The organism is Streptomyces sp. NPDC057302 (assembly GCF_042667685.1).
Lineage (GTDB): Bacteria > Actinomycetota > Actinomycetes > Streptomycetales > Streptomycetaceae > Streptomyces.
Window position 1 is genome coordinate 1 of sequence record NZ_JBHUZJ010000004.1, and the last position, 228551, is coordinate 228551.

The 228551-nt window shown below is 70.2% G+C and carries 202 protein-coding genes and 12 pseudogenes (1 of these 214 running past the window's edge); 115 read left to right on the forward strand and 99 right to left on the reverse strand.

The window, feature by feature from the left end; translation table 11 throughout:
- Window positions 1–237, forward strand: a pseudogene (locus tag ACFUPX_RS04395) (TetR family transcriptional regulator); the annotation flags it as partial.
- Between the two features lie 62 nt (window positions 238–299).
- Here ACFUPX_RS04395 and ACFUPX_RS04400 read toward each other — a convergent pair.
- Together ACFUPX_RS04400 and ACFUPX_RS04405 are read right to left on the reverse strand one after the other, a co-directional pair.
- Window positions 300–1573 (reverse strand): annotated as a pseudogene (locus tag ACFUPX_RS04400) (IS701 family transposase).
- Between the two features lie 156 nt (window positions 1574–1729).
- On the reverse strand, window positions 1730–2779 hold the full coding sequence (locus ACFUPX_RS04405) for a flavin-containing monooxygenase (RefSeq protein WP_383315748.1): 1050 nt from the start codon (window positions 2777–2779) through the stop codon (window positions 1730–1732).
- Between the two features lie 62 nt (window positions 2780–2841).
- Between ACFUPX_RS04405 and ACFUPX_RS04410 the strand changes: the two genes are divergently transcribed.
- A complete protein-coding gene (locus ACFUPX_RS04410) occupies window positions 2842–3165 on the forward strand; it encodes an ArsR/SmtB family transcription factor (RefSeq protein WP_383315751.1) in 324 nt (107 codons plus the stop codon).
- 25 nt (window positions 3166–3190) lie between these two features.
- On the opposite strand, the gene ACFUPX_RS04415 is transcribed toward ACFUPX_RS04410, so the two are convergent.
- On the reverse strand, window positions 3191–3556 hold the full coding sequence (locus ACFUPX_RS04415) for an ArsR/SmtB family transcription factor (protein WP_383315754.1): 366 nt from the start codon (window positions 3554–3556) through the stop codon (window positions 3191–3193).
- A 73-nt stretch (window positions 3557–3629) separates the two neighbouring features.
- Between ACFUPX_RS04415 and ACFUPX_RS04420 the strand changes: the two genes are divergently transcribed.
- The 4 genes from ACFUPX_RS04420 (at window position 3630) to ACFUPX_RS04435 (ending at window position 7325) form a co-directional block, all read left to right on the forward strand.
- On the forward strand, window positions 3630–3800 hold the full coding sequence (locus ACFUPX_RS04420; RefSeq protein WP_383315757.1) for a hypothetical protein: 171 nt from the start codon (window positions 3630–3632) through the stop codon (window positions 3798–3800).
- A 48-nt stretch (window positions 3801–3848) separates the two neighbouring features.
- A complete protein-coding gene (locus ACFUPX_RS04425; protein WP_383315760.1) occupies window positions 3849–5201 on the forward strand; it encodes an FAD-dependent oxidoreductase in 1353 nt (450 codons plus the stop codon).
- A gap of 5 nt (window positions 5202–5206) precedes the next feature.
- Window positions 5207–6430, forward strand: coding sequence for an MFS transporter (locus ACFUPX_RS04430; protein ID WP_383315763.1), 1224 nt, complete (start codon window positions 5207–5209; stop codon window positions 6428–6430).
- A gap of 112 nt (window positions 6431–6542) precedes the next feature.
- Window positions 6543–7325, forward strand: coding sequence for a sulfite exporter TauE/SafE family protein (locus tag ACFUPX_RS04435; RefSeq protein ID WP_383315766.1), 783 nt, complete (start codon window positions 6543–6545; stop codon window positions 7323–7325).
- A gap of 52 nt (window positions 7326–7377) precedes the next feature.
- Here ACFUPX_RS04435 and ACFUPX_RS04440 read toward each other — a convergent pair whose 3' ends face one another.
- Both ACFUPX_RS04440 and ACFUPX_RS04445 read right to left on the reverse strand, forming a co-directional pair.
- Window positions 7378–8070, reverse strand: coding sequence for a hypothetical protein (locus ACFUPX_RS04440; protein ID WP_383315770.1), 693 nt, complete (start codon window positions 8068–8070; stop codon window positions 7378–7380).
- 213 nt (window positions 8071–8283) lie between these two features.
- Entirely contained in the window at window positions 8284–8970 is a 687-nt protein-coding gene (locus tag ACFUPX_RS04445) for a DUF488 family protein (protein WP_383315773.1), read from the reverse strand.
- Window positions 8971–9286: 316 nt separating this feature from the next.
- On the opposite strand from ACFUPX_RS04445, the gene ACFUPX_RS04450 reads away from it, so the two are divergent.
- From ACFUPX_RS04450 to ACFUPX_RS04470, 5 genes and pseudogenes are all read left to right on the forward strand, one after another.
- Window positions 9287–9571 (forward strand): hypothetical protein, encoded by a 285-nt coding sequence (locus ACFUPX_RS04450; protein ID WP_383315776.1) that lies wholly within the window; start codon window positions 9287–9289, stop codon window positions 9569–9571.
- A gap of 126 nt (window positions 9572–9697) precedes the next feature.
- Window positions 9698–10258, forward strand: a complete 561-nt coding sequence (locus ACFUPX_RS04455; RefSeq protein WP_383315779.1) for a hypothetical protein — start codon at window positions 9698–9700, stop codon at window positions 10256–10258.
- 10 nt (window positions 10259–10268) lie between these two features.
- Window positions 10269–10529 (forward strand): annotated as a pseudogene (locus tag ACFUPX_RS04460) (DoxX family protein); the annotation flags it as partial.
- 189 nt (window positions 10530–10718) lie between these two features.
- A pseudogene (locus ACFUPX_RS04465) lies at window positions 10719–10928 on the forward strand (hypothetical protein); the annotation flags it as partial.
- A 70-nt stretch (window positions 10929–10998) separates the two neighbouring features.
- On the forward strand, window positions 10999–11616 hold the full coding sequence (locus ACFUPX_RS04470; RefSeq protein WP_383315782.1) for a GrpB family protein: 618 nt from the start codon (window positions 10999–11001) through the stop codon (window positions 11614–11616).
- Between the two features lie 1508 nt (window positions 11617–13124).
- Here the strand turns inward: ACFUPX_RS04470 and ACFUPX_RS04475 are convergent.
- Window positions 13125–13370: a DUF6479 family protein gene (locus ACFUPX_RS04475; RefSeq protein WP_383315785.1), complete on the reverse strand. Its 246-nt coding sequence runs from the start codon at window positions 13368–13370 to the stop codon at window positions 13125–13127.
- Window positions 13371–13818: 448 nt separating this feature from the next.
- Here ACFUPX_RS04475 and ACFUPX_RS04480 point away from each other — a divergent pair, with 448 nt between their 5' ends.
- The 4 genes from ACFUPX_RS04480 (at window position 13819) to ACFUPX_RS04495 (ending at window position 18833) form a co-directional block, all read left to right on the forward strand.
- Window positions 13819–14700, forward strand: coding sequence for an SDR family oxidoreductase (locus tag ACFUPX_RS04480; protein ID WP_383315788.1), 882 nt, complete (start codon window positions 13819–13821; stop codon window positions 14698–14700).
- 475 nt (window positions 14701–15175) lie between these two features.
- A complete protein-coding gene (locus ACFUPX_RS04485) occupies window positions 15176–15712 on the forward strand; it encodes a cysteine hydrolase family protein (protein WP_383315791.1) in 537 nt (178 codons plus the stop codon).
- A 234-nt stretch (window positions 15713–15946) separates the two neighbouring features.
- A complete protein-coding gene (locus ACFUPX_RS04490; RefSeq protein WP_383315794.1) occupies window positions 15947–17131 on the forward strand; it encodes a zinc-dependent alcohol dehydrogenase in 1185 nt (394 codons plus the stop codon).
- A gap of 508 nt (window positions 17132–17639) precedes the next feature.
- Window positions 17640–18833 (forward strand): aromatic acid exporter family protein, encoded by a 1194-nt coding sequence (locus ACFUPX_RS04495; protein ID WP_383315796.1) that lies wholly within the window; start codon window positions 17640–17642, stop codon window positions 18831–18833.
- A 274-nt stretch (window positions 18834–19107) separates the two neighbouring features.
- On the opposite strand, the gene ACFUPX_RS04500 is transcribed toward ACFUPX_RS04495, so the two are convergent.
- A complete protein-coding gene (locus ACFUPX_RS04500) occupies window positions 19108–19323 on the reverse strand; it encodes a hypothetical protein (protein WP_383315799.1) in 216 nt (71 codons plus the stop codon).
- On the opposite strand from ACFUPX_RS04500, the gene ACFUPX_RS04505 reads away from it, so the two are divergent.
- The gene (locus ACFUPX_RS04505) at window positions 19322–19564 is read left to right on the forward strand and encodes a hypothetical protein (protein WP_383315802.1); all 243 of its coding nucleotides are present in this window, start codon (window positions 19322–19324) and stop codon (window positions 19562–19564) included. The two genes, ACFUPX_RS04500 and ACFUPX_RS04505, sit on opposite strands and share 2 nt — an antisense overlap.
- A gap of 395 nt (window positions 19565–19959) precedes the next feature.
- Here ACFUPX_RS04505 and ACFUPX_RS04510 read toward each other — a convergent pair whose 3' ends face one another.
- From ACFUPX_RS04510 to ACFUPX_RS04525, 4 genes are all read right to left on the reverse strand, one after another.
- Window positions 19960–20163 (reverse strand): hypothetical protein, encoded by a 204-nt coding sequence (locus tag ACFUPX_RS04510; protein ID WP_383315805.1) that lies wholly within the window; start codon window positions 20161–20163, stop codon window positions 19960–19962.
- Window positions 20164–20242: 79 nt separating this feature from the next.
- Window positions 20243–20569, reverse strand: a complete 327-nt coding sequence (locus tag ACFUPX_RS04515; protein ID WP_383315808.1) for a plasmid stabilization protein — start codon at window positions 20567–20569, stop codon at window positions 20243–20245.
- Window positions 20570–20760: 191 nt separating this feature from the next.
- Window positions 20761–22371, reverse strand: a complete 1611-nt coding sequence (locus ACFUPX_RS04520; protein ID WP_383315811.1) for a phytoene desaturase family protein — start codon at window positions 22369–22371, stop codon at window positions 20761–20763.
- Window positions 22364–22828: an SRPBCC family protein gene (locus ACFUPX_RS04525; protein ID WP_383315815.1), complete on the reverse strand. Its 465-nt coding sequence runs from the start codon at window positions 22826–22828 to the stop codon at window positions 22364–22366. The genes ACFUPX_RS04520 and ACFUPX_RS04525 overlap by 8 nt, the downstream gene beginning before the upstream one ends.
- 237 nt (window positions 22829–23065) lie before the next feature.
- Between ACFUPX_RS04525 and ACFUPX_RS04530 the strand changes: the two genes are divergently transcribed.
- Complete coding sequence (locus ACFUPX_RS04530; RefSeq protein WP_383316412.1) at window positions 23066–24070, forward strand: SDR family NAD(P)-dependent oxidoreductase; 1005 nt, start codon at window positions 23066–23068, stop codon at window positions 24068–24070.
- Window positions 24071–24375: 305 nt separating this feature from the next.
- On the opposite strand, the gene ACFUPX_RS04535 is transcribed toward ACFUPX_RS04530, so the two are convergent.
- The 6 genes and pseudogenes from ACFUPX_RS04535 to ACFUPX_RS04560 form a co-directional block, all read right to left on the reverse strand.
- Window positions 24376–24642: a hypothetical protein gene (locus tag ACFUPX_RS04535; protein ID WP_383315818.1), complete on the reverse strand. Its 267-nt coding sequence runs from the start codon at window positions 24640–24642 to the stop codon at window positions 24376–24378.
- A 140-nt stretch (window positions 24643–24782) separates the two neighbouring features.
- Entirely contained in the window at window positions 24783–27275 is a 2493-nt protein-coding gene (locus ACFUPX_RS04540; RefSeq protein ID WP_383315821.1) for a catalase, read from the reverse strand.
- A gap of 53 nt (window positions 27276–27328) precedes the next feature.
- A complete protein-coding gene (locus ACFUPX_RS04545) occupies window positions 27329–28354 on the reverse strand; it encodes an iron-containing redox enzyme family protein (protein ID WP_383315824.1) in 1026 nt (341 codons plus the stop codon).
- An 83-nt stretch (window positions 28355–28437) separates the two neighbouring features.
- A pseudogene (locus ACFUPX_RS04550) lies at window positions 28438–28608 on the reverse strand (CDGSH iron-sulfur domain-containing protein); the annotation flags it as partial.
- Window positions 28592–29281, reverse strand: a complete 690-nt coding sequence (locus tag ACFUPX_RS04555; protein WP_383315828.1) for a HemK2/MTQ2 family protein methyltransferase — start codon at window positions 29279–29281, stop codon at window positions 28592–28594. The pseudogene ACFUPX_RS04550 and the gene ACFUPX_RS04555, both read right to left, overlap by 17 nt.
- A 469-nt stretch (window positions 29282–29750) precedes the next feature.
- A pseudogene (locus ACFUPX_RS04560) lies at window positions 29751–30122 on the reverse strand (PP2C family protein-serine/threonine phosphatase); the annotation flags it as partial.
- 464 nt (window positions 30123–30586) lie between these two features.
- Here ACFUPX_RS04560 and ACFUPX_RS04565 point away from each other — a divergent pair.
- The gene (locus ACFUPX_RS04565) at window positions 30587–31270 is read left to right on the forward strand and encodes a GAF and ANTAR domain-containing protein (RefSeq protein WP_383315831.1); all 684 of its coding nucleotides are present in this window, start codon (window positions 30587–30589) and stop codon (window positions 31268–31270) included.
- 66 nt (window positions 31271–31336) lie between these two features.
- Here the strand turns inward: ACFUPX_RS04565 and ACFUPX_RS04570 are convergent, their stop codons facing one another.
- Window positions 31337–32095: an ANTAR domain-containing protein gene (locus tag ACFUPX_RS04570; RefSeq protein WP_383315834.1), complete on the reverse strand. Its 759-nt coding sequence runs from the start codon at window positions 32093–32095 to the stop codon at window positions 31337–31339.
- 56 nt (window positions 32096–32151) lie between these two features.
- Complete coding sequence (locus tag ACFUPX_RS04575) at window positions 32152–32820, reverse strand: ANTAR domain-containing protein (protein WP_383315837.1); 669 nt, start codon at window positions 32818–32820, stop codon at window positions 32152–32154.
- A 931-nt stretch (window positions 32821–33751) separates the two neighbouring features.
- Here ACFUPX_RS04575 and ACFUPX_RS04580 point away from each other — a divergent pair.
- Entirely contained in the window at window positions 33752–34579 is an 828-nt protein-coding gene (locus ACFUPX_RS04580) for a VOC family protein (protein WP_383315840.1), read from the forward strand.
- Window positions 34580–35079: 500 nt separating this feature from the next.
- Window positions 35080–35691 (forward strand): Gfo/Idh/MocA family protein, encoded by a 612-nt coding sequence (locus tag ACFUPX_RS04585; protein ID WP_383316416.1) that lies wholly within the window; start codon window positions 35080–35082, stop codon window positions 35689–35691.
- Window positions 35692–35891: 200 nt separating this feature from the next.
- On the opposite strand, the pseudogene ACFUPX_RS04590 reads toward ACFUPX_RS04585, so the two are convergent.
- The 11 genes and pseudogenes from ACFUPX_RS04590 to ACFUPX_RS04640 form a co-directional block, all read right to left on the reverse strand.
- Window positions 35892–36356 (reverse strand): annotated as a pseudogene (locus tag ACFUPX_RS04590) (Asp23/Gls24 family envelope stress response protein).
- A gap of 176 nt (window positions 36357–36532) precedes the next feature.
- Entirely contained in the window at window positions 36533–36796 is a 264-nt protein-coding gene (locus tag ACFUPX_RS04595) for a gas vesicle protein K (RefSeq protein ID WP_383315843.1), read from the reverse strand.
- A 14-nt stretch (window positions 36797–36810) separates the two neighbouring features.
- Window positions 36811–37047: a gas vesicle protein gene (locus ACFUPX_RS04600; RefSeq protein ID WP_383315846.1), complete on the reverse strand. Its 237-nt coding sequence runs from the start codon at window positions 37045–37047 to the stop codon at window positions 36811–36813.
- On the reverse strand, window positions 37044–37937 hold the full coding sequence (locus tag ACFUPX_RS04605) for a GvpL/GvpF family gas vesicle protein (protein WP_383315849.1): 894 nt from the start codon (window positions 37935–37937) through the stop codon (window positions 37044–37046). The genes ACFUPX_RS04600 and ACFUPX_RS04605 overlap by 4 nt, the downstream gene beginning before the upstream one ends.
- Window positions 37937–38320: a gas vesicle protein gene (locus ACFUPX_RS04610; protein ID WP_383315852.1), complete on the reverse strand. Its 384-nt coding sequence runs from the start codon at window positions 38318–38320 to the stop codon at window positions 37937–37939. Before ACFUPX_RS04610 ends, ACFUPX_RS04605 begins: the two co-directional genes overlap by 1 nt.
- A 9-nt stretch (window positions 38321–38329) precedes the next feature.
- Window positions 38330–39382 (reverse strand): SRPBCC family protein, encoded by a 1053-nt coding sequence (locus ACFUPX_RS04615; protein ID WP_383315855.1) that lies wholly within the window; start codon window positions 39380–39382, stop codon window positions 38330–38332.
- 6 nt (window positions 39383–39388) lie between these two features.
- Window positions 39389–40639, reverse strand: a complete 1251-nt coding sequence (locus ACFUPX_RS04620; protein ID WP_383315858.1) for a histone protein — start codon at window positions 40637–40639, stop codon at window positions 39389–39391.
- A gap of 44 nt (window positions 40640–40683) precedes the next feature.
- Complete coding sequence (locus tag ACFUPX_RS04625) at window positions 40684–40926, reverse strand: gas vesicle protein GvpG (protein WP_383315861.1); 243 nt, start codon at window positions 40924–40926, stop codon at window positions 40684–40686.
- Between the two features lies 1 nt (window position 40927).
- Window positions 40928–41683, reverse strand: a complete 756-nt coding sequence (locus ACFUPX_RS04630) for a GvpL/GvpF family gas vesicle protein (protein ID WP_383315864.1) — start codon at window positions 41681–41683, stop codon at window positions 40928–40930.
- Window positions 41684–41685: 2 nt separating this feature from the next.
- Entirely contained in the window at window positions 41686–42204 is a 519-nt protein-coding gene (gene gvpJ, locus ACFUPX_RS04635; RefSeq protein WP_383315867.1) for a gas vesicle protein GvpJ, read from the reverse strand.
- Window positions 42205–42244: 40 nt separating this feature from the next.
- Window positions 42245–42562 carry a gas vesicle protein gene (locus ACFUPX_RS04640; RefSeq protein WP_383315870.1) on the reverse strand — a complete coding sequence of 106 codons (318 nt, stop codon included), beginning with the start codon at window positions 42560–42562 and terminating at the stop codon, window positions 42245–42247.
- A gap of 159 nt (window positions 42563–42721) precedes the next feature.
- On the opposite strand from ACFUPX_RS04640, the gene ACFUPX_RS04645 reads away from it, so the two are divergent.
- Window positions 42722–42892, forward strand: a complete 171-nt coding sequence (locus ACFUPX_RS04645) for a hypothetical protein (RefSeq protein WP_383315873.1) — start codon at window positions 42722–42724, stop codon at window positions 42890–42892.
- A gap of 508 nt (window positions 42893–43400) precedes the next feature.
- On the opposite strand, the gene ACFUPX_RS04650 is transcribed toward ACFUPX_RS04645, so the two are convergent.
- Entirely contained in the window at window positions 43401–44078 is a 678-nt protein-coding gene (locus tag ACFUPX_RS04650; protein WP_383315876.1) for a hypothetical protein, read from the reverse strand.
- Window positions 44079–44512: 434 nt separating this feature from the next.
- Here ACFUPX_RS04650 and ACFUPX_RS04655 point away from each other — a divergent pair, with 434 nt between their 5' ends.
- From ACFUPX_RS04655 to ACFUPX_RS04670, 4 genes are all read left to right on the forward strand, one after another.
- Complete coding sequence (locus ACFUPX_RS04655; RefSeq protein ID WP_383315879.1) at window positions 44513–44923, forward strand: transposase; 411 nt, start codon at window positions 44513–44515, stop codon at window positions 44921–44923.
- Complete coding sequence (locus ACFUPX_RS04660; protein ID WP_383315882.1) at window positions 44836–46155, forward strand: saccharopine dehydrogenase; 1320 nt, start codon at window positions 44836–44838, stop codon at window positions 46153–46155. Before ACFUPX_RS04655 ends, ACFUPX_RS04660 begins: the two co-directional genes overlap by 88 nt.
- Window positions 46156–47316: 1161 nt before the next feature.
- Window positions 47317–47655, forward strand: a complete 339-nt coding sequence (locus tag ACFUPX_RS04665; protein WP_383315886.1) for a hypothetical protein — start codon at window positions 47317–47319, stop codon at window positions 47653–47655.
- A 187-nt stretch (window positions 47656–47842) separates the two neighbouring features.
- Window positions 47843–48070, forward strand: coding sequence for a hypothetical protein (locus tag ACFUPX_RS04670; RefSeq protein ID WP_383315888.1), 228 nt, complete (start codon window positions 47843–47845; stop codon window positions 48068–48070).
- Between the two features lie 1239 nt (window positions 48071–49309).
- On the opposite strand, the gene ACFUPX_RS04675 is transcribed toward ACFUPX_RS04670, so the two are convergent.
- The gene (locus ACFUPX_RS04675; protein WP_383315890.1) at window positions 49310–50035 is read right to left on the reverse strand and encodes a hypothetical protein; all 726 of its coding nucleotides are present in this window, start codon (window positions 50033–50035) and stop codon (window positions 49310–49312) included.
- A gap of 532 nt (window positions 50036–50567) precedes the next feature.
- On the opposite strand from ACFUPX_RS04675, the gene ACFUPX_RS04680 reads away from it, so the two are divergent.
- Entirely contained in the window at window positions 50568–50765 is a 198-nt protein-coding gene (locus tag ACFUPX_RS04680) for a hypothetical protein (protein WP_383315893.1), read from the forward strand.
- Window positions 50766–51091: 326 nt separating this feature from the next.
- Here ACFUPX_RS04680 and ACFUPX_RS04685 read toward each other — a convergent pair whose 3' ends face one another.
- Complete coding sequence (locus ACFUPX_RS04685) at window positions 51092–51583, reverse strand: hypothetical protein (RefSeq protein ID WP_383315896.1); 492 nt, start codon at window positions 51581–51583, stop codon at window positions 51092–51094.
- Window positions 51584–52469: 886 nt separating this feature from the next.
- Here ACFUPX_RS04685 and ACFUPX_RS04690 point away from each other — a divergent pair.
- Entirely contained in the window at window positions 52470–52880 is a 411-nt protein-coding gene (locus tag ACFUPX_RS04690; protein WP_383315899.1) for a helix-turn-helix domain containing protein, read from the forward strand.
- A gap of 230 nt (window positions 52881–53110) precedes the next feature.
- On the opposite strand, the pseudogene ACFUPX_RS04695 reads toward ACFUPX_RS04690, so the two are convergent.
- The 4 genes and pseudogenes from ACFUPX_RS04695 to ACFUPX_RS04710 all read right to left on the reverse strand — a co-directional run.
- Window positions 53111–53245 (reverse strand): annotated as a pseudogene (locus tag ACFUPX_RS04695) (IS5/IS1182 family transposase); the annotation flags it as partial.
- 99 nt (window positions 53246–53344) lie between these two features.
- Window positions 53345–54040 (reverse strand): hypothetical protein, encoded by a 696-nt coding sequence (locus ACFUPX_RS04700; RefSeq protein ID WP_383315902.1) that lies wholly within the window; start codon window positions 54038–54040, stop codon window positions 53345–53347.
- Between the two features lie 668 nt (window positions 54041–54708).
- Window positions 54709–55824, reverse strand: a complete 1116-nt coding sequence (locus tag ACFUPX_RS04705) for a methyltransferase domain-containing protein (protein WP_383315905.1) — start codon at window positions 55822–55824, stop codon at window positions 54709–54711.
- Between the two features lie 269 nt (window positions 55825–56093).
- Window positions 56094–56624, reverse strand: a complete 531-nt coding sequence (locus tag ACFUPX_RS04710; protein WP_383315909.1) for a GNAT family N-acetyltransferase — start codon at window positions 56622–56624, stop codon at window positions 56094–56096.
- A gap of 843 nt (window positions 56625–57467) precedes the next feature.
- Here ACFUPX_RS04710 and ACFUPX_RS04715 point away from each other — a divergent pair.
- Both ACFUPX_RS04715 and ACFUPX_RS04720 read left to right on the forward strand, forming a co-directional pair.
- Window positions 57468–57806 (forward strand): STAS domain-containing protein, encoded by a 339-nt coding sequence (locus ACFUPX_RS04715; protein ID WP_383315912.1) that lies wholly within the window; start codon window positions 57468–57470, stop codon window positions 57804–57806.
- 194 nt (window positions 57807–58000) lie between these two features.
- Window positions 58001–58468 carry an ATP-binding protein gene (locus ACFUPX_RS04720; protein ID WP_383315915.1) on the forward strand — a complete coding sequence of 156 codons (468 nt, stop codon included), beginning with the start codon at window positions 58001–58003 and terminating at the stop codon, window positions 58466–58468.
- A 5-nt stretch (window positions 58469–58473) separates the two neighbouring features.
- Here ACFUPX_RS04720 and ACFUPX_RS04725 read toward each other — a convergent pair whose 3' ends face one another.
- Complete coding sequence (locus ACFUPX_RS04725; protein WP_383315918.1) at window positions 58474–58887, reverse strand: STAS domain-containing protein; 414 nt, start codon at window positions 58885–58887, stop codon at window positions 58474–58476.
- A gap of 1180 nt (window positions 58888–60067) precedes the next feature.
- On the opposite strand from ACFUPX_RS04725, the gene ACFUPX_RS04730 reads away from it, so the two are divergent.
- Both ACFUPX_RS04730 and ACFUPX_RS04735 read left to right on the forward strand, forming a co-directional pair.
- Complete coding sequence (locus tag ACFUPX_RS04730; RefSeq protein ID WP_383315921.1) at window positions 60068–61318, forward strand: PP2C family protein-serine/threonine phosphatase; 1251 nt, start codon at window positions 60068–60070, stop codon at window positions 61316–61318.
- Between the two features lie 153 nt (window positions 61319–61471).
- Window positions 61472–61726 (forward strand): DUF6225 family protein, encoded by a 255-nt coding sequence (locus ACFUPX_RS04735; RefSeq protein ID WP_383316419.1) that lies wholly within the window; start codon window positions 61472–61474, stop codon window positions 61724–61726.
- Window positions 61727–62089: 363 nt separating this feature from the next.
- Here the strand turns inward: ACFUPX_RS04735 and ACFUPX_RS04740 are convergent, their stop codons facing one another.
- Together ACFUPX_RS04740 and ACFUPX_RS04745 are read right to left on the reverse strand one after the other, a co-directional pair.
- Window positions 62090–62269 carry a hypothetical protein gene (locus tag ACFUPX_RS04740; RefSeq protein ID WP_383315924.1) on the reverse strand — a complete coding sequence of 60 codons (180 nt, stop codon included), beginning with the start codon at window positions 62267–62269 and terminating at the stop codon, window positions 62090–62092.
- A 472-nt stretch (window positions 62270–62741) separates the two neighbouring features.
- Window positions 62742–63494 carry an ANTAR domain-containing protein gene (locus tag ACFUPX_RS04745; protein ID WP_383315928.1) on the reverse strand — a complete coding sequence of 251 codons (753 nt, stop codon included), beginning with the start codon at window positions 63492–63494 and terminating at the stop codon, window positions 62742–62744.
- A gap of 88 nt (window positions 63495–63582) precedes the next feature.
- Here ACFUPX_RS04745 and ACFUPX_RS04750 point away from each other — a divergent pair, with 88 nt between their 5' ends.
- The 3 genes from ACFUPX_RS04750 (at window position 63583) to xerC (ending at window position 66781) form a co-directional block, all read left to right on the forward strand.
- On the forward strand, window positions 63583–63756 hold the full coding sequence (locus ACFUPX_RS04750; RefSeq protein WP_383315931.1) for a hypothetical protein: 174 nt from the start codon (window positions 63583–63585) through the stop codon (window positions 63754–63756).
- A gap of 49 nt (window positions 63757–63805) precedes the next feature.
- The gene (locus ACFUPX_RS04755) at window positions 63806–65137 is read left to right on the forward strand and encodes a hypothetical protein (protein WP_383315934.1); all 1332 of its coding nucleotides are present in this window, start codon (window positions 63806–63808) and stop codon (window positions 65135–65137) included.
- 432 nt (window positions 65138–65569) lie between these two features.
- Window positions 65570–66781 carry a tyrosine recombinase XerC gene (gene xerC / locus ACFUPX_RS04760; protein ID WP_383315937.1) on the forward strand — a complete coding sequence of 404 codons (1212 nt, stop codon included), beginning with the start codon at window positions 65570–65572 and terminating at the stop codon, window positions 66779–66781.
- Between the two features lie 288 nt (window positions 66782–67069).
- On the opposite strand, the gene ACFUPX_RS04765 is transcribed toward xerC, so the two are convergent.
- From ACFUPX_RS04765 to ACFUPX_RS04795, 7 genes are all read right to left on the reverse strand, one after another.
- The gene (locus tag ACFUPX_RS04765) at window positions 67070–68014 is read right to left on the reverse strand and encodes a formylglycine-generating enzyme family protein (RefSeq protein ID WP_383315940.1); all 945 of its coding nucleotides are present in this window, start codon (window positions 68012–68014) and stop codon (window positions 67070–67072) included.
- Window positions 68015–68070: 56 nt separating this feature from the next.
- The gene (locus ACFUPX_RS04770; RefSeq protein WP_383315943.1) at window positions 68071–70407 is read right to left on the reverse strand and encodes an arylsulfatase; all 2337 of its coding nucleotides are present in this window, start codon (window positions 70405–70407) and stop codon (window positions 68071–68073) included.
- Window positions 70408–70447: 40 nt separating this feature from the next.
- A complete protein-coding gene (locus ACFUPX_RS04775) occupies window positions 70448–71959 on the reverse strand; it encodes an amidase (RefSeq protein WP_383315946.1) in 1512 nt (503 codons plus the stop codon).
- A gap of 35 nt (window positions 71960–71994) precedes the next feature.
- Complete coding sequence (locus ACFUPX_RS04780) at window positions 71995–73260, reverse strand: MFS transporter (RefSeq protein WP_383316422.1); 1266 nt, start codon at window positions 73258–73260, stop codon at window positions 71995–71997.
- A 218-nt stretch (window positions 73261–73478) separates the two neighbouring features.
- A complete protein-coding gene (locus ACFUPX_RS04785) occupies window positions 73479–74015 on the reverse strand; it encodes a 2,4'-dihydroxyacetophenone dioxygenase family protein (RefSeq protein WP_383315949.1) in 537 nt (178 codons plus the stop codon).
- Between the two features lie 56 nt (window positions 74016–74071).
- Window positions 74072–75313: an aminotransferase class III-fold pyridoxal phosphate-dependent enzyme gene (locus ACFUPX_RS04790; RefSeq protein WP_383315952.1), complete on the reverse strand. Its 1242-nt coding sequence runs from the start codon at window positions 75311–75313 to the stop codon at window positions 74072–74074.
- Window positions 75314–75351: 38 nt separating this feature from the next.
- On the reverse strand, window positions 75352–76764 hold the full coding sequence (locus ACFUPX_RS04795; RefSeq protein WP_383315955.1) for a pyridoxal phosphate-dependent decarboxylase family protein: 1413 nt from the start codon (window positions 76762–76764) through the stop codon (window positions 75352–75354).
- Window positions 76765–76914: 150 nt separating this feature from the next.
- Here ACFUPX_RS04795 and ACFUPX_RS04800 point away from each other — a divergent pair, with 150 nt between their 5' ends.
- Window positions 76915–77775, forward strand: a complete 861-nt coding sequence (locus tag ACFUPX_RS04800) for a LysR family transcriptional regulator (protein WP_383316427.1) — start codon at window positions 76915–76917, stop codon at window positions 77773–77775.
- Here the strand turns inward: ACFUPX_RS04800 and ACFUPX_RS04805 are convergent.
- Window positions 77738–78628: a LysR family transcriptional regulator gene (locus tag ACFUPX_RS04805; protein ID WP_383315958.1), complete on the reverse strand. Its 891-nt coding sequence runs from the start codon at window positions 78626–78628 to the stop codon at window positions 77738–77740. The genes ACFUPX_RS04800 and ACFUPX_RS04805 overlap by 38 nt on opposite strands.
- Window positions 78629–78717: 89 nt before the next feature.
- Window positions 78718–78885 carry a hypothetical protein gene (locus tag ACFUPX_RS04810; RefSeq protein WP_383315961.1) on the reverse strand — a complete coding sequence of 56 codons (168 nt, stop codon included), beginning with the start codon at window positions 78883–78885 and terminating at the stop codon, window positions 78718–78720.
- A gap of 324 nt (window positions 78886–79209) precedes the next feature.
- Here ACFUPX_RS04810 and ACFUPX_RS04815 point away from each other — a divergent pair, with 324 nt between their 5' ends.
- Window positions 79210–79419, forward strand: coding sequence for an Lrp/AsnC ligand binding domain-containing protein (locus ACFUPX_RS04815; RefSeq protein WP_383315964.1), 210 nt, complete (start codon window positions 79210–79212; stop codon window positions 79417–79419).
- 218 nt (window positions 79420–79637) lie between these two features.
- Here the strand turns inward: ACFUPX_RS04815 and ACFUPX_RS04820 are convergent.
- Both ACFUPX_RS04820 and ACFUPX_RS04825 read right to left on the reverse strand, forming a co-directional pair.
- Window positions 79638–80006 (reverse strand): annotated as a pseudogene (locus ACFUPX_RS04820) (site-specific integrase); the annotation flags it as partial.
- Between the two features lie 335 nt (window positions 80007–80341).
- Complete coding sequence (locus tag ACFUPX_RS04825; RefSeq protein ID WP_383315966.1) at window positions 80342–83527, reverse strand: hypothetical protein; 3186 nt, start codon at window positions 83525–83527, stop codon at window positions 80342–80344.
- A gap of 1031 nt (window positions 83528–84558) precedes the next feature.
- On the opposite strand from ACFUPX_RS04825, the gene ACFUPX_RS04830 reads away from it, so the two are divergent.
- The 4 genes from ACFUPX_RS04830 to ACFUPX_RS04845 are packed head-to-tail and all read left to right on the forward strand — an operon-like array spanning window position 84559 to window position 88422.
- On the forward strand, window positions 84559–85596 hold the full coding sequence (locus tag ACFUPX_RS04830) for an IS110 family transposase (RefSeq protein ID WP_383315970.1): 1038 nt from the start codon (window positions 84559–84561) through the stop codon (window positions 85594–85596).
- A 32-nt stretch (window positions 85597–85628) separates the two neighbouring features.
- A complete protein-coding gene (gene pcaC / locus ACFUPX_RS04835) occupies window positions 85629–86924 on the forward strand; it encodes a 4-carboxymuconolactone decarboxylase (RefSeq protein WP_383315975.1) in 1296 nt (431 codons plus the stop codon).
- Window positions 86925–86964: 40 nt separating this feature from the next.
- Window positions 86965–87597, forward strand: coding sequence for an MBL fold metallo-hydrolase (locus ACFUPX_RS04840; protein ID WP_383316430.1), 633 nt, complete (start codon window positions 86965–86967; stop codon window positions 87595–87597).
- 45 nt (window positions 87598–87642) lie between these two features.
- Entirely contained in the window at window positions 87643–88422 is a 780-nt protein-coding gene (locus tag ACFUPX_RS04845; protein ID WP_383315978.1) for an exodeoxyribonuclease III, read from the forward strand.
- Window positions 88423–88514: 92 nt separating this feature from the next.
- Here ACFUPX_RS04845 and ACFUPX_RS04850 read toward each other — a convergent pair whose 3' ends face one another.
- Window positions 88515–90278 (reverse strand): SGNH/GDSL hydrolase family protein, encoded by a 1764-nt coding sequence (locus ACFUPX_RS04850; RefSeq protein WP_383315981.1) that lies wholly within the window; start codon window positions 90276–90278, stop codon window positions 88515–88517.
- A 179-nt stretch (window positions 90279–90457) separates the two neighbouring features.
- On the opposite strand from ACFUPX_RS04850, the gene ACFUPX_RS04855 reads away from it, so the two are divergent.
- The 6 genes from ACFUPX_RS04855 (at window position 90458) to ACFUPX_RS04880 (ending at window position 94402) form a co-directional block, all read left to right on the forward strand.
- Window positions 90458–90601, forward strand: a complete 144-nt coding sequence (locus ACFUPX_RS04855; protein ID WP_383315984.1) for a hypothetical protein — start codon at window positions 90458–90460, stop codon at window positions 90599–90601.
- 56 nt (window positions 90602–90657) lie between these two features.
- Window positions 90658–91095, forward strand: a complete 438-nt coding sequence (locus ACFUPX_RS04860; RefSeq protein ID WP_383315987.1) for a DUF6278 family protein — start codon at window positions 90658–90660, stop codon at window positions 91093–91095.
- A gap of 121 nt (window positions 91096–91216) precedes the next feature.
- Window positions 91217–91960, forward strand: a complete 744-nt coding sequence (locus ACFUPX_RS04865; protein ID WP_383315990.1) for an amino acid ABC transporter ATP-binding protein — start codon at window positions 91217–91219, stop codon at window positions 91958–91960.
- A gap of 16 nt (window positions 91961–91976) precedes the next feature.
- The gene (locus ACFUPX_RS04870; RefSeq protein WP_383316433.1) at window positions 91977–92882 is read left to right on the forward strand and encodes a glutamate ABC transporter substrate-binding protein; all 906 of its coding nucleotides are present in this window, start codon (window positions 91977–91979) and stop codon (window positions 92880–92882) included.
- 9 nt (window positions 92883–92891) lie between these two features.
- A complete protein-coding gene (locus ACFUPX_RS04875; RefSeq protein WP_383315994.1) occupies window positions 92892–93536 on the forward strand; it encodes an amino acid ABC transporter permease in 645 nt (214 codons plus the stop codon).
- Window positions 93533–94402, forward strand: a complete 870-nt coding sequence (locus ACFUPX_RS04880) for an amino acid ABC transporter permease (protein ID WP_383315998.1) — start codon at window positions 93533–93535, stop codon at window positions 94400–94402. The genes ACFUPX_RS04875 and ACFUPX_RS04880 overlap by 4 nt, the downstream gene beginning before the upstream one ends.
- Window positions 94403–94440: 38 nt before the next feature.
- Here the strand turns inward: ACFUPX_RS04880 and ACFUPX_RS04885 are convergent, their stop codons facing one another.
- The 3 genes from ACFUPX_RS04885 to ACFUPX_RS04895 form a co-directional block, all read right to left on the reverse strand.
- Window positions 94441–96045: a CocE/NonD family hydrolase gene (locus tag ACFUPX_RS04885; RefSeq protein WP_383316001.1), complete on the reverse strand. Its 1605-nt coding sequence runs from the start codon at window positions 96043–96045 to the stop codon at window positions 94441–94443.
- 140 nt (window positions 96046–96185) lie between these two features.
- On the reverse strand, window positions 96186–97433 hold the full coding sequence (locus tag ACFUPX_RS04890) for an Ig-like domain-containing protein (protein WP_383316004.1): 1248 nt from the start codon (window positions 97431–97433) through the stop codon (window positions 96186–96188).
- Between the two features lie 109 nt (window positions 97434–97542).
- Window positions 97543–98301 carry a hypothetical protein gene (locus tag ACFUPX_RS04895; protein ID WP_383316007.1) on the reverse strand — a complete coding sequence of 253 codons (759 nt, stop codon included), beginning with the start codon at window positions 98299–98301 and terminating at the stop codon, window positions 97543–97545.
- A gap of 104 nt (window positions 98302–98405) precedes the next feature.
- Here ACFUPX_RS04895 and ggt point away from each other — a divergent pair, with 104 nt between their 5' ends.
- The gene (gene ggt / locus ACFUPX_RS04900) at window positions 98406–100217 is read left to right on the forward strand and encodes a gamma-glutamyltransferase (RefSeq protein ID WP_383316010.1); all 1812 of its coding nucleotides are present in this window, start codon (window positions 98406–98408) and stop codon (window positions 100215–100217) included.
- Window positions 100218–100301: 84 nt separating this feature from the next.
- Here the strand turns inward: ggt and ACFUPX_RS04905 are convergent, their stop codons facing one another.
- The 3 genes from ACFUPX_RS04905 to ACFUPX_RS04915 form a co-directional block, all read right to left on the reverse strand.
- Window positions 100302–102248, reverse strand: a complete 1947-nt coding sequence (locus ACFUPX_RS04905; protein WP_383316013.1) for a WD40 repeat domain-containing protein — start codon at window positions 102246–102248, stop codon at window positions 100302–100304.
- Window positions 102249–102317: 69 nt separating this feature from the next.
- Window positions 102318–103169, reverse strand: a complete 852-nt coding sequence (locus ACFUPX_RS04910; protein ID WP_383316017.1) for an NAD(P)H-binding protein — start codon at window positions 103167–103169, stop codon at window positions 102318–102320.
- Window positions 103166–103642: a nuclear transport factor 2 family protein gene (locus tag ACFUPX_RS04915; protein WP_383316020.1), complete on the reverse strand. Its 477-nt coding sequence runs from the start codon at window positions 103640–103642 to the stop codon at window positions 103166–103168. The genes ACFUPX_RS04910 and ACFUPX_RS04915 overlap by 4 nt, the downstream gene beginning before the upstream one ends.
- Before the next feature lie 196 nt (window positions 103643–103838).
- Here ACFUPX_RS04915 and ACFUPX_RS04920 point away from each other — a divergent pair, with 196 nt between their 5' ends.
- The 8 genes from ACFUPX_RS04920 to ACFUPX_RS04955 all read left to right on the forward strand — a co-directional run bounded on the left by ACFUPX_RS04920 (window position 103839) and on the right by ACFUPX_RS04955 (window position 112637).
- Complete coding sequence (locus tag ACFUPX_RS04920) at window positions 103839–104405, forward strand: TetR/AcrR family transcriptional regulator (protein WP_383316436.1); 567 nt, start codon at window positions 103839–103841, stop codon at window positions 104403–104405.
- A gap of 107 nt (window positions 104406–104512) precedes the next feature.
- Window positions 104513–106240 carry a hypothetical protein gene (locus ACFUPX_RS04925; RefSeq protein WP_383316023.1) on the forward strand — a complete coding sequence of 576 codons (1728 nt, stop codon included), beginning with the start codon at window positions 104513–104515 and terminating at the stop codon, window positions 106238–106240.
- Window positions 106241–106431: 191 nt separating this feature from the next.
- Window positions 106432–107274: a nitrilase-related carbon-nitrogen hydrolase gene (locus ACFUPX_RS04930; protein WP_383316025.1), complete on the forward strand. Its 843-nt coding sequence runs from the start codon at window positions 106432–106434 to the stop codon at window positions 107272–107274.
- Entirely contained in the window at window positions 107271–108554 is a 1284-nt protein-coding gene (locus ACFUPX_RS04935) for an aspartate aminotransferase family protein (RefSeq protein WP_383316030.1), read from the forward strand. The genes ACFUPX_RS04930 and ACFUPX_RS04935 overlap by 4 nt, the downstream gene beginning before the upstream one ends.
- 70 nt (window positions 108555–108624) lie before the next feature.
- The gene (gene hydA, locus ACFUPX_RS04940; RefSeq protein WP_383316033.1) at window positions 108625–110028 is read left to right on the forward strand and encodes a dihydropyrimidinase; all 1404 of its coding nucleotides are present in this window, start codon (window positions 108625–108627) and stop codon (window positions 110026–110028) included.
- A gap of 21 nt (window positions 110029–110049) precedes the next feature.
- Window positions 110050–111066, forward strand: a complete 1017-nt coding sequence (locus tag ACFUPX_RS04945) for a TIGR03842 family LLM class F420-dependent oxidoreductase (RefSeq protein ID WP_383316037.1) — start codon at window positions 110050–110052, stop codon at window positions 111064–111066.
- A 229-nt stretch (window positions 111067–111295) separates the two neighbouring features.
- Entirely contained in the window at window positions 111296–111451 is a 156-nt protein-coding gene (locus ACFUPX_RS04950; protein WP_383316041.1) for a hypothetical protein, read from the forward strand.
- 130 nt (window positions 111452–111581) lie between these two features.
- Window positions 111582–112637, forward strand: a complete 1056-nt coding sequence (locus ACFUPX_RS04955; RefSeq protein ID WP_383316044.1) for a PucR family transcriptional regulator — start codon at window positions 111582–111584, stop codon at window positions 112635–112637.
- 3 nt (window positions 112638–112640) lie between these two features.
- On the opposite strand, the gene ACFUPX_RS04960 is transcribed toward ACFUPX_RS04955, so the two are convergent.
- Entirely contained in the window at window positions 112641–114071 is a 1431-nt protein-coding gene (locus tag ACFUPX_RS04960; protein ID WP_383316046.1) for a flotillin family protein, read from the reverse strand.
- 73 nt (window positions 114072–114144) lie between these two features.
- On the reverse strand, window positions 114145–114660 hold the full coding sequence (locus ACFUPX_RS04965) for a hypothetical protein (protein WP_383316050.1): 516 nt from the start codon (window positions 114658–114660) through the stop codon (window positions 114145–114147).
- 269 nt (window positions 114661–114929) lie between these two features.
- On the opposite strand from ACFUPX_RS04965, the pseudogene ACFUPX_RS04970 reads away from it, so the two are divergent.
- Both ACFUPX_RS04970 and mgtA read left to right on the forward strand, forming a co-directional pair.
- Window positions 114930–115253, forward strand: a pseudogene (locus ACFUPX_RS04970) (ArsR/SmtB family transcription factor); the annotation flags it as partial.
- Window positions 115254–115347: 94 nt separating this feature from the next.
- Entirely contained in the window at window positions 115348–117903 is a 2556-nt protein-coding gene (gene mgtA, locus ACFUPX_RS04975; protein ID WP_383316439.1) for a magnesium-translocating P-type ATPase, read from the forward strand.
- On the opposite strand, the gene ACFUPX_RS04980 is transcribed toward mgtA, so the two are convergent.
- A complete protein-coding gene (locus tag ACFUPX_RS04980; RefSeq protein WP_383316053.1) occupies window positions 117894–119384 on the reverse strand; it encodes an LCP family protein in 1491 nt (496 codons plus the stop codon). The genes mgtA and ACFUPX_RS04980 overlap by 10 nt on opposite strands.
- 152 nt (window positions 119385–119536) lie before the next feature.
- Between ACFUPX_RS04980 and tatA the strand changes: the two genes are divergently transcribed.
- From tatA to ACFUPX_RS04995, 3 genes and pseudogenes are all read left to right on the forward strand, one after another.
- Window positions 119537–119701 (forward strand): Sec-independent protein translocase subunit TatA, encoded by a 165-nt coding sequence (tatA, locus tag ACFUPX_RS04985; RefSeq protein ID WP_383316057.1) that lies wholly within the window; start codon window positions 119537–119539, stop codon window positions 119699–119701.
- Window positions 119692–119892, forward strand: a pseudogene (locus ACFUPX_RS04990) (helix-turn-helix transcriptional regulator); the annotation flags it as partial. The gene tatA and the pseudogene ACFUPX_RS04990, both read left to right, overlap by 10 nt.
- A 7-nt stretch (window positions 119893–119899) precedes the next feature.
- A complete protein-coding gene (locus ACFUPX_RS04995; RefSeq protein ID WP_383316060.1) occupies window positions 119900–120628 on the forward strand; it encodes a DUF4232 domain-containing protein in 729 nt (242 codons plus the stop codon).
- On the opposite strand, the gene ACFUPX_RS05000 is transcribed toward ACFUPX_RS04995, so the two are convergent.
- Window positions 120594–121649, reverse strand: coding sequence for a biotin/lipoate A/B protein ligase family protein (locus ACFUPX_RS05000; RefSeq protein WP_383316063.1), 1056 nt, complete (start codon window positions 121647–121649; stop codon window positions 120594–120596). The two genes, ACFUPX_RS04995 and ACFUPX_RS05000, sit on opposite strands and share 35 nt — an antisense overlap.
- Window positions 121650–121754: 105 nt before the next feature.
- On the opposite strand from ACFUPX_RS05000, the gene ACFUPX_RS05005 reads away from it, so the two are divergent.
- Complete coding sequence (locus tag ACFUPX_RS05005; RefSeq protein ID WP_383316067.1) at window positions 121755–123212, forward strand: basic amino acid/polyamine antiporter; 1458 nt, start codon at window positions 121755–121757, stop codon at window positions 123210–123212.
- Between the two features lie 49 nt (window positions 123213–123261).
- The gene (locus ACFUPX_RS05010; RefSeq protein WP_383316070.1) at window positions 123262–124524 is read left to right on the forward strand and encodes an arginine deiminase; all 1263 of its coding nucleotides are present in this window, start codon (window positions 123262–123264) and stop codon (window positions 124522–124524) included.
- Between the two features lie 25 nt (window positions 124525–124549).
- Here ACFUPX_RS05010 and ACFUPX_RS05015 read toward each other — a convergent pair whose 3' ends face one another.
- A complete protein-coding gene (locus tag ACFUPX_RS05015; RefSeq protein WP_383316073.1) occupies window positions 124550–125206 on the reverse strand; it encodes a hypothetical protein in 657 nt (218 codons plus the stop codon).
- 74 nt (window positions 125207–125280) lie between these two features.
- A complete protein-coding gene (locus tag ACFUPX_RS05020) occupies window positions 125281–126375 on the reverse strand; it encodes a chemotaxis protein (protein WP_383316077.1) in 1095 nt (364 codons plus the stop codon).
- A 309-nt stretch (window positions 126376–126684) separates the two neighbouring features.
- Here ACFUPX_RS05020 and ACFUPX_RS05025 point away from each other — a divergent pair, with 309 nt between their 5' ends.
- From ACFUPX_RS05025 to ACFUPX_RS05045, 5 genes are all read left to right on the forward strand, one after another.
- Window positions 126685–128475 carry an alpha/beta hydrolase gene (locus ACFUPX_RS05025; RefSeq protein WP_383316080.1) on the forward strand — a complete coding sequence of 597 codons (1791 nt, stop codon included), beginning with the start codon at window positions 126685–126687 and terminating at the stop codon, window positions 128473–128475.
- A 526-nt stretch (window positions 128476–129001) separates the two neighbouring features.
- On the forward strand, window positions 129002–129832 hold the full coding sequence (locus ACFUPX_RS05030) for an inositol monophosphatase family protein (RefSeq protein ID WP_383316083.1): 831 nt from the start codon (window positions 129002–129004) through the stop codon (window positions 129830–129832).
- A 275-nt stretch (window positions 129833–130107) separates the two neighbouring features.
- Window positions 130108–131517: a phytoene desaturase family protein gene (locus tag ACFUPX_RS05035; RefSeq protein WP_383316442.1), complete on the forward strand. Its 1410-nt coding sequence runs from the start codon at window positions 130108–130110 to the stop codon at window positions 131515–131517.
- Between the two features lie 404 nt (window positions 131518–131921).
- The gene (locus ACFUPX_RS05040; RefSeq protein ID WP_383316444.1) at window positions 131922–133394 is read left to right on the forward strand and encodes an AlkA N-terminal domain-containing protein; all 1473 of its coding nucleotides are present in this window, start codon (window positions 131922–131924) and stop codon (window positions 133392–133394) included.
- 103 nt (window positions 133395–133497) lie between these two features.
- Window positions 133498–133998 carry a methylated-DNA--[protein]-cysteine S-methyltransferase gene (locus ACFUPX_RS05045; protein WP_383316086.1) on the forward strand — a complete coding sequence of 167 codons (501 nt, stop codon included), beginning with the start codon at window positions 133498–133500 and terminating at the stop codon, window positions 133996–133998.
- A 76-nt stretch (window positions 133999–134074) separates the two neighbouring features.
- Here the strand turns inward: ACFUPX_RS05045 and ACFUPX_RS05050 are convergent, their stop codons facing one another.
- Together ACFUPX_RS05050 and ACFUPX_RS05055 are read right to left on the reverse strand one after the other, a co-directional pair.
- The gene (locus ACFUPX_RS05050) at window positions 134075–134572 is read right to left on the reverse strand and encodes an NUDIX domain-containing protein (protein WP_383316090.1); all 498 of its coding nucleotides are present in this window, start codon (window positions 134570–134572) and stop codon (window positions 134075–134077) included.
- Window positions 134569–135636: an ADP-ribosylglycohydrolase family protein gene (locus ACFUPX_RS05055; RefSeq protein WP_383316093.1), complete on the reverse strand. Its 1068-nt coding sequence runs from the start codon at window positions 135634–135636 to the stop codon at window positions 134569–134571. Before ACFUPX_RS05055 ends, ACFUPX_RS05050 begins: the two co-directional genes overlap by 4 nt.
- A gap of 287 nt (window positions 135637–135923) precedes the next feature.
- On the opposite strand from ACFUPX_RS05055, the gene ACFUPX_RS05060 reads away from it, so the two are divergent.
- Window positions 135924–137075, forward strand: a complete 1152-nt coding sequence (locus tag ACFUPX_RS05060; RefSeq protein ID WP_383316096.1) for a glycerate kinase — start codon at window positions 135924–135926, stop codon at window positions 137073–137075.
- A 133-nt stretch (window positions 137076–137208) separates the two neighbouring features.
- Here the strand turns inward: ACFUPX_RS05060 and ACFUPX_RS05065 are convergent, their stop codons facing one another.
- The gene (locus ACFUPX_RS05065) at window positions 137209–138408 is read right to left on the reverse strand and encodes a PucR family transcriptional regulator (RefSeq protein WP_383316099.1); all 1200 of its coding nucleotides are present in this window, start codon (window positions 138406–138408) and stop codon (window positions 137209–137211) included.
- A 260-nt stretch (window positions 138409–138668) separates the two neighbouring features.
- Between ACFUPX_RS05065 and ACFUPX_RS05070 the strand changes: the two genes are divergently transcribed.
- The 5 genes from ACFUPX_RS05070 to ACFUPX_RS05090 are packed head-to-tail and all read left to right on the forward strand — an operon-like array spanning window position 138669 to window position 143556.
- Complete coding sequence (locus ACFUPX_RS05070; protein WP_383316104.1) at window positions 138669–139481, forward strand: ABC transporter ATP-binding protein; 813 nt, start codon at window positions 138669–138671, stop codon at window positions 139479–139481.
- Window positions 139478–140299 (forward strand): ABC transporter ATP-binding protein, encoded by an 822-nt coding sequence (locus ACFUPX_RS05075; protein WP_383316107.1) that lies wholly within the window; start codon window positions 139478–139480, stop codon window positions 140297–140299. The genes ACFUPX_RS05070 and ACFUPX_RS05075 overlap by 4 nt, the downstream gene beginning before the upstream one ends.
- Complete coding sequence (locus ACFUPX_RS05080; protein WP_383316111.1) at window positions 140296–141186, forward strand: branched-chain amino acid ABC transporter permease; 891 nt, start codon at window positions 140296–140298, stop codon at window positions 141184–141186. The genes ACFUPX_RS05075 and ACFUPX_RS05080 overlap by 4 nt, the downstream gene beginning before the upstream one ends.
- Window positions 141179–142294, forward strand: a complete 1116-nt coding sequence (locus ACFUPX_RS05085) for a branched-chain amino acid ABC transporter permease (protein WP_383316114.1) — start codon at window positions 141179–141181, stop codon at window positions 142292–142294. Before ACFUPX_RS05080 ends, ACFUPX_RS05085 begins: the two co-directional genes overlap by 8 nt.
- A complete protein-coding gene (locus ACFUPX_RS05090; protein ID WP_383316117.1) occupies window positions 142291–143556 on the forward strand; it encodes an ABC transporter substrate-binding protein in 1266 nt (421 codons plus the stop codon). Before ACFUPX_RS05085 ends, ACFUPX_RS05090 begins: the two co-directional genes overlap by 4 nt.
- A 92-nt stretch (window positions 143557–143648) precedes the next feature.
- Here the strand turns inward: ACFUPX_RS05090 and pssA are convergent, their stop codons facing one another.
- The 9 genes from pssA to ACFUPX_RS05135 form a co-directional block, all read right to left on the reverse strand.
- Window positions 143649–144503, reverse strand: a complete 855-nt coding sequence (gene pssA / locus ACFUPX_RS05095) for a CDP-diacylglycerol--serine O-phosphatidyltransferase (RefSeq protein WP_383316120.1) — start codon at window positions 144501–144503, stop codon at window positions 143649–143651.
- Window positions 144490–145155, reverse strand: coding sequence for a phosphatidylserine decarboxylase (locus tag ACFUPX_RS05100; protein WP_383316123.1), 666 nt, complete (start codon window positions 145153–145155; stop codon window positions 144490–144492). Before ACFUPX_RS05100 ends, pssA begins: the two co-directional genes overlap by 14 nt.
- Window positions 145156–145325: 170 nt before the next feature.
- The gene (locus tag ACFUPX_RS05105; RefSeq protein WP_383316126.1) at window positions 145326–146531 is read right to left on the reverse strand and encodes an acyl-CoA dehydrogenase family protein; all 1206 of its coding nucleotides are present in this window, start codon (window positions 146529–146531) and stop codon (window positions 145326–145328) included.
- Between the two features lie 3 nt (window positions 146532–146534).
- Entirely contained in the window at window positions 146535–147059 is a 525-nt protein-coding gene (locus tag ACFUPX_RS05110; protein ID WP_383316129.1) for a MaoC family dehydratase, read from the reverse strand.
- 1 nt (window position 147060) lies between these two features.
- The gene (locus ACFUPX_RS05115) at window positions 147061–148026 is read right to left on the reverse strand and encodes an HpcH/HpaI aldolase/citrate lyase family protein (protein WP_383316132.1); all 966 of its coding nucleotides are present in this window, start codon (window positions 148024–148026) and stop codon (window positions 147061–147063) included.
- On the reverse strand, window positions 148023–150050 hold the full coding sequence (locus tag ACFUPX_RS05120; RefSeq protein WP_383316136.1) for a methylmalonyl-CoA mutase family protein: 2028 nt from the start codon (window positions 150048–150050) through the stop codon (window positions 148023–148025). The genes ACFUPX_RS05115 and ACFUPX_RS05120 overlap by 4 nt, the downstream gene beginning before the upstream one ends.
- 17 nt (window positions 150051–150067) lie before the next feature.
- Window positions 150068–151405, reverse strand: coding sequence for a crotonyl-CoA carboxylase/reductase (gene ccrA / locus ACFUPX_RS05125; protein ID WP_383316139.1), 1338 nt, complete (start codon window positions 151403–151405; stop codon window positions 150068–150070).
- A 415-nt stretch (window positions 151406–151820) separates the two neighbouring features.
- The gene (locus tag ACFUPX_RS05130; RefSeq protein ID WP_237330317.1) at window positions 151821–152624 is read right to left on the reverse strand and encodes a TetR family transcriptional regulator; all 804 of its coding nucleotides are present in this window, start codon (window positions 152622–152624) and stop codon (window positions 151821–151823) included.
- 124 nt (window positions 152625–152748) lie between these two features.
- Window positions 152749–154539: a 3-hydroxyacyl-CoA dehydrogenase family protein gene (locus ACFUPX_RS05135; RefSeq protein ID WP_383316143.1), complete on the reverse strand. Its 1791-nt coding sequence runs from the start codon at window positions 154537–154539 to the stop codon at window positions 152749–152751.
- Between the two features lie 372 nt (window positions 154540–154911).
- Between ACFUPX_RS05135 and ACFUPX_RS05140 the strand changes: the two genes are divergently transcribed.
- Window positions 154912–155481 (forward strand): adenylosuccinate lyase, encoded by a 570-nt coding sequence (locus ACFUPX_RS05140; protein ID WP_383316146.1) that lies wholly within the window; start codon window positions 154912–154914, stop codon window positions 155479–155481.
- 20 nt (window positions 155482–155501) lie between these two features.
- Here ACFUPX_RS05140 and ACFUPX_RS05145 read toward each other — a convergent pair whose 3' ends face one another.
- From ACFUPX_RS05145 to ACFUPX_RS05155, 3 genes are all read right to left on the reverse strand, one after another.
- Window positions 155502–155894, reverse strand: coding sequence for a RidA family protein (locus ACFUPX_RS05145; RefSeq protein ID WP_383316149.1), 393 nt, complete (start codon window positions 155892–155894; stop codon window positions 155502–155504).
- A 54-nt stretch (window positions 155895–155948) separates the two neighbouring features.
- Window positions 155949–157517, reverse strand: coding sequence for an alpha/beta hydrolase (locus ACFUPX_RS05150; protein WP_383316152.1), 1569 nt, complete (start codon window positions 157515–157517; stop codon window positions 155949–155951).
- 145 nt (window positions 157518–157662) lie between these two features.
- The gene (locus ACFUPX_RS05155; RefSeq protein ID WP_383316155.1) at window positions 157663–158727 is read right to left on the reverse strand and encodes an Rv2578c family radical SAM protein; all 1065 of its coding nucleotides are present in this window, start codon (window positions 158725–158727) and stop codon (window positions 157663–157665) included.
- Window positions 158728–158846: 119 nt separating this feature from the next.
- Here ACFUPX_RS05155 and ACFUPX_RS05160 point away from each other — a divergent pair, with 119 nt between their 5' ends.
- From ACFUPX_RS05160 to ACFUPX_RS05190, 7 genes are all read left to right on the forward strand, one after another.
- Complete coding sequence (locus tag ACFUPX_RS05160; protein WP_383316158.1) at window positions 158847–159251, forward strand: VOC family protein; 405 nt, start codon at window positions 158847–158849, stop codon at window positions 159249–159251.
- Between the two features lie 107 nt (window positions 159252–159358).
- The gene (locus ACFUPX_RS05165) at window positions 159359–159802 is read left to right on the forward strand and encodes an SRPBCC family protein (protein ID WP_383316161.1); all 444 of its coding nucleotides are present in this window, start codon (window positions 159359–159361) and stop codon (window positions 159800–159802) included.
- A gap of 244 nt (window positions 159803–160046) precedes the next feature.
- Complete coding sequence (locus ACFUPX_RS05170; RefSeq protein WP_383316164.1) at window positions 160047–162461, forward strand: MFS transporter; 2415 nt, start codon at window positions 160047–160049, stop codon at window positions 162459–162461.
- A gap of 167 nt (window positions 162462–162628) precedes the next feature.
- Window positions 162629–165055 carry a SpoIIE family protein phosphatase gene (locus ACFUPX_RS05175; protein WP_383316167.1) on the forward strand — a complete coding sequence of 809 codons (2427 nt, stop codon included), beginning with the start codon at window positions 162629–162631 and terminating at the stop codon, window positions 165053–165055.
- A 152-nt stretch (window positions 165056–165207) separates the two neighbouring features.
- On the forward strand, window positions 165208–165933 hold the full coding sequence (locus tag ACFUPX_RS05180) for a class I SAM-dependent methyltransferase (RefSeq protein WP_383316170.1): 726 nt from the start codon (window positions 165208–165210) through the stop codon (window positions 165931–165933).
- Between the two features lie 21 nt (window positions 165934–165954).
- Window positions 165955–166467, forward strand: coding sequence for a hypothetical protein (locus ACFUPX_RS05185; protein WP_383316173.1), 513 nt, complete (start codon window positions 165955–165957; stop codon window positions 166465–166467).
- 128 nt (window positions 166468–166595) lie between these two features.
- On the forward strand, window positions 166596–167612 hold the full coding sequence (locus ACFUPX_RS05190; RefSeq protein ID WP_383316176.1) for a tellurite resistance/C4-dicarboxylate transporter family protein: 1017 nt from the start codon (window positions 166596–166598) through the stop codon (window positions 167610–167612).
- On the opposite strand, the gene ACFUPX_RS05195 is transcribed toward ACFUPX_RS05190, so the two are convergent.
- Window positions 167596–168537 carry a LysR family transcriptional regulator gene (locus ACFUPX_RS05195; RefSeq protein WP_383316179.1) on the reverse strand — a complete coding sequence of 314 codons (942 nt, stop codon included), beginning with the start codon at window positions 168535–168537 and terminating at the stop codon, window positions 167596–167598. The two genes, ACFUPX_RS05190 and ACFUPX_RS05195, sit on opposite strands and share 17 nt — an antisense overlap.
- Window positions 168538–168660: 123 nt before the next feature.
- Here ACFUPX_RS05195 and ACFUPX_RS05200 point away from each other — a divergent pair, with 123 nt between their 5' ends.
- The 11 genes from ACFUPX_RS05200 (at window position 168661) to ACFUPX_RS05250 (ending at window position 180918) form a co-directional block, all read left to right on the forward strand.
- On the forward strand, window positions 168661–170181 hold the full coding sequence (locus tag ACFUPX_RS05200) for an MFS transporter (protein WP_383316447.1): 1521 nt from the start codon (window positions 168661–168663) through the stop codon (window positions 170179–170181).
- Between the two features lie 37 nt (window positions 170182–170218).
- Window positions 170219–170395, forward strand: coding sequence for a hypothetical protein (locus ACFUPX_RS05205; protein WP_383316184.1), 177 nt, complete (start codon window positions 170219–170221; stop codon window positions 170393–170395).
- 90 nt (window positions 170396–170485) lie between these two features.
- Window positions 170486–171319, forward strand: a complete 834-nt coding sequence (locus ACFUPX_RS05210) for a M55 family metallopeptidase (protein ID WP_383316187.1) — start codon at window positions 170486–170488, stop codon at window positions 171317–171319.
- A complete protein-coding gene (locus ACFUPX_RS05215) occupies window positions 171312–172664 on the forward strand; it encodes a M20/M25/M40 family metallo-hydrolase (RefSeq protein ID WP_383316190.1) in 1353 nt (450 codons plus the stop codon). Before ACFUPX_RS05210 ends, ACFUPX_RS05215 begins: the two co-directional genes overlap by 8 nt.
- A 36-nt stretch (window positions 172665–172700) precedes the next feature.
- Window positions 172701–174689 (forward strand): LpqB family beta-propeller domain-containing protein, encoded by a 1989-nt coding sequence (locus ACFUPX_RS05220; protein WP_383316450.1) that lies wholly within the window; start codon window positions 172701–172703, stop codon window positions 174687–174689.
- On the forward strand, window positions 174686–175609 hold the full coding sequence (locus ACFUPX_RS05225) for an LD-carboxypeptidase (RefSeq protein WP_383316193.1): 924 nt from the start codon (window positions 174686–174688) through the stop codon (window positions 175607–175609). The genes ACFUPX_RS05220 and ACFUPX_RS05225 overlap by 4 nt, the downstream gene beginning before the upstream one ends.
- A 153-nt stretch (window positions 175610–175762) precedes the next feature.
- Window positions 175763–177586 carry an alpha/beta fold hydrolase gene (locus ACFUPX_RS05230; protein ID WP_383316196.1) on the forward strand — a complete coding sequence of 608 codons (1824 nt, stop codon included), beginning with the start codon at window positions 175763–175765 and terminating at the stop codon, window positions 177584–177586.
- 142 nt (window positions 177587–177728) lie between these two features.
- Window positions 177729–177977: a DUF1049 domain-containing protein gene (locus tag ACFUPX_RS05235; RefSeq protein ID WP_383316199.1), complete on the forward strand. Its 249-nt coding sequence runs from the start codon at window positions 177729–177731 to the stop codon at window positions 177975–177977.
- A complete protein-coding gene (locus tag ACFUPX_RS05240) occupies window positions 177974–178285 on the forward strand; it encodes a hypothetical protein (protein ID WP_383316202.1) in 312 nt (103 codons plus the stop codon). The genes ACFUPX_RS05235 and ACFUPX_RS05240 overlap by 4 nt, the downstream gene beginning before the upstream one ends.
- A 20-nt stretch (window positions 178286–178305) precedes the next feature.
- A complete protein-coding gene (locus tag ACFUPX_RS05245) occupies window positions 178306–178857 on the forward strand; it encodes a GNAT family N-acetyltransferase (protein ID WP_383316208.1) in 552 nt (183 codons plus the stop codon).
- Window positions 178858–178938: 81 nt separating this feature from the next.
- Window positions 178939–180918, forward strand: coding sequence for a DUF5107 domain-containing protein (locus ACFUPX_RS05250; protein WP_383316213.1), 1980 nt, complete (start codon window positions 178939–178941; stop codon window positions 180916–180918).
- A 278-nt stretch (window positions 180919–181196) separates the two neighbouring features.
- Here the strand turns inward: ACFUPX_RS05250 and ACFUPX_RS05255 are convergent, their stop codons facing one another.
- From ACFUPX_RS05255 to ACFUPX_RS05275, 5 genes are all read right to left on the reverse strand, one after another.
- Window positions 181197–182492, reverse strand: coding sequence for an amidohydrolase family protein (locus ACFUPX_RS05255; RefSeq protein ID WP_383316216.1), 1296 nt, complete (start codon window positions 182490–182492; stop codon window positions 181197–181199).
- A gap of 49 nt (window positions 182493–182541) precedes the next feature.
- Window positions 182542–183825: an amidohydrolase family protein gene (locus tag ACFUPX_RS05260; RefSeq protein ID WP_383316219.1), complete on the reverse strand. Its 1284-nt coding sequence runs from the start codon at window positions 183823–183825 to the stop codon at window positions 182542–182544.
- A gap of 162 nt (window positions 183826–183987) precedes the next feature.
- Window positions 183988–184671, reverse strand: coding sequence for a GntR family transcriptional regulator (locus tag ACFUPX_RS05265; protein ID WP_383316222.1), 684 nt, complete (start codon window positions 184669–184671; stop codon window positions 183988–183990).
- Between the two features lie 63 nt (window positions 184672–184734).
- Window positions 184735–185088, reverse strand: coding sequence for a VOC family protein (locus ACFUPX_RS05270; protein WP_383316225.1), 354 nt, complete (start codon window positions 185086–185088; stop codon window positions 184735–184737).
- A 90-nt stretch (window positions 185089–185178) separates the two neighbouring features.
- A complete protein-coding gene (locus tag ACFUPX_RS05275; RefSeq protein WP_383316229.1) occupies window positions 185179–186279 on the reverse strand; it encodes an enolase C-terminal domain-like protein in 1101 nt (366 codons plus the stop codon).
- 331 nt (window positions 186280–186610) lie between these two features.
- Between ACFUPX_RS05275 and ACFUPX_RS05280 the strand changes: the two genes are divergently transcribed.
- The gene (locus tag ACFUPX_RS05280; RefSeq protein ID WP_383316232.1) at window positions 186611–188458 is read left to right on the forward strand and encodes a transketolase; all 1848 of its coding nucleotides are present in this window, start codon (window positions 186611–186613) and stop codon (window positions 188456–188458) included.
- A gap of 9 nt (window positions 188459–188467) precedes the next feature.
- Here ACFUPX_RS05280 and ACFUPX_RS05285 read toward each other — a convergent pair whose 3' ends face one another.
- On the reverse strand, window positions 188468–189022 hold the full coding sequence (locus ACFUPX_RS05285; protein WP_383316235.1) for a hypothetical protein: 555 nt from the start codon (window positions 189020–189022) through the stop codon (window positions 188468–188470).
- Between the two features lie 170 nt (window positions 189023–189192).
- On the opposite strand from ACFUPX_RS05285, the gene ACFUPX_RS05290 reads away from it, so the two are divergent.
- Window positions 189193–189963, forward strand: a complete 771-nt coding sequence (locus tag ACFUPX_RS05290; protein WP_383316238.1) for a GvpL/GvpF family gas vesicle protein — start codon at window positions 189193–189195, stop codon at window positions 189961–189963.
- 67 nt (window positions 189964–190030) lie between these two features.
- On the opposite strand, the gene ACFUPX_RS05295 is transcribed toward ACFUPX_RS05290, so the two are convergent.
- Window positions 190031–190840 carry a class I SAM-dependent methyltransferase gene (locus ACFUPX_RS05295; protein ID WP_383316243.1) on the reverse strand — a complete coding sequence of 270 codons (810 nt, stop codon included), beginning with the start codon at window positions 190838–190840 and terminating at the stop codon, window positions 190031–190033.
- A gap of 168 nt (window positions 190841–191008) precedes the next feature.
- Between ACFUPX_RS05295 and ACFUPX_RS05300 the strand changes: the two genes are divergently transcribed.
- Genes ACFUPX_RS05300 through ACFUPX_RS05310 form a run of 3 tightly spaced genes read left to right on the forward strand, consistent with a single transcriptional unit; the run spans window position 191009 to window position 194304 of the window.
- Entirely contained in the window at window positions 191009–192628 is a 1620-nt protein-coding gene (locus tag ACFUPX_RS05300; RefSeq protein ID WP_383316245.1) for an ABC-F family ATP-binding cassette domain-containing protein, read from the forward strand.
- Between the two features lie 32 nt (window positions 192629–192660).
- The gene (locus ACFUPX_RS05305) at window positions 192661–193272 is read left to right on the forward strand and encodes a TIGR03086 family metal-binding protein (RefSeq protein ID WP_383316248.1); all 612 of its coding nucleotides are present in this window, start codon (window positions 192661–192663) and stop codon (window positions 193270–193272) included.
- A 42-nt stretch (window positions 193273–193314) separates the two neighbouring features.
- On the forward strand, window positions 193315–194304 hold the full coding sequence (locus ACFUPX_RS05310) for an AraC family transcriptional regulator (RefSeq protein WP_383316251.1): 990 nt from the start codon (window positions 193315–193317) through the stop codon (window positions 194302–194304).
- 341 nt (window positions 194305–194645) lie between these two features.
- Here the strand turns inward: ACFUPX_RS05310 and ACFUPX_RS05315 are convergent.
- Window positions 194646–194939, reverse strand: a pseudogene (locus tag ACFUPX_RS05315) (CBS domain-containing protein); the annotation flags it as partial.
- 289 nt (window positions 194940–195228) lie between these two features.
- Here ACFUPX_RS05315 and ACFUPX_RS05320 point away from each other — a divergent pair.
- Entirely contained in the window at window positions 195229–196026 is a 798-nt protein-coding gene (locus ACFUPX_RS05320) for an RNA polymerase sigma factor SigF (RefSeq protein ID WP_383316254.1), read from the forward strand.
- A gap of 285 nt (window positions 196027–196311) precedes the next feature.
- On the forward strand, window positions 196312–197559 hold the full coding sequence (locus ACFUPX_RS05325) for an aminotransferase class I/II-fold pyridoxal phosphate-dependent enzyme (RefSeq protein WP_383316257.1): 1248 nt from the start codon (window positions 196312–196314) through the stop codon (window positions 197557–197559).
- Here ACFUPX_RS05325 and ACFUPX_RS05330 read toward each other — a convergent pair.
- Together ACFUPX_RS05330 and ACFUPX_RS05335 are read right to left on the reverse strand one after the other, a co-directional pair.
- Window positions 197556–198179 (reverse strand): DedA family protein, encoded by a 624-nt coding sequence (locus ACFUPX_RS05330; RefSeq protein WP_383316260.1) that lies wholly within the window; start codon window positions 198177–198179, stop codon window positions 197556–197558. The genes ACFUPX_RS05325 and ACFUPX_RS05330 overlap by 4 nt on opposite strands.
- The gene (locus ACFUPX_RS05335; protein ID WP_383316264.1) at window positions 198176–198964 is read right to left on the reverse strand and encodes an MBL fold metallo-hydrolase; all 789 of its coding nucleotides are present in this window, start codon (window positions 198962–198964) and stop codon (window positions 198176–198178) included. The genes ACFUPX_RS05330 and ACFUPX_RS05335 overlap by 4 nt, the downstream gene beginning before the upstream one ends.
- Window positions 198965–199064: 100 nt before the next feature.
- Between ACFUPX_RS05335 and ACFUPX_RS05340 the strand changes: the two genes are divergently transcribed.
- The 3 genes from ACFUPX_RS05340 (at window position 199065) to ACFUPX_RS05350 (ending at window position 203204) form a co-directional block, all read left to right on the forward strand.
- Entirely contained in the window at window positions 199065–199487 is a 423-nt protein-coding gene (locus ACFUPX_RS05340; protein ID WP_383316267.1) for a hypothetical protein, read from the forward strand.
- A 56-nt stretch (window positions 199488–199543) separates the two neighbouring features.
- Window positions 199544–201712: a phage holin family protein gene (locus ACFUPX_RS05345; RefSeq protein ID WP_383316270.1), complete on the forward strand. Its 2169-nt coding sequence runs from the start codon at window positions 199544–199546 to the stop codon at window positions 201710–201712.
- An 82-nt stretch (window positions 201713–201794) separates the two neighbouring features.
- On the forward strand, window positions 201795–203204 hold the full coding sequence (locus ACFUPX_RS05350; protein WP_383316273.1) for an amino acid permease: 1410 nt from the start codon (window positions 201795–201797) through the stop codon (window positions 203202–203204).
- A 33-nt stretch (window positions 203205–203237) separates the two neighbouring features.
- Here the strand turns inward: ACFUPX_RS05350 and ACFUPX_RS05355 are convergent, their stop codons facing one another.
- Window positions 203238–204872 (reverse strand): DUF6345 domain-containing protein, encoded by a 1635-nt coding sequence (locus tag ACFUPX_RS05355; protein WP_383316276.1) that lies wholly within the window; start codon window positions 204870–204872, stop codon window positions 203238–203240.
- 122 nt (window positions 204873–204994) lie between these two features.
- Window positions 204995–205228: a hypothetical protein gene (locus ACFUPX_RS05360; protein WP_383316279.1), complete on the reverse strand. Its 234-nt coding sequence runs from the start codon at window positions 205226–205228 to the stop codon at window positions 204995–204997.
- Between the two features lie 105 nt (window positions 205229–205333).
- Here ACFUPX_RS05360 and ACFUPX_RS05365 point away from each other — a divergent pair, with 105 nt between their 5' ends.
- The 3 genes from ACFUPX_RS05365 (at window position 205334) to dnaK (ending at window position 208538) form a co-directional block, all read left to right on the forward strand.
- Window positions 205334–205924: a TetR family transcriptional regulator gene (locus ACFUPX_RS05365; protein ID WP_383316282.1), complete on the forward strand. Its 591-nt coding sequence runs from the start codon at window positions 205334–205336 to the stop codon at window positions 205922–205924.
- Window positions 205925–206088: 164 nt separating this feature from the next.
- A complete protein-coding gene (locus tag ACFUPX_RS05370) occupies window positions 206089–206514 on the forward strand; it encodes an OsmC family protein (protein WP_383316285.1) in 426 nt (141 codons plus the stop codon).
- Between the two features lie 149 nt (window positions 206515–206663).
- A complete protein-coding gene (gene dnaK / locus ACFUPX_RS05375) occupies window positions 206664–208538 on the forward strand; it encodes a molecular chaperone DnaK (protein WP_383316288.1) in 1875 nt (624 codons plus the stop codon).
- A gap of 24 nt (window positions 208539–208562) precedes the next feature.
- Here dnaK and narI read toward each other — a convergent pair whose 3' ends face one another.
- The 4 genes from narI to ACFUPX_RS05395 are packed head-to-tail and all read right to left on the reverse strand — an operon-like array spanning window position 208563 to window position 215159.
- Window positions 208563–209285 (reverse strand): respiratory nitrate reductase subunit gamma, encoded by a 723-nt coding sequence (narI, locus tag ACFUPX_RS05380; protein ID WP_383316291.1) that lies wholly within the window; start codon window positions 209283–209285, stop codon window positions 208563–208565.
- Window positions 209285–209857: a nitrate reductase molybdenum cofactor assembly chaperone gene (narJ, locus tag ACFUPX_RS05385; RefSeq protein WP_383316294.1), complete on the reverse strand. Its 573-nt coding sequence runs from the start codon at window positions 209855–209857 to the stop codon at window positions 209285–209287. The genes narI and narJ overlap by 1 nt, the downstream gene beginning before the upstream one ends.
- Window positions 209854–211467, reverse strand: a complete 1614-nt coding sequence (narH, locus tag ACFUPX_RS05390) for a nitrate reductase subunit beta (RefSeq protein ID WP_383316297.1) — start codon at window positions 211465–211467, stop codon at window positions 209854–209856. Before narH ends, narJ begins: the two co-directional genes overlap by 4 nt.
- Window positions 211467–215159, reverse strand: coding sequence for a nitrate reductase subunit alpha (locus ACFUPX_RS05395; RefSeq protein WP_383316300.1), 3693 nt, complete (start codon window positions 215157–215159; stop codon window positions 211467–211469). Before ACFUPX_RS05395 ends, narH begins: the two co-directional genes overlap by 1 nt.
- 237 nt (window positions 215160–215396) lie before the next feature.
- Between ACFUPX_RS05395 and ACFUPX_RS05400 the strand changes: the two genes are divergently transcribed.
- Window positions 215397–215825 (forward strand): hypothetical protein, encoded by a 429-nt coding sequence (locus ACFUPX_RS05400; protein ID WP_383316304.1) that lies wholly within the window; start codon window positions 215397–215399, stop codon window positions 215823–215825.
- A 16-nt stretch (window positions 215826–215841) separates the two neighbouring features.
- Here ACFUPX_RS05400 and ACFUPX_RS05405 read toward each other — a convergent pair whose 3' ends face one another.
- Together ACFUPX_RS05405 and ACFUPX_RS05410 are read right to left on the reverse strand one after the other, a co-directional pair.
- Window positions 215842–216249, reverse strand: a complete 408-nt coding sequence (locus tag ACFUPX_RS05405) for a winged helix-turn-helix transcriptional regulator (RefSeq protein ID WP_383316308.1) — start codon at window positions 216247–216249, stop codon at window positions 215842–215844.
- Window positions 216250–216262: 13 nt separating this feature from the next.
- Entirely contained in the window at window positions 216263–217081 is an 819-nt protein-coding gene (locus tag ACFUPX_RS05410; protein WP_383316312.1) for a helix-turn-helix domain-containing protein, read from the reverse strand.
- Between the two features lie 235 nt (window positions 217082–217316).
- Between ACFUPX_RS05410 and ACFUPX_RS05415 the strand changes: the two genes are divergently transcribed.
- The 7 genes from ACFUPX_RS05415 to ACFUPX_RS05445 all read left to right on the forward strand — a co-directional run bounded on the left by ACFUPX_RS05415 (window position 217317) and on the right by ACFUPX_RS05445 (window position 226964).
- Window positions 217317–217622, forward strand: a complete 306-nt coding sequence (locus ACFUPX_RS05415; protein WP_383316315.1) for a 4a-hydroxytetrahydrobiopterin dehydratase — start codon at window positions 217317–217319, stop codon at window positions 217620–217622.
- Window positions 217623–217628: 6 nt separating this feature from the next.
- Window positions 217629–218414, forward strand: a complete 786-nt coding sequence (locus ACFUPX_RS05420) for a class I SAM-dependent methyltransferase (protein WP_383316318.1) — start codon at window positions 217629–217631, stop codon at window positions 218412–218414.
- Between the two features lie 185 nt (window positions 218415–218599).
- On the forward strand, window positions 218600–219505 hold the full coding sequence (locus tag ACFUPX_RS05425; RefSeq protein ID WP_383316321.1) for a class I SAM-dependent methyltransferase: 906 nt from the start codon (window positions 218600–218602) through the stop codon (window positions 219503–219505).
- 156 nt (window positions 219506–219661) lie between these two features.
- Window positions 219662–219994 (forward strand): CU044_2847 family protein, encoded by a 333-nt coding sequence (locus ACFUPX_RS05430; RefSeq protein WP_383316324.1) that lies wholly within the window; start codon window positions 219662–219664, stop codon window positions 219992–219994.
- 8 nt (window positions 219995–220002) lie between these two features.
- Window positions 220003–221709, forward strand: coding sequence for a trypsin-like peptidase domain-containing protein (locus ACFUPX_RS05435; protein WP_383316327.1), 1707 nt, complete (start codon window positions 220003–220005; stop codon window positions 221707–221709).
- 1 nt (window position 221710) lies between these two features.
- Window positions 221711–222760 (forward strand): AAA family ATPase, encoded by a 1050-nt coding sequence (locus ACFUPX_RS05440; RefSeq protein WP_383316330.1) that lies wholly within the window; start codon window positions 221711–221713, stop codon window positions 222758–222760.
- Window positions 222750–226964 (forward strand): SAV_2336 N-terminal domain-related protein, encoded by a 4215-nt coding sequence (locus tag ACFUPX_RS05445; protein WP_383316333.1) that lies wholly within the window; start codon window positions 222750–222752, stop codon window positions 226962–226964. Before ACFUPX_RS05440 ends, ACFUPX_RS05445 begins: the two co-directional genes overlap by 11 nt.
- 2 nt (window positions 226965–226966) lie before the next feature.
- Here ACFUPX_RS05445 and ACFUPX_RS05450 read toward each other — a convergent pair whose 3' ends face one another.
- Window positions 226967–227758 carry an aldo/keto reductase gene (locus tag ACFUPX_RS05450; protein WP_383316453.1) on the reverse strand — a complete coding sequence of 264 codons (792 nt, stop codon included), beginning with the start codon at window positions 227756–227758 and terminating at the stop codon, window positions 226967–226969.
- Between the two features lie 294 nt (window positions 227759–228052).
- On the opposite strand from ACFUPX_RS05450, the gene pqqA reads away from it, so the two are divergent.
- Entirely contained in the window at window positions 228053–228178 is a 126-nt protein-coding gene (gene pqqA / locus ACFUPX_RS05455; RefSeq protein WP_383316336.1) for a pyrroloquinoline quinone precursor peptide PqqA, read from the forward strand.
- A gap of 10 nt (window positions 228179–228188) precedes the next feature.
- On the forward strand, window positions 228189–228551 hold the start of the coding sequence (gene pqqB / locus ACFUPX_RS05460) for a pyrroloquinoline quinone biosynthesis protein PqqB (protein ID WP_383316339.1). The gene runs 546 nt beyond the window's last position; 363 of the gene's 909 nt are visible here — the first part of the coding sequence; the start codon lies at window positions 228189–228191; its stop codon lies beyond the right edge, outside the window.

Below are 228551 nucleotides of genomic sequence, written 5' to 3' on the forward strand. Positions count from 1 at the left end.
GCCGAGCGCGATCTGATCAAGCTCGCCGACCTCGCCGACGCGCTGGCACCGGCGCTTGAGCGCCGCGGCGTCGAGCCCGGAAAAGCACGCTTCATCATCGACGTGGTACTGGCGATCCACCGGCGCGCCATGCCCCGCTGGCTAGCCGAGCCGGACACCACTCTCGCTCAGCTCATGGCTCAGGCCGCTGCCGAGCTGCGCGAAGTGGTCGCGCCACCAGCTCCAACGATCCGCTGAGTCAGCCGCAAACATGCTTCGCAGGTAAGCGTAGAACCGGCTGTCCGGGAAGGGGCCTTACTTCAGTGCGGCTTCCTGGTCCATCTGTTGGGTTCCTTGAGAGATCGTCGCCGGTAGTGACTGCGTTGAGCCGCTGACTGATGGTGTCGGCGCCAACTGGACCGGTGCAGCAGATTGGCCGTGGTGATGGCCGGCGGGGTGAGAGCCGCAGTGAGCAGGCGACGGATCTCCGGGACGGTCAGATGTATAGGCTCATGTTTCCGGGTGGGGTGGTGCGGTTCTGTCGGCCGGTGGGGTGCCGTGCTGGCGACGGCGGCGGTGAGGAAGGCTAGGGCGAGCATGGCGAGGGTGATGTGCCGGTGCCATGAGGTCCAGTACCTGACCTGGTAGTGGTCGAGCCCAACCTGGCTCATGGCGGCCTGGAAGCACTCCTCGATACTCCAGCGAGCACCGGCGACGCGGACCAGTTCGGCCAGCGTCACTTCGGTGGGTGACCAGCACCGGTAGAAAGCGAGTTCGCCGGTGGTCCGGTTGCGGCGGATCAGCAGATGGCGGTGGCTGCCAGTACCGATGTGGACCCAGGCCCAGTCGTAGCAGTGCGGACCCTTCGCGCCGTTGCCGGCACTGTGCCGTTGCCAGGCCGTGGCGGGCAGACGGCCGGCGACAGTATCCGCGCGGGCAGGGGCGCGACCCTGGTTGATCCGCACTCTCGTCGAGCAGGCGACGGCCAGCACGTAGCCGGTTTCGCGTGTCTCCAGGGCAAGCCGTAGATGAGGGCCCTGTCCGTAAGCTTCGTCGCCGGTCATCCAGGAGGCGGTGATCCTGGCGTCCAGCGCGGTCTCGATCATCTCCTAGGCCAGGCTGGGCTTGGTCGCGAACTGCACGTCCTCGGGTATCCCGGCCTCGCGGGCGGCGCTCGGGGTCGTTGGACCAGGAGTGTTCGGGCAGGTAAAGCCGACGGCCGATCAACGCCCGTCCCTGCTCGGTGGCGTAGGCGAGGAACACGCCGACCTGTGAGTTCTCGATGCGTCCCGCGGTGCCGGTGTACTGCCATTGCACGCCCGCCGAGGCGTGGCCCTTCTTCACGAAGCCGGTCTCGTCCACGATCAGCACCGCGCCGTCGGTGCCGAGGTGGTCGACGGCATAGGCGCGTAGGTCGTCACGGACGGCATCAGCGTCCCAGCAGGCGCTGCATCGGTCCGGGCCGGACATGGCCAGCCTGTTCGGCCAACCGCCAGCAGTTCTTACGTTCGACGCCCGACAGCAGGCCGAGCAGATAGCCGCGGGCGGTCGCCCGCGGCTCAACCCGGCCGAAGCGGCCCGCGATCCGGGCCATGGCCTGGTCGAACATCATCCGCCAGCGGGCAGGATCTACGCCATGGCCCGCGGCCTCCGCACGATCTTCGTTTGTCCACACACCAACCGATGATCACGTGGTGGCCGTACGCGTCCCCAGCGGGGTTCGGCAAGATCACGAAGTCAGACTGGAGTACTAGGGCCTCTGGCGGTGCAGACGGGCCAGGACGTGGTCGGCGTCGCGGCCCACCCCGCGCAGAGTCTTCGAGGAGAAGCTGCGCTGGAACTCCATGCCGACCAGGCCGAGTCCGGCCACGGCGGTGGCGATGCCGCCGCGGTGCAGCGGCAGACCATCCGAATCCAGGGCGCCGCTGTCGATGAGATAGGGAAAGGCGAGGCGGTAGCCAGTCGCCAGAACCACTGCGTCGACCGTCTCTTTCGTGTCATCGGCCCAGACGACGCCCTCGGCGGTGAGGCGGCTGAACATCTCCCGCCGGTCGACTCCGTGCCGCTCGAGGGCGGTGCGGTAGTGGCCGTCGTCGATGACCGAGACCGGGACCTTCTCGAGCAGGCGCCGGATGGGGGCCACGTCGAGCCGGGTGTGCTTCAGCCACCAGTGCAGATCGCGGCCCAGCGGGCGCTGGGGCGTCCATCCGATCGGTCGCCGGGTGGCCAGCGTGGTGTCGGCGGCCTCGCCGAGCTCGGCGGCGATCTGGATCGCGGAGTTGCCGCCGCCGACCACCACGACCCGCTGCCCGTCGAACGGGTGAGGGCTGCGGTAGTCGGCGGCATGCAGCACCTGCCCGGCGAACTCCTGGCTCCCGGGCAGGCTGGGGATGTGCGGGGTGCCGTAGTCCCCGGTCGCGGCGATGACTGCCCGTGCCGTGAACGCGCGACCGTCCCCGGTGCGTACCGACCAGGCATCGCCCTGGCGGGTCACCGAGGTGACGGTCGCGGCGGTGTGGATCTCAGTGGCGAGGCGGCGGGCGTAGTCGCGCAGGTAGTCCACCACCTCATCCCGTGTCGGATAGCGGTCCGGATCGCCGGGAAAGCGCAGGCCGGGCAGGGAGGAGTACCGGGCGGGAGAGAACAGGGTGAGGCTCTCGTAGTAGCGCGGCCAGGCCCCGCCCGGCGCATCGGCCGACTCGAGTACGAGGGTGCGCTCGAAGCCGTGCCGGGGGGCGAGGGCGGCGGTGGCCAAGCCGGACTGTCCGGCGCCGATGACGATGAGGTCGGCGTGTGTCATGAGATCGTGAATCCTTCATGAGTCGTTGTTTCGGGAAGTGACGAAATGTTGGGCGGTAAGCGATGACCGAGAGCGGTACCGAAGGATTCGCGGTGGATGCGGCGACGGCCGACTTCCTCAAGGCCCTGGCGAGCGAGACCCGACAGAGAGTGATCCAGCAGTTCACCGGCGGCATCGAGCTGACCGTTGGCGAGGTCGCCGAACGCTGCAGGCTCAAGCCGTCGACCGCCTCAGAGCACCTCAGCCTGCTGCGCCGCGGCGGCCTGGTCCTCTCCCGCAAGGAGGGCAAGCAGGTCTTCTACCGCGCCGACGGCGCGAGCATGGCCGAACGCCTCGACGCCCTGAAGGACTATCTGATGCGCTGCTGCCCTCCCGGGTGCGGCTGACCGGCAGCGCCCGCGGCGCTGCCGGTCAGGTGCGCAGGTCGAGCATGGCGGACATCGCGGCCACCACGGAGGGGGCGACCTGGTAGTAGACCCACGTGCCGCGCCGCTCGGAGGTCAGCAAGCCCGCGTCCTTGAGCTTCTTCAGGTGGTGGGAAACGGTCGGCTGGGAGACGCCGACGTCGGAGATGTCGCACACGCACGCCTCGCCGCCCGCGTGCGAGGCGACCTTGGAGAACAGGCGCAGCCGCACCGGGTCGGACAGCGCCTTGAACATCACGGCCATCTTCTCCGCGTCCGCCTGGGACAACTCCCCGGCGGTGATCGGTGGGCAGCACGGCACCACGGCCTCGGCGTCCAGCACCGGCAGTTCGACAACCTTCAACTTCGACATATGTCTATGTTGACACTCATCGATGCCAGTGGCAAGCTCCAGACATCGATAGGCATCGAAACAAGGAGTCGTCGTGACTGCCACCCTCCGCACCGCGCTCACCGCCATCCGGGCCCGCCGCACCGTCCGCCACCTGGCCGGAGTCAGCTTCTGTGACAGCTGCGCCCAGGTCAGCGACCGCGCCGCCAGAGCGGCCCAGATGCGCCAGCACACCCAGCTCGCAGCCCTCACCCACGCACGCTGATCCCCTTCACCCCGCCTTATCGCCCCCCCTTTGAGGAGACCGAGCATCATGAGCACCCAGCAGCTCCCCGTCATCGTCATCGGAGCCGGCCCCATCGGCCTGGCCGCGGCCGCACACCTGGTCGAGCGCGGCATCGAGCCCCTCGTTCTGGAAGCGGACGACAGCGCAGGTGCGGCCGTACGCGAGTGGAGCCACGTGCGCCTGTTCTCCACCTGGGGTGAAGTCGTCGACCCGGCAGCCGAGAAGCTCCTGGCCCCCACCGGCTGGGTGAAGCCGGACGGCGCGACCTACCCCACCGGCGGTGACTGGGCCAAGAAGTACCTGCAACCGCTGGCCGACGCCCTGGGCGACAAGGTCCGCCTCGGCGCCACGGTCACCGGCGTCTCCCGCCAAGGCCGCGACCGCGTCGTCGACGCCGACCGCGACCAGCAGCCCTTCACCGTGCACATCCAGAGCGCCGACGGCAGCGAGCAGCGGCTCGTCGCCCGCGCCGTCATCGATGCCTCCGGCACCTGGTCGACCCCCAGCCCCATCGGCGGCGACGGCCTGCCCGCCCTCGGCGAGCGGGCAGCGGGCGAGCGCATTTCCTACCGCGTGCCCGACCTCAAGGACCCTTCCGTACGGGAGCGTTACGCGGGCAAGCGCACCGCAGTGATCGGCTCCGGCGCCTCCGCGTTCACCGCGCTCGCCTACCTGGCCGACCTCGCCAAGAACGCCCCGGGCACCCATGCGGTCTGGGTGCTGCGGCGCGGCATCGGCGGCTCGACCTTCGGCGGCGGCGAGGCCGACCAGCTGCCCGCTCGCGGCGCCCTGGGCCTGGCGGCCAAAGCCGCGGTGGACGACGGTCACGCCGACGCCGTCACCGGCTTCCGGACCGACGCCGTCGAGAAGAGCGGCGAGCAGCTGGTGCTCGTGGCCGAGGACGGCCGTCGACTTGCCCCGGTAGACGAGGTCATCGTCCTCACGGGCTTCCGCCCGGATCTGTCCTTCCTGAACGAGCTGCGCCTGGGCCTCGACGAGCGTCTCCAGGCCCCGGTCGAGCTGGCCCCGCTGATCGACCCCAACCAGCACTCCTGCGGCACCGTCTACCCGCACGGCGTGGGCGAGCTCTCCCACCCGGAGAAGGGCGTCTACCTGGTCGGCATGAAGAGCTACGGCCGCGCCCCGACCTTCCTCGCCATGACCGGCTACGAGCAGGTCCGCTCCATCGCCGCAGCCATCGCCGGAGACCAAGAAGCCGCCGAGCGCGTGGAGTTGACCCTGCCGGAGACCGGCGTCTGCGGTGGCGCGGGACTGTTCGACGAACCGGCCGTCGCCGAGGAGTCCGGCGGCTGCTGCGCGACCCCGTCCACCGTCCAGATCGGCGTCGGAGCCCCGGCAGCCACATCGGGCGGCTGCTGACCGACGTGCCCGACGCCGACACGAACGCGACCGCGGCCGACACCGGAGCAGTGGTTCCGGAAGGGTCGCGGCCGCGCGCCGTCCTGCCCGCGCTGTGCGCCACCCAGATCACCAGCTGGGGGATCGTCTACTACGCCTTCCCGGTGCTCAACTCCCGCATCACGGCAGACACCGGCTGGTCCACGACGTCCACAACCGCCGCATTTTCCGGAGCCCTGCTGGTCTCCGCGCTGGTCGGAATACCCGTGGGCCGCGTCCTCGACCAGTGGGGCCCGCGCGCCGTGATGACCGGCGGATCGGTCCTGGCCGTCGCCGCGATCCTCGCGATCGCCTACGCACCCAACCTCGCCACATTCACCGCCGCCTGGCTGCTCGCCGGCATCGCGATGGCCGCCACCTTCTACCAGCCGGCATTCGCCGCCCTCACCCGCTGGTGGGGCGAGCAGAGAATCCGCGCCCTGACCGTTGTCACCCTCGCCGGGGGCCTGGCCTCCACCGTCTTCGCCCCACTCACGGCCACACTCGCCGCCAACTTCGACTGGCGCACGACGTACGCCCTCCTGGCACTGATCCTCGCGGCAGTCACCATCCCGGCTCACGCCCTCGCCCTGCGGGCCCCCTGGCCGCCACTACCAGCACCACACGTCGACCGGGAGACCGCGACCAGCAAATCGATCACCCGCAGCCGCCCCTTCCTGCTCCTGACCGCAGCCCTCACCCTCAACGGCTTCGCGATCTACGCAGTCGTCATCGCGCTCGTACCTCTCCTGACGGAACGCGGCGCCAGCCCCACCACCGCGGCATGGGCACTCGGCCTGGGCGGCGCGGGCCAGACCCTCGGACGCACGCTGTACGCAACTCTCGCCCGCCGCACGGCAGTCACCACCCGCACGGTCGCTCTCATCGCACTGGGCGGCGCCACAACGGCAGCTCTCGGCTTCGTTCCAGGACCGATCCCGCTCCTCGTGGTTCTGGCAGTGCTCGCCGGTATGGTGCGCGGCAATCTCACCCTCCTGCAGGCCACCGCGGTCACCGACCGCTGGGGCGCCAACGACTACGGCCGCCTCTCCGGCCTCCTGGCAGCACCCGTCACGGTGGCCGGTGCAATGGCTCCCTTCGCCGGAGCGGCACTGGCAGCAGAACTCGGGGGATACCCGGCGCTCTTCGCCGTCCTGGCCGGAGCATCGCTTCTCGCCTGCGCCCTGGCCGCCGGATCCCGCACCCTTTGACTTGACGCCGCCGGTGCATCTGGCGTCGGCCTGCGCTCCGTACCTGTGTCTGATCTCCGGTTCTATAGAGTCGCTTGCGACTGCTGGAGTCGGGAGCCGGCCTGGGGGTTTGATGGACTGGTCAACGGGTGCTTTCGGCTTCGCTGCGGGCGCGCTGATCGCGGTCATCACCGCACCCGTGGGGGTCTCCGGCGCAGTGTTCCTGCTCCCCGTCCAACTGAGTGTCCTGAGCGTCCCCAGCCCTGCCGTCACGCCGACGAATCTACTGTTCAACGTCGTGGCCGGTCCGGGCGCTCTGCTGCGATACCGACATACCGGCACGCTCTACGGCCCGCTCACCCGCCTTTTGGTCGCAGGCACCCTGCCCGGGGTCGTAGCGGGCGCGATCATCCGCGTCTTCGTCGTTCCCGGCCCCGCCACCTTCCGGCTGCTGGTGGCCGTTCTGCTACTGCCACTTGGCATCTGGCTCTGTGCCCGTACGCTGCGCCCTGCGCACGTGAACACCCCCGAACCGCCTTCGCTACGCACGATCACTGCTCTGGCCCTGGCGGTAGGGACAGTCGGCGGCATCTACGGCGTCGGCGGCGGATCTATCCTTGGGCCCGTGCTGGTCGGCCGCGGTACGCCTGTTGCCCAGGTCGCCCCGGCTGCCCTCGCCTCCACCTTCCTGACCTCCGTGGTTGGCGCCGGAACATACGGACTGCTGGCTCTCACCGGGGGCAACGACATCGCACCCCAGTGGCTGCTCGGAGTGGCCTGCGGCCTGGGCGGCCTGGTCGGAGGCAACATCGGCGCCCGCCTGCAGTCCAGACTTCCTGAGCAGTTCCTGCGACTCCTGCTCGGTGCCCTTGCTACGGGAGTCGGAGCCCTCTATGGCGTTCAGACGCTCGCCTGAACGTGCGTGCGCCGCGGGATGAGGGTCGGCGCAGGGGGAGTCTGACGGCGTTCTACTGGGAGAACAGGTCCTCCTGCACGAAGTCGACGATGCTGCGCTGGGGATAGAAGAGCCCGAGCAGCATGAAGGTCTTGGGGTGCGCCGCGATGTTGCCGACGAAGCAGTGAACGGCGCGGTGCGGAGTGAACATCCGCTCGAACCAGCGCTCGCGCAACTTGTCCTCGACGCCCCGCTGACCGTACTGACGCAAGAACTTTCGGTAGGACTCCCCGGCTTCCCAGTCCTTGAGCCCCATGTCGTGTCCGGAACACTCTTTGCCCGCGCACCGGAAGCTGTAACGGAACTCAAGGGGCACCCACTCCAGCCGCTGGAGATCTTGTTCGAAGAGGTCCAGTTGGTCTGCCAGGGCCGCCTTCGACGCGGGCCACGGTTCTGCGGGAGCCAGACGGAAGCCGGTGACCTCAGCCGGGCGGAAGACGCCGAGGGACGTTCCGCGTTCCTCCTGGTCTCGCCGGATGGAGCACAGTGAGGAAGCCATGAGCGGGCGCACGTGCTCGTATCGCTTCTTCCAGCCGTCGGATGTCCCTAACCGGTCAACGATCTTCAGCGTCTCCAGGTTGGGGCGCAAGCTCTCGGGGCGACGGTCGTGAGGGTGGGTTCGGACGTCCACCTCGATGATCGAGTACTTCTCGAATTGGCTGCCCTCGCCGAGGAGTCGGAAGGGAACGGGGGAAGAGCCGAACATGCTGTGGGGCGCCCTGGTCCAGCCGTATGCCTGCCACACAGCTGGTCTCGCGGTACTTCGCGGATAACTCCGGATACGTCTTGACCGTGATCATTATCCGCGCTCGCTGCCACGCTCCAGCCACGGTGCCCCCTCGTCCGCTGACCGTCCTGGTCAGATTGGACGGGAGGCATGTGCCGGATGCAAGAGTGCCTGTTGGTCCCGGCGACCAAGTCAGGCCAACGGAGTTACGGGCACCGAGGTGCGCTTGCGAAGAGTCTCCAGGACCACCTGACGGTGGCAGCGTTCCTCGTCCTTCTCGAAACACAGCACCGCGACGCGGGAGCGCGCGGCGTGCCCGGCCAGCTCCGCGAGGTCGGACTGCGCCGCCTCGCTGCGTAAGAGGATGCGGAACTTCGCCCTGCCTTCGACGATCCGTCCTTCCCAGAACGGAGCCCGGTTGTCCTTGGGATTTCCCAGCCCACGCAGATGGGTGTACTCGATACCGGCGTCATCAAGGGCCTGGCCGAGGCGGGTCTTGCTGAAGCCCGGCTTACGGCTGATGGGTGTCAGCCGCACATCGGCAACGACGCTGATCTGGGAGTCGAGGAGGGAGGCCACGAACGAGTCGATGTCCCGTCCCTCGTATCCGGCAGACCAGAGTCCTGGGCTCACCTTGGATTGCTGGAACAGCTCGTCGAGGGAGAGCCCCAGGGCCTTTGCGAGCGCGCCGACCGTGAAAAAACCTGGCTGGATTGCCCCCGCGCTCTCCAGACGGGCCAGGGCGCTGGCAGAGATCCCGGCCTCCTTGGCCAGCCGCTCACGCGACCAGCCGCGGTCCTCTCGCAGGCTGCGTACACGCTGGGCGAGCACTTGCGCGTGAGCGTGTTCGGAGGGGTTCGCAGCGTGACGAGGAGCCATGAGGCCGGATCCTAACGGAATGCAGCACCACTGCTTGGCACGCGGTGCCCCCAATCGGCCTCGCACTGGCGGCCGTTGATACCCAGGCTGGCAACCGGTCGGACCTCACCCGAGCTTTCACCGGCGCGGAAAGGACACCGATGTTCCTGTCCGGCAACGGAGTGCTGGTACAGAGCACCGCGGGTGCTTGGAGCCCGGACGTCTTCGCCGATGAAGACCCGTTTACGCCCGACCCCCCTGGCCGCCTACCGCAAGGCCGCCGAGGACACCGTCCTGGCCGCCGCCCAGGACGGACTGCGCGCGATCCCTCGCCCTGGTGGAGGGCCGACCCGGCGGGCTGTATCACGCGGTGGCCGGAGGGGTCCCCGACCGCTGGATCGCCGAACGCGTCGCCGCCGACCTCGACGTCACGGCGCGCAGCCTCACCCCCGAGGAGGCCACCGGCGTGCGGGGCGAATTCGGCGCCCTCATCATGTCCGTCTCCGGCCGCATCCGCGCCGTCCGCGCACAACAGGACCTGGGCTGGCAGGCCAGCCACGCCGACATGCTGACCATGATCGGCGAGGAGCGCCTGCGCCGGCTGGCCACCCCCACCCGGTGATGACGGCTTCGCCACCGCCCCACGCATCACCTGCGTTGGCGCAGCCCTCCACCCCGAAGCGCCTCGCTACGGCCGTGCCCCCAATCACCTGCTGGCCCTTTGGCCTCGATTGAAAGGAGCATTGTCATGAGCATTATTGACTGGCTTCCTGACGGCTTCCCTGCGCAGCAGATCGACACCGATAACACACGGTTGTCGGTCGCGGTCGGCTGCAGTGGCCCGGTCCTCGCCGCGGGCGGCATGTGGCACTTCTTCATGAACCCGCACCTTCCCGAAATGCTCTTCGACGGCCACGAGCTGGAGTTCTTCACCGCCACGTTCACCGCCATGTCCAACCCCGGCACCTTCAGCGACCACGACCTCGCCGCCTACGCCCGGGCGTACACCGGGCGCGAGCGGCTGCGCGGCGGCTTCGAGCGCTACCGCACCCTCCTGGATGACGGCCGCGAAACCCGTGCTCTGCTCGCCAGGCGGAAGCTGCCCATGCCCGTCCTTGCCGTCGGCTCCGCCCAGGCCCTGGCATCCCCACGCGACCAACATCCAGGGGGCGATCGCACCGACCGGGCACTTCGTCGCCGAGGAAGACCCCGACTGGTGCACAAAGACGGTGACCATATTCCTCGCCTGACCTCCGCCCGCCCGGGTGGCTCCCGTGCACAACACCTCTTGCTGGTTGGGAAATCATGAATATTGCCCTGTGGATCACGCCGCACTGCTCGCCGCGGCCTTCCTCTTCTCCGGCCTGTTCAAGCTGGCGCTGTCCCACGAGAAGTACACCGCCGCCCAGGACTGGGCCGCGGGCGCACCGCGCTGGGCTCCCCATGCCGTTGGCACGCTGGAGGTGCTCGGCGCGATCGGCCTGGTCCTGCCCGCCATGGTCAACATCGCGCCGGTCCTGGTTCCGATCGCCGCAACCGGCCTGGCCCTGGTGATGGCTGGAGCTGTGAGGATGCACCTGCGGCGCGGAGAGCTCCCGGCCCTGGCGCCCAGCGCGGTGCTGCTGATCCTCGCCGCGATCGTGGCGTACGGGCGGTTCGGGCCATACGCCTTCCTACCCGCCGCCACTGACAGCCGCAGACACGCCTACGGCAAACGTCTTTGCCGCCCGCGCCCGCGCCACCGGGGCCATCCGCCCCACCGCCCGGAGGAGGCTGACAGCAGACCCTCCGCCAGCCCAACGGCCCACCCAGCGGACTGGAACTCTGGCGTCGTCGAAGGACACGCCAATCACAGCAAGATGCTCAAGCGGCAGATGTTCGGACGAGTCGGCTTCGCTCTGCTTCGCCGACGCGTCCTCCTTGCGGGAGAGGCAGCGGTCAGCCGAAGTTCACCACGGCAGTCAACTGCCGGGCCGTAGGCTGCTTCAGCTCAATTCTGGTTCTATCCAGCGACAGATACCCCCTCGGTCTTAAGGCGGGAGCCTCCCCATGTCCGAGCAGCAGACCCCGCGCATCTCCATGTCCGCCGAGGAGATCGATGCAGCCCACCTCGTCGCCCCGCCCAAGCTCAACGGCCAGGTCACCGTGCGCGACTACGATCCCCAGTGGCCTTTGGTCTTCGAGCGGGAAGCCGCCCAGATACGTGTGCGCCTCGGACACATCGAGCACCGGATCGAGCACGCCGGCTCCACATCTGTGCCAGACCTGCCCGCCAAGCCGGTCATCGACATGCTCCTGACCGTCCCCGACTCCGCCAACGAGGCCCTCTACGTGCCCGCCCTGGAGGAACTCGGCTTCGAGCTCGTCATCCGTGAGCCCGATTGGTACGAGCACCGCGTCCTGCGCAAGTACGACCTTGACGCGAGTGCAGACACGGCCAACCTGCACGTCCTGTCAGCGGGCAGCCACGAGGCCGACCGCATGCTGCTCTTCCGCGACCGGCTGAGCAAGCACAGCGGCGATCGCAAACTCTACGGCGACACCAAGCGCTTCCTGGCCCAGCAAACCTGGGAGTACGTGCAGAACTACGCCGACGCCAAGTCCGAGGTGGTCGCCGGCATCCTGGAACGGGCGACGGCCGAGAAATCCACAGATGCTGGTAGATGACCACACCACGCAGCGTCACGCTCCAGCGAACGAGAGCTAGAGCCAGAGCGTGGGAGTCGCGTTCTGCTCGAGCTTGCGCCGGGGCGATCCGCAAGGGTCACATGCTTAGGCTGTTGCGGGTTGCTGCAGCGGGTGCACAACGCGACGTGGCGGACGGTGCGGCGCAGTAGTCGTTCACCGGCTCACCTTCAACGCAGCCACCACCCAGACCGGAACCGCTCCTACTCCTCGCTCACACCAAGGCTCAGGCCGAAGCCAGCTGAGCCGACGCCCCGGCCCGCTTCCGACTACGTGGCTTTCCTTCTACTCTCGGATCAGGTGACGTTGGGCTCTGGCCCACACCGTCGGCTCCAAGCCCCCGAGCCGTGACTGACTGCAGAGGCCGGCCGGAGCCGCATCGCCGACAACGCGGCTCCAGCCTCCGCCCTCCAGGTGGGACGGCCGGTGGGATCACTCACGCGGCCTCACACCGCCAAGAGGGCACCTCGCGCGAGGTCCGATCGAGGGGGAGCCTCGGTCTCTCGCGCCCCCGGCCGCCGCCGCACCCGCGCGGCTGCGGCCGGACTCTTTCAGCGTCCCACCGGGGACACCGCATGTCCCCGGCCTGGCGTATCGTCCACACGATTTCCCTCTCGGCGCAGCCGCGAAACACCCCCTTTTTCGTGGCATGTCGGCTGTTGCAGCAGGCTCCCATTTCCACCAGATCGCCGTCATTGGGAAGTATGGGCTGACCCTGGAGGCGATGATGATGTGACGGAGGTAGTCCGAGTCCGCCCTGCCTGCTCACGCCGAGCCGCCGCGTCCCAGCGCATTCGCTGAGACCGCAACCGCATCTCCTCAGCCTCCGCCCGCAGGTTACGGGCCCGGTCGCCCGCCTGTTGGGCGAGGAGACGCAATCGCTGGTGGTCCTCGGAGGCCCCGGCCACCTGAACTCGCTCAGTGGCATCGCTCATAGTCACTCCGCAGTGGGGAGAGCAGTCGCAGCACATTTTCCCTGACGAGAGGCCCGCAGGGAAGGGCCCGTGCCTGCGAGTGTGCGACCCGGCAGGCGCAGGGCCGCTGGCAGAGCCGACTGTGCTCGGAGCAGAGGCGGTAACTCACGTTCGAGGCTTGATGAGCCCGCTGCACCAGGTCCCGGGCCCGCTCCCGCGTGGTACCCGCTTGTTTGCACAGAACGCTCGCATCTACCGCCATAGGGTCCATCTGCCCGCACTGCGCGCTTCCATGACAGGGCAGCAGCTCTCCGTGTCGCGAACTGCCCGCCGACGTTGATGTCGGGCAGGTGCCGGCCCGTGACCGGGGAGGGCCTGATGGACTGGATGCCACGGGTGCGTGGTCGTGGACGTAAGCCATGATCGGCTCATAGGAGATCGATGTGTCGTGCTCGTCTGGGCCTGTAACCGGCAGCCGGGCCTCGTGCCGACACGGCCCGCTGAACCCCGACGGCTCCACCTGCGCCTATAGGTCCACGCGCGCATTGGCTCTCAGGGGTGCGGGCGCCCCCTCCTTCAGGGGTGGGGGTGGCCCTGGTCCGGGTCGTCATCGGGGGTCTGCCAGGTGGTGCCGCGCTGTCCTTCGCCACTGACTTGGTCGGTGCGACGGGCGGGTGTGGTGGGTCCGGTGCGGCGGGCCGCGCGGCGTCGTCCGCTGACGAACATGGCGAGCAGGCCAAGGACCACGACGATGCCGACAACCATGAAGATCAGCGAGCCGCCGCCCTCCACGGCCAGAACCGTATAGCTGTGAGTGTGCATACAACTCATATACCCGGTACGCGGCGAAAACGCCCTATCGGCGATGACTACCTCGCCTGACCAGCAGGCCAACCCCACCGCGTTCAACGCTGCCCGGCTGCTGGCCGGAGGCGCGATGACGCCACCTTCTGCTGGCGTTCGCCGCCCTCCCACTGATGGCGCGAGCAGCGGAGCCGCGCTCTCGCCGTCGTCATCCCCGCGGGGGCTTTGCCTCCACCGCTCTGCTTGGAGAGCACTCTTCTCCCCTGGCGGCACCTTCTACGCACGGTCGGCGCAGTGGAATACCTCGTCCCGCGTGTGTGGGGCCGCTGAGCACGGGACACCCGATGCTGCGAAGACACGCGTCCACGCAGTTCGATCACCGTGGTGGTGGGCGCTCGCGCCACCGTCAGGCGCAACGCAAGCTGGAAACACTGGAAACAGAGGACCCGAGGAAGGAACAGCACTGATGGGCGCGATACCGCAGGACCCGACGACCAAGCACCCGCAGCCGGAGTTCGCTCAGCAGGACCAGCAGCCGCCGGGCTGGACCGGTCCGATGGACCCGCCCCCTGACCACGGCGAGGGCTCCTACCGGGGGAGCGGATTGCTGGAGAACCGGGCGGCGCTCGTGACCGGCGGTGACTCCGGGATCGGGCGGGCCGTCGCCCTGGCCTATGCACGCGAGGGCGCGGACGTCTTGTTCACCTACCTGCCCGAGGAGGCGGAGGATGCCAGGGAGACGGCGCGCCTCGTCGAGGAGGCGGGGCGCCGCGGTCTGGCCGTGCCGTGCGACATCCGGGAAGAGGAGCAGTGCCGTCGCCTCGTGGAGCGGGCGGTGGCGGAGTTCGGGCGCATCGATGTGCTGGTGAACAACGCGGCATATCAGATGTCCCAGCCTGAGGGCATCGGGGACATCACCACGGAGCAGTTCGACCGGGTGGTGCGCACGAACCTGTACGGCATGTTCTGGCTGTGCAAGATGGCCGTGCCGCACATACCCTCGGGCGGCTCCATCATCAACACCACCTCGGTGCAGGCGTACAAGCCAAGCCCGCACCTGCTCGACTACGCCATGACCAAGGGCGCCATCGTGACGTTCACCCAGGGCCTGGCGCAAATGCTGGTCGAGGACGGTATCCGGGTCAACGCCGTGGCTCCGGGGCCGGTGTGGACGCCTCTGATCCCAGCCACGCTGCCGGACACCAAGGAGTTCGGCAAGCAGGCGCCGATGGGCAGGCCGGCCCAGCCCGCCGAGATGGCACCCGCTTATGTGTTCCTGGCATCGGAGCACGCAAGCTTCATCACCGCGGAGATCATGAACGCCACTGGAGGCACTCCGCTCCCTTGATCCGGCCTAAGGGCGGGGAGCAACAAGGGCTCCGGTGAAGGAGGCGATCATGGCGCCGCGGCGCCCAAGGAGGGCGCGGGTTGACGCCTGCTGGAGGAGCTGGGCCTTCCGTCGGGCCTGATGGCCACGGGCTCACGGGCTCACGGGCTCACGGGCTCACGGGCTCACGGGGTCTGTCATCGTGCCGCCGAGCGTGCGCGATGACGATGTGCTGGCGTTCGCCCGCGCCGCTGGACTGAGATGAACTGGACGCCCCCGAACGGACCGCACGCCGCTGGACGGTGTTCGACCTCGGCGACCGCCTGGAGAAGGACCCGTCGACGCGACTCGCGCGCCACGGCTGCGGGGTGACCGCGGCGAACCGGCGCCTGCGAGGATTGGCACGGAGCGCGGGTGAGGCGAAAGGACGGGCAGCGGACGAATCTGGGGACGTACCTTCGTGGCCGTTCCACGCACCCGGGGTGACGATAGGTCCATGGGCAAGAGCGCGGTCATCGTCATCGACATGATCAATACGTACGAGCACCTCGACGCTGACCTGCTCCTTCCGGGGGTTCGGAAGGCCGTGCCCGCCATCGTCCGGCTGTTGGAGCGGGCCAGGGCCGCGGACGTACCGGTGATCTACGCCAACGACAACTTCGGTGAATGGCGATCCCACCACGGGGAAATCGTCGAAACCGCACTCGCCGGGCAGCATGGTGAGCTGGTCGAGCCGCTTCGACCCGACGAGGAATCACTCTTTGTGGTCAAGGCCCGACACTCGATCTTCTACGAGACCCCCCTGTCGTATCTCCTGTCCCAACTGGGAGTGCAACAGGTGATCCTCTCCGGTCAGGTCACCGAGCAGTGCGTGCTCTACTCCGCGCTGGATGCCCACATCAGACATCTGGACGTGATCGTCGTCCAGGATGCTGTCGCGGCGATCCACGACGACCTGGCGGACGCGGCGCTCCAGATGATGCAACGCAACATGGGTGCGGATCTCATGGACGTGGATCAGATCGAGCTGTGAACGGCGGTGAGCCGGAACGCCTCCCTGTACGGAGCGCGGGCAGCTTGCGGTCGCGCGGGTGCGGTTCCGCCACGCTCTGCCTAGGGTTAGAGGTGCGGCCGGGCACATGGCTTGAGGCGTGGCCCGCCCGCTGCCTGTGGATCGGTCGCTGTCACAGGCCGTGCGTACGCATAGCGCCGCCCTCACGGGAGACCCGCAGGTGGCCAAGCGTCACTGCTACCGGAGGAGAACCTGATGCGTGCACTCACCTGGCACGGCAAGCGTGATGTGCGCGTGGAGACAGTCCCCGATCCTGTGCTGCGGGACCCGACTGACGTCATCGTGCGGGTGACGTCCACCGGTGTCTGCGGATCCGACCTGCATCTGTACGAGGTGCTTGGGCCCTACCTCGATCCCGGCGACATCCTGGGCCACGAGCCGATGGGAATCATCGAGGAGGTCGGCAGGGAGGTCACCGAACTGTCGGCGGGTGACCGTGTGGTGGTGCCGTTCAACGTCTCCTGCGGGCGTTGTTTCATGTGCGATCGTGGACTGCATTCGCAGTGCGAGACCACCCAGGTCAAGGAACGCGGCACGGGTGCGGCGCTCTTCGGGTTCAGCAAGCTCTACGGCCAAGTGCCCGGGGGACAAGCCGAATTCCTGCGGGTGCCGTTCGGCAACACCTTGCCCATCAAGGTGCCGGAAGGCCCTGCGGACGACCGATTCGTTTTCCTCTCCGACGTCCTGCCCACCGCCTGGCAGGCAGTGGAGTATGCCGACATCCCAGCCAAGGGGACGGTGACCGTTCTGGGACTCGGCCCCATCGGCTCCATGGCCGCCCGGATGGCGCTCCACCGGGGCGCGAGCCTCGTCGTAGGGGTGGACCTGGTGCCCGAGCGGCTCAGCCGCGCACACGCGGACGGCGTCAAGGCCCTGGACCTGCGCCGCTACGGCAAGGATCTGGGCGACAAGATCCGCGACCTGACCGAAGGGCGCGGCACGGACGCCGTCATCGACGCCGTGGGTATGGAGGCACACGGGGCGCCTCTGGCCAAGGCGGCTCAGTGGGGTGTGGGCCTGCTGCCCGGCGCCGTGGCCGAGAAGCTTATGGACCGCGCCGGCATCGATCGGCTCAGCGCGCTCTACGCGGCGATCGACATCGTCCGGCGCGGGGGCACGGTCTCGGTGGTCGGCGTCTACGGCGGTTCGCTCGACCCGATGCCGCTGCTGACCATGTTTGACAAACAGATCCAGCTGCGCATGGGTCAGGCCAATGTGAAGCACTGGGTGGACGACCTCCTGCCGCTGCTCACCGACCAGGATCCGCTTGGAGTCGACGACTTCGCCACCCACCACATGACGTTGGAGGAGGGCCCCAAGGCGTATCAGATGTTCCAGGACAAGGAAGACGGGATGATCAAAACGTTGCTCAAGCCCTGAGCCTGCTGCGTCATGGTCGTGAAGACCTCGTCGACGCCGTCGTCCGCGCCGATCGTCAAGGCCCCCTGCGCCAGGGGGACCCGTCCAGACCTCCGCCGGAGCGATCCTCGGTTTCCTCGCGTCGAGGGCGCTCTCGTACGCCTGCACGCACTGCGCGCCACGGCCGTGATGCCCTGTGCCGTCGTGGCATATCGAATCGCCGCCCCATCCCTGCTTCCGGATGCTCCCGCGCGCCTTCCATGACGGAGCTCCCCACTTCGAGTGATCGGGGCCGACGCCGGTGAAGGTTGGTCGGGGGTTCCTCACGATCGGATGATTTCCGTCCTTGAAGCGTGAAGGAGTGCGAGTGAGCCTGTGCAGTTTGCGAGTGAGCCCGTGGAGTTGGGGCACTGGGCGAGGTGGCGCGACGCGTGGGAGCACAAAGCATGATCCGCTGAGTGCGCGCCTCTGAGTACCCGGCGGGCTCCGGACTGCGCATCGGAGAAGAGCGGAAGAAAGTGAGTTCAACGTGGCGGCTGGACGGGCGGACGCTCAAGAGTCGTCGGGGTGGTTGGTACGGGTGCGGCAGTGGTGGGGGCGGGCTTTCCACTACGCGGGTTCCGAGCGCCAGAGCGTGATGCTGGTCGCGAAAAGCACCCTGGCGGCCACGCTCGCCTGGATCGTCTCCTACTACGGTCTTGACGCCCAGTCTCCGGCGTTCGCCCCGTTCTCCGCGGTGATGATCATGTATGTCACGGTCTACCAGTCCGTGACACAGTCCCTGCGCTACGTCGGTGCGGTCGCGGCAGGGGTCGCCGTGCAGGCCGTGTTCGGCTTCCTCGCGGGCCCGGATCTACTGACCTTCGTGCTGGTGGCGGTGATCGCTCTGTCGATCGGGCGCTCAAGGGTGCTGGGGGTGCAGGGGCCGCAGGTGGCTACCGCCGCGTTCTTCGCGTTCTCCACGTACAGCAGCGCCACCGACAACATGACCCGGATCTCGCAGCTGGGGCAGATCGTGCTGCTGGTCCTCATCGGCTGCGCCATCGGCACCGCGGTCAACGTCACCATCGCCCCGCCGCTGCGCTACCGAAGCGCCGAGTACAGCGTCCGCATCCTCGCCCGAGCGCTCTACGACCTCACAGCCGACATGCACCCCACCCTGCGTGAAGGCGCACCGGCGGCGGACACCATCACGCGGTGGCGCGAGCGCGCCAACCAGACGGACGGCCTGATCGCGCAGGCCAGGGCCGGCTTGCACACAGCCAAGGAAAGCCTCCACTACAACCCTCGACAGCTGCTGAGGCGCCATCGTGGGCATCTGACCTTCCAGGGGTACGAGACGGTGCTGAACGCCCTGGAGCGGACCCTGAGCCAACTGGCCTCCCTGACGCGGAGTCTCGACCAGTGGAAGCAAGAGGAGAACGACTACAGGTACCGACACTTCCTGGATCGCTACGCGGCCTTCCTCGAAGCCATCTCAGAGATCGCGTACGCGCTGAGCGCCTTGGACGAGAAGGATCTGGGTCGGCAGACGGAGGATCTGTCCGGGCTGGTCGATGATGCGCAGACGCGGCGCCGAGAGGTCGCCGAAGAGGCCGAGGCCCAATCCCTGCCGCTGGCTGACCCCACCCGGCCCTACGGGGCTCTGGTCATCGAGGCCACCCGCCTCATGGAGGAGGTCCAGTACACGAGCGACACTCTCCACACTTGGGTAGAGGCGTAACCCGCCCCCGGAGGGGCGTCATGACCCGCTTTGGGGTGCCGTGGGCATGCGTCGCAGCGTGACGGGGTTGCCTCCGCCCTGGGGCACCAGTTCGTCGCGGTCGGGCTTGCGGCCCACGAAACCGGCCGGGGTCGAAGGTGTAGGGCTTCGGTCAGAGTTCGGGGTCGTGGTTCTGCCCGTACAGGTCGAGCAGGACCAGGCTGCCGACGGGAATGTCCTGCCCGCCCCAGAGCAGGTCGGCCACGGCGAGCCCGCCGACGAAGGGCGCCAGGGGTTAGCACCGACAGACCTCGTGGGCGAAGGCGCGTGCGTAGGCCGCGTCACCGTCGGCGAGGAGCTTGCGGTGTATGGGCCAGCGGTGCAGGGCATGCCCGGCAAGGGGCAGGAACCAGACGGCGACCGTCGGGCGGATCACGTCCAGGACCTCGACCGCCGCGGTATGCGCGTCCAAGGGGTGGCCCTCGGCGTCACGGTGGGGCAGGTGCCGCATGGACCGGATCAGCGGGAGCCGCTTCCGTCCCGTTGCGGACCGCCTCGACAAGCCGGGCGAGACGTTCCTCCTGGCGGCTGCGGGCGCGGCGGGCCGCCAGGTGACGGGGCCCCGGCGAGGCCAAGCCGTCGACAATGTCGAGGGGCATGCCGGACCAGGCGCGGACTGCGCGCGTGAGCAGCAGGCTCGACTCGTCGAAGAGCACGACGCGTTCGCGGCTCGCCCACCGCTGCCGGGCTAGGCCCCCACTCGTTCTTGAGGCGCTCCGCAAGGGAGTTGAGGCTGCCGCGGTCCTTGAGCAGCGACATGAACAGGGCCTTGCGGACCTGGTGTTCCTCGCCGTCGCGGGTGTGCACAGCCGCGCGTCCGAAGAGAGTGTCGAGAACGGGGCCCGGCAGTGTGCCGTGGCGCTCGATGTGGCTCTCGTCGTAGAAGAAGCGCACCGCTTCAGTGGCCGTGGAGGGCCACAGTGTTCTTGCCCATGAGACGACAGTGCACCGGTTGCCACGGTTGCGTCGACGACGGTCGGGCAACCACCCGTATCCCTGGGCCATCAATGCCAAGGTGCTGTCGAACGCATGTGCACGGTGTACGGGTACGGGCATGGGCTGCGGATGGAGCGTGGGAGGGCAGCGGTCAGGCGCCGCGACGGTGGACGTCCTCCTGGGCGTCCTCGTTCGGGGACAGCGCGTCGGCCGCCTCGCCGTCCTTGCCGCGCCGTTCGCCGTCGTCCACTACGCCCGTCTCGGCATCTTCCGCCTCGTGCAGAACCTCGTCGGCGGCCGTGGCGGGGTGCTCCTCGGCCTGCGCGGGCTGGTGCTTGGGATGGTGGGTGCTCATGGGTCTCCTTGATCACGTGGCGCCCGCCGACCGGGATGGCGGGCCCGCCTGGGTTCCTGCGGGCGCTGACAGTTGCCGGTCAGCGGTCGAGGGCCTTGGCCAGTTGCTGTTTGTTCATCGACGATCGGCCGTCGACGTTGCGTTTCTTGGCCTCCGCGTACAGCTGGTCCCTCGTCGGCCCCTGGGAGCCGCTGTGGGAGCGCTCGCCGCCGCGCTGCGAGGCGGATTTCTTGTCCTGTGTGGATGTCTTGTTCGCCGTCTTCGACTCGCCGGATCGGGCGCGTTCCTTGTTCACGGTGCGCGCCGCGATCTCCTTCGCACGGCCCTCGGAGGTGCCGCGCTTCTCCGCACCCTCCTTGATGTGCTCGTACTGGCGCTCACGCTTCTTGCTGGACCCCTGCGGCATGACGCACTCCTCACAGACTTGATGCGGTCCATCGGGCGGGTTGCCCGATGGACGTCCGCGTACCCTCCGGCCGGTCTCTCATCCAGGACCCGGACTCATCCCATCTGATGTGGGGCCCGGGAGGTGTGCGAGCAGACCGCGACCGAACGGATGAGCGCACACTGCAGGCCGGGGCCATGTGGCTCTGGCGTTCAGCGCTTGCGCTGGGTCAGCGCGCGCTGCGCCGCCACGGCGGCGGTGTGGAGGGGGCCGCGGGCGCGCAGGGCGGCGCGGGCGGCGTTGGCCCCCGGTGCGCCGTGCACTCCGCCGCCGGGGTGGGCGGATGCCGAGGCGAGGTAGAGACCGGTCACCGGGGTTTCGGGGCGGCCGGTGCCCGGCAGCGGGCGGAAGAGGAGCTGCTGGTGCAGGGCGGCGGTGCCGCCGTTGATCGCCCCGTCGTGCAGGTTGGCGTCGGCGGCCTGGAGGGTGGGCGGTGCGAGGATGCGCCGGCCGCGGATCCGGTCCCGGAAGCCGGGCGCGTACCGCTCGGCCTGCTTCTCCATCCGGTCGGCCATGGCCTCTGTCTCGCGTTCGTTCCAGCGGCCGGTGAGGCCCTCATCGCCGGCGTCGCCCCGTACCTCGTGAGGTACGTGGGTGTAGGCCCAGGCGGACTCCGTGCCGGCGGGGGAGCGTGTCGGGTCTGCGGTGGTCATCTGGCCGAAGAGCAGGAAGGGTTGGTCGGGTACATGGCCGGTGGCCAGCTGGGCGGCGAACCGGGTGAGTGCGTCGACGCCGTCGGCGAGATGGACGGTTCCGGCGCCTGCTGCCTCGGGCGCGGTCCAGGGCATGGGCCGGTCCAGTGCCCAGTCCACCTTGAACGTCGCGAAGTCCCAGGCGAAACGCCGCAGGTCCTCGTGCACGCGGGACGGCAGATACCGTTCGGCGACCAGGTCGCGGTAGAGGTGGGGCGCCGAGACGTCGGCCAGCACGGCGTGCCGTGCGCGCACCGCGTCACCGTCCGCCGTGCGTACGCCCAAGGCCCGGCCGCCGCGCACCACCACTTCGGTGACCGGCTGCCCGCAGCGCAGGCTGCCGCCGCGATCCCGCAGTCGTGCGACCAGGGCATCGGTCAGCGCTCCGGCACCGCCCACGGGCACCGGGAAGCCGTGGCTCTGGCCGAGCATGGACATCAGCCAGCCGAAACCACCGCTGCCGGCGGCCTCCGGGGTCAGGTCGGCGTGCAGCGCGTTGCCCGCGAGCAGCAGTCGGCCGCCCTCGCCGGCGAACTTTTCCTCGCCCAGCCGCCGTACCGGAAGCAGGAGTTCGCGTACGAACCGCAGCCCGCCCGCGGCCCGTACCCGCGCTGCGAGTGTGGCTGCGGCGCGCACGGGCGGGAACGGTGTGAAGAGCGCGTCCAGTACGGGGCCGGCCACCTTGTCCCAGCCCCGGCACAGGTCCAGCCAAGCCTCCCCGTCACCCGGTGCGAAGCCGTTCAGGTTCGCGGCCGTGGTTCCGGGGTCGCGGTCGAGCACGGCACACCGGCCGTCCGGTAGCGGGTGCGCCAGGACGTGCGGGGCGTGGCTCCAGCGCAGGCCGTAGCGGTCCAGGCCGAGGGAGGCGATGATCGGGGAGGCGGCGGCCAGTGGGTAGAACGCGCTGAACATGTCGCTCACGTAGTCCGGGTCGACCGCATGGTCGCTGCGCACCGCGCCACCCGGCTCGTCCTGCTCCTCCAGAACGGTCACGCTCCATCCGGCGTCGGCCAGCAGGTTCGCGCAGACCAGACCGTTGGGCCCGCTGCCGATCACCACCGCGTCAGACATGGACGGCCTTCCCGCCCCTGTCCGGCGTCGACTCTTCGACGACGCGGGCCAGTTGTGACAGCAGACGACGGTGCCGCAGCTGCAGCAGGGCGTCGAGTGCGCTGTTGTGCAGGGCGCCGCCCACGCCGCGCAGCGGGTGCTCGTCCAGGATGACCAGCGTGTGCTCGCCCCAGGGCCGGATGTCGAAGGCGATCCGTGCGGTGCCGAGCGGCCCGCTGTACGCCTCCAGCTCCAGGGCGTGCGGAGGCTCGGTGCGGCGCACGACGGTGTACCCCTCGAACTCCTTGGGGCCGAGGCGCACGGTGTAGTTGAGGGTGGAACCTGTCGCCGGCCAGTCGCCTTCACCCGGATACGAGGAGTGCGTGCCGATCACCCATTCGTGAAAGCGTGACTCGTCTTCGAGCACCGCCCACAGGTCTCGCGGCGGGCGGCGAATGAGCTGGTGCCGTACTGCCATGGCTCCTCCATGTGGCTGGCGATGCATCTGAGTGTTTGCACGTGGCTGATCGTCGGGCGAGGGCCGAGTGACCGCCTGTGCCCGGTTTACACCCCTTCTCCGGTTCGGACCTGATGGGCGGCCGTCGGGTGTGGCGTCGCGCCGCGGCGGGTACTCCAGCCGCACCGCCGCGCCGGAGTCGAGCGGGGCAGGAACCGAGGAATGAGGAGAGCGGTACGGGTGGCTGCTGACCTGGACATGGTTGTCGTGATTACCGGGGCATCGAGCGGGGTGGGCCGCGCCTGTGCGCAGGCGTTCGCAGCGCGCGGGTGCGCTCTCGTGCTCGGTGCCCGTCGGGCGGATGTGCTTCAGGACGTCGCCGAAGAATGCCGTACGCGTCACGGTGCCCGCACACTCGTGGTGCCCACCGACATCACGGACACAAAAGCGGCCGACCACCTCGCACGGGAGGCCGTCGCCGCGTTCGGGCGGATCGACGTGTGGCTCAACGCCGCCGCGGTGGCGGCCTTCGGAGCGCTGGAGGAGGTCCCGCACGAGGTCTTCCGGCAGGTTCTGGACGTGAACGTCCTTGGCTGCGTGAACGGGGCCCGCGCCGCACTCTCGGTGATGAGCGGGCAGCGTCACGGCACGATCGTCAACGTGTCCTCCGTGGTCGGCGCCGCCGTCGTCCCGTACAACACTCCCTATGTCCTGTCCAAAGCGGCGGTACGGGCACTGGGTGGCACCCTGCGCCAGGAACTGAGGCTGGCCGGTCAGGACGGCATCCATGTCTGCACGGTGCTCCCGGCGACCATGGACACGCCCTTCTTCCGCGACGCGGCCAACTACTCGGGCCGCGCGGTGACCCCGATGGGCCCCGTCTACACCGCACAGCGCGCCGCGAAGACCGTGGTGCGGCTGGCCGTCAAGCCACGCAGGGAGGCGTACGTGGGGCCCGCCGGCCGGGCTCTTGAGGCCCTGTCGAAACTGACACCGGCGCTGGTGGAGGGCGTCCTGGCCTACGAGATGGACCGCTCCCACCTCTCCCGCACGCACACCGCGGAACCCGCCGACGGAAACGTCCTGCAACCCTCCGCCAGGCTGGCCGCGGTAGGAGGCGGCTGGCACGGCCGCAGGCGCACCGCGATGCGCAGGTTCGCAACGGCGGCGCTGGTGGTGGGACTGGGGGCGGCTGGACGCGCTCACGTACGAAGGGCAGGCACCAAGAGCGGCATGCGCAGGTGGGGACGCGCGGACACCTAAGGGGCATGGGCGGCAGAAAGCCCCTGGCCTGGGTCCGGCGAGCAGGAGATGGACGACACCGCCAAGGTCGCGCCACCCGTAAGCCTCCCTCCCTCCCGTACCCTCCGGCTGACGCGCAGCCTGCGGATCCGCTGACGAGGATCTGGGTGGCGGACTCTTTGAGTTTCCCGTTCGCCCAATGCAGTTGCCGCTCGCTGCGTGTCAGGGCGGCAGCGCCGTACGGCGTTCAGCACTCAGGGGCGCGTAGGCCCCGGGGCGGCCTGGCCGAGGAGTTCCCAGTTGACCGAGACTCCCGATGCTTTGGTCTAGATCTCCCGGAGGTCGCGCAGCAAGAGCAGCGCGGCCTCGGGCCGCAGGCCCGTCAGTTCGGCGGCCTTGTCTCGCGCGCGGTCCGTCATCTTGAGTTCGCCCCCGGGGCCGGGGTCGAGGCGCGCTCCGAAGTGCTCACCGAGCGTGGCCTCCGCCGGGTGGTTTTGTGAATGATCTGGTCCGTGAGTCACACGTGACCGTATGCCCAGCGGGGAAACCGACAGGTTCAGGCGGCCTGACGGCAGTGCGTATTCGCTGGGCACCAGACTCACTCTGCTTCCAGCCCCCTTCGGCACGGGGCAGTGGTGCCGGGGCCTCGGTTCGCCGGCGGAGGCCGGGCGATGACGCCGGGCGCCCGGCGTCATCGCGCCCGCGCCCGGCCCTCCCGCGCACGTAAGGGTGATCAGACCTTCGTCGTGAACCGATCCCAGACTCGGTGCGCGCCCATCAGGGCGGTCAGCTCGCCCAGGACGCGGGCACCGGTGCTGCCGCTGACGACTCCCGACGCGTCCGCCGCGATGCCGGCCGCGGCCAGGGTGGTCTCCGCGCCGGCCCAGCCGCCGATCGCCTTGCCGTGGCGGAAGGCTTCCGACAGCAGCAACAGGACCCGCGGGTCGGTGGCGGCGGTCTTCTTCCGGGCGGTGGGCTTGCGTCCCTTGCCGGCCTTTGCGTCCCTGGCCGCGAACGCGTCCGCGCCCGAGCCGAGCGGCCCCGCCAGGAGCAGTGCGTCGAACTCGACCGAGCGGGCCGTGGCGTAGGTGCGCTGCACGGCGAGCGGGCCACCGGAGGCGGCCAGCTTGCCGCCGGACGGGGCGATGATAAGGGGCACCATCCCGGCATCGAGGATGTCCCGACGCACTCCCCGTACCCCCGCGAGGTCACAGTCGGCGTCGGCGGCGACGCCGATGATCCGGCCGTCCAGCGGCCATGTGTGGCCGACCTGGGAGAGCGCCGGACTCGGGGCGGGGCGCCCCAGCTTCATCGTGGGGGTCGGCGCGGGCAGGCCGAGTCCGGTCGCGACCTGCTCGCTCAGCAGGGGATCGATGTTGGCGAGCACCTGCAGCGCCCGCTCCTTGATCGCCTGCTCGTAGCACTTGCCCAGTTCGAACGTGTAGGCGGCGACGATGTGTTCGCGCTCGATGTCGCTCATGCTCAGCCAGAACAGCCGGGGCTGGCTGAAGTGGTCGTCGAAGGAGGCGGGAGCCTGGCGGACCTTTCGGCCCTCCGGGACCGTTACCGGCCGCTCGACGTAGGCTCCCGTGTCTTCCCCGGCCATGAACGGGCAGCCGCCGTCGAGGGCGTTGGGCTTGTATGGGGCCGCCCCTCGGTGCACGGCCGTCTGGTGCATGCCGTCGCGCAGCATGTCGTTGACGGGGGCGTGCGGGCGGTTGATCGGCAGCTGGCCGAAGTTGGGGCCGCCGAGCCGAGTGATCTGGGTGTCGAGGTACGAGAACAGACGACCGGCGAGCAGTGGGTCGTCGGTGACGTCGATACCGGGCACCAGGTGGCCGACGTGGAAGGCGACCTGCTCCGTCTCGGCGAAATAGTTGCTGGGGTTGGCGTTGAGCGTGAGCAGCCCCACCGGCTGCACCGGGGCCAGCTCCTCGGGCACGATCTTCGTCGGGTCGAGCAGATCGATGCCCTCAAATGTCTGGTCGGCTGTGTCGGGGGAGACCTGGACCCCCAGCTCCCACTGCGGGTAGGCGCCGGCCTCGATTGCGTCGGCCAGGTCGCGGCGGTGGAAGTCCGGGTCCACGCCGTTGGTGATCTGCGCTTCCTCCCAGACCAGGGAGTGCACACCCAGCTTCGGCTTCCAGTGGAACTTCACCAGCGAGGTCGAATCGTCGGTGTTGACCAGGCGGAAGGTGTGGACGCCGAAGCCCTCCATCATGCGGTACGAGCGCGGGATGCCCCGGTCCGACATGTTCCACAAAGTGTGGTGAGTGGCTTCGGTGTGCAGGGTGACGAAGTCCCAGAACGTGTCGTGCGCGCTCTGTGCCTGCGGGATCTCCCGGTCGGGGTGCGGCTTGCCCGCGTGGATGACGTCGGGGAACTTGATCGCGTCCTGGATGAAGAAGACCGGGATGTTGTTGCCGACCAGGTCGAAGGTGCCTTCCGCGGTGTAGAACTTCGTCGCGAAACCGCGGGTGTCCCGCACCGTGTCGGAGGATCCACGGGAGCCGAGAACGGTGGAGAAGCGGACGAACACTGGAGTCTCGACACCCTTGCCCAGGAAAGCCGCCTTGGTGACCGCGGCGGCCGTCCCATAGCCCTCGAAGACGCCGTGCGCGGCGGCCCCGCGGGCGTGGACGACACGCTCAGGGATGCGCTCGTGGTCGAAGTGTGTGATCTTCTCGCGCAGGTGGTGGTCCTGGAGCAACACCGGGCCGCGCGGGCCCGCCTTGAGGGAGTGGTCCGTCTCGTACAGCCGGGCGCCCTGCGCGGTGGTCAGGTAGGTCTCGCCCTGCGCCATGTGCTCGGGGTCCGCAGCGGTGGCCTGACCGGTCGGACTGACCGTGGCCGGGCCACTCTGGTCGGGCTTGGGCGGCAGCGAGGGGCGTGGGGCAGTGGGCTCGGCGACCGGCGGCGTCTCGGCGCCGGGTTTTCCCGGGACGCCGTCGGCGGGGCCTGCGCCCGGGGTCAGGGCATCGACGGCCTTCTTGGCGGCAGCTTTCAGGGGAGTCCTTTTGCGCCCCTGCTTCGTCTTCGCCGCCGCTGCCGACTTCTTGGCCGTCGGCTTCGTCGCCGTCTGCTTGGCGGCTGTCGGCTTCTCCGCCGCCGGCGTGGTCTTCTTGGCCGTCTTCGTTCCCGTCTTCTTTCTCGCGGGTTTGCCCGCGGCCGCTGTAGACGAGGCGGTCTTCTTCGACAGCTTCTTGGCAGGCTTCTTGTCCGGCATGCGCTCTCCAACCGTGGGGGGTGCGTGAGGTGCCGCTGAGAGGGTGGCGATGTCTATGGACCGGCCTCGCCGATCGGCTCACGCAGGGCCGTGCGCCCGTCGCGCCAGGCGGCGAGAAGATGCTCACCCAACCGCCCCTCCAGGAAGCCGGTGGACCGGATGCCGAAGGCGATATCGGGGGCGAGCGCGGGCTCGTCCTCCAGGAGACCGCCGATCACGTCCCGTCGCACGACTTGCTCATGGACGGCGTCCGCTACCACGTGCTCTTCGTAGAATCGCAGGGCAGCCGGCCCGGCGCCTGCCTTGTGCAGCGCCTGGGCGAGTCGGCGGGAGCCGGGGGGTGAGGTGATCTCGACGGTCGCGAAGTGGCCGACGAGGGCTCCGCGCAGCCGGCGGTGCAAGCCGAAGAGAGACATCTGGTTCACGGTCGCCAGGGCCTGAGCCGGCGCTGCGTCGAGGTAGCGTCCGTAGTCGGTCTCCAGGCCGATGTCGGCCATCAAGTCGGCGAAGAGCTGGGCGTGGATGTCCTCCGCGCGCCCGGCGCCGAACTCGTCGAACTCGATGGCGACCATGGCGGCCTTGGCGCGCCCGCGCAATCGCGGCACGACCCACAGATGGGGGTCGGCTTCCTTGAGGTGGTAGATCGAACGCAGGGCTGCGTACTCGCGCAGCTTCCAGAGTTCGCCGCCGGCCTTGAGGTGATGGCTGACGCTGTGACCGTTGTCGCCGACCGGTTCGACCAGCAGCTCTTCGAGTGCCTCGTCCACGCTCGCGGCGGTCGGCGTATCGGCTCGCAGCGCGGACAGGAAGCGGTCCTCGGCCGCGGCCCGGACACGCAGCAGATCGGGGTCCCACTCGCAGAGCTCGCCGACGCCCCCGAAGCCGCGGTAGTGCAGCTCGTACAGGAGGTAGAGGCAGAGCTGGAGGTCATCGCCGTAAGGCTGGGCACGTGCGACGTCCTCGGGGCCGGGCAAATCGGCGCTCTGCCCGGCAAGGGCGTGCAGCACGGCCCGGGAGAGGTCCCCACGCGGGAGGGGGAGGGCCGGAGCCGTGGAGCAGGGCTGTTCGGTGACGGACACGACCAATCTGCCTTCCTGTGGGTGGCGATCTCGTCCGAAGCCGAGTTCCCGGTGCCGGGCCGGACAGGCGACCGGTGGCTGGTGTCGCACCAGGGGTAGGCGTGGCTGCGGCGGCAGGCGCACACGGCGACGCTGAAGGGATCGGAGGCCGCGGTGGTGCCGCCGGCAAGGGCGATCTTGACCGAGTCATCGGTCAGTAACGGTCTCCTGCGTTCGACCGTGGACCGGCGCGGGTGGTCAGCGCTTTTCGGCACGGATGATCACCAGTTCTTCCTTGTCCTCGCCGGGACTGAGCAGCCCTCGTTCGCGCAACCAGGTCTGTCGCTTCCGCATGACGGGACCGAGCGGGACATACGCGCGGTCGCTGACTCCCGCCCGCAGCCCGGCCTCCCTCAGCCGCCGCACGCTCGCCTCGGGTCCGCTGACCGTGGAGTGCACCAGCAGGAGTGTCCCGCCCGGGCGCAGGGCTGGGGCCGCGGCGTCACAGATGCGATCGAGGAGGGCGCGGCCGTCGGGTCCGGCGTCCCAGGCGCGGGCGGAGCCGTGGCTCGGCAGGGCCACAGGCGGGGCCGGGACATAGGGAGGGTTGCTGACTATCAGGTCGAAGGTGCGCCCTGGCACGGCACCGAGGAGGTCGCCGCGGTGGACGGCGACTTGTTGGCGGGTGAGCAGGGCGTTGAGACGGGCAGTGAGGACGGCACGGTGGGAGATGTCGACTGCGGTCGCCTGCGCCCCGAGCCGTGCGGCACGGGCGGCCAGCACACCGCTGCCTGAGCACAGGTCGAGAACGTCCAGACCGGCCACGTGTTCGCGGAGCATGGCTTCGGCCAGGAAGTGGCTGTCGGCCTGCGGGGCGTAGACACCAGGCAGTCTCAGAACTTTGCCGAAACCCGGTCGGCGGCGGCGCGGGGCATGGACGGTTGTCACAGAGCCTCCATGCTGGTCAGGGCGCTCACCAATCGAGCCCCACGAGGTGAGCCTCAATAATCCAGACTCCGCCTGTTACAGGTGGACCACCACTTGGGGACCGGCTTTTCACAAGCCGCCGCATAACGTGTGGCTCCCCCCGGGTGCCCCCTTCGGCCTGTCACACACCTTTCGACACATCTGCCGCATCGGGGGGGCTGTGCTGCTCGAGCCGAGAGAGCTGATGGTGCAGCCCCTGGCAGCACAAGGACCTCTCGAACTGCCTGGCCGGACAGCCCAGGTGCGCGTCGGGTGGCGCGGATGGCTGACGTGCGGGTACCACCCCACTGCGCCCGCCTCGCCTCCTCGAACCGGCCGGGTGGTTCACCACCGCAGCCCGAGCGAGCAGCCGGGCCCGGTCCTCAGGGCACCGACCTGGTCAACGTGGCGTGAAGCGCTGCCCGGCCCGGCTTCCGATCGGCGCAGGCGTTCACGTCGCGGCTTGGGGAGTGGGGCCGTACCAGTCCAGGCACAGGACCGTGGCATCGTCGCTGGGAATGCCGTTGTAGGCATCGGTGACCGCGGCGACCAAAGTGCGCACCACCTCGCGCGGGTGGTCGGCGGCGGTCTTGCGGATGAGGCTGGGCAGGTCGACTTCTTTCGCTTCGCGTTCTTGCATTCCGTCGGTGTAGAGCACGAGCCGGTCGCCGGGGCGCAGGTCGAGTTTCTGCACCTGGTAGGGGCCCTGTCCGACGACGCCGAAGGGCAGGTCAGCCAGCCATCCGGTCACGTGCCACGTCAGTCTCCTTAAGTTAGGTGCTCTCCTTCCCGCTGGAGGCAGGGCGACAACAACCGCAACTCCTGGCGGCCGATCGTGAGGCTGAGCCCCAGGGTCAAGGCCGGGAAGACGTCAGGGCCACCGCCTCAGCACACCAGCACTACGGTCACCGTTCGAGGGCCGGACGACCGCCATTCGCGCAGGCGTGTGCGGGCACGGAAACGGAAGGTGGCCCGGTGCCCAAAGGCGGCAAGTACGGTTGGCGCGGCTTGCACCAGATCACCTCCTCGGCCGACTCAGAGCACAGCCAACGCTTGTGCGCTTTGCTCTGCGAGACCGGTTACCGCATCAAACGGCGCTGGGTTTGCGAGTCCGGCTGGCCCATGCTCCGCCGCCACCTCGCCGACGACTACGAAACCCACCCCGCATCGCGATGATCGACCTCATAGGCGCGCGGACTCACCCTCAAGAACAGGGGGGGCGTTGCCGATGTGGCTGGTCGTGGCAGGCTGTGAGGCGGCGTCTGCCGATCGAGGTAAGGGAGTCCGATGAACTGGCGTGAGTTCGCCGTGCAGATGGCGGGGATGGCGCGTGGCCTGCTGGCTCAAGAATCCGTTGCCAGCACCCTGGACATGATCACATCGTCCGCCGTCCAGCTGGTCGAGGGGTGCGACGCGGCGGGCATCCTCGTGCTGCGCAAGGGGCAGATGAGCACCTTGTCACCCACGGATCAGTTCGTCGAGGACTGCGACCGGCTGCACGAGAACCTCAAGGAGGGCCCCTGCTTCGACGCTGCCCGCAGAGGGGAACCGGTCTTTCGCATCCATGACATGAGCGCCGCGTCCATACGATGGCGCACGTATGCTCCGAAAGCCCACGTGCTGGGGGTCGGCAGCATGATGGGCTTTTTGCTGTACACCGAAGATGAGAAGGACCTTGGTGCCCTCAACTTGTATTCCAGGGCGCCGGGCGCGTTCACGGAGGTCAGCGAGACCGCCGGGTGGATGCTGGCTGCGCATGCAGCCGTGGCATTGTCCGCCGCCCGCGACCACGCCACGATGCAACTGGCGATGGATACCCGCGAAACCATCGGGCAAGCGATGGGGATTCTGATGGCCCGGCACAACTTGGACGAGCAGGGCGCCTTCGATGTGCTGCGCCGCTACTCGCAGGATAGGAACGTCAAACTGCGCGAGGTCGCCCGCCAGTTGTGCGAGCGCGGCGCCCTCTAGATAGGGGTCCGGGAGCAGGGTTGTTTCCACCTCTACGGCGTCGGTCTAGCGCCTCACCCCAAGGGTCTACTCGTTCGAAGCGCCCTGTGCCGGGCGGCGGGGAGGAGTCGTGGACGGCGGTCCAGGGAGGGCCCCGGTGTCGACTAAGTGGCGGGCGACGGCGGTGAGCAGGAGGCGATGGTGGCGGGCATGGCGGCGCATGCTGGTGAAGGCGTCGTCGAGGGAAGTGTTGTGGTGGGCGGCGAAGAATCCTTTGGCCTGTTCGATGGTGATGCGGCTGTGCAGTGCGGTGTGGAGTTGTTCGTGGACGGTTTCGGTGCGTTGCAGGGTGCGGGCGTGGAGCAATCCGATGGTGGCCGCGTCGGCGAACGCCTGAGCCATCCTGAGGTCGTCGGCGGGCAACGGGCTGTCTGTGGCGCGCAGGAGCAGCAGGCTGCCGATGGTCTCCTCACGCAGTCGCAGGGGAACGGCGCTGGCGTAGGTGTAGCCGGCCTCGCGGGCTAGTGCGGTGAAGTCGCGCCAGGTAGCGGGTGCGAGGGCGAGGTTCCCGGGGGTGATGGTGCTGGCGGTGCGATAGGCGTCCAGGGCCGGGCCTTCGTGCAGGGCCAGGTCCAACACCTTGGTCAGAGCCGGGCTGGGGTCGCACGGGGCGGGGCTGTACAGCTTCGGCCCGGGGTAGGCCAGCAGGACCGCAACATCGCTGACGGCAAAAATGTCGCAGCAGCGGGCGGTCAACTGCTGCAGAAAGTCGATGATGTCGAAATCCGCGACGAGGGAGTCGGCGAGTTCGACGAAGGTTTCGGCGATCTTCTGTTCTCGGCTCATGCTGTGACTCCCTCGGTGCGCAGTCACCCTCCAAGGGCCCACGCCGGGCGGCTGGTTCACGACGGTGGTTCCCGCACCAGGACCTCGCGGGCGGTTTGAGTCAGCGGCTGGCCGGAAGCGAAGGCCCGGGCCCGCAACCGCACCAGCGCATCCTCCAGCGATACACCGAGCCGGGCGCTGAGCACGCCGGTGGCCTGGTGCACTTCAGCCCAGTGCAGGTCGACCGCGCCGGCCTTCCCCTGCTCGTTAGGGGATGTGACGGCGCCCGACCGCCAGGCCAGCAGCCAACTGGTCAGCATGTCAGCTACCCGCAGCCCCTCCGCCGCCTGCAGCGCCGTCAGCGGACCCGGCTTGGAACGGTAACCGGTCAGCGCACCGAGCCGTGCCGCCCCCGTCCGGATCGGCCAGACGAACACCGCCCGCACGCCCATAGCCTGGGCCTCGGCGGCGAATTGTGCCCACCGCTCATTCCTGCCCACGTCCGCCACCTGGTACGGAACCTCGCTGAAGTCCGCCTCCAACCCCGGGCCCTGTCCCAGGGTGAACTGCGCATCCTCCAGCCGCGCGCTGGTCTCGTCGCTGAACCACACCAGCTCCGCCCCCCACCGCAAGGAGACCGCGATCCCCTCCAACCCCAGCGCACGCGCACAGCTCACCGCCGACGCACGGCGCTCACCTGCATCGACGGCCTGCTCCAGGCCGTCGAGCGGTTTCTGCACAGACACCCCTGCTCCATCACTGAGCCGGGCGCGCCAAGGGCGCACGGCTCGGGAAGACGGCCACTTTCCGTGCGTGAAAGGTTACCGCTCGCGACCCGACGGGGGCATGCCTTCGGCGGGCAACCGTTGCGACACGCCTGTCCTTCGAGCGGGCCGCCTCAGCGACACGGTTCGGCGTACTTGGCGCGCCCAATTTCCGACGGCTTCCGCGTACCCGCCAGCTGGTGTTCCTCACCGGGAACCGCAATGGTCCCATCCGATGCGGGGCCTGGGAACTCTGCGGGCGGACAGCGACGGAGCGGATGAGGCAGGGAACCGCACATCTCCGGTTCCCTGAAGCACTCGCCTCGGCGCGGGCCGGTCACGGCGGCACTGACGACATCGGCGGCTGCGGCTCAGCAGGCGGAACAGCAGCACAGCCCCTCCCCAAGTGGCATGCGCTCGTCCGACCACGGCGCGCGTGGGCGTTTCACGCCCTGCTGTTGCTGCGGCTGTCGAAGCGTCGCGCCTTGATCGAGACCGGTTTGGAGAGACCCGTACGGTGAAGGCGGCAACGAACGAACGTCAGGCCGCCAGCCAGGCTCACTGTCGCTCGAGTGCGGCCATCCATTGCCAGCGCGGTAGCCTCCGCTCCGCGCGGGGACCGCGGCCGTGCGCGGGTGCTCATGGGGGGCGAGGCCCAGCTCAGTGTCCCCGCCGGGCCCGGCGTCTGCGACCGTCTTCACCGGCGGAGTCGGCGGAGTCTTGCGGGCGCCAGCCTCCAAGGCCGGTACGCCGCCCGTGGCCCTGATCGTCGCCCTTGCGGATAGCATGACAAGAACGGGTGAAGCCGGGCAAGCGAGCCGTTTGCATGGGCTTGGCACGGCGACGCGCGAGAGTGTGGTTTCGGGTAGCTGATCCGCTGCCGTGCCTCTTTGCTCATTGGATGTCGAGTGCGATGACCGAACACAGAACTGCCGCCTGTGCCGCAGACGCGACCACCAGCCGCGAGATCGTCGGCGCGCCCTGCTGGACGACCCTGCTGACGCACGACCTGGCGGCCGCAGAGTCCTTCTACAGTGCGGTCTTCGGCTGGACGTTCCGCCCGGCGATTCTCGGCGAGGATTTCCGCGTTGCCCTGCACGAGGGCAAGCCTGTGGCCGGCATCGGTGCTCTCGCCTCGACGCTCAAGGTTCCTGTCGCATGGACGCCCTACTTCGCGGTCGAAGACGCGGATGAGACGGCCGCCCGGATCCGTGAGCGCAGCGCCACCGTCGCCGTGGGACCCTTGCGCTTCCCGGTGGGCCGAGGCGCGCTTGCGGCGGACCGGGACGGCGCCGTGTTCGGTATCTGGGAGGGTCGGCTGATCTCCGACTGGCAGTCCTGGCGTGTCGACGCACCGGTCTGGCTGCGCCTGAGGTCACCCAATGCCTTCGAGGCGGCCATCTTCTACGGCCAAGTCCTGGATTGGGCCTGCGAACGTCCCGGCTGCTGTGACGTCGGCTATGAGCACGATGAAGTTGTTCTGAGCCAGGAGGGAAGAGTGCTCGCCCGCCTCGGATCGGGCGCGGTCGATGCGGCGCCCAACCCGGCGGACCTGCCTCGGTGGGATGTCTACTTCACGGTCGCCGACCCAGAGGCCACGGTGCATGCGGCGCTGCGGCACGGCGGCTCCATGGTGCGTCACGGGGACCGGTACCGCCCCGCAACTACTCTCTGTGACCCGCAGGGCAGCATCTTCACCGTGGCGGGGCGTTCGGAGCCTCGAATCGAAAATCTGCGGTGATTCGCGCCCTGCCGTGACAACGCTTACGGGCCGGGCGCCACGAGCGAAGCGCCGCAAGGAATCGGCCGTGTAGAACGCCCCGCGCTGATGCCGTTGACGGTCGTGTCGGCCACGTATGTCTACCGGGTCAACGATTCCAGCTACAGCGGGCACGCCAACCGCGACGAGACCGACCTCGAAGTACTTCTGCACTTCCTGTGCGAGACCAACAGCGCCTCACACCGGCGGTGGGCCCTTCGCGGAGATCGTGGCCGCACTCGACACCGCGGGCTGCCCGACGGCCGACGTTTTGCAGGCTGCGCGCGACCCGGATCTCGGTGACACCGTCCGCACGGCCGGTGATGCCACCTGAGAGGAGCGCGTCACCGTGCTCTCTGTACCGGACTGGGACGTCCTCCTGGCCGGGCGAATGACTGACGAGGGTGGCTGCCAGCGGGACGACGGGCTTTGGCGCCTGCGACCGACGACTACTGGCTCGATGTGATGCGGCGCGGCTGAACATGCCGTACGTCCGAGGCCGGGGAGGGCCGACTCATGGAGTACACGACCACCCGCCGCGACAGGAGCCGCCCCGAATCATCGTTGTCGGCGCCGGCCTCTGGGGCCCAAAGCTCGGCACCGTGTGCTCGAGGCAGGCCCTGCTCGCAGGCGTGGTGACCCAGGGCGGCGAGCAGAGTGCTCGGTGGCTCGGGCGCGATCACCCCGCGCTGGCGGTGATGACGGACTTGGACGCGGTGTTGGCCGACGACCGGCTGGACGCCGTGGTGGTCGCTATGCCGTCCACCAGTCTCGCGCCCGTAGCACGGCGGGCCTTGGAAGCCCGCCGCGACGTCCTCGTGGAAAGGCCCGTTGCCACCGACGCGGCCACGGTCCGCGACCTGGCCGATCTAGCCCGGGCGACGGGGCGCACCCTGTTGGCGGTATACACCTACCTCTTCGATCCGGCGTTCGACGCACTTCTGCGGATGACGGAGGGTGACCCGATGATCGACCAAGGCTCGGCCGCGAGTCGTGGCATAGGAAGCGAAGACGCCGATCTGGCAGTTCTCGGTGGCCGGCTGCGCAGGAGCACTGGCGCTGAACCCCGGGCCGAGGTGGTGCCCCTTTTATGAGCCCGGTGCTGTCGATGATGAGGGCCCGCCGTCCTCGCCGAGCTTGTCGGCGACATATCTCTGCAACTCGTCGCGGATGTCGGGGGTAGCTAGCTAGCCGCGTTCGAATAATGTTCGACACGTGGGCCGCGGATCGAGCGGCATCCGGCCGCAATCGCAGGTAGCCGGGGACCCAAGTCGGAGGCTGGGGGTTCGCCCTCTCATTCGACGCGGCGGGACTTCGCCGGGCCGCTCCTGTCTTCGTCGTCCTCGTCGTCGTCGGACCCCGGAACGTAGACGTCAAGAACCTTGATGTTGATCTAGACGACCTCCAGTCCGGTCATCGTCTCCACCGCGTCGGTGACATGGACGCGGATCTTCTTCGCGGTCTCCAAGATGAGAGTGCCGTATTCCACCACCAAATCGACGTCAATGGCGGCCTGCTTCTCGCCCACCTCGACTTTCACACCACGACCGGCGTCGCTGGAGCGGGACACCTTGCCCTTCACCGCCCCCACCGCCCGAGTGGCTCCTCCGCCCAGGGAGTGAATACCGTCGATCTCGCGTATCGCTATCCCCGCGATCGTCGAGACGACGGAGTCGGCAATGACCGTGGTCCCCTTTGTTTCGCCCGATGAGCCGGTCGAGCGGAGCGCCGTAGCGTCTTCGTTGCCAATCGTCGCCATGAGTACCTCGCAGCGAGTGTTCCGTGCGGCGGCGAACCGGATCGGCGGATCGTTCCGCCGTCCTGTGCCCTCTTTCCACATTGCTCCGTGATCCGCACCTACGCCATTCGAGTCTGATTCCCGGCAGCAGGGAGCCCAGTGGCAAGGTCGAGATTGAGGTCTTCCTCGCAGGTGGGTCAGTCGTACGGGAGCAGCGACCCGAGTGGTCCCAGGTCGAGGTTCAGGTCCTCGCGGCGCAGGCCATGGCGCTCGCACAAATCCGTCATGCGTTCGTCGAGAAGCATGAGCGCGGTGCCGACCCGCTCCTCCTGTTCGGCGGTGAGCTCGCCGGCATCGAACCGGCGTACCGCTTGACGCTCCATCAGCTGTCGGAGCAGCTCGACGACCGTCAGGACCAAAGAGGCCAGGTCGCGGCCAACCTCCTCGGCATCGAGGTCCACGCGCGCGGTGTGGCTCACAGCGGGCCCCCGTCCGCCCAGGGCGCGGGAACGCGCTCGCTCACCGAGGCAAGCAGGGCATGCAACGAGATCCGTACGAGGGGGACCTCCGCGATCGCGATGACCAGATCCCCGCTGACCACCACCCCGGTGCCCAGAACCCGGTCGAGTAGGTCGACCAGGGGGACGCCGATCGGAGCACCGCTGTCCGGTCCCTGCCAGGCCACGGGCTGCGAGACCGTGTGCGGGCTCATGCGCGACTCCCCACGGTGTCGTGAGCGCCTTGTCCGCAAGGTTTCTCGGTGAGCGCCGGCCGGTCGTCCGGCGCATCGGTCACCTCCGTGAAGGAGGCGGCCTCGACGAACGAGTAGGGCACCCAGGGCCCGGTGACCTCGACTTCGGAGTCCTGGAATTCGGGCGCCGCCCTCAGTCGGTCCACGAGTTCGAGCAGCTCCGCGCCACGCCCCTCGGGAACCAGGTAGGCGGCGTTCATGAGCTGGACACGGTTCCGTCCGGTGATCTCCGCGCTGTGCGGCCGCCGCCGTACGGTGGCATCGGCGATGGAGAGGACCGCGCGGTCCAGTAGCTCGGCCGCCTGTACGGCCCGTGCCCTGCGCTGTTCACGGTCCTGGCCGCGCTCACGCAGTCGCGCGAGGTAGGCGCGGCCCCCGGGCGGGGGCGTCTCACCCGCTTCGGCCGTGAAGGCCGACGGGGCCGCGGCGGAGGCAGCGAGCAGGTTGACCTTCACCGCCCACTCCGCTCGGCCCGCGATCCGCGCCAGGCTGCGCTCGAGGCGCGGCGTGTGCGCCACCAGAGCCGTCCGGGCACGCTCCTGCGAGTGATAGAGCGTCGCGAGCGGAAGCGGGACCGCCCCGGCCCGCGCGGCGAACGCGGTGACCACGGCGTGATGGGCGCGCACGCAGCGCTCGAGGGTCGCCGGCTCGGACAGCCTTCCGTGCAGCGACTCCTCCGAGTACGCGGCGGCCGGGACACTCTGGACCACGGCCCACAACGCGCCCACAGGAACGAGTCGCAGAGGGCCGCCGCCCTCATGGCCGGACAGCTCCGGCGGCAGGTCGGGGCTGCGGCCTCGGCGGACGGCGAACACGCACACGGCGTGGGGAGTGGTCGGCATGTCGGCCATCAGCGGGGCGTCTCCTTCGTCCGGTCATGTCGCCGTAGCTCACGGAGCCTGCGGTCCGCGTCGTCGTCGGCAGGCTCCAGCTCGTCCAGCCGTTCACGCAGGCGGCGATTCTCCTCGCGGAGGTCGTCTCGAGCGGCACGCGAGGAGAGAGCTGGGTCCGTTTCCCACCAGTCGATGCCTGCCTTGCGCGCGGTGTCGACGGAGGCGATGAAAAGGCGTACACGGATCGTGAGCAGTTCGATGTCCAGCAGGTCGATCTTGATGTCACCGGCGATGACGATGCCTTTGTCCAGCACACGCTCGAGGATGTCCGCGAGGCTGCCGTTGGCAGGGCCTGCGGTGTGCGGCGCCTGCGGGGAGCGCCAGGTGTCGAGATCGCTCATGACAGCCGGTCACCTCCTCCTTCGGGAAGGACGGACCGGCTCGTCGTCTTCGTCGTCCTCGTCGGGCTCATCCTCGTCGGCCTGGTCCTCGTCCTCCGGGTAGTCGCCGTCCTCGCTTTCGCCGTCTTCGCCGTCCTCGTTCTGTTCCCCTTCCTGCGAGTCCGCGTACTCCTCCTCGCCCTCGTTCTCGTTGTCGGTGTCGCGGTCCTCGTCGTCCTCCAGACCCTCCTCGTGGGACCTGACGACCTCTCCGTCACGGATCTCGCCGCGCCAGCCTTCCACCTCGTCGTCCGCGTTCAGCGTCACGTACCGGGCGAAGTGCTTGAGGTCGAGCCGGAGGCGACGGCCCTGGGCGCGCCACAGGTTGCCGGTCTTCTCGAAGAATCCGGCGGGGTAGTACTCGACGATCACGACGATGCGGGTCAGTGTCGGGGCGAGTTCATGGAAGCTGACGGCTCCCCGGGTACTGCCCTTACTGCCCTCTGACGACCAGACGATCCGGTCGTCAGGCAGCTGTTCTTGAACCGTGGCCTTCCAACTGCGGTTGGACGGGCCCACCTTCAGCTTCCAGTCGGAGCTGACCTCGTCCGACGTCGACACGCTTTTGACGCCCTTGGTGAATCCGCTGAACTCCTCGTACTGCGTCCAGTTGTCGTACGCCGCGCGCAGCGGGACGCCCACGTCGACGGTTTCAACGATGTTGGTGACTTTGGCGTCACCGCCTCCCCCGCCCCCGCCCGACGAGAAGAGGTCCTTCGCCTTGCCGACGATGTTGTCCTTGACGTCCTTGGCCTTCTCCGCGAAGGCGGCCTTCGCGGGAGATTCGCCCTTCATCACCCGAGCCCCGATGCGCGGCATCGTGCCCCCGTTCTCCGCGGCGCCCTGCAGCTTGTCGGTGAGTCCGCTCAGCGCGTCGCCCGCCCGGTCGGTCAGCTCCTCGGCCTGGGCCCCGAGGAAGTCCGTGAGCTCGCTGCGCAACCGGTCCATGCCAGACTCATCGCCACCGCCCTTCTGGCTGCCGGTGCCCTTCTTGCTCCTGCCACTGCTTTTCCGTTCGGCCATGGCCGGTCAGCTCCTCTGCCTCGAACGCGGCGTCGACTTCCCGGTCGCCCGCTTGGCAGCACCGGTCCTCTTGGCGGCGGTCTTCTTCGCCTGGGTGGTCTTCTTGCTCTGAGTGGCCTTTTTCGCCGCAGCCTTCTTGTCCGGGGCTGCCTTTTTCGCCGCAGCCTTTTTCGCCGGTGCGGCCTTCTTTGCCGGGGCGGTCTTCTTGCTGGACGCCGGCTTCCTGCTCGCCGCCGAACTCTTGCTCGGTGTCGCCTTCTTCGTGGCCGACTTCGCCGTCTTCTTGGCGGGATCGGCAGAGGCCGTCCTTTTCGCCGTGGTCTTCTTGGCTGGCGTCTTCTTCGCGGTGGTCTTCTTGGCAGAGGCCGTCTTCTTCGCCGCGGTCTGCGACGGGCTGGTCTTCTTCGCCGCGGTCTTCTTCACCTGCAAGGACGACTTCTTCGCGGGATGCTGACCGGAGGCCGTCCTCCCGGAGGCCGCTTCGCCGCGAGAACCGCTCGCCGATTCCGCATCTGCCGATCGGCCGGATGGCGACGAACGGCCGGACGCCTGCCGGCCGGACTTCCCCGTCCTGCCTGTCTTGCCCGACGCCGACTTCTTGGCCGCGGCTCTCTTGGTCGAACTCCGCTTCGTGGCCGAGCGCGCAGCCGAACGCTCCCGGCCCGTGTCGCGGCGCGACGCCGCCTGACGGTCCGGCTCCCTGCGCGATCGCTCGTTGCGCTCGGGAGCATGGCCGTGCCTGCGCGACGGCCCACGACGCCTCGGTGATCCCTCGTCCTCGTCCTCCTCGCCTTCTTCGCCTTCCTCGTCCTCTTCGTCTTCCTCAGGTCCGTATTCATCCTCATCGCCGTCGTCGGAACGATCCCCTCGCTCGTCCCGGTCCTCCGGCTCCTCGTCGTCCTCGTACGCGTCCTGCTCGTCGTCATATTCATCCTCGTCCCGCCCCGAACGCAGGGTCTGCGTACGCTCGTGCAGCATGTCGGCGAAGGACGCCAGGTGGCGGTCCGCGGCAGCCGACACGGCCGAGCGCCCGGCGCCCATCAGCTCGCCGCGCACCTGGTCGGTGAGGTCGGCGAACTGGGGTGTCTCACGCAGCCGTTGCAGACCCTGATTGAGCAGTTCCTGCGGTGAGAGACTGAACTTGCGACCTGCGAGGTACGTGCCCACCGCGAAGGCGAACTTCGCCTTCTTCGTCCGGCCGAGGAGATATCCGCCCGCCAGTGCGGCGCCGAGCGCGATTTTGCTTGTTTCGTTCATGAGGAAGTCCCGTATGGTCGATGACGGACAACGTCGCGGAGACGTCAGGAGGCCGATACGTGAGGTCGCCGCTCGAGCAGGTCGAGCAGCTTCTCCTCCTCACGTTCAAAGTGGTCGAGCTCGATCTCGCCCTGGTCCAAGGCTTCGTTGAGAGCGGCGAGCCGGGCTCTGACCGCGTCCGGTGAATACAGCTCGTCCTCCGCCGCCTCGATCAGCCTGTCCGCGACCCAGCCGACGCCACGGACAGGGGCCAGAGGAAGCAAGAGCAGTGCGCTGATGAGCCCCACGTCAGGCACCCGTGGGCACGGCTTCGGCGGCCACGAAGCTGTAACAGGGCAAAGGGCCGGTGAGGGTCAGCGCGATCCGTCCCTGGTGGCGGGCCGCGAGTGTGTCGACGGCACGCCTGAACGCCGTCTCAGCCGCGTGCGGCACGAGGAAGGAGGCGTTGAGTGCCCCTCCGGCGATGTCCCGCCCCTCGCTCAACTCGGCTGCCAGCGGGCGCAGTTGCGCCACCACCTCGGCGGCGGCCTGCTCGGCCCTGCGCTGAAGGCCCGCGGCCACGGCTTGACCAAGACTCACGTTGGCCTCGTAGCCCGGCCGCCGCCGCGTGCTCTCGCGCAAGGCACGCAGGTTCGCGTCCTCGCGCATGAGGTCGGGCAGGGCCTCGGGCACGGACGCACCCTTGAGGTTCCACTCGGCCTTGCCGGCCAGCCGTTCCAGAGCGTCGAGATGGGCCGTCCTCGCGGAGTCGAGACCGGTCAGAACGGTCTCCGCGTCCGGGGCGATCACACCGAAACGCATGGGCAGCACGGGGCCGTTCGCGGCGAGCGCGCGGAGCACGTCCTGATGAGCGCTCAGATCCCGGCGCCGGGCTCGCGGTCGGCCGGACACAGAGCTGACGACGGCGGCCAGTCCGCCCTGACTCAGCAGGGACACCACGGCGTTCTCGTCCCCGACGGCTCGGCAGCGCTTGGCGTGCGCGGCCGTGTCGGAAGCAGCGATGGCATACACATACAGGCTGTACGCGTCGGGCGGAGTCGGCACGATCAGTCCTCTTCGTCGTCTTCGTCGCGGTGTCGCGAGCGGGGCCGCTGGCTGCCACGGCTGCCGGACCCACCGCGGGAGCGGGCGGGCGCACGCGACGCGGCGCGTCGGTGCGGGCGGGACTCCTCGCGCTCGTCGTCCGCGTCGTCATCGTCGTCCGAGGAGTCGAGGCCCAGGGTGTCCTTGACCTTGTCGCCCACAGAGCGTGCGGCCTTCTTGGCGCCGGCCTTGCCGATCGTCTTGGCAGCGGCCCCGCCGCCAAAGAGCTCCGGGACGGTCTTGCTGCGGGAGTCGTTTTCGAGGTCGAGACGGTTGCACGCCTCGGCGAAGCGAAGGTAGGTGTCGACGGACGCGATCACGATGCGGGCGTCGATCTTCAGGATCTCGATGCCGACCAGCGACACGCGAACGAAGACGTCGATCACCATGCCGCGGTCGAGTATGAGCTCCAGTACGTCGTAGAGGGTGCCGGCGCGTGGTGCGCAGGCGACGACGTCCTCGCTGTAGGTGGTGGTGGTCATGGCAGGCCCTGCTCCTTTCGACGGCGCACGAGGCTGCGCCTCAGCTGTCCGCCCAGCCGCGTCGGTAGCGGCGGACTCTGCGGTACTGCGTCAGGCGACCCTGCGCGTCCAGATCCACCTCGTAGGTGGCGAGGAGACTGGTGGTGTCGGGGATGCGCGGCACTTCCAGCACATCCACGCACACGCGCCAGCCGTCGCTCTCGGTCGGACAGACGGCGGACACCCCTTCGGCGGGGTGCCCGATGAGGTCGCTCAGCGTCTCGCAGGCGTCGCGGACCAGTTCCCGCATGTCAGCGGCACCGCGCGCGGCGGACCGGCGAGGGGCGGCCTGGGAACGTCGTGAACGCTGCTCCGTCATGCGACCACTCTTGAACGACGCGCCCGGGACTGCGCGGGCTGATAGACCGAACAGGTAGCGGTCGAGTGGACGGGGCGGCGCGTGGCAGTCAGCCTTGGCCGCCGTTACGCCTGCCAGCGACGGTTCCGGCGAACGCCCCGCGTCGCGCGACGAGGCCACGTGAATCGCGCCCAGAGCACCTACCGGCTCGCTCGGCAGGCCGTCGAGGTGATACCGGTCAACCCCAACGCCGCCCCCGACGTCCTGTTCCGTCGGTTCCTCGGAGAACAGGACGTCGGGGGACAGGAGGCGACCGCGGCCCGACCGACGTTTAGCTCGCCCGCGCTCTGAGGCTCCACGTCGCTCACCGGGACCGCGGCGACGTCCACTTGCAAGGCGCGCCACCATCGAGCTGGCCCACGCTGCCTTGTCGGCGATTCGAGTCCAGGATGGACCGTCTGCTTCAGACCTCACCGACACGCTGGGAGGGGAGCAAGGCTGCTGGGTCACTCGGGCCGGTCGCGGTGCCGTCGTTAATACTCCGCCCAATCGTCCGGCGGGTACGTCGCCTGCGGAGCGGCAAGCACTGCGTCCATCGCGAAGCCCGATGTCGCCGCCGAGGAAGTTGTCGCGTTCGCGGATCATCTCCAGTGCCCGAACGGTGTGCTCACCGAGCGGACGCGCCATGCGCTCGGCTCCGGAGGGGAGACCGACCGGCTGCAGACGGGCCATCTTCACCTCATGGTCGGCCTGATCGTTCTAGGCCGAGCGGCATGGACCGGGGGCCAGGGCGACGTGCTTGACCGTGCACGGAGCCGCCGAACCGTGGGGAGGCGTAGGTAGCGGCTTCTGGCCTAGCTCAGGGGCGGTCACCGCGGTGCGTATGCCCGGGGCCCCAGTGGTTTTCGTCCGACGCGCGGGAGCCACCGGCCTCGTCGCTCTGCTCGTGCTGCGTGCGGTCGGCATCGCCGCGCGTGGGGTCGTTGCTGTCCGTCTCCCTGGCCGGGACCTCCCTGGCCGGGGCCGGTTGGCCCGGCGGTGCCGACTCCTGCCGCTGCGGCTGCCACGCGAATCCTTGTGGCGCGCCGCCTCCCGGTGGGGTTCGGTGGCCGGAACCGGCGCCGGGGCGCATGTCCTGGGTGCTGGTCGGGGCGGGGGCGTCCGCCGCGTCCTGCTCTCGGGCGGCCATACCGTAAGGACGGTCGGTGTCGGCGCTGCGGCGATCCCGGTCGTCAAGGTGCGCGGTGTCCCGCTCGTGCTGTCGGCGCTCCTCGCGCAGACGCCGGGGCTCGCGTCCGCCCATGATGGCCGACCCGATCAGCATGAGGAGACCGCCGATCAGGGCGAGGGCCACTCCGCTGCCGAGCCCGTCGCCGTCTCCCGTGACCGTCAGGCTGCCCTGGGCCTGTCCTTGCCGGACCATCCACAGGATGGCGAATCCGAGGGTGATGATTCCGGCGCTGAGGACCAGCAGGCGAGATCTGAATACCACGCCGAGGAGCGTGAGGACCGCACCGACGAGGAGGGGCAGGAACATGGACGCGAACAAACCCGCGCCCGAGTTCGTCACGCCGGCTCCCGTAAAGAGTTCCCAGACCCGGAAGTCGTGTCCGAGCCGTCCGTTGTACCAACTGCGGAATGGCGCCCAGAGGGCGGCGGCAGCGCCGACGGCTGCCAAGATCAAACCAATGGTGTTGCGGATACCCCGTATCATGCCGCGACCTCCCGGCAAGCGGATCGGCGCACGCGCGAGCCCCACGTGCCGTATCTCGCCCTTAATCGACGTTACGCCCGCGCCGCACTCCACGCCATGTGGCGATGCCCGAGATGCCGCAGCGGTAAGTCGGTGCCGCTGACCTGCAGTGGTAACCCGGACGCCGTCGGCCATCGCGACGCGCGCTTCACGCTGGCGGCCCTCACCCCTTAACGGAAGACTCCGCCGTCGATTCCTCAACTTCATGGGCTATGACAATGTCGCCGACCAAGAACGGACCCGTTCGCGCCGCGGAGTCGCCGTCGCCTTCCTGCACCGCCGCCGGGTACTGGGACCTGCTGAAATGGGCCAGGAAGTCGGGTGTGGTGAGGCGAGCCGGGGTGGAAGGGATTGGCTCCTACGGGGCGTCCCTGTCGCGCTATCTGCTGGCGCAGGGTGTGGACGTGTTGGACGTGAACCTGATGGGCCGGGCGGATCGCCGGCGGCGCGGTAAGTCGGATCCGCTCGATGCCCAGAACGCGGCGCGAGCCGTGCTGAGGGGGCGGGCTCGCGCCCCGGGGCCAAGGCGGGCGACGGGCCGGTGCAGATCGCCAGGTTGTACAAGCTCACGAAGGCGTTGGCCGTCAAGGCCCGCACGCAGGCCGTCAATCAGCTCAAGTCCGTCCTGATCACTGCCGACCCGGCCCTGCGGGAAGAGCTGGCTGGACTGGGTGATGCCGAGCTCTTCCGTACCTGTGCCGGCTTCGCCGAAGCGAGCAGTTGCGAGTGGGCCGGCGAGGAGTCGGTGTGCAGGCCACGCGGGTCACCCTGGGGCTGTTGGCTCAGCAGATCGGCCAGCTATCCGAACAGATCAGGGAGGTGGACGCTCGTCTGGCCCGAACCCCGCAGTGCGACAGCCGGAATCGGTACTGATCTCGGGCGGTACGTGCCAGGCGGGGGCGGGGGCGCCGCCCTCCTGCGCCGGTGGCACCCGGCACTGCCGCTGACGATCACGGGTCGTGACATCGATCGCGCACAGCGGGCGGCCGACGAACTCGGCGCCGCAACAGCCGCGACCGTCGACCTGCGGCGCAGCGATCTCGGCCTTACGGCCGACCGCAGCTACCCGGCGGTGGTCGCCGCGCCCTGGGACGACCACCTGAACGGGCTACGCTACGCGCAGCATCGCGGGCTGCCGCATCTCAGCATCTCCAGCGGCCTGGCGGACATCGCGCCGGTGGTCGTCGCGGGCGCTCAGCGGACAAATGCTGGGCCGCTCCTGGTGGCCAGCCACTACTGCGCCGGGACCCTCGCCCTCGCGGCACTGCACTCGGCCCGGCAGTTCGACCGGATCGACACCATCCGGATCAGTGCTGTCCTGAACGACCTGGACACCGGCGGCCCCGGGGGAATGGCGGATCTGCAGCGGTGGCCCACCGCCACCTCGGCGGGACTCGGGCGCCGAGAGAGAGTCTTCACCTGGGCCATCGGCCCCGACGCACAGGCGGACGTGTGCAGTACCGACGGCACCGATCTGCCCGGCCAGAGCATTGCCATCCTCGACGGACCAAGACTCGCCCTCGCGACGGACGCGCCTAACGACCGCGTCGACTTCGCCGTCGGTGAATCCGCGAGCCGGCGCCGCGTCGAACCCGCTTCCTTCGAGGCACGGATCGACCTCGAAGGAGCAGGCCGAGGGGGTGCACCGATCCGTACGAGCCGCTACCTGGTCCACCCGGAAGGGCAGCGCCCCTTGACCGCAACCGGCATCGCCCTCGGCGTCGAGCGATTGCTCGGGCTGCGTGGCGAAGCCGTCACACCGGGCATCCACACCCTCGAGGCGTTGCTCGACCCGGCCTATGCGGTCGAGCGGATGGCGGAAACCGACGCTGCCTTCATCGGCGCGCCCGGTGACAGCTGACCCTCACTTCAGAGGAATCGCACCCTTCGCGGATCCAGTGCTGCGTATCGCCCAGCGGATGTGGTGCCTCCGGCGGATTGGGCCTGGGCAAGTCCGGATAGTCCCTCTGTGCTCGCTCGGTCAACCCGGGCCAGACGGCCCCTACTTCTCGTGGGCGCTGAGGCATCGGAGGAGGTCGGGCTTGTAGTTGCGGTGGATTTCCTGCAGGAGCCCCGGCGATCGGGGTTACCCAGGTCTGATGTACTCAAGGCGATAGTGATCCCGTAACCGCGATGCAGCGCGTTGTGGGACCACCTCGACATGAGCGTCAAACCGGCTGGCTTCACGCCTGTCGGCTCATCCGAGCACGTTGCGGCCCCGAAGGATCCTTCGGGGCCCGCACCAGCGGCGGGTTCCGCCGCGCCCAGTTCGCAGGCTCTCGCTGAGACTGGCGACGACGACGGCCTGGGACTCGCTGCCCTCGCTGTACTTGGGCCGTCGGCGCAGGTGCCTTGATGACTCGAGGGGCGAGGTCTTCCCGCCACTGCTGCGGCCGATAGCTCCTGCTTGCTGACGACGCGGACGTCAACGTCCGCCATCGCACTGGCAAGATCACCCAGCAGCCGTGCTCTGGCGTGAGCTACCACCGCCGTCTCCGTCAGCCGGGACGGGGATGCTTGGACAGTGAATCGATATCTTGCACGTAGAAAGCGCCTTCTATTCCAACCGGGCTCAACCCCTCAAGAGTTCCTTCGGTGCGGCATGGAAGGCGCTTTCGCGTGAGCGGGTACTGGCCGCCTGTCGGCGCGAGGGGCAGCATGCCGCCACCCAGCGAAGTGCCGGATGGTCAACGAGGCTCCTGTGCGGGGATGGTGGGCGCTTCGTGGCCCTATCGGTTGGAGCCCTGGCGGGGGTACGTTAGGAACTAGTCCGTGGAATGTCTGCTTGCCGTCAGCGCGGCAACGGCGTACCGGCGATCACTCGGGCCCGGAGTAGGGCCTCTCCGCCAACGGCTGCCAGCGGGTCTCAGCGCTCGCCACCTTGCGCTGCGAGACGGGCCGCTTTCGGGACTGCCCCCTTAAGTCTTGCCCCTGCTGCGGTGCATAGCGCCCGGGACCTTCTATGCACGGCTACTTCGCCGACGATCTTCTACTCATCGTCCCATCAAGCACCCCCGGGGGCGTGTCCCTGTTCGGACAGGTTCTCGGCGAGCACAGGGGCGCCCTGATGCTGGCCGTGACCGGGCAGCATCGCACCACACACGAGATCACCATCGACCTGACCGGTGTCCACTACATCGCCAACAGCGCCCTGGCGATCCTCGTCGCCCTCGCCAACTACCTCCAACCACCCCAGTGCCTGCTCATCCGCGCCACCCCCGCTCTGAGCCTGCGAGAAAGACTCACCGCACACGGATGGGACCAGATCCAAACCCTGCGACTCATCGACGAACTGCCCCCGTCGTCGTGGCACGCACGCCCGAGCAGCATCTCGGAGGCGGGGAACACGGGTTCCGCCTGAGCACCGTCCGCACGGTGAATCAGAACGATGCTCGGCAGCGCAAAGAAAGGCTCAGAAAGCGGCAGCGGGTGGTCTCCGCGATCTTCTTCGCTGGAATGGCGACGCGCCGCCCTCATCCCCACACGCCAGGGCGCCGCCGGCGGTCTGTCGCTCGCCGCCATACGTCCTCGGCGTCTCACGCCGCCGCGTGCCGATCGAAGAGGCCACCCTCGAACGCTCCAGGGGCGCCACGGTCGACGCGAACGCGCTCACCGCCGCCGTGTCCTACGACACCCCCTACGCCGTCCGGCAGCACGAGGAGATGACCTACCGGCACGACGGGAAGCACCGCGAGATACCTCGAACTCCCCTTACAGAGGCAGCCGACACCTGCGCCGCGATCATCGCGGCGCAGGTGCGGAGGGCGCTGAGCTGAGGGTGCCCGAGAGCGATCGGCCCCTGCTAGGCCCTTGCTGTGGCGGGCTACCAAAAGGCTCAGAAGCGCGCCACACGGGCTGCGCTAGCCCCTGGTAATGCCTAGTGCCAGCACCGTGGAGGCGTGTAGCCCGGCTCCCCGGGTTGCAGACCCTGTTGGTAAGCCTGGGCCTGCTGGTTCTGGTCCCACCGCTGAGTTTGCTGCTGGGGCCAGCACGGGCCGTGTGCGCTGGCGTCGGCTATGGAAGTGAAGCCGAGAGCGAGAGTCGCGGTCGTCAGAGCTGCCGCTACAAGCGTGCGTTTGATGGTGTTCACACAACGCCAACGTTCTTGATCGACGACAAGTCAAGACCGCATCACCGGGGCTACTCCGGGTGGCGGCAGGCCACGCCTCACAAGTACAGCCCTCCGCCATGGGGATGCCCAGGCGATCTTGTGCCGCACCGCCCGGCCCTACGCACTGAAGGGTGGCCCGTGAGGTTCCTTATCGAGATCATCGACGGCCTCGCCCGCCTGCTCGGCACCGCAACAGAGCTGCACAGGGGGCGCATGGATCACTACGGACGCAAAGGGCGCACCGAGCGCACGAAAACCCGCGCTATATGCACCGTCGGCGTGGTCCCGCTCGGGCTTGCCCAGGCGGCGTCGTGCTGTTTAAGAGGGCACCCGCGCCGACCGGCGCACCGTTTGGGCCGGTGGATGCCGAACGCGTGTCCACCTGATCTGCTCGGCTCGCCGCGTAACGGCGCGGGCAGAATGGTGCGTCTCACTTGATCTGTTGCTCCCAACACGCTTGACGCGGCGCCTGACCGCCGGAAAGAAAAGCTGGAAACCCGGCCAGCAACTCCCGAATGGGACCTTTTCTAGCGTGACGAGTGTCGTGCGGAGGACCGGTGTATCGGCATGGCTAGATGGGAGAAGTATCCCGATCCAGGAGGTCTGTATCCGGTGTAACCATGCTGGTCGTGGCAACCGTTGCCGCCCTTGCCGGAAATGGTGCAGCTCCCGCGAGTGCCGACACTCCATCGCCGGGGAGCTTAGAGGACCATCTTTCTCAGGCTGAGGATACTTACACTCAGCTTCAGGGTGAGGAAACCGAATTGTCGGTCTTCAAGCAGCAGAGTCACTGACACTCAGCAGGCCCCCAGTTCGGCTTGCCGCCGGGAAGACCCCGGTCTCCGCTCTGTCCCACGAGCATCAGGAAGAGCTCTTCACAGCGGACATCCTGCGAACGCCGTGGTCAGCCCGGGCGAGGTGCGGCTCTGGTGCCACCCCGGGGCGGTTCTTTGCCGATGACTTGCAGCGCGATGGCCGCCGTGCGGGCCTGCACGGCGCGCTCCCGGTGGTCGTCGGCTTGCTGGACCCGGTGATGGAGTTGGTGCTCCTGGGCCAGCGCATCCTGGGCTCTGGCCAGCGCCTGGGCCGCCGATGCGGCCTGCTCCTGAAGCTGGTTGGCCCGGGCTTCCATGACTGCGAGCAGCGCCGGGGCCGGCAGGCGCCTGTTTGCGGCCACGGCAGAGGCTCCCGACTCCCGGTCGATGGCCTCCTGTTCGCGCTGGTCGTTCTCGTCCGAGCGGTGCAGTCTGGCCTGGCTGCGCTCCAGACGTTCCTGGCTTGCCGTCAGCAGGTCCTGGGCCCGGTCGATCTGTTCGTAGGCGCGCTCGCGAAGGGTGGGCCTGGCTTCCCCGGCGGTACGCAGCCGTTGATCCAGGTTCTCCTCTTGGTCGGCGAGTTGTTCCTGCCACGTATCCACGGCGAATTCCCGCTTGTCGGCGGCGGCCTCGCGATCGTCCGCGGCACTTTCCCGGCTGTCGGCGGCGGCCTCCCGCTTGTCCGCGGCCATCTCCCGCTTGTCCGCGGCGGCCTCGCGCTCGTCGGCCGTCTGTTGCCGGTCCCGGGCACGCGAGGACGGGGGCTGTGCGGCATTGTCTGCAGCGGAGGAACTGTCCAAGGGGTCAGTGTCCATACGTGCAGTATGGCCTGCCGCGGCTGACGCGGAAACGCGGTCCGGGGGATCGAATGCTGCCGGTGGTGGGACTCTGAGCGAATGACTAGGCAGAATCACCACAGACCAGACGCATAGCGAGCGCGTCCAGGGGCGAGGCCCCGCGCAAGCGAGGACGAGGAGCGCCGTGAGACCGGGCGGCTGCAAGGCCCACTGCCCGATTGCCGGCCCAGCACTGGCTGGTCGAGCAGAACCCCGTCGGACGCGCTTCGTCCGTATGCACGTCAGGGGATGGATGCCCCATGACGGGCAAGCGGTCCTGCGGCGTCACGCAGGTGCAGGCGCACCAAGTCCTGTACGGCGGGCCGGGGCGTTCCCCGCACGGCCCGCCCCTGCACTGGCATGAAAATGGAGCTTCTACTTCGAGCGGCTCGGACGGTTGACGAAGTACTGAGCCGACCCGGAGCCGCGTTCGCCGCGCGGTGCTGCTCTGTGGTGCTCGCCACGCGAAGGAGGGTTGGAGGCCGACGCCCGCTGACGCGGCGCCGAGGCTGTGCCGTGCGTCCGTGAGGCGGGCGCGTCCGGTGTCGGTGATGAGGATCTGGCGGGCGGGGCAACGGTTGGCCGCGAGAGCCGCATCCACAACCCCAAGGAAGCTGAAACCATCGTCGACACCCTCGAGCGCCTGACCGAGGACGGTGCCTACCGCGACAAAACGATCGTTGTGATCGTCCTGCAACGGTCTGGCTAGACCAGACACATTCAATCCCTGACCAGCCATTGAAAAGGGCGACTTGTTAGGCGACTGCGAAATCATGGACCATCCCCGTGGGCGCGGGGATCCCTACGAGATCAGGTACCACGCTGGGTGGCCGGTGCTCCCCGGGCCCGCGCGGGGATGGTCCCGCCGTACGGATCGACGGCCTGCCGCATCGCCTGGTGAGCGACTTTCTGCATGAACAGGAACTGCGGCTTGGCGACAGTCGCGGTGGCGACGTTCGTGTGAGAGGTCGGATGCCCAGGATGTTCCTTGGTGTGCGACGACACGGTGGACACGCAGAGCCGACATGCGAAGGGCTACGCCGTCTCGGGCTGTACCCACCGCTTGATGATGTGCGGCGCGGAAAACTGAGCGGGCCAGGCTTGCAGTCGAAGTTGCTCGGCAGTCTCGGGTGACTCGTACGAGTCGATGTCCGCCTCGACGGCAGCAGCGAGGTTCCGTCGAGAAGCTCGTACCCGAATCCAGTCGGCAGGCATGTCGAAGCGTGCCGCGTCGGGGAAGTAGTCGGTGCAGCCCATCACGACGAGGCGTCCCGAAGCCAGGTGGAGACTGGCCTCGACGACGTGGTCAAAATCCTTGCCTTCATCGTCGGGCTGTTGTGGGAGGACATGGACGCTGACTGCCACGGTGACGTTGACGGCGGTGCGGATGGCTAGGGCGCCGTCGGTGACGCCGAGCCCGTCCAGGAGGGTCTGTTCGGTCCACACGCCCCCAGGGTCGCCTTCGGATTGCTCGTCCATGACGTGGATCTGGTGGTAGTCCGCAAGGAGTTCAAGGGTTGTCGCCACGGGGGCATCATCGCTGCTTCCTGATGAAGGCAGGGTGGCAGGGGTGGGGTTGTCTTCCGGCGGGGTCGCCGGCCGGGTGATCCGCACATGAATGCTGGCCTGCCTGGAGAAATCGCGGCCGAATGCTGCGGGCCAGGCGGAGGTGCCGGTGCTGATCGTGGACTCGGGCGTGCTGCTGGTGGAGCGTCAGCTGCGGGCGGCTGAGTTGACGTGTCCGTTACGCGGGACCACGTTGGCGCCGTGGGGTCACGGCGGGCCGCGTGTGATCCGCGGTGATCTCGGTGCACGTTTCTTCGTACGTCCCCGTCGGTCGCGTTGCGCAGGCTGCCAGGTCACACACGTGCTTTTGCCGGAGGAGCTGTGGCCGCGGCAGAGGGACACGGCCGAGGTGATCGGGGCGGGGCTGGAGATAGCTGCCCTGGGTGCGGGGCATCGCCAGGTCGCCGCTTATCTGGGTCTGTCGGAAGGCGCCGTCCGTGGTTGATTCCGCCGCTTTTACCGCAGATCAGACGAAGTGCGCCGGTATTGCACCGTTGTCCTGGTCGTGCTCGCAGACGATCCCGTGATGCCTGAGCCTGCCGGTTCGCCGCTGGCGGACGCGGTTTCGGCCGTCGCGGCCGCCCATCGGGCGGCGGCCACGAAGTGGCCTCTCGTGAACACGGTGTCGCGGTGGATGTTCGCGGGCCGGGTGATAGAAGGCCGAGTCCTGGCATGCCCTTCTTTACCGAGTTGATCAACACGATCGGCCCCTGGGCCCGTCGGGAAGATGCCGCGAATCCTGATCGTGTCGGCCGCACTGGTGCGGGCGCTGATCGAGAGGCGAGGTGGATTGCCGCATGTCATCGAGTGAGGACGAGGCCGCCGGCGGGCGGACAGGTCCCGGCAGGTGGGCCTGTTCCGCTATGGCCTGATCCAGGACCTGATCGATTCGAAGCTGACGACCCGCGAGCGCGGGCGTCCGGCGCGGGAGGTCGCGACCCGCGAGCACACCGATCCGTTCGGCCGACAGGTCAGGGTCTCGCGGGGCATGATCGACCGCTGGACGCGGGCCTATCGGCAGGGCGGCTTCGCCGCCCTGGTGCCCGAACCGCGGCAGGTCGCCCCGCGCACGCCGGTGGAGGTGCTCGAGTTGGCGGCCGCGCTGAAGTGGGAGAACCCGGCGCGGACGGCCGCGCAGATCCAGCGGATCATGCGCACGACGCAGGGCTGGGCGCCGACCGACCGCACCCTGCAGCGGCGCTTCGTGAACGCCGGGCAGACAGCCTTCGGGTCAGGAACCGCAAGGTGCGGCTGCTGATGGGCGGACAAGCACACGAAGCTCTTGACGGACACGGATGATCTTGAGCGAGGCTCTGTGTCCGCCATGAGCTTCTTCGGTGCGCGAAGATATCCCCTCGCGATCAAGACCGCCGACTCGAAGAGGGTTCAGCGGGACGTGGAGCAGCGTCAGAACGCGGCGTAGCCCGTTGAGTTGTTGCCACCCTGGAATTCAAGGTAGAAGCCCCACCCGTTCGGGACGTGGCTGCCTTTTCGTTCGTACCGGACGGTGAGGCGGCGGTAGGCGAAGAGCCAGGAGATCGAGCGCTCGACCTTCCAGGGGTGCTGTCCAAGGTGCTCGCCGGATTCGATGCCGGGACGGGCGATCCGTGGGACGAGGTTCCGAAGAGGAGCGGGCCAATCTCGCGGGTCTCGATGGCGAAGAGCTGTGGTGCAGTGGCGCGCTGGGCGGACGCGGCAGACCGGTCGAGTAGCGGCCTGTCATCACGCTGGTGAGCGGGGAAGCAGTGTGGTGCCGTCGTCGTCGCCGTCGGGCGGTTCGGTGATGGCGCGCAGCACACTGAATGCGGTGCGGGCCTGTGCGGCATGGTGTCGGTGCTCGGCGGCCTGCTGGGGCCGGTGGTGCTTTTCGTGCTCGTGGGCCAGGGCGTCCTCGGCCGTGGCAAGTGCCTCGGCCGCCGCTGAAGCCTGCTCCCGAAGCCTACTGGCCCGGGTCTTCAGGGCCTTGAGTGCTTCCGGGCCCTGTGCAGCCATCTGCGTAGTGGAGAGTTCTGTCTCCTGGTCGATGGCGCGTTGTTCCCGCAGTTCCGTCGCGTCCGAGCGGCGCAGGGCTGCCAGGCTGCGGTCCAGCCGCTCGTGGCTGGCCCGCAAGAGGGACTGGGCCTGGTCGATCCGCTCAAATGAACGCTGCTGCCTGCTTGGAGTTACTTCCCCCGCTGCACGAAGCCGTACGTCTAGCTCCTTCTCGTGAGAGGCGAGGTGATCTTGCCACGCGTTCGCAGCGGCTTCGCGCTGGTCGGCTGCGGCTTCGCGCTGGTCGGCGATGGACTCGCGCTCGTCGGCGACAGTGTCCCGCTCGTCGGCCCCCCGGCGTCGCTGATCGGCCCCCGGCTCGTGCTTGTCCGGGGTCTGTGGGGCGTCATTTGTAGCAGGCAGATGCGCCAAGGGGTCGGTGCCCATGCTGGCAGTATGCCTCGCTTCTACGGCAGTTGGGGTATGCACTGATTGGATGTCTCACGCAGTCAGCTTTGCGAGTCTGCTTGTAGCAGGTGAGGAATGCGGCGAGGTCCAGGAAGGTGAGGATGGCTACATACGTGTCCTGTCCTAATTGATCTGGCTCCGAGTTGGCCTCTGATCGGCGGCGGCCAGGTCGGCTGAGACGTCGAAATCCCGGGAATCTCAGCTGATGTGGTCCCGGGCCGGTGTATCCCAGCTGTTGTCTCAGTTGATCTAGTCTTCCTCCGCAGTTCCGAGGGGCTTCGGCGTGTACAAGACCGGCTACCTGGCAGTGGTGATCGTGTATGCGCCGAGCACGGCGACTGCTGCAGGGCAGAGAGCCACGACAAGGCGGGCCGTCCAGTTGTCTTTCTCTATGGCCATCTGGATCGTTCGCCAGAACTCGGTTCTCATAGCGTCTCCCTGGTATCGCGGGCTTCGACGTCCGATGACCAGTCAGCTCACATCTCGCTGCGTCACGGGGTCGAAAAGCGTCACACCCTGAAGCTTCACTTCTGCGTCTGGTGGCGTGAGCAGAACCGGGCGACGTCGACGAACCAGATCACCTGAGACCACAAGGGAATCGGACCAGATCGCCTGAGACGGGGACCAGATCCTCAGCGCACGGTGGTTCAGGCCACGAGTAGGCGCAGGCCCAGCTCCGCCGTGTCGAGGGCGACGAGGTCCCGGTTGCGCTGGGCCCACCGGCCCGAGGAAAGGTCGTCGCGGAGGCTATCCACCGCCCGCTGTTCGGCCTGTGGCCCGACTCTGGTCCATACCGATACCGCGCGGCGCACATGTTCGTCGAGGTACGCCTCGGGCCGGCGCCAGTGGGCTTCGAAGAAGCCGTCGGCACAGTCCCACGGGATGAGCACCGGCTCCGCGCGGCCCTCGATCGCGCGGGTCATGTCGGCCAGGGAGGGCCAGGCGGCGAGAAGGTCGGCGAATTCAGGCAGGTAGTCGCGGGTGAGCCAGAACCGCTCAAGCCAGCCGGTCGAGCTGGCGTCGTAGGTGAACACCACCACGCGGCGGGCCACCCGCCGCATCTCGCGCAGCCCGGCGACCGGGTCCGGCCAGTGATGAACAGTGCTCACCGCCATCGCGGCGTCGAAAGACTGGTCGGGAAAAGGCAGTTGCTCCGCACTGGCGGCCACGCACCGCGCCGCATCCGCGGGACGCTGTGCCCGCATCACCGCCGACGGTTCCACCGCCGTGACCTCGCGGTCGGTGGGTTCGTAGGAGCCGGTGCCCGCCCCGACGTTCAATACCGTCCGGGCGTCCCCGAGCGCATCCCAGATCTTCGCGGCGATTCGCGGCTCGGTGCGCCGCGTTGCCGGATAAGCGGACCCGATGGACTCGTACAACTGCGATCCGAGCATCTTCAGTTGATCCTCCGGTGTCGTCCTGATCCCCATGGCTCGTGCCTCCAGTTCCTTGTCGATGGCCGCCACCATGGCGGCCGTTTGGTCGCGTTGTTCCCGCAGCAGGCCGCGCAGCCGGTGCAGGTGTGCGACCGCGTCGGTGGCCGGGTCGTCCACCAGGGCCGCGATCTCGCGCAACCCGAAGCCCAGGCGCCGGTAGCCGAGCACCTCCCGCAGCCGCTCCACGTCGCCCGCCGAGTAGGCCCGGTACCCGGCCGCAGTCCGCGCTGACGGCTTCACGAGGCTGATCTCGTCATAGTGATGCAGTGTGCGGACGCTCACGCCGGCCAGCTCGGCCACACGTCCCACGGTCAGGTGTTCCTCCATGCCACCGACCATGAGGCATCACGCCGCGTGAGGGTCAAACACCGCACTCCCCGTGCTGTGCCTGGCGTCACTGCCTACGAAGCCGGACGGCCAGGACTGCCAGCCTGACTGTGCTGATCGTCCCTGTTGGCAAGCGAGTTGGCGCACCACGAGGCGCCATGGACTCGAGTGAGGTGAGAGACCTTCACCAGCGGATTGTCACGGCAACTTGGTTGCGACAGAGACCAGTTCGTCTCGGGGAATGCCGAGGCGGTTATCCGGCTCGTCGATCAGGTGCCTGCGTCACTCACGGTGGTGGATGCGCCAACGACACCGTAAGTGCGGCCACGAAGGGTGAATTCTCCCAGGGGGGTCATGCCGAACCCGTCGACATGGACTTTCCCGGACGCTTGGTTGGCCAGTTCGATGAACGCGACCATCACATCGGCGTGCGCCGAGGCCGCCTCACGCCCCGCAGTGAACAGCCCCCGAGCCACGCCCTTCCCGCGGTATGCGGCAGCGACCACTAGAGGCCCGTAGAGCAGCCAGGCGGCTGAGCGGAGCGACTGTCCTCGCCACTGGAGCGAATCCTTCGCATTCAGCAATGCCTGGATCGGTGGTGGTGGACTCGGCATACTCTCCGCGGAGGCCAGCCCGAGTAGCCCAGCGAGGCGCCCCTCATCGTCCGCGACGAGCAAGCCCCCATCTTCCGCCATCGACCGCAGCGTGTCGACGTCGAGGCCACCCTGCACGAAGCCCTGCTCCGCACGCTCCTGCTCCGTGAGCGCGTCGTGGTGATTGGCTGCGAAGAGATCAGCCATCACCGGAGCATCAGCCGTAACGGCATATCTGTAGTCCACGACCCCGATCGTGTCACGGACCAGCACTCATCAAACTATTAGCCCCAGACGGCCCACCCATCAGAGCAACGTGAAAATCGCCCCGCCCCGTCACCGGCTACATGGTGTGTCGGCTTCCTCGGCCAGGAGTACGACGGACAGTGCGCTCCGCCACGACACGGATAGCCTCTGTCACCACACCCCAGCGGTTGCATCGGACGTGAGAGCCCATCCAACCGCCACGACCACCAACCCAGTGAACCTTCCCGGTCAGAGCACTGGGTCGAGAGTCGCCTCGCGGCGCGGGCGCGGTGCTCTTCACCCGCTGGGACAGCCGATACGGCCCCGAGACGGGCACAGCCGAGTCGGGTTGATCTCCGCGGCCGTGGCGCCGGACGGCGTCAGGCGCTCCGCAGGGCGGTGCGCGCCTGGCCTGGCAGAGCGGGGTGGTCGGCGAAGGACTGCGGGCTGTCCCGCAGCTCCTGGGCGCGTCCCGGGTGGGGCTCCGGCCATACCAGCTAGCGCGTCAACTCCCGTCCCAGATAGGCCGCGAGCTTGCCCGAGGCTGTCTTCGGCGTCCGGGTGTCCCGGCCCTCGGATCCTTGTAGCGCTTGATTGCCTCCTGTTCGGGCAGTCGTTGCTGTGCGACGATGATGGGACGAGAGATTGGCTGGTGTCCTGCCGCCACGGTTGCGGGGGCTGGTTCACGGGTTCCGGGCATTGCTCCCTCCACGGGCATCCGGTCCCGCCATCGCTGCAGGGGCCGCTTGTGCCTAGGCTCCAGTGTCTTTGGGCTCATGACCCCCCCGGAGGGGGGCGCCCACCATGTTCATCACCACGTCGAACGACGGCGTCGAAGCGGTCATCAGCCCGTGGGGAGAGATCGACTTCGCCGCCGTTCCCGCTCTGCTCGCCGCCGTCCGGGACTTGCCGCTGTCCGTCACCCGGGTGACCTGGGATTTGCGGAAAATCCTGTTCATGGATAGCGCCGGCCTTCACCTGTTCGACGATCATCGGTCGGCCTGCCTGGGCACGGGCCGAACCCTGACTGTCACCGGCCTGCGGCCACAGCCGTTGGAACTGCTGCGGCTGGCCCATGAACTGTCCCCTGAGCACCGCTGGTCCGATTTCCTTCCAGAAGGTTCCCCGACGGCTGCCGCCTGAACGCCTTCTCGATCCCCAGATGAACACACGCCCAGTTCAGAGGCTGAGCACGGGGGGGGGAAGAGATGGGGGACAGATGCCAAGAGCAAGTCGACTTGCACAGATTTCGGCGGACGCTAGCACGGGACGGGCGTCTGGTGCGATCCTTCGGGGTAGGCGCCTCAGAATAGGTGGGCATGCGAGGGGCGAACGGTATGTCACAGGCTGCAAAAGGTGAAGAGCGACAATCGTCGCCAGCCAGCGGCACGCTGGCCGTGTCTGCTTCCTACGAAGGAAGCGGCAGCATTGCGCAGTCCCGTGCTCTGGCCCGGACCTTTCTGGCGGATGTGCAGTCCGCGCACGGGCTGGCGGTGTCCGAACGTGCGATGGAGCGTGTGCAGCTGGTGGTCAGCGAGCTGACGACCAACGCCTACAAGTACGCGCCGGGATCGTACACGCTGGCCTTGGCGGTCCGCGAGGGCGTCGTCGAGGTGACGGTGGGGGACACGGAGCCCGCCTTGCCGGTGGCGTGGGCCGCTGATGCGGGCCGTGTCGGGCAGCACGGGCTGGAGATCGTGATGGCTGTCTGCCACAGCTTCGAGGTGCATCGCGAATCTGTGGGCAAGCGCGTCAAGGCGACCATCGTGCTGGCCGACGCTACTCAGGGCCGGGCCCGCCAATAGCAGTTTCAGTGCGCACGGTTGAGGGCATCCTCAACCGTGGCCAGAGGTCTGAAGACCTCGCTGAGACCCGTCGCGTTGAGGATCCGCAGGTGCCAGGGTCGGACGCAGACCAGTGCCAGGTGGCCGCCTCGTTCCAGAGCCCTGCGACGTGTCCGGCAGAACAGGCTGAGGGCGGAACAATCGAAGAATTCCACCGGCCTCAGGTCCACGATCACCTGAGCGCCGGGCAGAGCGGTGGCGGCATCGGTGTGGACCTGGACTTCGGTGACGGTGCCCAAGTCGATGGCGGCGTGGATCTCGACCACGGTGACGCCCCGGGCAAGGTAGCTGCGCGCGTGCTGGCACGGGGCCGGCAGCTGTCCCAGCAGCGGGGGATCATAGCGTTGCCCCAAGGCCGCATTTGCATCGTGGACGCCCATGGCGGTTCCCGAGGTGAGACTCCCGCGGGACGGGAGTTCGTGATCGTCGGACCGTCGCCAGGGGCCGGGGCGACACTCACCCACTGTAGGAAACGCAGGCACGCAGAAGTCTTCGCGCGCCCGATCATCCATCCGTGCGGGTGATAGTCACGCCCGCAGCGTTGACGCATCGGGTTCAAGCCGCCTGCGCCAGGCCGGGCAACGTGCGGCGGTCTTGGCCGGGTAGGCTCGCGATGGCCTCGTCCCAGACCCCGACCCGGCACGCCCCGCGCCACGTGTTGCGGGGCCCCAAGTTGTCGGGTGGGCCCCTTCTTTTGCAGCGAACCGGGCCGGCCCTCCGCGCTCTGCTCGGGCCGACGGCGCACACGCGAATAGCGTGCGAGGCCCGCCCCGGGGCACGGACGGGGTCTTCGGGCTTCGGACAGCGGTCCGCCGCCACAGCTGGCGGCGGACCGTACGCTGCGCGACAGTGCTGTCGTGAACGCCAACACTGCCGGTATCGGCCTTACCTGGGGTGCCCGTTTCGCACGTTCCTGCACCAGCGGGCGTGGACGCGACGCACGCCGAGGGGGCGAAGGCGCTGTTCGACAACGCGGTGGGGTGGCTGCGCCTCAACCGGGTGCTTCTGCCGGGTGCAGTAGGGTCTGGCCCCATAACTTGGGCAGGCCCGTGAAGTAGAGCCAGCGGGGCGGCGGATATGAGAGCCACTGCTCCCGGCGTGGCAACCGTCCGGACTCCATGATCGCCGGAGTGGTGCAGCCGACTGCTCGAGCATCTGGCCACGAAATCTCCGGGACCGCTCGTCCCGCCTGCTCGCAGCATCGTGCCGACTCCTGCCCTGCGCCTCACTGCTTGTCGCGCCGCCTCGTTCAAAACGCGCCGCAGCCGTGGGCGCGGGCGCCGTACGGCAGATCCGCAGGCTGCACAGTTGACGCGGTACACGTCCATAGTTGCCAGTACAGGCGCAGACTCGTTGATCTCCATATGGAGCACATGCTGAGAGATCGCCCCTATGAGCAGCCCGGTTCACCCACCGCGCTGTGCGCCGACTTGGAGACCACCCAAGGGGTCGGTTGCGACATCGCTCCACCGCCTCCTGGGACCGCCGATTACCTGAGGCCCGACAGTAGTGGTGCCGCGAGCAGATACGCGAAAACCTGGCCCAGTCCGGGTGATGGACGTGCGTGACACCGACCGTATGTTCGCCGGGCTTCTCGATGCCAGCCATGGTCTGTCCCTGGAACAGCTGCCGAGCCTGGTGCGTGATCACGCGGCCCATGCGGGACTCGGCGACGTCCGGATCTATCTCGCCGATCTGCAGGAGGAAGTCCTGCGGCTGGTGACCGGCCGGGGCCTGGACGCCACAGCCGACCCCGGCCAGGAGGCCGCCGAGCTGCGGATCGACGACACGCCGGCGGGACGGTCCTTCATGAGCCTGCAGCCGCGGGGAGCTGAGGGGGAGGGGCCGGGCCAGTGGTGGACGCCGCTGCTGAACGGGGCCGAACGGGTTGGTGCCCTGCGGGCCGACACGGACGGCTCTGCCGCGCAGACGAGGCTGCTGCAGCGTTTGGCGTCCCTGGTCACGTTGCTGATCATTTCGGTGCGCAACCAGAGTGACTCCCACGCCCGCCTCGTGCGCACACAGCAGATGACGGTGGCCGCGGAACTGCAGTGGAATCTGATGCCGCCCCGGGCGTTCGCCAACGGCCAGGTGACGATCAGCACCGCCCTGGAGCCCGCCTACGAGGTCGGGGGAGACGCCTTCGACTACGCCCTGGCCGACGGGGTGGTGCACCTAAGCATTTTCGACGCGATGGGACACGACGTCACGGCCGGCATCACCGCCAACCTGGCCGTGGCCGCCTGCCGCAACGCCCGCCGGCAGAACGCGAACCTGATCGACACCGGCGAGTTCATCGAGCGCACCCTGATCGAACAACTCGGGGGCGCACGCTACTGCACTGCCGTGCTGCTCGAACTGGACAGCGGCACCGGCCAGATCTCCTGGATCAGTCACGGACACCATCCCCCCGTGATCATCCGCCGCGACGGTACCTGGTCCGGCCTGCTGCGATGCCTGCCGGCCCACCCTCTGGGCACCGACCTGGGGATCAAAGCGACCCTGTGCCGCGAACAGCTGAACCCGGGCGACCGGCTGGTCCTCTACACCGACGGCATCACCGAAGCGAAAGACCCTAACGGTCAGGAGTTCGGCCTGGAGCGGTTCGTGGACTTCATCCTCACCCACAACGCCGAGGGCCTGCCCGTCCCCGAAACCCTGCGCCGCCTGGTGCACGGCGTCCTGCACTACCAACAAGGCCGGCTCCAGGACGACGCGACCGTCCTGTTCATGGAATGGCACGGCCCCCACAACACCCCCCACACCGGCAGCGGACCACCCGAGGAACTGCGTTCTCACACAGACCAGTAGGCGTCTGTGTCCGAACAGGCGTGCCCGTGACGAGTTCGGGAAACCGTGCGGGGCAGAGGCCGAGCCTGGTGGTGGAACTAGGTCGGGGATGCGCCGGTTTGCGGAAACGCCGTTGCGAAGAACATCAGCTCGAACACTTCCGTCCTTACCGACATCCCCGATCACGTGCTAGACGTCTGGACGGCGGGCCGCCTCCACGACGTGATCAAGGACCTCCCCGACGACGCATCCGTCTACCTGACCGACTACGAGCCCGCCGAGTTGCTCTGGGGGGCGACGAAGCGGACATTGGAGCGGGCCGAGGTGCAGCGCACACTGTTCGCTGACTGTTCGGCGGGGACATACGACGTGTTGTACGGGCCGCTCTGTGCGTGCCGGGTCTTCGCACACGGCGGCACGGATACGTAGCGGCAGAGGGTGGACAAAGGTTATGCCCGTTGTTCGGGTGTGCGCAGGGCCGCTGCGGTCGTCCGTGTCGCGTTGCAACGACGGGTCAGCGCCTCGCTGCGTGACGGCTGTGAGGCCCTACGTCTAGATCCGCGGACGACGGGACCGCAGTGCCCAACGACTGTGCAGCGGGCCGGTTGTGCGGCCATCGGAGAACCTGCGGTGGCGGGAGTGTAGGGACGTGAGCGAGCTGTGCTCCGGGGAATCAGGAATGTCTGGGTGTGATCTGTACCGGATGGTGGAGCAGAGCCCCCGCTGGGATGCACAACCACGGGGATCCGGCACAGCCGTCACCTGGGCTCCCTCGGCTGTGGCCTGTGAGGGTCATGGCCGCCATTCCTCCTGCCACAGCCAGTGCAGCTCGTACTCCACGGCGAGTGCTTGCAGGTCAAGGAGGGCGTTCAGCTCGTTGCGGGGCCATGCGGGGGCGGCGTGGTCGGCCTCTCGGATGACGGTCTCACTGACGTGGGCCATGTTGCGGCGGGCATCGATCTTCTGGTGCATGCGGTATGGGGTGCGACAGCCGCATCTGGCCGGGCCACGGCTACTGGGAGTTGCGGCTGCCGCGCAGTCGGCGTGGTGGAAGAGGTCCGCGGACGCCGCTTCCTCGTCAAGACGGGCGTGCACGAAGGTGACCAAGGCGGTGAGCTGCACGGCGGGAGCTGTGCTGTCGGGCGGGAGCGCGGGCGGAGCAGGCCCGCTCGAGCCGTCCTCGCATCGGGACGAAGAGGGCCGCCGCTGTAGGTCTGCGCGGGTCTGCTCCGCCCGCAGCCGGATCTCTACCGCCTCAGACCACGTCTGGTGTGCCCTGCTGATCGTCTCCCGAGCCGTTTGGCATAGCCGCTCGCAACGCTCGAAGGATGTGGCGGCCCTTTGGGTGGTCTCCGTGATGTTGGCCGGGCTGAGCATCCTGCCTCCTCATCAGTTGCCGAACGGGAGGCCGAGCGACCGGCCTTCAGGCGCGGCGCGTCTGCTCTTACATGGCCGCCGTGTCCTGGCCCGGATCGCTTGCGGTGGGAGGTTCTTGGGGCAGATCTCGTAAGGCGATGACTTCCTGGGCGACGGTGGCCAGCCGCACGCGGTGGTCGCGCGCGCGGCGGCGCAAGGTCTCGAACGCCTCGGCGGGCGAGATGCCGTGGTGGGCGGCGAGGAAGCCTTTGGCCTGTTCGATGAGGACGCGACTGTGCAAGGCGGTACGGAGCTGCTCGTTGAGGGCGGCGGCCTGCTGAAAGGCGCGGGCGTGGAGCAGGCCGATGGCGGCCGCGTCGGCGAACGCCTGCGCCAGAGCGAGGTCGGCGACCGGCAGCGGGTCATGGCCGGTGCGCAAAAGCAGCAGGCTGCCGAGGGCCTCTCGGCGTATCCGCAGCGGCACGGCACCGGCATAGGTGTAGCCGGCGGTGCGGGCCTGGACGGTGAAGTCGCGCCAGACGGCTGGAGCACTGCAGAGGTACCTGGGGGCGATGGCCGCCACGGTGCGGTGGGCGTCGACGGCGGGGCCTTCGCGTACGGCCATGTCGAGTACCGCGGCTCTGGAGGGATCGGTGGCGCTGCTTGCCGGGCTGTACAGCTCTGTTTCCGATGAGGCCAGGAAAACAGCGGCTGCCGAGATGTCGAGGATGCCGCAGCAGCGGAAGGCCAGCAGCTGCAGGAAATCGATGACGTCGAAGTCGTCCGCCAGAGTGTCGGCGAGCTCCACGAAAGTGCCGGTGATCTTCTCTTCCCTGCTCATCCCCATCCCCCGGTGGACCGAAGCGGGCCGGGTACCGCGCAGGGGGACCCACGCACCAGACGGTCACGCTAAGTTTCCAAGAGGCTACTTGTCACCACAACTGACGGGCACCGCTTTCGCCTTTCCCGCTGTGAATGACGACAAGGCTCAACTATTCGTTGACACGCTGACCGAACTGGTCGAGGCGCACGCCGGCGCCACAGGCTTCACCGTCCTGCGCCGGTGGGCTTCGAGCGTTGCCGGTATGGCTGTGGAGGTGTGAGTGGGAGTCGCCGAGGGCGTTTCGGCATGATCAATCGGGGCGCCTTGCGATGTCACTCGCCGTTGCCCGCCCGGCTCGCGACGCTCGTCGACTCCTACACCCGCGAATCCTCCTCGCGGACGCGCTCGCCGAGGCGTTCCCCGACGCGCGCGGCGTGGACCTCCTTGATCCGGCCGGGGTACGCGACGCGCTGACGGCCAACGGATCGCTCGACCCGCTCGTGCCGCTTGTTCCTGCGGGCGACGACGTCTCCCCGGCCGTGCTCCGCGACATCGCGGTGCGCGCCATCACTGCGCTCGTATTTCCCGAGATCCCGCCCGAGACCCCGAAGGTGACGAACGCGCGCACTGACACGGGACGTTTCTGGCCGATCGTCAGGGGGACGTTGCAGGAGCCCGCGTGGAGCCAGACCAAGGCGAAGACAGCAGAGGCACGCACCCGTCTGTGGTCCGCCGCCGTCGCTCAACTGTTCCTGTACCGAGGCAACATCCTCTCCGCCCTCGGCTTCTTCGGCGTCCCAGAGACCGCAAAGGCAGCCGGGCAGGACCCGCGCTCACTCAAGGCGCTCTTCCTCAGGGCAGAGGCCGGCGACGCGACCGCCTGGGCCGCTCTTGTCCAGCGGATGGCACCGGCCCTGATCCACGCTCCGCAGCCGTTCATCACTCCCGGCCAGGGCAGCGAGGCGGGCGACGGCCGCAAGGGCGTGCGCCGCACCCCCCAAAGCGCCCTCGCTGCCCTCACACTGGCGTACACGGCGAGCAGTGCTCCGGACATCAGCCGGGCTCTTCTCCTCGCGTTCGCGAAGGCCGTGCTGGAGCACCCGGACGCGATGAAGCCGCCCGAGGCGGAAGACGGCACGCCCTTGATCTGTTACGGGGAGCAGCACTGGGTCGAGGACCGGACACCGATCACCGCAGGGATGGTGATCGCTCCTGACACCGAGGGACGGCCCACCAACTACGTCGCCGACAAGGCATGGTTCGACGAGACGTTCCCCGTGGAGCTCGGTCGCCCCGCCCCGGCCGCCGCCGGAAGCACCGCCAACTCCTCCACGGCCGCCGGGACTAGCACGGATGCCGCTGCCACCACCGCGCACGGCGTACCGGTGGCCGACCCGCGCGATCTGCTGGCCACACTGCGGCGGGAGCTGCCCGCCCGTGTCGAGCTCGTTGAGGGGGGCTACCAGCAGGCGGTGGACTCCGCCCACACCCTGATGACCGATTTCGAGGAGGCTCACCGTGTGCGAGTCCAGCTCGGAGAGGACGCGCTCCCGGCCGAGCAGCGGATCGAGTGGATGGAGAAGCTGACGAAGGTACGGGCCGCGGCCCAGGCCAGCATGGCGACGCTCGAACAGGTCGAAGCGCTGATCCTGCAGGTCTGACCGATGCGATGAGACCCAGGTCCGTCAGGTCCGGGTGGGTTCCTGGAAGCAGTTGGGGACCTACCTCCCGTTTCGCCAGAGGTGTGTCCGACCGAGGCGGGCTGCCGCCCTGTCCCAGCCAGTCGCGCGGGGGCCCAGGGGCGTGTTCCGGTCGTGACCCGAGAACGATATGGCAGGGGTGCGCAAGGTCTCGTTGTGCAGGGCGATATATAGCAGGTGATCCCCGGTTACCGAAACCGGGGATCGTCCCGAGTATTGAGGGTGTTCGCACCCGGCTGTGCTTGGCAGTGGAGCCGGGGCGGATGAAGCAGACAGCGCCGCAAACCTCGTACGAGGCGAGCGCTGTTGTCTGCTGCCCTGATGATCGCGGCGCCCTTCGCTGAAGGACAGTGTTGGCGCCGCCGATGTGGGCTTTCCACGCCCTCAAGGAGAGTGAGCATCCTGTCTGACCCGATCAAGAAGCTGCCGCCGAACGCGAAGGGCCAGGTCCGGTACCGGTTTGTGGTCGACGTCGGGACCGACCCGGCCACTGGGAAGCGCAAGCAGCTGACCCGTACCCTCGGCACGCTCAGGGAGGCGAAGGCCGAGTACGCACGTATCACGGTCCGTCGCCACGAAGGGGCGTTCGTACCGCGTAACAAGATGACCGTGAATGAGTGGCTCGATCAGTGGCTCGCCAAGAAGGCGGAAGACCTGGAAGAGACCACGATCTCCACCTACAGGGTGACCCTGGACCGTGTTCGGGGCAGGCTTGGGCACATTCGGCTCCAAGAGCTCACCGAGGACGATGTCGAGGAATGGATGGTCTGGGCGCTTCGGGAGGGCCGCGTACGCACCACGAAGGCTGGTCCCGGTCTGGGCGTTACCTCGGTGGAGATGTCCCTCACGCGGCTGAAGGAGGCTCTCAACCGGGCCGTGACGCGGCGCCTGGTCGTGGTGAATGTCGCCCAGGAGGTCACGATCCCCCGGAAGGTGCGCAAGGCGGAGCGGCGGGCCAAGGCAGAGGTGCCGCCCTGGAGCGTCGCGGAGGTCCATGCCTTCGTGCGCGCGGTGAGGTGCCACCGGCTGTATGCCCCGCTTCTCCTGTCTTTGATGGGGCTGCGCCCGGCGGAGGTGTGCGGCATGCGTTGGGTTGATCTGGACCTGGACACAGCCACCCTGGTCGTTGCCAACACCCGCACGCTGATGGGGAACAAGACCGTGGTGGAGAAGGACGCGAAGTCGCTCGCCGGCGAGCGGGGCCTTCCGCTGCCCGCTTTGGTCAGAGAGGCACTCAGGAACTTCAAGGAGACTCAAGCCGCTGAGGAGCTGGCCGCGGGGCAAGCGTACAAGGGCAGCGGGTACGTGCTGGTGGACGAACTCGGGGCGCCGCTCAACGTGCGGCAGTTGCGCGAGCGGGCGTACGACGTCATGGCCGACAACGCGCTCCGGCGAGTCCGTTTGTACGATGCTCGCGCGAGTTGCTTCACCTACCTGGCGAATAAGGGCGTCTCTGACCATCTCCTCGCCCGATGGGCGGGGCACACCGACGTAAGGGCCACGAAGCGCTGGTACGTGAAGCCGGACGTGGAAGATCTTCGTTCGGCGGCGGATACCTGGAGTGGCCTGACCGGTCTCCCGACCCCTGTGGTGAGAGAAATGTGAGACGTGGGAGCGTTGTCGCGTGAGTGAGAAGACTACGAACACCCTCCAGTACCGCTTTGACGGGCCAGAAGACGCTCCAGTCCTGATTCTGGGCCCTTCCCTCGCGACAACATGGCACAGGTAGGCAGAACCGTCTTCTGGCGTCCACGTGGTCCAGTTCGACGCTGTTCACGCGGGTTTGGTCTCGGTGGTCCAGGTGCGTCGACGTCGTTGGTGACAGCAATGTGACTGGTGCGGCTCCTGCCGACTAGGTGCCAAATGGCATCCCGCTCATCTGCCCTGTGCCCGCTACAGGGTGTCGTTGGCGCAGCGAAAGCCGAGGTTTCCGGAACTGGACTCCGGTGTGTTGCTTGAGCGGGCGGCCACCCGGTAGCGGTTGCAGTAGGAGTCGTGGCACAGGTATGAGCCCCCGCGCATGACCCGCGTGGTGCCGATGTCTGGGCCTGGTGGATCGTTCGCCGTGGATTGTGCGTAGTAGGCGGGGGAGAACCAGTCCGCGCACCATTCCCAGGTGTTGCCCGACATGTTCCACAGGCCGTGGGCGTTGGGCCGGTAGGACTTGACGGGGGCAGTGGTCAGGTAGCCGTCGTCGAGCGTGTTGCGGTGGGGGAAATCTCCCTGCCAGATGTTGCAGGCCCACCGCCCGCCGGGGGTCAGTTCGTCGCCCCAGCTGAAGCGTCGTCCGGTCAGGCCGCCGCGTGCGGCGTACTCCCACTCCGCTTCGGTGGCCAGCCGCTTGCCGGCCCAGGTGCAGTAGGCCGAGGCATCGCGCCAGGAGACGTGCACCACGGGGTGGTTTTGCCGGTCTCCGATGGTGGAGTCGCCTCCCTCGGGGCAACGCCAGGAGGCGCCCCGGACCGTGAGCCACCACGGGGCGCCGGCTGCCTCACCGATCACGTCGGCGCGCGAGGCCACCAGGTGGAAGACCGCAGAGGTGCCGAACTGTTCGGCGTCGGTGACATACCCGGTCGCCTTGACGAACGTGGCGAACGCTGCGTTCGTCACCGCGGTGGCGTCGATCAAGTAGGGCGAGAGCCGCACCAGGTGGACCGGTCGCTCGCCATCGGCCGGGTAGCCCTCGCCAAAGCTGTCGCCCATCGCGAACTCATCGCCGTCAAGGCGGACCTGCCCTCGCGTCGACCGTGGGCGCGTGTCGGTGCGGTGGGGACGCACAGCCAGGCCGGCCGACGGCGGACGAGAGGCAGCGCAGCACGCTGCCGGTGCTTGCGTCATGACTGCGCTGCCTGTCCCGTGCGCCGGGCTTGTGTCATGGCGGCGTGCTCCGCTTGTCACTGGGCCGCTACTTCAATTCGCTGGGCCACATCCGGAGGAATGACCGGCCCGTCGCGGTCGGCGGTGATGCGTACTCGTTCGATCTGGCCGGTGAATCGGCCCTTTTCGGTCCGGTACTCGTCGGTGACCGGCGCTCCGAGGTCGATCCCCACGTCAGTGGTGTCCGAGGTGGGGTTCCGGAAGGGCACGGTGCGGGCGATTCTGGCCTGGGCAACCTGCACACCGCCCACGGTCAGTGTGCCGGTTCCTCCCTGGCCGAAACCGCCTCCGTCGTAGTCGAACGTAAAGACCAACTCGTGTCGCCCTGGTGGGAGGGCGTGGTCAGCGCGTACGTAGAAGCGCTCGAATCCGAGCCAGTTGTGGCAGTACGTCGGCACGCCCGCCGACAGGAAGAGGCACCATCCGCCAAATCGCCCGCCCTGGGACACCACGACACCGTCCGAGCCGCTCTCCGGCACAACGATCGACGCCTGGATCGAGTGGGACTTGTTCTTGATGTTGGGAATGGCGTTGTCATTCAACTGGCGCATTCCGGCCCGCAGTTCGATGCTGTTGCGTCCCGCGGTGGGGTCGGGGCGGCCCGCCAGTTCCGCGATGAAGCGCTCCACACGGCGGTCGTCGAGCGGCAGTACGGAGTTCTTCTCGGCCTCGGCAAGGAACAGCCGCTGCAGTCGTGCGAGCGTTTCGGGGTGTTCGCCGGCGACGTTGTGGGCTTGGCTCCAGTCGTCGGGAGCGTAGAGCTCCCAGTGGTCGTCCTGGAATCCGGTCTGTGGAGCGCGTTCCCACGGGGCCAGGTGTTTGGTGCACGCCGACCAACCGTTGTGGTGAATGCCGCGGTTGCCGAACATCTCGAAGTACTGGGTGGTGTGTCGTTCGTCGGCGTCACGGGCGTCGAAGGTGTAGCACATGCTCACCCCGTCGATCCGCTGCTGCGGTGCGCCATGGACGACCTCGGGGACGGGAATGCCCGCTGCTTCCAGGATGGTCGGGTAGACGTCGTTCACGTGGTGCCACTGGTGGCGTACTTCCCCTGCCGCGGAGATTCCGGCCGGCCAGTGGGTGACCATGCCTACACGTGTCCCTCCCCAGTGCGAGGCAACCTGTTTGAGCCACTGATACGGGGTGTTGGTGGCGTGTGCCCAACCGCTCGGGAAGTTGTTGTACGCGGTCGGTCCGCCCAACTCGTCCAGGCGGTGCATCATGTTCGCGGCCGGCTCGTGTACGCCGTTGAGGCTTGCGATCTCGTTGAACGCACCGTGCGGTCCGCCGCCCCCGCTGGCTCCGTTGTCGCCGAGCAGGTACAGGAAGATCGTGTTCGCGAGTGTGTCCGATGCTTCGAGTGCGTCGACAAGGCGGCCGACTTGGTGGTCGGTGTGTTCGGCGAAGGCGGCGTATGTCTCCATCAGCCGGGCGGCCACCGCTTGTTCGTCGGCGTCCAGCTCGTCCCAGGCGGGGATGTCGTCGTGGCGCTGGGTCAGCAGGCAGTCCTGGGGCACGACGCCGGCTTCGCGCTGTCGTTCCAGGATGGCTTCGCGTTCGTGGTCCCAGCCCTGGTCGAAGCGGTTTCGGTACTTCTCGATCCACTCCTTGGGGGCGTGGTGGGGTGCGTGGGTGGCCCCGAAGGACAGATACATGAAGAACGGCTTGTCGGGCGCCAGGGCGTGCTGGGTGTGCATCCAGGCGATCGCCTGGTCGGTGATGTCGTCGCTGAGGTGGTAGCCGTGGGTGTCCGGCGGTTCGACTGGCTGGGTGCCGTTGAAGAGCAGGGGGTCCCAGTGGTTCGTTTCGCCGCCGAGGAAGCCGTAGAACCGCTCGAATCCTTCTCCGGTCGGCCAGCGGTCGAACGGGCCGATGGGGCTGATCTCCCAGGGTGGTGTCTGGTGCATCTTGCCGAAGGCGCCGGTGGAGTAGCCGTTGAGGCGCAGTACTTCGGCGAGGGGCGCGGCGGATGGTGGGCGCACGGCGGTGTATCCGGGGGTTGACGTGGCGAGGTTCGTCACGGTTCCCATGTTCACCGCGTGGTGATTGCGTCCGGTCATCAGTGACGCCCGGGTGGGGGAGCACAGCGCTGTGGTGTGGAAGCGGCTGTATTTGAGACCGCCTGCGGCGAGACGTTCCGCGGTAGGCATGGCGCAGGGTCCGCCGAACGCGCTCGAGGCGCCGAACCCCATGTCGTCGATCATTACCACGACCACGTTCGGGGCGCCTGCCGGTGGGCGGATCTGTGCGAGTGGCGGGTAGGAGGTGTCCCTGATGTCGAGCGTGGATGTCGTCCGTGGCCGGGGCTCGGGGATGGGCAGGGTCTTGCGGGCGGGGTCGAGGGGGCGGGCCATGTGGTGATCTCCTTGGTGAGCCGGTTCCGGGGCGTGGGCGCTACTTCAGGAGCCGTGGTTGTACGGCGGGACCCCAGGGCGACTCCTGCTCCCACCGGTGTGCGAGCCTCAGCAGGTCGGTCTCGGCGCGGTTGCGCGCGAGGACCTGTACGCCCATCGGAAGCCCGTCCTGGTTGAATCCCGCCGGCAAGTTCACCGCGGGGACGCCGAGCAGTGTCGCGATGGTGGTGACCTCCATCCACCGGTGATAGGACGACATGGCCGTCCCGTTCACTGCTCTTGGCCAGTCCGCCTCAACCTCGAAGGGGAATACCTGGGCGGAGGGAAGCACGATGAAGTCGTAGCTGTCGAAGAGCGTCAGGAACGCGTTGTACATCGCGGTCCGTTTCACCGATGCGTCGAACACATCCAGTGCCCCGACGGGCGGTCGGCCGTCGACGCCGTTGATCAGCCCCTCGATCTCGTAGACGGCCTCGGGTTTGAGCGCGGCCCGGGTTACCGGACTTTGGTAGAGGGGATAGAGCTGGGAGCCCGCCAGCCAGTGCCGGAAGGTCAGCCAGAGAGGCCACAGATCATCGGTGCCGTCGAATCCGGGCGCCGTCGGAAGCCCTGCACACGAGTGGACCGGCAGGCCGATCGACTCGAACACATCGAGAGCCCTGGTGCACAGGCCAAGTACGCCTGGCTCCATGGGGAGATAGCCGCCGAGGTCTCCCAGCCAGGCCACACGTGCGCCGGTGAAGTCGCGGTCCAGGCCGGAAGACGACGCGTCGGTCGGCTCCAGGGAGAGCGGGGCGTGGGGGTCGTAGCCGGACATGGTGTCCAGGAGCAGGGAGAGATCGGTGGTGGTCCGGGCGAGGGGACCGGCGACTGCGCCCTGTTGGACGAAGACGTCGGAGCCCGCTGAGGGAACCCGGCCGAAGGACGGGCGCAGGCCGAGAACGTTGTTCCAGGCCGCCGGGTTCCTCAGTGACCCCATGAAGTCGCTGCCATCGGCGACCGGCAGCATGTGCAGAGCCACCGCGACGGCCGCGCCTCCGCTGCTGCCGCCTGCTGACCGGCCTTGGTGGTAGGCGTTGCGGGTCACGCCGAACACGTCGTTGTAGGTGTGTGAACCCAGCCCGAACTCCGGGACGTTGGTCTTGCCGATGAAGATGGCTCCCGCCGCCCGAATACGCGCGATGTGCAGCGAGTCGCTCTGTGCTTCCGGCAGATCGAACTCGCCACGGAAGAATCCCCGGGTCGTCTTGAATCCGGCCGCGTCGGCGGTGTCTTTGACGGCGTGTGGGAAGCCGTGCATCCACCCCATGTCGCGGCCTTGTGCCAGCAGCCGGTCCTTCTCCAGGGCCTCACGCAGAAGCTCGTCCCGCGGGCGAAGGCTGACGATGGCATTGACTGCGGGGTTGATTGCCTCGATGTGATCGAGGTGGGCGTTCATCACCTCCACGCACGACACCTGCTTTTGGTGAATCGCTTCCGACAGCGCGGAGGCTTGGAGCAGGACGATGTCGTTCGCCCGATGGGCCGGGAGGTCCGGATTGTTCGTGGCCATCGTGATGTGTTCCTTTTGCCGCGTGAGCTCTGAGGTCAAGGCGTCGGGCCGGTACTGGAGGTTGATGCTTCGATATGGGCGCGCGGGCGAGCGCTGTCGCGGATGTAGGGCCGGTAGATCAGTGAGATGAAGGCGGTGTTGGCGACCATCACCACGACGAGGAGCCAGAAGAATGTCTGCTTCAGTCCGATGTGCTCGCCGAGGTATCCGGCCAGGAGGGTGAAGATCACCCAAGCGATCGCGTCCGTGACCGAGAGTTTCAAGGCGAAGGCCAAGGCACGGAGTTCCAGCGGTACGACGGCCATGATCATGGGTGTTTGCACGACCGGGGTGATGCCCTGGAGACCGCCGAGAACCGCGAACAGCGCGGCCACCACTACCAGCGAGTGCCAGGGGAACTGGGTTGTGACGAACGCGACGGCCGCGAAGGCTGCATGGGCCAGCTGGAACATGGCGACGCGGCCGGCGCGGGGGTGGCGCCGGTGTACCCGATCGGCGATGTGACCGCCGATGATCGTGCCGAGGAAGTAGCCGACTCCGTAGGGCAACATGGCCAGTGAAGCCTGCGCGTTGGAGAATCCGAGGACCTCCACCAGGAACACCACGCCGAATGCGACGAACAACAGCTGGGTGGAGAGCAGTCGTTGCAGCAGGATCAGGGCGAACGAGCGGATCTTGAGCAACTGGTCGACATCGGCCCACTTGATTCCTCGGTCCGATGCGCCGTGCGGCGGTGGTGTGGCGCGGCGGTCGGAGGCGCCGATGCCCGGGTCCCTGAAGGTGACCAGCACCGCGATGCCGACCAGCATGCACAGAACTCCGCAGATGGTGTATCCCCACCGCCAGCCGTTGCCGAAGCGGGAGAGCTGCCCGAACAGGGGTGCGCTGGCGGCGGAGATCAGCGCGAGAGATCCGTAGAGGTAACCCATGGCGCGACCCCGGCGGTCGTCGCCGTACAAGTCGCCGACCAGTGCGGCGGCCAGCGGTGCGACGCCGGCAAATCCTGCTGCGGCCACCAGGTGCAGCAGCATCAGCTGTGCGAGGTTCTGTGAGGCACCGGCCCCCGCGATGAAGGCACCCGCTCCGGCCGTGGACACACCGAGAACGAAGGTGCGACTCGTGCGGCGTGCCACGGAAACCCACAGCGGTCCCGTTGCCACGCCGATCAGCTTGGCACCCGCGACCAGCCAGCTGAGCGCGGAGAGGGACAGTCCCAAGGCGGTCTGCACAGCAGGGAAGAGGACCGAGACCACGCTTGCCTCGGTGTTGTCCGTCGCGGAGGCGGCAGCCAGTAGCGTCATGTTGCGCCGACGGTGAGCAGGCGCCGGGACGTCGGCCGGGGGCGTGGACGCGGGGAGTCCAGGTTCGGGAAGGACACCGTTGGATGTGTCCACGGCGGTAGCTCCTTGAGTCGATGCATCCGCGCGGACGAATGCTGCGGAGTCCGGGCGGCCCGGGGGTGGTGGGGGAGTGCTCCGGTCGGAGTCGCCGTGTCATGCACCCCCGACACCCGGATTACCTAGGTGGCCGAGTAGCGAGCGCTGCCACCCCTGAGGTAGTTCATCTCGCCCAACTGCTGTGTCTCGGCCAGTGCTTTGGTCACCTCGACCAAGGTGACCGCGTCGAGTACCGAGTGGAACTGGCCTTCCTCGGTGAAGTTGATGTTCGCGCCGTTGACGATGAAGAGGACTTCGGTGTCCTCGGTGTTCGTCTCGGGGGCGTAGAACTGGTGCACGGACGCACCGGGCTCATACAAGTAGGAGCCTGCTACCTGAGGCTGGTCCGGGTATTCCCGGTACGCCCACCTGCCCTTCAGCGTGAAGCCATGGACGGCACCGGTGTGCAGATGCATCGGCAATTCGGCGCCGGGGGAGAAGTAGGCCATCACGACCCAGATTCCGGCCTCGGGATCCAGGAAGAGCGGCTGATAGCTGACGCCGGTCCCCAGCGCGTCCTTGATGATCGGAATGTCGTTGACGCTTGCCGTGAGCAACTCGCCCTGGGGAAGGGCGATGACGGGCAGCGCGGCAGCGGCGGTCGGCTTGGGCGCGGTCACGGGAATCTCCGTTCGTGGGTGGTGGCTTGCGTGCTTGGAAGGTGTCGTCCCCGCTGTCATCCCAGGGCTCCGCGGACGAGAGCGATGACGGAGTCGGCTTCCTCGTCGCTGAGGGTGAGGACTGGGCGGAACGGCACGACGAGGTCGCTGCCGGAGGGGATGACGAGCACGCCGGCTTCGAGCAGCTGCACTGCTGTGGCCAGAGGAGTCTGCGTACGCAGGCCCATGTTCGTGCCGATCTGTGAGAACTCGAAGGGTGCGCCGGCGAACCCATCGGTGAAGCGCTGCGCGAGGTGGTCCACGCGTGCGAGGAACCCCGCATCCATGGTCAGGTCCAGGACAGCTGCCGCGATGACACAGCCGATGTCCGTTCCCGCGTAGGTCGATTCGTGCGGAACCAGCTGGTCCTGGGTGTACGAGGCCCAGATCGGCTCGGCCATCACCGCGGCCGATATGGGGTACACCCCGCCGCCGAGCCCTTTGCCGGTGGTGAGCACATCCGGCAGCAGGTCGTGCTGCTGGTACTGCCACACGACCCCGCCGCCACACGATCCGAGCCCGGTCTGCGTCTCGTCGACGATCATTACCGTGCCTTGCTCGTCGCAGATCCTGCGGACTCCCTCGAGATAGCCGGGCGCGGGCACCGGGTATCCGCCTTGAGCGGGCGTCGGCTCGATGACCACGGCGGCCGTCTCGCGGCTCACCGCGCGCCGCATCGCATCGAGATCGTTGAACGGCACCATCGTCACGTCGGTACTTGCGACGAGGTATCGCTCGCGATGGTGAGCGCTGATCCCGCTCAGGCTCAGACAGAGGTCTGTCGCGCCGTGGTAGGAGTTCTGGGCGATCGACACGAGCTTGGTGCGGCGGGTGTGGGCGCGGGCGGCGTGCACGGCGATCTCGATCGCGTCCGCCCCGCCGACGCCGAACGTCACACCGGACAATGCGTGGTGTGTGCTTTCGGCCAGCTTCTCCGCCAGCCTCGCCCGGTATCCGGAGGCGAGGGCCCAGGCGCCGGAGTCGACGTGGTCGATGGCCTCGCGGTATGCCGCGACCACGGCCGGATGGCGGTGCCCCAGGTTGAACTTCGATCCTTGCCGCCAGCAGTCCCAATACCATTCCCCGCTGTAGGTGTCCTGGACCTGTGCTCCCTTGCGCTCACCGAGGTGGAGGTTTATCTGCGGGGGCAGGAGCGCGATGTGGGAGGCGCTGACGTGGCGCGCGTAAGCCGCGTCGTTCTCGGCCGCCGTGCCGTACGGCGGATAGAGTTTCCCGCCCTTCGTGGTGGGCTGTGCCATGGATTTCTCCTCTTGCGTTTCGGATCGCTGCGGTGGCATCAGCGCAGGGGTGACGTCAGCTCTTCGTGGTGGTCGAGCATCGCCATCTCCCGGAGGGGCAGTGGCAGGCAGTCGAGGATGTGGTGCAGCGACGCGGTCTCCCTGCCGGGTGCGATGCTCGCCCCGACGGTGACGCGCAGCTGCTCCGGTGTGATGTCGTGGGGCAGAGAGCGCAGTTCCTCGATCCGCTCGGCTGACAGCAATGGCTTGCGCGTGGGTGCAGCGATTGCGGCAGCACGGAGCACGGTGAGCAGGTCGTCCAGGTACTTGCCGTGCCCCGCGGTCATCGTGAAGTGAATGCTCGGTGGTACGCCCGGCTGGGAGAGCTGGGGCTGCATCTCCCACCCCCGCGTGCCCAACTCGTCGACGAGCGCGAAGAAGCCGCTGCCTGTGGTCGTCACGGCGAGGAGCGTCGACTCGGGTTTCCCGAGCACGGCCAGCCCGTCGATCTGCGAGACCTCGTCCGCGAGGCCCTGGGTGAGCTCGAGCGACTCCTCCGCGAGCCGCAGGTACCCGTCTCTGCCCAGATGCCGCATGACCGCCCACGCCGCAGCCAGCAGGCCGCCCGGCTTAGAGCTTTGGACCGTCGAGTTGGCGATCGGATAGCCGGTCCAGCCCGCGTGCGCGAAGTACTGCGGGCGTCGCAGCTCGCGGTCGCGGTATAGGACCAGCGAGCACCCCTTCGTCGTGTATCCGTACTTCTGCAGGTCGACCGTGATCGAGCTGACGCCGTCGACACGGAAGTCCCACGGCGGTACCGACTGGCCGAGCATCTCCTTGAAGGGCAGAATCCAACCGCCGATGCACGCGTCGACGTGCAGGCGGACGCTCCGTTCCCGGCAGAATTCAGCGACGTCGTCGATCGGGTCGATGACTCCGTGGGCGTATTGCGGGGCCGACAGGACGACGAGCACGGTGGCGGCGTCGACGGCATCACGGACCGCGCCCACGTCGGCTCGGAACGAGCAGGGATCCATCGGAGTGACGTCGACAGCCACCCCGAGGTAGTGCGCCGCCTTCCACCAGGCCGCGTGCGCCGAGACCGGGAGAACCACTCGCGGTTCGGCTATGTCGGGCCGCGCGTCACGGGCGGATTTGAGCGCCAGGAGACAGCTTTCGCTTCCGCCGCTCGTCCAGTTCCCGGTGGCGCCGGGGCCGCCGTGCAACAGGTCCGTGGCCACGCCCACGACCTCGCGCTCCATCGCGTAGAGGCTGGGGAAAGCCGTCGAGTAGAGCGGGTTGACCTGGAGGTACATGCCGAACGCGTCGGTCGCGAGTTGTTCGACCGTGGCCATCCCGGTGCTGTAGGTGTTGACCATTCCCGGGCGGTCCGCATTCGGTGCGTCCTCGCGGTGCCGACGGGCGAGCTCCGCCAGTACATCTTCCGCGGGAATGCCATTGTCGAGAATCACCACGGGGTCCTTTTGCCGACGTCAGACGGGTGCTCCGTCCTGCCGACCATTCAACGCAGCCTGGATCACTAAGATCCAATAGAGAAAACGGGGCTCTCGACAACCAAGACCTATGGCTGCAGGCGAGCCAGTCCAGGCAGGGTGGGCAGAATGCAGATTCATCAGGTCGAGCACTTCGTCGCCGCCGCGGATCACGGAGGAGTCCGCCACGCAGCCGAGGCCCTCGGGCTCACGCAGCAGGCGGTCTCCCGCAGCGTCGCCGCTCTCGAGCGGGAACTCGGCCTCACATTGTTCGAACGCCTCGGTCACGGCGTCGCCCTGACCTCCGCCGGCCGGATCTTCCTAGGATCCGCGCGGCGGATCGTTCGAGAGGCCCGCATCGAACCGAGTCTGGACAGCGGGCTGTTGGAGATCGCCACGTGGGGCCCCCTCGCCACCCACCCGACCGCCACCCTCCTCGCGCGCCTGCATCGCGAGCAGCCCACGATGCGTTCCAGGATCGAGCAGGCCGCAGACGAGGAATCGGTATGCCGCCTGGTGAGAGCGGGGCACTGCGACATTGGAACGGTTCTTCTTCCGTCGCTGTGGCTGCACGACCTGACAGCGATTCCGCTGGGACATCTCAAGGAATGGCTCATCCTTCCGCCCGGCACCCGGATCGATCCGGGCCCGGTGACCTGGAGCGCGGTCGCCGAGCACGATCTCGTCGTCCCGTCCGCGGGAACATCAATTTCATTCGTGGGGCAGGAACTCGCGGGCACAGGAGTCGAACTCAAGCTGGGTGTACGCAGCGCACACCGCGAGGCGCAGGTGTCGTTGGTGCTCGCCGGAGCGGGGGCCGCGCTGGTGACGCAGCGCTACGCCGAGATGGCCCAGGCCCGGGGCGCGGTGATCCGTGAACTCGATCTGCGGTTCGCCCGGCAGATCGGCATCGTCCATCGCCGTGACGGTCGATCGCCGCTCGTCGAACGGTTCACCGAGCTCGCCGTGGCTCAGCGCCCGCCGCGATGACCGCGAGCAGCGCCTCCAGGGCCGGTGAGCCCGGACCCGCGCGATGCGCCAGGAACAATCGGCGCTCGATGGGTGGAGCTGTCTCGCGCACCGTAAGCCCTTGTTCAGCTGCAGCGGCCGCCATGCCCGGCGCCAGGATCGCCGCTCCCACACCGTCGAGGACCAGCGGCCAGATCATCTCCCGCGCTCCGCACTCGCAGACCACCGCTGGGCTGACCCCACGGCGTGCGAACGCCGCGTCGACACGGAGTCTGTCGGGTGTTCCGGGTGGAGTGAGGATCATCGGCACTGAGGCGAGACACTCGAGAGAGACAGGGGTGTCCGACAATTCGAACCGCGCAGCCGCGACGAGGAGCAGCCGCTGTGTGCCGAGCGCACGGGACGTGAGGGCGCTGGTTCCCGTTGGAACCGCGGACAGCTCGGCATCGCAACGTCCGGTCTGCAGTGCGCGGAACGGCGCGCCCGCTGCCCCCGAGTCGACGATCTCGACAACGACCCCCGGATACGCCTGCCGAAACCGGCCGATCATCGCCGCCAGCGGATCATCCACCAGGTCGCCCGCCGCCGCGATCGAGAGGGTCCCTGTCTGCAAACTTCGGACTTCTTTCATGACCCGACTCGCATCCGCAACGCTCGCGACCAGTCTCTCGGCGGCAGGGACGAGAGCCCGCCCCGACTCCGAGAGCACGAGCCCCCGCGCAGAGCGGACGAACAGAGGCATCCCAAGATCTTTCTCGAGAGCACGGATCGACAACGAGAGCGATGGTTGGGCGAGGTAGAGCGCCGCTGCCGCACGGGTGATGCCTCCATGCTTCACGACGGCGAGGAAGTGCTCGGCGTGGCGGACATCCATGGGTCTCCTCGGCCGTGCCACCAGACATCAGACATCTAACGATCGATCCGCCACCTCGGTTCCCACGGGACCGGGACCGTCTGGAGACGTCACTGGCCGGCCACCACGACCTGACCGTGGACCACGCACTGACCGACTACGGCGTTGCGTGGACCGTGACCCGCACCATCGACACCGGCATGCCGCTCCACGACGATCGGATCGCGGACGCGTTGACGGACAGTGTTGTCGGTCCGGGCCTGATGCTCCTCGATCACGACTGCACCCCTGAAGTCTGCACGCTTCGCTTCACACCCGACGCTCCTCCCCTGCTTGCCGACGATGACGCTTCACCGCCGCAGAACCAACCATGCGTCAGGTCGTTGGTCGACCCGAATGCCGTTCGCACGCAATGCGGTTCGTGCTGGACGCTGCGATCTGCGTCGCAGCTGTGGACTGTCTTCGCCGGCCCACCTCGATGGGATCGACATCGTCGCCCTCGGGGCGAACGACGACCTGGGCCTAATGCGGATCGACCCGAACGTCGGCACGTTGGTGCCCCGCCCCCTGGCGCACGCAGCCGGGGAGGAGCCGGGCCGGTTGTGAAGCAACCTCGCCCGCTGAGCCGGGAGGTCATCGAGGGGTTCAAGGGTTACGTGGCAGCCTTGCCCGAGGTGCTGTCGGTGTTCGTCGTCGCGGGCAGCGAGGACTTCCTGGTCCACGTCGCCGTCGAGGACGTCGATCACCTGCACACCGTCCTGATGGACCGCTTCAGCCAGCGCCGGAGATCGTCAACTTCCGCAGCTCAGTGATCTACCAGCACGTCAGCACACCCGTTGTCGCACCCCTCGACGGCGCCACCGCGTAGCGGGCAATGAGCCCCATGGTCGCGCGGCACCACCGTCATCTTGCGCACGCTGATGCGCCGCGCGACCAGTCTCGCTCCGCTGACGTACAAGTGTCGGTTCGGGCCCGAAGGGAACTGACCGCAGAGCATCCCTGTCCAGCGGGCCACGGGCGGCACTGCGCCTCAGCGCCGATTGTCGCCAGGGGCGAGGAGACTGGTCAGCTCGGCGATGGCTTCCGGGGACGGTTTGAAGTAGCGGCGGACGTTCTCCGGCTTCTTGTGCCGGGACTTCGCCATGAGCATCGGCAGCGAGGCGCCCTGCTCGCCGAGATAGGTCCGGGCAGAGTGCCGGTACTCGTGCAGGTCCCAGCCGGTTCCCGGCCCGCGCGCGGCGGTGTGTTGGTCCAGCAGCGCGCGGGCCTGGCCGTATGACAGGCGGGCCTGCTCGGTGTCCGGGCAGATGTCCCGGGGGCTGACCACCTTCCCGGGGCCGGGGCGGCGGTGGGCGACGAACACCGGGCCCCGGGTCCGGCTCTTCAGTAGGCGGGGCAGGAAGTGGACCTGGTGGTTGCCCCGCTGGCTGGACCGGATGCTGCCCGATCTTGATATTGAGGGGGCCAAGTTGAAGCGACCGGAGCGGATCGAGGACAGGGAATCAGTACGGGCCGCCGGCTAGACCGCCGAACCCGCAAGCGCCCAGCTTCCTTCCTCCCTCCAGAAGAGCCGTGACCGTGTACGCCGGGGTGTCCCACCATGAGCTTGGCGTCTAGCCGTAGCCGCGTGCAGTCGTGGCGCACGAGTGAAGCGAGCCGAGGGCGGCGGGTGTCCGCGGCCGTGCCGCACGGCGGGTCGGCTGGGTCCGGACGCCGTTCGCTCGGTGCGGCGGGTCAGCGGTGGCGCCAGGTTTGGCGCAGGCGCAGGACTTCGGTGGCCCAGTGGGCGGGAAGGTCTGGTTCGGGTATGCGTTCGCGGCCGAGGCTGAAGCAGACGTGGCGGTAGAGCCAGTGCAGCGAGGCGTCTGCGCTCGCGACGAGTGTGGACAGCAGCGGTTCACCGGCCGGTGTCTCCCGGTCGACGGCGACCAGGAGTTCACCTTGGTCGTCCGGGTGTATGTGCGGCAGCCCGCCCGCCATCCGCAGCCGCAGGTCACCCCACGTCAGAAGTGAGCCGCCGCTGCGCGCCGCGTCCTTGAGGACGTCCCGGGCGATGGAGGCCAGCTTGTCGATGGTCTCGATCGGCAGACGGTCCGGGGGAGACGGTGTGGTGGCCTTGGGGCCGGGGACAGTCTTGACCGGGACCGCCGCGCACGGTGGGGCACGGTGCGGCGTGCTCGAGGTGCGGGCCTTGAGCTGGCGCTTCCACCGCTTGACCTGAACCTCTTCGGGCACCGCCAGGCGCCGGTCCAGCTGACGGCGCAGCGAGCCGATCTCGTCGAGGAACGCGGCGAGCCGCTCGGTGGCCAGGCTGTTGCCGGCGCGGCCGAGTTCGGCGAGGACTTGACGGATACGGCGCAGGATCAGGTCCGTGTTGGGATCCTGTTCCTGGCACCACGCCTTCACCTCGCGCATCAACGGCGTGTAGGTGGCACGGTCTTCCGGCGACAGACGCCGGCCGTAGATGGGTCCGGCCAAGTGGCGTGCGGTCTGGACCGCAGCCAGGTCGCCGGCCTCCTGCGCGGCACGCATCTCCTTCACGAGCCAGGCGAACTCCGCCCCGGCTTCTGCGAAGGCGGCCAGATCGGAGGGCGGAGCACCGCTGGATGACGGGTGGGTCGCCGGTAGGGAGGCTCCGTCGTCTAAAGTGGCCGATTCGCCGTTGACCTGGGATTCCAGGCGGGCAAGCGCCGTGTGGAGATCCTGCGGCAGGGGGCCGGGGCAGCGTCGTTTGAGAATCTTCGAGTGGGCCAGGGCGCTGCGCAGGACGAGAGGCGTAGGGGCGGGGCAGGCCGTCGCGAGGTCCGTGAACAAGGTGCGCAGCGCCGCGTGGGCGGCTGCCGATTCACGGCTGTTGATCCAGGTCTGCAGGTCGGTGCGGAGCAGCAGGAGGTTCTGCCGTGGCTCGCCGGACAGGCGATCCGTGGCGATCCGTGAGACCTCCTGGTGGATCCGTCCGGCCTCGTTCAGATCGTCGGCATCACGGGCCTGCTTGAACAGCTGCGTCAGACGGGCGATGTCCGCTGCCGCCTGCGCCTGGAACGTGTGCTGGTCCTGTCTCGGCGAGACGGGGCTCTTCGCGGCGGGCGGGACGGCGGGCGTGCTCTTCTTCGCGGGAGCAGACGCCGGCAGAGGGTGGCCGATGAGGCGGTCGAGGTCGTCCAGGAGCCGCTCGCTCTCGCGTTGCCACGCGCGCAGCTCCTGCCTGCGTTGCCGGACACTCTCGTAGAGCCGCTGATGCTGCTCGCCGTTCTTGACCGTGGTGGCCAGGCGGGCGGCGCGACGGCCGGTGGCGCGGGGCAACGTGCCACGGCCCACGGCCAACTGGGCCTTGAGGAGGTCCAGTTGTTGCTGCGCGGCCCGCGCTTCCGCGGGGCGGGGCGCCTCCGTAACGGCAGCGGACGCCGGTAAGGGAGGAGCGCGGTGGCCGTATGCCGTATGCGCCGCGCGGATCTGCCCCTCGCTCCACCGGTTCAGCGCGGACTCCGAGGCCGGGGCGCCGACTTGGAGAAGGCGCAGCACAGTGGCCAGATAGGACAGGGGGCGGCCGGAGGGCGCGCGGACCAGGACGCACAACAGCGACCGGCTCCGGGCTGGCGGCTTGTCGACCTCCACGAGGAGGTCCCGGCGCTTGGGGTCGGGCAGGTGCGCGAGATCCAGGCCGACCCGCTCGGCCAGCTGTTTCCACGTGGTGGTAGCTCCCTCCCGCGCCACGTCCTCGAGAGCCCGCCGCAACACAGTCGCGTTGCGACTGCCGTGGGACTGCATCGGAACGGTGGGGGCAGGGGCGGCCCGTATGGCGGGCTTCGGCGCGGGCAGGGGATCGTCCAGCGCGACGGGGGGACGCCACAGGCCGGTGCGTTCCGCGTCCAGGCCCTTGAGCTGGATGAGGCTGTCCGCGCGCACCGCCCAGCGGGCGCTCTCGCCGGGCCGGTCGGCTTCGGTGACCAGCAGGCGCACCGCGCCCGCCAGCCGGTACACGTACTGCTCGGTGGGGCGGGGGGTGTCGTGGGGCAAGGAGAGTTGGGCCTTGAGGATCCGGTGTCCGGCCGGTTTGATGAAGCCGGATATCAGGTACCGGCCGCCCTCCACGAGGGACGAGTCGGTGTCGGGCCGGGCCTCGCCGTCGATTGCGAAGACGATCTCGGCGCCGCGCAGCGGCAGGCTGCTGGCCACGGCGTCGTGACGCGCGGCGCCCTCGCGGATCAGCCCGCGACTGCGCAGTTCATCGAGGGCGGGGGTGATGAGGCCGTCGCCGGTCATCCGGCACTGCTCGAGCGGCGACCAGGCGACGGGGCGGTTCTCGGTGACGGTGCCGATCAGAACCCGGCGGCTGTTGCCGTCGGTTTCGCACCGCACCCGCAGGGCATAGCCGTAGCGGGCCGTCATATCCCGGGTGATGGCGCTCTCCAGCCCGAAGACCCACTCGACGTGCCCTTCCTTGGCGGCCAGGCTGTCCGCCGTTCCACGCCAGCTGCGGTAGTCGGTGGGCCGCAGCTCGAAGCGCAGGCGTTGATTCGTGGCACGCAGCACGAAGTCCACAGCATCCCCGGGGCCGTGCCCGAGGCTGCGCAACTCGGCCTGCGTCGCGTGACCCTGGCCTGCCAGCCACTGCGTCACGTGCGCCTTGACGAACAGATGATCGGCGCTGTCGACGCCGTTGGCCGTGCGATGACAAGCCACCCGGCTTCCGTCGCGGTCCGGGAAATGGGAGAAGTGACAGACCTTCGTTTCGTAGCGCTTGGTCATCAGCCGCTCGCCGCAACCACCGAGCAGCGTCCCGCACCAGAAGGCATCCTTGCCGAACTGGCGGCGGAACTCATCCAGATTGTGCGGCTCCTCGGGCAGGATGATCGGCTGGTCCGAATCCCGGCCTCCCATAACCGCGGTCTGGACGAGACGGAAGTCGATCTGCGCCACCAGCAGTTCCTCCGAAAACAGTCAGCACCCATCTACCCAAGGAGGCACACCCCCAGCGCGGACACCGTGCCCGGAGCACCCCTGGTGCCCGCGCACCTTGGAACGGCGCAGGAGATGAGCGCGCCCGATAAGAATATCTGTCGCGTCGGACAATGCGTCAGGTGTGGTGTGCATTGCCTCCCGGAAATTCCTAGGCGGGCTCCGGTGAGTTGATGTGCGCGGCGCGTCGGGAGTCCGAGCCCGAGAAGGCCCGCAGGTTTCTCGCTGCACCGCCGAGAGGCGGGGCGGCGGTCCCCGGGCCTCCGCCTCCGCTGACACGGCGCGATCGTCGCCTGCGCGTCTGGTACCGGCCGCGGCTGGAGGGGGAAGTGCGGCACACGAGACTTACGTCTTCTCCTGGTGGCCGGATGGCATCATCGCGTGTCCCTGTGTCGGGGCAGCAGGCTCATCAGCTTGCGAGTGAATCGGTGTATCTGTGGCGCGACGGTGTTCTCTGGCGTGACGAGGACCTGGTCTAAGGAGGGCCACTTGATCGCGGCTAAGCAGTATGCGGTGGATTTGGTGAGGCCGGCGGCCTCGTAGGGCGGGCCACTGGGCTGTCTGTCAATGCCGATCACGGGTGGACGTGGATTCAGCTCATCGTTGTCCCGTCCAGGGCAGGTTCACTGCCGGTTCGGACGAAGTCTCCCGGGAGCGGTCGGGTCATGCGGTCGCACTGAGGGCAGTGGGACGGTTGCGTAGCACCGTTCCGGACGGGGGCCTGACTCATGACATCTTTGACCGAAGTGTCTTGTCACGGACGTGTCGACTGCCGTTGCGGGATGGTGCCTGCTGTCACCGAGCCACAGGGCGTGTCCCAATAGGGGCCTTGCTGTCTTTCAGGCGCCATCACGGTTCAGACCGCCCGGCCGGGCCGGTGCCAGCCACCCAGCACGTCACCACGCGGGAGGCACACCATCATGACGACCAGACAGCGCAGCACCTCTTCCAGCAGCACGGACCCGCCCTCTCGGGGCGAGGTCGTCCTGGGGGTGGACACACACGGCGAGGTTCATGTCGCCGCGGTGGTCTGCCCGTTGGGCCAGGTCCTGGGCACCAAGTCCTTTCCGGCCACAGCGGTCGGCTACCGTCGGCTGCTCGCCTGGGCCCGCAAGTCAGGGACGGTGCGGCGGGCCGGAGTGGAGGGCACCGGCACCTTCGGCGCGGGCCTGTCGCGCTACCTGCTGGCGCAGCATGTCGTGGTGTTCGAGGTGAACCGGCCCGACCGCTCGGCCCGCCGTCTGCTGGGGAAGTCGGACCCGCTCGACGCACAGGCCGCCGCGCGAGCCGTGCTCAGCGGTCGCGCCACGGCCCGTGCCAAGACCGGCGATGGTCCGGTGCAAAGTGCTCGGATGTTCAAACTCGCCAAGGATTCCGCGGTCAAGTCCCGCACCCAGGCGATCAACCAGCTCAAGGCCGTTCTGGTCGTAGCCGACCCGGCCCTGCGGGAACGGCTGTCCGGCCTGGGCAACCGCGAGCTGTTCCGCACCTGCGCCCGGCTCAGCCCGCGCGGGGGCTGGGTTGGCGGGAGCGATGAGGACCCTGTAGCCGAGGCCACTCGCATGACGCTGAGCATGCTGGCTCAGCGCATCGAGCAGCTCACCGGGCAGATTGACGAGCTGAATCAGCGACTGACCGGGCTCGTTGAACGCCATGCCCCGCAGCTGCTCGCACCGGTGGGTATCGGTCCGGACAGCGCCGTCACGCTCCTGATCACCATGGGGGACAATCCCGAACGCGTGCACACCGAGGCATCGTTCGCCGCCCTGTGCGGAGTCAGCCCCGTCGAGTACTCCTCGGGCCGCCGGAGCTCGCGCCGGCTCAACCACGGCGGAGACCGGAAGGCGAACGCCGCCCTGCACCGCATCGTGTTCACAAGGCTGCGCCACGACCCGCGCACGCAGGCGTACTACGAACGCCGCACCCGGGAGGGCAAGACTCGTCGTGAGATCATCAGGTGCCTCAAGCGATATGCCGCCCGCGAGGTATTCAACCTGGTCAAAACGGTATCCAGCGACCCCCTGTTATAGGGGCGTCCGTGACAGATGAGAGGCTCAGGCGAGTGAGTGAGACACCGAAGAGCACCCTGCAATACCGCTTTGACGGGCCAGAAGACGCCCCCGTCCTGATCTTGGGTCCCTCACTGGGTACCACATGGCACATGTGGGACCGGCAGGTGCCCGAGCTGGTCAAGCAGTGGCGGGTGTTCCGCTTCGACATGCCGGGACACGGGGGCGCCCCCGCGCACCCCTGCGGCTCCGTCGGCGAGCTCGCCCAGCGGCTCCTCGCCACCCTCGACGCGGTCGGCGTGCAGCGCTTCGGCTACGCGGGCTGCGCGTTCGGCGGCGCGATCGGCGCCGAGCTCGCCCTGCGGCACCCGCAGCGCGTCGCTTCCCTGGCGCTGATATCCGCATCGCCGCGCTTCGGCAGCGCCGACGAGTTCCGCCAGCGCGGGGTGATCGTGCGGAGCAACGGTCTGGACCCCATCGCGCGTACGTCCCCCGAGCGCTGGTTCACGCCCGGCTTCGCCGCCGCGCAGCCCGCGATCACCGACTGGGCCGTACAGATGGTGCGGACGACCGACCCCGGCTGCTACATCGCCGCCTGCGAGGCACTCGCCGCCTTCGACGTGCGCGCCGAGCTGAACCGGATCAGCGTGCCCGCCCTCGTCCTGGTCGGGTCGGAGGACCAGGTCACCGGGCAGGGCGAGGCCCGCACCCTCGTCGCCGGGATACCGGACGCCCGCCTCGCCGTCGTGCCGGGGGCCTCGCACCTCGCCCCCGTCGAGCAGCCCGCCGCCGTCACCGACCTTCTCGTACGCCACTTCTCCACCGCCTGGCTCGCGAACGACGCCACCGGGTCGCACGCGGCGATCAGCGCGACGCCCCCCAAGCCGGTGCTCGCCCCGCCGCCGCCCGTCTTCCCCGTGGCCGAGATCGGGCCCATGGAGCAGCCCGAGGCCGTGGGCGGCGGACGCCCCGACCCGTACGACGCGGGGATCAAGGTCCGCCGCGAGGTGCTCGGTGACGCGCACGTCGACCGCGCGCTCGCCGCGGCCGAGGACTTCTCCACGGACTTCCAGGAACTCATCACGCGCTACGCGTGGGGCGAGGTCTGGAACCGGCCCGGCCTCGACCGGCGCTCCCGCAGCTGTGTCACCCTCACCGCGCTCGTCGCGGGCGGCCACCTCGACGAGCTCGCCTTCCACACCCGCGCCGCCCTGCGCAACGGCCTCACCCCGCAGGAGATCAAGGAAGTGCTGCTCCAGGCCGCCGTCTACTGCGGCGTACCCGCGGCGAACTCCGCCTTCAAGGTCGCCCAGGCCGTGATCCGCGAGGAAACCACGCCCCAGGAGTGAGGCATAGCAGGATGGGGGCATGACGACTGCCGCGAAGCGCATCAAGCTCACGAAGAAGACGCACGCTTGTGTCCGCCTGGAGCGGGACGGCCGAAGGCTCGTCATCGACCCGGGTGCGTTCAGCGAGGAGGACGCGGCGCTCGGCGCCGACGCGATCCTCGTCACGCACGAGCACCCCGACCATTTCAGCGAGGACCGGCTGCGCGCCGGCATGGAGGCCAACCCGGCCGCCGAGATCTGGACCCTGCGCTCCGTCGCGGAGAAGATCTCGGCCGCCTTCCCGGGGCGGGTGCACACCGTCGGGCACGGCGACACCTTCACGGCCGCCGGGTTCGACGTGCAGGTGCACGGCGAGCTGCACGCCGTGATCCACCCGGACATCCCGCGCATCACCAACGTCGGATATCTGGTGGACGGTTCCGTCTTCCACCCGGGCGACGCGCTGACCGTGCCCGAGCAGCCGGTGGACACGCTGATGCTGCCCGTGATGGCACCCTGGAGCAAGATCTCCGAGGTCATCGACTACGTGCGCGAGCTCAAGCCGCAGCGTGCCTACGACATCCACGACGCCCTGCTCACGGACCTGGCCCGGCCGATCTACGACGCGCAGATCGGGTCGCTCGGCGGCGCCGAGCACCTGCGGCTCACGCCGGGGGAGTCCGCCGAGCTGTGACCGCCCGGCCCGAGGGTGTCAGTGGCGCCCGGTAGGTTGTGAAGCATGCGCATTGCCACCTGGAACGTGAACTCGATCACCGCTCGGCTGCCGAGGCTGCTCGCCTGGCTGGAGAGCAGCGGTACGGATGTGCTGTGCATCCAGGAGACCAAGACCACCGCCGAGCAGTTCCCCGCCGACGGGCTCCGCGAGCTCGGGTACGAGTCGGCGGTGAACGCGACGGGCCGGTGGAACGGAGTCGCGCTGCTCTCCAAGGTGGGCCTGGACGACGTGACGGTCGGCCTGCCCGGCGGTCCCGATTACGACGGGGTCCAGGAGCCGCGCGCGATCTCCGCGACCTGCGGCCCGGCGCGCGTCTGGTCGGTCTATGTGCCCAACGGCCGCGAGGTGGACCACGCGCACTACGCGTACAAGCTGCGCTGGTTCGAGGCGCTGAAGGCCTCGGTCGCCGCCGACGCCGCGGGCGCGCGGCCTTTCGCGGTCCTCGGGGACTTCAACGTGGCGCCGACCGACGCGGACGTGTGGGACCCGGCCCTGTTCGAGGGCGCCACGCACGTGACCCCCGCAGAGCGCGCGGCGCTCGCCGCGCTGCGGGACGCGGGGCTCTCGGACGTCGTGCCGCGGCCCCTGAAGTACGACCACCCCTTCACGTACTGGGACTACCGCCAGCTCGGCTTCCCCAAGAACAAGGGAATGCGCATCGACCTGGTGTACGGGAACGAGGCGTTCGCGAAGGCCGTGACGGATTCGTACGTGGACCGCGAGGAGCGCAAGGGCAAGGGCGCTTCGGACCACGCGCCGGTCGTGGTGGACCTGGAGCTCTAGACGGCGAGGGGGAGGGGGACGAGGAGGCGGCGGGGCCGGACCGGACCGCGTCCAGGCCCCGCCTCCTCCCCCCGCCCCCTCGTGCTCGGCCGCTACTCCGGGACGAGCGCCCCCAGGTCCACCGACTCCGCGATCGCCGCGAGCCCCGCGTCGCCGGGATGCAGATGGTCCCCGCTGTCGTACGCGGCCAGGATCCGCGCCGGATTCCCCGGGTCCCGCAGGACCGCGTCGAAGTCCAGGACGGCGTCGAAGTCGTCGCCGTGCCGCAGGTAGTCGTTGACCTTCATGCGCTCCGCGTCCGCCGCCGCCGTGCACAGGGACTCTCCCTGGCAGGGCGCGATCGTCGCCGCCACCACCCGCAGGCCCCGCGTGTGCGCCCGCTCGCTGATCTCCCGCATACCGGCGATCACTTGGTCGGCCGAAGCGCCCCAGCGGACGTCGTTGATCCCCTCGAAGACGACGACCGTACGCGCCGACGTCTGCGCGAACACATCACGGTCCAGGCGGTGCAGCGCGCTCACGCCGCCCGTGTCCGTGGAGACGCCGTCGCCGGGATAGCGGTCCGCGATCACGCGGTTCGCCGAGATCCCCTGGTTGAGCACCCCGAAGCGCGGGACCTCGTCCTGTCGGAGCAGCCGCGTCGCAAGGACGTTGGGCCAGCGGTGATTCGCGTCCTGCGTCGACCTCACCCCGTCCGTGATGGAGTCGCCGAGCAGCACCACCGAGCCGGGCCCGCCCGCCACGTCGACCCCCGTGAGCAGCGGCCAGGTGGAGATCGTCGAGGTGTAGGCCTGCGGTGAGCCGTCCGCCGCGTGGTCGCCGGGGCCGCTCACGTACGAGCGCTGTATGGCCTGGCTGTGGACCGGAGCCGTCGTCACCGTCTCCGGGAGGTGGAAGCTGACCAGGAGGTTCGTGTCCTCGGGCACGTCGAAGTCGAGCGGATCGCTGAACGCCTGGGCGCCCGCGGCCACTTCGGTGCCGCCCCCGCCCCTGAACGACAGCCGCCGCGGCTCGCCCCGCGCCCCCGCGCCGGACTCCTGCACCGCCACGGTCGCGCTCCCGATCCGCACGGGCGCCGACGCGAAGGTGTTGTCGAGCCGGATCCGCACCCGCGGCCCGCCGGTACTCGTGTGGACGACGAGCCGTACGGTCCGGTCGGCCCACGGGCCCACCGCCGTGTACCCCGCAGTCGACGCCGACCAGCTGCCGGTCCACCCCTTCGCGGGCTGGCGCACGGAGAGCGAGAAGACGTGCAGATCCGGGGCGCCCGGGTCCTTCGGCAGGGTCACCGACGCGACCTCGCGTCCGCGCGCCACCGGCACGGTCACCACGTACAGCCGTGTCTTCTCGGCGAGTTGACCGCCCGGAGTGTTCACGTGCGGCAGCGCGACGGCCTTCGTGGCGAGCGGCCCCGAGCGCCAGTCCGGCGCCGTCAGGCGGTACGTCCGCTTCGATCCGTCCCGGTAGCGCACCGTTCCCGTGCCGCTCGCCTCGCCGCCCGTGCCCGCGACCAGGAAGGCCAGGGCGTCACCGCGTCCGCGCACCCGCACGGACTGCCCGTCGGCCCGGACGTTGTCCGCCTCGCCCGCGTCCGTACGGGGCAGGGCGAGCCGCGCCCCGTCCACGGCGAGCGAGCGGCCCGGGGTCCAGCCGGCCCCCGTCAGGTCCTGGGCCGAGAGCGAGCCGCCCGAGCCGTCGAAGTCCGCGTTGCCGGGGCGCGTGTCGTCACTGATCGCCCTGTTGTCGAAGAGCCGCTCCAGAGGGAGCGGCCCGGGTCTGTGCGGCGCGGCCTGGGCGTCGGCCCGCGCATCCTGAGCGGTCGCCACCGGGACGACACCGGTGAGTACCGCGAGCACGGCGGCCGCTCCCCAGACACGTGCGGTACGCGGATTACGTGCGGTACGTGCGGTACGTGAGGTACGCGAGCTGCGTGGGCGCACACCAGACCCCTCCCCTTGGCTGAAGCTGACGTGACGACAGGTGCGCCATGAAGCTAAGGAGGCGGGGGAGAAGCGTCAATGAGGTGCGCGTGAACATGACCCGAACTCGCCCGGATGCCGCGGTGAGCAGGGTGATCGCGGTGAGCGCGATGCGGCGGTTCGGGCGCGGGCTACTCACCGACGCGCTGCGGCAGTTCGCCGCCACGCGGCGGGACTCGCGTGATTCCGTGATCAACTGACACAAGTTACATTCTTTGGACCGGGGAGCAGAGGCACCCTCACGGAGAGGCCGATCATGAACATCTCCTTCTTCGGCAAGTGGCGCAAGCAGGCCGCCGACCGAAGCCCAGGACTCGCCTCGGCGTTCGACGCGGATCCGGCCGGTGTGGCCGAACTCCTCTCCGAATGCGAGCTGCTGCGCTCCCAGGCAGCCACCGCCGGGCTCGAACTCGACGACTCACCGGCCTCGTTGAGTGCGCTTGACCAGCTCCTGCCGCGCTGGCGCGACGACCCGGAGCTGCTGCCGTGGCTCGGCAACGACGCGGGTCTGTACCTGGGTTCGGTGATCGTCCGTACGGTCCCCGGCACCACCTGGCACGTCTGGCCCGGCGGCAGCCCCGTCGTGCGGCTCGCGTCGGGGCGGGAGATCCAGGTGGTCGAGGCGGGGCTCGACTGGGCGGTTCAGGGGGCTCCCGAGCTGTCCCAGGTCTACGGGGAGGCGTCGGAGGCGTAGCCGCGGGATGACGTAACTGGAAATACGGTTAATGCCCATAAGTGCGTGTCGTCCAGTAAGTCCCGTTTTCACGTGGATAGTTTGCGCGGACCGACACCGCCGAGAGTGGGCAGGGCAGGGCATGGCCGTCGATCCTCTGATCGAGCTGCGTGATGTGAACAAGTACTACGGGGAGCTGCATGTCCTCCAGGACATCAACCTCACCGTCGGCAAGGGGGAGGTGGTCGTGGTCATCGGCCCGTCAGGGTCGGGTAAATCAACGCTCTGCAGGACGATCAACCGACTGGAGACGATCCAGTCGGGAGCCATCGCACTGGACGGCCAGCCGCTTCCGGAAGAGGGCAAGGCGCTCGCCACCCTCCGTGCCGACGTGGGCATGGTGTTCCAGTCCTTCAACCTCTTCGCGCACAAGACCGTGCTGCAGAACGTCTCCCTCGCGCCGGTGAAGGTCCGGGGCAAGAAGAAGGACGACGCCACGCGGCGCGCCCGCGAGCTCCTGGAACGGGTGGGCCTGGCGACCCAGGCCGACAAGTACCCGGCCCAGCTCTCGGGCGGCCAGCAGCAGCGCGTGGCCATCGCACGCGCGCTCGCCATGGAGCCCAAGGTGATGCTCTTCGACGAGCCGACATCGGCCCTCGACCCCGAGATGATCAACGAAGTCCTCGAGGTCATGCAGGGTCTGGCCCGCGACGGCATGACCATGGTCGTCGTCACCCACGAGATGGGCTTCGCCCGTTCGGCCGCCAACCGCGTCGTCTTCATGGACGCAGGACGCATCGTCGAGGACCGGGCCCCCGAGGAGTTCTTCAGCAACCCGGAGAGCGACCGCGCCAAGGACTTCCTCTCCAAGATCCTCAAGCACTGACGGGGGGCCAGGCATGATGCGTACGACACGTCTGCTCGCGGCGCTCGTCATCGCCGCCTGCGCCGCGACCGCCTGCGGCAAGGAGGGCAGCCCCCCGGTGAAGGGGCCACAGCCCGACGAACTGCCCAAGTACCAGGTCGCGACCGGGTTCTCGCTGCCGGGCTCCGGCACCTGGAAGAAGGCCAAGCGGCGCGGCCACCTCGTCGTCGGGGCCAAGGAGGACCAGCCCTTTCTCGGCGAGAAGAACCCCGCCACCGGGCAGTACTCCGGCTTCGACATCGAGATCGCCAAGATGATCTCGGCCTCGCTCGGCTTCGACCCGAAGTCGATCACGTTCAAGACGATCGCGTCGGCGAACCGCGAGACCGCCCTGCAGAACGGGCAGATCGACTACTACGTCGGCACCTACACCGTCAACGACCTCCGCAAGAAGCTCGTCGGCTTCGGCGGCCCCTACTACATGGCGGGACAGGGCCTGCTGGTGCGCTCCGACGAGGACGACATCAAGGGGCCGCAGGACCTGAACGGCAAGAAGGTCTGCTCGGCCGCCGGATCGACCCCCTACCAGCGCATCCAGAAGGACTACCCGAAGGCGACGCTCGTCGCGTACGACACGTACTCGGTCTGCGTCGACAACCTGCTGACCTACCAGGTCGACGCCGTCACCACCGACGACGCGATCCTCATCGGGTACGCCGCCAAGGTGCCCGACGAGCTCAAGGTGGTCGGCAAGCCGTTCTCGAAGGAGCCCTACGGCATCGGGGTCCCCAAGGGCGACAACACCCTGCGGTTCGCCGTCGACGACGCGCTCGCCGCCCGGGAGAAGAACGGCGACTGGAAGAAGGCCTACGACGCCACCCTGGGCCTCTCCGGGGTCCCGGCGCCGAAGCCGCCCGCCATCGACCGCTACCCGGCGAGCTGAGGAGGCGTCGTGGACGTACTGACAGACAACTTCTCCACCTTCGGCAAGGGGTTCCTCGGCACCGTCGAACTCACCGTCTACGCCTCGATCCTGGCCCTCGTGCTCGGCTTCGTGATGGCGTCGTTCCGGGTGGCGCCGGTCGGCTCCTTCCGGGCGTTCGGCACCGCCTGGGTGACGGTCCTGCGCAACACCCCGCTCACGCTGCTCTTCTTCGCGGTGCTGCTCGGGCTGCCGCGCTTCGGACTCGTCCTGCCCTTCAAGGTGTTCGCCGTCCTCGCGCTCGGCTGCTACACCTCCGCCTTCATCTGTGAGGCACTGCGCTCCGGCATCAACACCGTCCCCAAGGGCCAGGGCGAGGCAGCCCGGAGCCTGGGGATGACCTTCGGGCAGACGCTGTCCATGGTGGTGCTCCCGCAGGCCTTCCGGTCCGTCATCCCGCCGGTCGGCTCCACCCTCATCGCCCTCGCCAAGAACTCGGCCATCGCGGGCGCGTTCAGCGTCACCGAGCTGCTCGGCACGTACAAGACGCTCAGTGAGCTCGGCTACAACATCATCTGGACGTTCGTCTGGATCGCCGTCGGCTACCTGATCATCACCCTCGCCATCAGCGCCGTCTTCAATGTCCTCGAGAAGCGCTGGGGAGTCGCCCGATGAAAGCCCTCTCCCACGAATCCACCGCCCTCTACGACGTACCGGGCCCCAAGACCGAGCGCAGGCACAAGCTCTACGGCCTTCTCTCCACCGTGATCCTGCTCGCCCTGGTGGGCTGGCTGATCTATCTGCTCTTCGACACCGACCAGTTCACCGCGACCAAGTGGACGCCCTTCGAGTACAAGGGCATCCAGGAACTCCTCCTGAAGGGCCTGGGGAACACCCTCAAGGCCTTCGCCATCTCCGCGGTGCTCGCGCTCGCCCTCGGCGGCCTGCTGGCCATGGGGCGGCTCTCCGACCACCGTCCCGTGCGCTGGCTGGCCACGCTTCTCGTGGAGTTCTTCCGCGCGATGCCGGTCCTGGTGATGATCTTCTTCGTCTTCGTGGCGCTGAAGGTGCAGCCGCTGCCGGCCCTGGTCGCGGGGCTCACGCTCTACAACGGCTCGGTGCTCGCCGAGGTCTTCCGCTCGGGCGTGAACTCCGTGGAGCGCGGACAGCGGGAGGCGGCGTACGCGCTCGGGATGCGCAAGACGCAGGTGATGACGCACGTCCTCGTACCGCAGGCCGTGCGCGCCATGCTGCCCGCCATCATCAGCCAGTTGGTGGTCGCCCTCAAGGACACCTCACTCGGCTATCTGATCACCTATGAGGAGTTCCTCCACGCCGGGAAGCTGATCGCGTCGAACCTCGACTACGATCTACCTTTCATCCCCGTGGTTCTGGTGATCTCGCCGATCTACATCGGGATGTGCATGCTGCTCTCGTGGTTCGCCCAATGGGTGTCCAGACGACAGCGGCGCAATCCCAAGACCGAGGCCGCGGACGTGGCGTCGGCCGAACCAGGGACGCTGCTGCCGGGTGTGCAGTAGCTAAAGGGGCCAGGGCCCGACCCGGCAGCAGCCGGTGATCACTTCTCGCGCAGCGGGACCGACACGTACGACGGGTCGGACGCAGGCGAGGAGAAGGTCAGCTGCGCGCCGGTCGGGTTGTGCTCGATGTAGAGCGGGTCGACCGTGTCGACCACCAGGGCGAGCCTGTGTCCTGCCGGTACGTCGTAGGCCGTGGAGAACAACTCCAGGTCCACGCCGAACGGCCGGCCGGGGGTCTTGCCGTGGAAGGTGTACGGCGCGTTGCTGACCAGCTTGCCGAGGCCGAGCGGGCCCACGTCGTAGAGGTACGCGACGAGGGTGCCGCTCTCCTTGGTACTGGTGAGCGTGGTGTGCAGTTTCGCCGTCCCGCGCACCCGCTGCTCCGTGCCGGACTTCTCGGACTGCCAGACGCCCGCGTAACGCCGCGGGAGCAGCGGCATCGAGGCCACCGGCGGGATCTTGAGGAACTGGTCCAGGGCGTTCGAGAGCAGCACGGTGCCGCCGTTGGCGCCCGAGTCGACGTTCGCGCGGATCGTGGTGGAGCCCGCCAGGTCGATCTTCTTCTTCGTGGCGCCCACCGACTTCCAGTCGGGGTAGCCCTCGTAGCCGCCCGTGGAGCGGGACTTGAGCTGGACGGGCTGCTCGCTGTCGACGCCGTTCTTCTCGCCCTTGAGGTAGCGGTCGAACCAGCGCTGGGTGGAGGTCCAGGTGTCGTTGGGCAGCCCGAGCAGGCCGGTCAGCTCGGAGGTCGCGTGGTCGCCGGGGCGGAACTCCAGGCGCTTGGGACCGGTCAACTGCTCGTAGAACTCGGCGTATTGGTTGGGCGGGAAGATGGTGTCGCCCCAGGCGTTGCCGAGCATGACGGCCGCGCCGTTCTTGTTGATCTGGTCGATGTAGGTCGCGGGGGAGCGCTTGGCGCCCCACGCGATCATCTCGTCCTCCTTGTCCAGGTTGGACGCGAGGAAGTCCTTGAGCGTCTGCTGGAGTTCGGGGCTCGGCCGTCCCGTGAGCACTCCGGCGCCGCCGAGGAGGCCGGCGGCCTGCTGGTGCTGGGTGCGGCCGCTGTAGATCGAGTCGATCAGATCGCCCCAGCCGCTGAGCGCGGCCACGGCCTTGATCCGCTTGTCGTGCCCCGCGGCGAGCAGGCTGATCCCCGCGCCGTACGAGACGCCGCCCATGCCGATCTTGTCGGGGTCGGCCGGAGTGTTCTCCAGGGTCCAGTCGATGACCTTGGAGGCGTCCGCGATGTCCTCGGGGCCGCCGGTCTCGATCTCGCCGCCGGACTGCCAGAAGCCGCGCGAGTTGTAACTGACCACCACGTAGCCGGAGTCGGCGAGCTTCTGGGCCTGCGCCACGTACTCGATCTGCGGCATGGCCCAGCTGGTGGGCAGCACGATCGCCGGGTATTTCGTTCCGGCGGCGCCCGCCTTCGCGCCCTTGGGGGTGAAGACGTTGGCCTTGAGGATCGTGCCGCCGTCGCCGGGGATGTCGACGAAGCGTACGTCCGCGGCGCTCGCCGCCACCGGAGCGGCCACCGGAGCCGCTTGGGCGGCCGGGGCGAGGCCGAAGGCGGCGCCGGCGACGAGAGTCGCCGATACGGCGCCCACGGTGGTCGTACGCAGAGCCTTGCGCGGTTGTCCCACGGGTCACTCCTTACTCGTGCAAGTAAAGTGACCCGACGGTAACCTCGGTGTCTTACCGGGGGTAACCCGTCAGTAAGTTACGCCCCGGTAACGATTGTTGAGCGCTTGATCGTCAGCTCGGCGACCTCGGCTCGGAGCGCTCAGCTCAGCGCGCTCTTCGTCTGCCAGTCGTTCCAGGAGATGTTCCACTCGCCGTAGCCGTTGCCCGGGTCCGGGACGCCCTTCGAGCCGCTGCCGGAGACCTCGAACGGGTCGCCGACCTGGACCTGGCCGTAGAGCCAGGACGCGTCGCCGTCGCTCATGCCGATGCAGCCGGAGCTGTGGTTGGTGTTGCCGAAGTACGAGGCGTTCCAGGGGGCCGCGTGGGCGTACATGCCCGACCAGGTCAGACGCATCGAGTTGTCGACCATCTTGTCGTAGGCGTCGCCGAGGCCGACCGTCTCGGAGCGCATGTTGATCGTGCCCTCCTTGGCCATCAGGACGGACGTGCCGCCCCAGGACGCCTTGTCGCCGCCGGGGGTGCCCGCCGACATCGGGACGGTCTTCACGCTCTTGCCGTCGCGCACCAGCGTGGCCTGCTTGCTGTCCAGGTCGACCTTGACCTTCTGGCTCTTGCCGACCGTGAACCCGGTCACGTAGTCGCGGACGAACCAGCCGCCGCCCGTGCCCGAGTCGACGCCGCCCAGCCGCGCGTCGAGCTTCACCTTGGTGCCGGACTTCCAGTAGTCCTTGGGGCGCCAGTCGACGCGGTCCTTGCCGTCGTAGTTCTTGATCCAGCCCCAGGATCCGGTGGTGCTGTTCGAGGTCGTCACCTTCAGGTGCTTCTCGACCTCGGCCTTGTTCTTCACCGGGTGGTCGAAGACGACCGACAGGGGCTGCGCCACGCCGACCGTGGTGTCCTTGCCGGGCGTCAGGCTCAGCTTGTTCACCTGCTCCGGAGCGGCCGTCTTGAAGGACGTGCGCGCGGTGCCGCCCTCGTCCGTCGTCGCCTCGACCTTGTACGAGGTGCCGGGCACCGCCGTGCGCCCGGAGGTCCAGGTGGTTCCGTTCGCGGCGACCTTGCCCGCGAGCTTCGTGCCCTTGGCGTCGGTGACCTCGACCCGCTTCAGCTTGCCGTCGGCCAGCTTCACCTCGACCGGGGAGCCCGCCTTGGCCTGCTTGCCCCGCAAGTTGACGGAAATATCCGGCTTGTCGGCGGCCGTGTCGGCGGACGCGGGAGTGCTGCCCGAACAGGCGGTCAGCGCGGCGGCCAGTGCCGCCAGGCCGGCGGCCGTGACCGCGGCTCCGGTGTGGCGCGGGCGTATGGGGCGTCGGCGACTCGGCGAGCTCAGGGGCCTCAAGGGAACGTACCTCCGTGCGAATGTGGAACTGCACGGTGAGAGGGCCATAGGTCCCGGTGGGTTGCCTCTTGCCCCGAATTGCCGAATAGGTCACAGAGGCCGGGTCTGCGCCGGTGTGGCTGCCGCCGCTAGGTGAGCGGACGCCTACTGGACGCGATCACTTGGCGCGATGGGACGTGCGCGACGGCGCGGGCGCGGGAGCCGGGGCCTGGGCGGCGCGCGTGACGTCCCCGACGAGCTCGACGACGTCGGGACCGTACGCCTGCGAGTTGACGACCTTCAGGAGCAGCACGAAGGTGCCGCCGCCGTGCTTGCGGGCGAGGCGCTGGTGGTGCCGGGCGAGATAGCGGGTCGCCGCCTGGTTGGTGATCGCCCGCTGGCCGCAGAAGAGGAAGACGGGTCTCGCCTCCTGGTCCTGCCCCGCGGTGAGCCGGGCGAGGATCACGTACTCCGAGATGCCGCCCTCCATCCGGTACCGCTCGCTGCCGATCTGGAAGGCCCCGCGGTCGGGGCCCGGCTCCGGGTCGGTGTTGATGCGGACCCCGGGCAGCAGGGAGTGCATGTGCGCGGCCATCCGGCGGTTCGCCGTGGGGGAGCCGACGCAGAACTCGGTGCGCTCGCCGAAGCTCTGCTGGGCGGCGTCGTGCGCGACGAGCTGGGCGTGCGCCCCGCAGTCCTTGATCAGCGCGGCGAGTTCGAGCAGCGCGAACACGTCGTGGCGTACGACGGTGAGCTCGGGACCCCCCGCCTCGCGGTTCACCACGAGCAGCGACTCGGAGTTGGCGGGCAGCCCGAAGAAGGCCTGCTTGCGGCGGAGCCCCCGCCGCCAGAGGTAGGTACGGGTGAGCCAGCCCAGCGCGGCACCGAGGCCGGCCGCGATCAGGCCGAGGACGATATAGCGCACGTCTTCAGTCATGGGGGCGCATGCTAGCGGGCGCTAGGACCCGTGTTCGAGGGGGTCCTGACGTGGTGGGTGCGCCGAAGTTACGCTGCGCAGACGGTTGTTGACTGGAGGTACGAATGCGTCGTGCTGTCGTACGGAATCTGACGCTATTGGCGGTCGGAGGGGTTTTGGTGTCGGTCGGAGCGGCCGTGCCCCCTTCGTCTCCGCGCTCAGCTGAACCGGCCTCGCGGTCCGAGGAGAAGGTGCCGGTGGCCGTCGGCTACGGCGGCGCCGTCTCCAGCGTCGACGCGGACGCGTCGGCCGCCGGTATCGAGGTCCTGAAGAAGGGCGGCAACGCGGTGGACGCGGCGGTCGCCACCGCGGCGGCCCTCGGCGTGACCGAGCCCTACTCGGCGGGTGTCGGGGGCGGCGGGTACTTCGTCCACTACGACGCCAAGAGCCACAAGGTGAGCACGATCGACGGCCGCGAGACGGCCCCGCGGACCGCCGACTCCGGCCTCTTCCTGGAGGACGGCAAACCGATCCCCTTCGCGGACGCCGTCACCAGCGGCCTGGGCGTGGGCACCCCCGGCACCCCCGCCACCTGGCAGTCCGCGCTCGACCGGTGGGGCAGCAAGCGGCTCGGTACGCTCCTGAAACCCGCCGAGCGGCTCGCGCGCGACGGATTCACGGTGGACGGGACCTTCCGCTCGCAGACCGAGGCCAACCAGGCGCGGTTCGCCGACTTCCCCGACACGGCGAAGCTGTTCCTGCCCGGCGGGGCGCTGCCCGTGGTCGGCTCCACGTTCAAGAACCCCGATCTCGCGCGTACGTACGAGGAGCTGGGGCGCAAGGGCGTCAGGGCGATCTACCGGGGCGCCATCGGCAAGGACGTCGTACGGACCGTGAACAAACCGCCCGTGGACCCGGCGTCCGGGCGGGTGGCCCGGCCGGGCGATCTCTCCGAGAAGGACCTGAAGGCCTACGCGGCGAAGCGGCAGGCGCCGACGAAGACTTCGTACCGAGGGCTCGACGTCTACTCGATGGCGCCCTCGTCCTCCGGCGGAACGTCCGTCGGCGAGGCCCTCAACATCCTTGAGCGGACCGACCTTTCGAAGGCGTCGAAGAAGAAGTACCTGCACCGGTACATCGAGGCGAGCCGCGTCGCCTTCGCCGACCGCGGGCGCTGGGTGGGGGACCCCGCTTTCGAGGACGTACCGACGAAGGAGCTGCTCTCGCAGAAGTTCGCCGACTCGCGGGAGTGCCTGATCCGCGACGACGCGGTCCTGAAGAGCCCGCTCGCGCCGGGCGATCCGCGGAACCCCGCGTCCTGCAAGTCCGGTGACAAGGCCGCCCCGACGATGTTCGAGGGGGAGAACACGACGCACCTCACCGCAGCCGACAAGTGGGGCAACGTCGTCGCCTACACCCTGACCATCGAGTCGACGGGCGGCAGCGGGATCACCGTGCCCGGACGCGGGTTCCTCCTCAACAACGAACTGACCGACTTCTCCTTCGCGCCCGCCGACCCGGCCGTGCACGACCCGAACCTGCCGGGCCCGGGGAAGCGTCCCCGCTCCTCGATCGCGCCGACGATCGTCCTGGAGAAGGGGAAGCCGCTGGTCGCGCTCGGTTCGCCGGGCGGTGCCACGATCATCACGACCGTCCTGCAGACCCTCACGGGATTCGTCGACCGGGGTCTTCCGCTCGTCGAGGCGATCGCCGCGCCGCGGGCGAGTCAGCGCAACGCCGCGCAGACCGAGCTGGAGCCGGGGCTGTGGGACAGCCCGGTGCGGGCCGACCTGGAGGCCATCGGCCACTCCTTCAAGCAGAACCCCGAGATCGGGGCGGCCACCGGAGTGCAGCGGCTGCCGAACGGGAAGTGGCTCGCCGCGGCGGAGAAGGTGCGTCGTGGTGGCGGCTCGGCGATGGTGGTGCGGCCGGAGTAGGGGAGAGGGCCGGGCGGGTCTTGGCGGCCCGCCCGCCCGGCCCGCCCGCCCGGCCCGCCCGCCCGGCCCGCCCGCCCGGTGGGCTCAGCGGGCCGCGCAGTTCTGCTCCAGCTCGTTGGCCGCCCAGCGGATCGACCCCTCCGGGTCGTCGTGCAGGTGACTTAGGACGGGCAACGCCTCGCGTACGGCGGCCAGTTGGGCGTCGCCACGGCCCCCGCGCGCCTGGTGGACATCGGCCAGATCCGCGATCAGGAGGAGCAGCGTGCTGCGGGAGCGGTTGTCCGGGTCCCTCATGAGCTCGACCAGGAACGGGACGGCCGGGACGGCGGCGGTCGATGCCGCCTCCTTGGAGACGAGGAGGCGGTAGAGGTCGTGGACCGCGTCCACGGCCGTCTTCTTGTCGTCCGACGCCACCTTGCCGATCAGCTCGGGGACCAGGTGGCCGGGGCCGCGCGCGGTCCACAGCGAGCCCCAGTCGACGCTCTCCAGGCGCAGTTGGAGGTCGCGGTGCGGCCACAGCTTGGCCAGGTCGAGGCGGAGAGTGGCCGTGGAGTCCGCGTCGGTGACACGCAGGATGCCTTCTGCGTCTCCTGAGTTCCCTGTGCCGTCTGCGCCACCTGCGCCGTCTGCGCCACCTGCGCCGTCCGCGCTGCCCGCGTCGAGGCCGAGGAACTTGATGCCGGTGCCGAGGCGCAGGTCGGCCACCGCGTCGGACGCCAGGTCCCAGACGCGGACCAGGCCGTCCGCCCAGGCCGCGGCGAGCGCGGGCCCGGTCGGCAGGACCGCGGCGGCCAGTGAACCGACCGGAGTGCTCCTGCGGGCGAACGGGGCGCGCAACGGCTTGCGGCGGGTCGACCAGTAACGGATCACGCCGTGCGCGTCGCCGCTCAGGACCAGGCGGGTGCCGCTCGCGAGCTCCAGGCAGGCCACGGAGGTCACCGGGGCGCGGTGCAGGGCGAGAGTGAGGGTCTCCGGGTCCTCGTCGTCCGTCTCGCGGACGTGCACGCAGCCTTCCGTGTCACCCGCGACGAGCAGCGTCGGCCCGTGGAGAGAGGCCACCGCCCGCAGCGTGCCCGGGGCTTCGACGAGGGCGGCCGCCGCTCCTGCGACGACGGGCGGCTGCGGGAACTCACGGGTGAGGACCGTCCACCGGCCGCGCGGGTCGCTGTCGCCCGCGGAGAGCGAGACCGGGGCCAAGTCCTCCAGGGGCAGGGGTACTTCGGACGGCGTCCGGACGTCCTTGTCCGTCCACTCCAGGCCCAGCGTGCGGGCCGCGTCGAGCAGGGCGTCGCGGGTCCGGGCGTTGATCACGATCTTGAAATCGGCGCCGGGACCGCGCCCGTGACGTATGACCGCGTCCGGAGCGCCGTACGAGAGCGCGTCGGTGCCCATCTCCTGCCAGGGCAGCAGACCCAGTTCGCGGTAGGACGCCTCAAGGCGGCGCACGATCTCGGGGTCGGCGTCCACGGTGTCGCGGCCGAAGCGCAGCGTCCAGCCGTAGTGCGCGGGCATCCGCTCGAAGGCGAGCTGCGTCAGGAACTCGGAGAGCGAGCGGCTCTGCACCTTCCACTCGCCGCCGACGCTCACGAGTACGCGAGGGTCGGGGAGTTCGGCTTCGGCGGCGAGATACCCCCACTCGTGGGTGTAGTGGTACTCGGACATGAACACGCACACCCGCGAGTCCCCGCCCTCGTCCCCCTCGTCCCCCTCGTCCCCCTCGCCCCCGTCGGCCACTTCGAGCTCGGAGATCTTGGGCGGCCACTGCGTGTGGACCCAGTACAGACGGGGGTTGAAGGCGAACGAGTTGAGCGGGGAGTCCCACCACTCGTTGAGCGCCTGGGGGACGGGCAGGTCCCAGTCGACGCCGTGCTCGTCGTTCTCGCCGCCCCAGCGGGAGTGGCGGGGCTCGCCGCCCGGGTCCTCGTAGCCCCACTCCCGCTGCACCTCGTCGAGCAACGACCAGCGGGGGCGCGTCCGCTGACGCTCCAACCGGCCCGCGAACTGTCCGTAGTCAATGATCTCGTGTGTCACCGGTGCATCGTACGAACGTTCTACGTGCCGGATGTCTTCGCGGCGCCACAAAGCTGCGGCGTCGCAGAGCTACTGAGGCCGTGCCCACTCGGCGGCGTGCTCGGCGGCGAAGTCCGCGAAGCCGCGGGCCGGGCGGCCGGTGATCCGCTCGACGGTGGGGGCCACGCGGTCCTCGGATCCGTGCGCGATGCCGTCGTCCATGGCGGCGAGCACGCGGGCGAACGCCTCCGGCATCCCGGCGGCGACGAGCCGCTCCCGCAGGGCGGCCACCGGGACGGAGCGATGGCGGACCTCGCGCCCCGAGACCTTGGAGACCGCCTCCGCGACTTCGGCGTAGCTGAGCGCTCGCGGTCCTGTGATCAGGTGCGCCGCGTTGTGCGGCCGCTCGTCCGTCAGGGCCCGTGCGGCGACGGCCGCGATGTCGCCCGCGTCGACGAACGCCACCCGCCCCTGCCCGGTGGCCGACACGATCTCATCCGCGGCGCGGATGCTTTCGGCGTGCAGATGGCCCGGGGTGACGAAGTTCTGCATGAACCAGGCGGGACGCAACACCGCCCACTCCGGTGCGAGTTGGCGCAGGGCCCGGTGGACTTCGCCGGCGCCTGGGTCGCCCTCGGCGATGGCGGAGGAGCTCAGCAGCACGAAGCGGCGTACGCCCGCGTCCAGGGCCCGCTCCAGGAACGGCACCATCAGTCGTGCGGGCTCGGTGTCCCCGATGGGCGGCACCAGATAGACGCCGTCCGTGCCGGTGAGGGCGGGGGCGTGGGTGGTGGGATCGGTCCAGTCGAAGCGGACTTGGCGGGTGCCCGGCCCCGGGGCGCGGCTCGCGACGCGTACGGACATGCCCTGGGCGTCCAGTGCGCTCGCCACGCGGCTGCCGGTGGTGCCGGTGCCGCCGGTGATCAGGAAGCGCATGGTCATCGGGCCTCTCCGGAGCGCGCGGCGCCGACCGGGATCTCGCCGTCGAAGGCGTCGGCGACGAGTGCGCCGTTCCAGTAGTCGCGAAAGCGCGTGATCCGCCCCTCGTGGACCGTGACGACCTGGATGTACGGCATGTCGAAGGGGCGTCCGGTGGCGACCGCCCGGCCGATGCCGCGCAGCTCCACGACGATCGTCCCGGGGTCCTCGGTGCGGTGGACGGTCAGGTCCTCGAAGCTCCGCAGGTCGATGTGGTCGGGGTAGTCGGCCATGTACTCGCGTACGGCGTCGCGGCCGACGAGCCGGTGCGGGGCTCCGGGGAGCGCGAAGGGGAACTCGAAGACTCCGTCAGGCGCCCAGAGACCGACCCAGCCATCGATGTCCTTGGCGATGAGGAGGTCGAGGGAACGGGTGAACACATCGGTCGCTGAGGCTGACGTGGGTGTGGCGGAAGGTGTCGCGGGGTGCGGCGTCATGATGGCGACGTTAACCTGACCCCGGGTCCGTTTACAAGTACCGGACCCCGGGTCGACTTATGCTGGGGGTCGACTCGTACGTCTCACACCGCCGGTCCGTGCTCGTACGCGCTCGTGCCGCCCGCCCCGCGACCCAGGAGGAACCATCACCGCCCGCAAGGAGAGAGCCGACTCCGTCCGCAACAGGGCCGCGCTGCTGGCCGCCGCCGCCCGGCTGTTCAAGGAGGCCGAGGACCCCGACAGCGTCAAGATGGCCGACATCGCCGAAGCCGCCGGGGCCGGCAAAGGCACGGTCTTCCGGCACTTCTCCGACCGTCTGGGCCTGGTCAGGGCGCTGGTCGTCGAGGAGACGCAGCAACTGCGCGAGCAAGTCGTCGACGGGCCGCCGCCCTTGGGCCCCGGCGCCCCGGCCGGCGAACGGGTGCCCGCGCTCCTGGCCGCACTGCTCGACCTCAAGCTGAACCAGCGCGCGCTGATGCTCGCCCTCGACCGGGCGGGGGTGGGCAGCCCCTACCTCAACCCCGCCTATGACCTGTGGCACTCCGAAGTCGCCGGAATGCTGGTCGACGTACACGGGCGCGAGAACGCCGACTATCTCGCCCACGCCCTGCTCGCCGCCGTACGCAGCGACCTGATCCGCCACCTGACCAGCCAGGGCGCGAGCCCCGGGCAACTGCACGCGGGGCTGCGCAGGCTGTGTGCCTCCGTGCTCGCCCACGGCGGGGACGACGGCGTGGACGCCGGCGCGGACGACGGCGGGTGAGGAGCCGTGGGGCGGCCGGAAAAGAACGTGTAGTCGTCCTGTAACACGACTGGTGTTATCTTCCGGACCGGAAGACTCCCGGGCTCCATGGGGCGGTGCTGGTTCGGATGGCAGTAGGACAACTCCCGGATCAAGTCCGGGAGTTCGCGAGGTACCTCGGAGACCTCCTGGCGCGGCTCGATTCGGGCGCCGGGTGGTGCGGCGTGTTCTGGTCCCGCGATCCCGAGGGGATGCAGGCCTGCCTGGATGGCTCGGAAGTGCCCCCCTGGGACGTGATGGAGGCACTGCTGCACGATCTGGCCACCGGATACGGGGCGCGGGCCGCCGAGCGGGAGACGGAGCGGGCGCGGGCGCTGCATGGTGCCGCGCTGGCCGCGTACGACGCCCGGCCCGGCGGTCGCGGGCTGCTCGGCGAGCGCCTCGACATGATGCTCACCGAGCAGCGGTTCGCCGTGGAACGGCAGGCGGACCTGAGCCGCGCGCTCGCGTCCGCGGCCACGCCGCACGAGGTGGAGCGCCTCAACCGCGATCTGGCCTGGGTCCGCGACGACCACGGTCGGGCGACCGCGCGGTGCGCCGAGCTGAGGGAGCGCATCGAGCGGCTCGACCGGGCCGACCGCCCGCAGTGGGTCGACTTCGGGACTCCGCTGTCGGACGACTTCGCGGCCGAGGTGGCGGACGACTTCGACGCCGGATCGCCCGTCGGCCCGGATGTCCGGGCGTCGAGCGGCTTCAGGGACCGGTCGGCAGGGGGCTACGGCGCCGATGAGTTCGACGCCCTCGACGAGCAGTCGATGACGCCCTTCGGAGCTCGGGCGGCGGACGACTTCGGCAGCAATGTACGGGGCCCCGAAGCGGCGGCACCTGAACTCGCCGCCCGTACAAGGGAATTCGGCGACACGGCGGACGCTCAGGACCCCCAGACCCCGGACGCCCGCACCCTCTCCGTCGGCTCGGACCCCTCCGGCTTCGACGCCCGCCCGCACCCCGAAGCCGTACCCAAGCAGGGCCGCAAGTCACGCGACGCGTCCCGCCGCCCGCGCCGCCCCCGGGGAGCCCGTTTCGCGGGGTTCGCCGGGCCGGACGAGGGCGGGGGCGCGGCCGATGCCGTCGCCGTGCCGGAGGCGGCCACGCGGTCGTCCGCCGCGAACGGCCCGCGCGGCGCGCGGTTCGCGCAGGCCGCCGAGGGGCCGGGCGGCGCCGATGAAGCCGGGAGCCGCGACGCCGCGGGATCCGGCCGTAACGGCACCGGACCGGACCGAGACGGCACAGGAGCGGACTACGACGGCATCGGACCGGACCGCGACGCCGAACGGGCCACCACCGAAGCCGTCGCCGAGCTCGTCCGGCTCCGTCGCGAGGGCCGCAGCGGAGAGGCGCACGGCGTACTCGTCGAGGCGACGGGCTGGCCCGCGGCGCGTATCCCCGTGTTCGCCGGTGAACTGCACCGCGCGGGTCTCGGCGCCGACTGGTCGACGCTGCTCTGGGAGGCCGCGGCCTCGCTGCCGCCCGACCGGCTCGTCGCGCTGGCCGACGCCCTCGCCGGATCCGGCCGCGGCGACGACTGCCGCAAGCTGCTGCGGCAGGGCGTCTCACGGCCCGCCCCGGAGATCGCCGAGGCGGTGCTGGCGCTGATCGACGCGGGCCGCGAGCGCGAGGCCCGCGCCCTGCTCGACGCCTACATACGGGTCCGCACCCCCGAGGACGCGGCTGCCTGCGCGCACACCGATCCGTACCGCGTCATCCCGCTGCTGCTCCGGGCCGCCCAGGGGGTGTCGGACGAGCGCCACTGGGATCTCGTGCACGCGCTGCGCGTTGCCGGATTCAGCGCCTGAGGCGGCTGACGCGCCCGTTTCGTTTGTGCGTTCTCGTCCGTTTCTCGCCCGCTCGGGTGCGAAACATGATCGACTCCGCCGGTTAACGGCGATGGTCTTGCCCAGCCCGGCGACGAGGCTTACGTTTTCCTGTCTACGCACCAAGTCTACGGGCGTAGAAGCTCTCTGACGTCCCGTCGAAGGAGCAGCTCATGGTCAACGTCGTACGCGCCGCACTGGTCCAGGCAACCTGGACAGGCGACACCGAATCCATGATTGCCAAGCACGAGGAGCACGCCCGCGAGGCGGCCCGCCAGGGTGCGAAGATCATCGGCTTCCAGGAGGTGTTCAACGCCCCCTACTTCTGCCAGGTGCAAGAGGCCGAGCACTACCGCTGGGCCGAGCAGGTACCGGAAGGGCCCACCGTCACGCGGATGCGGGAACTCGCCCGTGAGACCGGCATGGTCATCGTGGTCCCGGTCTTCGAGGTCGAGCAGTCCGGCTTCTACTTCAACACCGCCGCCGTGATCGACGCCGACGGCACGTATCTGGGGAAGTACCGCAAGCACCACATCCCCCAGGTCAAGGGCTTCTGGGAGAAGTACTACTTCAAGCCGGGGAACGCGGGCTGGCCCGTCTTCGACACGGCGGTCGGCAAGGTCGGCGTCTACATCTGCTACGACCGCCACTTCCCCGAGGGCTGGCGCCAGCTCGGCCTGAACGGCGCCCAGATCGTCTACAACCCCTCCGCCACGTCCCGCGGCCTCTCCGCCTACCTCTGGCAGCTCGAACAGCCGGCCGCGGCCGTCGCCAACGAGTACTTCATCGCCGCGATCAACCGCGTGGGCGTCGAGGAGTACGGCGACAACGACTTCTACGGTACGTCGTACTTCGTCGACCCGCGCGGCCAGTTCGTCGGCGATACCGCGAGCGACAAGGCCGAGGAACTCGTCGTCAGGGACCTGGACTTGGGGCTCATCGAGGAAGTACGCCAGCAGTGGGCGTTCTACCGGGACCGCCGCCCCGACGCGTACGAAGGACTGGTACAGCCGTGAAGGACCTCCACACCCGCCACCAGGCCGTCCTGCCCGAGTGGCTCGCGCTCTACTACGCCGACCCGCTGGAGATCACCCACGGGGAGGGCCGCCACGTCTGGGGCGCGGACGGCAAGCAGTATCTGGACTTCTTCGGCGGCATCCTCACCACGATGACCGCCCACGCGCTGCCCGAGGTCACCAAGGCGGTCAGCGAGCAGGCCGGACGGATCATCCACTCGTCCACGCTCTACCTCAACCGGCCGATGATCGACCTCGCCGAGCGGGTCGCGGGACTCTCCGGCATCCCGGACGCCCGCGTCTTCTTCACCACGTCGGGGACCGAGGCCAACGACACGGCGCTGCTCCTGGCCACCGCGCACCGCCGCTCGAACCAGATCCTGGCGATGCGCAACAGCTACCACGGCCGCTCCTTCACGGCCGTCGGCATCACCGGCAACAACGCCTGGTCGCCGACCAGCCTCTCGCCGCTCCAGACGCTGTACGTCCACGGCGGCGTCCGCAGCCGAGGCCCGTACGCCGCGCTGAGCGACGCCGAGTTCATCGAGGCCTGCGTCGCCGACCTCAAGGACATGCTCGGGCAGGCGCGCGGGGGAGTGGCGGCGCTGATCGCCGAGCCCATCCAGGGCGTCGGCGGCTTCACCTCGCCGCCGGACGGTCTGTACGCCGCCTTCCGCGAAGTCCTGTGGGAGCACGGCGTCCTGTGGATCTCGGACGAGGTGCAGACCGGCTGGGGCCGCACCGGCGACCACTTCTGGGGCTGGCAGGCGCACGCCGCGAGCGGCCCGCCGGACATACTCACCTTCGCCAAGGGCATCGGCAACGGCATGTCCATCGGTGGCGTCGTCGCGAGCGCCGAGGTCATGAACTCCCTTGACTCCAACTCCATTTCGACCTTCGGCGGCTCGCCGGTCACCATGGCGGCGGGCCTCGCCAACCTCACGTACCTCCTGGAGCACGACCTCCAGGGCAACGCACGGCGGGTCGGCGGTCTGCTCATCGAGCGGGTGCGCGCCATCTGTGCCCAGCTGCCCGTCGTACGCGAAGTGCGCGGCCGTGGCCTGATGATCGGCATCGAGCTGGTCAACCCCGGGACGGGCGAGGCCGATCCGCAGGCGGCGGCCGCCGTGCTCGAAGCGGCCCGCGAAGGCGGACTCCTCATCGGCAAGGGCGGCGGCCACGACACCAGCGTCCTGCGCATCGCGCCACCGCTCTCGCTGACCGTCGCGGAGGCGGAAGAAGGAGCGGCGATCCTCGAACAGGCCCTGCGCAGCGTCTAGTTCACGCGCCTCGCGGTAGTTCACGTGCCTTCCGGTATGAACGTACGAGCATGAAAGGGAGCGCCCCATCATGAGTACCCGCACCCTGATCCGCGGCGGACTCGTCATCACCGCCGCCGAAGAGGTCCACGCCGACGTGCTGATCGAGGACGGCAGGATCGCCGCGCTCGCCGCACACGGCTCGGGCGCCGCCGACGCGTGGACCGCGGACCACGTCATCGACGCCTCCCACAAGTACGTGATCCCGGGCGGAGTCGACGCGCACACGCACATGGACTTCCCGTTCGGCGGCACGTTCTCCTCCGACGACTTCGAGACGGGCACCCGGGCCGCGGCCTGGGGCGGCACCACCACGATCGTCGACTTCGCGGTGCAGACCAAGGGCCAGGCGCTGCGTGCGGGTCTGGACGCCTGGTACGCGAAGGCGGACGGCAAGTGCGCGATCGACTACGGCTTCCACATGATCCTCTCGGACGTCAACGAGAAGTCCTTGCGGGAGATGGACCTGCTGATCGAGGAAGGGGTCAGCTCCTTCAAGCTCTTCACCGCGTATCCGGGAGTCTTCTTCAGCGACGACGGCCAGATCCTGCGCGCGATGCAGCGGGCCGCCGCCAACGGCGGGCTGATCATGACGCACGCGGAGAACGGCCTCGCCATCGACGTACTGGTGGAGCAGGCGCTCGCCCGCGGCGAGACGGATCCGCGCTACCACGGTGAGGTGCGCAAGTCGCTCCTGGAGGCGGAGGCGACGCACCGGGTGATCAAGCTCGCCCAGGTGGCGGGCGCGCCGGTGTACGTCGTGCACGTGTCGGCGCAGGAGGCGGTGGCCGAGCTGGCGAGGGCGCGCGACGAGGGCCTGCCGGTGTTCGGGGAGACGTGCCCGCAGTATCTCTTCCTGTCCACGGACAACCTCGCGGAGCCCGATTTCGAGGGATCCAAGTACGTCTGCTCGACCCCGCTGCGCCCGCGCGAGCACCAGGCCGCGCTCTGGCGCGGCCTGCGCACGAACGACCTGCAGGTGGTGTCCACGGACCACTGCCCGTTCTGCTTCGTGGGCCAGAAGGAGCTGGGCCGCGGGGACTTCTCCAAGATCCCGAACGGCCTTCCGGGGGTCGAGAACCGCATGGACCTCCTCCACCAGGCGGTCGTCGACGGGCACATCAGCCGCCGCCGCTGGATCGAGATCGCCTGCGCGAGCCCGGCCCGGATGTTCGGCCTGTACGGCAAGAAGGGCACGATCGCGCCGGGCGCGGACGCGGACGTCGTCATCTACGACCCGGCCGCCGAGCAGGTCATGTCGGCCGACACCCACCACATGAACGTGGACTACTCCGCGTACGAGGGCAAGCACGTCACGGGCCAGGTGGAGACGGTCCTGTCCCGCGGTGAAGTGGTCATCGACCAGCGGAAGTTCACCGGGCGGGCCGGACATGGCGCGTACGTTCCGCGTGGCGTCACCCAGTACCTCGGCTAGTCGGCAAGGGGAGAGCGCATCATGGATTTCGGACTTGTCCTGCAGACCGATCCGCCGGCCGCACAGGTGATCAGCCTCATGAAGCGTGCCGAGCGCAACGGCTTCACGCACGGCTGGACCTTCGACTCGGCCGTCCTGTGGCAGGAGCCCTTCGTCATCTACAGCCAGATCCTGGCCCACACCGACCGGCTGATCGTCGGCCCGATGGTCACCAACCCGGGCACCCGCACCTGGGAGGTGACGGCCTCCACGTTCGCCACGCTCAACGACATGTACGGCAACCGCACCGTGTGCGGCATCGGGCGCGGCGACAGCGCGATGCGGGTGGCGGGCCGTACGCCGAACACCCTCGCCCGGATCAGCGAGTCGATGAAGGTCATCCGCTCGCTGGCATCGGGCGGGGAAGCGGACCTGGGCGGCACCACGATCCGCTTCCCCTGGATCAAGCCGGACGCGCAACTCCCGGTCTGGATGGCCGCGTACGGCCCCAAGGCGCTGAAGATGGCGGGCGAGGAGGCCGACGGATTCATCCTCCAGCTGGCCGACCCGTATCTGACGGAGACGATGGTGAAGGCGGTCCGCGACGCCGCCGCCGCGGCGGGCCGCGACCCGTCCTCGGTGACGATCTGCGTCGCGGCCCCCGCGTACCTGACGCAGGACGACTCACCGGCGTCCTTGGCCCACGCCCGCGAGCAGTGCCGCTGGTTCGGCGGCATGGTCGGCAACCACGTCGCCGACCTGGTGGCCAAGTACGGCGAGCACTCGGACCTGGTCCCCGAGGCCCTCACCGAGTACATCAAGGCCCGCGAGGGCTACGACTACTCCCACCACGGACGCGCCGACAACCCCGACACGGCCTTCGTCCCGGACGAGATCGTGGACCGCTTCTGCGTCATCGGCACACCACGCCAACACATCGCGAAACTGGAGGAGTTGAAGCGCCTGGGAGTCGACCAGTTCGCGCTGTACGCGATGCACGACGCCCGTGAGGACGTCATCGACGGGTACGGCACCACGGTCATCCCCGCCCTGTCGTGAGCGGCGGTCGGTGAGCGGCGGTCGGTGAGCGGCGGTCGGTGAGCGGCCCCGCGACGACCCGAACCGGCCGACCTTGCACTGGCCCTGACGCAGAGGGGTGTGACCCTTTTGCGATCTTTGTCGTACGGTAAACTGACGAACTGAGCCAAGGCGCTCCATTGAGCTGACAGTTGCTCAATTTTCAAGCGGCGACGTTGATCGCCGACGGTCTGAGGGGTGGGGGCAGGAGATGGGTCGCAGTACGCGCGCCGCCCGGCTCCCCGTGTCCGGTGTCTTCCGTGACCGCGCCGAGGTGCGCGCTCCCAGGGTCGTGCGCATCGACAACTCCGGCCGCGACAGCGTGCCTGATACCGACGGCGCCATGACGAGCAGCCCGCGCCTCTGATGCCTTCGGGGTCCCGACCCCGTTCCGCGTGCGCCCAGTTGCCGTCATCCACCTCCACCTGCCGACGGCACCAGTGCCCCGCGCCGCAGCGCGCCGCCGTGTCTGCCGTCGACCCGACCAGGGAGAGCAGATGACCACCCAGGAGATTCCCGAGCAGCTCCTCGACGGTTACGCCGACATTCTCACCGGGGCCGCCGCGACCGGCCGCCGCCTGACCCGTGAGGAGCTGACGTCACGCCGGGCGCTCGGCGCGCAGGCCGCCAACGCCGGATACGCGTGGCGCGTCCTCATCCGCGAACACCTCAACGCCACCCGCGTCCACCGTCCTACGACCGGCGACCCCGACCACCTGCTCGCGACCGCCGAGCAGGCCATCGACGCCTTCGCCGAGGGGTACGAACACGCGCAACGTCTCGTCGTACGCCAAGAGGAGGCCGCCCGGCGGGAGTTGATCGACGACCTGCTGTACGGGAGAGGCGACCTGGGGCGCCTCGCGGCCCGCGCCGAGCGCTTCGGCCTGCGGCTGTCCCACGCGCACGCGGTGGCCGTGGCCGAGGGGCCGACCGCGTACGACGAGACCGACCCCGTCTCACGTGACGTGGAGAGCGACCTCGTCGGCCGCTTCGGCGACCGCCACATCCTGCTCACCACCAAGGACGGCCGCCTCGTGTGCATCGCCCCCGCCCATCAGGAGGAGGTCCTCACCCACTTCGCCAAGCGGGCCCACGCCGCCACCGACGGCGGCCGCATCGCCATCGGCCGCCCCCAGCCCGGAGCGGCGGGCATCGCCCACAGCTACGAAGAAGCCGTCAGCACCCTGGAGCTCGCGACGCGCATGGGCTTCGACGAGCCCGTGCTGCGCGCCGCCGACCTCCTGGTCTTCCCCGTCCTCGCCCGCGACCGCCAGGCCCTGGTGGACCTGGTGCTCAACACGCTGGGCCCGCTGGAGGAGGCGCGGGGCGGAGCCGGGCCCCTGCTGGAGACCCTGCTCGCCTACTTCGACTCGGGGTGCGTGGCGGCCCAGGCGGCGCGGGAGTTGTCACTGAGCGTCCGAGCCCTCACGTACCGCCTGGAGCGTGTCCGCACCCTCACCGGCTCCGACCCCGCCGACCCGCTGGACCGCTACACCCTCCAGACGGCGGTGATCGGGGCCCGGCTGCTCGGCTGGCCCGGCACCTCGCTGTGAGGGTCAGTCGGTGACGTCGATCTTGCCGTTGAGCTTGGTGGGAGCGGCGCCCGCGGGCACGGGGGGCGTGCCGCCGGTGATGCCCTTGAGGAGTTCGGCGAGGTCGACCCCCGTGGTGGAGCTGAGGAGTTCGACGCCCTGGGCGACGTTGTCGGCGACCGTGCGCGACAGCTGGCTCGCGCCGTCCGTGGAGATCACGGTCATCTTGTCGATCGCGCTGAGCGGCTCGGACGCCTTGGCCACCACGCTGGGCAGCACCTCGACGAGCATCTGGAGCACCGCAGCGTCGCCGTACCGGTCGAACGCGTCGGCCTTCTTGCGCATCGCCTCCGCCTCAGCGGCTCCCTTGGCGCCGATCGCTGCGGCGTCGGCCTCGCCCTCCAGGCGTACGGCGTCGGCGAGCGCGGCACGCCGGGCCTTCTCGCCCTCACCGGTCAGCCGGGCCCGGTCGGCATCGGCCTGGGCCTGCTTGACCAGGGAGACGCGGCGGGCCTCCGCCTCCTGCTCGGCCTGGTAGCGCGCGGCGTCGGCGGGCTTGCGGACCTTGGTGTCCAGCTCCCGGTCGGTCAGGGCGGCCTGGCGCTGGGCGACCTTCTCCTGCTCGGTGAGGACCTCCTGCTGGCGGGCCGCGTCGGCGAGCGGTCCAGCGGCCCCCGCGCGGGCGGACGCCTCGTCGGTCTCGGCCTTGATCTCGGCCTGCTTGAGGGAGAACGTCCGCTGGGCGATCGCGATCTCCTCCTCGGCCTTCAGCCGTGCCTGCTCGGCGGCGCGGCGGGCCACGGCCTCCGCGATGTCCGCCTCCTGCTTGGCGCGGGCGGCCTCGGGACGGCCGAGGTCCTCCAGGTAGGAACCCTCGGTGGTGATGTCCTGGATCTGGAAGGCGTCGAGCACCAGGCCCTGCCCGGACAGGCTCGCCTCGGCCTCCTCGGCGACCTGCCCCGCGAAGGCGGCGCGGTCACGGATGATGTCCTCCACCGACATCCGGCCCACGATGGAGCGCAGCGCCCCGGAGAGCACCTCCTGGGTGAAGCCGACGATGCCGCCCTGCTGGGCGAGGAAGCGCTGGGCCGCGGCGCGTATGGAGTCCTCGGTGCCGCCGACCTTGACGATCGCGACGCCCTCCAGGTTGGCCTTCACGCCGCGCAGCGTCACCGCGCCGCGCACCGCGACGGGAATGTGCCGCGAGGACAGGTCGAGCGTGAACTTCTGCTGGACGAACGGCACGACGAACACGCCGCCGCCCACCACGACCTTCTGGCCGCTGTTGTCGGTGGAGATCAGGCCGGTGTCGGGATCGGTGGACTTCTTGCCGCGCCGCCCGGTCACGATGAAGGCCTCGCTGGGCCCGGCGACCTTGTAGCGGGTCACGACGACGAGCGCGAGCAGTACGAGGAGTACGACGACTCCGATGACGGCGGTCAGGACTGGACTCATGGTGAATTCCCCCCTGCCTCCCGGGGGCGGCAGATCGGTGATGTTGTACGGGTAGGTGGGCGCGGGACGCTGCTCAGCGCCGCACGGGGCGGACCGCGACCGAGGTCGGCGAGAGTGCCGCCTCCACCCAGACCTCGGTGCCGCGGGTGACGGCCTCGGCGCTCTTGGCGGCGAACTTGACCGGCTGACCGGCCAGTTGGAGCAGCACCTCGCCATAGCCGTCGACCGGGATCGCGGTGACCACGGCCCCCGCGGTGCCCACGAGATCGTCGCCCCGTGGCGTGGCCGCGGTCTGATCCCGCATCAGGGCGCGGCTGAACGTCCATGTCAGCCGGCCCGCCCCCACGCCGACGACCGCTCCGGCGGCGGTGGCGGCGCCCGCGCCGAGTCCGGTCGTGCCGAGCACGATCGCGCCGCCGAAGCCGAGCATGGACACGAAACCGGCGACGACGGGAAGGGACAGCAGCCCGTCGAAGAGCCCGTCGAGCACGCCCACACCGTCGAAGAGACCTTCGAGGACCCCGTCGAGGACGAGGGAGAGGATCAGCAGCACGATCCCCGCGACACCAAGACCCAGAAAGACAGTCACCGGAGCACCTCCCCACATTGCCGGATGTCTCGGTGAGGTGGGGATCTTCGCATGCGGGGCAGATGGGGCACATTGCCGTGATCCGGCAATCATCACGGTTCTTTCATGCCGGTCCCTGCGTGGGGTGTCGGCGGCGCCGGTCGCCCGCGGCGGGCTGCTGGCGGTGGGGAGGCGCGCGGGCTCCGGGGGAGGCCGGTGGGCGGCCTAGACTGGACCCTCGCGTACGAGACGTTCGTACGCGCGGGTCCGGGCGCGGAGGGAGGACGACTGTGGGAGCGGACGGCACCGGCTTCGACGATCCGTCGGCCGACGTCCTCGCCGAGGCGGCTTCGGCCTTCGGCCTGCTCGCCTCCTCCGCGCGGCTGCACATCGTGTGGGCGCTCGCGCAGGGCGAGAGCGACGTGACGGGGCTCGCGGAGCGGGTCGGCGGCGCGCTGCCCGCGGTCAGCCAGCATCTGACGAAGCTGAAACTGGCCGGGCTCGTCCGTTCCCGGCGCGAGGGCCGGCGCCAGGTCTACTTCGTCGACGACGCGGGTGTGGTGACCGTGGTGCGGCTGATGGTCGGCCAGCTGACCGACCGCGCCGAGAACGCCGACCGTGCCGGTATCGCCCACCGCGCCGGTTCCGCCGACCGTGCTGATCACGCCGACCGTGCCGCGAAGGCTCCCGCACGCCGGCTCCGCGGCCTTGGTGCCTGAGGCCGCAGCCGGTGGGCTCACCTCCCTCGAGGTGCTGCGCCGTGTGGACAGCGGCCCGCGCGGACTGACGGACGCGGAGGCCGAGCGGCGCGTCGCCCGGTTCGGCGAGAACACCCTTCCCGACCGGCGTGCGGTGTCGTGGCCCAGGCTCTTCGGCCGCAGCCTGCGCGATCCGTTCACGGTGGTGCTGCTCTGCCTGGGCCTGGTGTCGGCCACCGTCGCCTCCTGGGGCACCGCCTGCGTGATCCTGTGCCTGGTCGTCGTCAGCGGAGTGCTGCGGACGTCCGGCGAGTACCGCGCCGACCGGTCCATGGCCGCGCTCCGCGCCCTGGTGGCCACCACCGCGACCGTGCTGCGCCGCGCGGAACGGGACCAGGCCCCAGAGGAGCGGGAGATCCCGGTCGAGGAACTGGTGCCCGGGGATGTGGTGCGGCTCGGTCCCGGCGACCTCGTCCCCGCCGACGTACGACTGCTGCGCGCCAGTGGGCTCAGCGTGCGCCAGGCCGCGCTGACGGGCGAGTCGGCGCCGGTGCCCAAGGCCGCCGCCGACGTGCCGGGGCCGCGGGGCCCCGAAGGAGCCTTCGAGCAGCCGCACCTCTGCTTCCAGGGCAGCGGCGTCGCCTCGGGCAGCGCCAGCGCGGTGGTCGTCGCGACCGGGGCGCGGACCCGGTTCGCCGCCGCGCACGCTCTGCCGGGGCGGCGCGCGCCGAGCGCCTTCGACCGCTCCGTGCACGGCATCTCCTGGGTGCTCATCCGGTTCATGCTGCTGACCCCGCCGCTCGTCCTGATCGCCAACGCCGCCCTGCGCGGGCGCGGCCTGGAGACGCTGCCGTTCGCGGTCGCCGTGGCGGTCGGGCTGACGCCGGAGATGCTGCCGGTCATCGTCACCACCTGCCTGGCACGCGGGGCCTCGCTCCTGGCCCGTACGCACGGGGTGATCGTCAAGCGGCTGCCCGCGCTGCACGACCTCGGCGCCGTCGACGTCCTGTGCCTGGACAAGACCGGCACGCTCACCGAGGACCGGCCCGTCCTGGACCGCACCCTGGGGCCCGACGGGCGCGCGGCGCCCGAAGCGCTGCACTGGGCCGCGGTCAACTCCTGGTGGACACTCCAGCTCGCCGAGCTGCCCGCCCCCGACCCGCTCGACGACGCGGTGCTCGACGCGGCGGGCGAGGACGAAGCCATGCGGTACGAGGGGGTGGCGGCGCTTCCCTTCGATCCCGTACGCCGCCTCGCCACCGCCGTCGTACGCGGCCACGGAAGCCTCGGCACCCACACGCTCGTGGTCAAGGGCGCGGTCGAGGCCGTGTTGGAGCGTTGCGTGCTCGACGGCCCCGAGCGCGAGCGGCTCCTGTCCCTGGCCGCCGACCAAGCGCACGGCGGCCTGCGCCTCCTGGCGGTGGCCACCGCCGAGCGGCCCGCCCGCACCCGCGCCTACACCCCGGCCGACGAACGCGGCCTGACCTTCCGCGGCTTCCTCACCCTGCGGGACGCGCTCGCCCCGACCGCCGCCATCGCCCTGCGCGACCTCGCCGACAGCGGCATCACGGTCAAGATCCTCACCGGCGACCATCCGGGGACGGCGGCGCGGGCCTGCCGCGAGCTGGGGATCGGCCCCGGCGAAGTCCTCACCGCCGACCGCGTCGACAGCCTCACCGACGCCGAACTCGCCGAGGCCGCCGACCGCACCACCGTCTTCGCCCGCTGCACCCCCGAGCACAAGGCCCGCGTCACGGCGGCGCTGCGGTCGCGCGGGCACACCACCGGGTTCCTCGGCGACGGGGTCAACGACCTGCCCGCCCTGCGGTCCGCCGACGTCGGGATCGCCCCGCGGGCCGCTGTGGACGTCGTACGCGAGAGCGCCGACGTGGTGCTCGCCGACAAGGACCTCACCGCGGTCGGCCACGCCGTCCTCGCGGGCCGCCACAGCAGCGGCAACATCGCCACGTATCTGCGCGTCACCCTCTCCTCGAACCTCGGCAACGTCATCGCGATGCTCTGCGCGGGCCTCCTGCTGCCGTTCCTGCCGATGCTCCCCGCGCAGGTCCTCGTGCAGAACCTCTGCTTCGACGCCGCGCAGCTCGCCTTCGCCTACGAGCGGCCCCACCCGGCGGTTCTCGCCCGCCCCACCGTGCTGCGGCCCCGCGCCTTCCTGCGCCTCATCACCGGCTTCGGCGCCCTCAACGCCCTCGCCGACCTCGCCACCTTCCTCGTCCTCACGCTCGCCCTGCACGGCCCCGGAGCCGTGGACGACCAGGCGGTGTTCCACTCCGGGTGGTTCACCGAGAACCTGCTGACCCAGGCCCTGGTGATGCTGCTCCTGCGGACCGGCCGCCGCCGCGCGGAGGGCAGGACGCCCGGTCCGGTCGGCCTGTCGGTGGCCGCGCTCGCCGCCGTGGGACTGCTCCTGCCGCTCTCCCCGCTGGGCCCGCTCCTGGGCATGACGGCGCTTCCGGTCCTGTACTACCCGCTGCTCGCGGTCGTCCTCGGGCTGTACGCGGCGGCGCTCGGGGTGGCCCGAAGGCGCTGGGGTCCTCAGCCGTAGGAGAGGTCGGAGCAGGGGTTGTCGTCGCCGGAGCGGGCGTCGTCGGCGACCTGGGAGGGGACGGGTTCCGGCTCGACGGACGGGGTGGCCGAGGGGGTTCGCGCGTACGACAGGCCGAGCGTGACCGTGATGCCGGGCGCGCTCGCCGACTCGACCTCCGCGCCCGGGAACAGCCGGGCGAGCGACTTCGCCCGGCTCTTCTCGCCGGGGCCGTACGCGATCACCGTGGTGGCGTGGTCCTGGGCATCGGCGGTCGCGGTGCCGGTGACCGTGAAGCCGTGCTCGGTGAGGGTTTTGGCCGCGCGGGCGGCGAGGCCGGAGACGGTGGTGCCGTTGCGGACGGACACGGCGGCGCCCTCTCCGGAGACCGGCGCGGCGCTCTTCGCGTCGGTGGGTTCTCTCGTGCCCTTCCCGCCGTTCTTGCCGCTGGCGTCCGCACCGTCCAGCGTGCGGTCGTCCTTGAGCGAGGCCCACAGCGCGTCGGCGTCCGGCTGGACGACGGCGACGCGCGAACCCTCGTACCGCCAGGGGATGGTGACGAACTTGGTGTTGCCCAGGTCGATGTCCTTGAGGGACATCGCGAACGAGATCAGCTTGTCGGCGGAGCCGAGACCGGGATCGACGGTCAGGGAATGCGTCGCGGCGTCCGCGAGCGGCAGCAGCTTGGTGGGGGTCAGACCGTCGCTCTTGAGCTTTTTCAACAGGCTCGCGACAAAGGCCTGCTGGCGCTTGATGCGGCCTATGTCGGAGCCGTCGCCGATGCCGTGCCGGATGCGTACGTAGTCCAGCGCCTTGTGGCCCGACACCTTCTGCTCGCCCTTGGCGAAGAGACGGGCGCCGCGCGTGCCGCGGTGGGGGTTGAGATCGCGCTGGTAGACGTCCTGCGGCAGACACACCTCGACCCCGCCCACCACGTCCGTCAGCTCCGCGAACCCCTTGAAGTCCACGACGACGGTGTGGTCCACCCGCAGTCCGGTGAGGTGCTCGACGGTGTTCTGGGTGCAGGCGGGGTTGCCCTTGGCGGTCTCGCCCACGGAGTACGCGGCGTTGAACATCGTGTCCGGCCGGGCCTTGGTCCAGCTGCCGTCCGGGAGTTTGCAGGGCGGCAGGTCCACGAGGGTGTCGCGGGGAATGGAGACGGCGACGGCGTGCCGGTGGTCGGCGTACACGTGCAGCAGGAAGGCGGTGTCGGAGCGCCCGATGTCGCTCTTGTCGCCGCCGCCGAGCGCGCTGTTCCCCGCGGTGCGCGCGTCCGAGCCGATGACCAGGACGTTCTCGCCCTTGGACGCGTCGGCGTCGGGCCGGTCGCCGGAGACGCCATCCGCCGCGAAGGTGTCGATGTTGCCGCTGAGTCTGAAGTACACCCACCCGGCGCCGGCCGTCACGAGGACGAGCAACGACAGGACGATGCCGAGCGTGAGCCGCACACGGCCGCGCTTGCGCCGACGGCCGCGTGCCGTTGCACGGTGGCTGGTTGTCATGGGTGCGCCCTGCCCGTCCGAGTCGATCCGCCTCATGGAGAGGGACCTTCCGGCCCGCCCCATGGTTGTACAGTTGCGCAATGTAGCAATCTTTTCTGAGGCAACCGACAGCTGAGTGGCAGCTGGACATCTGTGGAGAAGGGCGGGCGACGATGCTCCGTAACGGACTGGAACCCTGGCATCTGCTCATCGTGGGAATCGTGGTCATCGTGCTGTTCGGATCCAAGAAGCTGCCGGACACGGCCCGCGCGGTGGGCAAGTCCCTGCGGATCCTCAAGAGCGAGACCAGGGCCATGCGGGAGGACGGCGCGGACTGACCGACGAGGAGATCGCCGCGCACCTGGTGATCGGCCCGTGCACGGCGAAGGCGCACGTGAGCCGGGCGATGGCGAAACTCGGGGCGCGTGACCGGGCCCAACTGGTCCACTTCGCCTGCGAGTCGGGGCTTGTCGCGGCCCGCGACGCGGCTCCGTGGGGACAGTCAGGGGGAGCCATGGCCATGGCATGATCTGCGCGTGACCGTCATACCGTTCAGACATGTCGCCGTCCTCACCGCCACCGTGGCCCTGCTCGCCACCGGGTGCGGACTTTCGGAGGAGTTGGAACGGGAGGCGGACCCCGGGCGTACGGCGTCTGCTCAGGAGGGCCGGTCCGACGCGGAGGGCGGGTTGTCGGCTTCGGCCGGGCCCGATGCGCCGACGGGGGATCCCGTCGGGACGGGGGCGCCCGAGGTGCCTGAAGCGGCTTCACCCTCCTGCCCCGCCTCCGGGGTCCGCGTCGTGGGAGGCATGGTCAGCCCCGCCATGGGGCTGCGCGCGATGTCCGTGACGCTGACCAACTGCGGCAAGGACACCTACCGCCTGAAGGGCTACCCGAAGCTGCGGGTGCTCGACGAGCACCGCGAACCCCTCGACGTACAGGTCCTCGAAGGCACCGAGCCCATCATGGCGAGGGACGACGACCCCGGCCCGCGCCACTCCGTCTCCCTCAAGCGGGGCGAGGAGGCGTACACCGTCATCGTCTGGCGCAACACCGTCACCGACACGACGACGACCGCCGTCAGCGGCACCTACCTGAAGGTCACCCCCGCGCCCGGCACCCGGCCCGCGACCGTGACACCGGAGGGCAGGATCGACCTCGGCAACACCGGCCGCATCGGCACCACCGCCTGGCAGCGCAGCCCGGCGGACGAGCAGAGCCCGTCCCGGCCTACGGCACCCGCGCCGTCCACTCCGGCGAGCTGAACTTCGTCCGGGCGAGCTCCCGCGCCCTGGCCATCTCCTCGTCCGTGGCCTTGCCCGCCGTCAGGCCGTACCGCGTACGGAAGGAGTCGAGCATCCGCTCGATCACGCTCTCGCGCGGCAGACCCGTCTGGCGGCGCAGCGGGTCCACGCGCTTCTTCGCGCTCTTCGTGCCCTTGTCCGAGAGCTTCTCGCGGCCGATGCGGAGCACGTCGACCATTTTCTCCGCGTCGATGTCGTACGACATCATCACGTGGTGGAGGACGGCTCCGTGCCCGCCCACCATCCGCTTCTGGGCGGCGCCCGCGACCTTCCCGGCCTCGGTGGCGATGTCGTTGAGCGGTTGGTACCACGCCTTGATGCCCATGTCGCCGAGGGCGTCCAGCACCCAGTCGTCCAGATAGGCGTAGCTGTCGGCGAAGGACAGGCCCTGCACGAGGGAGTCCGGGACCGAGAGCGAGTACGTGATGGTGTTGCCCGGCTCGCAGAACATGGCACCGCCGCCGCTGATCCGGCGCACCACCTGAACGCCGTGCCGCGCGGCGCCCTGCGGATCCACCTCGTTGCCCAGGGACTGGAAGCTCCCGATGACGACCGCCGGGGAATCCCACTCCCACACGCGCAGCGTCGGCGGCCGGCGCCCGGCGGCGACCTCCTCGGTGAGCACCTCGTCCAGGGCCATGAGCAGGGCGGGGGACTGCGGGGCCTCGTGGATCAGCTGCCAGTCGTAGTCGGTCCAGTCCGTGGCGTGCGCCAGCGCCCGGCGCACCGCCACACCCACGCCCTCGGACGTGAGCCCGTACATCACCGTGCCCTCGGGGACCGCCGCGTCGATGCGGGCGGCGAGGCCCGCCGTGTCGGTGTCGGCGGGGGCGCCCTCCAGGGCGCGGCTCAGGGCGTCGAACGCCTCGTCGGGTTCGAGGAAGAAGTCCCCCGCCACCCGCACGTGCCGCAGCACACCGTCCTCGACCTCCAGATCCACGACGACGAGCTTGCCGCCCGGGACCTTGTACTCACCGTGCACTGTGCTTCCTCCGGGCCTTGCCGCATCACGAACCGCCGAATCGCGAACACTCTCAGCCTGCGATTTCATATCAGGACAACTAGACCCACTAGGGATCGATTCCCCATGAGCCACGCTGAGACGAGTGACCAAGCCACCGCCGGTGCCTCACCGGCGGTCAAACTGACGCTCGCGACCCTGACGATGATGGTCGTCGGCTCCATGGTCGGCGCGGGCGTGTTCTCGCTGCCCCGGCGGTTCGCCCAGGAGACCGGCGTCGCGGGTGCGTTGATCGCCTGGGCCATCGCCGGTACGGGCATGCTGATGCTCGCCTTCGTCTTCCAGACCCTCGCCGTCCGCAGACCGGATCTGGACGCCGGTGTCTACGCCTACGCGAAGGCCGGGTTCGGCGAGTACCTCGGCTTCTTCTCCGCCTTCGGGTACTGGGCCAGCGCGTGCGTCGGCAACGTCACCTACTGGGTGCTCATCATGTCGACGATCGGGGCCATCTGGCCGAGCCTCGGCGACGGCGACACCCTGCTCGCCGTCGTCCTCTCCTCGTTCGGCCTCTGGGCGTTCTTCCTGCTGATCCGGCGCGGGGTCAAGGAAGCGGCGGCGATCAACAGGATCGTGACCGTCGCCAAGATCGTGCCCATCCTCGTCTTCGTGATCCTGGCCCTCTTCTTCTTCAAGCCGTCCGTGTTCGCCGACAACTTCGGCGGCGCCGACTACGCGGGATCGCTCTTCAACCAGGTGCGCGGCACCATGCTGGCCACCGTCTTCGTCTTCCTCGGCGTCGAGGGCGCGAGCGTCTACTCCCGGCACGCCAAGCGCCGCGAGGACGTCGGCCGGGCCACGATCCTGGGCTTCCTCAGCGTCTTCGCCGTCTTCGCGTCGGTCACCATCGTCAGTTACGGGATCATGCCGATGGCCGAGATCGCCGAGCTGCGCCAGCCGTCCATGGCGGGGGTCCTCGAAGAGGCCGTCGGCACCTGGGGCAAGGTCTTCGTCAGCGTCGGGCTCATCGTCTCCGTGCTCGGCGCCTACCTCGCCTGGACGCTGATGGCCGCGGAGGTGCTCTTCGTCGCCGCGAAGGACGACGACATGCCCCGCTTCCTGCGCAAGGCCACCTCCGAGGACGTGCCGGTCCCCGCGCTCCTGATGACCACCGCGCTGAGCCAGGTGGTCCTGGTCGTCACGATGTTCTCCGACGACGCGTTCAACTTCGCGCTCGACCTGACCAGCGCGCTGAGCCTCATCCCGTTCCTGCTCGCGGCGGGCTTCGCCGTCAAGATCGCCACCGGGCCCGGCCGCGAGGACGTCGCCGGGCGCGGCACGCGCAAGGAACTCGTCGTCGCGGTGATCGCCACGCTGTACATGGCGTTCCTGCTGTACGCGGCCGGGCTCAAGTTCGTCCTGGTCTCCTTCATCGTCTACGCCCCCGCGACCCTCCTGTTCGTCAAGGCCCGGCGGGAACAGAACCGGCGCCTGTTCTCCCCGCGCGAGGCCGTCATCTGCGCCGTCTCGATCGCGGGCGCCGTCGTGGGCGTGATCGCCCTCGCGGTCGGCTGGATCGAGCTCTGACCGGCCCCGAACAGCCCCGCCCCTGTTGCCACCGACCGAAAGGCGCACCGTGACCAGCCACGACACCCCCGACGCACCGACCTTCGGTGTCCACTCCGAGGTCGGCAGGCTGCGCAAGGTACTGGTCTGCGCGCCGGGACTCGCCCACCGCAGGCTCACCCCCACCAACGCCGACGACCTGCTCTTCGACGACGTCATGTGGGTGGAGAACGCCCAGCGCGACCACGCCGACTTCGTCATCAAGCTCCAGCAGCGCGGCGTCGAGGTCGTCGAGCTGCACGACCTCCTCGCGCAGACCATGGCGATCCCCGAGGCGAGGACCTGGCTCCTCGACCGGAAGATCACCGCGAACGAGGTAGGCCTCGGCCTCATCGACGGCACCCGCGCCTTCCTGGAGACGCTGGAGCCCCGGCAGCTCGCCGAGTACCTCATCGGGGGCCTCGCCGTCGCGGACCTGCCGGACGAGTTCCGCTCCGGCTACGTCGCGCTCGTACGCGAATCCACCGGCGTACGCGAATACCTGATGCCGCCGCTGCCGAACACCCTCTACACGCGCGACACGACGTGCTGGCTGTACGGCGGCGTCACGCTCAACCCGCTGTACTGGCCGGCCCGGCACGACGAGACGCTCCTGATGAAGGCCGTCTACCGGTTCCACCCGGACTTCACCGGGGCCACGGTGTGGTGGGGCGACCCCGAACGCGACTGGGGCCAGGCGACGTTCGAGGGCGGCGACATCATGCCCGTCGGCAACGGCGTCGTCCTGATGGGCATGAGCGAGCGCACCTCGCGACAGGCCATCACCCAGGTCGCATCGGCGCTGTTCGAGAAGGGCGCGGCCGAGCAGGTCGTCGTCGCCGGGATGCCCAAGCTGCGCGCGGCCATGCACCTCGACACCGTCTTCACCTTCGCCGACCGCGACATCGTCACGCTCTACCCGAAGATCATGGACGCCGTGCACTCCTTCACGCTGCGGCCCGGCGGCAAGGCGGCGCCCGTCGAGATCACGGACGAGGGTTCGCGTCCGTTCGTCGACGTCGTCGCCAAGTCGCTCGGCCTGCCCGAGCTGCGCGTGATCGAGACGGGCGGGGACGTCTACGCCTCCGAGCGGCAGCAGTGGGACAGCGGGAACAACGCCGTGGCCCTGGAGCCGGGCGTGGTCTTCACGTACGACCGCAACACCCAGACCAACACGCTGCTGCGCAAGGCGGGTGTCGAGGTCATCACCATCGTCGGCGCCGAACTCGGCCGGGGCCGCGGCGGCGGGCACTGCATGACGTGCCCGCTCGTCCGCGACGCCGTGGAGTTCTGACTCTGACTCTGACGCTCACTCCGACTCAGTAGCGCTGGGCCTTGACCAACTGCGCGGAGAGCTTCGGCTCCGGGGGCTCGTGGCTGATGGCGTACCGCTGGGCCCGCTTGCCCGGTGCGAGGTTCTCCGTACCGACGTAGCGGGTCTCCACGGACTTGCCCGAGGAGTCCAGGAAGTCGACCCGCACGGCGAAGTCCGCCGTCTTGTCGGTCCTGTTGGTGAAGGTCACCACGGAGGCGAGCACGCCGCCGGTCTCCGAGCGCGGCTTGCCCGTCATGGAGACGTCGGACATCGCGTTGCCCCGGCCCTCGACGTCCTTCAGCGCGTCCTTGGCGGCCTGGTTGGCGCGCTCCGTGTCGGCGGAGACGGACGCCTCGAACTCGTCCGCGCGCTCCGAGGCGGAGGCCTCGGCCTTCGAGGCCGACGCGCGGGCGGACTCGGCGGCCTCCGAGGCCTGCGACTTCAGCGGGGAGGCGGTCTTCTCCGAGAAGGACGAGGAATCGGGAGCCGACGGCCGGTCGCTGACCGTCCTGCTGCCCTCGGCCGACGGGGCGTCGCTGTCGGTGCTGCACGAGACGAGCGCGGCGGCGGCCGTCACCGTGGCGGCGAGCGTGAGGGCGGCGGACACCGCGGGCCCGCGACGTGAGGGACGCCGTTTCCCGCGGGGCGGCATGGGGTTCATTCGCTGCGGTCCTTTCGCTGCTGGTGCATGTGCTGGTGTTGCTGGTGGCTGTGGCTGTCTCGTGGCGGATGCGGTCAGTACCGCAGGGCGCAGGCGATCCGGCCCCGGTCGGCGAGCGTGCCTTCGGGTACGAAGTGGACCTGTGCGCCCGTGTCCAGGGCCCGCTCGACGATGTCGTCCACGACGTCGTCCACCGCGTCCAGGTCGTCGGATCCGGCCGGCACCAGATGCCCGCCGTCGTCACGCACGGTCGCCTGGTAGCTGTCCTCCACGGCGAGCAGGCGGACGCGGTCCGTCGTCACGTTCTGCCAGACCTCGTCGAGACCGGCCGCGTACTGGTGTCGGCCCTGCGCCGCCTCCAACTCATGGAGCAGCGAGCCCAGTTCGGACTTGTCCCGGGCCGCGAGGAAGGGGCGTACCGCCTGGCGTACCGCGTCCGCAGGGCCGTGCGCGAGGCCGCCGTGCACCACCCGCGTGGCCTCCTTGGTGACCGTGCCGACGTCGTCGACGAGGGAGAGCGCGGCGGCCTCCCCGGCCACGAACAGGGGGCGCGGATGGGCGCGGAGCACTCCGGCCACGGCGTGGTCGGCCTCGCGCAGGAACTTGCGGGTCTGCTCGTCGCGGAAGGTGCTCGGCAGGTCGCCGATCCGTTCCTGGCGCTCGGCGTCCGGGTCGTCCAGGCTCCGGGTCAGCGGGAACTTGTCCGCCTTGTGCTGGGCGACCCGCTCGGCGGTGCCGCTCCACAGCGTGACGCGGTCGGCCGAGACACCGAGGACCCAGTACGGGCGCTCGGCGGCCTGGGCCGCGACCACGTTGCGGGTCAGGAAGGTGTCCGAGAGCACCACGCGCGAGGGCACCGTCCTGGCGAGCGACCACACCTGGTGCTCCCCGGGGGCGGCGAAGACGGCGAGCCCGTCCTCGGCGTGCACGAGGTCGATCTCCGCCACCGCCTGGTCCAGCTGCGCGGCCACCTCGATCCGCTGCTCCCTGGCCACGGCGGGGTCGGACTTCAGGCGTTCCTTGGCCTCGGCGACGAGGTTGCGCAGCCGTACGGGATCCTGCGCGTTGTCCGGTTCCCTGCGGTGGGTCGGCAGCAGGACCGTGACGGCGGGGTAGGGGCGCGGCCGGCGCAGCCCGGCCAGAGTGGCCGGATTGAGGGAGGGATGCATGGGGTGACCCTTTCGGGACGGGGCGGCGGATGCGGAGCCTCCGGAGAGGGCATGGCGCCATGAAACGCACCATATGCCCGTTCCATGGTCGTGGCACCTCACCCGCTGCGGGTCAGCTCGGCGGGGAAATGCGGGACCTGGATGTGCCCCGGCCCTGGTGCGGCGGCTTCGGGTGGGTGCGGGGTCGATTACTTATGTTTTGCGAGGTTCGGGGGACTGGGTGAGCATGAGGTCGCGCGCCCTCCACCGGCGACATCCGTCGCCGGACGGCCGCGCCGGACCTCGGAGCTGAGGCGGTTGGCGAAGGGCATGCCCGGGGGTGCGGGCGGGGACTCCGGCGGGGCGGGGTGCTGGCAGCGGACCGTGCGCAGTGGCGCGCGGCGCGCCCGTGCGGTCGCCAGGAAGCCGTACTGGGAGCGGCCCGACTCCACCTATCTCGTCCGGCGCTGGCCGGACCTCACGGCCGTCTGCTTCGGCACCGTCTTCTTCTGGCTCTCCCTCACGCCTTCCCTCGTGCCCCGGCCCTGGTTGCTGCAGGGCGTCGTCGGAGGGATCACCGCGGCCATCGGCTACGGCCTCGGCTCGATCGTCGCCACCGTGGGCCGCGCGCTGCTGCGGTGGCGGCCGGGCGACCGGGCGCGAGCGCGTCTCTGGCAGGCGTACTGGGTCCTCGGTCTCGTCCTCACCGTCTGGCTGATCGCCGAGAGCGACCACTCGCAGCGCCGGCTGCGCGAGCTCCAGGGGCTGGCGCCGTCGATGGCCTGGCACACGCCGGTCATCATGCTGGTCGCGGTCCTGCTCTGGGCCCTGTTCCTGCTCGCGGCCCGTGGCATCCGGCTCGGGGCGCGCAGGCTGACCCGCGCCCTGCACCGGTTCGTGCCGCTGCCCCTGGCCATCGGCCTCGGTCTCGCGCTCAGCGCGTTGATCGTCACGGTCGGGCTGCGCGACGTCGTCTTCCAGCGCGGCGTCATCGACCTCGCCGATCGCATCGCGTACGCGACGAACGGTGGCACGAAGGACGGCATCCACCCGCCCACGTCACCGCTGGTGTCCGGAGGGCCCGGCTCGCTCCTGCGGTGGGCGGACCTCGGATTCCAGGGCCGCAACTTCGCCGGGTCCACGCCGTCGAAGGAACAGATCACGAAGTACACGGGCAGGCCCGCGAAGGACCCCGTCCGTGTCTACGTCAGCGCGTCGGCGCCGGAGGCCTTCAGCAGCCGGGACCCGTTCGAGGCCAAGGCGCGGCTGGCCGTGGAGGAGCTGGAGCGGACGGGGGCCTTCGACCGTGACGTGCTGGCCATCGCGGGGACGACGGGCACGGGCTGGGTCAACGCCGACATCAGTGAGCCCCTGGAGTACATGCACGACGGCAACACGGCCATCGTCGCCGTCCAGTACTCCTACCTGCCCAGCTGGGTCTCCTTCCTCGTCGACAAGGAGCGCGCCGCGCAGGCCACGCGCCGGCTCGTCGACGCGGTCCTCGCCAAGTGGTCCGCCCTGCCGGAGGACGACAGGCCCAAGCTCGTCGTCACCGGGGAGAGCCTGGGCGGGTTCGCGATCGAGTCGTCGTTCGACGGGGTGGACGACCTGCTGGCCCGGACGGACGGAGCGCTGATCGTCGGCACGCCCAACTTCGCCCCGATGTCGCGGGAGATCCGCGACCGCCGGGACGCGGGGAGCCCGGTCTGGCGTCCGCTGTACGACGGGGGCAGGAACGTGCGGTTCGCGCAGTTCCCCGAGCGGGACCTGGAGCGGCCGGGTCCGGACGCGCCCTGGGGGCACCCCAGGGTGGTCTACCTCCAGAACGCCTCCGACCCGGTCGTCTGGTGGTCCTCCGACCTGTTCCTGCACCGCCCGCAGTGGCTCGACAGCCCTCTGGGCCCGGACATCACCCCGGCGATCCGCTGGTTCCCCGTCGTCACCTTCTGGCAGACGTCGGTGGACATGGCGGTGTCATACGGCGTCGAGGCGCCGCACGGTCACCGGTACGGAGTGGGGCCTGTGGACGGGTGGGCGGCGGTTGTTCCGCGGGTGGGGTGGACGGGGGTGGATACGGGGCGGCTTCGGCGGCATATGGAGGAGCGGGTGGCGCCGTACTGAGCGGGGGCGGGGGCGGGGGTGGGTGCGGGTGCGGTTCTGCTCCGTCCTGGGGGCGGGGCCGCGCCGGTATGTCCGTCCTCGCCATCGTCCGGTGGCCGCGCGGCTACTTCGCTCCCGGAGCGCCGCGAACCGTGCTCCGGGCGGAAATACCGGCACGTCCCCTCGGGCGCGATGCCGACTGCGGCTGCGCGGGGGTGCCCCTCGCTGCGGCGGCACAACGCACAATCTGAGGCACACCCCCGCCGCCCCCCCCACCTGCACGCCTCCCCCCCCCACGCGCACAACCCACCCACCCCCTCGTGGCGCTCCGGGGCAATCGGGTGGGTGGGCGGGAAAGTCTGTTCGGTCAGGGGTGGATGCGGGGTGATCGGGTGGGTGGGTGGGGAGGCCTGTTGGTGCAGGTGAGGCCGCGGGGGATGAGGTACGGACAGGGCCCAGGGGCCAGGCCACGTGGGATTCATCTCGAATCCATGCGCTGTACTCCGCAGCCGTACGGATTGTCAGTCCGGCGTGCTCTCATGGATGCATGATCGAAGTGATCGAAGACTTTCTCGTACGCGGCGTCGCAGACGTCGAAGAAGCCCTCCGCAAGGCAGCCGCCGCCGAGGTCATGCCGCGGTTCCGACAGCTCGCCGAGGGCGATGTCGTCCAGAAGAGCGGGCCGCACGACCTCGTGACGGTGGCCGACCGCCTCGCCGAGGAGCAGCTGACGGCCGCACTCACCACGCTGCTCCCGGGCTCCGTGGTCGTCGGGGAGGAAGCGGTGCACGCGGACCCCTCGACGTACGAGGCGATACGCGCCGAAGCGCCGGTGTGGATCGTCGACCCGGTCGACGGCACACGGCAGTTCGTGCACGGCGACCCCGGATTCTGCATGCTGATAGCGCTGGCGTGGAGGGGCGAGGTGCTCGCCTCCTGGACGTACGCCCCGGCGCTGGACGAAATGGCCGTCGCGGTGCGCGGCAAGGGCGCCTGGCTCGACGGCGAGCGCCTGGTGGCCGGTTCGCCGGGCGAGGTGCTCGAAGTGGCGACCTCGCACCCGGACTTCAGCACCCCCGACCAGAAGCGCGTGCTCCTCGGACTGCGCGTCGAGGGCGTCGCGCCGCGGCCCTGCGGCTCGGCGGGGCTCGAGTATCTGGCCATAGCCAAGGGGGAGTTGGACGCGGTCGCGTTCTCCTGGGAGCTCGCCTGGGACCACGCGGCGGGACTGCTGCTCGTCGCCGAGGCCGGGGGCGGCAATCTGACCGTCGCGGGCGAGCCCTTCCGGATAGAGGGCGGAAACGCGCTGCCGTTCACCGCCGCCCGGGACGCTGCCACGGTTGACCGAGTGGTGGAGCTGTTGGCTGCCGCAGCCTGATCTGCGGGGCGCTGCGCGGCGGCCCGAGCCTGAGACGCACGGTGGCCACCTCGCATTCGGCGACGGACGCCGGGCCGTTCGGCCCGTGGGAGGACGCTGACGTGCGGCGACCAGGTCGTCCCCCGTCTCGAACCAGTCGGCGGAGCCCGCGTCAGCGCGGTGCAACCAGCACGTCACCCGTCAGAGGCCACCCGCGCTCACGGCGCTGTCGGTGGCCCGGCCTATCCTGGGCGGCAGAGGCCATCGGCTGACAAAGGAGTCCGAAGGTGCCGTCGATGCTTGATGCCGTCATCGTGGGGGCGGGACCGAACGGTCTGACCGCTGCCGTCGAGCTGGCCCGCCGAGGCTTCTCGGTGGCCGTGTTCGAGGCCAAGGACACCGTCGGCGGTGGGGCGAGGACCGAGGAGCTGACGCTCCCCGGGTTCCGGCACGACCCCTGTTCCGCCGCACACCCCCTGGGCGTCAGCTCGCCCGTGTTCCGCACCATGCCCCTCGACCGGTACGGCCTCGAGTGGCTCCAGCCGCAGCTGCCCATGGCGCACCCGCTCCTTAACGGCGGCGCCGCCGTCCTCTCCCGTTCCGTCGCCGAGACCGCCGCCTCGTTCGGGCCGCGTGACGCGGGGGCGTACCGACGGCTCATCGAGCCCTTCGTCGGCAAGTGGGACACGCTCCTTCAGGACTTCATGTCGCTGCCGTCGACCGCCCTGCCGCGCGACCCCGTGACCCTCGCCCGCTTCGGCCTCGCCGGCCTTCCGCCCTCCACCTGGCTGATGCGGCGCTTCCGCGACGAGCCGGCCCGCGCCCTGTTCTCCGGGCTCGTCGCCCATGTCATCGCGCCGCTCGGCGGAATCGCCACCGGAGCCGTCGGCATGGTCTTCGCGCTGGCGGCGCACGCCCGCGGCTGGCCGGTCGCCCGGGGCGGCTCGCAGTCGATCTCGGACGCGCTCACCGCTTATCTGAAGGACCTCGGGGGCGCGGTCCACACGGACTACGAGGTCAAGCGGCTCGACGATCTGCCGCCGGCGCGCGCGTACATCTTCGACACCTCACCCACCGCGCTCGCCCGGATCGCGGGTCTGGGGCGCAGCTACGAGCGCTATCGCTACGGCGCGAGCGTCTTCAAGATTGATTACGCCCTCGACGGGCCTGTCCCCTGGACGGCGAAGGAGGCCCGGGAGGCGGGCACGGTGCAGGTGGGGGGCAGCAGCGCCGAGATCGGGGCCGCGTTGCGCGCGGCGTCGCGCGAGAACCGTGCGCCGGATCCGCCGTTCCTGATCACCGTGCAGCCCAGCGTCGTCGATCCCTCGCGGGCGCCCGCGGGCAAACAGGTCTTCTGGGCGTACGGGCACGTGCCGAACGGCTGGGACGGCGACCTCACCGACGCGATCGAGCGCCAGCTGGAGCGTTTCGCCCCCGGCTTCCGTGATCGCGTCCTCGCCCGCGCCACCGCGGGGCCCGCGGAGCTGGTCGCGCGCAACGCGAATTACGTGGGCGGTGACATCGCCTGCGGCGCCGCGAGCGGTATCCAGCTGCTGCTGCGCCCCAAGATGTCCCTCTTCCCGTACAGCACCGCGCACCCGGCGGTGTTCATCTGCTCCTCGGCGACGCCGCCGGGCCCCGGCGTACACGGCATGTCGGGCCACAACGCAGCCAAGGCAGTCTGGCGCACCCTCCACAAGCCTTAACCCGACCCGCAGCCACGGGGTCCCTCCCGAACAGACCTTTCCCGCCCAGCCACCCGATTGCCCCGCGGCGTCGGGGAGGTGCGGAGTGGTTAGGCGGGTGCAGTGGCGCCCCACCCCCTGCACCCGCAGTCGGCAGCGCGCCTGAGGGGACGTGCCGGTATTTCCGCCCGGAGCACGGTTCCCGTCACTCCCCACCCGAAGTACCAAAACCCGAAGTACCAAAGCGGCCACCGGACGATGGCGAGGACGGACATACCGGCGCGGCCCCGCCCCCAAGCCGGAGCAGAACCGCACCGACCCCCGCACCCACCCGCCCAAGCTCCATGTCGGATTCTCGCCAGCCACCCCCACCCCCCATGCCCGAAACTTGAGCCATGCCCACCGCCCCGCAGGCCCCGCCCGCCATGCACACCGACGCCGAACGCTGCGTACGCGCCGTGCAGTCGAAGGACGCGCGCTTCGACGGCTGGTTCTACACCGCCGTACTGACCACCCGCATCTACTGCCGCCCCAGCTGCCCCGTAGTCCCCCCGAAGCCCGAGAACATGAGCTTCTACCCGAGCGCGGCAGCCTGCCAGCAGGAAGGGTTCCGGGCCTGCAAGCGGTGCCGTCCGGACAGCAGCCCGGGCTCGCCCGAGTGGAATCAGCGCGCCGACCTCGTCGCCCGCGCCATGCGCCTCATCGCCGACGGCGTGGTGGACCGCGACGGAGTCCCCGGCCTCGCCACCCGCCTCGGCTACAGCACCCGCCAGGTGGAGCGTCAGCTCCTCGCGGAACTCGGCGCGGGCCCCCTCGCCCTGGCCAGGGCCCAGCGCGCCCAGACCGCCCGCCTGCTCATCGAGACGACGCCGATGCCCATGGCGGAGATCGCCTTCGCCGCGGGTTTCGCCTCGATCCGCACCTTCAACGACACCGTCCGCGAAGTCTTCGCCCTCGCCCCCGGCGAACTGCGGGCCCGCACTCCGCAGGCCACCCGGAAGGTGTCCGCCCCCGGCGCCCTCTCGCTGCGCCTCCCCTTCCGCGCCCCGCTCAACCCCGACAACCTCTTCGGCCACCTCATCGCCACCGCCGTACCCGGAGTCGAGGAGTGGCGCGAGGGCGCGTACCGCCGCACGCTGCGCCTCCCCTACGGCCACGGAGTCGTCGCCCTCACCCCCGCCCCCGACCACATCGCCTGCCGCCTCAGCCTCACCGACATGCGCGACCTCACGATCGCCATCAGCCGCTGCCGCCGCATGCTCGACCTGGACGCGGACCCGGTCGCGGTGGACGCCCAGCTGAGCACCGACCCGCTGCTCGCACCCCTGGTGGCCAAGGCGCCGGGCCGCCGCGTGCCGCGCACGGTCGACGAGGCGGAGTTCGCCGTACGCGCGGTGCTCGGCCAGCAGGTGTCCACGGCCGCCGCCCGCACCCACGCCGCTCGCCTGGTCACCGCGTACGGCGAGCCGATCGACGACCCCGAGGGCGGCCTCACCCACCTCTTCCCGGCCCCGGAAGCCCTCGCCGCGCTCGACCCGGAGGCACTCGCCCTGCCGCGCAGCCGCCGCACCACCCTGACCACGCTCGTACGCCACCTCGCCGACGGATCACTGCGGCTCGGCGTGGAGAGCGGCTGGCAGGAGGCCCGCGCCCGGCTCACCGAACTGCCCGGCTTCGGCCCCTGGACGGTCGAGGTCATCGCCATGCGGGCGCTCGGCGACCCCGACGCCTTCCTCCCCACCGACCTCGGGATCCGGCGCGCGGCACAGGAGTTGGGCCTCCCGCACACCCCCGCCGCGCTGACCGCACGGTCGGCGGCCTGGCGCCCCTGGCGGGCGTACGCGGTCCAGTACCTCTGGGCGACCGACGCCCACCCCATCAACACCATCCCGGCGTAGGCCCACGAGCCGACGACACACCCATGGCCAGCGGACCAGCGGACCAGCGGACCAGCGGACCAGCGGACCAGCGGATCAGCGGACAACCCAGAAGGACCACACCATGCACCGCCAGCACACCCTCATCGACAGCCCCTACGGCCCCCTGACCCTCGTCGCCACCGACGGCACCCTCAGCGGCCTCTACATGACGGAGCAGCGCCACCGCCCACCCGAGGAGACCTTCGGCGACCGCGACGCCGGACCCTTCGGCGAGACGATCAGCCAGCTGGAGGCCTACTTCGCGGGGGAGTTGACGGAGTTCGACCTGCCGATGCGCCTCGACGGCACGCCGTTCCAGCGCACCGTCTGGCAGCAGCTCCAGCTGATCCCGTACGGCGAGACCCGTACGTACGGCCAGCTCGCGGACGCACTGGGCAAGCCCAACGCCTCACGTGCGGTGGGCCTGGCCAACGGCAAGAATCCGATCGGCGTCATCGTGCCCTGTCACCGGGTGATCGGCGCGGGCGGCTCCCTGACCGGCTACGGCGGCGGACTCGACCGCAAGCAGCGGCTGCTGGTCTTCGAGGGCGCGACCCCGGCGAGCGAGAACGCCCTCTTCTGAACGCCCAGCCGCCCACCTGCCCAGCCGCCCACCTGCCCAGCCGCCCACCTGCCCAGCCGCCCGCCTGCCCAGCCGCTCAGCCGACCCGCAACCCGTTCTCCAACTCCACCGCCCCGGCCCCCGCCCCCGCATCAAGCACCTCAAGCCCCGCCCGCACCCGCAGCCCCAGCTCGCCGGGCAGGAACTCCGGAAGGTCCTCGCGGGCCACGAGCCGCCAGGAGAGCAACTCTTCTTCCTGGAGCTTGATCGACTTCAGTTGCTCGTCGCCGAGCACCCCGCCGTCGTACAGATAGGCGACCAAGGGTGGCCGCGACGTACCCGGCACCCAGTCCACCACGAGCAGCGCCCCCAGTTCGACGTCCAGGCCGATCTCCTCGGCGGTCTCACGGCGTGCCCCCTGCCGCGGTGTCTCCCCTTCGTCGGACTCGATGGTCCCGCCCGGCAGGGCCCACCCCTCCCGGTAGTTGGGCTCGACGAGCAGTACCCGTCCCTCGGAGTCGCGGAAGAGGGCGGCGGCCCCGGCGATGATGCGGGGGAGGCCCGCGATGTACGTGGCGTAGTCCTGGAAGGTCATTTGGAGAGCGTAGTCAACTCCACCGTCCGTGCCGCCAGCTCGCTGATCCGCGCGCCGTCGAAGCCGAACACCGCACTGCGCACCCGGTCTTCGAGCGGATCGCGCCACTGTGCGGGGATCGCCTTGGCCCCGCACAGCACCCCCGCGACGGACCCCGCGGTCGCGCCGTTCGAGTCGGTGTCGAGGCCGCCGCGCACCGTCAGGGCGATGGTGCGGGTGAAGTCGCCCTCGCCGTACAGGAGTCCGGCGGTCAGGACGGCCGAGTTCGGCACCGTGTGGATCCAGCCGAGCCCGGAGGTCTCCGCCTCGGCGGTGGCCAGCGTCTCCTCCCAGCCGAGGCCGGCCTCGTGGAGGGTGACGACGCGGCGCACCGTGCGGGAGAGCCGGCAGCTCGACGGGATCACCCCGAAAGCGGCGTCCAGCGCGGCGCGCGGTGTGCCGGAGGTGAACGCGGCGGCGACGAGCGCCGCCGCCCACATGGCTCCGTAGACGCCGTTGCCGGTGTGCGAGAGCACGGCGTCGCGGCGGGCGAGGAAGGCGGCGCGGCGCGGGGCGCCGGGGTTCGTCCAGCCGAAGATGTCGGCACGGATGAGGGCGCCGATCCACTCCTGGCAGGAGTTCTCGTACGTCGCGGTGAGCGGCGGCTTGAGGCCGTTCGCGAGATTCCGGTACGCGGCGCGTTCCGCGGTGAACGTCTGGAGGTAGGGAAGGCGAAGCAGCCACAGCTCGCCGACCTGCTCGGTGCTGAACGTGAACCCGTGCGTCTCCAGGAGGTGCAGTCCGAGGATCGCGTAGTCCACGTCGTCGTCACGGCAGCTCCCGTGCACTTTGCCGCGCACGCAGCTCTGCCACTCGGGCCGCAGCTGGAACTCCTCCACCCAGGAGGGCGGGTCGGGCAGGTAGTCGGTGAGCGGCAGTGCGTCGGCCTGGCGCAGATAGCGCTCGATGCGCTCGCGCGTCCAGTAGTCGCCCCGCTCGATGGGTTTGCCGAGCATGTTGCCCGCGATCCGCCCGATCCAGCCGCCGAGGACGCGGTCGGCGAGTTCCGCATGCACTGGGGTCATGCCTACGGTCTACCGAATTCGGGGCGCTTGTGCGCGCTCAAAGTGACCGGTTCGACCGGTTCGGCGCGGACCATGGGACGTTTGTCTGGATTTCGATCGGGGCGGTACTGATCGATCATTTCCGTGATCGCGCCACACCGCTATAGCCCGGAATAGGGCGATTTAAAGGTGCAGGTCGAGGCTCCGATATGCGGACGGCCATGGGCAGGCGGCCCCTCCTGCGGTTATGGTCGCAGCGGCGCGACTGCCTTGACGCGAGCAAGGCCCGGAAAGCAAGGGGATGCAAGGTGGCGGACGCTGCTGGAACGGCGGGGCATGTGCTCATCGCCGCGGACAAGTTCAAGGGCTCACTCACGGCCGTGCAGGTCGCGGAGCGGGTGACGGCCGGGCTTCGCCGCGTCGCCCCGCACGTGGAGGTCGAGGCCCTGCCGGTGGCCGACGGCGGCGACGGCACGGTCGCCGCGGCGGTCGCGGCCGGTTTCGAACGCCGTGAGGTACGGGTCACCGGACCGCTCGGCGAGCAGGTCACCGCGGCCTACGCGCTGCGGGACGGCACCGCCGTGGTGGAGATGGCGGAGGCGTCCGGCCTCCAGCTGCTGCCCGAGGGAGTCTTCGCACCGCTCACGTCCACGACGTACGGATCCGGGGAGCTGCTGCGCGCGGCGCTCGACGCGGGCGCGCGCACGATCGTCTTCGGCGTCGGCGGCAGTGCGACGACGGACGGCGGCGCCGGAATGCTGGCCGCGCTCGGCGCGGTGTTCCTGGACGCGGCGGGGGAGCCGGTGGCGCCGGGAGGCGGGCCGCTGGCCACGCTCGTCACGGCCGACCTGTCCGGCCTCGACAAGCGGTTCGCCTCGGTGGACCTGGTCCTGGCCAGTGACGTGGACAACCCGCTGACGGGGCCGAAGGGCGCTCCGGCGGTCTACGGGCCGCAGAAGGGCGCCAGCCCGCAGGACGTGGCCGAGCTGGACGCGGCCCTCGCGCACTTCGCGCAGGTGCTCTCCGAGTCCGTCGGCTCCGCCGCGGCCCAGTACGCGCAGTCCCCGGGAGCCGGCGCGGCGGGCGGCATCGGGTACGGCGCCCTGGTCGGGCTCGGCGCGAGCTTCCGCCCCGGGATCGAGGTCATGCTGGACGTCCTCGGCTTCGCGCCCGCGCTGGCGCGGGCGTCGCTCGTGATCACGGGGGAGGGCTCGCTCGACGAGCAGACCCTCCACGGCAAGGCTCCCGCGGGCGTCGCGTCGGCGGCGCGTGCGGCGGGCGTGGAGGTCGTGGCGGTCTGTGGCCGCCTGGCGCTCCCGGCCGAGGCCCTCGGCAAGGCGGGCATCCGCCGGGCGTACGCGCTCACCGACGTGGAGCCGGATGTCGCCCGGTGCATCGCCGAGGCGGGGCCCATCCTGGAGACCGTGGCGGAGGGCATCGCCAGGGACTTCCTGAGCTAGCTTCCGTCGAGGTCCCGTAAGGGGCGCGGGGAGCGGCGCGACCAGCCCTCACCGGCCCCAGGCGTACCGACTGCACCTGTTGCCCCCGCTCAAACGCCGGACGGTCCTCAAGGCCGTCCGGCGTTTGCGTGTCTCAGCCCGGCGCCAGCCGATACGCGTCGAGAGCCAGCGTCATCTCCATCAGATCCCGAGGCCGCGCCAGCGACCGCGAGGTCAGCTGCTCCAGGCGCCGCAAGCGGTTGAACACCGTGTTCCGGTGGCAGTACAGCTGCCCCGCGGCCCGCCCCGCCGACCCCTCGCACACCAGCCACGCGTCCAGCGTCTCCAGCAGCACCGCCCGGTCCGCGGGTTCCAGGGCGAGCACCTCCCCGAAGACGTCCGACACGAGGCGCCCCGCCAGCTCCGGCTGGCTCACCACCAGGGCCGTCGGCATCCGCTGGTCGAGCCGTACGATCCCGGTCGCGTCCGGCGGACACGTACGCAGCGCCAGCTCGGCCAGGCGCCGCGCGTGGCCGAGTTCCACGAGCCCCGCCACCACAGGGCTGATGCCGCCGGGCCCGGGGCACCGCCCGTCGAGCGCCGCGGTCAGCTCGTCGAGGCCCTCCTGCGCCCCCAGCGCCACCACCCCCACCTCCCGGTCGGTCCGCATCCGCCAGACGAAGCGGAACCCGGCCCGCTCGATCTGCCGGTGGAACGCGGCACGCCCGTCCCGCCGCTCGGCGCGCAGAACAACCACCGCGTACGGCCCGCGCTCCGGCAGATCGAGCCCCGCGGCCACCTGCGAGGCGAGCCCGGGGGCCGACTGGCCCTCCAGGAGCGCGTCCAGCAGCGCCTGGAGCTGCTCGTCGGTGCGCCGCCGCAGCTCCACCTCCGTCGCCCGGTAGGCGTCGGACGCGGCCGCCGCCTGCGCGTCGACCGCCGACCACACCATCGTCGCCGACCGCATCAGGACCGCCAGCTTCTGAGGGTCCTGCCCCACGGTGCCTTCGAGCAGCGAGTCCCAGACCAGATAGCCCGCGTTGCGGTACGAGTGCACCACCAGGTCGAGCGGAAGACCCTGCTGGGCCCGGCGCCGCCCGGCCTCCTCCGCGTACTCCAGATCGCGGCGCGGCGAGGCGCGCGGCGCCGAGATGGTCTCGATGCCGATCCGCATCGCGTCCTCCGCCTCCCGCCACTGCTGGTCGTAGGGCAGCACCCGCGCGTACACCGGAGAGTGCTCGAAGAGCTGACGCAGATGTTCGTCCACCAGCTCGGGTATGCGGGGGAGCAGCGCCACGCACGCCTCCTGGAGGACCTTCCAGTCGTGCCCCGTCCGAGGCCTGCGCCCGCTCATGGTGTTCCCCCGTCGCCGCCGCCCGACGTGCCTGTGGTGCGGAGAATGCCACCGCTCGGCCACCCCTGGCAGGCCCCTGACACGGGGTGTTGTGCCCGTGCACAACAGGTGGCCGGTCCCGCTGGTCACCCGCAGCGATTCGGACGCGGGCCGTGGACGGGCGGGCGCGGCGGTGCTGGGCTGAGCGCCACGCACAGGCGCCGTGCGGCCCGGACGGCCGAGCGCCGTGCGCAGGACAGGCACAGGACAGGGGGTCCCAGGTGGGTGGTTCCGGACTGGTCGTACAGGACGCGTCGGTGGGATACGGGCCGGTACGCGCACTGCGCGAGGTGTCGCTCGAAGTACCGGACGGCGCCGTCGTCGCGGTGCTCGGCGGCAACGGCGCGGGCAAGTCGACGCTCCTGCGCGCCATTTCACGCACCCTCGCCTTCCACCGGGGTGCGCTCACCACCGGCTCCATCCACTTCGGCGGACGGCGCATCGACGGACTCCACGCGGACCGGGTGGTCGCCGCTGGAGTCTCCCAAGTACCCGAAGGAAGAAGGGTGTTCGCGCGGATGACCGTCGCCGACAATCTGCGGGCCGGCGCCCTCGGCTCCGCGGGCAGCCGGTCCGCGAAGGCCAGGGCCCTTCAGCGCGTCCACGAGCTCTTCCCGGTGCTCGCCGAGCGCGGGGGCCAGCGGGCCGGGCTCCTGTCGGGCGGCGAGCAGCAGATGCTGGCGGTGGCCAGGGCGCTGATGGCCTCACCGAAGCTGCTGCTCCTGGACGAACCCTCCCTGGGGCTCGCCCCGTTGATGGCGGCACGTATCGCCGAGACCATCCAGGAGATCAACACCCAGGGCACCTCGGTCCTCCTCGTCGAGCAGAACGCCGCACTCGCGCTGCGCCTCGCCTCGCGTGCGTACGTCCTGGACGTGGGCGAAGTGGCACTCGCCGGACCGGCGGACGAGCTGTCCGCCTCCGACGAGGTACGCCGCCGCTACCTCGGCGTGGTCGACGAGACCGCCGCGGCCGACGCCTCCCGCGGGGTCAGCGCCCTGCCGGTGCTGCGGAGATGGGCGGGCCGACGATGACCGAGGACCACACGGCGGCCGATGCGCCGCCCGAGGACAGGGACGACGTACCCGCCCTGGAGGTACGGGAGTTGACCGTCCGGTTCGCCGGGCTCACCGCGCTCGACGCCGTCAGCTTCACCGTCGCGCCGGGCACCGTGCACGCCGTCATCGGGCCCAACGGCGCGGGGAAGTCGACCTGCTTCAACGTCCTGTCCGGCGTGTACCGCGCCACCGGCGGCAGCGTCCGCTTCGGCGGGCACGAGCTGACGGCGATGCCTCCGCACCGCATCGCCGACCTCGGCGTGGCACGGATCTTCCAGAACCTCGCCCTGCCGCCGCGCGCCACGGTCGCCGACAGCCTGATGCTCGGCCGCCACCGCCTGACCCGCACGGGATTCCTCGCCGCGGGACTACGCCTCCCCTCGGCCACACGCGAGGAGCGCACCCACCGCGAACGGGTGCGGGAGATAGCCGCGTTCGTCGGCATCGAACAGCAACTGCACGCCCCCGCGGGCTCTTTGCCCTACGGACAGCAGAAACTCGCCGAACTGGCACGCGCCTTGTGCATGGAGCCCCGGCTGCTCCTGCTCGACGAGCCCGTCGCGGGCATGACCGCCGACGAGCGGCAGCGCACCGCCGCCGTCATCGCGGGCGTCCGCGACAGCCTCGGAATCTCGATCGTCCTGGTGGAACACGACATGGGGGTGGTGATGCGGCTCGCGGACGCGGTGACCGTACTGGACTTCGGCCGGCGCATAGCGGACGGCGCCCCGGCGGCCGTGCAGAACGACCCGGCGGTCGTGCGGGCGTACCTGGGAGAGGAGGCCACCTCATGACCACCTTCGTCGAGCTGCTGCTCAACGGTCTCTCGATGGGCTCCGTCTACGCCCTCATCGCCCTCGGCTTCGTCGTCATCTTCCGGGCCACCGAGGTGGTGAACTTCGCACACGCCTCGCTGCTCCTGGCCGGCGGCTACGTCACCGCCACGCTCCACGACGACATCGGCTTCTGGGCCGCGCTGCTCGTCGGCATCGCGGGCGCCGCCGTCGTCGGCGCCGCCATCGAGTTCCTCGTCATGCGGCGCTACCGCGGCTCCGACCACAGCGTCCTCGCCATCGTCACGATCGGCGTCGACATCCTGCTCACCACCGAACTCACCCGGCGCCTGGGCACTGACGTGCTCTCCCTCGGCGACCCCTGGGGCGACTCCGTGCTCACCATCGGGTCGGTCTCCATCGCGTACACCCGGATCGCCGCGTTCGTCGCCGCCGCGCTCCTCATCACCGCCTTCCTGCTCGCCTTCCGCTACACCTCCTGGGGCGTGGCGATGCGCGCCGCGGCCGAGAGCCCGGAGACGGCCGCCCTGATGGGGGTCCGCCTCGGCCGGGTCTCGCTCGGCGCCTGGGCGGTGGCGGGCGGCCTCGCGGCCGTGGCGGCGCTCTTCCTCACCGTCTTCCCCACCCCGGGGCTCGAACGGGCCACCTCGCTCGCCGCCCTGAAGGCGTTCCCCGCCGCGATCCTCGGCGGCCTCGACTCCACCACGGGCGCGCTCGTCGGCGGCCTCGTCGTCGGGGTCACCGAGTCCCTCGCCACCGGATACCAGAGCGAGCTCACCTTCCTGGGCCGGGGCCTGGGCGACCTCGCGCCCTACCTCGTGATGACCGTCATCCTCCTCATCCGGCCCGCCGGACTCTTCGGCACGAAGGAGCTCACCCGTGTCTGAAGTCCTGGCCCACGGCCGGGAGCTGCGCTCCCGAGGCCGCACGGGGCTGACCCGCCCCCGGACGTACGTCTGGATCGCGGGCGCCGTGCTCCTGCTCGCCCTGCCCTTCTACCTCGACCGGTTCTGGCTCCAGGCGGGCCTGTTCGCCATGGCGGCGGCCATCGGCGCGATCGGCCTCAACCTCCTCACCGGCGCGACCGGCCAGCTCTCCATGGGGCACGCCTTCTTCCTCGCGATCGGCGCGTACGGATACTGCGTCTTCGCGGGGGACGGCGAGGACGGCCTGACCGGACTCGGCCTGCCCACCTGGATCGCGGCCACCCTCGCCGTGCTCGTCGCGGGCGTCGCGGGCGGGCTCTTCAGCCCCATCGCGGGACGCCTGCGCGGCGCGTACCTCGGCATCGCGACCCTCGCCCTCATCTTCATCGGGCAGCACGTGCTCTTCAACGCCCACGATCTGACCGGCGGCTCCAACGGGCGCGACGTACCGCCCCTGAACGTCTTCGGCATCACCTTCGACGACAGCGAGCTCGTGGTGGCCGCCGTGCCCTTCGGCGCGTCGGAGAAGCTCTGGTACGCGGGGCTCGTGCTCCTCCTGGGCTGCGGACTCTTCGCCCGCGGTGTGCTGCGCGGGCGGCCGGGGCGCGCCATGAACGCCATCCGCGACCACCGCATCGCCGCCGGTGTCATCGGGGTGCCCGTCGCCCGCTACCGCGCGGGCGTCTTCGTCCTGTCGTCGATGTACGCGGGCCTCGCCGGAGTCCTGCTCGCCCTCGTCTTCCAGCGCACGGTGCCCGACTACTTCGGCATCACGCTGTCCCTCGAATACCTCGCCATGATCGTCATCGGCGGCCTCGGCTCGGTGGCGGGCGCGGTGGCCGGCGCCGCCGTCGTGTCCCTGCTGCCGCAGCTCCTGACCCGGTACAGCGACGCGCTGCCCCTGGTCTCGGCCCCCGGCACCGGCGGAATCACACCGGGCGAGGCGTCCCGCTATCTGTACGGCGCCGCCATCGTGGCCGTGGTGCTGTTTTTGCCCGGCGGCCTGGCCAGCATCGCCGCCCGGCGCTCCAGGCCGACGTCCGGCCCAACTCCAGGGGAGGAACGATGAGTTCACACACATTGAGAAGGGCCACCGCGACGGCGACGGCGCTTGCCGCGCTCCTCGCGGTGGCAGGCTGCAGCTCCAAGGCGGAGGACGACAAGGGGGACAAGAAGAGCGCGGGCGGCGTCAAGACCGGCGTCGGCGTCTCCGCCGACGCGATCACGCTCGGCGTGCTCACCGACATGACCGGCGTCTACGCGACCCTCGGCAAGAGCGTCACCCAGGCCCAGCAGCTCTACGTCAAGCAGACCAACGCCGACGGCGGCATCTGCGGCCGCAAGCTGAAGCTGACCGTCCGCGACCACGGCTACGACCCCCAGAAGGCCGTCGCCGGGTACACCGAGCTGGAGCCGGAAGTCCTCGGCTTCGCCCAGTTCATCGGCTCCCCGTTCGTCGCCGCCGTCCAGCGGCGGGTCGAGTCCGACAAGGGGCTCGTGCTGCCGCAGGCCTGGTCGGCGAACCTGCTCGGCAGCCCGTACGTACGGGTCGTCGGCTCCACGTACGACCTGGAGACGATCAACGCGATCGACTTCCTGATGAAGGAGAAGGGCCTCAAGAAGGGCGACAAGCTCGGCCACGTCTACTTCGAGGGCGACTACGGCGAGAACGCGCTGAAGGGCTCGCGGTACATGGCGAAGAAGTCGGGCCTCACCGTCGTGGAGCAGAAGATCAAGCCGACCGACAACGACATGACGGCGCAGGTCGCGGCCCTGAAGAAGGCCGGGGTGAAGGCCGTGGTGATCAGTGCGGGCCCGCGTCAGGCGGCCTCGCTGGTGGGTGTCGCCGCCGCGGGCAAGTTCGACGTGCCGATCATCGGCAACAACTCGGCGTTCGCGCCCCAGCTCCTGGGCACCCAGGCGGGCCCCGCCCTCGCGAAGAACTACTACGTGGCCTCGCCGACCCTGCCGATCGGCGCGGACACCCCCGCCGCGAAGAAGCTGGTCGCCGACTACAAGGCCGCGTACCCCAAGGACGCCCTGGACAACGGCGTGACAGCCGGCTGGACCGCGACGGCCATCTTCGGCGAGGCCCTGAAGAAGGCGTGCAAGAGCAAGGACCTCACCCGTGAGGGCGTCGACAAGGCGCTCCTGACGATCAACGCGTACGACACGGGCTTCGGCGTCACCCAGGACTTCACCGACCCTAAGGCGCCCTCGTCGAAGGAGAGCGTCATCCTGCGCCCCGACAAGGGCGTGACGGGCGGCATGAAGGTGGTCAGGCAGCCGGGTGCCTCGACGGCGGCCGAGGGGTTCACGCCGGGCGCCTGAGCCCACACCGCGCCGGAGCGGCCCGTCCCGGGCAACGAGAAGGGGCCCGAACCAATTGGTTCGGGCCCCTTCCACGACGTACGGAAAAACCGCTACGGCAGCTGTGCCGCCCGTGCCTCGCGCCGGTTGTCCCGGAAGTTGTTCACCCTGCGGGCCGTGGCGAAGAGGGGGATCACCGCGCCGAGGACCACCTGGAGCGCGCAGCCGGTCTGCAGGAGGAGCAGGCCGCCCGGCGCGTCGAACGCCCAGGCCGCGAGCAGCCCCATGGCCGCGACGATCCACGAGAGCATGGCCACCGCGAGGGGACCCCGCGGCTTGGGGTACTCGACCCGGCTGACCATGAGCCACGCCGTGCCGATGATCGCGAGGAGCGTCGCCCAGAAGGGGAGCTCCAGGAGCACGATCGAGACGACCGTGAGGGCGCCGAAGGGCGAGGGCATGCCCTGGAAGGTGCCGTCCTTCACGGTCACGCAACTGAACCGCGCAAGCCGCAGCACCACCGCCAACAGCACGACGATCGCTCCGACCGCGGCCACTCTCTGGTGCGCGTCGTCGGCGACCATGCCGTAGACGAGCACGAAGTACGCGGGGGCCAGACCGAAGCTGATCAGGTCCGACAGGTTGTCGAGCTCGGCGCCCATCGGCGAGGACCGCAGCTTGCGCGCCACGAGCCCGTCGAAGAGGTCGAAGACGGCCGCGCAGAGCATCAGGATCACGGCGGTCGCGGCGGAGTGCCGCGCCATGCCGCTCTCGTTGCTGCCCTGGAGGTGCGGGATGAGGATGCCCGTGGTGGTGAAGTACACCGCCATGAACCCGCACGTGGCGTTACCGAGCGTGAGGGTGTCCGCTATCGAGAGGCGGAGTGAGAGAGGCATCTCCTCGTCGGCCTCGTCCTCCGCCGCCTCGGGCACCCAGCCCGCTTGTGTTTCAGGATCAACCACGGTCAATTCGAGTCACCCCAGCCACGGTCTTCTGACCGACCTCGACGTCCACCTCGACACCCTCGGGGAGATAGATGTCGACACGGGAGCCGAAGCGGATCAGGCCGATCCGTTCGCCTTGCTCCACCTTCGTGCCCTGCGGCACGTAAGGAACGATGCGCCGCGCGACGGCGCCCGCGATCTGGATCATCTCGATGTCACCGAGTTCGGTGTCGAAGTGCCAGACGACGCGCTCGTTGTTCTCGCTCTCCTTGTTGAACGCCGGGACGAACCCGCCGGGGATGTGCTCCACGGACGTCACCGTGCCCGCGAGGGGCGCGCGGTTGACGTGGACGTTCAACGGGCTCATGAAGATCGCGACCCGGGTGCGTCCGTCCTTCCACGGCATGATGCTCTGCACCACGCCGTCGGCCGGGGAGATGACCCGGCCCTGGGCGATGTCGCGCTCGGGGTCGCGGAAGAACCACAGCATGCCCGCCGCCAGAGCGGTGGCAGGCACGGCCACGGCCGCGGCAACCCCCGGCTTGGGAGCACGACGCGCGCGGACGAGGCTGAGTGCCGCGGTGGCGACAGTCGGCAGGAGCCACGGCGATGCTCCGCGCGCAAGGCGTACGCCAGCGAGGCTGTCGCGTGGTGCAGAGGTTTGGCTGTGGGGCATGGATGACCTTCGTAGCGGATGATGCCGCGCAGTTAACGGGGGACGGCGGCTTTTTCCGGATGGTATCGGTTGCGAGCCACAACTGGGCAAGCCAGGAAGCGGAGTCGACGGCCGAAGAGTGTTGACAGGGTGTGACCTTCTTCTCGAAGAAACTGCCCCAAATCGGGCATCTAGCCCTGGAGTCGATACTCTTCGAGCAGTCGGCGCCCGATGATCATTTTCTGGATCTCGGCGGTACCTTCGCCGATCAGCAGCATCGGAGCCTCACGGTACAGGCGCTCGATCTCGTACTCCTTCGAGAAGCCGTAACCGCCATGAATCCGGAACGCGTCCTCTACGACTTCTTTGCAGTATTCGGATGCGAGGTACTTCGCCATCCCTGCTTCGAGGTCGTTTCGTTCCCCCGAGTCCTTTTTGCGTGCTGCATTCACCATCATCGCATGGGCGGCCTCGACCTTGGTAGCCATCTCGGCCAGCTTGAACTGAATCGCCTGGTGCTGGGCGATCGCCTTGCCGAAAGTGTGACGTTGCTGGGCATATGAGACACCGAGCTCAAATGCACGCTGAGCAACACCGCAGCCACGCGCCGCGACATTCACACGGCCGACTTCGACGCCGTCCATCATTTGGTAAAAACCGCGTCCGGTGGTCCCGCCGAGCACGCGATTGGCCGGAATTCGCAGTCCGTCCATGATGAGTTCGGTCGTGTCGACGCCCTTGTAACCCATCTTGTCGATCTTGCCGGGGATGGTGAGTCCCGGCCGGACCTCTCCGAAGCCGGGCTCCTTCTCCACGAGGAAGGTCGTCATCGACTTGTGGGGCGCCGTGCCCTCCGGGTGTCCTTCGTCACTCCGGCACAGAACGGCCACCAGAGTCGACGTTCCGCCGTTGGTCAGCCACATCTTCTGACCGTTGAGGATGTACTCGTCGCCGTCCTTGACGCCCTTGGACGTGATCGCCGACACGTCCGAGCCGAGCGCCGGCTCCGACATGGAGAACGCGCCGCGCACCTCGCCGGCCGCCATGCGCGGCAGGAAGGTGTCCTTCTGCTCCTGCGTCCCGTGCTGCTTGAGCATGTAAGCGACGATGAAGTGGGTGTTGATGATGCCGGAGACCGACATCCAGCCACGCGCGATCTCCTCGACGCACAGCGCGTACGTGAGCAGCGACTCGCCCAGACCGCCGTACTCCTCCGGGATCATGAGCCCGAAGAGGCCCAACTCCTTGAGACCGTCCACGATCTTCTGCGGGTACTCGTCACGGTGCTCGAGCTCCGTGGCGACCGGGATGATCTCCTTGTCGACGAAGTCCCGGACGGTGGACAGGATCTCTCGCTGGATGTCGGTGAGACCTGCGGTCTGCGCGAGTCGGCTCATCGCTTACTTCTCCGTGCTCTTCGAAGGGGCGTTCAACTCCGGGCGGCCGGGCTGCTCGCCGCCGCGCTCCTTGATGTACGTCTCGGTGGGGACCATCACCTTGCGGCGGAACACGCAGACCATCGTGCCGTCCTGCTTGTATCCCTTGGTCTCCACGTAGACGATCCCGCGGTCCGACTTGGACTTCGACGGAGTCTTGTCCAGGACGGTCGTCTCGCCGTAGATCGTGTCGCCGTGGAAGGTCGGCGCCACGTGCTTGAGCGACTCGACCTCCAGGTTGGCGATCGCCTTGCCCGAGACGTCCGGCACGGACATGCCCAGGAGCAGCGAGTAGATGTAATTGCCCACGACGACGTTCTTCCCGAAGTCCGTCGTCTTCTCCGCATAGTTGCTGTCCATGTGGAGGGGGTGGTGGTTCATCGTCAGGAGGCAGAAGAGATGGTCGTCGTACTCGGTGACCGTCTTTCCGGGCCAGTGCTTGTAGACGTCCCCGACGGTGAACTCTTCGTAGGTGCGGCCGAACTGCACGTCAGGCCTCCGGGATCTCGAACTTGGAGGTACGGGTCATGCCGGCGGCGCGCCCCTTGCCCGAGATGACGAGGGCCATCTTGCGGCTCGCCTCGTCGATCATCTCGTCGCCGAGCATCGCGGAGCCCTTCTTGCCGCCCGCCTCGGAGGTGCAGTAGTCGTACGCGTCCAGGATCAGCTCGGCGTGGTCGAAGTCCTCCTGGGAGGGCGAGAAGACCTCGTTGGCGGCGTCGACCTGGCCGGGGTGCAGGACCCACTTGCCGTCGAAGCCGAGGGCCGCGGCGCGGTTCGCGACCTCGCGGTAGCCGTCGACGTTCTTGATCTGGAGGTAAGGGCCGTCGATCGCCTGGAGGTTGTTGGCGCGGGCCGCCATCAGGATCTTCATCAGGATGAAGTGGTAGGCGTCGGCCGGGTAGCCGGGCGGCTGCTCGCCGACGACCAGGGACTTCATGTTGATGGAGGCCATGAAGTCGGCCGGGCCGAAGATGATCGTCTCGACGCGCGGGGACGCCTGCGCGATCGCGTTCACGTTGTTGAGGCCCTGCGCGTTCTCGATCTGCGCCTCGATGCCGATCTTGCCGACCTCGAAGCCCATCGTCTTCTCGATCTGCGTGAGCAGGAAGTCCAGCGCGACGACCTGGTCGGCGCTCTGCACCTTCGGCAGCATGATGCAGTCGAGGTTCTGGCCCGCGCCCTCGACGACCGTGACGACGTCGCGGTACGTCCACTCGGTCGTCCAGTCATTCACGCGCACGACCCGCGTCTTGCCCGTCCAGTCGCCCTCGTTGAGGAACTTGACGATGGTGTGCCTGGCCTCCGGCTTGGCGAGCGGCGCGCAGGCGTCCTCCAGGTCGAGGAAGACCTGGTCGGCGGGGAGGCCCTGGGCCTTCTCCAGGAAGCGCGGGTTCGAACCCGGGACCGCCAGACATGAACGGCGGGGGCGCAGGCGGTTGATGGGCGCGGTCATGCGGGGACCTCCAGAGGGTCGAGCTTGTTCGCTTTCCGGATCTCGTCGACGATACGGCCGATGATCTCGGTGATGCCGAAGTCCTTGGGGGTGAAGACGGCGGCCACTCCCGCCGCCTTCAGGTCCTCGGCGTCGCTGTTGGGGATGATGCCGCCCGCGATGACGGGGATGTCGGGCGCCCCCGCCTCGCGCAGGCGCACCAGGACGTCCGGCACGAGCTGTGCGTGGGAGCCGGAGAGGATCGAAAGACCCACGGCGTGCACGTCCTCGGCGAGCGCGGCGGCGACGATCTCCTCGGGCGTCAGCCTGATGCCCTGGTAGACCACCTCGAAGCCCGCGTCGCGCGCACGCACCGCGATCTGCTCGGCCCCGTTCGAGTGCCCGTCCAGGCCCGGCTTGCCGACCAGGAAGCGCAGCTTGCCGGTGCCGAGGTCGGCGGCGGTCTTGGCGACCTTGTCGCGGACCAGGGCCAGCGGCGTGCCGGCCTCCGCGGTGACGGTCACCGGAGCGCTGGAGACGCCCGTGGGCGCCCGGAACTCACCGAAGACCTCCCGCAGGGCGCCGGACCACTCCCCGGTCGTCACACCGGCGCGTGCGCACTCCAGGGTGGCTTCCATGAGGTTGCCCTTCCCCGCGGCGACCTCCTTCAGCTTCTCCAGGGCCTTGCAGGGGCGCGGGTGGTTGAACGGCGGCTGGTAGCGGGTGTCGCGCCAGCGCCCCAGGGCGGTCACGACGCGGTTCTCGACGGCCGGGTCGACCGTCATGATCGCGGTGTCCAGGTCAGCGGTGAGCGGGTTCGGCTCGGTCGACTCGTAGGCGTTGACGCCGACGATCTTCTCCTCGCCCGACTCGATGCGCGCCCTGCGCTCGGCGTGCGAGGAGACCAGCTGCGACTTCAGGTAGCCGGACTCGACGGCGGCCATCGCGCCGCCCATCTGCTCGATGCGGTCGATCTCGGCGAGGGACTCCTCGACGAGGGACTCCACCTTGGCCTCGATGACGTGCGAGCCCTCGAAGATGTCCTCGTACTCCAGGAGATCGCTCTCCAGGGCGAGCACCTGCTGGATGCGCAGCGACCACTGCTGGTCCCACGGCCGGGGCAGACCCAGGGCCTCGTTCCAGGCGGGAAGCTGCACGGCACGCGCGCGTGCGTCCTTGGAGAGCGTGACGGCCAGCATCTCCAGGACGATGCGCTGGACGTTGTTCTCGGGCTGCGCCTCGGTCAGGCCGAGCGAGTTGACCTGCACGCCGTAGCGGAAGCGGCGCTGCTTGGGGTCGGTGATGCCGTACCGCTCACGCGTGATCCGGTCCCAGATACGGCCGAACGCCCGCATCTTGCACATCTCCTCGACGAAGCGGACGCCCGCGTTCACGAAGAAGGAGATCCGGGCGACGACGTCACCGAACTTCTCCTGGGGCACCTGCCCGGAGTCGCGCACGGCGTCCAGGACGGCGACGGCGGTGGACATCGCGTACGCGATCTCCTGCACCGGCGTGGCCCCGGCCTCCTGGAGGTGGTAGCTGCAGATGTTGATCGGGTTCCACTTGGGGATGTGGGCCACCGTGTACGTGATCATGTCGGTGGTGAGGCGGAGGGAGGGCACCGGCGGGAAGACGTGCGTCCCGCGCGAGAGGTACTCCTTGACGATGTCGTTCTGCGTCGTCCCCTGGAGCTGCGTGATGTCCACGCCCTGCTCCTCCGCCACCACCTGATAGAGCGCCAGGAGCCACATGGCCGTGGCATTGATCGTCATCGAGGTGTTCATCTGGTCCAGGGGGATGTCCTGGAACAGGCGCCGCATGTCGCCGACGTGCGAGACGGGGACCCCGACCCTGCCGACCTCGCCGCGGGCGAGGATGTGGTCGGGGTCGTAGCCGGTCTGCGTGGGCAGGTCGAACGCGACCGAGAGGCCCGTCTGGCCCTTGGCGAGGTTGCGCCGGTACAGCTCGTTGGACGCCTCGGCCGTGGAGTGGCCGGCATAGGTCCGCATGAGCCACGGCCGGTCCTTCTGACGCTCTGTCATGTGCGAACCCTCAGCCCTCAGACGTTACGGAAGCGGTTGATCGCGTCGATGTGCGTGGCCCGCATCTCCGGGTCGCGCACGCCGAGGCCCTCCTGGGGCGCGAGGGCGAGGACGCCGACCTTGCCCTGGTGGAGGTTGCGGTGCACGTCGTAGGCGGCCTGGCCGGTCTCTTCGAGGGAGTAGACGCGGGAGAGGGTGGGGTGGATCTTGCCCTTGGAGATGAGGCGGTTGGCCTCCCAGGCCTCGCGGTAGTTCGCGAAGTGCGAGCCCACGATCTTCTTCAGGGACATCCACAGGTAGCGGTTGTCGTACTCGTGGTTGTAGCCCGAGGTGGAGGCGCAGGTGACGATGGTGCCGCCCTTGCGGGTGACGTAGACCGAGGCGCCGAAGGTCTCGCGGCCCGGGTGCTCGAAGACGATGTCCACGTCCTCGCCGCCGGTCAGCTCGCGGATGCGCTTGCCGAAGCGCTTCCACTCCTTGGGGTCCTGGTTGTGCTCGTCCTTCCAGAACTTGTAGCCCTCGGCGTTGCGGTCGATGATCGCGTCGGCGCCCATCGCCCGGCAGATGTCCGCCTTCTGCTCGCTGGAGACGACACAGATCGGGTTGGCGCCGCCGGCCAGGGCGAACTGGGTGGCGTACGAACCGAGGCCGCCGCTCGCGCCCCAGATCAGGACGTTGTCGCCCTGCTTCATGCCCGCGCCGTTGCGCGAGACCAGCTGGCGGTAGGCGGTGGAGTTCACCAGGCCCGGCGACGCGGCCTCTTCCCAGCTCAGGTGGTCCGGCTTGGGCATGAGCTGGTTGGACTTGACCAGAGCGATCTCGGCGAGGCCGCCGAAGTTGGTCTCGAAGCCCCAGATGCGCTGCTCGGGGTCGAGCATCGTGTCGTTGTGGCCGTCGCTCGACTCCAGCTCGACGCTCAGACAGTGCGCGACGACCTCGTCGCCCGGGTTCCAGGCGTTCACGCCGGGTCCGGTGCGCAGGACGACGCCCGCGAGGTCGGAGCCGATCACGTGGTACGGCAGGTCGTGGCGCTTGGTGAGCTCGCTCAGGCGGCCGTAGCGCTCCAGGAAGCTGAAGGTGGAGACCGGCTCGAAGATCGAGGTCCACACCGAGTTGTAGTTGACCGAGGAGGCCATCACGGCCACCAGGGCCTCACCCGGGCCGAGTTCCGGCACCGGCACGTTGTCCAGGTGCAGCGACTTGCGGGGGTCCTTGTCGCGGGTCTCGAGCCCGGCGAACATCTCCGCCTCGTCCTTGTGCACGGTGATCGCGCGGTAGGACTCGGGGAGGGGAAGAGCGGCGAAGTCGGCGGACGTGGTGTCCGGCGACTGGATCGCGTCCAGGATTTCCTTCACGGTGATGCCTCCGGCGAAGTGCGTGCCCCCTTTGAGGGGATCACGCTCTTGAGGGTTACGTCGGGTGCTGCTGGTGCTTGTGAGGGTGTGCCGTCGGTTCGGCGAAGGTGTTGCTCGGCAGCGCTTGGTGTGGCGCGGGAGGTTGCCTGTGACGCAGGCGTCCGGGCGCACCAGCCGGGTGGCTTGTGGGGACAGCCGGCGTACGGAAGTTCTCTGCACGCCGGCCGCCCGGACAACATCAACGTATGACACCGCGTGCCAGTGAGCAAGACACTGAGTGCCATCAATTTTTGATGGATGATCGATCAGTGCAGGTCAGAGGGTGTGACGGCATGACGAAGGGGGCGCTACCCGTGGGTAGCGCCCCCTTAAAAGCGCAGGACGAAAGGTGCAAAAAGGGATCTAAGGTCGGGGCCTAAGACTCCCGGAGCGCCTTCTCGATCGTCCGCATGATCTCGTCGAGCGGCGCGTCCGTCCGTGCCACCGTGACCAGGACGTCGCCCCCGGTGCTCACCGATGCCGCCGGAGCGGTGGTGGTGTCACGGCCCGCCCCGATGCCCGAACCGAAGGTCCTGCGCACGATGGCGAAGGCGTGGTCCAGCTGGGTCTCCACGTCGCCCTGGCCGCCCGCGCGCAGCCACCGGCGCAGGACGTGGTTGTGCGCGGTCACCACCGCCGACGCGGCGACCTCCGCGAGCAGCGGGTCGTCGTTGCCGTCGTGGTGGGCCTGCTCGTCGAAGTGGCCCAGGAGATAGCGCGTGAAAAGCCGTTCGTAGCGGGCCACCGAGGCGATCTCCCGCTCGCGCAGCGTGGGGACCTCGCGCGTGAGGCGGTACCGCTCGACGGAGACCGCGGGCGAGGCCGCGTACATCTTCATGACTTCCTTGATGCCCCGGCACACCGTGTCCAGCGGGTGCTCGTGCGGCGGCGCCGCGTTCAGGACCGCCTCCGCCCGGATCAGCGTGTCGTCGTGGTCCGGGAAGATCGCCTCTTCCTTCGAACGGAAGTGGCGGAAGAAGGTCCTGCGGGCGACCCCGGCCTGGGCGGCGATCTCGTCGACCGTCGTCGCCTCGTACCCCTTGGACGCGAAGAGCTCCATCGCCGCGGCCGCCAGCTCCCGGCGCATCTTGAGCCGTTGGGCGGCGGCGCGGCTGCCCGCCGCGCTCTCCGGAGCGTCGGGCGTAGCGGGCGTACGTGAGGACTTGGCGGCCTTGGGCATGACCCGAACGTACTGCATATGCGCAGCCGAGTGCTCGTGCGGGACGGGGCCGCCCGGTGGTCCGAGCAGCCCGCCCCAGTCCGTGCCGGGTGCCGTCTCAGGCGCGCCCCCGTCCGCTTCCCGCTCAGCGCCCCGCATATTCGCGGAAGCCGCGGCCGGTCTTGCGGCCGAGGCAGCCCGCGGCCACCAGGTGTTCGAGCAGGGGAGCGGGGGCCAGGCCCGGGTCGCGGAACTCGCGGTGCAGGACCTTCTCGATGGCCAGCGAGACGTCCAGGCCGACCACGTCCAGGAGCTCGAAGGGGCCCATGGGGTAGCCGCCGCCGAGCTTCATCGCGGCGTCGATGTCGTCGAGCGTCGCGTAGTGCTCCTGGACCATCTTGATCGCGTTGTTGAGGTAGGGGAACAGGAGCGCGTTCACGATGAAGCCCGCGCGGTCGCCGCAGTCCACCGGGTGCTTCTTGATGGTCGCGCAGACCTGGCGGACCGTCGCGTGCACGTCGTCGTCGGTGAGGACCGTGCGGACCACCTCGACCAGCTTCATCGCCGGTGCCGGGTTGAAGAAGTGCATGCCGATCACGTCACCGGGACGCGAGGTGGCACGGGCGCAGGCGACCACGGGCAGGGACGAGGTGGTGGTCGCCAGGATCGCGCCCGGCTTGCAGACCTTGTCGAACGCCGCGAACAGCTGCTGCTTGATCTCCAGGTCCTCGGCGACCGCCTCCAGGGCCAGATCGACGTCGGCGAACGCGTCGTACGAACCGGCCGGAGTGATCCGGTCCAGGGTCTTGGCCGCGGTCTCCGCCGTCATCCGCCCCTTGTCGACAGAACGCGAAAGCGACTTGGAGATACGGGACTTGGCCTTCGCCGCCTTCTCCTCGCTGCGCGCGGCGAGCACCACGTCGTAGCCGGCCTTGGCGAAGACCTCGGCGATGCCGGACGCCATGGTCCCGGAGCCCGCGACGCCGACCGAGCGGACGGTGCGCCCACCGGTTCGGCCGCCGCCCTCCGGCGGGGTCAGCGCGTCGGGCACCACGGCCGAACTGCCCGGCTCCGCCGCCTTGTCGTACGAGTAGAAGCCGCGCCCCGCCTTGCGGCCGGTCAGGCCCGCCTCGCTGAGCTGCTTGAGGATCGGCGCGGGCGCGTGCAGCCGGTCGTGCGACTCGGAGTACATCGCGTCCAGGACCGTACGGGCCGTGTCGACGCCGATCAGGTCCAGCAGGGCCAGGGGGCCCATCGGCAGACCGCAGCCCAGCTTCATCGCGGCGTCGATGTCCTCGCGGGACGCGTACTTCGCCTCGTACATCGCCGCGGCCTGGTTGAGGTAGCCGAAGAGCAGGCCGTCCGCGACGAATCCGGGCCGGTCGCCGACCGCGACGGGCTCCTTGCCGAGCGCGTACGCCAGGTCGGTGACGGAGGCGACGGCCGCGGGCGCGGTCAGCACGGAGGAGACCACCTCGACCAGCTTCATCACCGGGGCCGGGTTGAAGAAGTGCAGGCCGAGCACCCGCTCGGGGCGCGCCGACTCGGCGGCAAGCCGGGTCACGGACAGCGCGTTCGTGCCGGTCGCGATGATCGTCTCGGGGCGCACGACGCCGTCGAGTTCGCGGATGAGCTGCTGCTTGATCTCGTACGTCTCCGGGGCGACCTCGATCACCAGGTCGGCGTCGGACGCGGCCTGGAGGTCGGTGAAGGTGCGGATGCGGGCGAGGGCGTCGCGCCGCTCGTCCTCGGTGAGCTGCTCACGGCGCACGGCGCGCGCTGTCGACGACTCGATGGCGGCGACGGCCTGGGCGCCCGCGGCCTCGCTGATGTCGATGCCGATGACCTCGCGTCCGGCGCGGGCCAGGACCTCGGCGATGCCGGTGCCCATCGTGCCGAGACCGATCACGGCAACGGTGTTCAAGGGAGTGTCCATGCGTGGACTCCAGGAAGTGAGTGACGACTGAGGGGCGCACGCGGTGCGCGGCAACGGCGGCGCGGCGTACGGAGGATGAGCTGCTGCGTGTCGTGACCGGGCGGCGAAACGCGCACGCCCGTGAAGAGTCGACCGGCCCTGTCCCGGAGCCACGTCGTACTGGATGGAGCTGAGGTGCCTGATGCACCGAACCGACATGCTCCCCACCGCCTCGACGGCGTGGGGGACCTCCAGGCGGCTGCGTCACCAGGCCGCCCTGAGGAGGGAACTGCTTGGCGGGGAGTATGCCCCGCTCACATGAGATTAACCGGCGAGTAACGAGCGCGCCAGTCCCCAGGGTTTGTGATCTGTATCGCGGATAGGCTCCCCGTCATGGACGTGGAGTTGCGGACGGTGACGGAACGCTTACGCCGCGAGGCGGGGGTCTCGGAGAGTTACGAGAGGCTGGTCGCGACCGGCGACGTGGAGGAACTGGCGGAGGTGCTCGCCGCGGCGGGTCAGCCACTGTGGGCACGGGAGCTCGCGGCGGTCCGCCTGGGCGCCGCCGGGGACAGCCGGGCCTTCGAGTCCCTCGTGCTGCTCCTGAACCACCGGGATCCATCGCGGTGCGCGGCCGCGGCGTACGCCCTGGCCAGGCTGGGCGACCCGCGTACGGCACGGGCGGCAGCCGCCCTGGCCACCAATGAGCTGCGGGTGGCCTACGCCCTGTACCCGGTGCGTCTGCTCACCGAACTGCGCGCCCCTGAGTCGGCGCCCGCCCTGATCACCACGCTGAGCCGCAGACTCGCCCCGCACGATCCGTTCGGCAAGATCGCGCTGGCCTGCGTGGAGGGCCTGGGAGCCCTCGGGGACCCGCGGGCCCGCCCCGTCCTGACCCAGGCCTGCGGCTACCCGCGCCTCGCGGCCGCGGCGTCGGCGGCCCTGGCCAGACTTCCTGCCTAGCTTCGGCCGATCGGGTCGCGCTACAGCACGGCGTACGCCTCTATCTCCATCAGGAACTGCGGCGCGACCAGCGCGGAGACCTGGACCGCGGAGGCGGCGGGGAGGAGCTCCGGATCCATGTACGTGTCCCGCGCCGCCCGGATGTCGCGCATGTAGGCCATGTCCGTCACGTAGTACGTCAGCTTCACGACGTCCCGGAAACTGCCGCCCGCCGCCACGAGGCAGTGCCACAGATTGTCGAACACCTGCCGGGCCTGAGCCGCCGGGTCGTCCTCGCCGACCAGCTCCCCGTCCCTGTCCAGGGCGAGTTGGCCGGCGATCGCCACGAAGCGGCCCGTCCCCATCACCACGTGCGTGTACTGGGCGGCGGGGAAGACGCCGTCGGGCGCGTTGATGTGGGTCAGTCGGCTCATGGCCCCATCCTGGACCACGGGTCTGACAACACCCCCGACGGGCTCGGCCGTTGCTCAGGCGCGGAAGCCGAGCAGCCCGTGCAGCGTGGCCCCGGGGCTCGCGCCGGTCTTGGTGCTCATCGGCTTCGGGGCGGGGAGCGCCTCGCACACCGCATCGGTCTCGCCGCCGCTCCTCGGTACCTTTCCGGACTTCAGGTATGTCGCCAGGTGCTTGTCCAGGCAGGTGTTCCCGGAGAGGGAGATGCCGTGGTTGGCGCCGCCCTCCTCCACGACCAGGCTCGATCCGTGCAGCTTGCGGTGCATGGTGACGCCGCCCTCGTACGGGGTCGCCGCGTCGTCCGTCGCCTGGAGGAGCAGCACCGGTGGCAGGTCGGCGTTGGACACGTTCGTCGGCTCGAACGATCCCGTCGGCCAGTACGCGCACGGCGCGTTGTACCAGGCGTTGCTCCAGGCCATGAACGGCGCCTTCTCGTGGACCTTCCAGTTGTCGTCCCGCCAGGTGCTCCAGTCGCGCGGCCAGCCCGCGTCACGGCACTGCACGGCTGCGTAGACGCTGTAGCCGTTGTCGCCCGCCGCGTCGACCGCGCCGAAGCGCTCGTACGCCTCCACGAGCCGATCCGCGCTCTTGTCGTTCACGTACGAGGCGAACGCCTCGGCCAGGAAGGGCCAGTAGCCGTTGAAGTAGCCGCCCGGCAGGTAGGTGTCCTCCAGCTCGCCCGCGCCCACCTTCTTGCCCGCGGGCTTCTTCGCGACGGCTGCCCGCATCGCGTACCACTTGGCCTCGACCCCGGCCGGGTCCGTGCCGAGCCCGTACGTCCTGTCGTGCTCGGCGACCCAGGCGGCGAACGCCTTGTGGCGGGCGTCGAAGGCGTAGTCCTGCTGGATGTTGGCGTCGTACCAGACGCCCGTGGGGTCGACGACCGAGTCGAGGACCATGCGGCGCACCCGGTCCGGGAAGAGCTTGCCGTAGACGGCGCCCAGGTACGTGCCGTACGAGTAGCCGAAGAAGTTGATCTTCTTGGCGCCGAGCGCGCCGCGGATCGCGTCCATGTCCTTGACCGCGCTCACCGTGTCGATGAACGGCATGACGTCCGCGTACTTCTTGGCGCACGCCGTCACGAAGGCCTGCGTCCGGTCCAGATTGGCCGTCTCGACCGCCGCCGTGGCCGGTACGGGGTCGGGGCGCACCGGGTCGAAGTGGCCGGGGCGGCAGTCGAGGGCGGGCTTGCTCCTGCCGACGCCGCGCGGGTCGAAGCCGATCACGTCGTACCGCGCCGACACGGACGCCGGCAGCGTCTTGGCGACGAACCCGGCGAGGGCCAGGCCGCTGCCGCCGGGACCGCCGGGGTTGACCAGGAGCGGGCCCTGGGACTTCTTCGCGGTGTGCGGGACGCGGGACAGCGCGAGGGTGATCTGCCGTCCGTGCGGCAGGTCGTGGTCGAGCGGGACCTCCAGCGAGGAGCACTGAAGCGTCGGATAGTCCTTGGTCGCGCACTTCTCCCAGGTGAGGGAGGCGGCGCGCGGGGCGCTCGCGGTGTCGGCGCTCGCGGCGGGCACCGCGGCCACGACCAGCGGGGCCACCACCGCGGCGACGCCGCACAGGGCGAAGGCGCGTCTGTTCATCCGGTCTCCAAGGACGGGGCTGCGGGCCGCGGGTCCCACGGTCCCGGCGGCATCGTCCCGGAAACTGCGCCCGAAAGGTGCTGTTCTGACGATAGATAACCTGAAAGGCGCAGTATGAAGAGAGATCGGAGAAGTTGAGAGGAGTTCAGAGAAGGGTGAGCTGTGTGCCTCCGGAGGTGGGTGCGGAGGTGGATGCGGACGCGGAGGCGGGCTCGGGTCGCTCAGGTGCGCGGATGCGCCGTGCCGCGCCCCCGCGCGCGGGCCCGATGCCGAATTCCTCGGCCAGCTCGTGCACTTGCCGGGTGATCCGGCGCTGGTACCACTTGGGTGCGTAGGCGCCCTCCGCGTACAGCCGCTCGTAGCGCCGTACGAGATACGGATGGTGCTGTTCGAGCCAGGCCATGAACCACTCGCGCGCTCCGGGCCGCAGATGCAGCACGAGCGGGGTCACGGAGGTCGCCCCCGAGGCCGCGACGGCCCGCACGGTCGCCCGCAGCTGCTCGGGCCTGTCCCCGAGGAAGGGGATCACGGGCGCCATGAGCACCCCGCACCCGATGCCGTGATCGGTCAGTGTCCGTACGGCGTCGAGCCGCCGCTGCGGAGCGGGCGTACCCGGCTCGACGGTGCGCCACAGCTCCTGGTCGACGAAGCCGACGGACACGGAGACCCCGACGTCGGTGACGGCGGCGGCCTGGCGCAGCAGATCGAGGTCGCGCAGGATCAGCGTGCCCTTCGTGAGGATGGAGAAGGGATTCGCGCGATCGCGCAGGGCGGCGATGATCCCGGGCATGAGCCCGTACCGCCCCTCGGCCCGCTGGTAGCAGTCGACGTTCGTGCCCATGGCGATGTGCTCGCCGTGCCAGCGGGGCGAGGCGAGCTGGCGGCGCAGCAGGTCGGGGGCGTTGACCTTGACCACGATCTGGCTGTCGAAGCCGAGGCCGGTGTCCAGGTCGAGATAGCTGTGCGTCTTGCGCGCGAAGCAGTAGACGCACGCGTGCGAGCACCCCCGGTAGGGATTGACCGTCCACTCGAACGGCATGCGGGACGCTCCCGGCACCCGGTTCACGATCGTTCTGGCCCGGATCTCGTGGAAGGTGATTCCTGCGAATTCAGGTGTGTCGAAGGTCCTCGTGGTGACCGCGTCCGCGCCGAACAGCGCGGCATCCGCGGCACCCCGTGACGGCCCGTCGGCGAGGTTCTCCCAGCGCATGACGCCTCCTCGGTAGCACTGGCCACACAATAGAACACATGTTCCCTTGATCGTGCATCGAGTGCCGCGCCGCGACTAGCCTCTGGCCGACCCGCTTACTCGACCCGGGAGGTCCTGGCATGACCAGTAAGTTCACCGAGCTCGCGATCGACTGCGCCGATCCGGAGGCTCTCGCCCGGTTCTGGTGCTCGGTCCTCGGCTACGAGGTGATCGAGGAGGAGGACGGGGCGGAGGAGGACGGGGTCGTCGCCATCGGCTCCCCGCTGGTGCCCGAGGGCAAGAAGCGCCCGGGTCCGGTGCCTCCCGCGCTGGTCTTCGCGCGCGTGCCCGAGGGCAAGACCGTCAAGAACAGGCTCCACATCGACGTCAATCCCACCGACACGGAGCAGGACGAAGAGGTGAGCCGCCTGCTCGGCCTGGGCGCCCGGCGCGCCGACGTCGGCCAGAGCGGCGAGGAGAGCTGGGTGACCCTGGTCGATCCGGAGGGAAACGAGTTCTGCGTCCTCGCGGGCCGTTGCCCCTGACCGGGCGCCGCGCACCGGGCCGGGACCCCGATTTGGGAGGCCGGTACGCAGGGTGGTTGGCTTTCCGCGAACCACCCGAGCAACAACCGAGTGCTGGAGGAAGTGCCATGGCGCAGGTCGAGGCGACCACGGAGCGGATCATCGCGGCGCGGCCGGAGGACGTCTTCGACGCGCTTGCCGACTACGAAGGCAGGCGCCCGAAGATTCTCTCCGAGCACTTCAGCGAATACGAGGTGCGGGAGGGCGGCGACGGGGACGGGACGCTCGTCCACTGGAAGCTCCAGGCGACCAGCAAGCGGATCCGGGACTGCCTCCTCGAGGTCACCGAGCCGACCGACGGGCAGCTCGTCGAGAAGGACCGCAACTCCTCCATGGTCACCACCTGGACCGTGACCCCGGCGGGGGAGGGCAAGGCGCGCGTGGTCGTCTCCAGCGTGTGGAACGGCGCGGGCGGCATCGGCGGCTTCTTCGAGAAGACCTTCGCCCCCAAGGGGCTCGGGCGGATCTACGACGAGGTGCTCGGCAAGCTCGCGGCCGAGGTCGAGAAGTAGACCGACACAAGAGAGCAGGAGGTGGACCGGCGTCCGACCGGTCCCCAACTCCGGTAGCCCATCAGGGTTGTTGTCACGCTCACCGTTTCGAGTGGTTTTCTGTTCGGGTCCGTTGTACGGCGTAGGGCTCCCCACCGGCGCATACGTCCGCCCGACCCCCCGTAGGCGCGTCTCGTCGCGCTTGCTCGCAGTTGTCGCGTAATGCGAGAAATGTGCGGCGCAGGCGCGACGAGGGGAGCAGGACGTGGGTGGCACGACGCTGGTGAAGGTCGCCGAACGGGGGTACGCCGAGGGGGCTTCGGTGGTGCCTCCGGGCGCCGAAGAGGCGCCACCACCCCAGGAGCACGTATCGGCGACGGAGGGCCTCAGTCCCGCCCGGGTCCGGATGGTGTTCGTCGGGCTCATGCTCGCGCTGCTGCTGGCCGCGCTCGAGCAGATGATCGTCGCCACCGCGCTCCCGAAGATCGTCGGTGAGCTGCACGGCCTGGACAAGATGTCCTGGGCGATCACCGCCTACCTGCTCACGTCGACGATCGGGCTGCCCATCTACGGCAAGCTCGGGGATCTCTTCGGGCGCAAGGGCGTCTTCCAGGTCGCGATCCTCATCTTCATCGTCGGCTCCGCGCTCGCCGGTTGGTCGCGGACGATGGACCAGCTCATCGCCTTCCGCGCCATCCAGGGCATCGGCGCGGGCGGCCTCATGATCGGCGTACAGGCGATCATCGCGGACATCGTGCCGCCCCGGGAGCGCGGCCGCTACATGGGCCTCATCGGCGCCGCGTTCGGCCTCGCCTCCGTCGCGGGACCGCTGCTCGGCGGATTCTTCACCGACCACGTCACCTGGCGCTGGTGCTTCTACTTCAACGTGCCCTTCGGGCTGGTCACCCTCCTCGTCGTCAGCTTCGGACTCAAGCTGCCCAAGCGCGTGGTGAAGGCCCGACTCGACGTGCTCGGCGCGCTGTTGCTCGCGTCGGCCTCCACCTGCCTGGTGCTCCTGACCAGTTGGGGCGGCACCGAGTACGAGTGGGGCTCGCGCGTCATCCTGGGGCTCGGAGCCGGGGCGCTCGCCTCGATCGCGCTCTTCGTCGTCGCCGAACACTTCGCCGCAGAACCGATCATCCCGCTGCGCCTGTTCCGTGACTCGGTCTTCAACGTCACCGCCTTGGTGGGCATGGTCGTCGGCGTCGCCCTCTTCGGAGCGGCCAGCTATCTGCCGACCTTCCTCCAGATGGTCGACGGCGCGAGCGCCACCGAGTCCGGACTGCTCATGCTGCCGATGATGGGCGGCATCGTCGGCGCCTCGATCCTCTCCGGCCAGCTCATCAGCCACACCGGGCGCTACAAGATCTACCCGGTCATCGGCGGCATCCTGTCCGTCATCGGCATGTGGCTGCTCTCGCGGCTCGAAGTCGACACGCCCCGGCTGCACTACAGCATCTGGATGGCCGTACTGGGTGCGGGCGTCGGCCTCGTCATGCCCGTGCTCATCCTCGCTGTGCAGAACGCCGTACGCCCCACCGACCTCGGCACGGCCACCAGCGCCAACAACTACTTCCGGCAGATCGGCGGCAGCGTCGGCGCCGCGATCTTCGGCACGCTCTTCGCCGACCGGCTCGCGGACTCGCTCGCCGAACGCATTCCGGCCGGGGCGGGCCTCCCCGACCCCGAGGCCATCACGCCGCAGCTCGTCCACGCGATGCCCGCCCCGCTGCGCGAGGGCTACATCCAGGCGTACGCCGACGCGATGCCGCGCGTCTTCCTCTACCTGGTGCCGGTGCTCGTCCTCGGCATGCTCATCACCTTCTTCCTCAAGGAGACACCCCTCTTGTCCAGCGCAGCGTCCCAGGACGCCCCCACGGCCGCGCCCACGCCCGTTCCCCAGGCCCGCGCCTCGTACGCGGCCGGGGTGCCCGTCTGCGGCACCGTGCAGCACGCGGACGGCACCGTGGTGCCCCGCGCCGCCCTGACCCTCATCGACGTCGGGGGTCAGCAGATCGGCCGCGGCGCGAGCGGCGACGACGGGCGGTACGCGCTCGCCACGCCGGGCTCGGGGTCGTTCGTCCTGATCGCGGCGGCGGGCGGCCACCAGCCGCAGGCGGTCACCGTCACCGTCGGGGAGCGCCCGGTGGAGCTCGACGTGGTGCTCGGCGGGGCGGGGCGTCTGGCGGGCAGCGTGGTCACCGCCGACGGAACCCCGGTCAGGGACGCCGCAGTGACCCTCACCGACGTACGCGGAGAGGTCGTCGCCACCACCCGCAGCGGGCGCGAGGGCGGCTATGTCATCACGGAACTGGTCGCCGGTGAGTACACCCTCGCCGCCAGCGCGCCCGCGTTCCGCCCCGCGGCCCTGCCCGTCAGCGTGCAGGCCTCCCGCGAGACCCGCCAGGACGTCGAGCTCGCGGGCGGCGCCGTCCTGCGCGGGACCGTGCGGGCCAGCGGCGGGCGGCCCGTGGAGGACGCGCGCGTGACGCTGCTGGACGCGGCGGGCAATGTCGTGGACACCCTCACGACCAGTCAGGACGGCACCTTCCGGTTCATCGACCTGTCGTCCGGCGAGTACACGGTCATCGCCGCGGGCTACCCGCCGGTGGCCACCGTGCTCCAGGTCGCGGGCGGCGGGCGCACGGAGCGCGATCTCCAGTTGGGGCACGAAGACTAGGGGCGCGAAGACCGGGGGCACGAAGACGGGAGGTCGGCGGAAAACAGCCGCCGGAGGCGCCCCCGCCCGTCCCAATTCCCGTATTGCGGCGCACGGCAACCTGTGCCGGTCGTACGGTGGTTGGGGCGGCGCAGGTCTTCGCGGTGCCGCCGGAAGGAGCGTTGGCCATGGAATACGGCAACCCGGACGGGCCGCTGGCGCAGCATGCCGTGGCCGGCCGTATTCCGCTCGCCGTGGTCGTCATCGACGGCGCGGGCCTCGTCTCGCACTGGAGCACCGGCGCACGCAGGCTCTTCGGGTACGCCAAGGAGGAAGCCGTCGGCAGCCCGGCGGGCGACCTGCTCCCGGTGGCCGGGGCGATCCCGGAGGAACACGCGCACTACGGCGAGTACGACGGCCTGGGGCCCGACCTGGGGACCTCCCTCGACGGCAGCATCTCGTACCCCGCGGCCGGGCGGGCGCGGCTCTCCGTGCCCGGCGGCGAGCCGTTCCGGGTGGACGTCCTGTGGTGGGCGTACCCGCTGATCGGACCCGGACCGGAGCGGCTGCTCGTGCTCGCGGCGGACGCCGACCGGCTGGCCGACGAGGAAGGCCACGAGCCGGGCCTGGTGGAGCGGATAGCGCCGGCGTTCGCCCTGCACACGGACTTCCCCGGAGCGGAGGAGCTGGCGCGCGGGCTGCCCGACATCCTGCCCAGCATGAGCGTCGGCGAGAGCTCCCGCATCGTGGCGCAGATCCTCGAACTGGGCTATCCCGTGCTGGAGTTCAGCAAGCACGACCGCGTGCCTGTCACCCCGGACTGGGGCGTGCCCAGGCGCGCCGAGCGCAAGGCGCGCAGGCTGCGCACCCAGCGGGCCGCCGCGCAGGGCCTCGCGCCGGATCCCGGCACCCCGGACGAGGCCGAGGATCTCGAGTACGTGGCGGTGCGCGAGCGCCTGGAGTTCCTGAACGAGGTCAGCGGGCGCATCGGCACCTCCCTCGACCTCTCGCAGACGATCATCGAGGTCAGCCGGGCCGTCGTGCCGCGCTTCACGGACGTCGCGGGCACCTACCTGCGCGAACAGGTCGTCGCGGGCGAGGGATTCCCCGAGGGGCCGCCGGACGAGACGACGATGTGGCACCGCGTCGCCGTGGAGCACACGGACGAGCCGGGCCGCTGGGACGACGTCGTGCCCGTCGGCGAGTCCATGCCGTTCCCCGCGCACACGCCGTTCTTCCAGTGCATGACCTCGGGCGATCCGGTCCTCGTACCGCGCATCACCGAGGAGATGGGCAACGCGATCGCCTCGCAGTTCGAGAAGCGCGACATCCGCCCGCTCATCAACCACCGCTCGATGCTCGTCGTACCGCTCAAGGCCCGCAACGTGGTGCTCGGATTCATGATCCTGCTGCGCCACCGGGAGCGGCCCGTCTTCAACGACATGGACCGCGTCACCGGCGCCGAACTCGCCGCCCGCGCGGGCCTCGTGCTCGACAACGCGCGCATGTACACCTACCAGGAGAGCGTCGCCGACACCCTCCAGGACAGCATGCTGCCGCACATCGAGCCGCGCATGACGGGCTGCGACATCGCCACGCGCTATCTGCCGGGCACACTGCTCGGCCGGGTCGGCGGCGACTGGTTCGACTCCGTGAAGCTGCCCGGATCGCGCACCGCGCTCGTCGTCGGCGACGTGATGGGGCACGGCCTCAACTCGGCGGCGATGATGGGCCAGTTGCGCACGGCCGTGCAGACCATGGCCGCACTCGACCTGCCGCCCGCCCAGCTCCTGCGCAACCTCGACGACCTGGCGCAGCGGCTGGGCGAGCACTACCTGGCGACGTGTCTGTACGCGGTCTACGACCCCATCGCCGGTGAGCTGCACCTCGCCAACGCCGGGCACATCCCGCCCGTCCTGGTCCGCGCCGACGACGGCCGCAGCGAACTCCTCGATCTGCCGACGGGGGCGCCCATCGGCGTGGGAGGCGTGCCCTTCGAGGCGGTCAGCGTGCGGGTGGCGCCCGGCGACCGGCTCCTGATGTGCACCGACGGGCTCGTCGAGGTGCGCGGCGAGGACATCGGCGTCGGACTCGCCACGCTCACCGAGACCGCGGCCCACCCCGCGGCCTCCATGGACGACGCCTGCGACACCATCATCCGGGCCCTCAACATCCGCGGCGGACGCAAGGACGACGTGGCGCTCCTGATGGCACGCCTGAACGGCGTCGCGGACGAGGACGTCGCGAGCTGGCGGCTCGCGCTCGACCCGAGCGAGGTGAGCGGGGCGCGTGAACTGGTCCGCGGCCAACTGCGCATCTGGTCACGCGAGGCCCTGTCCGAGACCGCGGAGCTCCTGGTCAGCGAGCTGGTCACCAATGCCGTACGGCACTCGCGCGGCCGTCGCGTGGAACTGCGCCTCGTCCGCTCCGGAGCCACGCTGATCTGCGAGGTCGAGGACGACGACCACACCCTGCCGACGCTCCTGAACGCGGGCCCCGGCGACGAGTTCGGGCGCGGCCTCCGGGTCGTGAGCGTGCTCGCCAAGGAGTGGGGGACCAGCCGTACGGCCTCCGGGAAGACCGTGTGGTTCGAGCTGGCGCCGCCGCGTAGGTGAGGGCCCGCGCGCCCCAGGGGCGTGCGCCAGGTGGAGACGTGGAGAAGGCGCGGCGAATGCTCGCGCCGGTGACTTGTCCGCGCACCCCAGGCGCGGTAGACCGATCTTGCCGTCGGCTTCGGCGGTCGTCGTCGCATCCTGGGGAGCTGGGCATGAGCGTCACGAGTCGGTACAAGGAGGCGTGGGAGGGGTTCTGGCGGGAAGCTCCCGAGGAACCGGGGGCCGTCTTCTGGGACGCGGAACCCGCGCTCACCGTGGGCCTTCATCTCGCCCTCTTCGAACCGCACTTGGCGGCAGCGGGCCTGCCCGTCGTGGACGTCGGCTGTGGCAACGGCACCCAGACCCGCTTCCTCGCCGACCGCTACCTCCGCGTCATCGGCGCCGACCTGTCCGCCGCCGCACTCGTCCACGCGCGGCGCGCCGACCCGGCGGGGCAGGTCGATTTCCGGCAGGTCGACGCCGTGGAGAAGGCCGAGGCCGAGCAGTTGCACGCGGAACTCGGCGACGTGAACGTCTATATGCGCGGAGTCCTCCACCAGTGCGAGCCCGCCGACCGCCAGCCGCTCGTCGACGGCATCGCGGCGCTGCTCGGCCGGCGTGGCAGGGCGTTCGTCGTCGAGCTCGCGGAGGCCGCGGGGACGGTCCTGAAAGGCCTCGCCCAGAGCCCCGGAGGTCCGCCGCCGAAGCTTGCGCCGGTGTTCGCGCACGGCATCGCACCGGGCGAGGTCGCGGACGCCGCGGTGCCGCGGTACGTCGCGGCGGCGGGCCTCACGGTGCTCGCGAGGGGTGAACTGCCACTGGTCACGACCGAGTTCACGCCCGACGGCACGCGGATCGAGCTGCCGTCGAAGTGGCTGGTGGTGGGGCGGGCGGGGTGATCATGGCGATAGATTGACCCGATGGGCCTCTTCGACAAACTCACCGGCACCAAGCACCCCACCGCCGGTGTCGCACCGCGTACGGCCGAGGAGGTCAGGACCGCGCTGCTGGATCTCGGCGGACCGGACGTGCCCTACCGCGTGCGCAACGGCACCCCGGACGAGGGCGCCGACCTCGTGGCGGAGTGGCGGATCCTGGAGCCCGCCTGGCGCACGTTCTTCGTGCGGACCCAGCTGGACCGGACCCTCAAGACCCGGATGCGCCTGGTGCCGGACCGCCACGAGGTGCGCGCCCTCGACGAGCAGTGGGAGGTCTCGTGGGCCGGGGACACCCCCAGGCTCGCCCTGTCGCGCGAGTACTCCCGCGGGCAGTCGACCGTGACGTCCCGGCAGTGGACGTACGAGCGCGGGGCCGACGGCAAGCTGCACAAGAAGGAGACGTTCCGCTTCGATCCGGCGGACATGAAGGACCCCTTGCGGGACGCGGTTCTCGGCGCGGGGTGGGTGTGGCGGGCAGTGGTGTTCAAGCTCTGAGCGGGCCGCCGGGCCGCCGGGCCGCCGGGCCGCCGGGCCGCCGGGTCCCGGCCGCCGGCCGAGGTGCCGAGGGCCCGCGGCCGTGTGAAGATCGCGGACAGGGGCTCGTACGCCGATGGAGCCGCGCCATGCCGAGCGACGCAGTCAGCAGCCGCAGCCCGCGCTGGACGGACTGGGCCGACGGCCTGCCGCCCGCGTCGGGAGCCGTCGTCATGGCCACCGCGGTGCTCTCCGTCGGACTTCACCTGCTCGGCGTGGAGGGGGCGTCGCTCGCGCTGCTGGTCGTGGCCCTGGTGGTCTGGATCTTCCTCGCCGCGGTCTTCGCCCGGCATCTGCTGACCGAACGGGCCCGCTGGCGGCGCGAGATCGACACCCCGCCCGCGCTGACCGCCGTCGCCGCGACGGCGGTCCTCGGCACCCGCCTCTCGCTGCTGGGACACCAGCCCGTGTCGGTGGCGCTGCTCTGCCTCAGCGTGCTGCTCTGGCCGTTGCTGATGTCCCACGTCATCCGCCACTGGCAGAGCAAGGTGCCCGGCGCCGCCTATCTGGTGTGCGTGGCCACGCAGGCCGTCGTCGTCCTCGCCGCCACCGTGGCCACCGCCGACCTGCTGACCTGGCTGATGTGGCCCGCCCTCGTCCTCTTCGCCGTCGGCCTCGTCCTGTACGGGGTGGTGCTGCTCCGCTTCGACTTCCGCCAGCTCACCACCGGCCAGGGCGACCACTGGATCATCGCCGGAGCCATGGCCATCTCCGCGCTCGCCGGATCGAAGCTGGTCGCCGCCGCGGCGCCGCACGGCCCGCTGCGCTGGGCGACCCCGGCCCATGACGTCCTGCGGGTCCTCACCCTCGTCGCACTGGGCCTCGCCCTCGCCTGGTACGCGGTCCTCGTCGGCTGCGAACTGCGCCGGCCCCGCCTCCACTACGACGTACGCCGCTGGGCCACCGTCTTCCCCCTCGGCATGACCGCCGTCGCCGCGCTCTCCACCTCCACGGCCGCGGCCGTCCCGTGGCTCTGGACCTGCGGGAAGGTGCTGCTCTGGCCCGCATCGGCCGTATGGGCGGTCGTCGCGGTCGGCGCCCTGCGCGCGGTGGCGCGCGACCGCGCCGGGCCCACGGCTCCCGCAGGGCTCAGCCCGCCGCGGTGACGCCTCCCGGCACCGCACTGCGGGGATCCGCCACCGTCACCTCACGGGCCGCGTCCCGCACGGTCCTCGCGAAGGTCGCCACCGCCCCCGTGCCGTGTCCGGCCCGCCACACCAGGCCGTACCCGACCGGCTCGGCGTCGGTGAAGGGCACGAACGCGACACCGGGCCGGGTGAAGTACGTCCCGGTGTGCGCGGGAGCGAGGAACGCGCCCTTGCCGCCCGCGACCAACATCAGCGCCTCCTGCATGTTGGTCACGCCGGGACCGCGGCCGATCGCCCTGCCGGACGGGGTGCGCGAGGGGACGTGGTGCTCGAGGCGGTAGTCGGGCACCTCGCCGTCGATCGTCAGGAGCGGTACGTCGGCCAGGTCCTCCGGCGACACCGAGTCCCGCGCGGCCAGCGGATGCGCCGTGGCGACCGCGAGGACGCGCTCCTCGGCGAGCAGCGCGGGACCGCCGCCCAGGTCGTCCTCGCGCACCGGGAACTCCGTGAGCTGCACGTCGAACTCGCCCTTGCGCAACTGCCCGTAAGGATCGCCGAGCGGCACCTCGCAGATCTCCACGGCGAGCCCCGGATGGCTCACGCGCAACGCCTCCGTCGCCCGCATCACGATCTCGCCGGCCAGCGGATTGGCGAAGCCGACGTGCAGCACGCTGTCGATGCCGCGCGCGGTGGCCGCGGCCCGCTCGACGGCGGCGTCGATGGCCCGGTGGTGCGGTTCCAGGTCGTCGCGGAGCTGGCGGCCGAGCGCGGTGAGGGCGACGCGGCGGCTCGTGCGGATGAACAGCGGCGCCCCGACGCGGCGTTCGGTGCGCTGGATCAACTGGCTGACCCGGGCGCGGGAGAGCCGCATCCGCTCGGCCGTCCTGCCGAAGTGCAACTCCTCGGCCAGGAGCAGAAAGCACTCCAGTTCATCGCGTTCCATCGACGTCCCCCCAGGCAGCTCGGATCGGTAAGCCCGGTTGAACGAACGTTGCGATCTTCGCCGTTGTTCCGTCCGTACGCCCTGACCGAGGGTGAGTGGGCCGGGAAAGACCCCGCACCAGCGATGAACTGCCCCACACCACCGATGAATTGGCGGAGAGCCGACGTGAGTACGCAGCGAGATTCATCAGCCGGGGCGCCGAGCGCGCCCCCGGTCACCTTCAGCCCCCGCGAGTGGGGCGTCCTGCTCGTCCTGTGCGGCGCGATCTTCCTCGAAGGCATCGACGTGGCCATGCTCAACGTGGCGATGCCGTCCATCCGCGCCGACCTCGGCCTGTCCACCGGGTCCCTCCAGTGGGTCATGAGCGCCTACGTCCTCGGATACGGCGGCTTCATGCTGCTCGGCGGCCGTGCGGCCGACCTCTTCGGGCGCCGCCGGATGTTCGTCCTGTGGCTCTCCGTCTTCCTGGTCTTCTCCGGGCTCGGCGGCTTCGCCACCGAGGGCTGGATGCTGATCGTCGCGCGCTTCGTCACCGGCGTCGCCGCTGCCTTCATGACCCCGGCTGGCCTCTCCATCATCACCACGGGCTTCGCGGAGGGCCCGCGCCGCAACAAGGCGCTGCTCTTCTACTCCGGCACCGCCGCGGGCGGCTTCTCGATCGGCCTCGTCGTCGGCGGTCTGCTCACCACGCTCGGCTGGCGCTGGGTCTTCTTCGTGCCCGTGGTGCTCTCCGCCCTGATCCTGGCCGCCGCGCTCGCCTTCGTCCCCAAATCCTCCCGCCCCGACCGCACCGGGCAGAGCGTCGACCTGGTGGGCGCCCTCACGGTCACCGCGGCCATCGTGCTGTTCGTCCTGGGCGTCGAGCGCGCCTCCCACGCGAGCGCCGCGGCCACGGCAGGCACCCTCGCCGCGGGGCTCGCCCTCCTGGCCGTCTTCGTCGCCGCCGAGCGCCGCTCGTCGTCGCCGCTCGTCCGCCTGGGGATCTTCCGCAGCGGCGCCCTGGTCCGCGCCAACCTCGCGGGTCTCTTCTTCGCGGGCGGCTTCTTCGGATTCCAGTTCCTGATCGTCCTCTACCTCCAGGAGCTGCGGAACTGGTCCACGCTCCAGACCAGCATCGCGCTGATCGTCGTGGGCATCGACGCGGTGCTCTCGCCCACCCTCACGCCCAAGCTGGTCGACCGGTTCGGCAACGCCCGCGTGATCTTCGGCGGTCTGCTCCTCGCCGCGCTCTCCTACGCCCTGTTCCTGCCGGTCGGCGTCGACTGGACGTACCTGGCGATGTTCCCGAGCCTGCTCATCCTCGGCCTCGCCTTCGCCCTCACCTACGGACCGCTCACCATCGTCGCCACCGACGGCGTCAAGGAGGAGGAGCAGGGCCTGGCGGGCGGGCTGCTCTACACCGCCTTCCAGTTCGGTGCCGCGCTCGGCCTCTCCACCGTCTCCGCCGTCAACGTCTGGGCCACCACGTCGAGTTCACCCTCCGCCCTCCTCGACGGCTACCGCGCGGCCCTGTGGGTCCCGCTCGCCGCGGCCCTCGTCGCCGCGCTGATCAGCGCCTTCGGGCTCCGCTCGCGGCCCGGCACGGTGACGGCCTCCGGCACGCCGTCGGACGAGCGCACCCCTGAGATCCCCGCCACACGCTGACCCCGGCCCACCACCCCACCCGGCAAGGAGCACCGGCATGCCCACCACCGAAGTCAGCGACACCGTCCACGTAGACGCCCTCTCCGCGTGGGCCGACGACGAGGCCTCCAGGCGCCACTCCTGGGACCTCTACACCAGAGGCCGCCCGCCGGGCGTGGGCTACGACCCGGTCCACTTACTGGCGCGGCGGCCCGCCCCGGTGCCGGCCGGCTGACCGCCTCGAACCGCCTCGAACGCGGGGGCACGCGACGCGGTCGCCGACGGACCTGGCTCAGGAGTTGGCGAACGCGTAGCGTGAGGCTGCATGAAGATCCTGATCAGCGCAGACATGGAGGGGGCCACCGGTGTCACGTGGCCGGCCGACGTGCTGCCCGGTACGCCGCAGTGGGAGCGGTGCCGTTCGATGTTCACCTCGGACGTCAACGCGGCCGTGCTCGGCTTCTTCGACGGGGGCGCCGACGAGGTGCTCATCAACGAGGCGCACTGGACCATGCGCAATCTGCTCCTGGAGAACCTCGACGAGCGGGCCCAGATGCTCACCGGGCGGCACAAGTCCCTCTCCATGGTCGAGGGCGTACAGCACGACGACGTGGACGGCATCGCGTTCATCGGCTACCACGCGGGCGCCGGCATGGAGGGTGTCCTCGCACACACCTATCTCGCCAACTCCATCACCGCGGTGTGGGTCAACGGCGTCCGGGCCAGCGAGGGCCTGCTCAATTCCCACGTCGTCGCCGAGTACGGAGTGCCCGTCGTCCTCGTCACCGGGGACGACCTGGCCTGCGAGGACGCGCTCGGGTACGCGCCCGGAGCACTGAAGGTCGCCGTCAAGGACCACGTGTCGCGGTACGCGGCGGTCTGCCGCACCCCCAGGCGCACCGCCGCCGACATCCGTGGCGCGGCGAAGGAGGCGGCGGCGCTCGCCGTGCGGCACGATCCCGTCCAGGGCGGTCCGTTCACCGTGGAGCTCGAATTCGACGCCGAGCACCTGTCCATGGCGTCCACCGTCGTGCCGGGCGTGCGACGCACCGGCGAACGGAAGATCGCTTACACCAGCGGGACCATGTACGAGGGCATTCGTACGTTCAAGGCGGTCACGACGATCGCTTCGGCGGCAGTGGAGGAACAGTATGGCTGAGGAGCAGCCGGGGCATCAGGTCGCCGGACACGTCGACGGGCAGGCGCTCGACGAGGTCGTCCGGTTCACCTCGGACCTCATCCGCATCGACACCACCAACCGGGGCGGCGGCGACTGCCGTGAGCGGCCCGCCGCCGAGTACGCCGCCGAGTGCCTCGCCGGGGCCGGGCTGCAGCCGACACTCCTGGAGCGCACACCGGGGCGTACGAACGTCGTCGCGCGGATCGAGGGCACCGACCCCTCTGCCGACGCGCTGCTCGTCCACGGCCACCTGGACGTCGTGCCCGCAGAGGCCGCCGACTGGAGCGTGGACCCGTTCTCCGGTGAGGTCCGCGACGGCGTCGTGTGGGGCCGCGGCGCCATCGACATGAAGAACATGGACGCGATGATCCTCTCCGTCGTGCGCGGCTGGGCGCGGGCCGGAGTGCGGCCCCGGCGGGACATCGTGATCGCGTTCACCGCCGACGAGGAGGCGAGCGCCGAGGACGGTTCCGGGTTCCTCGCCGATCAGCACGCCTCCCTCTTCGAGGGGTGTACGGAAGGCATCAGCGAGTCCGGTGCGTTCACCTTCCACGACGGGCGCGGCAATCAGCTTTACGCCATCGCCGCGGGGGAGCGCGGCACCGGCTGGCTCAAGCTGACCGCGCGTGGCAAGGCGGGCCACGGCTCGAAGGTGAACCACGACAACGCCGTGGGCAAGCTCGCCGCCGCGATCTCGCGCATCGGGGACCACCGCTGGCCGGTGCGGCTCACGCCGACGGTGCGGGCCGCCCTGACCGAACTGGCCGCGCTGTACGGGGAGCAGGCGGACCTGGACGCGCCCGGATTCGACGTGGACGCGCTCCTGGAGAAGCTCGGCCCGGCCGCCGACCTCGTCGCGCCGACCGTGCGGGGCAGCGCCAACCCGACGATGCTGCAAGCCGGTTACAAGGTCAACGTGATCCCCGGGGAAGCCGTCGCCTACGTGGACGGCCGCTTTCTGCCAGGAGGCGAGGAAGAGTTCGCCGCCACCCTTGACCGGCTCACCGGAGCGGACGTCGACTGGGAGTTCCACCACCGCGAGGTGGCGCTCCAGGCGCCGGTCACGTCGCCGACGTACGCGAAGATGCGTGCGGCCGTCGAGGAGTTCGCGCCCGAGGGACATGTCGTGCCGTACTGCATGTCCGGCGGCACGGACGCCAAGCAGTTCTCACGGCTCGGCATCACCGGCTACGGCTTCTCGCCGCTGAAGACACCGGAGGGCTTCGACTACCAGGCGCTCTTCCACGGAGTCGACGAACGCGTCCCGGTCGACGCGCTGCACTTCGGCGTCCGGGTCCTCGACCGCTATCTGAGAACGGCCTAGGGAACACAACCGATCATGGGGGAAGAGAAGGACATGATGGAGACCCAGGCGTACGGATCATGGCCGTCGCCCATCGACGCGGCGCTGGCCGCCGCCCACGACGGCTCACCGGCCGTCGTGGGCTTCGTCGGGGACGAGGCGTGGTGGACCGAGCCGAGGCCCGCCGAGGGCGGCAGGCGCGCGCTGGTGCGGCGGCGTCCGGACGGCACGGAGGAATCCGTGCTGCCCGAGCCGTGGAACGTGCGCAGCCGGGTCATGGAGTACGGGGGGCGTTCCTGGGCCGGGGCCCAGGAGCCCGACGGGCCACTGGTGGTTTTCGCCAACTTCTCCGACCAGCGTCTGTACGCGCACCGGCCCGACACCCCCGGAGCCGTGCCGAGCCCGCTGACCCCGCTCTCCGACGTGGGCGGCGGCCTGCGGTTCATCGACCCGTGCGTGCACCTGGACCGGGGTGAGGTCTGGTGCGTCCTGGAGGAGTTCACCGGGGAGGCGCCGACCGATGTGCGGCGGGTCGCCGTCGCCGTGCCGCTGGACGGCTCGGCCGCCGCCGACCGCACGGCGGTGCGTGAACTCTCCGACGACCGGCACCGGTTCATCACCGGGCCACGCCTCTCGCCGGACGGCGCCCGCGTGGCGTGGATCGCCTGGGACCACCCCCGGATGCCGTGGGACGGCACGGAACTCCTCGTCGCCGAGGTCCGGGCGGCGGACGGCACGTTCGGTGCGCCTCGGGTGCTCGCGGGCGGCCCGGAGGAGTCCGTCGCGCAGGTGGAGTGGGCTCCCGACGGGCGGCTGCTGTTCGCCAGCGACCGGACCGGATGGTGGAACCTCTACCGCGCGGACCCGGCGGACGCCGGGAACGGAACCGCGCTCTGTCCGCGCCAGGAGGAGTTCGCGGGGCCCCTGTGGCAGGTCGGTTCCGGCTGGTTCGCGCCCCTGGACAGCGGCCTGATCGCCGTCGTGCACGGCAAGGGCGCCACCGGGCTCGGCGTGCTCGACCCGGAGACCGGCGAAGTCGTCGACGCGGCGGGCCCCTGGACGGACTGGTCGGCGACCGTCGCGGTCAACGGCACCCGCGCCGTGTGCGTCGCCGCGAGCCCCCGCAGCGCGTACGAGGTCGTGGAGCTGGACACCAGCACCGGCCGCGCCCGGGTGATCGGCGCCGCGCACGACGACCCGGTGGACACCGCGTACTACCCCGAGCCGCGCATCCGCACCTTCAGCGGCCCCGCGGGCCGCGAGATCCACGCGCACGTCTATCCGCCGCACCACCCCACCCGCGTCGCCCCCGACGACGAACTCCCGCCGTACGTCGTGTGGGTGCACGGCGGCCCCACCAGCCGCTCCCCGCTCGTGCTCGACCTGGAGATCGCCTACTTCACCTCGCGCGGCATCGGCGTCGCGGAGGTCAACTACGGCGGCTCGACCGGCTACGGCCGCGCGTACCGCAACCGGCTGCGCGAGCAGTGGGGCATCGTCGACGTGGAGGACTGCGCGGCCGTCGCCCTCGCGCTCGCCGACGAGGGCACCGCCGACCGCGACCGCCTCGCGATCCGTGGCGGCAGCGCGGGCGGCTGGACCACGGCGGCCTCGCTGACCACGACGGACGTGTACGCGTGCGGCACGATCATCTACCCCGTCCTCGACCTCACGGAGTGGGCCGCGGGCGGTACGCACGACTTCGAGTCGCGGTATCTGGACTCGATGATCGGCCCGTTCGACGAGGTGCCGACGCGGTACGTGGAGCGTTCCCCCGCCGAGCACGCCGACCACGTCAGCGTGCCGTTCCTGCTCCTCCAGGGGCTCGACGACGTGATCTGCCCGCCCGAGCAGGCCGAGCGGTTCGTCTCCGAGCTCGAAGGGCGGGGCGTGCCGTACGCCTACATCGCCTTCGAGGGCGAGGGGCACGGATTCCGCCGCGCGGACACGCTGATCCGCGCCCTGGAAGCCGAACTCTCCCTGTACGCCCAGGTGTTCCGCCTGAAGCTGTCCGGCGCGACCCCCACCCTGGAGCTCTCCAAGTGAATCCCCTGACGCGTCCCGCGCGGCTGGCCCCCGGCGCGCGGGTCGCCGTGGTGGCGCCCAGCGGACCCATTCCCGAGGAGCGGCTCCAGGCGGGCCTCGACATCCTGCGCGGCTGGGGCCTGGACGTGGTCGTCGCCCCGCATGTCCTGGACCACCACCCGCGGTTCGACTATCTCGCGGGCACGGACGCCGGGCGCGCCCGCGACCTCCAGGAGGCGTGGTGCGACCCCGACGTCTCGGCGGTGCTCTGCGCGCGCGGCGGCTACGGCGCCCTGCGCATGGTGGAGCTGATGGACTGGGCGGCGATGCGGGCGGCGGAACCCAAGGTCTTCGTCGGCTACAGCGACATCACCACGCTGCACGAGGCGTTCGCGGCGCGGCTGGGCCTGGCCACGCTGCACGGCCCGATGGCCGCGGCCCTGGACTTCCTCAAGAACCCCCGCGCGCAGGAGCACTTGAGGGCCACGCTCTTCGAGCCGGAGCGGGTCCAGGTGATCACTTCGGGCGGGACGGCGCTCGTACCGGGCCGCGCGCGGGGCATCACGCTCGGCGGCTGCCTCTGCCTGCTCGCCTCCGACCTCGGCGCCCCCGGGGCGCGCACGTCGGCGCGGGGCGGCCTGCTCTTCCTGGAGGACACCGGCGAGGAGAACTACCGCCTCGACCGCTACCTCACCCAACTGGACCGCGCGGGCTGGTTGGAGGGGGTCAGCGGGGTCGCGCTCGGCTCGTGGGTGGACTGCGAGCCGTACGAAAAGGTGAGGGCGCTGCTGCTCGACCGGCTCGGCGGGCTCGGGGTGCCGATCGTGGAGGAGTTCGGGTTCGGGCACTGCGACGGGGCGTTGACCGTGCCGTTCGGGGTGGCGGGCGAACTGGACGCGGACGCGGGGACGCTGGCGCTGGAGGTGCCTGCCCTGGCGTGAGGGCCGCGCCTTCGGGGGAGAGCTGAATTTCCGTCAACTTCCAGCGAGAAACTCCTGTCACGAGCGTTGACCCGCGCCTGACACGTGTCACAGCATGACCTCTGGCCGGTTACTTACCGGTCGGTAGTCGGCTGTCCTCAGCGTGGAGGTCTCGTGTCCCGTCGTACCGCATCCCGTCGTGCCCTCGCCCGTATCGCCGCCTCCCGCTCGCGCGCGCCGCTCGCCCTCGCCGTGGGCGCCGCCCTCGCCGCGCCCCTGGCGTTCGTGGCGCCCGCGCCCGCGAGCGCCACCGGCCACTACACCGTCACCCCGCTGAAGTTCACCCTCGAAGCGGGCGGCAGGAGCTGCACCGTCGACGCCGACCTCTACCGCCCGGCCACAGTGGACGCCGCGCACCCCGCGCCCGCCGTCCTGACCACCAACGGCTTCGGCGGCAGCAAGTCGGACGGCGGGACGGCGGCCACCGGCAAGGCCTTCGCCGAGCGCGGCTATGTCGGGCTGGTCTACTCCGGGCTCGGCTTCGGCGAGTCCGGCTGCCTGATCTCCCTCGACGACCCGAAGATCGACGGCAGGGCGGCCTCCGGGCTCGTCGACTTCCTCGCCGGGAAGCGGGCCGCCGACGACGGCACAACGGTCGACTACGTCACCAAGGACGCCAAGGCCGACCCCCGCGTCGGCATGATCGGCGGCTCGTACGGCGGGGCGATCCAGATGGCGACGGCCGCCGTGGACCACCGGGTCGACGCCCTCGTACCGATGATCACCTGGAACGACCTGGGCTACTCGCTCGACCCGAACAACGCGTCCGACCGTGGCGTCCCCGGCGCCGCCAAGTGGCAGTGGATGAACGGCTTCTACCTCATCGGCGAGGGCCAGCCGCTCCTCGAACCGAGCCTGGACCCCTCCCGCGTCAACTCCCTCACCTGCCTGCACTTCGTCACGAAGGCCTGCGAGACGATCCGTACGCTCAACTCGGGCCGCTACCCCGCCGACAGGACCGAAGCCCTCCAGGAGTACGCGCGCAGCGTCTCGCCCGTCTCGTACCTGCCGAAGGTCAAGACGCCGACGCTGCTCATCCAGGGCCAGGTCGACAGCCTCTTCAACCTCAGCGAGGCGCAGGCCACGTACGAGACGCTCAAGGCGCAGGGCACCACGACGAAGATGATCTGGCAGTCATCGGGCCACAGCGGCGGCCTGACCGACCCGGCGTCCGGTGAACTGAACATCTCCGAGGGCAACTTGGAGACGAGCTACGTCGGCAAGCGCGTCCTGTCGTGGTTCGACCGCTACCTCCGGCAGAACAAGGGCGCCGACACGGGGCCCGCCTTCGCCTACCACCAGGACTGGGTCCCCGCCGACAGCGGACCGAACGGCACGTACGCGACCGCCTCCAAGGTGCCCGCCCTGAGCCAGAAGCTGTACCTGTCCGGCGACGGAAAGCTCGTCGACAACCGCAAGAAGGTCGCGCGGGGCAGCCGTGAGTACAGGAACTGGCTGATCCCCACGAGCCACTCCGAGAGCTCCCTGGCCGGCATCATCGGACTGCCCGACCCCGCCCCGCACGACACCAAGGGCACCTACCTCGACTGGACGACCGAGCCGCTGACCGCCCCCATGGACGTGGTCGGCTCCGCGAAGGCCACCCTGAAGGTCGTCTCGCCCAGGACCGAGAGGGTGCAGAACTCCGGCGACGCGGCCGACAAGCTGGTCCTCTTCGCCAAGCTGTACGACATCGCGCCCGACGGCAAGAAGACGCTGGTGCACCGGCTCGTGTCCCCGGCCCGGGTGCCGGACGTGACGAAGCCGTTCACCGTGTCGCTGCCGGGGATCGTGCACCGGTACGAAACCGGGCACAAGCTGCAGTTCGTGGTGGCGGCGAGCGACGACGCGTACGGGGGCAACAGGGGCGTGAAGCCGGTGACCGTCACCAGCGCGCCCGACGACACCGGGACCGTCGAGCTGCCCGTGGTCCGCTGACCGAGCCGCCCCCGGCCGAGGGCTCACCCGCATGGCCCACACCCCCACTCCGCAGAGGCATCCACCGCGCGCAAACCCGGCCCAGCTGCCCATGCTGGTCACCGGGGGAGGCCGGTCGAATGCTCCGACGGAAGGGTTCACGATGGGTCCCAGCACCTCCTCGGGCGGCTCCAAGGGCGGCTCGGGCGGCGGCCGTGGCGCACTGACGCCCGGCAGGATCGCCGTCGCCGCGCTCGCCGTCCTCACCCTGGTCTTCATCTTCGAGAACACCCGCAGCACCAAGATCAGGCTGCTGATCCCCGAAGTGACCGTCCCGCTGTGGATGGCGCTGTTCGGCACGGCGGTGATCGGCGCGCTCTGCGGGGCGTACTACATGCGCAGGCGCAAGTGAGGGCGCTCCTGAGGCGGGCGGGAGTCGTCGCGGGCGCGACGCTCGCCGCGGGCGTCATGACCGTGACGACCGCGGCGGCGGCCGGCCCTCCGATGCCGGACTTCCGTGGCCAGGGCCTGGCGCGGGTCTTCTCCGGGGTCGACTACCGCACCCGCGTCGAGGTGCGGGACGTCAGCGGTCGGGCGCGCAACGTGCTGTGGCCGCTGAGCTGGAAGGTGTGCACGCAGTCTCCGGCCCCGGGCACGGAGCTGACCGGGCAGACGGTCACCATCGGCGCCGTGAAGAAGGCGGAGCGCTGCCCCGCGTAGGGGGCGGCTAGCGTGGCCGGATGTCCGACACCGCCACCCATCTCGCCGAGGGACCCCGCGTAGGCATACGTCCCTTCACCTACGCCGACGGGCCCGAGTTCACCACGCGCGCGCGGGAGAGCCGGGAACTGCACCGCCCCTGGCTCTTCCCGCCCGCCACGGACGAGGCCTACGCCGCATATGCGGGCACGCTCATCGAGGGCCGGGGCAGGGCGGGGTTCCTGGTGTGCGACCGCACGGCGGACGGCGCCCTCGCCGGGTTCATCAACATCAACAACATCGTCGCGGGTGCCTTCCGGTGCGGGGCGCTCGGATACGGCGCCTTCGCGCACGCGGCGGGGCGCGGCCTGATGGGGGAGGGGCTCGGGCTCGTCGTGCGGTACGCCTTCGACGTGCTCGACCTGCACCGCCTGGAGATCAACGTCCAGCCGGGCAACGCCGCGTCGATCGCGCTCGCCCGCCGCGGCGGATTCCGGCTGGAGGGGTTCTCGCCGGACTTCCTCTTCATCGACGGGGCGTGGCGCGATCACCAGCGGTGGGCGCTGACCGCCACCGATTCGGTGCCCGGCTAAGGGCACGTCCGGGCGTACGGCGGTCCTTTGCGTAATCCTGACCGGGATAACCCCTGGTCGCGGCGGCGTCCACCGTGTTCCATGGTGATCGTGACGACCACTGTGCGACGTGACGTACTGACGCTGCCCGCCGCCCCGTTGGGCCCCGAGAACCCACTGCCGCCGCTGCGGCCGCTGCGTGAAGTGCACACGCTGGACGAGCGGGGCAGAGAGGGGCTGCCGCGCGACATGGCGCGGCAGCTGGGGTACGAGCCGCTGCGCGGCATCCTGCCGACGCGGGTGCTCGACGGGTACGGACGCGAGCGGACCGAGACCACGCTCGACACCCTGGTCATCGAGAACGACCGGCTCCGCGCGACCGTCCTGCCCGGCTTCGGCGGCCGTGTCCACTCCCTCTTCCACAAGCCGACCGGCCGTGAACTCCTCTACCGCAACCCGGTGTTGCAGCCCGCGGCCTTCGCGCTGAACGGCGCCTGGTTCTCCGGCGGCATCGAGTGGAACATCGGCGCCACCGGCCACACGACCCTGTCCTGCGCCCCACTGCACGCCGCGCGTGTGAGCGCGCCCGACGGCGGTCAGATGCTGCGGCTCTGGGAGTGGGAGCGGCTGCGGGACGTGCCGTTCCAGGTGGACCTGTGGCTGCCCGAAGGGTCCGACTTCCTCCATGTCGGCGTGCGGATCCGCAATCCGCACGAGAAGGCGGTGCCGGTCTACTGGTGGTCCAACATCGCGGTGCCGCAGGAGCGCCGGGTCATCGCCCCGGCCGACGAGGCCTGGCACTTCGGGTACGCGGGCGGCCTGCGCAAGGTGCCGGTGCCCGAGACCGACGGCGTGGACCGGACGTATCCGCCGCGCAGCGAGTACGCCGCCGACTACTTCTACGACGTACCGGACCGGGAGCGCCGCTGGATCGCCGCGCTCGACGACGACGGGCACGGCCTCGTCCAGACGTCGACCGACCTGCTGCGCGGCCGCAAGCTCTTCGTCTGGGGCTCGGGCACGGGCGGGCAGCGCTGGCAGGAGTGGCTGACGGAGCCGGGGACGGGCGGGTACGCGGAGATCCAGGCGGGGCTGGCCCGTACGCAGCTGGAGCACGTACGGCTTGACGCCGAGGCCGAGTTCACGTGGCTGGAGTCGTACGGACCGCTGTCGGCGGATCCGGGTGCGGTGCACGGCTCCGACTGGCGGGCCGCGCGCGAGGAGGCGCGGGCGCGGCTCGCGGACGCGCTGCCCCGGGGCGCGGTGGAGGAGGCCTACGACGCCTGGCGGCCGTGCGCCGACACCGAGCCGGGCGAGGTACTTGCCACCGGGTCAGGATGGGGCGCGCTCGAAGTCCTGCGTGCGGACTACAAGTTGCCGGGCACGCCGTTCGCCGAGTCCACGCTGGGCCCCGAACAGGAGCCGTGGCTGGAGCTGTTGCACTCCGGGGCCGTCCCCGAGCCGCGCCGCGTCGCGCCGCCGGGGCCGACCCTGGTCGCGCCGCACTGGCGGGACATGCTGGAGACGGCGCCCGCGAGGCCGGTCGCCGAGTACCACCTGGGCGTCGCGCAGTGGCACGCGGGCGACCGCGCGCAGGCGGTGCGCAGCTGGGAGCGGGGCCTCGAACTCGCCCCTTCACGCTGGCCGTTGCTGCGGTGCCTCGCGGTGGCCGACCAGGATTCGGGCCACATCGAGCGGGCCGCGGACCGGTACGCGGAAGCCTTCGACGACCTGTGCCAGGAGCGGCGCGACGACGGCGCTCTGTGGACGTCCGCGAGCGCCGCGCTCGGCAGGGAGGCGATGGGCGTCCTGCTCACCGCCGGACGGCCTTCGGTGGCACGCGGCGTGTGGGACCGCCTGCACCCCTCCACCCGCGCGGAGGGCCGCTTCCGCCTGGTGGAGGTCCAACTGCTGCTGGCGGAGGGCGAGAAGGCGGCGGCGCGGGCGATATTCGACGAGGGCTTCGAGGTGCCCGACCTGCGCGAGGGCGCGGAGATACTGGGCGAGCTGTGGCGCCGGGCGACGGACGACGAACTGCCCGCCCGGTACGACTACCGGATGCGGGCGGCTCCGGGGGAGTGAGGGGCCTGGCCGTCGCTCTCCGGATGCCGCGAAGCCCGGCGGCGGGCGCCGGGCTTCAGGGGAGTGGACGTCCGTGGAGGGGGCGGGAGTTGACTGCCCACCCCCCCGGGACGGATACGCCAGCTCGCCGGCTGCGGTCACGACTCGGGCGCCGTGCGGCGGCACAACCGGCCGCTGCTTGTCCAGCACGGTCCGAAGCGAACACCCTTCGCGCCCGCGGACGCTGGGACACGTCCCGGGAAGGGGCGGGTGCGTCAGCCGCCCCTCCCCGGGTCCGCCTACGCCAGCTCGCCGTTCCTCGCCACGACCTTGCCGCCGTGTACCACCATGTCCCGCTGCGGCATGTCCACCAGGACCTGCTGGACGTTCTCGCCGCGTACGAGGATGAAGTCGGCCGGGGCGCCGGGCTTCAGGTCCGCGTGGGCCAGGCCCATCACGTCGGCGCCGCCGTGTGCGCCCACCGTGTAGCAGTCGGCCAGCTCGTCGTCGAGGCGGACGTCGGTGACCCAGCCCAGGATGTGCGCGCGGTGCAGCATGTCGGCGTTGCCGAACGGGCTCCACGCGTCGCGTACCCCGTCCGAGCCGAGCCCGACCCGCACGCCGTGCTCGCGCAGCTTCGCGATCGGCAGGACGAGGGACTCGTTCGGCGCGACCGTCGTCAGGGAGATGTCCTGCTCGCCCAGGTCGGCCGCCATCTTGCCCAGGTCGCTGTCGGACAGGTTCGGCAGGCAGAAGACGTGGCTGACCGTGACCTTGCCGCGCAGGGAGAGCGCGCGGGTGCGGTCGATGATGGCCCGCAGGACCTTCGTGCCCTTCTCGTCGCGGTCGTGCAGATGGATGTCCACGCCGACCCCGTGACGGTCCGCGAGCCCGAAGACCAGGTCGAGCTGCTCGTCCATGGCGTTGTCGAAGCTGATCGGGTCGATGCCGCCGACCAGGTCGATGGAGCCGGAGCGGGCCGCCTCCTCCAGGAGCTCCGCCGTGCCGGGGGTCCGGACCACGCCGTGCTGCGGGAACGCCACGATCTGCACGTCGAGCGCGTCCCGCAGCCGCTCGCGGGCCGCGTTCACGCCCTCGACCCCGGCCAGGTCGTAGGCGGGCGCCACGTCCACGTGGGCCCGCATCGCACGCGTGCCCCGGGTGACGGCGTGCGCCATCAGGCCGTACGCGCGCTCGCCGACGGGCCGCGGCTGGCTCTTGAAGATCTCCACGTCCTGGGCGCAGTAGTCCGCGATGCCGCTCGCGGGCTTCCGCGACACCCAGGAGCTGCCCCACGTCGTCTTGTCCGGATGGATGTGGGCGTCCACGAGGGAGGGCAGGGCGACCCGGCCGCCGCCCTCGATCACCTTGGCACCCTTGGGGGCCCGCCCTTCCGTGATCCGCCCGTCGACCACCGTGAGGTCCACGGGGGTCTTCGCGCCGAAGGGGCGGACGTCGCGGAACACCACGGCCCGGGGACGGTGGCCGCCGCCACGGGTCGAGGCGGTTGCCGGGGAGCCGGCCGCCACGGCGGCTCCGGTACCGGCGAACGCGGCGGCGGCGCCGAGCACGCCGCGACGGGAGAGGGGCGTCATAGGGGTCTCCTTCGGGGACGGGGGTGGGATGGGGATGGGACGGTGGGGTTCAGAGCGCGAAGCCCGAACGGACCACGCGTACGGGCTTCTTGAGGACCGACACGTCGGACAGCGGATCGCCGTCCACGAGGATCACGTCACCGGCGAAGCCACGCGCGAGGCGGCCCGCCGTGCGCTCCAGGCCGAGCAGCTTCGCCGCGCCGGTGGTGGCCGTGCGGATCGCGTCGAGCGCGGGGAGCCCCGCCGCGCGCATCAGCTCCACCTCGCGGCCGATCGGCTTGATCTTCCCGCCGGAGGAGTCGGTGCCCGCCGCGAGCGGCACACCCAGCTCGTGCGCGGCGAGCACGGCCCGCTTCAGGACCGGAAGGTACTGACGGCCACGCTCGGCGAGCACGGGGTCCGACGAATCGGCGAGACCGGCGATCGCGGTGAGCGTCGGCGTGAAGTACGTGCCCCTGCGCCGCATCTCGTGCAGCGTGCGCTCGCCGACGAACGCGCCGTGCTCCAGCGAGCGGATGCCCGCCATGACGGCGTCGTGGCAGCCCTTCTCGCTGTAGCTGTGGCAGAGCACGCCCTTGCCGCCCCGCCGTGCCGCCGCGACCACGGCGGACAGCTGCTCGCGGTCGTACACCTGGGCCAGCGGATCCTGCTCGGGCAGCCCCGCACGCTCGTTGACCCGGGTCTTGATGACGTCCGCGCCACGGGCGATGTTGACCTCGACCACGCGGCGCAGCGCCTCGGGCGAGCGCACGCCGTCCCGGAGCTTGGCCAGCGGGGTCAGGTCGGGGTCGGCGAGGATCGTGTCGCCCAGGTCGGGCGTGACGAAGATTCCGGCGGCGCGCAGCCGGGGCGCCTGCTTCGGGGCCTGGCGGGCCAGCTCCCGTACGGCGATGTCCTGGTAGAAGTTGGTCGAGCCGCTGCGGGCGCTGGTCGCGCCGAGCAGCACGGCGTCACGCGCCTCGGCCGCGGTGTTGAGGTGGATGTGCCCCTCGACGAGCCCCGGCAGGATCCACCGCCCGTGCGCGGCGAGCACCTGGGCGCCGTCCGGCACCTCGGTCCGACCCCGCCTGCCCGCCGAGCGGACGACGCCGTCCACGATGACGACCACCGCGTCCTCGGTCACCTCGCCGGTCGCGGGGTCCAGGAGGGTGCCGCCCTCGATGACCAGATCGCCGCCGGCCCGCCGCTCCTCGCGTCCGGTGGCGCTCGCTCGGGGCGCGGCGGCGGTCGCCGCGGCGGTCACGGCCGTGGTCCCGGCGAGCGCGGCGGCACCCGCGAGGACGCCGCGCCGGGTGAGCCGTGAGGAGGGCGGAGGGATGGACTCGACGCACATGGGGCTGCTCCAGGACGGGTTACGGAGGGGACGCGTCCGCAGTTTGTATACCAAGCTGGAGTGGGCCGCAAGGCATGGCAGGGGAATGTGCTGGTTTATCCAGAGCGCCTGAGGGAGCTATGGCCAGCTCCATCGGTTTTGGTATACAGCGAGCTTCGACTCCTAGGAGCCGCTCTCCTCGAAGAGCGACCGCAGCGCCACCGTCTGGCTGTCCCGCACGTGCAGCAGCGTGCTCGCCGCCGCCGTCTCCTCGTCGCCCGCCGCGATCCGGCGGTAGATGAGGTCGTGCTGGGCCCGCATGTGGTCCGGCTCGGCGCGCATGCCGAACAGGAGCTGGAGCTGCCAGCTCAGCTGCTCCATCGTGCGGGCGAGGAGAGGATTGCCGGAGAGGGCCACGATGCCCTCGTGGAACGCCGTGTGCGCGGCCACCTCGCGCGGCCCGTCGTCCACGTCCGACGCCTGCTCGGCCTGGCCCAGCGTCGCCCGCAGCACGGCGAGCCCCGGCGGTTCGTCCGGCGCGCAGACCGCCACCCGGCGCGCGGCGAGCCGGGACGCCTGGACGGCGAGCGGCTCCCACACCTCGTACAGATGCCGCACGTCGACACGCTCCAGGCGGCGCACCCGTACCCCGCTGTGCGGAAGGAGCTCCAGAAGCCCCTCGGCGACCAGCGCGCGCATCGCCTCCCGCACGGGGACGCGCGACATCCGCAGCTCCTCGGCGACCTCACGCTCCACCAGCCGCGCGCCCAGCGGATAGCGGCGGTCCACGATGCGCTGCCGGACGGCCTCGCGCGCCTGGGCGCTCAACGAAACCCGCTCCGTACCGCTCGCCGTACTGCCCGCCACGTGCACCGTCCTCCGTTCGGCCTGCCTGCCGTGGAGGATACGGGGGCGCCGAGGCCGGTGCGGTCAGGTCGCGGCGCGCCGGTCCACGTACTCGAAGACCGCGCCGTCCGGGTGCATCGCGATGAGGTTGCGGCCCGCCGGGGTCGGGACGGGGCCCGCGATGACATGGGCGCCGGACGCGCTCAGAACGGCGTACGCCTCGTCGACGTTCTCCACCGCGATCGTCGCGGAGACCTTCCGGAGGATGTCGATCTCCTCCTTGGGGCCGCTCATCAGCAGAAAGCAGCCGACCGCGGCGACCGACACGCCCCCACGCTCGAAGCGCTGCGCGGGAGCGCCCGCCAGCCGTTCGTAGAAGGCGACCGAGGACTCCAGGTCCTCGACGCAGATACGCAGCGTGGTTCCCAGGATCTCCATACGGGCGAGCCTAGTTGGCCCGGTCGGGAAGCGAGATCGTTTCCGCGGACTTCCCGGCCCCGGAACGCTCCCCTCCCGGATGGGCAGTCCTCAGGCGACCCGGTATTCCTCGACCTCCTCGGTGCGGCGCGGCTCCAGACCGTGCCCGACGCCGCCGCCGGGGCGGACGACGCCGCCCGTCGGGTCGAGGGCGCCGTCGAAGAACATCGACTCGATCCGCACATGGTCGTGGAGCCACTCGATGTGCCGCAGATTCGGTACGCACGCGGCGACCGCGGCATGCGCGTGCGGGGCGCAGCGGGCCGAGACCTCGATGCCGTGCGCCTGCGCGAGTGCCGCGGCGCGCAGCCACTCGGTCAGGCCGCCGCAGCGCGTCGCGTCCAGTTGCAGGCAGTCCACGGACGGCACCATCCGCGCGAAGTACGAGAGGTCGTAGCCGTACGCCCCTGCCGCCACGTCGCAGACCAGCGCGTCCCGCACCAGCGCGAGCCCCCGCAGATCGTCCGAAGGCACCGGCTCCTCGAACCAGCCCACCCCGTGCTCGGCGAAGGCCCGGCCGACCCTGACCGCCTGCTTGCGGGTGTAGCCGCCGCTCGCGTCGACGTACAACTCGGCCTGCGGTCCTATGACGTCACGCGCGGTACGCACCCGCTGCACGTCCCGGGCCGCGGCCCGGCCCCATTCCTCACCGACCTTGATCTTGACGCGGGGTATGCCCTGCCCGTGCACCCAGCCGTTCAACTGGGCCGCCAGATGCGTCTCGTGGTACGTCGTGAAGCCTCCGCTCCCGTAGACGGGGACCTCGTCGCGGGCCGCGCCCAGGAGACGTACGAGCGGAAGTTCCAGGAGGCGCGCCTTCAGGTCCCACAGGGCGATGTCGATCGCCGACACCGCGCACGATGCGGCGCCGGGGCGGCCGGTGTTGCGGACCGCCTTCGTCATCGCCGTGTGCGCGGCGGGGATGTCGAGCGCGTCGAGGCCCGTGACGACCGGGACGAGCTGCTCGCCGATCAGGGCCACGGTGGACGCGGGGGCGTAGGTCCAGCCCGTGCCCGTCGCGCCGCCGGCCGTGATCTCGACGATCACGATGGTCGTGCTCTCCCACGCGAACGTGCCGTCCGCCTCGGGAGCGTCGGCGGGCACCCGGTAGGCGGAGAGGGCAGGGCTTTCGATGGGCACTGAGTCCTTCATCGGGACCGTCCTGGATCACGTGCGGGAGTGGGGGGACCGCGCGGCGGTGCGGCAGCGGCTCTCGCCTCGCACCTGCGGCGGTGTGCCCCGGACGGGTATCCCGAAGCCCGTCGCGCAAACGGCTCGCGCACCCCGGGCCGGACCGGGATCGGGCGGCGTTTGGCCTCGGTCCGCCGGGGCAACCGGGAGGTCCCGCGTGCCGGGGCCGCCGGGAGGCCGTGCGTGCCGGGGGCAGACGGCCGGGGCGACCGGCCGACCGCCACGAACCGAGAGGTGCAAGCCGTCAGTCGTCAGCCGCAAGCCGCACCCGTCAAGCCGAGGAGGACCCGCCATGACCACCACTGAACTCGCCCCGCTCGCCAGGCAGTTGCGGGTCGACTCCGTCCGGGCCGCCGATGCCGCGGGATCGGGCCACCCCACCTCCTCGATGTCCGCGGCCGACCTGATGGCGGTCCTCCTGGGGCGCCACCTGCACTACGACTTCGACCGGCCCGACCACCCGGGCAACGACCGCTTCATCCTCTCCAAAGGACATGCGTCGCCCCTCCTGTACGCGGCGTACAAGGCGGCGGGCGTGGTCAGCGACAGCGAGTTGCTGACGTTCCGCACCCGGGACAGCCGCCTGGAGGGGCATCCGACACCCCGCCGCATCCCGTGGGTCGAGACCGCCACGGGCTCCCTCGGGCAGGGCCTTCCGGTCGGCGTCGGCATGGCCCTCTCGGGCAAGCGGCTCGACCGGATCCCCTATCGCGTCTGGGTGCTGTGCGGCGACAGCGAGCTGGCGGAGGGCTCGGTGTGGGAGGCGGTCGAGCACGCCGGGTACGAGCACCTGGACAACCTGACCGCCATCGTCGACGTCAACCGCCTCGGGCAGCGCGGTCCCACCCGCCACGGCTGGGATCTCGACGCCTACACCCGCCGCTTCGCCGCCTTCGGCTGGCACGTCGTCGAGGTCGACGGCCACGATCTGGACGCGGTCGACCTCGCCTTCCAGGAGGCCCGCTCCACCACCCGGCAGCCCACGGCCATCATCGCCCGCACCGTCAAGGGCAAGGGCGTCGCCGCCGTCGAGGACCGCGAGGGGCTGCACGGCAAACCGCTGCCGGAGGCCGAAGCGGCGATCGAGGAGCTGGGCGGCGTACACGACGTCCGCGTCGAGGTGCGCAAGCCCGGCGCCGCGCGGGCGCTGCACGCGACGCGCACCGGCCATCTGGAGCTGCCGCGCCACGAGGTGGGCGACCTGGTCGCCACCCGCACCGCCTACGGTCAGGCGCTCGCCGCGCTCGGCACCGCGCGCGGCGACATCGTGGCCCTGGACGGGGAGGTCGGCGACTCCACGCGGACCGAGTACTTCGCCAAGGAGCACCCCGAACGCCACTTCGAGTGCTACATCGCCGAACAGCAACTCGTCGCGGCGGCAGTGGGGTTGGCGGCCCGCGGATGGGTCCCGTACGCGTCGACGTTCGCCGCCTTCCTCACCCGCGCCCACGACTTCATCCGCATGGCGGCGATCAGCGGCGCGGGCGTCAACCTCGTCGGCTCGCACGCGGGCGTCGCGATCGGCCAGGACGGGCCCTCCCAGATGGGCCTAGAAGACCTCGCGATGTTCCGCTCCGTGCACGGCTCGACGGTCCTGTACCCGTGCGACGCCAACCAGACGGGGAAGCTCGTCGCGCAGATGGCGGGCCTCGACAACGTGCGGTACCTGCGTACGTCGCGTGGGGACCTGCCCGTCATCTACGGGCCCGGGGAGGAGTTCCCCGTCGGCGGCTCCAAGGTCCTGCGCTCGTCCGACGCCGACCGGCTCACGCTGGTCGCCGCGGGCGTGACCGTGCACGAGGCGCTGACCGCGGCCGATTTCCTGGACCGCGAGGGCATCCAGGTGCGGGTCGTCGACCTGTACTCGGTCAAGCCCGTCGACCGCGCCACCCTGCGCGAAGCCGCCGAGCGCACCGGCTGTCTGCTCACCGTCGAGGACCACCGGCCGGAGGGCGGCATCGGTGACGCCGTCGTCGAGGCGTTCAGCGACGGGGGCCCGGTGCCCCGCATGGTGCGGCTCGCGGTGAACACGATGCCGGGCTCGGCGTCCCCCGCCGAGCAGCTGCACGCGGCCGGCATCGACGCCGAGTCCATCGCGGCGGCGGCGCGGCTGCTGGTGGAGCAGGCGGTGGTGCGGTGAGGCCGCCCGTCAGCGCTTCCCGGGCTCCATGGCCCGCGCCCTGAACCAGGAGTTGGCCGTGGGCCCGAACATCAGGACCGTCGCCGTGAGCACCGCGCTCAGATGCAGTACGCGGCTCGCGCCGAACAGGACGTCCACCGCCCCCAGATCCCGGAAGGCGTCCCCCACGGGGTGGTCGGCCAGCCACCGGAGGGGCTCGATCACCAGGGAGAGCGTGCCGAAGACACCGAGCCCCACGGCGAGCGTCAGGCGGGCCCAGTTCCTGCCGCGGCGGAGCTGGACGGCGACCAGGACGGCCGCCGAGAACACCGTCATCCGCAGCAGCAGACCGCCCGCGATCTCCCCGGCGGACGTATCGCCCTCGGACATCAGACGGCCGACCATCAGCACCGTCTCGAAGAAGCCCGCCACGACCGCGGTGATCCAGAGCGCGAACGCGGCGTGGACGGGCGGCGGGGGAGCCGCGGGTTCCCTGCCGCTGGGCCGGGGGACGGGGAAGGGATGCCGGCTTTCCGGCGGTTCCGGCTCGGAGTGCCCGGGATGTCTCTGCGTTCCGTTCGCCATGGTGCGCCTCGCTCACTCCGGTCCGACCTGAACCGTCTCCCTGAATCCTTCCTGCGCACGCCGCCCGCGGCACGCCCGCAGGCCCCCGTCCTCAGGTGTTGTCAACACCCCTGCGCAGCATGAAAGGAACCCCACGTGACGTGCGGTACGAGAGTGGAGGAGAGGGAGCGGTGAGCACGTACATCTACGGCATCGTCCCGAGCCCGCAGCCGGACCCGCCGCATCTGCAGGACGGCCCGAGAGGTACGAGCGGCATCGACGGCATCGACGGCATGGCCGGTATCGGTGAACCGCCCCTCCCCGTCAGGATCGTGCGGCGCGGAGCGCTCGCCGCGCTGGTCAGTGACGCCCCCGCGGACCTGGAGCCCCACCAGCAGCGAGACCTGCTCGCGCACCAGAACGTCCTGGTCGAGGCGGGCGCGCGGGGCTCCGTGCTCCCGATGCGCTTCGGCAGCCTCGCGTCCGACGACGAGGCGGTCCTGGCAGTCCTGGCGCAGCACGCCGACCACTACGCGGAGCGGCTGCGCGCGCTGGAACGCAGGGTCGAATACAGCGTGCGGGCCTCCCACAACGAGCGCGCCGTCCTGCACCAGATCCTCGCGGAGAATCCGGAGCTGCGCGCCATGGTCGACGCCGACCAGCTCGCCGGGTGCGGCGGCGGCCACGAGCAGCGGCTGCGGCTCGACGAGAGGGTCGCCGCGACCATAAGGGCGAGGGAGTCGAGCGACGCCGATCATGTGCGGCGCGCCCTGGAGGCGACCACCGAAGCGGTCCGCGCGGGGCCCGAGGGGACGGGCTGGCCGGCCGACCTCTCCTTCCTCGTGCACCGCGACACGGCCGTGGGCTTCCTGTCCGCGATCGCCGAACTGCGCGCGGACCAGACCCACTTGGACCTACGGGTACGCGGCCCGCTGCCGCCGTACAGCTTCGTCGACGAGTAAGGAGTGCAGGACGTGCAGGACGTGCAGGACGTGAGCGTCCGGGGGCGACGGCGCGCGGGGCGCCCCGTCACTTGCGGCAGAGGATCTCTCCGTGCAGCACGGCGAACCAGCCGTCGTCCCGCGTGCCCCACTCCCGCCACGCGTCGGCGAAGGACCGCAGTTCACCGGCGTCGGTGTGCCCGCCCTCGACGGCGAGTCCCGCATAGCCGGAGGCGACCGTGCGGTCCGCCCAGAGCCCGCTCCACCAGGCGCGCTCCCGCGCCGAGCTGTAGCACCAGGTGCTCGCGCTCGCGGTGACGTCGTCGAAACCGGCCTCCAGGGCCCAGGACTTGAGGAGACGTCCGGCATCCGGCTCGCCGCCGTTGGCGCGGGCCACCCGCCGGTACAGGTCCAGCCAGCCGTCCATGGCGGGGGAGTTCGGATACCAGGTCATCGCCTCGTAGTCCGCGTCGCGGGCGGCGACGATGCCGCCGGGCGCGCAGACCCGCCGCATCTCGCTGAGGGCGCGCACCGGGTCACCGACGTGCTGGAGCACCTGATGCGCGTGGACCACGCAGAAGGAGTCGTCGGGGTAGTCCAGGGCGTGCACGTCGGCGACGGCGAACTCCACGTTCGTGAGGCCGCGCTCGTCCGCCGTCGCACGGGCGCGGTCCAGGATGCCCGGCGCGTGGTCGACGCCCGTGACATGGCCGTCGGGCACGAGCGCGGCCAGGTCGGCGGTGATGGTGCCGGGACCGCAGCCGATGTCCAGGATCCGCATGTGCGGCTTCACCGAACCGACGAGGTAGGCGGCCGAGTTGGCGGCGGTCCGCCAGGTGTGGGAGCGCAGCACGGACTCGTGGTGTCCGTGCGTGTAGACGGCGGTCTCCTCCGGCATGACGGGAACTCCTTCACGTTCGCTGCCGCTCGCTGCGGTGGATCGAACGGTACGCCGCCATGTCGAATAATGAGACCCGCGTATCACTATGTGGTCAGCAGGGTGGAGGCGGCCGGGGGCGGTGAAACGCATTTGCGGCAACCCGCGCCCCCCACGGACAATCCCCGCATGGGACATCTAGAAGCCGCGCACATCGAGTACTACCTGCCGGACGGCCGAGCCCTGCTCGGCGATGTCTCCTTCCGTGTCGGCGAGGGCGCCATCGTGGCCCTCGTCGGGGCGAACGGCGCGGGCAAGACCACCCTGCTCCGCCTGATCTCGGGCGAGATCCAGCCGCACGGCGGCACCGTCACCGTCAGCGGCGGTCTCGGCGTCATGCCGCAGTTCGTGGGCTCGGTCCGCGACGAGACGACCGTGCGCGACCTGCTCGTCTCCGTGTCGAACGCGCGCATCCGCGAGACCGCCGAGGCCGTGGACGTCGCCGAGCACCTGATCATGACCGTCGACGACGAGTCCGCCCAGCTCCAGTACGCCCAGGCGCTCTCCGACTGGGCAGAGGCGCACGGCTACGAGGCCGAGACGCTCTGGGACATGTGCACCACCGCCGCGCTGGGCATCCCGTACGACAAGGCGCAGTTCCGCGAGGTCCGCACCCTCTCCGGCGGCGAGCAGAAGCGCCTGGTGCTCGAAGCCCTGCTGCGCGGCGGCGACGAGGTCCTGCTCCTGGACGAGCCGGACAACTATCTCGACGTACCCGGAAAGCGCTGGCTGGAGGAGCGCCTGAGGGAGACGCGCAAGACCGTCCTGTTCGTGTCGCACGACCGCGAGCTCCTCGCCCGCGCCGCCGAGAAGATCGTCAGCGTCGAGCCGGGGCCCGCGGGCGCCGACGCCTGGGTGCACGGCGGCGGCTTCGCCACCTTCCACGAAGCGCGGCGCGAGCGGTTCGCGCGCTTCGAGGAGCTGCGCAGGCGCTGGGACGAGAAGCACGCCCAGCTGAAGAAGCTCGTGCTCAGCCTGCGCCAGGCCGCGTCGATCAGCCATGAGCTCGCCTCGCGGTACGCCGCCGCGCAGACCCGGCTCCGCAAGTTCGAGGAGGCGGGGCCGCCGCCCGAGCCGCCGCGCGAGCAGGACATCACCATGCGGCTGCAGGGCGGGCGGACCGGCATCCGCGCGATCACCTGCGAGGGCCTTGAGCTGACCGGCCTGATGAAGCCCTTCGACATCGAGGTCTTCTACGGCGAGCGCGTCGCCGTCCTCGGCTCGAACGGCTCGGGCAAGTCGCACTTCCTGCGCCTCCTCGCGGGCGGCGACGTCGCGCACACCGGTCAGTGGAAGCTCGGCGCGCGGGTCGTGGCGGGCCACTTCGCGCAGACCCACGCCCACCCCGAGCTCTTCGGCCGCACGCTCCTCGACATCCTGTGGCGCGAGCACGCCCAGGCCAAGGGCCCCGCCATGTCGCGCCTTCGCCGGTACGAGCTCACCGGCCAGGCCGAGCAGCGCTTCGAGCGGCTCTCGGGCGGCCAGCAGGCGCGCTTCCAGATCCTGCTCCTGGAGCTGGAGGGCTCCACCGCCCTCCTGCTCGACGAGCCCACCGACAACCTCGACCTGGAGTCGGCCGAGGCGCTCCAGGAAGGTCTCGAGGCGTACGAGGGCACGGTGCTCGCGGTGACGCACGACCGCTGGTTCGCCCGTTCCTTCGACCGCTACCTCGTCTTCGGCAGCGACGGCCTGGTGCGCGAGACGCCGGAGCCCGTCTGGGACGAGCGACGGGTGGAGCGGAAGCGCTAGCGCCTGGAGCCTCCAGGAGGACAATGGCGGGTATGGCAGACACGACTGGCACCGCGGGCCCGTCCGAGCTGGACGACCGTCAGCTCCTCGACCGGCACGCCGCGGCCCTGGACCTGTTCACCGACCGGGTGCACGCGATCGGGGCCGATCAGTGGGACGCCCCGACGCCGTGCGCCGACTGGTCCGTGCACGACCTCGTCGACCACCTCAACACCGAGCAGCTGTGGGTGCCCCCGCTGGTCCGCGACGGCGCCACCATCGCCTCCGTCGGCGACGCCTTCGACGGTGATCTGCTCGGCCCCGACCCGGTGGCCTCCTGGGACACGGCGTCCGCCGCCGCCCAGGAGGCGTTCCGTGCGCCCGGCGCCCTCTACCGCACGGTCCACCTCTCCTTCGGCGACACCGCGGCGGACTTCTACTGCGGGCAGATGATCACTGACCTCGTGGTGCACGCCTGGGACCTCTCCCGCGCGATCGGCGCGGACGAAACGCTCCCGGATGACCTCGTGGCCTTCTCGCTGGGGGAAATCACGCCGTACGCTGCGGACTTGGCGAAGAGCGGCCTCTTCGCCCCCGCGGTCGAACCACCGCGGGACGCCGACGCGCAGACGAGACTGCTGAGTCTGCTGGGGCGCCGGGTGTAGCCGCGAAGAGCGCGAGTGGGACGGGGAGCGGGTGAGTCACGCGTGAGCGCCGAGACGCTGAGGACGTCCTTCAGGACCGAGGACGTGGACGAGGCGCGGCAGATGATCGGTGACGCGTTCTACAGCAATTTCATGGACGTCATCGACGAGCCGCGCAGCTTCCGGGCCGAGTTCGACATCGGGCAGTTGGGTGCGCTCACCGTCGGCGAGCTGAGCTGCGGCGCCGATGTGCGCATGCGGCTCGGCGAACTGGGCGCCTACCACGTGAACATACTGCTCGGCGGGCAGATGCACTTCCGGCAGGGGCGCACGGACACCGTCGCGACGGCGGACCGTGCCGGGGTGTTCCAGCCCGTCGGCGACACCGTGGTGGAGCGGTGGACCGGCGACTGCCGGGTCATCGCGGTGAAGATGGACCGCGAGGCGCTGGACCGGCGCTTGGAGCAGCTCATCGGCAGGCCCGTCCGCGCCCCGCTGACGCTCGCCCCCGAGCTCGATACCACCCGCGGCCCCGGCCGCAGTTGGGCCCGGCTGGTCACGACGGTCGTCGAGGACCTGCGCGAGGAGTCGGCGGCGGCGCAGACACAGACACCCTTCTACGTGTCGCCGCTGGTCGCGGCGCCGCTCCAGGAGGCGATCCTGAACGGGCTGCTGCTGTCGGTGGAGCATCCCTTCCGCGACGAACTCACCGCGCCGATCAGCAAGTTGCGCCCGGCGCCGGTGAAGCGCGCGATGGACGCCGTCCTGGAGCGGCCCGAGCATCCGTTTACCCCGGCCGGGCTCGCCGCCGAGGCGCGGGTCGGGGTGCGCTGGCTCCAGGAGGCGTTCCGCCGCTACGTGGGCATGTCGCCCATGGCGTACGTAAGGGACGTGCGGCTGATCCGCGTACGGGACGAACTGCGGGCGGCGGAACCCGGCGAGATCAGCGTGAGCGAGGTGGCGCACCGGTGGGGCTTCAGCCACCTGGGGAGGTTCGCCGAGCAGTACCACGCCCGGTTCGGGGAGCTGCCGTCCCGGACCCTGCGGAGCTGAGGCCGCCGGCCGTGCGTTATCCGGACAGTGGCCGCGCTCAGCGGATCGTGACCGCGGGGCAACTGACCTATCGTTTTCTCTGTCACCGGTTGGGCCGGTCGCTGCCCACGGGTCCATAACCCGCCCCAGGGGCACGGCCGTGACGGACCGCCGGGGATGATCCGGCCCGGCCTCAGGCCGGGCCGGGCCCGCACCCGCGGGTCCGGTCGCTCCCCCCCCCGTGCAACCGGACCCGCTCCCTCAAGGCTGGGCCAGGACCCCGCCCGGCCGAGGGCCGGGTCAGCGGCATGCGCTGGGGCGGGAGCGATTGGGTCGCACCTGGGCTTCGCAATGCAGGACGCCGCGTTCTCCAGCATCAGGCTGACCGCCGACGCCACCTCGTCGTCCGGCGCGACCATCACCGGGTTCGGGGTACAGATGGCCTGCGCGCTGACGGTGAGCGGATCGGCGCCGTCGGCGACGGCCCGCAGCGTGATGTCCCGGTCGGTGAGCACGCCGACCAGACGGCCGTCCGTGGCCACCAGGACATGACCGATGTCCTGCGCGCGCATCAGCCGCGCCGCTTCCACCAGTGAGGCATCGGGGCCCACCGCCATGACCCCCGGCGTCATGACGTCCCTTACGACAACAGGCATGGTTGCGGCCCTTCCTGTGGGGGTGAGTGGTCCCGCCGCAGTACCCATGTGGCGCCGGTCCATGCGGGTTTGCCCGCAGGAAGCGGGGGGACCCGGCCGAAGCCGCCCCCACGGCACCCGTGTGTTTGTGCCCGGGGCCCCGGGGCAGGCGAAGTAGACAGTGCTTCGGACCGGAGGCACGTCCGTGGGAGCCATCGCGCTCGCCCCGGGTGTGCTCCGCAGCGACTGCGCGCGCCTCCCACGGTGACCCCTCAACCCAAGGCACCCCCCAAGGGAGTTGCGACGCATCATGCGATCCGACGCGCGACAGACGAAGCGCCATCCGCACGACGACGCCCCCGACACGGCAGCCGCTTTCCGCAGGCTGACCGAGATGCCTCACGGTCCCGAACGCGACGTGCTGCGCCAGGAGTTGGTCAAGGCCTGGCTGCCGATGGCCGAACGGCTCGCCGGCCGGTTCCGCAACCGCGGCGAAGCCCTCGACGACCTGCGTCAGGTCGCGGCCCTCGGCCTGGTCAAGGCCGTCGACCGGTACGACCCCGAGCGCGGCAGTGCCTTCGAGAGCTATGCCGTGCCGACCGTCACCGGCGAGATCAAGCGCCACTTCCGTGACCACATGTGGACCCTCCATGTGCCGCGCCGGGTACAGGACCTGCGCAACCGGGTGCGGTTCGCCCGCCAGGACCTGACGCAGACCGTCCCGGGGCGCGCGCCGACCCTCGCCGAGATCGCCGACAAGGCGCAGCTGTCCCTGGAGGACGCGGCCGCCGGCCTGGAGGCGCTCGACAGCTTCACCGCGCTCTCCCTGGACGCCGAACTGCCGGGCAGCGAGGACGGCTACGCGCTGCGGGACGCGCTGGGCGCACCCGATCCCGCGCTCGACGTCGTTATCGACCGCGAGGCCGTCAAGCCGCGGATCGCCGCGCTGCCCGAACGGGAGCGCGACATCCTCTACATGCGGTTCTTCGGCGACATGACGCAGAGCCGCATCGCCGAACAGCTCGGCATCTCCCAGATGCACGTCTCGCGCCTGCTCAGCCGCTGCTGCGACCGGCTGCGCGACCAGGTCATGCAGGACGCCGCCTGATCCCTGGCAGCAGTCCCCGGGGCCAGTCCCTGGCCGCCCGGTCCCGGGGCATGGCCGGCGCGATGTGGCCCGACATCGCGCCGACCGCCTGCGCCGCGCCATCGAGCAGGCGAGCCGCGCCCCAGGACGGGGGCGCCGGAGCGTCCGAGAGCTGGCGGGACTGGCCGCCGAAGAAGCCTGACCGGCCCGTCCCGGATGAAGGTTGATCGCCCCGTCCCGGAGAGAAACCACTCGGCCGGCAGGCCCCCGCGCGCGCTGAGCGGCCCGTCGCGTTTCGATGGGTCCATGCGGATGGAACCCGAAGGCCGTGGCCCTGTCCGGTACGGGCCTCCCCTGCCGGAGCCGGGCCTCCCCGTCCTGCCCGAGCTCTCCGCTGTGCTCGCCGGCGCGGCGGGCCGCGCCCACGCCGAACCGCCCGGCGGCAGCCCCGCCCTCCTGGACGCCGCGAGCGGCTACTGGGCCCGGCGAAGTCTCCCGGTGGAGCGGGGCCAGGTGGTCGCCGCGCCCGGAGCCGCGCCCCTGCTGCTCGCGCTGACCGCCGCGCTCGGCGGCGGCGACGTCCTGCTCCCGCGCCCCTGCCCCGCCTGGTGGGCGCCGCAGGTGCGGCTGCTCGGCCGGTCGGTCTACCACGTGCCGACGCCCGCCGAATGCGGTGGCGTCCCCGATCCGTACGCCCTCCTGGAGACCGTCCGCCGTATCCGTGCCGAGGGCGGCACCCCGCGCCTGCTCGTGCTCTCCGTCGCCGACGACCCGACCGCCACCGTGCCGCCGCCCGAGCTGCTGCACGAGGCCGTCGAGGCGGCCACCGACGAAGGGCTGCACGTCGTCAGCGACGAGACCTGGCGCGACACCCTGCACCGGCCGCACGACACCGTGCTCATCGGCCCCGCCGAGATGGATCCCGAACGGGTGACGGTCCTCACCGATCTCTCCGGAGCGTTCCTGCCGCCCGGCTGGCCCGCGGCGGTCGCCCGGTTCCCGGCCGGTGCGCGTGGCGCCGCGCTGCGGGCCCGCACCCTGGACGTCCTCACCGCGCTCGGGGCGTGCGTCGCGGCGCCGGTCGGGGCGGCGGCGTCGTACGCCCTGGGGGAGCCGGACGAGGTGACCGACCGCCTCGCCCGCGCGACCCGCCTGCACGCGCGCGTGGCCGCCGCCGCTCAGCGCGCGGTCCTCGCGGCGGGCGCGCTCGCCAGGCCGCCGCGGGCGGGCCGCCACCTCTACGTGGACCTCGGTCCGCTCCGCCCGGCCCTCGCCGCGCGAGGCGTCGCAGACGCGCAGGACCTGGAGGACTTCCTCGGCGAACGCCTCGCCATGCCCGCACCCGGCGGCCACCGTTTCGGCGACGAGCTGGGGGCGCTGCGCGTACGCCTGTCCACGGGACCGCTGCTCGGATCGACCCGGCAGGAGCGGATGGCGTCGCTCACCGCACCGGACGCGCTGGAACTGCCGCACGTGGAACAGGCGTTGGACATGCTCGGGTCGGCCTTCGACGATCTCCGCGCGGCAGCACAGCGCATGCGGCGGGACGCCTAGGAGGACGACGCCGTACGCCTGAGCCTGCGCCACACCGCCGGCGCCGCGCTGATCACCACCGTCAGACCGACCGCCACCGCCACGCCCTGCCACGGCTCCGCGAAGAGCGAGCCGCCGAGGATGCCGATCAACTGGTACGTCACGGCCCAGGCGAGGCACGCGGGCACGTCCCCGCGGGCGAACTCGCGCAGCGGCATCTTCGCCATCAGGCAGGCCAGCATCACCGGAATGCGCCCGGCGGGCACGAGCCGGGAGAGGACCAGGACCAGGACCCCGTGGTCGGCGAGCTTCTCCTGCGCCTGCGCGAGACGCTCCTCGGGCGCCCGGTCACGGATCGCCGCGAGCCAGCGCGAGCCGTTCTTCGAATGCATCCCGCGCCGCCCGAGCCAGTACAGCGCCATGTCCCCGAGGAACGCGGCGAACGCCGCGACCCCGAACACCACCAGCAGCGCGAGCGGCGACTCCTGGTGGAAGGCCACCACGGCGGCCGAGCTGACCAGGGCGCCCGTCGGCACCACGGGCACCAGCGCGCCGACCACGACGAGCAGGAACAACGACGGATAGCCGACCGCCTGCTGGGTGGACGCGGGCGTCACCTGGACCGCCAAGGACAGGATCACTGAGAGTCTCCCTCGGCGACCTCGGGCCGCACGCTCTCGCCGTGCCCCAGGCGGTGCACCGCCACATCGGGCGCGAGCCGCGCCGCCTGGCGCACGAACTCCTCGCCCGGCGTGTGGAATTCATGCGGCCGTACGGCGTCCATGCCGATCGGCCAGTACGTCCCGTAATGCACCGGTACCGCACTGCGCGGCGCGATCCTCGCCAGCGCCTGTGCCGCGCGCGCCGCGTCGAGGTGACCATGGCCGAGATACGGCCCCCAGCCGCCGACCGGAAGCAGCGCCACGTCGACCTCTCCCACCTCGTCGGCCATCGAGTCGAAGAGCCCGGTGTCCCCGGCGAAGTACGTCCGCGCCTCACCCCGCACCACGAACCCCAGGGCGGGCGTGCCGTGCGGCCCGACGGGCAGCCGCCGCCCGTCGTGCTTCGCCGTCACCACGCGTACGACGAGGTCACCCACCCGCACTTCGTCACCCGGCACGACTTCGATGAGACGCAGGTGGGAGAGCTTGCGCGCCAGCCCCGGAACGCTCCGGCGCGCACCGCGCGGCAGCAGGACGCGGGTGCCGGGAGCGATCCGCGCGAGCGAGGGCGGATGCAGATGATCGGCGTGCAGATGCGAGAGGAGCACGGCGTCGGCGACGGCCGCCTCGGGCGGCGGAAGCGCGCCCCTGCGCCGGCGCAGATGGGCGAGACGGGTGGCGAACAGCGGGTCGGTGAGCACCCGGAGCCCCGAATCCTCGACCGTGCAGGTGGCATGACCCCACCAGGTGATCTCCACCGGCACTTCCGGTTCCTCCTTCGCGCGACTGTCTACGAGCCTACGGCCAGGAGTAGGGTCTTCGGCTGACGCCAGTGGTGAGGACGCCGGAGGTGAGGGGGACGCGATGGGAGAGGCCGCGAGCGTGACAGTGCTGCGGGTCGCCGCGATCGCCAGCCTGACACCGCTGGAGGAACTGGACGCCGACCCCTTCCTGGTCGACTCCCGCAGCCAGCACGCGATGTGCGCGCGGTGGGCCGCCGCCCGGGGCTACGTCATCACCCGGGAGCTCGTCGTCCGGGGTATCGCCGCCGACCACGCCGTGCTCTGGGCGGACGTGGACGAGGGACTCGTGGACCTGTTCGTCGTGCCCAGCCGCCGGGTCCTGGACCGCGCGCTGCGTTCGCCGGACGAGTTCACCGCGGAGTGCGGGCGGCGCGGGGTGCGGATCGAGACGGCGGGGCTCGCCGAACCCTCGTACGACGCGGTGATGAAGGCCCATGTCCACCGGCGGTTGTCCATGCCGACCGCGGGCTATGACGGCCGCTGACCCGGCCCCGACCACCGACCCGTTCACCCTGTGACACGCTGGTGTCCGGATCTGTCATGAAACGTGAGGCGGCGGGCGTGGGGCGAGGGCGATGGAGGGCGGTCGGCAGCGCCCTGTGGCGCTCCGTCGCGGTGTGGCTCGTCAGTACGCTCACCATGCTCGCGATGGCCGGGATCCTGCCCGACTTCCAGCTCCAGGCCGACGACGGTGACACCGCCACCCGCATCGCCGTCACCGCCGCCCTCGGCGCCGGCGCCTTCGGACTGCTCTCCTCGCTGGTGTGGCCGCTGCTCGTGCGGGCGCTGCTGCTCGTGCCCGCGCTCGTCCTCGGTCTTCTCGCCTTCTTCCTCAACGGGTCGCTGCTCCTGCTCGCCCTGAGACTGATCCCCGACGGCCGCGGCGACGCCAACCCGGAGACCGCCGTCGTGGTCGCCGCCGTCATGTCGGCCGTCGCCTCCGCGACCGGCGGCGCCCTCGCCGTCCGCGACGACGACGCCTACCGCCGCCGTCTCTACCGCCTCGCCGACCGCAGACGCCGCCGCCGTGCCGAAGGACAGTCGGGCCCCGTCCCGCCCGGCACGGTCTTCATCCAGCTCGACGGCGTCGGCCACGACGTCCTGCGCGGCGCCGCCGAGAAGGGCCTCATGCCGACCGTCGCGGGCTGGGCGGGGCAGGGCGGCGAGGCCAGCCACCGCCTCACCCCCTGGCGCACCGACTGGTCGAGCCAGACCGGGGCGAGCCAGCTCGGCATCCTGCACGGCTCGAACCACGACGTCCCCGCCTTCCGCTGGTACGAGAAGGACACCGGCGAGGTCATGGTCTCCAACCGGCCCGCGTCCGCCGCCGAACTCCAGCGCCGCGCCATCGAACGCACCGGCGACGCCGGCCTGCTCACCCTGGACGGCGCGAGCCGCGGCAATCTGTTCAGCGGCGGCGCCGAGCAGCTCGCCCTCGTGCTCTCCATGGCCGCGCGGCGCGGCAAGGAGAACCGTTCGCGCGCCGGGTACTTCGCCTACTTCTCCGACCCCGCCAACGCCGTCCGCACCGCCCTGTCCTTCGTCGCCGAGGTCGGCCGCGAGATCGGCGAGTCGACCCGCGCCCGGATCGGGAAGCGGCGCCCGCGCATCGGCCGCGGCGGGCTCTACCCCTTCATCCGCGCCTTCGCGACCGTCGTCGAGCGCGACGTCGTCGTCGCCGCGGTCATCGGGGACATGCTCGCCGGGCGCAGCGCGGTCTACGCCGACCTCGTCGCGTACGACGAAGTGGCCCACCACTCGGGGCCCGTCGGCAGCGACGTGGACAAGGTGCTCCAGCGGCTCGACCGGTCCCTCGCGCTGATCGCGAAGGTCGCCGAACACGCCCCCCGCGCCTACCGCATCGTGGTCCTCTCCGACCACGGCCAGAGCCCCGGCGAGACCTTCCGCGCCCGCTACGGTCTCACCCTCGGCGACCTCGTCAGGGCCGGCTGCGGTCTGCCCGTGCCGCGCAAGGCACGGCGTACGCACAGCGGCGCCGAGGCCCGCTCGGCCGTGCGCGCCGCCCTGCGCCGACCGGTGGAGGAAGGCGCGGGGCAGCACCGCCCGGCCGGTGAGGCGGAGCCCATCGTGCTCGCCTCCGGCAACCTCGGCCTGGTCTCCTTCCCCGACGTCCCGCACCGCATGACCCGCGAGGAGATCGACGAGCGCAACCCGGCGCTGCTGCCCACCCTCGCCAACCACCCGGGCATCGGCTTCCTCCTCGTACGCAGTCGGGAGCGCGGCCCGGTCGTCCTCGGCGCGCGCGGCAGCGAGGTCTACCTCGACGAGGAGCCGGGTGACCTCGGGCCGCTCGCCGACTTCGGGCCGGGGGCCGCCGACGCCGTGCGGCGCACCGACGGCTTTCCGCACGTCGCCGACATCATGGTCAACTCCTGGTACGACCCCCAGGACGGCGAAGTCCTCGCCTTCGAGGAGCAGATCGGCTCGCACGGCGGACTCGGCGGCGCCCAGGTCCACCCCTTCCTCCTGTCACCCCTCGTGCTCTCCGCGCCGGTGGACGAGGGGCACGAACTCGTCGGCGCCGAGCGGGTCCACGAGGTGCTCCGGCGCTGGCTCGGCGAGTATCAGGGACCCGAGATTCCGCTGGTGGGAGGGGTTGCCGAGGCTGCGGACGATTCCCCGCACGAGGGCCGCGGCGGCACAACTCTTACGGCCGCCGACCCTGCCGCGCAGGACAAAACACGCTGATTTTGAGCGGTACCCGCCGTGCCCGACCATGTCTCTCGCCCCGGCGATCCCGGGCGTCCGGCACGATGAGAGGCACCACCCCATGCACGACACCGGAACCGCGCTCACGACGGCTCCGGCCCCCGAACAGGAAGCTCCGGCCCCCGAACGGGAAGACGAGCGCACCGAGCGGCACAGCAGGCACGCCCGCCGCTTCGGCCTCCCCGTCGCCACCTGTCTCGTCATGGGCAACATCATCGGCGGCGGCATCTTCCTCCTCCCGGCCTCCGTCGCCCCCTTCGGGACCATCAGCCTCGTCGCGTTCGGCGTCCTGACCGCGGGCGCGATCGCCCTCGCGCTCGTCTTCGGGCGGCTCGCACGGCGCGACCCGCGCACCGGCGGACCGTACGTCTACGCGCGCGAGGCGTTCGGTGACTTCGCCGGGTTCCTCGCCGCCTGGTCCTACTGGGCCACCACCTGGGTGTCGAACGCCGCGCTGGCCGTCGCCGCCGTCGGCTATCTGGATGTGCTGATACCGGTCAACGACCACAAGTGGACCGCCTGTCTCGCCGCCCTCGTCCTGCAGCTCCTGCCCGCACTCGCGAACCTCGCGGGCACCCGCTACGTCGGCGCGGTCCAACTCGTCGCCACCGTACTGAAGTTCCTGCCGCTGCTCCTCGTCGCGATCGGCGGGCTCTTCTTCTTCGACAGCGCCAACCTCGGGCCCTTCCAGGCGGGCGACGACAGCCCGGTCGGCGCGGTCTCCGCGTCCGCAGCGATCCTGCTCTTCTCCTACCTGGGAGTGGAGTCGGCCGCCGTCAGCGCCGGTGAAGTGCGCGACCCGCGCCGCAACGTCGGGCGCGCCACCATCCTGGGCACGCTCGGCGCCGCCCTCGTCTATCTGCTCGGCACCCTCGCCGTCTTCGGCACCGTCGCCCACGACAAGCTCGTCGGCTCCACCGCGCCGTTCTCGGACGCCGTCAACGCCATGTTCGGCGGCTCCTGGGGTGGCACGGCGGTGGCACTCGCGGCGCTCGTCTCGATGGTCGGCGCCCTCAACGGCTGGACCCTGCTGAGCGCCCAGACTCCGTACGCAGCCGCCAAGGACGGGCTCTTCCCGAGCGCCTTCGGCAAGAAGAAGCGCGGCGTGCCGACCGCGGGCGTCCTGGTCACCGTCGTCCTCGCCTCGCTGCTCACCGTCTACAACTACACGGCCGGATCGAGCGGCGTCTTCGAGTCCCTCGTCCTGATCACCACGTTCACCGCGACCGTGCCCTACCTCCTGGCCACCGCCGCGCAGATCTACTTCCTCGTCTCCGGGCGGGGCGAGCGCGTCGACCGCGGCCGCCTGGTGCGGGACGGCGTCCTCGCGGGCGTCGCGTTCGGGTTCTCCATGTGGCTCGTCGCCGGGTCCGGGTACGCGGCCGTCTACCAGGGCGTCCTGTTCCTCTTCGCGGGCGTGCTCGTGTACGCGTGGATGGCGGCCCGCAAGGAGCGGACCGCCACCCACTGACTACTGCCGCACTGACTGCTGCCCCACCGACCGCTACCTGGCGAGCGGCGCGACCACCCAGCGGCGGGTGGTGAACATGCCGTCGGGCGGGCCGATCTCGATCAGCTTGCGGGCGGCCGGGTAGGCCTCGTTGCCCTCGATCTCGTAGCCGACGTCGAACGTGCCCGGCACGTCCCTGACCTGGGGCTGCTCCTGCGCCTTGGCGCCCTTGCCGCCCTGCTCACCGGCCGTGACGGCGGCGAGCTCGGCGAGCAGCGTCTGCTGGGCCGCGGCGAGGGCCTCGCGCGGGTCGCGTGCCCGCGGCGCGGCGGCCGCCGGCTTGCCGCCCTGGGGCGGCGGCGCGATGTCGGTGCTCGGCTCGCGCGTAGTGCCGGTGCTCTCGCGCGTGGAGATCTGCGCCTGCACGACGGTCCCGTCGTTGTCGAGCGCTACGCGGATCACACCGCGGTCGGGCGTGATGACCGGTACGCCGCCGAAGACCTGGCGGAACGTCACATGGGTCTCCAGGGAGACCGGCTGCCCCAGCTCGGAGCCGTCCTTCGCGCCGGAGTTCTGCATCAGGTCGTGCACGCTGTCGACGACGAGCTCGGCGCCGTCGGCGTGCCGCTCGGCGAACGTGCGCGCCGCCTCGACGGCCTGGTCGGTGGGCAGCTGCCGCAGGTTGCGGTGGTTGGCCTCGGCGAGCTTGACCCACCGGACGGCGTGCGGAGCCGTGGAGACGATCCGGTCGCCGGACGCGGCGCTGAGCACGCCCTGCCGCTCGACCTGGACCTCTTGCAGGGCCGCCGACGGGAAGTCGGCGACGCGGCCCAGCTTGGTGAGCTCCTCGCCCGGGTCGCGCGGCGCGAGCTGGACGATCTGCGGGCTGCTCGGCGCCTGCGTCAGCGGCTCCCTGAGGCTGTCGCGGGCGTTGTACCAGCGCCACGCGTACCAGTTGTCCGGCACGTGCTCGCGGAAGAGGGTCCGCTCGCCGTTCAGCCGGGCCGTGGCCTCGGCCTGGTTGGCGCCGACCGCGGCGACCGAGGGCGCCTGGCCCTTGTAGATGTCCCAGCTCGCGTTCAGCCACGCGTCGGTGAACGTCTGCCCGGCCCGCCACTTCTCCCAGAACTTCTTGCCGTAGTCCGGGCTGTCGATGCTGACGGTCTCGAACCCGAAGATCATGCGGAAGCCGATGTTGGGGCCCGCCCAGGTGCGGATCGGGGAGTGCCCGCCGAGGACCCGCAGCGAGGTGCAGGTCGACCAGAAGATGTAGTTCGCCTTCTCGTTGCCCAGCGCCATCCGGTTGGAGACCGCGTCGCTGCGGCCGTCCCAGACCGCGCCGAGCGGCGCGAAGAAGACGCCGTTGTTGTCCATGCCGCCGTGGCCGGAGTGGTAGACGGCGACCACCGCGTCCATGCCGTAGCGGTCCTGCCAGTTGTCGTACGTCTCTTCGTACGCCCAGACCTGCGCCCCGCCGTCCGCGAACCAGAAGTTGCGGTCGTAGAACTGCTGGAGGTACGCCAGCCACCCGGTGGCGTCGGCGTGCGTGTGGAAGAGAGTGTTCTGGTTGACGAACTTCTGGATGCTGAAGGCACCCCACCAGCCGAACGTCGAGTCGCGGGTGCCGGTGGCTCCCGGCTTGTCCCCTTCCAGCGGGGACGGGCCGCGGTCCGTGAAGTTGATGCGCATGGCGAAACCCCCTGAGTGATCTCCTCGACCGTGCGAGGGGGCCTCAAAGTGTCACCGCAGACGCGCCTTGCACAGTTGCCATTTCGGCCATAGCGACCACGCACCGGGGCTGCCGTACCGCCTCACGAACCCCGGCTCTCCCTGCTGAGGAGCCTGCCGCGGATCTTGTGCAGCCGGGGCATCAGCACGTACACGACCGTGAGGACCACGGCGGCGCTGAGCAGCAGGGTCTGCACCACCAGGGGCAGCTTCGCCAGCCAGGAATGGAGAAGCAGCTCCAGGACGGTGAGGGTCGGGAAGACCGACAGCCAGATCATCAGGGCCATGTGGTGACGGGGCGGGGGCGCGGTCTGCATGAGGTGTCCTTCCGAAATGTCCAACCAACCGTTTGGAGATTGGTGCCGGAAAGCTAACACGCGGCGGGCAGCATCTCCAAACAGTTGGTTGGGTATGCTGGTGCCATGGCCTGGGACACCGCACGCACCCGGCAGGCACTGCTCGACGCCGCCGTGGACGAATTCGCCGAGCACGGCTTCGACGGCGCCCGCATCGACCGCGTGGGGACGCGGGCGGGCGTCAACAAGGAGCGGATCTACCAGTACTTCGGCAACAAGGAGAAGCTCTTCGCGCACGTCCTCGAGACCGAGCTGGACCGCATCGCCACCACCATCCCGGTCACCGTCGAGCAGGCCGCCGACCTCGGTGACTACGCGGGCAGGCTGTACGACTACCACCGCTCCCGTCCCCAGTTCATCCGGCTCCTGCACTGGGAGGGCCTGCGCGACACCGGCGCCCCCGCCCTCAAGGAGCCGGAGCGCACCGCCACCTACGGGTCCAGGGTCGAGGCGATCGCCCAGGCCCAGCGCGACGGCACCCTGGACCCCACGCTCGACCCCAGGGCGCTGTTCTATGCCGTACTGGCCCTCGGCGCCTGGTGGTTCAGCGTTCCCCAGGCGGTCCGGATGGTCTTCGGCGGCGAGCAGTCGCCCCGGACGGAGCGGGACGCGCTGATCGGGCTCGTGCGGCGCCTCGCGGGGCAGGGCGAGCGCTGAGCGGAACCCCAACGGGCCGCGCCCTCTTGGGGCGTCGCCCGGTGGCCGTCCGCCGTTCACCGTCCGTGGGCCGGTCTTCCGCGTACGCCGAGCCAGGGTGTGATCGGATGGGCGCACGGACGTTCCGACACGCATCACGGAACCGCATTGAAGGGATCTACATCGTGGCTACCACGCGCTCCGCGCACACGGTCTGGGAAGGCTCTCTGACGGAGGGCTCGGGCACCGTCACCTTCGACTCCTCCGGGATCGGGGAGCAGGCCGTGTCCTGGCCGTCCCGCGCCGAGCAGGCCAACGGCAAGACCAGCCCCGAAGAGCTGATCGCCGCCGCGCACTCCAGCTGCTTCTCCATGGCGCTCTCGCACGGTCTGACGGGCGCGGGCACCCCGCCCACCCGGCTGACGACCTCCGCCGACGTGACGTTCCAGCCGGGCACCGGCATCACCGGCATCCACCTCACCGTCGAGGGCACCGTGCCGGGTCTCGACGAGGCCGCGTTCACCTCCGCCGCCGAGGACGCCAAGGCGAACTGCCCGGTGAGCCAGGCGCTGACGGGCACGACCATCACGCTGACGGCGAAGCTCGCCTGACGTACGGTTTTCCGCCATTTCCGACGGTGCCGCCGTCCCGCACGGGGCGGCGGCACCGTCATGGGCGGCATTGACAACGCGCCGCTCAAGTTTTGTGATGGAGGTCGAAGTACGCCGGGAAACGGGCTCGCGGTGGAAGGGGACTGGACATGGCACGTGCAGTCGGGATCGACCTCGGTACGACGAACTCGGTGGTGGCCGTCCTGGAGGGCGGTGATCCCACGGTCGTCGCCAACGCGGAGGGAGCGCGCACCACTCCCTCGGTCATCGCCTTCGCGAAGAACGGCGACGTACTCGTCGGAGAAGTCGCCAAGCGGCAGGCGGTGACGAACCTGGACCGCACCGCACGCTCCGTCAAACGGCACATGGGCGAAGGGAGTTGGCGCTTCCCGGAGGACGGGTCCGTGGACGGCACCCGGTACACCGCCCAGGAGCTCTCCGCCCGCGTCCTGCAGAAGCTCAAGCGCGACGCCGAGTCCTATCTGGGCGAGGACGTCACGGACGCGGTCGTCACCGTCCCCGCCTACTTCGACGACACACAGCGCCAGGCCACCAAGGAGGCGGGCGAGATCGCGGGCCTGAAGGTCCTGCGCATCATCAACGAACCGACGGCCGCGGCCCTCGCGTACGGCCTCGACAAGGGCGACGACCAGACGGTCCTCGTCTTCGACCTCGGCGGCGGCACCTTCGACGTCTCGCTCCTGGAGATGGGCGAAGGCGTCATCGAGGTGAAGGCCACCAACGGCGACACGCAGCTGGGCGGCGACGACTGGGACCAGCGCGTCGTCGAGTATCTGGTGCGGCAGTTCAAGAACGGGCACGGGGTGGACCTCGGCAAGGACAAGATGGCGCTGCAACGCCTGCGCGAGGCCGCCGAGAAGGCGAAGATCGAGCTGTCGTCGTCGAGCGAGACGGACATCAACCTGCCCTACGTCACCGCGTCGGCGGAAGGCCCCCTGCACCTGGCGGAGAAGCTGACCCGCGCTCAGTTCCAGGAGCTGACGGCGGACTTGCTTGAGCGCTGCCGCGGCCCCTTCCACCAAGCGGTGAAGGACGCGGGCGTGAAGCTCTCGGCCGTCGACCACGTGATCCTGGTGGGCGGTTCGACGCGGATGCCCGCGGTGACGGACCTGGTCAAGGAACTCACCGGCAGCGAGCCGCACAAGGGGGTCAACCCGGACGAGGTGGTCGCGCTCGGCGCGGCCCTCCAGGCGGGCGTGATCAGGGGCGACGTGAAGGACGTACTGCTCCTGGACGTGACGCCGCTGTCCCTCGGGATCGAGACCAAGGGCGGCATCATGACCAAGCTCATCGAGCGCAACACGACCATTCCCACCCGGCGTTCGGAGACGTTCTCGACCGCCGAGGACAACCAGCCCTCGGTCGGCATCCAGGTCTTCCAGGGCGAGCGGGAGATCGCCGCGTACAACAAGAAGCTCGGCGTCTTCGACCTCACCGGACTGCCCCCGGCGCCGCGTGGCGTCCCCAAGATCGAGGTCACCTTCGACATCGACGCCAACGGCATCATGCACGTCTCCGCCAAGGACGAGGCGACGGGCCGCGAGCAGCGGATGACGGTGACGGGCGGTTCCGCGCTCCCCAAGGACGACATCAACCGCATGGTGCGCGAGGCCGAGGAGCACGCGGAGGAGGACCGCAAGCGGCGCGAGGCCGCGGAGACCCGCAACCAGGCGGAGCAGCTCGTCTACCAGACCGAGCGGTTCCTGCGGGAGAACGAGGAGCGGATCCCCGCCGACACCAAGGCCGAAGTGGAGTCTGCGGCCACGGAGTTGAAGGCCCTCCTGAAGGACAAGGCCGATGACACGGCGGCGCTGCGCGCGGGCGCGGAGAAGCTGGCCTCCGTCAGTCAGCGGATGGGCCAGGCCATGTACGAGACGTCTGCCGGCGGGGGCGCCCAGGAACAGGCGGCTCCCGGAGCCCCGGCCGAGGAGGGCGTGGTCGACGCGGAGATCGTCGACGACGAGAAGCCGGAGGAGGGGAAGGAGAAAGGCACCGACAGCTAGCCGCCTCCCCGGCAGCGGGGGTGGTCAGGACCCCGTCTTCTCCCACCCCCGCCGCTCCGGACGAGGCCCGACCCTGCGCGGGTCCTTGCTCCGGTACACCACGTACGGCCGGAACAGGTACTGCACCGGCGCGCTGAACATGTGCACGAGCCGCGTGAACGGAATCAGCGCGAACAGCGCCATCCCGACCACCGCGTGGATCTGGTAGAGGACCGGAACCCCCGCCATCAGCTCCGTGTCCGGCTGGAGGGTGAACAGGCTGCGCGCCCAAGGGGCGATGGATTCGCGGTAGTTGTAGCCGTCGCCCGACGCGTGCGTCAGCTTGGCCACCATGCCGAGCACGATCGCCGCGAACAGCACGAGGTACATCAGCTTGTCGTTGGCCGTCGTCGCCCGGAACACCGGCGCGTTCGTGCGCCGCCGGTAGAGCAGCAGCAGGATGCCGAGCACCAGGAGGATGCCCGCCGCCGTGCCGCCGTACAGCGAGAGCAGGTGGTACGTGTGCTCCTTCACGCCCAGCTTCTCCGTCCACGACTCCGGGACGAAGAGGCCCACCAGGTGTCCGACGAGCACGAAGAGGATCCCGTAGTGGAACATCGGTGACGCGATGTTCAGGAGCTTGGACTCGTACACCTGGGACGAGCGCGTCGTCCAGCCGAACTTGTCGTAGCGGTAGCGCCACAGGAGGCCCGCCACCAGGAGGACCACGGCCACGTACGGGATCACACCCCACAGCAGCGTTCTCATCAGTGCTCCCCGATCAGTGCGAAGGGTTCAAGGCCGACGTCCTCCCGCGGCGGCCCCGACCGGGCCAGCGCCTGCGCCTCGGCCCGGTCCTTGGGGGAGGGCCCCGGCAGCGTCGCGCACACCGCCTCCAGGACGGGCGCGTACGGCGTACCGAAGTCGGTGAGGGCGAGCCGCAGCAGCTCCAGACCCGGCCTGTGCTCCTCAAGGAGGACGGGACCCGCGTGCGCGGAGAACTCCAGGACCGCGGGCAGGAAGTCCGGCAGCTCCTCGCCGGTGAACTCCATGCCGTGCTCGCGGTAGACCTCCTTGAACCGGACCAGGGCCATCCCGCGCCGCCGTGTGTCGCCGTCGCGCCACCAGCTCAGGTAGAGGCTGTGGCGGTTCTTGAAGTCGAAAACCTGGACGTAGTGCGCGGCCAGCTCGGACGCTCCGGTGGCCGCCGCGTGCGTCAGGAAGCTGTGCAATTGCGGTGCGGCAGCGCTGAGTTGGGGCAGCAGTGCCCGGAACTCCTCGTCCGGGTAGGACAGGCAGTGCGCGGCTGCCTGGTAGAGCACGGCATGGTCGTCGCTCACAGTGTGTCCTTGTCGGTGGCGGAGGGCTGCTCGTCGGCGGTCTGGCGGTCCCGCAGCGCGTGGAAGTTCTCGATGGTCACCAGCGGCAGCTGCTTGCGGCCCGAGTCCTGGCCGAACGGGCCGTCCCCGCCCATCCCCGGACCGTCCTCGAAGTCCAGGCTGCACGAGTCCGGAATCGCCGACTCCTCCAGGCGCTTGGCGTCACCCACCGCGGCGGTCGGGATGACGTAGCGGTCCTCGTACTTGGCGATGGCGAGCAGCCGGTACATCTCCTCGATCTCCTGCCCCGACATGCCCACGGCCTCGGCGACCGAACTGTCGGGCTGGTCACCGAGGTTGATCGCCCGCATGTGCGCCCGCATCGCCGCGAGCTTCTCCAGGGAGGCCCGCACCGGACCCATGTCACCGGCCGTGAAGATCTCCGCCAGGTATTCGAGGGGGATGCGCAGCGTGTCGATCGCGCCGAACAGGTTGTCCAGGTCCTCGCCGTCGTGCCCGGTCTCGCTGAGCGCGTCCACGACCGGCGACAGCGGCGGGATGTACCAGACCATCGGCATCGTCCGGTACTCCGGATGCAGCGGGAGCGCCACCTTGTACTTGCTGATCAGCGCGTGCACGGGGGAGCGGCGGGCCGCCTCGACCCAGTCGTGGCCGATCCCGGCCCGCTCGGCCTCGCGCCGCACCTCGGGGTCCTCCGGATCGAGGAAGACCCCCAACTGGGCCTCGTACAGAGCCGTGTCGTCCTGCACCGAGGCGGCCTCGGTCACTTTGTCGGCGTCGTACAGGATCACACCGAGGTAGCGGAGGCGGCCCACGCACGTCTCCGAGCAGACGGTGGGCAGACCCACCTCCAGGCGCGGATAGCACATCGTGCACTTCTCGGCCTTGCCGGTGCGGTGGTTGAAGTACACCTTCTTGTACGGGCAGCCGGTCACACACTTGCGCCAGCCCCGGCAGCCGTCCTGGTCGACCAGGACGATGCCGTCCTCCTCGCGCTTGTACATCGCGCCCGACGGGCAGGACGCCACGCACGCCGGGTTCAGGCAGTGCTCGCAGATCCGCGGCAGATAGAACATGAAGGTCTGCTCGAAGGCGAACTTCACCTTCTCGGCGGCCTTCTCACGGGTCTTGGCGACCATCGGGTCCAGGTCGCCGTACTCCGTCGCGCCGCCCAGGTTGTCGTCCCAGTTCGACGACCACTCGATCTTCATGGGCTTGCCGCTGATCAGCGAGCGGGGCTCGGCCACCGGGTAGTCGTCGCCCAGTGGGGCGTCGGTGAGGTTCTTGTACTCGTACGTCCAGGGCTCGTAGTAGTCCTTGATCTCCGGCAGCTTGGGGTTGGAGAAGATCTCCAGGAGGGCCTTGAACCGGCCGCCGTTCTTGAGCTTCAGGGCGCCCCGCTTGTTCAGCTCCCAGCCGCCGCGCCACTTCTCCTGGTCCTCGTAGCGGCGCGGATAACCCTGGCCGGGACGGGTCTCCACGTTGTTGAACCAGACGTACTCCATGCCGTCGCGGTTGGTCCACGCCTGCTTGCAGGTGACGGAGCAGGTGTGGCAGCCGATGCACTTGTCGAGATTCATGACCATGGCGATCTGAGCCATCACACGCATCAGTACTGGACCTCCTGGCTGCGGCGGCGGATGACGGTGACTTCGTCGCGCTGGTTCCCCGTCGGGCCCAGGTAGTTGAAGGCCCACGACAACTGGGCGTAGCCGCCGATGAGATGGGACGGCTTGAGGATGAGGCGGGTCAGGGAGTTGTGGATGCCGCCGCGCTTGCCGGTGGTCTCCGTCTTGGGGACGTTCACCGTGCGCTCCTGCGCGTGGTGCATGTAGACCGTGCCGGCCGGCATCCGGTGCGAGACGACCGCTCGCGCGACCACCACGCCGTTGCGGTTGACCGCCTCGATCCAGTCGTTGTCCTTCACGCCGATCGCGTCCGCGTCCTGCGGCGCCATCCAGATGCACTGGCCGCCCCGGGAGAGCGACAGCATGAAGAGGTTGTCCTGGTACTCGGAGTGGATGGACCACTTGTTGTGCGGGGTGAGATAGCGGACCGTCACCTCCTTCTCGCCGTCCGGGCCGAGCCGTGGCTCCCCGAAGAGGCGGTTCATGTCCAGGGGCGGCCGGTAGACGGGCATCGCCTCGCCCAGCTCGTGGATCCAGTCGTGGTCGAGGAAGAAGTGCTGGCGCCCGGTGAGCGTGTGCCAGGGCTTCAGATGCTCGGTGTTGAGCGTGAACGCCGTGTAGCGCCGCCCGCCCGCCTCGCTGCCCGACCACTCGGGCGAGGTGATCACCGGGACGGGGGCCGCCTGCGTATCGGCGTACGTGATGCGCTTGCCCTCGTGCTCGGCCGCCAGGTGCGCCATCTCCTGGCCGGTGCGCTCCTCCAGGGTGTGGAAGCCCTGCGTGGCCAGGCGGCCGTTGGTCGTGCCGGACAGCGCGAGGATCGTGTTCGCCGCCTTCACCGCCGTGTCCAGGGCGGGGCGCCCGTCGGCGGGTCCGCCGCGTACGACGCCGTTGCGCTCGCGCAGCTCGTCGACCTCCTGGTCGGGGCGGAACGCGATGCCCTTCGCGGGCAGCCCCAGCTTCTCCGCGAGCGGGCCGAGCGCCGCGAACTTCGCGCCGATCGCGGTGTAGTCCCGCTCGACCACCGTCAGGCCCGGCATCGTCTTGCCCGGGATCGCCTCGCACTCGCCCTTGCGCCAGTCCAGGACGACACCGCCGGGCTGCGCCGTCTCGCCGGGGGTGTCGTGCTGGAGCGCGGTGGCGACGAGGTCCTTGCGCACGCCGAGGTGGTCCACGGACAGCTCGCTCAGCCGTTCCGCGATCGCCTTGAACGTGTCGAAGTCGGTGCGGGCCTGCCAGGGCGGGTCGACGGCCGGGGTGAAGGAGTGCACGTAGGGGTGCATGTCCGTGGAGGAGAGGTCGTGCTTCTCGTACCAGGTGGCGGCCGGCAGGACCACGTCCGAGAGCAGCGTCGAGGACGTCTGGCGGAAGTCGAGCGAGACGAGCAGGTCGAGCTTGCCCTCGGGGGCCTCGTCGCGCCACGTCACCGTCGAGGGACGCTCGTCGGGCGACGCCTCCTCCGCCCGCAACGAGGAGTGCGTGCCGAGTAGATGCTTGGTGAAGTACTCGGCGCCCTTGGCCGACGAGCCGAGCAGGTTGGCGCGCCACAGGGTCAGGACGCGCGGCCAGTTCTCGGGGGCGTCCGGGTCCTCGCAGGCGAAGTTGAGGGTGCCCGCCTTGAGTTCGTCCACGACGTTGGCGACCGGGTCGCCCGAAGCGCCCGAAGTCTCGCCGAGATCAAGGGAGTTGCGGTCGAAGGTCGGGTAAGAGGGCATCCAGCCGGTGCGCGCCGAGAGGGCCAGGCAGTCGGCGCCCGTCATCCCGGCGAACCGTCCCTCGCCGAGCGGCGAGGCGAGCACGTCCGCCGCGAACTTGTCGTAGCGCCACTGGTCGGTGTTCAGGAACCAGTACGCGGCGCCGATCATCTGCCGCGGCGGCCTGCTCCAGTCGTTGGCGCTGGCGAGCGTCGCCCAGCCGGTCGCCGGGCGGCACTTCTCCTGCCCGACGTAGTGCGCCCAGCCGCCGCCGTTGCGGCCCTGACAGCCGGTGAGCTGGAGCAGGGCCAGGAAGGCGCGGTAGATCGTCTCGGAGTGGAACCAGTGGTTGGTCCCCGCCCCCATGAGGATCATGCAGCGCCCTTGCGACTTCTCGGCGGTCCGCGCGAACTCCCGCGCGATCTTCACGGCCTTCGCGGCCGGGACCGAGGTGTGCGCCTCCTGCCAGGCCGGGGTGCCGGGTGCGTCGGCGTCCTCGTACGAAGAAGGCCACTCGCCCGGAAGACCCTCGCGCCCGACGCCGTACTGCGCGAGCAGCAGGTCGAAGACCGTCGTGACCAGCGGCCCGTCCTGGCCGCCGAGCCGCGTGGCGGGCACCCCGCGGCGCACGATCTCACCGCGGCCCTGGCCGTGCGTGCCGCCCTCGGTGTCGAAGCGGGGGAGCAGCACCTCGATGCCCGTCGCGACCTCGGAGTCGTGCAGGGAGAGCCGCGGCTTGATGTCGCCGAGCTCCAGATTCCACTTGCCCTTGCCGGAGTCGGTCCAGCGAAAGCCCAGCGAGCCGTTCGGTACGGCGGGCTGCCCGGTGTTCTCGTCCAGGACGGCCGTCTTCCAGTCGCCGCCCTCGCCGCTCTGGCCGAGGTCGGTGGCGCGCAGGAACTTGGACGGGACGTACGCGCCGTCGCGCTCGGTCAGCGTCACGAGGAAGGGCAGATCGGTGAACTTGCGCACGTAGTCGGTGAAGAAGTCCGTCTGCCGGTCGACGAAGAACTCCTTGAGGATGACGTGGCCCATCGCGATGGCGAGGGCGCCGTCCGTGCCGGGGTGCGGGTACAGCCACTCGTCGGCGAACTTGGCGTTGTCGGCGTAGTCGGGCGCGACGACCACGACCTTCTGGCCGCGGTAGCGTGCCTCGGCCATCCAGTGCGCGTCCGGCGTGCGCGTCACCGGCACGTTCGAGCCCCACATCATCAGATACGCGGCGTCCCACCAGTCACCCGACTCCGGTACGTCGGTCTGGTCGCCGAACACCTGCGGCGAGGCGACCGGCAGGTCCGCGTACCAGTCGTAGAAGGACAGCATCGGGGCGCCGATCAGCGACATGAAGCGGGCGCCGGCCGCGTGCGACACCATCGACATCGCGGGGATGGGGGAGAACCCCGCGACCCGGTCCGGGCCGTGCGTCTTGATCGTGTGGACGTGCGCGGCCGCGATGATCTCGACGGCCTCGTCCCAGCTCGCCCGCACCAACCCGCCCTTGCCGCGCGCCTGCTGGTACGTCCTGCGCCGCTCCGGATCGCCCTGGATGTCCGCCCAGGCCAGGACCGGGTCACCCAGCCGTGACTTCGCCTCGCGGTACATCTCCAGGAGCACGCCGCGCAGGTAGGGGTAGCGCACGCGGGTCGGCGAGTACGTGTACCAGGAGAAGGCGGCGCCGCGCGGGCAGCCGCGCGGCTCGTACTCGGGGCGGTCGGGGCCCACGGACGGATAGTCGGTCTGCTGGGTCTCCCAGGTGATGATGCCGTCCTTGACGTACACCTTCCAGCGACAGGAGCCCGTGCAGTTCACGCCGTGCGTCGAGTTCACGACTTTGTCGTGGCTCCACCGGTCCCGGTAGAAGGCGTCCGCGTCCCTGCCGCCCACGAGTCCGATGCTGTGCAGGTCGGGGGCGGCGGTGCCGCGGCGGAAGAACTTTCCGGCACGCAGCAGCGCGGCGCCGGGCTCGGTCGTCTCTGTCACCCTTGAGCTCCCTAGGTCTGCCTCTCCACGAACCTAGGTGCGGGGCGGCGGGGGCACACGGCGGCGACGGCCGTACGGGTTGCGGGGCCCGCGGCCCTCCCGGGCGTCCTCCCTTACCCCTGAGGTAATCGACCCGCGCGCGGGGGCCCGGCAGGGTGGTCCTACCGGATCCGGTCCGGCGCACTCCGGCCCGGATCCGGCCTCCCTTTCCCTTCCTCTGCTGGAGGCCGGTTCCTCATGTCGACGTACTCCGCCCACCCGCTCACCGCACTGGCCCGCACGAACGACCCGAAGACGATGCTGCGCCGCTTCCTGGCCCTCGACGCGGTGGTCACCGCCGGGAACGGCCTCGCGTACGCCGCCGTGTCCGGCCCGCTCGGGCGCTTCCTCGGCGTCGACGCGGGGCTGCTGCTCGGCCTCGGCGTCTTCCTCGTGCTGTACGGCGCGGGCGTCGGCTACCTCGCCTCGCGCAAGAGCCCGCCCACGCTGCCCGTGCGGGGGGTGATCGAGGCCAACGCGGTCTGGGCGGTGCTCAGCGTCGTCGCCGTGATCGCCTGGCTTTCGCCCACCACGGCGGGCGCGGTGTGGATCCCGCTCCAGGCGGTGGCCGTCGGCGGTTTCGCCGCCGTGCAGTACGCGGCGCTGCGGGCGCTTCGGTCCTCCTAGCCCTGCCTGGCCCTGCCTAGGCCTGCGGGGGTGTCCCGGCGGCGCGCGCGTCGAAGCGGGTGCGGGCGGCCTCGATCTCGGCGAGGTACTGGTGCGTCCAGGCGCACATGCCGTCGACCGTGGCGAGCAGGCCCACGCCCGCCTCGGTCAGGCGGTACTCGACGCGCGGCGGCACGGTGGCGTACACCGTCCGGTGCACGACGCCGTCGCGCTCCAGGCCACGCAGGGTCTGGGTGAGCATCTTGTGGCTGATGCCGTCCACCGCGGTCCGCAGTTCCGTGAAGCGCAGCGTCCGGTCGGCCAGGGCGTTGATGATCAGCAGCGCCCACTTGTTGGCCACGCCCGCGAAGATCTCGCGGGCCAGGGAGTCGGCGCGCGTCAGGTCCGCGTCGTCGACGTGGCCCTCGGTCTGTTTCCTGCCCATGAGACTCCCCGCCCTACGACGCCGACTGGAGGTACTTGACCGTGGCCGGGTCGGCCGGGAGGAGCGTCTCGATGGCCAGTTCGGCGACCGTCACGTCCATGGGGGTGTTGAACGTCGAGATCGACGAGACGAAGGAGAGCAGCTGCCCGTCGTGCTCGATGCGCAGGGGCAGCGCGAAATAGGGCACGCCGCTCCGCGGCCCGTCGTCCGCGAAGACGTCGACACCGGGATCCTCCACCGGGTACGCCGCCACCTCCTCGTACACCGCGCGCAGCGCGTCGGAGCGCTGGAGAGCGATCTGCCGCTCCATCTGGTGCAGCAGGTGGCCCCGCCACTCACGCAGATTGCGGATCTTGGGGGCGAGGCCCTCCGGATGGAGCGTGAGCCGCATGGCGTTCAGGGGCGGTTGCAGGAGATGTTCGGGGATGCCGTCGAGGATCATGGCGATGCCCTGGTTCGCGGCGATCACGTCGTACGTCGCGTCGACGACCAGGGCGGGGTAGGGCTCGTAGCCCCGCAGGAGCTGTTCGAGGCCCTCGCGCAGGGCGCCCATCGAGGGGTCGTCCATCGGGGTCTCGCGGAAGCGGGGCGCGTAACCGGCCGCCAGGAGCAGCGAGTTGCGCTCCCTCACGGGTACGTCGAGGTGCTCGGCCAGGCGCAGCACGATCTCCTCGCTCGGGCGTGACCTGCCGGTCTCGATGAAGCTGATGTGCCGCGCCGAGGAGTCGGCGCGCAGGGCCAGGTCGAGCTGGCTCACCTTGCGCCGCTCGCGCCAGCCGCGCAGGAGCGGGCCGACGCCGGTGCTTTCCTTGGTGGACGCGGCAGTTGTCATACCCAGACAGTAATCGAAGGCGTACGCGATCGGCCGGGGCCCGTGGCGGGGATTCGCGGTGCGGGCTCCGCGGCGGGTGGCCTGATCAGGGCCTTGCGCGATGCGATGTGGCAGGCTGAGGGATATACGTACACGCGTACCCCACGCGCATGTCATTGGACCTGTCATGGCGCGCGTCGCAGCGCACTCATAGCGCACTCATAACGCACTCATACGGACGGGAAGGGGCGCGGTCATGCCACTCGAACCGCTGTCGCAGAAGGACGTCGAGGAGCGGCTCGCGGAGCTGCCCGGCTGGTCGCTCGAAGGCGGCCGGATCACCCGCTCCTTCCAGCTCGGCTCGCATTTCGCGGCGACCGCGATGGTCGTCCACGTCGCGCAGATCCAGGAGGAGCTGGGCCACCACTCCGAGCTGACCCTCGGCTACAACACCGTCTCCCTGGCCGTGCACACGCACAGCGTGGGCGGCGCCCTCACCACCCTCGACTTCGACTTGGCCCGCAGGGTCGAGGAGCTGGCGGTCGGGCACGGGGCGGTCTGAGCGCCCATGCTGGACTACGGCAAGGAAGCCGACCGCTACGACGCCTCACGCGGCGGTGAACCCCGCGCCGACGCCGCTGCCGCCGCGGTCCTCGGACTCCTGTCTCCGGACGCCGGCACCCTCCTGGACGTAGCCTGCGGCACGGGCCTCGTCACCCGGCGCCTCGCCGGGGCGGGCCTGCGGGTGACCGGGGTCGACTCGGCGCAGAACATGGCACGCATGGCCGCGGGACGACTGCCGGGTGCCATCGTCCTCGGCGACAGCCGCCGACTGCCCTTCCCCGACGCCTCGTTCGACGCGGTGTGCACGGTGTGGCTGCTGCATCTGCTCTCCGGAGGAGACGAAGTGGCCGCGGTCGTCGCCGAGTGCGCCCGGGTGCTGCGGCCCGGCGGCGTCTTCGTCACGACCGTCGACAAGGCCGCCGCGCACGACGTGGGCAGCGACATCGACGCCGTGCTCGCGCCGCGCCCGGTGCGCGTGGCGTCCGACGGAGCCGAGGCGGTCGAGAAGCACGCGGCCGCGCAGGGCCTGACACGGGCGGGCGCGGCCCGGTTCCGCGGCTACGGCCAGGGGCGCACGCCCCGCTCGACGGTCGAGGACATCCACCGGGGCTGGTTCACCCAGGTCCCGCCCGACGGCCCGCAGGCCGCACGGCTGGCGGCAGGCCTGGCCGAACTGCCGGACCAGGAAGTGGCGCGTCCGGACCCACGCTTCACGCTCATGTCGTTCCGCAGCCCGACCGGCCGCCTTTCGCGTGGCGGCGCGGATGGGGACGCCCTCGAACCGTCCTGACCCGGGGCGGAGTTCACGCTAACGGCAGCCTCGCCGCCCGCCCATTGTCTCTGTTTCGCACCCCGCGATTTGCCGAAACCGCAAGCCGACTGGCCAAGGCATCGGCCGGGGCGCAGGCTGGGAACCGCTCCCGGGGACCGCTCGACGGCCCACCCACCAGCGCACCGAAGGCGGCGGCAGAGACGATGGCTCACGACCACGAGCAAGGCCAGGAACGCGGCCACGGGCACGGCCACACCCACGGGCATCACCACGAGGACATCGACTGGGCCACCATGGGCCCGATGCTGGAGCGGAACGCGGAACTCGCCGCCCCGCAGAACCGTGAGATCGCCGCGTGGCTGCACCAGTGGCAGCCGGAGCCGACCCTGATCGCCGACGTGGGCAGCGGCTCCGGCAGCATCTCCTTCCTCCTGGCCGGGATCTTCCCCAAGGCCGAGGTCATCGCGGTGGACCCGGCCCAGCCGCTCCTTGAGCGCGCACGGGCGCGGGCCGCCAGGGAGGGCCTGACGAGCCGGGTCGGCACGCTCCAGGCCGAACTCCCGGAGGGCATCAGCGAGTTGCCCCCGGCCGACCTCCTCTGGATCGGCAGGGCCCTGCACCACGTGGGCGACCAGCAGGCGGCCCTGGCGGCACTGGCGGACCGCCTGGCGCCGGGCGGCGCGATCGCGCTCCTGGAGGGCGGCCTGAACCCCCGGAGCCTGCCCCGCGACATCGGCTTCGGCAGGCCGGGCCTCCAGACCCGCTTCGACCTGGCGGACGAGAAGTGGTTCACGCGCATGCGCGCGGAGCTGCCGGGCGCGAAGGCGGTCACGGAGGACTGGCCCGGCCTCATCACCGAGGCGGGCCTGCGCCACGCGGGCACCCGCTCGTTCCTCCTCGACCTGCCGGCGCCCCTGTCCGACTCCGCCCGCGCCCACCTGGTCACCGAGCTCTCCCGCCGCCGCGAGATGCACGCGGACACCCTCGACGCCGACGACCTGACCACGGTCGACCGCCTCCTGGACGCGAACGACGAGCAGAGCCTGCACCACAGGCCCGATGTGTTCCTGCTGTCGGCGCAGACGGTGCATGTGGGGGTCAAGGGTTAGTCCCGCCCTCGGCTGCACGGGCTCCCGGCTCCGCGTGCGACCGTGCCAGGGGCGGACTCAGCAGGTCACAGTGGCGTACGTATCTGTCAACTACCACGTATGGATGGGTGTGTTGACGCTACGTTTGCCGCATCGACCGAAGGAGCGAGGCACCCCGTGAACGAACTGATGCGCTGGGAGTCCGACGAGGGGCCCGTCGTCGTCGAGGTGGATTCCAAGGACCCCGGCTTCAGGTCGGTCGCGCGCGGGGACGGCGGGGAGATCCACGATGTTCAGGGCCGGTTCGAGTCGGCGCTCGACAACGTGCGCGGCGCGGCGATGTCCGCCCTGCACACCTTCCGTACGACGGCCCTGAACCCCGACCAGATCGAGCTGGAGTTCGGCGTCAAGCTCAGTGCCGTCGCGGGCGCCGTCATCGCCAAGACAGCGGCCGAGGGACACCTGACCGTCAAACTGACCTGGTCCCGCGGGGACACACAGGACCGATAGCGGTGGGCATGCACTGGCGTGCCCGGGTCGGCACCGCCGAAGGGGCTCCCCGGGGAGCGGGCGTACTGGTCGACAGCACCCGGCTGATCACCTGCGCCCATGTCGTCCATGGGCTGGCCGAGGTCTCGGTCACCCTGCCAGGCGTCACCGGCGTGCTGCCCGCGACCGTGGCATGGTCCGGCGATTGGAAACGGCTGGGTGACCTCGGGGACGTGGCGGTCGTCGAGCTCAAGGAGCCGCTGCGGGTGCCCGCGTGCGCGTTCGCGCCGTTCGACACGCTGCTGCCGCGCAGGGGGAAGACCGCCTACGAACTGCGCGCCCTGGGATTCCCGCGCGGCCACGAGAAGGACGGCATCCACGTCACGCTGCGCACCAGCGCGGACCGGCTGCTTCGCCAGGAGTGGCTGGAGATCGACGTCGAGCAGGCCCATCTGGCCCGCCTGGACGAGGGGTTCAGCGGCTCCGCGGTGTACGACCCGGCCACCGGGATGGTCGTCGGCATGGTCACCGACGCCGTGCTCGACGGCGATCAGGAGGGCTACATCGGGCGGATGCTGCCGCTCGACACGATCCGCCGCTACTGGGAGGGCCTCGACGACCTGTTGCCGCTGGACTGGCTGCCGGACGCACCGCGCCGCGAACTCCGCGCGCTCCTGGAGGGGGTCACGCCGGGCGTGGGGCCTGAGCTGATCGTCCAGCGGGCCTTCCCGACCTTCCTGCGACCTCTTCCGGCCTTCACGTCGCTCTGGGCGGCGGTGCGGTACGTCGGCGAGGACATGGCGGGAGATGACCGGCTGCTTCGACTGCTGGGCGAGCTCATGACGCACGTACCGGGCGGGGCCCGGCACCGCATCGACGCCTGGATGCGGCGACGGCTGCCGCAGTACGCGGCGCGGGCGGCGCACGCGCCGCCCGCCGCCCCGGCGCCGGTGGGCTCGGTCATGGTCAGGCTCGAACCGCTCACGCGCGGCGCGAGCCTCGACATGAGCGTGAGTACGGTGATCGACGGTGTCCAGGTCGCCCGGTCAGGGCCCGTCAGGGTCCGCCGCGACCAGGTACGGGCCAAGGTCGAGGGCTGCCTCGCCGAACAGGTCGCCAGGGTTCACGACTTCGACTGGATGCTGGAGTTCGTGGTGCCGGAAGGGCTGATGAGCGAGCCCTTCGAGGAGTGGGACATCCGCGAGCCGGGAGCCCCGCGCCCCCGCCCCATGCGCACGGTGCCCGTGGTGGTCAGACACATGGACCGCCTCAAGCCCTTGACGGTGTCCCGGCTGACCCGCAACCGCTGGCAGACCGTGCGGGCCCGCGGCGAGACCCGCCCCGAACCCGTCGCGTGCGCACTGCCGTACGGCTACGAGGAGTTCCGCGACTGGCTCGATGCGGACGACGAGGTGTGTGCGCTCGCGTACGCCGCCACGCCCGTGCCGGACTGGCTCTCCGCGGCCCTCGACACCGGCGTACCGATCATGCTGTGGCGGCGGCACGAATGCGGCGGCGGGCACGCGACGTGCGCGCCCGAGAAGTTCCTGGCCCAGCTGGCCGATGCGGTCGGCGCCCTGGATCCCGACACGCTGCCGTTCGAGGTCATGAAGCTGCGCAAGGAAGCACGTTCCCCGAACAAGGGGGGCGCCGATCACTGCGGACATCGGCTGACGCTGTTCTGGGACGACCCGGAGCGCAGGCCCGATCCTCCGCTTGCCATGGGGAGTGCGTGAGATGTCCGAAGCCCACCGCCCGGCCGGTGCGCCGAACTGGCAGATCTACCAAGGGAGCCGACGGCCGCACGACGGCGTCGACCGCCTGCCCGAGCCGCCGCCGTGGCGCACCTTCACCGGCGGACCGCCCTTGCGCACCCCGCCGGGCGACTCCGGGAACCCGCACGCGGCGGCCAGCTATCGCCCCGGCGCGGCAGCGGTCCGCCAGGTCAACGCGGCCCTCTATCTGCGAAGGCCGCTCCTGGTCACCGGCGCCCCCGGCACCGGGAAGTCGTCCCTCGCCTACGCCGTCGCCCACGAACTGGGCCTGGGCAAGGTCCTGCACTGGCCGATCACCAGCCGGGTGACCCTGCGGGACGGGCTGTACGAGTACGACCCCCTGACCCGGCTGTACGGGGCCGAACGGGCCAGGGGCGGCGGCAAACCGGGCGTGGACGACATCGGCGACTACCTGCGCCTGGGCCCCCTCGGCACCGCACTGCTGCCCTTCGAAAAGCCCCGTGTCCTCCTGGTCGACGAGATCGACAAGAGCGACTTCGACCTGCCCAACGATCTCCTCACCATTTTCGAGAAGGGCTCGTACGAAGTCGTCGAGCTTGCCCGGCGTGCGGCGCCCACCGCCAAGGTGATGACCGCCGACAGCACCACCGACCGCGTGGAGATCCGCGAGGGCACGGTCACCTGCCGGGCCTTCCCGCTCGTCGTCATGACGAGCAACGGCGAACGCGAGTTTCCGCCCGCCTTCCTGCGCCGGTGCGTCACGGTCAACCTCAAGCAGCCCGCGACGGTCGAGGAGCTGACCGCGATCGTCAGGGAACACCTGGGCGGTGTGGTCGGCCAGGACGGCGAACTCCCGGACGGCGTCCGGAAGATCATCAAGCGCTTCTTCGAGCGGCGCAGCAGTGGCCTGCTCGCCAACGACCAGCTCCTGAACGCGATCTACATGTGCCATCACGCCTCGTTCAGCGAGCAGCCGGAGAGCGTCCTGGAGCTGGCGGACCAGGTGATGCCGTTCCTCAGCAGTGACGCGCCGCGGGATCATGACGATTGACCGGCTGCGGGACGCCCTGGAGGCGCTGGGACCGCCGGTCACGCCGCTGGAGCTCGCGGAGATGCTGTGGCTCGCGGAGCGACTGCCCGCGGAAGCGGGGGATGGCGCGGGCGCCGGGACCGGGCCCGTCGGCGCCGGGATCCGTGCCGGAGGCGGCCTTTCGGCGGGACCGCCCTCCGTCGACAGCACGGGTGCGGCGGACGGCGCGGCTCGCGCGAAGGCCCCGGGCCCGGCCGAGCCCGGAGCGGACACGGCACCTGCCGCCGATGGCGAGCACCGGGCCGCCCTGCACCTCCCGCGGGGTCTCGCCGAGCGCGGCACGGACGCGGACGAGGTTCTCGTCCCCGCGCCCCAGGCCCTGCGTCACGAACTGGCGATCCAGCGCGCCCTGCGCCCGCTCAAACAATCCGTGCCCGACCGGCGCCACCCCACCCTGGACGAGGAGGCCACCGCCGCCCGCGCGGCACGCCGCCCGGACGTGCGCCCCTGGGCGCCCGTCATGGTCCCCGGCGCCGACCGCCTCCTGAGCCTCGCGCTGGTCGTCGACACGGGCCCCTCGATGACGGTCTGGCGGCCGCTGGTGCGCGAGCTGCGCGAGGCGATGCAGCGGACGGGCGCCTTCAGGGACGTACGCCTGTGGCAGCTGAAGGACCTGGGCACGCGCCTCGGCATCCGGTCGTCGCCGGACGGCCCCGCTGTCGACCCGGCGGCGCTCATCGACCCCACGGGCCGTCAGGTGGTCCTGGTGCTCAGCGACTGCTCCGGCCCGCACTGGTGGGAGGGGCGCGCGGGACCGGCCCTCCACCGGTGGGCGAGGCACGGCCCGACCGCCATCCTGCAGCCCCTCCCGGAGCGTCTGTGGCGACGCACGGCGGCCCCCGCGGCCCCCGGCAGGGCGATCGCGTCCCGGGCGGGTGCCCCGAACACGGGGCTGCGCTTCACCCCGCACGACGGCCGCACCGGACGCCCCGCCGGCGCTGTCCCCGTCCCGGTCCTTGAGCTCGCTCCCGACTGGCTGGCCGACTGGGCCGGACTCCTGACGGCAGCGGGCGACCGGCACAGGGACACGGCCGTCACCTACGTGAGCGCCCGCCCGTCCGCGCACGCCGCACCCCTGCCGAGCGAGGCGGACCTGTCCATCGCCGAGCGCATTATGCGCTTCCAGTCGGCGGCCTCGCCCACGGCGGCCGACCTGGCGGCGCACATCGCGCTTTCCGTGCCCGCGCTGCCGGTGATGCGGCTGATCCAGCAGCGCGTCACACCGGGGTCGCGCCCGAGCGACCTGGCGGAGGTGCTGCTGAGTGGCCTCCTTGAGCCGGTCGACCCGGGAGCGGGCCTGTACGGCTTCGTGCCGGGCGCGCGCGGTGCGCTGATCGAGACCCTGCCGCGCCCGGAGTCGCTGGCCGTCGCCGAGCTGCTCGAACGGCTCGGTGAGGAGATCGAATGCAGGGCGGGCTCGGCGCCGCGGGCGTTCCGCGCGCTCGTGGCGGTCGCGAAGGGGGCGGGGAGCCGCAGGCTCGGGGCGGCGGGGCAGCCCTTCGCGCTGGTGAGCGAGGAGGCGTTGGGTCTGTTGCGCAGTACGGCGATACCGGTGGTGGAGACGTCCGTGACGGTGAACATCAGCCTGCCGCCCGACTTCGGACAGGAACTGCGCAGAGCCCGCACGGCGGCAGGTCTCTCCCTCACGGAGCTGGCCGGGATCGTCCACTACAGCAAGGGCCATCTCAGCAAGATCGAACGCGGCATGAAGCGGCCGACCCGCCACTTGGCCAGGATGTGCGACTTGACGCTCCGTGCCGGTGGGGCTCTGGCCTCGCTCCTTCCTCCCGACACCACAGGGGCGCAGGCCGGGGAGCTCACCGTCGGGCCCGCCGCACTACTGGGACCACCGGCCTCGGTGCCGTGTCCGCGACGGCTGACGAACCTGCCGCGGAAGGTGCCTTTCGTCGGCAGGCGCGACGAAATCGCCCAACTGGATGCGAAATTCCACAGGTTGCTCTCGCCTTCCGAGAACTTCACCGCCGTCCTGCACGGCATGGGAGGTATGGGGAAGACCGCGCTGGCACGCGAGTGGGCGGGGCGGGGACTCGAAGGTGACGCGTTCACGTTGGTGTGGTGGATCAACGCGGAATCGCAGGTCAGCATCGATGAAGGCCTCGCGGATCTCACGGCTGCCCTGGCGCCCTCGCTCGCCGGTCTGCTGGTACGGGAACAGCAGAAGGAATGGGCACTGAAGTGGCTGGCCGCGCAAGAGGACTGGCTGCTCGTGCTCGACGACGCGGCGGACACGGCACATGTGGGGTTGTTGATGTCGCGCATAGGGTCGGGCGGCCGTTTCCTGATCACCAGCCGACAGGGCACGGGCTGGCACGCGCTGCCGGCTGCGGTGTTGTCTCTCGATCCGATGGAACTCCCCGAGGCGGTCGAGCTGCTGACCCGACGTCTGCACGGCGAGGTGCCTGAGGGGGCCGAGCGCCTCTGCGAGGCACTTGGATGTCACCCCCTCGCGCTGGACCAGGCGGGGGCTTGGCTCGCCGAGACCCGGATGCCTGTCGGCGAGTACTTGAGGCTCATCGAGAACTCGAGGCATGGGCTGATCGAAGGCGGCCCTCCGGGCCCCGTCCCGGTATCCGGCATAGCCGAGACGTGGAAGGCGGTCCTCCACCAGCTCGATGATCCGCTGGCCAAACGAATCCTGACGACGGTGTCCTGGTACGCGCCCGAAACCGTCCCTCTCGACGTCCTGTCCGGTCTGGCACCGGCAACCGAAATGGCTCGTGCCCTGGAGATCTTGGCCAGGTCCGGTCTGATCAGAAGCGCCCCTGCCTCGATCGCCATGCACCAGATGGTCGGCATCCTCGTGCAGACTCCTGACGAGCACGACCCGTACCGCACCTCGGAAGCCCTCGTCCAGGCCCGTGCCGCAGCCGTGGACTGCGTGGCGAAAGCGCTCCCGGAGAGCCCGGAGAACCCCGGGACCTGGCATCGCTGGAGCGAGTTGGCTCCCCTCATCGAAACGCTGGCCGCTCATACCCTGGCGACGGGTGACGGTCCCCGCCTCGTGACGTCCGTGGAGGGACTCGCTGACTACTTCATCGTCCAGGGGCAGGCGAACAAGGCCGTTTCGGTTCTGCTCCGCTTGGTCGGGACGGCGGAGCGGACGCACGGTCCTACCGCTCCGGCAGCCCAGTTGGCGAAGGCGAAATTCGCTGCGGCGCTACGAGCGGCGGGGTACGTGGAGCGATCGATCGCGACGTATGAGGAGGTATTGGCCGTATTGATCGGCGAGCTGCGGGACGACGATCCGGATGTGTCGTCCCTGCAGGCCGAACTCGCGGGCGCGTACCAGGCGTTGGGGGACTTCGGACACGCCGTCGCGCTGTACGAGGAGAGCGAGGTGCGCACCGCTGCGGTCTATGGAGACGAGCACCCCCACACCCTCCAGGTGCGGGCGAGTCGCGCGGGCGCGTACGTGGAGTGGGGCGAGCCAGACGGTGTCTCGTTCGCCCTTGCCTTGTACGAAGGGACGCTGCTGGCGTCCCGTCGTGCGATGGGTGACGACCACCCGGACACCATCGCCGTACGGAGCGGGCTGGCGGCCGCGTACTACGCGGCGGGAGAGGTGGGCAGAGCCCGGAGCGAGGCGGAACAGGTGTTACTCGACAGCCGCCGTGTCCTGGGCGCCGATCACCCGCGCACGCTCACCGCGCAGAGCGACCTGGCTCGCGCGTACGAGGGCGCGGGCGAGACGGAGGAGGCGCTCCGGGCGTACGAGGACGCCCTGGCCGCCAGCCTCCGTGTCCGTGGGGCCTCACACCCGGACACGCTGCGTCTGTACGAACAGCTCGCGCACGCGTGCGTGGAGCAGGGAGAGCACGACCGGGCGATCGAACTGTACGAGAGGGCCCTGACGGAGCGCATCGCGTCGCGGGGCCCTGACCACCCCGACACGCTCCTGGTGGCCGAGCATCTGGCCGACGTTTACGGGCTGGACAGGACCTGGGAGAAGTCGGCGGCTCTGCACGAACACACACTGGACGCCCGGATCCGAGTCAGGGGAGCGGATCACCCCGACACCCGGCGGTCCTACGCGAGTCTCGTCGCAGCCCTGCGTGCGGCCGGCCGTCACGAGCGCGCCGATGCCGTGGAACGGCGAAGGGACGCCCCCACCCGGAACGAACCGGACGGGGACGCCCCGGACTGACCTCAGGCCACGTCGAACGCGGCCGGGTCCGGACCCAGCCGCCGGTCCTCGTTCAGCGCGCTGATCGCCGCCATGTCCTCGGGGTCGAGCTCGAAGCCGAAGACGTCGATGTTCTCCTTGATCCGCGACGGCGTCACGGACTTGGGGATCACCACGTTGCCCAGCTGGATGTGCCAGCGCAGGACGACCTGGGCCGGGGTGCGGCCGTGCTTGCGGGCGATGGCCACGATCGCCGGGACCTCCAGGAGGCCCTTGCCCTGGCCGAGCGGGGACCAGGCCTCCGTGGCGATGCCCTGCTCCGCGTGGATCTCGCGGGAGGCGCGCTGCTGGAGGTGCGGGTGGAGCTCGATCTGGTTGACGGCGGGGACGACCGACGTCTCGGAGATCAGCTTCTCCAGGTGCTCGGGCAGGAAGTTCGAGACGCCGATGGACTTCGCGCGGCCGTCGGCCTGGATCTTCTCGAAGGCCTTGTACGTGTCCACGGCGAGGCCCTTGGAAGGCAGCGGCCAGTGGATCAGGTACAGGTCCACATGGTCGAGACCGAGCTTCTCCAGGGACGTGTCGAAGGCGCGGAGCGTGGAGTCGTAGCCCTGGTCGGAGTTCCAGAGCTTCGTCGTGACGAAGAGCTCCTCGCGGGCGATGCCGGAAGCGGCGATGGCCTTGCCGGTGCCCTCTTCGTTGCCGTAGACGGCAGCGGTGTCGATGCTGCGGTACCCGGCCTCCAGCGCCGTCGCGACGGCGGTCTCGGCCTCGTCGTCCGGTACCTGCCAGACGCCGAAACCGAGCTGCGGCATCTCGACGCCATTGTTCAGGATGATCGGGGGGACCTTGCTCACGAGCTCTCGATCCTTAAGTCGTCGGGTGGTACTCCCATGGTCAACGATCAGATGCGGTGCCGCATTCCTTGTCCACTCCCGAGTGAAGCGTCCACTCCCGAGTGAAGTCCGGGCGTTTTTGGTCCGCACCATTGACCGCGTTCCGTCATGCCGCGACTCTATTGCACGTCGCTGAACGCAGAACACTCATGTGAACGCTCTGTGCCCGGTGACTCCTGAACCCCCACTTTTCAGGAAGGCAGCCACAAGCCCATGGACGATGCCCAGAACCCCACCACGCCGGAAGTGCCGGAAGCCGTCACCGCATGGCGGACTCCCGAGTACGAGGTCGTGGAGACCGCACTCGAAGTGACCGCGTACCGCAGCGCCGACCGGTAATCCCGCCGCCATGCTGCTGCAGGTGCTCGGCACCGCGGCGGGCGGCGGTCTTCCCCAGTGGAACTGCGCGTGTCCCGGGTGCACCGGGGCACGCGCCCACCCGGAGCGCCGCCGTCGCCACGCCTCGCTCGCCGTCCGCGTGGGGGAGGGGCGCTGGTACGTCGTCAATGCCACTCCCGACATCGGTGAACAGATCGAAGGCGCCGCGGAACTGCACCCCGGTCCCGGAGCCCGGCAGACCCCCGTCGCCGGCGTCGTCCTGACCGACGCCGAACTCGACCACACCCTCGGCATAGCCCGGCTGCGCGAAGCCCACGACGGCTTCGATGTCGTGGCGACCCCGCCCGTCCTCGACGCCGTGCGCGAAGGGCTG

Bases quoted from the DNA above. Each gene is read 5' to 3' on its own strand.
- ACFUPX_RS05235 (WP_383316199.1), top strand. From the start codon at position 177,729: ATGGGTCCCAGCACCTCCTCGGGCGGCTCCAAGGGCGGCTCGGGCGGC.
- ACFUPX_RS04405 (WP_383315748.1), bottom strand. From the start codon at position 2,779: ATGACACACGCCGACCTCATCGTCATCGGCGCCGGACAGTCCGGCTTG.
- ACFUPX_RS05360 (WP_383316279.1), bottom strand. From the start codon at position 205,228: ATGCAGACCGCGCCCCCGCCCCGTCACCACATGGCCCTGATGATCTGG.
- ACFUPX_RS05215 (WP_383316190.1), top strand. From the start codon at position 171,312: ATGGCTGAGGAGCAGCCGGGGCATCAGGTCGCCGGACACGTCGACGGG.
- ACFUPX_RS04890 (WP_383316004.1), bottom strand. From the start codon at position 97,433: ATGGCCCTCTCACCGTGCAGTTCCACATTCGCACGGAGGTACGTTCCC.
- ACFUPX_RS05140 (WP_383316146.1), top strand. From the start codon at position 154,912: ATGGACGTGGAGTTGCGGACGGTGACGGAACGCTTACGCCGCGAGGCG.
- ACFUPX_RS05295 (WP_383316243.1), bottom strand. From the start codon at position 190,840: ATGCCGGAGGAGACCGCCGTCTACACGCACGGACACCACGAGTCCGTG.
- ACFUPX_RS05200 (WP_383316447.1), top strand. From the start codon at position 168,661: ATGAACTGCCCCACACCACCGATGAATTGGCGGAGAGCCGACGTGAGT.
- ACFUPX_RS05245 (WP_383316208.1), top strand. From the start codon at position 178,306: ATGTCCGACACCGCCACCCATCTCGCCGAGGGACCCCGCGTAGGCATA.
- ACFUPX_RS04425 (WP_383315760.1), top strand. From the start codon at position 3,849: ATGAGCACCCAGCAGCTCCCCGTCATCGTCATCGGAGCCGGCCCCATC.
- ACFUPX_RS05220 (WP_383316450.1), top strand. From the start codon at position 172,701: ATGGAGACCCAGGCGTACGGATCATGGCCGTCGCCCATCGACGCGGCG.
- ACFUPX_RS04865 (WP_383315990.1), top strand. From the start codon at position 91,217: ATGGCCGTCGATCCTCTGATCGAGCTGCGTGATGTGAACAAGTACTAC.
- narI (WP_383316291.1), bottom strand. From the start codon at position 209,285: ATGAGAACGCTGCTGTGGGGTGTGATCCCGTACGTGGCCGTGGTCCTC.
- ACFUPX_RS05195 (WP_383316179.1), bottom strand. From the start codon at position 168,537: ATGGAACGCGATGAACTGGAGTGCTTTCTGCTCCTGGCCGAGGAGTTG.
- ACFUPX_RS05105 (WP_383316126.1), bottom strand. From the start codon at position 146,531: ATGAGCCGACTCGCGCAGACCGCAGGTCTCACCGACATCCAGCGAGAG.
- ACFUPX_RS05055 (WP_383316093.1), bottom strand. From the start codon at position 135,636: ATGACCCCAGTGCATGCGGAACTCGCCGACCGCGTCCTCGGCGGCTGG.
- ACFUPX_RS05190 (WP_383316176.1), top strand. From the start codon at position 166,596: ATGCCGAGCGACGCAGTCAGCAGCCGCAGCCCGCGCTGGACGGACTGG.
- ACFUPX_RS04800 (WP_383316427.1), top strand. From the start codon at position 76,915: ATGCAGATTCATCAGGTCGAGCACTTCGTCGCCGCCGCGGATCACGGA.
- ACFUPX_RS05065 (WP_383316099.1), bottom strand. From the start codon at position 138,408: ATGAGCGGGCGCAGGCCTCGGACGGGGCACGACTGGAAGGTCCTCCAG.
- ACFUPX_RS05260 (WP_383316219.1), bottom strand. From the start codon at position 183,825: ATGTGCGTCGAGTCCATCCCTCCGCCCTCCTCACGGCTCACCCGGCGC.
- ACFUPX_RS05205 (WP_383316184.1), top strand. From the start codon at position 170,219: ATGCCCACCACCGAAGTCAGCGACACCGTCCACGTAGACGCCCTCTCC.
- ACFUPX_RS05285 (WP_383316235.1), bottom strand. From the start codon at position 189,022: ATGGCGAACGGAACGCAGAGACATCCCGGGCACTCCGAGCCGGAACCG.
- ACFUPX_RS04845 (WP_383315978.1), top strand. From the start codon at position 87,643: ATGCGCATTGCCACCTGGAACGTGAACTCGATCACCGCTCGGCTGCCG.
- ACFUPX_RS05280 (WP_383316232.1), top strand. From the start codon at position 186,611: ATGACCACCACTGAACTCGCCCCGCTCGCCAGGCAGTTGCGGGTCGAC.
- ACFUPX_RS04485 (WP_383315791.1), top strand. From the start codon at position 15,176: ATGGGCAAGAGCGCGGTCATCGTCATCGACATGATCAATACGTACGAG.
- ACFUPX_RS04915 (WP_383316020.1), bottom strand. From the start codon at position 103,642: ATGACGCCGCACCCCGCGACACCTTCCGCCACACCCACGTCAGCCTCA.
- ACFUPX_RS04775 (WP_383315946.1), bottom strand. From the start codon at position 71,959: ATGGCCACGAACAATCCGGACCTCCCGGCCCATCGGGCGAACGACATC.
- ACFUPX_RS04955 (WP_383316044.1), top strand. From the start codon at position 111,582: ATGACCACCCAGGAGATTCCCGAGCAGCTCCTCGACGGTTACGCCGAC.
- ACFUPX_RS05275 (WP_383316229.1), bottom strand. From the start codon at position 186,279: ATGAAGGACTCAGTGCCCATCGAAAGCCCTGCCCTCTCCGCCTACCGG.
- ACFUPX_RS05185 (WP_383316173.1), top strand. From the start codon at position 165,955: ATGGGCCTCTTCGACAAACTCACCGGCACCAAGCACCCCACCGCCGGT.
- ACFUPX_RS05325 (WP_383316257.1), top strand. From the start codon at position 196,312: ATGCGGATGGAACCCGAAGGCCGTGGCCCTGTCCGGTACGGGCCTCCC.
- ACFUPX_RS05145 (WP_383316149.1), bottom strand. From the start codon at position 155,894: ATGAGCCGACTGACCCACATCAACGCGCCCGACGGCGTCTTCCCCGCC.
- ACFUPX_RS04960 (WP_383316046.1), bottom strand. From the start codon at position 114,071: ATGAGTCCAGTCCTGACCGCCGTCATCGGAGTCGTCGTACTCCTCGTA.
- ACFUPX_RS04705 (WP_383315905.1), bottom strand. From the start codon at position 55,824: ATGGAGGAACACCTGACCGTGGGACGTGTGGCCGAGCTGGCCGGCGTG.
- ACFUPX_RS04725 (WP_383315918.1), bottom strand. From the start codon at position 58,887: ATGGGCGTCCACGATGCAAATGCGGCCTTGGGGCAACGCTATGATCCC.
- ACFUPX_RS04530 (WP_383316412.1), top strand. From the start codon at position 23,066: ATGGTTGTCGTGATTACCGGGGCATCGAGCGGGGTGGGCCGCGCCTGT.
- ACFUPX_RS05400 (WP_383316304.1), top strand. From the start codon at position 215,397: ATGTCGACGTACTCCGCCCACCCGCTCACCGCACTGGCCCGCACGAAC.
- ACFUPX_RS04410 (WP_383315751.1), top strand. From the start codon at position 2,842: ATGACCGAGAGCGGTACCGAAGGATTCGCGGTGGATGCGGCGACGGCC.
- ACFUPX_RS05320 (WP_383316254.1), top strand. From the start codon at position 195,229: ATGCGATCCGACGCGCGACAGACGAAGCGCCATCCGCACGACGACGCC.
- ACFUPX_RS04510 (WP_383315805.1), bottom strand. From the start codon at position 20,163: ATGAGCACCCACCATCCCAAGCACCAGCCCGCGCAGGCCGAGGAGCAC.
- ACFUPX_RS05180 (WP_383316170.1), top strand. From the start codon at position 165,208: ATGAGCGTCACGAGTCGGTACAAGGAGGCGTGGGAGGGGTTCTGGCGG.
- ACFUPX_RS04475 (WP_383315785.1), bottom strand. From the start codon at position 13,370: ATGCACACTCACAGCTATACGGTTCTGGCCGTGGAGGGCGGCGGCTCG.
- ACFUPX_RS05115 (WP_383316132.1), bottom strand. From the start codon at position 148,026: ATGACCGCGCCCATCAACCGCCTGCGCCCCCGCCGTTCATGTCTGGCG.
- ACFUPX_RS04445 (WP_383315773.1), bottom strand. From the start codon at position 8,970: ATGGCTCCTCGTCACGCTGCGAACCCCTCCGAACACGCTCACGCGCAA.
- ACFUPX_RS04740 (WP_383315924.1), bottom strand. From the start codon at position 62,269: ATGCACCAGAAGATCGATGCCCGCCGCAACATGGCCCACGTCAGTGAG.
- ACFUPX_RS05045 (WP_383316086.1), top strand. From the start codon at position 133,498: ATGCACCGCCAGCACACCCTCATCGACAGCCCCTACGGCCCCCTGACC.
- ACFUPX_RS04490 (WP_383315794.1), top strand. From the start codon at position 15,947: ATGCGTGCACTCACCTGGCACGGCAAGCGTGATGTGCGCGTGGAGACA.
- ACFUPX_RS04500 (WP_383315799.1), bottom strand. From the start codon at position 19,323: ATGCGGCACCTGCCCCACCGTGACGCCGAGGGCCACCCCTTGGACGCG.
- ACFUPX_RS04570 (WP_383315834.1), bottom strand. From the start codon at position 32,095: ATGAGCCGAGAACAGAAGATCGCCGAAACCTTCGTCGAACTCGCCGAC.
- ACFUPX_RS05135 (WP_383316143.1), bottom strand. From the start codon at position 154,539: ATGGACACTCCCTTGAACACCGTTGCCGTGATCGGTCTCGGCACGATG.
- ACFUPX_RS04765 (WP_383315940.1), bottom strand. From the start codon at position 68,014: ATGACGCAAGCACCGGCAGCGTGCTGCGCTGCCTCTCGTCCGCCGTCG.
- ACFUPX_RS05355 (WP_383316276.1), bottom strand. From the start codon at position 204,872: ATGCGCATCAACTTCACGGACCGCGGCCCGTCCCCGCTGGAAGGGGAC.
- ACFUPX_RS05090 (WP_383316117.1), top strand. From the start codon at position 142,291: ATGAGTTCACACACATTGAGAAGGGCCACCGCGACGGCGACGGCGCTT.
- ACFUPX_RS04675 (WP_383315890.1), bottom strand. From the start codon at position 50,035: ATGGACACTGACCCCTTGGACAGTTCCTCCGCTGCAGACAATGCCGCA.
- ACFUPX_RS04565 (WP_383315831.1), top strand. From the start codon at position 30,587: ATGAACTGGCGTGAGTTCGCCGTGCAGATGGCGGGGATGGCGCGTGGC.
- ACFUPX_RS04980 (WP_383316053.1), bottom strand. From the start codon at position 119,384: ATGACAACCAGCCACCGTGCAACGGCACGCGGCCGTCGGCGCAAGCGC.
- ACFUPX_RS04710 (WP_383315909.1), bottom strand. From the start codon at position 56,624: ATGGCTGATCTCTTCGCAGCCAATCACCACGACGCGCTCACGGAGCAG.
- ACFUPX_RS04805 (WP_383315958.1), bottom strand. From the start codon at position 78,628: ATGGATGTCCGCCACGCCGAGCACTTCCTCGCCGTCGTGAAGCATGGA.
- pqqA (WP_383316336.1), top strand. From the start codon at position 228,053: ATGGACGATGCCCAGAACCCCACCACGCCGGAAGTGCCGGAAGCCGTC.
- ACFUPX_RS04860 (WP_383315987.1), top strand. From the start codon at position 90,658: ATGAACATCTCCTTCTTCGGCAAGTGGCGCAAGCAGGCCGCCGACCGA.
- ACFUPX_RS04415 (WP_383315754.1), bottom strand. From the start codon at position 3,556: ATGTCGAAGTTGAAGGTTGTCGAACTGCCGGTGCTGGACGCCGAGGCC.
- ACFUPX_RS04855 (WP_383315984.1), top strand. From the start codon at position 90,458: ATGACCCGAACTCGCCCGGATGCCGCGGTGAGCAGGGTGATCGCGGTG.
- ACFUPX_RS04770 (WP_383315943.1), bottom strand. From the start codon at position 70,407: ATGGCCCGCCCCCTCGACCCCGCCCGCAAGACCCTGCCCATCCCCGAG.
- ACFUPX_RS05365 (WP_383316282.1), top strand. From the start codon at position 205,334: ATGGCCTGGGACACCGCACGCACCCGGCAGGCACTGCTCGACGCCGCC.
- ACFUPX_RS05305 (WP_383316248.1), top strand. From the start codon at position 192,661: ATGGCAGACACGACTGGCACCGCGGGCCCGTCCGAGCTGGACGACCGT.
- dnaK (WP_383316288.1), top strand. From the start codon at position 206,664: ATGGCACGTGCAGTCGGGATCGACCTCGGTACGACGAACTCGGTGGTG.
- ACFUPX_RS05040 (WP_383316444.1), top strand. From the start codon at position 131,922: ATGCACACCGACGCCGAACGCTGCGTACGCGCCGTGCAGTCGAAGGAC.
- ACFUPX_RS05100 (WP_383316123.1), bottom strand. From the start codon at position 145,155: ATGCCCCACAGCCAAACCTCTGCACCACGCGACAGCCTCGCTGGCGTA.
- ACFUPX_RS05250 (WP_383316213.1), top strand. From the start codon at position 178,939: ATGGTGATCGTGACGACCACTGTGCGACGTGACGTACTGACGCTGCCC.
- ACFUPX_RS05415 (WP_383316315.1), top strand. From the start codon at position 217,317: ATGCCACTCGAACCGCTGTCGCAGAAGGACGTCGAGGAGCGGCTCGCG.
- ACFUPX_RS04745 (WP_383315928.1), bottom strand. From the start codon at position 63,494: ATGAGCAGGGAAGAGAAGATCACCGGCACTTTCGTGGAGCTCGCCGAC.
- ACFUPX_RS05255 (WP_383316216.1), bottom strand. From the start codon at position 182,492: ATGACGCCCCTCTCCCGTCGCGGCGTGCTCGGCGCCGCCGCCGCGTTC.
- ACFUPX_RS05020 (WP_383316077.1), bottom strand. From the start codon at position 126,375: ATGCATCCCTCCCTCAATCCGGCCACTCTGGCCGGGCTGCGCCGGCCG.
- ACFUPX_RS05405 (WP_383316308.1), bottom strand. From the start codon at position 216,249: ATGGGCAGGAAACAGACCGAGGGCCACGTCGACGACGCGGACCTGACG.
- ACFUPX_RS04930 (WP_383316025.1), top strand. From the start codon at position 106,432: ATGGTCAACGTCGTACGCGCCGCACTGGTCCAGGCAACCTGGACAGGC.
- ACFUPX_RS04505 (WP_383315802.1), top strand. From the start codon at position 19,322: ATGGACCGGATCAGCGGGAGCCGCTTCCGTCCCGTTGCGGACCGCCTC.
- ACFUPX_RS05015 (WP_383316073.1), bottom strand. From the start codon at position 125,206: ATGAACCCCATGCCGCCCCGCGGGAAACGGCGTCCCTCACGTCGCGGG.
- hydA (WP_383316033.1), top strand. From the start codon at position 108,625: ATGAGTACCCGCACCCTGATCCGCGGCGGACTCGTCATCACCGCCGCC.
- ACFUPX_RS05035 (WP_383316442.1), top strand. From the start codon at position 130,108: ATGCTTGATGCCGTCATCGTGGGGGCGGGACCGAACGGTCTGACCGCT.
- ACFUPX_RS05435 (WP_383316327.1), top strand. From the start codon at position 220,003: ATGCACTGGCGTGCCCGGGTCGGCACCGCCGAAGGGGCTCCCCGGGGA.
- ACFUPX_RS04440 (WP_383315770.1), bottom strand. From the start codon at position 8,070: ATGTTCGGCTCTTCCCCCGTTCCCTTCCGACTCCTCGGCGAGGGCAGC.
- ACFUPX_RS05130 (WP_237330317.1), bottom strand. From the start codon at position 152,624: ATGCCCAAGGCCGCCAAGTCCTCACGTACGCCCGCTACGCCCGACGCT.
- ACFUPX_RS04520 (WP_383315811.1), bottom strand. From the start codon at position 22,371: ATGTCTGACGCGGTGGTGATCGGCAGCGGGCCCAACGGTCTGGTCTGC.
- ACFUPX_RS04615 (WP_383315855.1), bottom strand. From the start codon at position 39,382: ATGGCCGAACGGAAAAGCAGTGGCAGGAGCAAGAAGGGCACCGGCAGC.
- ACFUPX_RS04455 (WP_383315779.1), top strand. From the start codon at position 9,698: ATGAGCATTATTGACTGGCTTCCTGACGGCTTCCCTGCGCAGCAGATC.
- ACFUPX_RS05005 (WP_383316067.1), top strand. From the start codon at position 121,755: ATGAGCCACGCTGAGACGAGTGACCAAGCCACCGCCGGTGCCTCACCG.
- ACFUPX_RS05165 (WP_383316161.1), top strand. From the start codon at position 159,359: ATGGCGCAGGTCGAGGCGACCACGGAGCGGATCATCGCGGCGCGGCCG.
- ACFUPX_RS04600 (WP_383315846.1), bottom strand. From the start codon at position 37,047: ATGAGCCCGCACACGGTCTCGCAGCCCGTGGCCTGGCAGGGACCGGAC.
- ACFUPX_RS04610 (WP_383315852.1), bottom strand. From the start codon at position 38,320: ATGAGCGATCTCGACACCTGGCGCTCCCCGCAGGCGCCGCACACCGCA.
- ACFUPX_RS05120 (WP_383316136.1), bottom strand. From the start codon at position 150,050: ATGACAGAGCGTCAGAAGGACCGGCCGTGGCTCATGCGGACCTATGCC.
- ACFUPX_RS04950 (WP_383316041.1), top strand. From the start codon at position 111,296: ATGGGTCGCAGTACGCGCGCCGCCCGGCTCCCCGTGTCCGGTGTCTTC.
- ACFUPX_RS05440 (WP_383316330.1), top strand. From the start codon at position 221,711: ATGTCCGAAGCCCACCGCCCGGCCGGTGCGCCGAACTGGCAGATCTAC.
- ACFUPX_RS04585 (WP_383316416.1), top strand. From the start codon at position 35,080: ATGCCGTACGTCCGAGGCCGGGGAGGGCCGACTCATGGAGTACACGAC.
- ACFUPX_RS05350 (WP_383316273.1), top strand. From the start codon at position 201,795: ATGCACGACACCGGAACCGCGCTCACGACGGCTCCGGCCCCCGAACAG.
- ACFUPX_RS04755 (WP_383315934.1), top strand. From the start codon at position 63,806: ATGTCACTCGCCGTTGCCCGCCCGGCTCGCGACGCTCGTCGACTCCTA.
- ACFUPX_RS05160 (WP_383316158.1), top strand. From the start codon at position 158,847: ATGACCAGTAAGTTCACCGAGCTCGCGATCGACTGCGCCGATCCGGAG.
- ACFUPX_RS04515 (WP_383315808.1), bottom strand. From the start codon at position 20,569: ATGCCGCAGGGGTCCAGCAAGAAGCGTGAGCGCCAGTACGAGCACATC.
- ACFUPX_RS05270 (WP_383316225.1), bottom strand. From the start codon at position 185,088: ATGGAGATCCTGGGAACCACGCTGCGTATCTGCGTCGAGGACCTGGAG.
- ACFUPX_RS04525 (WP_383315815.1), bottom strand. From the start codon at position 22,828: ATGGCAGTACGGCACCAGCTCATTCGCCGCCCGCCGCGAGACCTGTGG.
- ACFUPX_RS05155 (WP_383316155.1), bottom strand. From the start codon at position 158,727: ATGCGCTGGGAGAACCTCGCCGACGGGCCGTCACGGGGTGCCGCGGAT.
- ACFUPX_RS04925 (WP_383316023.1), top strand. From the start codon at position 104,513: ATGGCAGTAGGACAACTCCCGGATCAAGTCCGGGAGTTCGCGAGGTAC.
- ACFUPX_RS04895 (WP_383316007.1), bottom strand. From the start codon at position 98,301: ATGACTGAAGACGTGCGCTATATCGTCCTCGGCCTGATCGCGGCCGGC.
- ACFUPX_RS04700 (WP_383315902.1), bottom strand. From the start codon at position 54,040: ATGGGCACCGACCCCTTGGCGCATCTGCCTGCTACAAATGACGCCCCA.
- ACFUPX_RS04880 (WP_383315998.1), top strand. From the start codon at position 93,533: ATGAAAGCCCTCTCCCACGAATCCACCGCCCTCTACGACGTACCGGGC.
- ACFUPX_RS05075 (WP_383316107.1), top strand. From the start codon at position 139,478: ATGACCGAGGACCACACGGCGGCCGATGCGCCGCCCGAGGACAGGGAC.
- ACFUPX_RS04910 (WP_383316017.1), bottom strand. From the start codon at position 103,169: ATGACCATGCGCTTCCTGATCACCGGCGGCACCGGCACCACCGGCAGC.
- ACFUPX_RS04715 (WP_383315912.1), top strand. From the start codon at position 57,468: ATGTTCATCACCACGTCGAACGACGGCGTCGAAGCGGTCATCAGCCCG.
- ACFUPX_RS04870 (WP_383316433.1), top strand. From the start codon at position 91,977: ATGCGTACGACACGTCTGCTCGCGGCGCTCGTCATCGCCGCCTGCGCC.
- ACFUPX_RS05210 (WP_383316187.1), top strand. From the start codon at position 170,486: ATGAAGATCCTGATCAGCGCAGACATGGAGGGGGCCACCGGTGTCACG.
- ACFUPX_RS04605 (WP_383315849.1), bottom strand. From the start codon at position 37,937: ATGGCCGACATGCCGACCACTCCCCACGCCGTGTGCGTGTTCGCCGTC.
- ACFUPX_RS04650 (WP_383315876.1), bottom strand. From the start codon at position 44,078: ATGTTCCTGCCCCTCCTCGTCGGTGCGGTCCTCACGCTCCTCGGCGTG.
- ACFUPX_RS05175 (WP_383316167.1), top strand. From the start codon at position 162,629: ATGGAATACGGCAACCCGGACGGGCCGCTGGCGCAGCATGCCGTGGCC.
- ACFUPX_RS05445 (WP_383316333.1), top strand. From the start codon at position 222,750: ATGACGATTGACCGGCTGCGGGACGCCCTGGAGGCGCTGGGACCGCCG.
- ACFUPX_RS04790 (WP_383315952.1), bottom strand. From the start codon at position 75,313: ATGGCACAGCCCACCACGAAGGGCGGGAAACTCTATCCGCCGTACGGC.
- narH (WP_383316297.1), bottom strand. From the start codon at position 211,467: ATGCGTGTGATGGCTCAGATCGCCATGGTCATGAATCTCGACAAGTGC.
- ACFUPX_RS05030 (WP_383316083.1), top strand. From the start codon at position 129,002: ATGATCGAAGTGATCGAAGACTTTCTCGTACGCGGCGTCGCAGACGTC.
- ACFUPX_RS05420 (WP_383316318.1), top strand. From the start codon at position 217,629: ATGCTGGACTACGGCAAGGAAGCCGACCGCTACGACGCCTCACGCGGC.
- ACFUPX_RS04435 (WP_383315766.1), top strand. From the start codon at position 6,543: ATGGACTGGTCAACGGGTGCTTTCGGCTTCGCTGCGGGCGCGCTGATC.
- ACFUPX_RS05340 (WP_383316267.1), top strand. From the start codon at position 199,065: ATGGGAGAGGCCGCGAGCGTGACAGTGCTGCGGGTCGCCGCGATCGCC.
- ACFUPX_RS04470 (WP_383315782.1), top strand. From the start codon at position 10,999: ATGTCCGAGCAGCAGACCCCGCGCATCTCCATGTCCGCCGAGGAGATC.
- ACFUPX_RS04780 (WP_383316422.1), bottom strand. From the start codon at position 73,260: ATGACGCTACTGGCTGCCGCCTCCGCGACGGACAACACCGAGGCAAGC.
- gvpJ (WP_383315867.1), bottom strand. From the start codon at position 42,204: ATGACCACCACCACCTACAGCGAGGACGTCGTCGCCTGCGCACCACGC.
- ACFUPX_RS05450 (WP_383316453.1), bottom strand. From the start codon at position 227,758: ATGCCGCAGCTCGGTTTCGGCGTCTGGCAGGTACCGGACGACGAGGCC.
- ACFUPX_RS05025 (WP_383316080.1), top strand. From the start codon at position 126,685: ATGCCCGGGGGTGCGGGCGGGGACTCCGGCGGGGCGGGGTGCTGGCAG.
- ACFUPX_RS05345 (WP_383316270.1), top strand. From the start codon at position 199,544: ATGAAACGTGAGGCGGCGGGCGTGGGGCGAGGGCGATGGAGGGCGGTC.
- ACFUPX_RS05300 (WP_383316245.1), top strand. From the start codon at position 191,009: ATGGGACATCTAGAAGCCGCGCACATCGAGTACTACCTGCCGGACGGC.
- ACFUPX_RS05050 (WP_383316090.1), bottom strand. From the start codon at position 134,572: ATGACCTTCCAGGACTACGCCACGTACATCGCGGGCCTCCCCCGCATC.
- ACFUPX_RS04655 (WP_383315879.1), top strand. From the start codon at position 44,513: ATGTCGCCGACCAAGAACGGACCCGTTCGCGCCGCGGAGTCGCCGTCG.
- ACFUPX_RS04540 (WP_383315821.1), bottom strand. From the start codon at position 27,275: ATGCCGGACAAGAAGCCTGCCAAGAAGCTGTCGAAGAAGACCGCCTCG.
- ACFUPX_RS04580 (WP_383315840.1), top strand. From the start codon at position 33,752: ATGACCGAACACAGAACTGCCGCCTGTGCCGCAGACGCGACCACCAGC.
- ACFUPX_RS05425 (WP_383316321.1), top strand. From the start codon at position 218,600: ATGGCTCACGACCACGAGCAAGGCCAGGAACGCGGCCACGGGCACGGC.
- ACFUPX_RS04945 (WP_383316037.1), top strand. From the start codon at position 110,050: ATGGATTTCGGACTTGTCCTGCAGACCGATCCGCCGGCCGCACAGGTG.
- ACFUPX_RS04720 (WP_383315915.1), top strand. From the start codon at position 58,001: ATGTCACAGGCTGCAAAAGGTGAAGAGCGACAATCGTCGCCAGCCAGC.
- ACFUPX_RS04620 (WP_383315858.1), bottom strand. From the start codon at position 40,639: ATGAACGAAACAAGCAAAATCGCGCTCGGCGCCGCACTGGCGGGCGGA.
- ACFUPX_RS05150 (WP_383316152.1), bottom strand. From the start codon at position 157,517: ATGAACAGACGCGCCTTCGCCCTGTGCGGCGTCGCCGCGGTGGTGGCC.
- ggt (WP_383316010.1), top strand. From the start codon at position 98,406: ATGCGTCGTGCTGTCGTACGGAATCTGACGCTATTGGCGGTCGGAGGG.
- tatA (WP_383316057.1), top strand. From the start codon at position 119,537: ATGCTCCGTAACGGACTGGAACCCTGGCATCTGCTCATCGTGGGAATC.
- ACFUPX_RS04640 (WP_383315870.1), bottom strand. From the start codon at position 42,562: ATGACGGAGCAGCGTTCACGACGTTCCCAGGCCGCCCCTCGCCGGTCC.
- ACFUPX_RS05410 (WP_383316312.1), bottom strand. From the start codon at position 217,081: ATGACAACTGCCGCGTCCACCAAGGAAAGCACCGGCGTCGGCCCGCTC.
- ACFUPX_RS05080 (WP_383316111.1), top strand. From the start codon at position 140,296: ATGACCACCTTCGTCGAGCTGCTGCTCAACGGTCTCTCGATGGGCTCC.
- ACFUPX_RS04480 (WP_383315788.1), top strand. From the start codon at position 13,819: ATGGGCGCGATACCGCAGGACCCGACGACCAAGCACCCGCAGCCGGAG.